Origin of the sequence: Noviluteimonas lactosilytica, from assembly GCF_020866925.1 — a bacterium.
GTDB lineage: Bacteria > Pseudomonadota > Gammaproteobacteria > Xanthomonadales > Xanthomonadaceae > Noviluteimonas > Noviluteimonas lactosilytica.
Map to the genome: position 1 here is coordinate 730833 of NZ_JAJGAK010000001.1, position 181263 is coordinate 912095.

Annotated in this window: 183 protein-coding genes, 1 tRNA gene and 1 pseudogene (1 of these 185 cut by a window edge); 57 read left to right on the forward strand and 128 right to left on the reverse strand. The window is 67.0% G+C overall.

Going from position 1 to position 181263, the window contains the following annotated elements:
• From LK996_RS03610 to rlmE, 17 genes are all read right to left on the reverse strand, one after another.
• A protein-coding gene (locus tag LK996_RS03610; protein ID WP_230525787.1) for a hypothetical protein crosses the window boundary here: on the reverse strand, nt 1-468 show its start. It extends 1179 nt beyond the left edge of the window; 468 of the gene's 1647 nt are visible here — the first part of the coding sequence; its start codon is at nt 466-468; its stop codon lies beyond the left edge, outside the window.
• A 104-nt stretch (nt 469-572) separates the two neighbouring features.
• Nucleotides 573-1787 carry an NAD(P)/FAD-dependent oxidoreductase gene (locus LK996_RS03615; RefSeq protein ID WP_230525788.1) on the reverse strand — a complete coding sequence of 405 codons (1215 nt, stop codon included), beginning with the start codon at nt 1785-1787 and terminating at the stop codon, nt 573-575.
• Nucleotides 1788-1844: 57 nt separating this feature from the next.
• Nucleotides 1845-3560, reverse strand: a complete 1716-nt coding sequence (locus LK996_RS03620) for a trypsin-like serine protease (protein WP_230525789.1) — start codon at nt 3558-3560, stop codon at nt 1845-1847.
• A gap of 207 nt (nt 3561-3767) precedes the next feature.
• Nucleotides 3768-5060 carry an adenylosuccinate synthase gene (locus LK996_RS03625; RefSeq protein ID WP_230525790.1) on the reverse strand — a complete coding sequence of 431 codons (1293 nt, stop codon included), beginning with the start codon at nt 5058-5060 and terminating at the stop codon, nt 3768-3770.
• Between the two features lie 131 nt (nt 5061-5191).
• Entirely contained in the window at nt 5192-6055 is an 864-nt protein-coding gene (gene hflC / locus LK996_RS03630; RefSeq protein ID WP_230525791.1) for a protease modulator HflC, read from the reverse strand.
• Nucleotides 6052-7137 carry an FtsH protease activity modulator HflK gene (hflK, locus tag LK996_RS03635; RefSeq protein ID WP_343225846.1) on the reverse strand — a complete coding sequence of 362 codons (1086 nt, stop codon included), beginning with the start codon at nt 7135-7137 and terminating at the stop codon, nt 6052-6054. The genes hflC and hflK overlap by 4 nt, the downstream gene beginning before the upstream one ends.
• A gap of 45 nt (nt 7138-7182) precedes the next feature.
• Nucleotides 7183-8511 carry a ribosome rescue GTPase HflX gene (gene hflX / locus LK996_RS03640; RefSeq protein WP_230525792.1) on the reverse strand — a complete coding sequence of 443 codons (1329 nt, stop codon included), beginning with the start codon at nt 8509-8511 and terminating at the stop codon, nt 7183-7185.
• A 193-nt stretch (nt 8512-8704) separates the two neighbouring features.
• The gene (hfq, locus tag LK996_RS03645) at nt 8705-8995 is read right to left on the reverse strand and encodes an RNA chaperone Hfq (protein ID WP_230525793.1); all 291 of its coding nucleotides are present in this window, start codon (nt 8993-8995) and stop codon (nt 8705-8707) included.
• A 143-nt stretch (nt 8996-9138) separates the two neighbouring features.
• Entirely contained in the window at nt 9139-10107 is a 969-nt protein-coding gene (miaA, locus tag LK996_RS03650) for a tRNA (adenosine(37)-N6)-dimethylallyltransferase MiaA (protein ID WP_230525794.1), read from the reverse strand.
• 25 nt (nt 10108-10132) lie between these two features.
• Nucleotides 10133-11638 carry a sodium/proline symporter PutP gene (putP, locus tag LK996_RS03655; protein ID WP_230525795.1) on the reverse strand — a complete coding sequence of 502 codons (1506 nt, stop codon included), beginning with the start codon at nt 11636-11638 and terminating at the stop codon, nt 10133-10135.
• Between the two features lie 125 nt (nt 11639-11763).
• Nucleotides 11764-14283: a TonB-dependent receptor gene (locus tag LK996_RS03660; protein ID WP_230525796.1), complete on the reverse strand. Its 2520-nt coding sequence runs from the start codon at nt 14281-14283 to the stop codon at nt 11764-11766.
• Between the two features lie 43 nt (nt 14284-14326).
• Entirely contained in the window at nt 14327-16357 is a 2031-nt protein-coding gene (locus LK996_RS03665; RefSeq protein WP_230525797.1) for a tetratricopeptide repeat-containing sulfotransferase family protein, read from the reverse strand.
• Nucleotides 16358-16483: 126 nt separating this feature from the next.
• Nucleotides 16484-17383, reverse strand: coding sequence for a dihydropteroate synthase (gene folP / locus LK996_RS03670; protein ID WP_230525798.1), 900 nt, complete (start codon nt 17381-17383; stop codon nt 16484-16486).
• A gap of 30 nt (nt 17384-17413) precedes the next feature.
• Nucleotides 17414-17683, reverse strand: a complete 270-nt coding sequence (locus tag LK996_RS03675; protein ID WP_230525799.1) for a hypothetical protein — start codon at nt 17681-17683, stop codon at nt 17414-17416.
• The gene (locus tag LK996_RS03680; protein WP_230525800.1) at nt 17680-19371 is read right to left on the reverse strand and encodes a TPR end-of-group domain-containing protein; all 1692 of its coding nucleotides are present in this window, start codon (nt 19369-19371) and stop codon (nt 17680-17682) included. Before LK996_RS03680 ends, LK996_RS03675 begins: the two co-directional genes overlap by 4 nt.
• 101 nt (nt 19372-19472) lie before the next feature.
• Nucleotides 19473-21365, reverse strand: a complete 1893-nt coding sequence (gene ftsH, locus LK996_RS03685; RefSeq protein WP_230525801.1) for an ATP-dependent zinc metalloprotease FtsH — start codon at nt 21363-21365, stop codon at nt 19473-19475.
• Nucleotides 21366-21393: 28 nt separating this feature from the next.
• Nucleotides 21394-22053 carry a 23S rRNA (uridine(2552)-2'-O)-methyltransferase RlmE gene (gene rlmE / locus LK996_RS03690; protein WP_230525802.1) on the reverse strand — a complete coding sequence of 220 codons (660 nt, stop codon included), beginning with the start codon at nt 22051-22053 and terminating at the stop codon, nt 21394-21396.
• 66 nt (nt 22054-22119) lie between these two features.
• On the opposite strand from rlmE, the gene yhbY reads away from it, so the two are divergent.
• Both yhbY and LK996_RS03700 read left to right on the forward strand, forming a co-directional pair.
• Nucleotides 22120-22431: a ribosome assembly RNA-binding protein YhbY gene (gene yhbY / locus LK996_RS03695; RefSeq protein ID WP_230525803.1), complete on the forward strand. Its 312-nt coding sequence runs from the start codon at nt 22120-22122 to the stop codon at nt 22429-22431.
• A 27-nt stretch (nt 22432-22458) separates the two neighbouring features.
• Nucleotides 22459-22830, forward strand: coding sequence for an Mth938-like domain-containing protein (locus LK996_RS03700; protein WP_230525804.1), 372 nt, complete (start codon nt 22459-22461; stop codon nt 22828-22830).
• A 142-nt stretch (nt 22831-22972) separates the two neighbouring features.
• Here the strand turns inward: LK996_RS03700 and LK996_RS03705 are convergent, their stop codons facing one another.
• From LK996_RS03705 to surE, 4 genes are read right to left on the reverse strand one after another with little or no spacing between them, the layout of a single operon-like run.
• A complete protein-coding gene (locus LK996_RS03705; RefSeq protein ID WP_230525805.1) occupies nt 22973-23755 on the reverse strand; it encodes a peptidoglycan DD-metalloendopeptidase family protein in 783 nt (260 codons plus the stop codon).
• Nucleotides 23752-24375, reverse strand: coding sequence for a YqaA family protein (locus LK996_RS03710; protein WP_230525806.1), 624 nt, complete (start codon nt 24373-24375; stop codon nt 23752-23754). Before LK996_RS03710 ends, LK996_RS03705 begins: the two co-directional genes overlap by 4 nt.
• 2 nt (nt 24376-24377) lie before the next feature.
• Entirely contained in the window at nt 24378-25073 is a 696-nt protein-coding gene (locus LK996_RS03715; protein ID WP_230525807.1) for a protein-L-isoaspartate(D-aspartate) O-methyltransferase, read from the reverse strand.
• Nucleotides 25070-25882, reverse strand: coding sequence for a 5'/3'-nucleotidase SurE (gene surE / locus LK996_RS03720; RefSeq protein ID WP_230525808.1), 813 nt, complete (start codon nt 25880-25882; stop codon nt 25070-25072). Before surE ends, LK996_RS03715 begins: the two co-directional genes overlap by 4 nt.
• A gap of 59 nt (nt 25883-25941) precedes the next feature.
• Here surE and LK996_RS03725 point away from each other — a divergent pair, with 59 nt between their 5' ends.
• Nucleotides 25942-26502, forward strand: coding sequence for a Smr/MutS family protein (locus tag LK996_RS03725; RefSeq protein ID WP_230525809.1), 561 nt, complete (start codon nt 25942-25944; stop codon nt 26500-26502).
• A gap of 12 nt (nt 26503-26514) precedes the next feature.
• On the opposite strand, the gene truD is transcribed toward LK996_RS03725, so the two are convergent.
• The 8 genes from truD to LK996_RS03765 all read right to left on the reverse strand — a co-directional run bounded on the left by truD (nt 26515) and on the right by LK996_RS03765 (nt 33308).
• The gene (truD, locus tag LK996_RS03730) at nt 26515-27543 is read right to left on the reverse strand and encodes a tRNA pseudouridine(13) synthase TruD (protein ID WP_343225847.1); all 1029 of its coding nucleotides are present in this window, start codon (nt 27541-27543) and stop codon (nt 26515-26517) included.
• Nucleotides 27540-28019, reverse strand: a complete 480-nt coding sequence (ispF, locus tag LK996_RS03735; RefSeq protein ID WP_230525810.1) for a 2-C-methyl-D-erythritol 2,4-cyclodiphosphate synthase — start codon at nt 28017-28019, stop codon at nt 27540-27542. Before ispF ends, truD begins: the two co-directional genes overlap by 4 nt.
• Complete coding sequence (gene ispD, locus LK996_RS03740) at nt 28016-28729, reverse strand: 2-C-methyl-D-erythritol 4-phosphate cytidylyltransferase (RefSeq protein WP_230525811.1); 714 nt, start codon at nt 28727-28729, stop codon at nt 28016-28018. Before ispD ends, ispF begins: the two co-directional genes overlap by 4 nt.
• Nucleotides 28726-29046 carry a cell division protein FtsB gene (ftsB, locus tag LK996_RS03745; protein WP_343225865.1) on the reverse strand — a complete coding sequence of 107 codons (321 nt, stop codon included), beginning with the start codon at nt 29044-29046 and terminating at the stop codon, nt 28726-28728. The genes ispD and ftsB overlap by 4 nt, the downstream gene beginning before the upstream one ends.
• 34 nt (nt 29047-29080) lie before the next feature.
• Nucleotides 29081-30364, reverse strand: coding sequence for a phosphopyruvate hydratase (eno, locus tag LK996_RS03750; protein ID WP_230525812.1), 1284 nt, complete (start codon nt 30362-30364; stop codon nt 29081-29083).
• A gap of 5 nt (nt 30365-30369) precedes the next feature.
• Entirely contained in the window at nt 30370-31200 is an 831-nt protein-coding gene (gene kdsA / locus LK996_RS03755) for a 3-deoxy-8-phosphooctulonate synthase (RefSeq protein WP_230526823.1), read from the reverse strand.
• An 11-nt stretch (nt 31201-31211) separates the two neighbouring features.
• Nucleotides 31212-32897 carry a CTP synthase gene (pyrG, locus tag LK996_RS03760; protein WP_230525813.1) on the reverse strand — a complete coding sequence of 562 codons (1686 nt, stop codon included), beginning with the start codon at nt 32895-32897 and terminating at the stop codon, nt 31212-31214.
• Nucleotides 32898-32987: 90 nt separating this feature from the next.
• Entirely contained in the window at nt 32988-33308 is a 321-nt protein-coding gene (locus tag LK996_RS03765; protein WP_230525814.1) for a hypothetical protein, read from the reverse strand.
• Between the two features lie 133 nt (nt 33309-33441).
• Between LK996_RS03765 and parE the strand changes: the two genes are divergently transcribed.
• From parE to LK996_RS03780, 3 genes are all read left to right on the forward strand, one after another.
• Nucleotides 33442-35340: a DNA topoisomerase IV subunit B gene (parE, locus tag LK996_RS03770; RefSeq protein WP_230525815.1), complete on the forward strand. Its 1899-nt coding sequence runs from the start codon at nt 33442-33444 to the stop codon at nt 35338-35340.
• A gap of 138 nt (nt 35341-35478) precedes the next feature.
• Nucleotides 35479-37470, forward strand: a complete 1992-nt coding sequence (locus tag LK996_RS03775) for an alpha/beta hydrolase family protein (RefSeq protein ID WP_230525816.1) — start codon at nt 35479-35481, stop codon at nt 37468-37470.
• Between the two features lie 82 nt (nt 37471-37552).
• The gene (locus LK996_RS03780) at nt 37553-39499 is read left to right on the forward strand and encodes an alpha/beta hydrolase family protein (protein ID WP_230525817.1); all 1947 of its coding nucleotides are present in this window, start codon (nt 37553-37555) and stop codon (nt 39497-39499) included.
• A 68-nt stretch (nt 39500-39567) separates the two neighbouring features.
• On the opposite strand, the gene LK996_RS03785 is transcribed toward LK996_RS03780, so the two are convergent.
• Genes LK996_RS03785 through LK996_RS03795 form a run of 3 tightly spaced genes read right to left on the reverse strand, consistent with a single transcriptional unit; the run spans nt 39568 to nt 41844 of the window.
• Nucleotides 39568-39753 (reverse strand): hypothetical protein, encoded by a 186-nt coding sequence (locus tag LK996_RS03785; RefSeq protein WP_230525818.1) that lies wholly within the window; start codon nt 39751-39753, stop codon nt 39568-39570.
• Nucleotides 39750-40532, reverse strand: coding sequence for an N-formylglutamate deformylase (hutG, locus tag LK996_RS03790; RefSeq protein WP_230525819.1), 783 nt, complete (start codon nt 40530-40532; stop codon nt 39750-39752). Before hutG ends, LK996_RS03785 begins: the two co-directional genes overlap by 4 nt.
• Nucleotides 40533-40581: 49 nt before the next feature.
• Nucleotides 40582-41844, reverse strand: coding sequence for an NAD(P)/FAD-dependent oxidoreductase (locus tag LK996_RS03795; protein WP_230525820.1), 1263 nt, complete (start codon nt 41842-41844; stop codon nt 40582-40584).
• A gap of 184 nt (nt 41845-42028) precedes the next feature.
• Here LK996_RS03795 and LK996_RS03800 point away from each other — a divergent pair, with 184 nt between their 5' ends.
• Nucleotides 42029-43633 carry a M4 family metallopeptidase gene (locus tag LK996_RS03800; protein ID WP_230525821.1) on the forward strand — a complete coding sequence of 535 codons (1605 nt, stop codon included), beginning with the start codon at nt 42029-42031 and terminating at the stop codon, nt 43631-43633.
• 201 nt (nt 43634-43834) lie between these two features.
• Complete coding sequence (locus LK996_RS03805; RefSeq protein WP_230525822.1) at nt 43835-45439, forward strand: M4 family metallopeptidase; 1605 nt, start codon at nt 43835-43837, stop codon at nt 45437-45439.
• Nucleotides 45440-45512: 73 nt separating this feature from the next.
• Here the strand turns inward: LK996_RS03805 and LK996_RS03810 are convergent, their stop codons facing one another.
• Both LK996_RS03810 and LK996_RS03815 read right to left on the reverse strand, forming a co-directional pair.
• Nucleotides 45513-46991 carry a DUF418 domain-containing protein gene (locus tag LK996_RS03810; RefSeq protein ID WP_230525823.1) on the reverse strand — a complete coding sequence of 493 codons (1479 nt, stop codon included), beginning with the start codon at nt 46989-46991 and terminating at the stop codon, nt 45513-45515.
• Nucleotides 46992-47206: 215 nt separating this feature from the next.
• Nucleotides 47207-47701 carry an FKBP-type peptidyl-prolyl cis-trans isomerase gene (locus LK996_RS03815; RefSeq protein ID WP_230525824.1) on the reverse strand — a complete coding sequence of 165 codons (495 nt, stop codon included), beginning with the start codon at nt 47699-47701 and terminating at the stop codon, nt 47207-47209.
• An 84-nt stretch (nt 47702-47785) separates the two neighbouring features.
• Here LK996_RS03815 and LK996_RS03820 point away from each other — a divergent pair, with 84 nt between their 5' ends.
• Both LK996_RS03820 and LK996_RS03825 read left to right on the forward strand, forming a co-directional pair.
• Nucleotides 47786-48370 (forward strand): C40 family peptidase, encoded by a 585-nt coding sequence (locus tag LK996_RS03820; RefSeq protein ID WP_425493700.1) that lies wholly within the window; start codon nt 47786-47788, stop codon nt 48368-48370.
• 155 nt (nt 48371-48525) lie between these two features.
• On the forward strand, nt 48526-49194 hold the full coding sequence (locus LK996_RS03825; RefSeq protein WP_230525825.1) for a C40 family peptidase: 669 nt from the start codon (nt 48526-48528) through the stop codon (nt 49192-49194).
• Nucleotides 49195-49247: 53 nt separating this feature from the next.
• Here the strand turns inward: LK996_RS03825 and LK996_RS03830 are convergent, their stop codons facing one another.
• Nucleotides 49248-49718: an acyl-CoA thioesterase gene (locus LK996_RS03830; protein WP_230525826.1), complete on the reverse strand. Its 471-nt coding sequence runs from the start codon at nt 49716-49718 to the stop codon at nt 49248-49250.
• A 102-nt stretch (nt 49719-49820) separates the two neighbouring features.
• Here LK996_RS03830 and LK996_RS03835 point away from each other — a divergent pair, with 102 nt between their 5' ends.
• Together LK996_RS03835 and bla are read left to right on the forward strand one after the other, a co-directional pair.
• Complete coding sequence (locus tag LK996_RS03835; protein ID WP_230525827.1) at nt 49821-50249, forward strand: hypothetical protein; 429 nt, start codon at nt 49821-49823, stop codon at nt 50247-50249.
• 15 nt (nt 50250-50264) lie between these two features.
• The gene (gene bla / locus LK996_RS03840) at nt 50265-51143 is read left to right on the forward strand and encodes a subclass B3 metallo-beta-lactamase (RefSeq protein ID WP_230526825.1); all 879 of its coding nucleotides are present in this window, start codon (nt 50265-50267) and stop codon (nt 51141-51143) included.
• A gap of 36 nt (nt 51144-51179) precedes the next feature.
• Here bla and LK996_RS03845 read toward each other — a convergent pair whose 3' ends face one another.
• Nucleotides 51180-51632: a GNAT family N-acetyltransferase gene (locus tag LK996_RS03845; RefSeq protein WP_230525828.1), complete on the reverse strand. Its 453-nt coding sequence runs from the start codon at nt 51630-51632 to the stop codon at nt 51180-51182.
• An 11-nt stretch (nt 51633-51643) separates the two neighbouring features.
• Entirely contained in the window at nt 51644-52987 is a 1344-nt protein-coding gene (locus LK996_RS03850; protein WP_230525829.1) for a dicarboxylate/amino acid:cation symporter, read from the reverse strand.
• Between the two features lie 120 nt (nt 52988-53107).
• Here LK996_RS03850 and LK996_RS03855 point away from each other — a divergent pair, with 120 nt between their 5' ends.
• Nucleotides 53108-54754 (forward strand): alkaline phosphatase, encoded by a 1647-nt coding sequence (locus LK996_RS03855; protein ID WP_230525830.1) that lies wholly within the window; start codon nt 53108-53110, stop codon nt 54752-54754.
• 30 nt (nt 54755-54784) lie between these two features.
• Here LK996_RS03855 and LK996_RS03860 read toward each other — a convergent pair whose 3' ends face one another.
• Nucleotides 54785-55375 (reverse strand): class I SAM-dependent methyltransferase, encoded by a 591-nt coding sequence (locus tag LK996_RS03860; RefSeq protein WP_230525831.1) that lies wholly within the window; start codon nt 55373-55375, stop codon nt 54785-54787.
• Between the two features lie 44 nt (nt 55376-55419).
• Between LK996_RS03860 and LK996_RS03865 the strand changes: the two genes are divergently transcribed.
• A complete protein-coding gene (locus LK996_RS03865; RefSeq protein ID WP_230525832.1) occupies nt 55420-55839 on the forward strand; it encodes a CopD family protein in 420 nt (139 codons plus the stop codon).
• Between the two features lie 19 nt (nt 55840-55858).
• Here the strand turns inward: LK996_RS03865 and LK996_RS03870 are convergent, their stop codons facing one another.
• Both LK996_RS03870 and LK996_RS03875 read right to left on the reverse strand, forming a co-directional pair.
• Nucleotides 55859-56815, reverse strand: coding sequence for a sensor domain-containing protein (locus LK996_RS03870; protein WP_230525833.1), 957 nt, complete (start codon nt 56813-56815; stop codon nt 55859-55861).
• Entirely contained in the window at nt 56812-57192 is a 381-nt protein-coding gene (locus LK996_RS03875; protein WP_230525834.1) for a PadR family transcriptional regulator, read from the reverse strand. Before LK996_RS03875 ends, LK996_RS03870 begins: the two co-directional genes overlap by 4 nt.
• A 153-nt stretch (nt 57193-57345) precedes the next feature.
• Here LK996_RS03875 and LK996_RS03880 point away from each other — a divergent pair, with 153 nt between their 5' ends.
• Together LK996_RS03880 and LK996_RS03885 are read left to right on the forward strand one after the other, a co-directional pair.
• Nucleotides 57346-57570 carry an AbrB/MazE/SpoVT family DNA-binding domain-containing protein gene (locus tag LK996_RS03880; RefSeq protein ID WP_230525835.1) on the forward strand — a complete coding sequence of 75 codons (225 nt, stop codon included), beginning with the start codon at nt 57346-57348 and terminating at the stop codon, nt 57568-57570.
• Entirely contained in the window at nt 57567-57947 is a 381-nt protein-coding gene (locus LK996_RS03885; protein WP_230525836.1) for a type II toxin-antitoxin system death-on-curing family toxin, read from the forward strand. The genes LK996_RS03880 and LK996_RS03885 overlap by 4 nt, the downstream gene beginning before the upstream one ends.
• Nucleotides 57948-57954: 7 nt before the next feature.
• Here the strand turns inward: LK996_RS03885 and LK996_RS03890 are convergent, their stop codons facing one another.
• Complete coding sequence (locus LK996_RS03890) at nt 57955-58629, reverse strand: arylesterase (RefSeq protein WP_230526826.1); 675 nt, start codon at nt 58627-58629, stop codon at nt 57955-57957.
• Nucleotides 58630-58687: 58 nt separating this feature from the next.
• On the opposite strand from LK996_RS03890, the gene LK996_RS03895 reads away from it, so the two are divergent.
• The 4 genes from LK996_RS03895 to LK996_RS03910 are packed head-to-tail and all read left to right on the forward strand — an operon-like array spanning nt 58688 to nt 63236.
• Nucleotides 58688-59416: an ABC transporter ATP-binding protein gene (locus tag LK996_RS03895; RefSeq protein ID WP_230525837.1), complete on the forward strand. Its 729-nt coding sequence runs from the start codon at nt 58688-58690 to the stop codon at nt 59414-59416.
• A gap of 10 nt (nt 59417-59426) precedes the next feature.
• Nucleotides 59427-61925, forward strand: coding sequence for an ABC transporter permease (locus LK996_RS03900; protein WP_230525838.1), 2499 nt, complete (start codon nt 59427-59429; stop codon nt 61923-61925).
• A 43-nt stretch (nt 61926-61968) separates the two neighbouring features.
• Complete coding sequence (locus tag LK996_RS03905) at nt 61969-62889, forward strand: peptidylprolyl isomerase (protein ID WP_425493701.1); 921 nt, start codon at nt 61969-61971, stop codon at nt 62887-62889.
• A 50-nt stretch (nt 62890-62939) separates the two neighbouring features.
• Nucleotides 62940-63236 (forward strand): hypothetical protein, encoded by a 297-nt coding sequence (locus LK996_RS03910; RefSeq protein ID WP_230525839.1) that lies wholly within the window; start codon nt 62940-62942, stop codon nt 63234-63236.
• Between the two features lie 25 nt (nt 63237-63261).
• Here LK996_RS03910 and LK996_RS03915 read toward each other — a convergent pair whose 3' ends face one another.
• The 4 genes from LK996_RS03915 to LK996_RS03930 form a co-directional block, all read right to left on the reverse strand.
• Nucleotides 63262-64080, reverse strand: a complete 819-nt coding sequence (locus LK996_RS03915; RefSeq protein ID WP_230525840.1) for a hypothetical protein — start codon at nt 64078-64080, stop codon at nt 63262-63264.
• A gap of 19 nt (nt 64081-64099) precedes the next feature.
• The gene (locus LK996_RS03920) at nt 64100-64996 is read right to left on the reverse strand and encodes a hypothetical protein (protein ID WP_230525841.1); all 897 of its coding nucleotides are present in this window, start codon (nt 64994-64996) and stop codon (nt 64100-64102) included.
• Complete coding sequence (locus LK996_RS03925) at nt 64960-65304, reverse strand: hypothetical protein (RefSeq protein ID WP_230525842.1); 345 nt, start codon at nt 65302-65304, stop codon at nt 64960-64962. Before LK996_RS03925 ends, LK996_RS03920 begins: the two co-directional genes overlap by 37 nt.
• 96 nt (nt 65305-65400) lie before the next feature.
• The gene (locus tag LK996_RS03930) at nt 65401-66291 is read right to left on the reverse strand and encodes a DUF2785 domain-containing protein (protein WP_230525843.1); all 891 of its coding nucleotides are present in this window, start codon (nt 66289-66291) and stop codon (nt 65401-65403) included.
• Nucleotides 66292-66584: 293 nt separating this feature from the next.
• On the opposite strand from LK996_RS03930, the gene LK996_RS03935 reads away from it, so the two are divergent.
• Nucleotides 66585-68396: a DUF885 domain-containing protein gene (locus tag LK996_RS03935; RefSeq protein ID WP_230525844.1), complete on the forward strand. Its 1812-nt coding sequence runs from the start codon at nt 66585-66587 to the stop codon at nt 68394-68396.
• 130 nt (nt 68397-68526) lie between these two features.
• Here LK996_RS03935 and LK996_RS03940 read toward each other — a convergent pair whose 3' ends face one another.
• Nucleotides 68527-70155: a serine hydrolase gene (locus tag LK996_RS03940; RefSeq protein ID WP_230525845.1), complete on the reverse strand. Its 1629-nt coding sequence runs from the start codon at nt 70153-70155 to the stop codon at nt 68527-68529.
• 93 nt (nt 70156-70248) lie between these two features.
• Here LK996_RS03940 and LK996_RS03945 point away from each other — a divergent pair, with 93 nt between their 5' ends.
• Together LK996_RS03945 and LK996_RS03950 are read left to right on the forward strand one after the other, a co-directional pair.
• A complete protein-coding gene (locus LK996_RS03945) occupies nt 70249-71169 on the forward strand; it encodes a DUF72 domain-containing protein (protein WP_230525846.1) in 921 nt (306 codons plus the stop codon).
• The gene (locus LK996_RS03950) at nt 71166-71543 is read left to right on the forward strand and encodes a nuclear transport factor 2 family protein (protein WP_230525847.1); all 378 of its coding nucleotides are present in this window, start codon (nt 71166-71168) and stop codon (nt 71541-71543) included. Before LK996_RS03945 ends, LK996_RS03950 begins: the two co-directional genes overlap by 4 nt.
• Before the next feature lie 91 nt (nt 71544-71634).
• Here the strand turns inward: LK996_RS03950 and LK996_RS03955 are convergent, their stop codons facing one another.
• Nucleotides 71635-72525 carry a DMT family transporter gene (locus LK996_RS03955; RefSeq protein WP_230525848.1) on the reverse strand — a complete coding sequence of 297 codons (891 nt, stop codon included), beginning with the start codon at nt 72523-72525 and terminating at the stop codon, nt 71635-71637.
• Between the two features lie 110 nt (nt 72526-72635).
• Here LK996_RS03955 and LK996_RS03960 point away from each other — a divergent pair, with 110 nt between their 5' ends.
• Nucleotides 72636-73520 carry a LysR substrate-binding domain-containing protein gene (locus LK996_RS03960; RefSeq protein ID WP_230525849.1) on the forward strand — a complete coding sequence of 295 codons (885 nt, stop codon included), beginning with the start codon at nt 72636-72638 and terminating at the stop codon, nt 73518-73520.
• Nucleotides 73521-73584: 64 nt separating this feature from the next.
• On the opposite strand, the gene LK996_RS03965 is transcribed toward LK996_RS03960, so the two are convergent.
• Together LK996_RS03965 and LK996_RS03970 are read right to left on the reverse strand one after the other, a co-directional pair.
• Nucleotides 73585-73947: a TfoX/Sxy family protein gene (locus LK996_RS03965; RefSeq protein ID WP_230525850.1), complete on the reverse strand. Its 363-nt coding sequence runs from the start codon at nt 73945-73947 to the stop codon at nt 73585-73587.
• A complete protein-coding gene (locus LK996_RS03970) occupies nt 73944-74531 on the reverse strand; it encodes a Pr6Pr family membrane protein (protein ID WP_230525851.1) in 588 nt (195 codons plus the stop codon). Before LK996_RS03970 ends, LK996_RS03965 begins: the two co-directional genes overlap by 4 nt.
• Nucleotides 74532-74548: 17 nt before the next feature.
• Here LK996_RS03970 and LK996_RS03975 point away from each other — a divergent pair, with 17 nt between their 5' ends.
• The 3 genes from LK996_RS03975 to LK996_RS03985 are packed head-to-tail and all read left to right on the forward strand — an operon-like array spanning nt 74549 to nt 77936.
• Nucleotides 74549-75529: a DMT family transporter gene (locus tag LK996_RS03975; protein WP_230525852.1), complete on the forward strand. Its 981-nt coding sequence runs from the start codon at nt 74549-74551 to the stop codon at nt 75527-75529.
• A gap of 59 nt (nt 75530-75588) precedes the next feature.
• Complete coding sequence (locus LK996_RS03980; protein ID WP_230525853.1) at nt 75589-77193, forward strand: AAA family ATPase; 1605 nt, start codon at nt 75589-75591, stop codon at nt 77191-77193.
• A gap of 5 nt (nt 77194-77198) precedes the next feature.
• The gene (locus LK996_RS03985; protein ID WP_230525854.1) at nt 77199-77936 is read left to right on the forward strand and encodes a general secretion pathway protein GspB; all 738 of its coding nucleotides are present in this window, start codon (nt 77199-77201) and stop codon (nt 77934-77936) included.
• A 184-nt stretch (nt 77937-78120) separates the two neighbouring features.
• Here LK996_RS03985 and LK996_RS03990 read toward each other — a convergent pair whose 3' ends face one another.
• Entirely contained in the window at nt 78121-78474 is a 354-nt protein-coding gene (locus LK996_RS03990) for a cupin domain-containing protein (protein ID WP_230525855.1), read from the reverse strand.
• 163 nt (nt 78475-78637) lie between these two features.
• Between LK996_RS03990 and LK996_RS03995 the strand changes: the two genes are divergently transcribed.
• Genes LK996_RS03995 through LK996_RS04005 form a run of 3 tightly spaced genes read left to right on the forward strand, consistent with a single transcriptional unit; the run spans nt 78638 to nt 82261 of the window.
• Nucleotides 78638-79033, forward strand: coding sequence for a DoxX family protein (locus LK996_RS03995; RefSeq protein ID WP_230525856.1), 396 nt, complete (start codon nt 78638-78640; stop codon nt 79031-79033).
• A 10-nt stretch (nt 79034-79043) separates the two neighbouring features.
• Nucleotides 79044-81293: a M1 family metallopeptidase gene (locus LK996_RS04000; RefSeq protein WP_230525857.1), complete on the forward strand. Its 2250-nt coding sequence runs from the start codon at nt 79044-79046 to the stop codon at nt 81291-81293.
• Nucleotides 81290-82261 (forward strand): hypothetical protein, encoded by a 972-nt coding sequence (locus tag LK996_RS04005; protein WP_230525858.1) that lies wholly within the window; start codon nt 81290-81292, stop codon nt 82259-82261. Before LK996_RS04000 ends, LK996_RS04005 begins: the two co-directional genes overlap by 4 nt.
• Before the next feature lie 99 nt (nt 82262-82360).
• On the opposite strand, the gene LK996_RS04010 is transcribed toward LK996_RS04005, so the two are convergent.
• The gene (locus LK996_RS04010) at nt 82361-84187 is read right to left on the reverse strand and encodes a DEAD/DEAH box helicase (RefSeq protein ID WP_425493702.1); all 1827 of its coding nucleotides are present in this window, start codon (nt 84185-84187) and stop codon (nt 82361-82363) included.
• 79 nt (nt 84188-84266) lie between these two features.
• Here LK996_RS04010 and LK996_RS04015 point away from each other — a divergent pair, with 79 nt between their 5' ends.
• A complete protein-coding gene (locus tag LK996_RS04015) occupies nt 84267-84485 on the forward strand; it encodes an RNA-binding S4 domain-containing protein (RefSeq protein ID WP_230525859.1) in 219 nt (72 codons plus the stop codon).
• A 60-nt stretch (nt 84486-84545) separates the two neighbouring features.
• Here the strand turns inward: LK996_RS04015 and LK996_RS04020 are convergent, their stop codons facing one another.
• Both LK996_RS04020 and LK996_RS04025 read right to left on the reverse strand, forming a co-directional pair.
• Complete coding sequence (locus tag LK996_RS04020; protein WP_230525860.1) at nt 84546-86009, reverse strand: hypothetical protein; 1464 nt, start codon at nt 86007-86009, stop codon at nt 84546-84548.
• A 148-nt stretch (nt 86010-86157) separates the two neighbouring features.
• Complete coding sequence (locus LK996_RS04025) at nt 86158-87378, reverse strand: COG3904 family protein (RefSeq protein WP_230525861.1); 1221 nt, start codon at nt 87376-87378, stop codon at nt 86158-86160.
• A gap of 150 nt (nt 87379-87528) precedes the next feature.
• Between LK996_RS04025 and LK996_RS04030 the strand changes: the two genes are divergently transcribed.
• On the forward strand, nt 87529-88839 hold the full coding sequence (locus LK996_RS04030; RefSeq protein ID WP_230525862.1) for an aminotransferase class V-fold PLP-dependent enzyme: 1311 nt from the start codon (nt 87529-87531) through the stop codon (nt 88837-88839).
• An 18-nt stretch (nt 88840-88857) separates the two neighbouring features.
• Here LK996_RS04030 and LK996_RS04035 read toward each other — a convergent pair whose 3' ends face one another.
• Nucleotides 88858-89322: a hypothetical protein gene (locus tag LK996_RS04035; protein ID WP_230525863.1), complete on the reverse strand. Its 465-nt coding sequence runs from the start codon at nt 89320-89322 to the stop codon at nt 88858-88860.
• Nucleotides 89323-89471: 149 nt separating this feature from the next.
• Nucleotides 89472-89672, reverse strand: coding sequence for a hypothetical protein (locus tag LK996_RS04040; protein WP_230525864.1), 201 nt, complete (start codon nt 89670-89672; stop codon nt 89472-89474).
• A 220-nt stretch (nt 89673-89892) separates the two neighbouring features.
• On the opposite strand from LK996_RS04040, the gene LK996_RS04045 reads away from it, so the two are divergent.
• Nucleotides 89893-90432, forward strand: a complete 540-nt coding sequence (locus LK996_RS04045) for an EF-hand domain-containing protein (RefSeq protein WP_230525865.1) — start codon at nt 89893-89895, stop codon at nt 90430-90432.
• 7 nt (nt 90433-90439) lie between these two features.
• Here LK996_RS04045 and LK996_RS04050 read toward each other — a convergent pair whose 3' ends face one another.
• A complete protein-coding gene (locus LK996_RS04050) occupies nt 90440-91663 on the reverse strand; it encodes an alkaline phosphatase family protein (RefSeq protein WP_230525866.1) in 1224 nt (407 codons plus the stop codon).
• A gap of 45 nt (nt 91664-91708) precedes the next feature.
• On the opposite strand from LK996_RS04050, the gene LK996_RS04055 reads away from it, so the two are divergent.
• Both LK996_RS04055 and hutU read left to right on the forward strand, forming a co-directional pair.
• A complete protein-coding gene (locus LK996_RS04055) occupies nt 91709-92254 on the forward strand; it encodes a YybH family protein (RefSeq protein WP_230525867.1) in 546 nt (181 codons plus the stop codon).
• 29 nt (nt 92255-92283) lie between these two features.
• Nucleotides 92284-93948 (forward strand): urocanate hydratase, encoded by a 1665-nt coding sequence (gene hutU / locus LK996_RS04060; RefSeq protein ID WP_230525868.1) that lies wholly within the window; start codon nt 92284-92286, stop codon nt 93946-93948.
• 255 nt (nt 93949-94203) lie between these two features.
• On the opposite strand, the gene LK996_RS04065 is transcribed toward hutU, so the two are convergent.
• Complete coding sequence (locus tag LK996_RS04065) at nt 94204-94638, reverse strand: type II toxin-antitoxin system PemK/MazF family toxin (protein ID WP_230525869.1); 435 nt, start codon at nt 94636-94638, stop codon at nt 94204-94206.
• 91 nt (nt 94639-94729) lie between these two features.
• Here LK996_RS04065 and LK996_RS04070 point away from each other — a divergent pair, with 91 nt between their 5' ends.
• From LK996_RS04070 to LK996_RS04080, 3 genes are all read left to right on the forward strand, one after another.
• Nucleotides 94730-94912, forward strand: coding sequence for a hypothetical protein (locus LK996_RS04070; RefSeq protein WP_230525870.1), 183 nt, complete (start codon nt 94730-94732; stop codon nt 94910-94912).
• Between the two features lie 57 nt (nt 94913-94969).
• Nucleotides 94970-95815 carry a DUF4349 domain-containing protein gene (locus LK996_RS04075; protein ID WP_230525871.1) on the forward strand — a complete coding sequence of 282 codons (846 nt, stop codon included), beginning with the start codon at nt 94970-94972 and terminating at the stop codon, nt 95813-95815.
• Nucleotides 95816-95877: 62 nt separating this feature from the next.
• Complete coding sequence (locus tag LK996_RS04080; protein WP_230525872.1) at nt 95878-96945, forward strand: serine hydrolase domain-containing protein; 1068 nt, start codon at nt 95878-95880, stop codon at nt 96943-96945.
• On the opposite strand, the gene LK996_RS04085 is transcribed toward LK996_RS04080, so the two are convergent.
• From LK996_RS04085 to LK996_RS04095, 3 genes are read right to left on the reverse strand one after another with little or no spacing between them, the layout of a single operon-like run.
• Nucleotides 96925-98016, reverse strand: a complete 1092-nt coding sequence (locus LK996_RS04085; RefSeq protein ID WP_230525873.1) for a sterol desaturase family protein — start codon at nt 98014-98016, stop codon at nt 96925-96927. The two genes, LK996_RS04080 and LK996_RS04085, sit on opposite strands and share 21 nt — an antisense overlap.
• Before the next feature lie 54 nt (nt 98017-98070).
• The gene (locus LK996_RS04090) at nt 98071-98532 is read right to left on the reverse strand and encodes an addiction module antidote protein (RefSeq protein WP_230525874.1); all 462 of its coding nucleotides are present in this window, start codon (nt 98530-98532) and stop codon (nt 98071-98073) included.
• Nucleotides 98529-98834, reverse strand: coding sequence for a type II toxin-antitoxin system RelE/ParE family toxin (locus tag LK996_RS04095; RefSeq protein ID WP_230525875.1), 306 nt, complete (start codon nt 98832-98834; stop codon nt 98529-98531). The genes LK996_RS04090 and LK996_RS04095 overlap by 4 nt, the downstream gene beginning before the upstream one ends.
• Before the next feature lie 166 nt (nt 98835-99000).
• Between LK996_RS04095 and LK996_RS04100 the strand changes: the two genes are divergently transcribed.
• On the forward strand, nt 99001-99456 hold the full coding sequence (locus LK996_RS04100) for an OsmC family protein (RefSeq protein ID WP_230525876.1): 456 nt from the start codon (nt 99001-99003) through the stop codon (nt 99454-99456).
• A 3-nt stretch (nt 99457-99459) separates the two neighbouring features.
• Here the strand turns inward: LK996_RS04100 and LK996_RS04105 are convergent, their stop codons facing one another.
• The 3 genes from LK996_RS04105 to LK996_RS04115 all read right to left on the reverse strand — a co-directional run bounded on the left by LK996_RS04105 (nt 99460) and on the right by LK996_RS04115 (nt 103829).
• Nucleotides 99460-100926: an amidohydrolase family protein gene (locus LK996_RS04105; protein ID WP_230525877.1), complete on the reverse strand. Its 1467-nt coding sequence runs from the start codon at nt 100924-100926 to the stop codon at nt 99460-99462.
• A 351-nt stretch (nt 100927-101277) separates the two neighbouring features.
• On the reverse strand, nt 101278-102489 hold the full coding sequence (locus LK996_RS04110; protein ID WP_230525878.1) for an App1 family protein phosphatidate phosphatase: 1212 nt from the start codon (nt 102487-102489) through the stop codon (nt 101278-101280).
• Nucleotides 102486-103829, reverse strand: coding sequence for a formimidoylglutamate deiminase (locus tag LK996_RS04115; protein ID WP_230525879.1), 1344 nt, complete (start codon nt 103827-103829; stop codon nt 102486-102488). The genes LK996_RS04110 and LK996_RS04115 overlap by 4 nt, the downstream gene beginning before the upstream one ends.
• 43 nt (nt 103830-103872) lie before the next feature.
• On the opposite strand from LK996_RS04115, the gene hutI reads away from it, so the two are divergent.
• A complete protein-coding gene (gene hutI, locus LK996_RS04120; protein WP_230525880.1) occupies nt 103873-105114 on the forward strand; it encodes an imidazolonepropionase in 1242 nt (413 codons plus the stop codon).
• A gap of 26 nt (nt 105115-105140) precedes the next feature.
• On the forward strand, nt 105141-106322 hold the full coding sequence (locus LK996_RS04125) for a dipeptidase (protein WP_230525881.1): 1182 nt from the start codon (nt 105141-105143) through the stop codon (nt 106320-106322).
• A 79-nt stretch (nt 106323-106401) separates the two neighbouring features.
• Here the strand turns inward: LK996_RS04125 and LK996_RS04130 are convergent, their stop codons facing one another.
• Both LK996_RS04130 and LK996_RS04135 read right to left on the reverse strand, forming a co-directional pair.
• Nucleotides 106402-106617 carry a 30S ribosomal protein THX gene (locus LK996_RS04130; RefSeq protein WP_230525882.1) on the reverse strand — a complete coding sequence of 72 codons (216 nt, stop codon included), beginning with the start codon at nt 106615-106617 and terminating at the stop codon, nt 106402-106404.
• Nucleotides 106618-106696: 79 nt separating this feature from the next.
• Nucleotides 106697-107104: a MerC domain-containing protein gene (locus tag LK996_RS04135; RefSeq protein WP_230525883.1), complete on the reverse strand. Its 408-nt coding sequence runs from the start codon at nt 107102-107104 to the stop codon at nt 106697-106699.
• Nucleotides 107105-107202: 98 nt separating this feature from the next.
• Between LK996_RS04135 and LK996_RS04140 the strand changes: the two genes are divergently transcribed.
• Complete coding sequence (locus LK996_RS04140; protein ID WP_230525884.1) at nt 107203-109218, forward strand: TonB-dependent receptor; 2016 nt, start codon at nt 107203-107205, stop codon at nt 109216-109218.
• A 94-nt stretch (nt 109219-109312) separates the two neighbouring features.
• Here LK996_RS04140 and LK996_RS04145 read toward each other — a convergent pair whose 3' ends face one another.
• Together LK996_RS04145 and gltX are read right to left on the reverse strand one after the other, a co-directional pair.
• The gene (locus LK996_RS04145; RefSeq protein WP_230525885.1) at nt 109313-109798 is read right to left on the reverse strand and encodes a transcriptional repressor; all 486 of its coding nucleotides are present in this window, start codon (nt 109796-109798) and stop codon (nt 109313-109315) included.
• A gap of 9 nt (nt 109799-109807) precedes the next feature.
• Entirely contained in the window at nt 109808-111214 is a 1407-nt protein-coding gene (gltX, locus tag LK996_RS04150; RefSeq protein WP_230525886.1) for a glutamate--tRNA ligase, read from the reverse strand.
• Nucleotides 111215-111379: 165 nt separating this feature from the next.
• Between gltX and LK996_RS04155 the strand changes: the two genes are divergently transcribed.
• Nucleotides 111380-112102, forward strand: coding sequence for a UDP-2,3-diacylglucosamine diphosphatase (locus tag LK996_RS04155; protein ID WP_230525887.1), 723 nt, complete (start codon nt 111380-111382; stop codon nt 112100-112102).
• On the opposite strand, the gene LK996_RS04160 is transcribed toward LK996_RS04155, so the two are convergent.
• The 6 genes from LK996_RS04160 to serA are packed head-to-tail and all read right to left on the reverse strand — an operon-like array spanning nt 112103 to nt 119009.
• Nucleotides 112103-112933: a ferritin-like domain-containing protein gene (locus LK996_RS04160; RefSeq protein ID WP_230525888.1), complete on the reverse strand. Its 831-nt coding sequence runs from the start codon at nt 112931-112933 to the stop codon at nt 112103-112105.
• 4 nt (nt 112934-112937) lie between these two features.
• Nucleotides 112938-114407, reverse strand: a complete 1470-nt coding sequence (gene purF, locus LK996_RS04165; RefSeq protein WP_230525889.1) for an amidophosphoribosyltransferase — start codon at nt 114405-114407, stop codon at nt 112938-112940.
• A 19-nt stretch (nt 114408-114426) separates the two neighbouring features.
• Nucleotides 114427-115440, reverse strand: coding sequence for an SPOR domain-containing protein (locus LK996_RS04170; protein ID WP_230525890.1), 1014 nt, complete (start codon nt 115438-115440; stop codon nt 114427-114429).
• A 44-nt stretch (nt 115441-115484) separates the two neighbouring features.
• Nucleotides 115485-116777, reverse strand: coding sequence for a bifunctional tetrahydrofolate synthase/dihydrofolate synthase (gene folC, locus LK996_RS04175; RefSeq protein WP_230525891.1), 1293 nt, complete (start codon nt 116775-116777; stop codon nt 115485-115487).
• 20 nt (nt 116778-116797) lie between these two features.
• Nucleotides 116798-117442 carry a histidine phosphatase family protein gene (locus LK996_RS04180; RefSeq protein ID WP_230525892.1) on the reverse strand — a complete coding sequence of 215 codons (645 nt, stop codon included), beginning with the start codon at nt 117440-117442 and terminating at the stop codon, nt 116798-116800.
• Between the two features lie 4 nt (nt 117443-117446).
• Nucleotides 117447-119009 carry a phosphoglycerate dehydrogenase gene (gene serA / locus LK996_RS04185; protein ID WP_230525893.1) on the reverse strand — a complete coding sequence of 521 codons (1563 nt, stop codon included), beginning with the start codon at nt 119007-119009 and terminating at the stop codon, nt 117447-117449.
• A 188-nt stretch (nt 119010-119197) separates the two neighbouring features.
• Between serA and LK996_RS04190 the strand changes: the two genes are divergently transcribed.
• Nucleotides 119198-119593: a DUF3224 domain-containing protein gene (locus LK996_RS04190; protein WP_230525894.1), complete on the forward strand. Its 396-nt coding sequence runs from the start codon at nt 119198-119200 to the stop codon at nt 119591-119593.
• Between the two features lie 19 nt (nt 119594-119612).
• Here the strand turns inward: LK996_RS04190 and LK996_RS04195 are convergent, their stop codons facing one another.
• Both LK996_RS04195 and LK996_RS04200 read right to left on the reverse strand, forming a co-directional pair.
• Entirely contained in the window at nt 119613-120020 is a 408-nt protein-coding gene (locus LK996_RS04195) for a hypothetical protein (protein WP_230525895.1), read from the reverse strand.
• Between the two features lie 173 nt (nt 120021-120193).
• Nucleotides 120194-122335 (reverse strand): S46 family peptidase, encoded by a 2142-nt coding sequence (locus LK996_RS04200; RefSeq protein WP_230525896.1) that lies wholly within the window; start codon nt 122333-122335, stop codon nt 120194-120196.
• A 103-nt stretch (nt 122336-122438) separates the two neighbouring features.
• Here LK996_RS04200 and tdh point away from each other — a divergent pair, with 103 nt between their 5' ends.
• Nucleotides 122439-123461 (forward strand): L-threonine 3-dehydrogenase, encoded by a 1023-nt coding sequence (tdh, locus tag LK996_RS04205; RefSeq protein WP_230526828.1) that lies wholly within the window; start codon nt 122439-122441, stop codon nt 123459-123461.
• Nucleotides 123462-123465: 4 nt separating this feature from the next.
• Nucleotides 123466-124668 (forward strand): glycine C-acetyltransferase, encoded by a 1203-nt coding sequence (kbl, locus tag LK996_RS04210; RefSeq protein ID WP_230525897.1) that lies wholly within the window; start codon nt 123466-123468, stop codon nt 124666-124668.
• A gap of 42 nt (nt 124669-124710) precedes the next feature.
• On the opposite strand, the gene LK996_RS04215 is transcribed toward kbl, so the two are convergent.
• The 4 genes and pseudogenes from LK996_RS04215 to LK996_RS04230 all read right to left on the reverse strand — a co-directional run bounded on the left by LK996_RS04215 (nt 124711) and on the right by LK996_RS04230 (nt 128925).
• Nucleotides 124711-125436 carry a pseudouridine synthase gene (locus LK996_RS04215; protein ID WP_230526829.1) on the reverse strand — a complete coding sequence of 242 codons (726 nt, stop codon included), beginning with the start codon at nt 125434-125436 and terminating at the stop codon, nt 124711-124713.
• A gap of 126 nt (nt 125437-125562) precedes the next feature.
• Nucleotides 125563-126054: pseudogene (locus LK996_RS04220) on the reverse strand (hypothetical protein); the annotation flags it as partial.
• A gap of 145 nt (nt 126055-126199) precedes the next feature.
• Complete coding sequence (locus LK996_RS04225) at nt 126200-127309, reverse strand: OmpA family protein (RefSeq protein WP_230525898.1); 1110 nt, start codon at nt 127307-127309, stop codon at nt 126200-126202.
• A gap of 161 nt (nt 127310-127470) precedes the next feature.
• A complete protein-coding gene (locus LK996_RS04230; protein ID WP_230525899.1) occupies nt 127471-128925 on the reverse strand; it encodes a bifunctional 2-methylcitrate dehydratase/aconitate hydratase in 1455 nt (484 codons plus the stop codon).
• A gap of 170 nt (nt 128926-129095) precedes the next feature.
• On the opposite strand from LK996_RS04230, the gene LK996_RS04235 reads away from it, so the two are divergent.
• From LK996_RS04235 to LK996_RS04255, 5 genes are all read left to right on the forward strand, one after another.
• A complete protein-coding gene (locus LK996_RS04235) occupies nt 129096-129881 on the forward strand; it encodes a DODA-type extradiol aromatic ring-opening family dioxygenase (RefSeq protein ID WP_230525900.1) in 786 nt (261 codons plus the stop codon).
• A gap of 36 nt (nt 129882-129917) precedes the next feature.
• Entirely contained in the window at nt 129918-131966 is a 2049-nt protein-coding gene (locus LK996_RS04240; protein ID WP_230525901.1) for an NADPH-dependent 2,4-dienoyl-CoA reductase, read from the forward strand.
• A 48-nt stretch (nt 131967-132014) separates the two neighbouring features.
• Nucleotides 132015-132371 (forward strand): DUF1428 domain-containing protein, encoded by a 357-nt coding sequence (locus LK996_RS04245; protein WP_230525902.1) that lies wholly within the window; start codon nt 132015-132017, stop codon nt 132369-132371.
• Nucleotides 132372-132634: 263 nt separating this feature from the next.
• Nucleotides 132635-133093 (forward strand): cell wall hydrolase, encoded by a 459-nt coding sequence (locus tag LK996_RS04250; RefSeq protein ID WP_230525903.1) that lies wholly within the window; start codon nt 132635-132637, stop codon nt 133091-133093.
• A gap of 18 nt (nt 133094-133111) precedes the next feature.
• Entirely contained in the window at nt 133112-133723 is a 612-nt protein-coding gene (locus tag LK996_RS04255; RefSeq protein WP_230525904.1) for a glutathione S-transferase family protein, read from the forward strand.
• 97 nt (nt 133724-133820) lie between these two features.
• Here LK996_RS04255 and prpC read toward each other — a convergent pair whose 3' ends face one another.
• The 4 genes from prpC to LK996_RS04275 are packed head-to-tail and all read right to left on the reverse strand — an operon-like array spanning nt 133821 to nt 138082.
• Complete coding sequence (prpC, locus tag LK996_RS04260) at nt 133821-134975, reverse strand: bifunctional 2-methylcitrate synthase/citrate synthase (protein ID WP_230525905.1); 1155 nt, start codon at nt 134973-134975, stop codon at nt 133821-133823.
• Entirely contained in the window at nt 134972-135859 is an 888-nt protein-coding gene (gene prpB / locus LK996_RS04265) for a methylisocitrate lyase (protein WP_230525906.1), read from the reverse strand. The genes prpC and prpB overlap by 4 nt, the downstream gene beginning before the upstream one ends.
• Nucleotides 135860-135907: 48 nt before the next feature.
• On the reverse strand, nt 135908-136891 hold the full coding sequence (locus LK996_RS04270; RefSeq protein WP_230525907.1) for a malate dehydrogenase: 984 nt from the start codon (nt 136889-136891) through the stop codon (nt 135908-135910).
• Nucleotides 136892-136924: 33 nt separating this feature from the next.
• The gene (locus LK996_RS04275; RefSeq protein WP_230525908.1) at nt 136925-138082 is read right to left on the reverse strand and encodes an aminotransferase class I/II-fold pyridoxal phosphate-dependent enzyme; all 1158 of its coding nucleotides are present in this window, start codon (nt 138080-138082) and stop codon (nt 136925-136927) included.
• Nucleotides 138083-138194: 112 nt separating this feature from the next.
• Here LK996_RS04275 and LK996_RS04280 point away from each other — a divergent pair, with 112 nt between their 5' ends.
• Genes LK996_RS04280 through LK996_RS04290 form a run of 3 tightly spaced genes read left to right on the forward strand, consistent with a single transcriptional unit; the run spans nt 138195 to nt 140733 of the window.
• A complete protein-coding gene (locus LK996_RS04280) occupies nt 138195-138950 on the forward strand; it encodes a hypothetical protein (RefSeq protein ID WP_230525909.1) in 756 nt (251 codons plus the stop codon).
• Entirely contained in the window at nt 138947-140122 is a 1176-nt protein-coding gene (locus LK996_RS04285; protein WP_230525910.1) for a M48 family metallopeptidase, read from the forward strand. The genes LK996_RS04280 and LK996_RS04285 overlap by 4 nt, the downstream gene beginning before the upstream one ends.
• The gene (locus tag LK996_RS04290; RefSeq protein WP_230525911.1) at nt 140122-140733 is read left to right on the forward strand and encodes a hypothetical protein; all 612 of its coding nucleotides are present in this window, start codon (nt 140122-140124) and stop codon (nt 140731-140733) included. The genes LK996_RS04285 and LK996_RS04290 overlap by 1 nt, the downstream gene beginning before the upstream one ends.
• Nucleotides 140734-140790: 57 nt before the next feature.
• Here the strand turns inward: LK996_RS04290 and LK996_RS04295 are convergent, their stop codons facing one another.
• A complete protein-coding gene (locus LK996_RS04295) occupies nt 140791-141285 on the reverse strand; it encodes a peptidylprolyl isomerase (RefSeq protein WP_230525912.1) in 495 nt (164 codons plus the stop codon).
• A gap of 119 nt (nt 141286-141404) precedes the next feature.
• Between LK996_RS04295 and typA the strand changes: the two genes are divergently transcribed.
• The 3 genes from typA to LK996_RS04310 all read left to right on the forward strand — a co-directional run bounded on the left by typA (nt 141405) and on the right by LK996_RS04310 (nt 145565).
• A complete protein-coding gene (gene typA, locus LK996_RS04300) occupies nt 141405-143252 on the forward strand; it encodes a translational GTPase TypA (RefSeq protein WP_230525913.1) in 1848 nt (615 codons plus the stop codon).
• Nucleotides 143249-143719, forward strand: coding sequence for a DUF2127 domain-containing protein (locus LK996_RS04305; RefSeq protein WP_230525914.1), 471 nt, complete (start codon nt 143249-143251; stop codon nt 143717-143719). The genes typA and LK996_RS04305 overlap by 4 nt, the downstream gene beginning before the upstream one ends.
• A 79-nt stretch (nt 143720-143798) precedes the next feature.
• Nucleotides 143799-145565, forward strand: a complete 1767-nt coding sequence (locus LK996_RS04310; protein ID WP_230525915.1) for an amidase — start codon at nt 143799-143801, stop codon at nt 145563-145565.
• Here the strand turns inward: LK996_RS04310 and LK996_RS04315 are convergent.
• The 44 genes from LK996_RS04315 to tuf (LK996_RS04530) all read right to left on the reverse strand — a co-directional run bounded on the left by LK996_RS04315 (nt 145519) and on the right by tuf (LK996_RS04530) (nt 181254).
• Nucleotides 145519-146559 (reverse strand): WD40/YVTN/BNR-like repeat-containing protein, encoded by a 1041-nt coding sequence (locus LK996_RS04315; protein WP_230525916.1) that lies wholly within the window; start codon nt 146557-146559, stop codon nt 145519-145521. The genes LK996_RS04310 and LK996_RS04315 overlap by 47 nt on opposite strands.
• The gene (locus LK996_RS04320) at nt 146556-147863 is read right to left on the reverse strand and encodes a class II 3-deoxy-7-phosphoheptulonate synthase (protein ID WP_230526830.1); all 1308 of its coding nucleotides are present in this window, start codon (nt 147861-147863) and stop codon (nt 146556-146558) included. Before LK996_RS04320 ends, LK996_RS04315 begins: the two co-directional genes overlap by 4 nt.
• A 183-nt stretch (nt 147864-148046) precedes the next feature.
• A complete protein-coding gene (locus LK996_RS04325; RefSeq protein ID WP_230525917.1) occupies nt 148047-148553 on the reverse strand; it encodes a disulfide bond formation protein B in 507 nt (168 codons plus the stop codon).
• 116 nt (nt 148554-148669) lie between these two features.
• Nucleotides 148670-149044, reverse strand: coding sequence for a 50S ribosomal protein L17 (rplQ, locus tag LK996_RS04330; RefSeq protein ID WP_230525918.1), 375 nt, complete (start codon nt 149042-149044; stop codon nt 148670-148672).
• A gap of 177 nt (nt 149045-149221) precedes the next feature.
• The gene (locus LK996_RS04335) at nt 149222-150220 is read right to left on the reverse strand and encodes a DNA-directed RNA polymerase subunit alpha (protein ID WP_230525919.1); all 999 of its coding nucleotides are present in this window, start codon (nt 150218-150220) and stop codon (nt 149222-149224) included.
• 71 nt (nt 150221-150291) lie between these two features.
• Nucleotides 150292-150921, reverse strand: coding sequence for a 30S ribosomal protein S4 (rpsD, locus tag LK996_RS04340; RefSeq protein WP_230525920.1), 630 nt, complete (start codon nt 150919-150921; stop codon nt 150292-150294).
• A 14-nt stretch (nt 150922-150935) separates the two neighbouring features.
• Nucleotides 150936-151331: a 30S ribosomal protein S11 gene (gene rpsK / locus LK996_RS04345; protein WP_036167714.1), complete on the reverse strand. Its 396-nt coding sequence runs from the start codon at nt 151329-151331 to the stop codon at nt 150936-150938.
• Nucleotides 151332-151343: 12 nt separating this feature from the next.
• A complete protein-coding gene (gene rpsM / locus LK996_RS04350) occupies nt 151344-151700 on the reverse strand; it encodes a 30S ribosomal protein S13 (RefSeq protein ID WP_230525921.1) in 357 nt (118 codons plus the stop codon).
• Nucleotides 151701-152032: 332 nt separating this feature from the next.
• Nucleotides 152033-153385, reverse strand: a complete 1353-nt coding sequence (gene secY, locus LK996_RS04355; protein WP_230525922.1) for a preprotein translocase subunit SecY — start codon at nt 153383-153385, stop codon at nt 152033-152035.
• 7 nt (nt 153386-153392) lie between these two features.
• Nucleotides 153393-153830: a 50S ribosomal protein L15 gene (gene rplO, locus LK996_RS04360; RefSeq protein ID WP_230525923.1), complete on the reverse strand. Its 438-nt coding sequence runs from the start codon at nt 153828-153830 to the stop codon at nt 153393-153395.
• A 3-nt stretch (nt 153831-153833) separates the two neighbouring features.
• On the reverse strand, nt 153834-154034 hold the full coding sequence (gene rpmD / locus LK996_RS04365; RefSeq protein ID WP_230525924.1) for a 50S ribosomal protein L30: 201 nt from the start codon (nt 154032-154034) through the stop codon (nt 153834-153836).
• Nucleotides 154027-154566 (reverse strand): 30S ribosomal protein S5, encoded by a 540-nt coding sequence (gene rpsE, locus LK996_RS04370; RefSeq protein ID WP_230525925.1) that lies wholly within the window; start codon nt 154564-154566, stop codon nt 154027-154029. Before rpsE ends, rpmD begins: the two co-directional genes overlap by 8 nt.
• 161 nt (nt 154567-154727) lie before the next feature.
• Nucleotides 154728-155081, reverse strand: coding sequence for a 50S ribosomal protein L18 (gene rplR, locus LK996_RS04375; RefSeq protein WP_230525926.1), 354 nt, complete (start codon nt 155079-155081; stop codon nt 154728-154730).
• 29 nt (nt 155082-155110) lie between these two features.
• Nucleotides 155111-155638, reverse strand: coding sequence for a 50S ribosomal protein L6 (rplF, locus tag LK996_RS04380; protein WP_230525927.1), 528 nt, complete (start codon nt 155636-155638; stop codon nt 155111-155113).
• 14 nt (nt 155639-155652) lie between these two features.
• The gene (gene rpsH / locus LK996_RS04385) at nt 155653-156048 is read right to left on the reverse strand and encodes a 30S ribosomal protein S8 (RefSeq protein WP_230525928.1); all 396 of its coding nucleotides are present in this window, start codon (nt 156046-156048) and stop codon (nt 155653-155655) included.
• Between the two features lie 51 nt (nt 156049-156099).
• Complete coding sequence (gene rpsN, locus LK996_RS04390; protein WP_230525929.1) at nt 156100-156405, reverse strand: 30S ribosomal protein S14; 306 nt, start codon at nt 156403-156405, stop codon at nt 156100-156102.
• Nucleotides 156406-156417: 12 nt separating this feature from the next.
• Nucleotides 156418-156957 (reverse strand): 50S ribosomal protein L5, encoded by a 540-nt coding sequence (gene rplE, locus LK996_RS04395; RefSeq protein ID WP_230525930.1) that lies wholly within the window; start codon nt 156955-156957, stop codon nt 156418-156420.
• A gap of 21 nt (nt 156958-156978) precedes the next feature.
• Nucleotides 156979-157293: a 50S ribosomal protein L24 gene (gene rplX / locus LK996_RS04400; RefSeq protein ID WP_230525931.1), complete on the reverse strand. Its 315-nt coding sequence runs from the start codon at nt 157291-157293 to the stop codon at nt 156979-156981.
• A 14-nt stretch (nt 157294-157307) separates the two neighbouring features.
• Complete coding sequence (rplN, locus tag LK996_RS04405) at nt 157308-157676, reverse strand: 50S ribosomal protein L14 (protein ID WP_036167737.1); 369 nt, start codon at nt 157674-157676, stop codon at nt 157308-157310.
• 15 nt (nt 157677-157691) lie between these two features.
• Entirely contained in the window at nt 157692-157955 is a 264-nt protein-coding gene (rpsQ, locus tag LK996_RS04410; protein WP_230525932.1) for a 30S ribosomal protein S17, read from the reverse strand.
• A gap of 11 nt (nt 157956-157966) precedes the next feature.
• Nucleotides 157967-158164, reverse strand: coding sequence for a 50S ribosomal protein L29 (gene rpmC / locus LK996_RS04415; RefSeq protein ID WP_230525933.1), 198 nt, complete (start codon nt 158162-158164; stop codon nt 157967-157969).
• A complete protein-coding gene (rplP, locus tag LK996_RS04420; RefSeq protein ID WP_230525934.1) occupies nt 158164-158577 on the reverse strand; it encodes a 50S ribosomal protein L16 in 414 nt (137 codons plus the stop codon). The genes rpmC and rplP overlap by 1 nt, the downstream gene beginning before the upstream one ends.
• A 2-nt stretch (nt 158578-158579) precedes the next feature.
• Nucleotides 158580-159323 carry a 30S ribosomal protein S3 gene (gene rpsC / locus LK996_RS04425; RefSeq protein WP_230525935.1) on the reverse strand — a complete coding sequence of 248 codons (744 nt, stop codon included), beginning with the start codon at nt 159321-159323 and terminating at the stop codon, nt 158580-158582.
• 15 nt (nt 159324-159338) lie between these two features.
• Complete coding sequence (gene rplV / locus LK996_RS04430; protein WP_230525936.1) at nt 159339-159674, reverse strand: 50S ribosomal protein L22; 336 nt, start codon at nt 159672-159674, stop codon at nt 159339-159341.
• 10 nt (nt 159675-159684) lie between these two features.
• Entirely contained in the window at nt 159685-159954 is a 270-nt protein-coding gene (gene rpsS / locus LK996_RS04435; protein ID WP_230525937.1) for a 30S ribosomal protein S19, read from the reverse strand.
• 6 nt (nt 159955-159960) lie between these two features.
• Entirely contained in the window at nt 159961-160788 is an 828-nt protein-coding gene (gene rplB / locus LK996_RS04440) for a 50S ribosomal protein L2 (protein WP_230525938.1), read from the reverse strand.
• Between the two features lie 10 nt (nt 160789-160798).
• Nucleotides 160799-161098 carry a 50S ribosomal protein L23 gene (rplW, locus tag LK996_RS04445; RefSeq protein ID WP_230525939.1) on the reverse strand — a complete coding sequence of 100 codons (300 nt, stop codon included), beginning with the start codon at nt 161096-161098 and terminating at the stop codon, nt 160799-160801.
• Complete coding sequence (gene rplD, locus LK996_RS04450; RefSeq protein WP_230525940.1) at nt 161095-161700, reverse strand: 50S ribosomal protein L4; 606 nt, start codon at nt 161698-161700, stop codon at nt 161095-161097. Before rplD ends, rplW begins: the two co-directional genes overlap by 4 nt.
• A gap of 2 nt (nt 161701-161702) precedes the next feature.
• Nucleotides 161703-162359, reverse strand: a complete 657-nt coding sequence (gene rplC / locus LK996_RS04455; RefSeq protein WP_230525941.1) for a 50S ribosomal protein L3 — start codon at nt 162357-162359, stop codon at nt 161703-161705.
• 11 nt (nt 162360-162370) lie between these two features.
• Nucleotides 162371-162682 carry a 30S ribosomal protein S10 gene (rpsJ, locus tag LK996_RS04460; RefSeq protein ID WP_036167766.1) on the reverse strand — a complete coding sequence of 104 codons (312 nt, stop codon included), beginning with the start codon at nt 162680-162682 and terminating at the stop codon, nt 162371-162373.
• 359 nt (nt 162683-163041) lie between these two features.
• Complete coding sequence (tuf, locus tag LK996_RS04465) at nt 163042-164232, reverse strand: elongation factor Tu (protein ID WP_230525942.1); 1191 nt, start codon at nt 164230-164232, stop codon at nt 163042-163044.
• 41 nt (nt 164233-164273) lie between these two features.
• Nucleotides 164274-166364: an elongation factor G gene (gene fusA, locus LK996_RS04470; RefSeq protein ID WP_230525943.1), complete on the reverse strand. Its 2091-nt coding sequence runs from the start codon at nt 166362-166364 to the stop codon at nt 164274-164276.
• A gap of 133 nt (nt 166365-166497) precedes the next feature.
• Complete coding sequence (gene rpsG, locus LK996_RS04475) at nt 166498-166965, reverse strand: 30S ribosomal protein S7 (protein ID WP_230525944.1); 468 nt, start codon at nt 166963-166965, stop codon at nt 166498-166500.
• Nucleotides 166966-166982: 17 nt separating this feature from the next.
• Nucleotides 166983-167357: a 30S ribosomal protein S12 gene (rpsL, locus tag LK996_RS04480; RefSeq protein WP_230525945.1), complete on the reverse strand. Its 375-nt coding sequence runs from the start codon at nt 167355-167357 to the stop codon at nt 166983-166985.
• 277 nt (nt 167358-167634) lie between these two features.
• On the reverse strand, nt 167635-171870 hold the full coding sequence (gene rpoC / locus LK996_RS04485) for a DNA-directed RNA polymerase subunit beta' (RefSeq protein ID WP_230525946.1): 4236 nt from the start codon (nt 171868-171870) through the stop codon (nt 167635-167637).
• Nucleotides 171871-171897: 27 nt separating this feature from the next.
• Nucleotides 171898-176073 (reverse strand): DNA-directed RNA polymerase subunit beta, encoded by a 4176-nt coding sequence (rpoB, locus tag LK996_RS04490; RefSeq protein ID WP_230525947.1) that lies wholly within the window; start codon nt 176071-176073, stop codon nt 171898-171900.
• Between the two features lie 267 nt (nt 176074-176340).
• Nucleotides 176341-176715: a 50S ribosomal protein L7/L12 gene (gene rplL, locus LK996_RS04495; RefSeq protein WP_230525948.1), complete on the reverse strand. Its 375-nt coding sequence runs from the start codon at nt 176713-176715 to the stop codon at nt 176341-176343.
• Between the two features lie 51 nt (nt 176716-176766).
• Complete coding sequence (rplJ, locus tag LK996_RS04500) at nt 176767-177300, reverse strand: 50S ribosomal protein L10 (protein ID WP_230526831.1); 534 nt, start codon at nt 177298-177300, stop codon at nt 176767-176769.
• Nucleotides 177301-177639: 339 nt separating this feature from the next.
• A complete protein-coding gene (gene rplA, locus LK996_RS04505; RefSeq protein ID WP_230525949.1) occupies nt 177640-178338 on the reverse strand; it encodes a 50S ribosomal protein L1 in 699 nt (232 codons plus the stop codon).
• Between the two features lie 3 nt (nt 178339-178341).
• Nucleotides 178342-178770 carry a 50S ribosomal protein L11 gene (gene rplK, locus LK996_RS04510; protein ID WP_230525950.1) on the reverse strand — a complete coding sequence of 143 codons (429 nt, stop codon included), beginning with the start codon at nt 178768-178770 and terminating at the stop codon, nt 178342-178344.
• Between the two features lie 98 nt (nt 178771-178868).
• Nucleotides 178869-179441, reverse strand: a complete 573-nt coding sequence (gene nusG / locus LK996_RS04515; protein WP_230525951.1) for a transcription termination/antitermination protein NusG — start codon at nt 179439-179441, stop codon at nt 178869-178871.
• Nucleotides 179442-179453: 12 nt separating this feature from the next.
• Nucleotides 179454-179825, reverse strand: a complete 372-nt coding sequence (secE, locus tag LK996_RS04520) for a preprotein translocase subunit SecE (protein WP_230525952.1) — start codon at nt 179823-179825, stop codon at nt 179454-179456.
• A gap of 36 nt (nt 179826-179861) precedes the next feature.
• A tRNA-Trp gene (locus tag LK996_RS04525) sits at nt 179862-179937 on the reverse strand.
• A gap of 126 nt (nt 179938-180063) precedes the next feature.
• The gene (gene tuf / locus LK996_RS04530) at nt 180064-181254 is read right to left on the reverse strand and encodes an elongation factor Tu (RefSeq protein ID WP_230525942.1); all 1191 of its coding nucleotides are present in this window, start codon (nt 181252-181254) and stop codon (nt 180064-180066) included.
• Nucleotides 181255-181263 lie beyond the last annotated feature (9 nt).

A 181263-nucleotide genomic window follows, 5' to 3' on the forward strand; every position in this document is an offset into this window, starting at 1 on the left:
ATTCTTCTTATCGGAGATCTTCAAGCGCATCAGCGCGAGATTGGCACCATGCTGGCTTGTGCCGGCCGGGAGCGCGTAGAAGTTGGGATGCACGAAGCTCATGGTTCCGGGGCCGCCGACGGCGACGGGGTAGCCCATGGAGGCGTTCCTGAAAGCCAACGCACCGGGGACAGCGGCCGTGAGGTGCGGCGTCTTGTTGAACGCACAACTGGCGGACGTCAACACCCACGCGTACTCGCCTTCGACGCCGAGCCAGGTCGCGGTGCAACTGCCGATTTGCCCGACTGCATCGAACCGCGAGGCCTGGCTTGCCGTGTGGAGCTTGTTGAACGCACTCGTGTAAGTGCCCTGCACATTGCTCATATCGCCGCCGTTGGCGACGAACGCGTGATCGTTGATGTGGATGGCGTGCGCGGGCGCTGCGCCGAGCGTCGCGGCGAGCGCGAGGAGGAGGACCTGCTTCTTCATGATCGGACCTGCAGTGGTTGGGGGAATCCACTGCGCATTCTTGGTCTCATTCCTTGCGAGACCCTGCGACGCTTCGCCGAAGGCGTGGCGACGTGTCGCGCGAATCAATCGATCCTGGCGAATCCGAACAGACGCTTGAGCGGATGTGCCCGGCCTTCGATGTGCGCATGCAACAGCGCGCCGCCGATCACCGAGTACGTGATGCCGTTGCCGCCGTAGGCCATCGCGAACAACACGCGCGAACCCAGCGACGCATGCGGACCGAAGAACGGCAACCCGTCGTCGGTCTCCGCGAACGTCCCGGCCCACGAGAACGCGGGCACGATCGGCCCCAGTTGCGGCAGCAACGCCTGCGCCTGCTTCACCAGGGCGCGCGCCTTGCGCTCGACGCGGCGATCGCGGCGCCGCGGGATGTCGACGCTGTCGTCGGCGCCGCCAACGAGCACGCGGCCATCTTCCGTGCCGCGCAGATAGAGATATGGCCTCGCGGTTTCCCACAGGATCGTGCGATCGAGGAAGCCGAGCGCGTCGCGATCGAGAGGATCGGTGATCAACGCATAGCTGCTGCGATTGCGCGCGACCTTGTGCGGGATCCACTGCTGCGCGGCGTAACCCGCGGCGACGATCGCGTGGTCGGCGGTGATGCGCGCACCTTCGACGGTGTCGAGTACCACGCGGCGCGAGGTGGCGTGCAGTTGCGTCACCGTCGTGCGATCGAAGATGGCGACGCCCTTGCGTGCGAGGCGTTGCAGCAATCGCGAGGCGAAACGGTAAGGATCGACGCGCGCCGATGCGCCGCTCAGCAAGGCCGCAGGCGCGTCGATGCCGTAAGCGGCGCGCACCTTGGCCGCTTCCAGCAGGCGAACATCGATGCCGATGCGCTGTCGCGCCGCGCATTCGTCGCGCAGTCGCCGCACGTGCCACGGACGGCTCGCGTAGTACAGGGACTTCGTGCGGGCAAAGCCGACATCGCGGACTTCGCGCGCGATGTCGGTGAACGCATCGACCGCTTCGACGCATGCGCGATACGCGAGCGCCGCGTCCTCATCGCCGTATTGCTTCGCCAGGTCGACGAGATGCGTGTCGATCTCGTACTGCAGCAATGCCGTGCTGGCCGCGGTGCTCCCCCAGGCAACATCGCGTTGCTCGAGGATGCAGACGTCGTGACCGTGCGCCGCGAGGTCACGCGCGATCAACGCGCCGGTGATGCCGCCGCCGATGATGGCCACGTCGCAGCGCAGATCGCGCCGCAACGCGGGGAATGTCGCCATCAATCCGTTCTTGACGGCCCAGTAGGGGTAACCGGATTTGAGGTCCATCGGCCGAGGGTGGCCGATGGACGGGTCGAGGCGTCGTGAGCGGAGACGCGCAACGCGTTACGGCAGCAGGTTGACGTCGACGTCCACCGGGAACGTCTGGCTGTACGACCGGTCGAACCACCCGCGCGCCTGCACGTTGAACCGGGCGCGGTATCGGCTCGGCTGCAACCCGGGGTTGTCGCTGGGGTCGAGCCAGACGCGCAGGTGCGAGGCCGGGCTTCCGTTGCAGACCGTTGCGTTGTTCATCGCGACATCGGCGCAGCCGTTGTCGCGTTGCGCACGCAACTTCAATGTCTTCGCAACACCCGTGATCGCGTCACGCCCCTGCACGGTGATCGTGCTGTGGCCTGTCGTGGTCTTCACGTAGTGCCCGCTGGTGGGTCCCGCGGCACCCGCCTGCGTCGGCACGGTGAAGTACACGTTCGACGAGAACGTCTCGCTGAGGTTCGTGCCGGTTTCGAAATCGACGCGTGCGGTCGGCGGTGCGGCCACCTTGATGGCGGCATCCAGCCAGATTTGCCCACCGCGCGAACCGTCGTTCCAGTAGACGAGCTTGAAATGGAGGGTGCCGACCCACGTCCCTGCGGGCAGGCCGGGATTCAGCGCCGGGTCGTACGAAACGCGCGGAACCGAGGCGCCACACGCGAACGCGTTGTTGATCGCCACCTCGCCGCAGCCATTGCTTCGGCTCGCGCGAAACACGACGGGCATCTTCGCACCCGTCTGCGTATTGCGCAGGTACGCCGTGACCGTGTGGCGCACCCCCGTTTCGTTGCTCACGTTGATCGCATCGAGCGGCGCGATCAGTTCCGGCGACCCATTGCCGATGAATGCCAGATTCGAGCTTTGGGGATAGGAGACGTACCCGTTCGTCTCCGTGATTTCGATGGCCGGCGCAGGCGACGGCAGACCCACCGGCGCTTCGCTGGCCAGGCGAGCCGCGGGGAACAGATCATTGATCCATCGGGCGTACTTCGACACGCGCACGCCGTTCGACTGCACCATCGTGCCGCCGCTCGTGGCACCGACGATCTGCCACTTCCCATCGCGCTGCTGGAACCACGGGCTGCCCGCGTCGCCCTCGGAAACGCCGGCCCAATGCGTGGCGCTGCCCATCGCGAAACGCGACGTCAGCGCGTGACCCTGCTCCGTTGCGCTGCCGATCACCGACTCGCCCCACGCCCGGCGCTCGCCCGTCGTCGGCCACGCGGCCGTCATGCCCACGCCGGCGCCGACGACCGGACCATGCGAAACGAACCCGACCGGGACGTTCGCTTCAGCGGCGCCGTCGTACAACACCGGCGCGACCGGCGCGTGCGTGTTGGACGCAGGCAGGCGCTTCATGCGCACCAGCGCGATATCCGTGCCGGCCTCGCGCACGCTGCTCGGCTTGTTGATGCGGTTGGCGTGGATGTAGCTCGTGCTGCCCGCGCCGCCGGCGAGCGCAATGCCGTCCTTGTTGGTGAACACCAGGTGGTCGGCGTTGTGCACGAGGTTCGTGTTGCGCACGCAACGCGCGGCCGTCAACACCCAGGCGTAGTCGCCTTCGGCGCCGAGCCACGTCGCCGTGCAATCGCCGAGGCGGCCGACCGCATCGAACTGCGACGCGAGGCTCGCCGTGCGCAACGTGTCGTAGACGTTGGAGGCACCGCCGCCGACGTTGGCGGGGTTGGCGACGTTGGCGACCATCGCGTGGTCGTTGATCTTGATGGCGTGGACCGGCGCGGCGAACAGCGTCGCGGCGACGGCAGCGAAGAGGACATGCTTCTTCATCGGATGCACCCTGCGGTTGGTGGAAGACCCGAGGGCGCATTTTTGGTCTCATTGGCCGCGAGACATCTGGAGGATTCGCTGCGTGGTGGCAGATCCTTCCATGCACTTAAAGCGGTCGCGTCCGCATGGACTCGCGACAGTTGCGACGTTCCGCCGCAGGATGCATCTCCCACGCGGGGAGATGCATCGATGGCCTGCGTCCGCTTTTTACGCGAACGGATCCTGCAACACGATGTTCGCGTCGCGATCCGGCCCGGTCGACACGATCGCCAGCGGGCAACCCGCCAACTCCTCGAGCGCGCGCAGGTACGCACGCGCGGCGGCCGGCAGCTTGTCCCACTCGGTGATGCCGTGGGTGCTCTCGTTCCAGCCGGGGAATTCGAGGTAGACCGGCGTGCATTCTTCCCAGCCGGCGGCGTCGAGCGGTGCGTACTCGGTGCGCTTGCCGCGGTATTCGTACGCGATGCAGATCTTCAGCTTCTCCATCCCGTCGAGGATGTCGAGCTTGGTGATGCACAGGCCGGTGATGCCGTTGATGGCGACGGCGCGCTTGAGCGCGACGATGTCCATCCAGCCGCAGCGACGCGGACGGCCAGTCGTGGCGCCGTATTCCTGGCCGCGGTCGCGGATGCCCTGCCCGACTTCGTCATCGAGTTCGGTCGGGAACGGGCCGCCGCCGACGCGCGTGGCGTACGCCTTCGCGATGCCGAGCACGTAGTCGATCGCATCCGCGCCGACGCCGGTGCCGGCGAGCGCGCCGCCGACCGTCGTGTTCGACGAAGTCACGTACGGATAGGTGCCGTGGTCGATGTCGAGCAGCGAACCCTGCGCGCCTTCGTACAGCACCTTCTTCCCCTGCCTGCGCAGGTCGTGGAGGATGCCGGCGACGTCGGACTTCATCGGTTCGACGTATTCGCCGAATGCGAGCGCTTCGTCGAGCGTCTTCTGGAAGTCGACGGCTTCGACCTTCAAATAATTGGTCAGCACGAAGTTGTGGTAATCGAGCGTCGCGCGCAGCTTCTCCGCGAGTTCCTTCGGATAGCTGAGGTCGGCGACGCGGATGCCGCGACGCGCCACCTTGTCTTCGTACGCCGGGCCGATGCCGCGGCCGGTGGTGCCGATGGCCTTGCCGCCGGCGGCCTTCTCGCGCGCCTGATCGAGCGCGATGTGGTACGGCATGATGATCGGCGTGGCCGGGCTGATCTTCAGGCGCGAGCGCACGTCGACGCCGGTCGCTTCGAGTTCGTCGATTTCCTTGCGCAGTGCGCCGGGATGCAGCACCACGCCGTTACCGATGAGGCACAGCGCATCGGGGCGCAGGATGCCGGACGGGATCAGGTGCAGGACGGTCTTCTTGCCGTTGATCACCAGCGTGTGGCCGGCGTTGTGGCCGCCCTGGAAACGGACGACTGCACCGATTTCCTCGGTGAGCAGATCGACGATCTTGCCCTTGCCTTCATCGCCCCACTGGGCACCGAGAACGACGACTGACTGGCCCACGGCCTTACTCCTCGCTGGAAAATGATCCGCTCATTCACGGAAAAAGCCGGAGGGCTGGGGGCCCGTCCGGCTTTTATGGATTATCCGGGATTCCGACGCTGGCCGGAACCCTTGTCGCGTGAAGATCGACCTCAGCGGTCAGACTTCATGTACTGGAGGAACGGGTCGTCCTTGTCGAGGGCGATGACCGTATCGCCGCTCTTGAAGGCTTCGCGATAGGCGTCGAGGCTCCGCTGGAAGGCGAAGAACGACGGATCGCGACCCGCGGCCGCGCCGTAGATGCGTGCGGCCTCGGCGTCGCCTTCACCGCGCAGCTTCTGCGCGTCGCGCTCGGCCTCGGCGAGGATCACCTGGCTGTCGCGGTCGGCGTTGGCGCGGATCTGGCGGGCCTGCTCCTCGCCCTCGGCGCGCAGGCGGCTGGCGACCTGCTGGCGCTGGGCGCGCATGCGGCTGTACACGTTGCCGATGACTTCGCTGTCGGTGGGCAGGTCGATCTGCTTGATGCGCAAATCGACGATGCGGACGCCGAGCGTCGCCGCGCCGCGGTTGATGGAGGCGAGCTGGCGGTCGACGATCTGCGCGCGATCGCCCGACACCACCTGCGACAGCGTGCGCGCGTTGATCTCGTTGCGCAGCGAGTCGCGGATGATCGGCGCGAGGCGCTGCACGGCGAGTTCTTCGTTGCCGTTGGTCGCGCGGTAGAACGCGCGCAGGTCTTCGATGCGACCGATCGCGAAGAAGTCGACGCTCACGTCCTTGCGTTCGGAGGTGAGGTAGCGCTCGGGGTCGGAGTCGAGCACGTTGAGGCGGCGATCGAACACGCGCGCCGATTCGATCAGCGGCCACTTGAAGTGCAGGCCGGGGCCGACGTCGGTGCGCACGACGCGGCCGAGGTTCAGCACGATCGCGCCCTCGCCTTCCTTCACCGTGTACACGGAACCGAGCAACAGGAGCAGCGCGGCGACGGCGCCTGCGATCCAGACGGGAAACCTCATCGCGATTCCTCCTCGCGCTGGCGGCGATCGCCGCGGGCCGGACGGCCTTCGGGGCCGAGCGTCTGCACGGCGGGTGCGGTTTCGAGCGGCACGACGGTCGGCGCCTGCGATTGCGCAGCGCCGGATCCCAGCGGGACGTACAGCAACTGGCGACCATCGCCGACGATCTTGCGGTTCTTGCCGAGCACGTCCTGCAGCGTTTCGAGCCACAAACGCTTGCGCGTGACGTCCGGGGCGCCCTGGTACTGATCGAGCAGCAGCGTGAAGCGCTGCGCGTCACCCGTTGCGCGCGCGATGTTCGCGGTGCGATAGCCCTGCGCGCCGGTGCGGATCTGCGCGGCCTGGCCGCGCGCTTCCGGCACGACCTTCGCCGCGTACGCCTGCGCTTCGCTGGTGAGGCGATCCTTGTCCTGTCCCGCGCTGTTGACGTCGTCGAACGCGGGCTTCACTTCATCCGGCGGTCGCGCGTTGGGCAGGTTGAGTTCGGTGACGACCAGGCCCGTGCCGTACGCATCGAGCGAGGCCTGCAGGCGCTGCTTCGCCGCGACCGACAGCTGGTTGCGCGCGCCGAGCACGGTGTCGAGCGGCGAACGACCCACCTGTTCGCGCACGGTGCTGAGCGCCGCCTGCTGGAGCACGAGGCCCGCGTCGCGCGTGTTGAACAGATACTGGCGCGGATCGGCGACGCTGTACTGCACGTTGATTTCGACGCGCACGATGTTCTCGTCGCGCGTGAGCACGGGCACGGTGTCGTTGAACGTGCGGATCGTGGTCGCGTCGACCTTCGTCACGCGCTCGATCGGCCACGGCCACTTGAAGTGCGGACCCGGCTGCAGCACGCGGGCGAACTGGCCGAAGCGCAACACGACCCCGCGCTGCTGTTCGGTCACCAGCACGAAAGTGTTGAAAACGAGCCAGAGGATCGCGAGGACCGCGATCCAGCGACCGATGCCGCCGCCCCCGCCGCCGAAGAGGCCGCGCAACGGGTCGAGGAAGCGGTCGAATCCGCCGCCGCCGCGCCGGGGCGGCCAGGGGTTGCGGCCGTCCTTGTTGGACGAACCGCCGGGGGTGTTCCAGGCCATGCACGCTCCTGTGCGTGATCGGGCGGGGGTAAAAACGCTCCGATTCTAGGTTGGGGTGGATGCACCCTCAAGCAATAGCGGCCGGAGCGGCTCGCCGTAGGCATGGGCGACGATCCGCGCGGCATCGGCCTCGGCCAGGTCCAGGCTCAGGGTCCAGCCGTGTTCGTCGTGATGTTCGGCCAGCACCGCGCCCAGCTCGTGAAGGCGGGCGCGCAGGCGCCCCGCCCCCGGCGGGAGCTGGACTTCACCCGACACGCGGCGCAGGCCGAGGCGCGCCCCGAGGGCGTCGCGCAGCAGGTCGAGGCCGTCGCGGTCGCGCGCCGAAAGCCACACGCGCTCGCGCGTGCCCTGCGGAAGTGTGTGGTCGTGACCGTCGGCGGGCAGGTCGTGGCGTGCACTCGCGCCTTCGATGCGGTCGATCTTGTTGTAGACGAGCAGCTGCGGGATCTCGCCCGCACCGATTTCCTCGAGCACCGCGTCGACCTGGGCGATGCGTTCGTCGCGCAACGGGTCGGCGGCATCGATGACGTGCAGCAGCAAGTCGGCTTCGCGCGCTTCGGCGAGGGTCGAACGGAATGCGGCGACGAGTTCGTGCGGAAGATCGCGCACGAAGCCGACGGTGTCGGCGAGCACGACCGAACCGCCCGGCAACGCGATGCGGCGGACGGTGGGATCCAGCGTCGCGAACAACAGGTCGGCCGCGTACGCATCGGCGCCGGTGAGCGCGTTGAACAACGTCGACTTGCCCGCGTTCGTGTAGCCGACGAGCGCGACGCGCGGCAGTTCGCTGCGCACGCGTGCGCGACGCATCTGCGTGCGCTGCACTTCGACTTTTTCCAGGCGGCGCTGCAATTGTTCGACGCGCTTCTGCAGCAGTCGACGGTCGGTTTCCAGCTGCGTTTCGCCGGGGCCGCGCAGGCCGATCGCACCACCGCGCTGGCGTTCCAGGTGGGTCCAACCGCGCACGAGGCGCGTGGCCATGTGGCGCAACTGCGCGAGTTCGACCTGCAGCTTGCCTTCGTGGCTGCGCGCACGCTGCGCGAAGATGTCGAGGATCAGGCCGGTGCGATCGACGACGCGGCGTTCGAGCGCCTTCTCGAGGTTGCGCTCCTGCACGGGGCTGAGCGGATGGTTGACCAGCACGAGGTCGGCGCCGGTCGCATCCGCGGCGGCCTTCACTTCCTCGAGCTTGCCGCTGCCGATCAGCGTCGCGGGATTGGGCCGGTCGATGCGCGCGGTGAGCAGGTGCGCGACGCGCGCGCCCGCGGACCGCGCGAGATCCGCGAACTCCTCGACCGCCCCGTCATCCGGCGGACCGCCGGCGTGGGGCTGGATGAGGAGTGCGGTTTCGCCTTTCTTGGAGCGTTCGAACATGGATGAGATCGGGAAACGGGAAACTCGGGAAACGGGAGAGTGGGGATCGATCAGACCGATCGCAACGTTGGTCGAAGATCGCAAAGGCCGTGTTCAGAGGACGCGATACGCATTCTTCGGCCAGCGATCTCGAAGCGCGACGAACCCGTCGCTCCCGTTTCCCGCTCCTGGTTTCCCGTTTCCCGCTTTCGCCTTATTCCTGCTCGTCCGCCCCGTCGCCCTCGGCACCTTCGGCGCCCGGCTCGGCCGCCTGCACGTATCCGCCGCCCGGACCCACGCGCACGTTGCGCGCCGGCACCACGGTCGAGATCGCGTGCTTGTAGACCATCTGGCTGACGGTGTTGCGCAGCAGGACCACGAATTGGTCGAAGGACTCGATCGTTCCCTGCAACTTGATGCCGTTGACGAGGTAGATCGAGACCGGGACGCGCTCGCGGCGCAGCGCGTTCAGGAAAGGGTCCTGCAAAGATTGGCCCTTGGACATGGGTGTTCCCCCAATTGTTGTTGTGTTTATCGGGCGCGGCAGGGAACCGCGCGTCGCCTGACCCGCACTCCCCGCGGCGGCGACAGCCGGCATCGTACACAACCCGGCGCATGCCGGTCCCATGACTGCGTCCCGGTCCGGCCTCAGAGGAAGCCTTCGACCAGGCGATCCATGCGTTTGCGGTCGCGCGCAGGGTCGGCCCAGACCGCGTCGAGCTCGCCGCGCAGCCATGTCCACTGGCGCTTGGCGAGCTGGCGGGTGGCCGCGATGGTCCGTTCGCGGAACGTGGCGGCGTCGCCCTGCCCGTCGAGGAACTCCCACGCCTGGCGATAGCCGACGGCGCGGATCGCGGGCAGGTCGAGCGGGGCCGGATGCGCGGCCAGGCCCGGCAGTGCGCGGAGTGCGCGTACTTCGTCGAGGAAGCCGGCGTCGAGCATCGCGTCGAAGCGCGCGGCGATGCGCGCGTGCAACACCGCGCGATCGCCGGGCGCGAGCACGAGCTTGAACACGCGCAGCGGCACGCGATCGCGATCGTGCATGCGCTGCCATTCGCTGATCGGCTTCCCGCTCGCGCGATACACCTCCAGCGCGCGCTGGATGCGTTGCGGATCGGTCGCGTGGATGCGACGCGCGGCATCGGGATCGACTTGCGCGAGTTGCGCGTGCATCGCAGGCCAGCCGGCGCGCGCGGCTTCCCCGGCGATCGTCGCGCGCAACGCGGGATCGGCTTCCGGCATCGGCGCCAGGCCGTGCAGCAGCGCGTGGAAGTACAGGCCGGTGCCGCCAGCGAGGATCGGCAGCTTGCCGCGCGCGACGATGTCGTCGATGGCGATGCGCGCATCGCGCGCGAAGTCGGCCGCGGAGTACGTCTCCCACGGATCGCGCACGTCGATGAGGTGATGCGGCACGCGCGCGCGCTCTTCGCGCGTGGGCTTGGCCGCGCCGACGTCGAGGCCGCGATACACCAGCGCCGAATCGACGCTGACGATTTCGCCTCCGAAACGCTCCGCACAATCGAGCGCGAATGCGGTCTTGCCCGACGCCGTCGGCCCCGCGATGGCGAGCGCGCGCGGGCGGCGATCTTCGCGCCCGTCGCTCGCCGCCGTGTTCATCGCGCTGACCTCATCGCGGCCCGCCTCAGTACCCGTTCTCGGTCAGCGCCGCATGCACCTGCGCGTGCGTCGCGCGCACTTCGTCGACCGGCGCGCGATCGAGCAGGCTCGCGACGACGATGCCGATCGACGCGGCCGCGAAACCCGGCACCATTTCGTACAGCCCGCTGCCGAACTGGTCGACGGCGATCTGCTTCCACAGGATCACCATCCCCGCGCCGAGCAACACGCCCGCGAGCGCACCGTTGCGCGTCATGCGCGACCAGAACAGCGAGAACAGCACCACCGGCCCGAACGCGGCGCCGAACCCGGCCCACGCGTAACTCACAAGACCCAGCACGCGACTCTCCGGATCGCGCGCGATCCAGATCGCGAGCAGCGACACCGCGAGCACCATCGCGCGACCGAACCACACGAGTTCGCGCTGCGAAGCCTTCGGTCGCAGGAAGCCGCGGTAGAAGTCTTCGGTCAGCGCGCTGGAACACACGAGCAGCTGGCACGACAGCGTGCTCATGATCGCCGCGAGGATCGCCGACAGCAGCACGCCCGCGACCCACGGATTGAACAGCAGGTTCGCGAGCACGATGAACACGCGCTCCGGGTTCGCATGCACCGCTTCGCCGCCCGGATGGCTGGCGAAATACGCGATGCCGAAGAAGCCCACCGCGCATGCACCGGCCAGGCACGCGATCATCCAGGTCATGCCGATGCGGCGCGCCTTCGGGATCGTGCGCAGGTCGTCGGCCGCCATGAAGCGCGCGAGGATGTGCGGCTGGCCGAAGTAGCCGAGGCCCCACGCGAGCAGCGACACGATCCCGACGAAGCCGAGCGCGCCGCCCTTGAACGGATCCAGTCGCGCCGGATCCACCGATTCGATCAACGCCAGGCTCTCGCCGAATCCGCCCGCGCCGACGACCACCACGACCGGCGTCAGCACCAGCGCGAAGATCATCAGCGTCGCCTGCACGGTGTCGGTCCAGCTCACCGCGAGGAAGCCGCCGACGAGCGTGTAGAGGATCGTCGCGCCCGCGCCCCACCACAACGCCTGCGCGTAAGGCACGCCGAACACACTTTCGAACAGGCGCGCGCCGGCGACGATGCCGCTCGCGCAATACACCGCGAAGAACACCAGGATCACCATCGCCGAAATCACGCGCAGGATGCGGCTGCGGTCGTCGAAGCGATGGGTGAAGTAATCCGGCAGCGTGAGCGCGTTCTTCGTGCGTTCGGTGTACACGCGCAACGGGCCGGCGACGTATTTCCAGTTCGCCCACGCACCGAGGACCAGGCCCACCGCGATCCACGCTTCCGACAGGCCGCCGACGAACATCGCACCCGGCAGCCCGAGCAGCAACCAGCCGCTCATGTCGGACGCGCCCGCCGACAACGCGGTGACGTAGCTGCCGAGCGAACGCCCGCCGAGGATGTAGTCGTCGAAGCTGCGCGTCGAACGCCAGGCGACGACGCCGATGACGATCATCGCGAGCAGGTAGATGGCGAAGGTGACGACGAGCGGCGTGCTGGCGGTCATTTGCGAAGGGCTCCCCAGGGACGGCGCGAGTGTATCGGACCGTCCGGCGTTTGCTCCCTCCCCTGAGTCAGGGGAGGGCTGGGGTGGGGTGTGGCATGCACCCTATGTTTTTGATCGCAAAGCGATCAGAAGTCCCTCGACCAGCGGACGCCGAACGTGCGCGGCGGCGTGCTCACCGTGTACGGCTGCGCGCCGCACGTGCCGATGTTGCACTCGGCGAACTTGGCGAGCTCGGTCACTTCATCCGTGGCGTTGTGGATGAAGAAGTCCAGCTTCCACGCGCCGCGTTGCAGGCCGGCCGACAGGTCGAGCGTCGTGTACGAATCCAGGCGCTGGTACGGCCCAAAGTCGAAGTCGCTGCCCAACACGCCGCGTTCGAGGTCGCGCAAGTCGGTCTGGCGATCGCCGACGTGGAAGACCGCGCCCTGCGCGTACCACTCGTACGCACCGACGTCCCACGTGTAGCGCCCGGTCAGGTTGCCCTTGAAGCGCGGCGTGATCGGCAGGCGATCGCCGGCGACCGCGAGCGGCCCGATCTCGTTGACCTCGCCCGTGGTCGGGTTCATCGAACCCGGCGGGCAGAAGCTGATCGGGTTGTTGGCCGCGTCGCCGTACCCGCAATAGTCCTCCGACAACTCGGCGTCGTACCAGGCAAGGCCGCCCGTCAACATGAAGTTGTAGGACACCGCCCATTGCAGTTCCGCTTCGAGGCCGTCGATCTGCGCCTTCGCCGCGTTGCGGATTTCGGTCAGGCCGTTCGCGCCGAGATACGAGAACTGGAAGTCGTCCCATGTCTGGTGGAACACCGCGCCATTGAACGCGAGGCGGTTGTCCAGCCACGTCGACTTCCAGCCGAGCTCGTAGTTCTTCAGGTAGTCCGACTGGTACGGCGGCACCGAGCCGCGGCGGTTGATGCCGCCCGGGCGATAACCTTCCGAGTAAGTCGCGTACAACATCTTCGTGTCGCTGATGTCCCACGTGACGTTGAAGCGCCCCAGCGATCCCGATTCCTTCACCTGGCGGTCGTTCACCAGGCAGGGCGCGCCCTCGTACGGCACCCAGTTCGCACGATCGGGCCCATAGAACGCGACGCACGCGCCCTCGCCGTACGGCGGATCGCCACCGTCGGAATAGCCGATGCCGAAACCGTAGAAGCCCTTCAGGCTGTTCTCCGCGCGGAACCAGCGACCACCCGCGGTGACCGACCACGCATCGGTGATGTCGAACGTGAGTTCGCCGAACACCGCTTCATCCTGGTCCTTGCGGTCCTGTTCGGTCAGCCAGATCGTGTCTTCCCAGCCGCCAACTTCCAGGATCGACGCGAGGCTGTCGATCTTGTAGCGCTGCTCGATGTCGTGTTCGTGCTCCTGCCAGAACACGCCGCCGACGAAGCGCAGGCGGTTCTCCGCCGGGGACGCGATGCGCAGCTCGTGGCTGGTCATGCGGTACTCGTCCTTCGCGAGGATGTACTGCGAAGGATTCACCAGCGCGCCGTCGTCGTCGTAGAAGTACTCGCCGTACCCGTGCAGCGTGTCGTACCAGAACCCGTAGTCGCTGTAGTCGGCTTCCGAATCGACGTCGCGCTTGAGGTGGCCGAACGCGTAGGTCACGTCGAAATTGCCGACCTTGCCCTGCACGGTCAGCGCGGTCTGCATCCAGCTGTCCTTCGACGATTCCGGATACGCGTGGTTGACCGCGAACTCGCCGACGCTCGGATCCCAGCCTGTGCTGCCGGTGGCCGTCTGCTTCTGGCCCATGATCATCGGCGTGATCGACCAGTCTTCGTTGATGTCCCACTTCAGCGCGACGCGCGCGCCCGTGGCGGTGGCCTGGTTGTAATCGTTCTGCGCGAGCAGGCCGTTCTCCTGCACGATGCCCGAGGTCGGGAACGTGCGCGTGCCCCACACGTTGTCGACGTACCCGGCGTCGTGGCGATTCCAGCCCACCACGCGCACGGCCACGTCGTCGCGAATGGGGACGTTCACCATGCCTTCGAGCACGTGGCCGAGCCCGCCGCCTTCGGTGATGCTCACTTCCGTCGCGACGCTGGCGTCGAACTCGCTGGCGTCCGGCTTGTTGGTGATGATGCGCAGCGTGCCCGCCTGCGAGCTCGCGCCGTACAGCGTGCCCTGCGGACCGGCGAGCGCCTCGACGCGCGCGATGTCGTACATGTGCACGTCGAGCGCACCGGTGATCGTGGTGATCGGCTGCTCGTCGAGGTACACGCCGACGCTGGGCTGCGAACCGGAGTGGTTGCCGTCGCCGCCGCTCGCGACGCCGCGCATGTACACCTGCAGGAAGCCGGGGCCGGAGAACACACCGCCGCCCGCGGTACCGAACGTGACGCTCGGCAGCAGCTTCACGTAGTCCTTGAAGTTGGCGACCTGGTGTTGTTCCAGCGTCTGCGTGTCGACCGCCTGGATGCTGATCGGCACCTTCTGCAGGTTTTCTTCGCGCTTCTGTGCGGTGACCGTGACGGTTTCGAGCGTCGCGGTGCGTTGTTGCTGCGCCGGTGGCTCCTGCTGCGCGGCATCCTGCGCGAGCAACAGGCCCGGATGACACGCGATGCACACCGCCATCGCCAGCGGCAACCGCGCCAGCGGCTTGCGCGCGACCTTGCGCCGCGCGTTCTTCGAGATCGACATCCCCCACCCCTCCTTCAAGTTGAACTGCGTGACTTCCTTTTTTTCACTCCAAGTGCAGCCCGGCGGGCACGGCGGGATACGCCGCGAGCACCGGGCCCAATGCCTGCTCCAGCGGACCGAGCCACGGCGCGTAATGCCGCCACTGGTCCAGGCCTTCGCGATAGATGGGGCGACGCACCTGCTCCGCGCTCGCCGTCCGCACCGGACGATCGTTCTCGAAGAAGCGCAGGCATGCGTCGTCGAACGGCAAGCCGCAATAGGCGAGCAACCGGCGCACTTCCTGCTCGGTGTCCTCGACCATCGTTTCGTAATGCACGCGATGCACGCGGCCGGGCAGCACTTCGTCGAAGTGCGCCATCAGCGCGACGTAATCGCGGTAGTAGTGGCCGATGTCCTCGAGCCGGAAACTGAAGTCCTGCCCGCGCGCGAACTGCTGCTTGAACACCGAGAAGCCGCACGCGATCGGATGCCGGCGCGCGTCGATGATCTTCGCGTTGGGCAAGGCGAGGTGGATCAGGCCGACATGCTGGAAGTTGTTCGGCATCTTGTCGATGAACAGCGGCGCGCCCGCCTTGCGGTGCACGCGCGTGCGATCGAGGTAGTCCTCGCCGATGGCGCGCAGTGCATCGAGCTCGAGCGAGGGCACGACGTCGTGGTAATGGCGCGCGCCGCTCGCTTCGCCGCGACGGCGCAACTCGCGCGTCAGCGACAGCAGGTCCGGCAACTCCATCGTGCCTTCGACATCGGGATGGCTGGAGAGGATCTGCTCGACCAGCGTGGAACCGGCGCGCGGCATGCCGACGATGAAGATCGGATCGCGCGCATCGCATCCGCTGCCCGCGCGTTCGGCGAAGAACGCCGGCGTGTAGGTGGCCATCGCCTTGCGCACGCGCGCGGTGTTGTCGTCGGCGGCCCACGGGACCAGCGCGACGCGCTGCGCGTTGCCGCGGCGATAGTGTTCGAACGACGCGGCGTACTCCTCCGCGTCCTCGAGCGCCTTGCCGAGTGCGAAGTCGAGGTGCAGGCGGTGTTCGGACGCGAGATCGGTGCGCGCGAGTTGCGCGCGGATCGTCGCGAGGTCTTCCGGCTCGAAGCGGAACGTCTTGAGGTTCGCCAGGCTCCACCACGCGTCGCCGAAGCCCGGCTCCAGCGTCGCGGCGCGACGGTACGCCTCGATCGAACGCGCGCCCTGCCCCGCGGTTTTCAGCGTGTGGCCGAAGCTGAGCCACAGGCGCGCGTGGTGCGGATACTCGCGCACGAGTGCGTCGTACAGCACGATCGCGCCGTCGTAATCGCCGGTGCGCGAGAGCACGACGGCCTTGAGGTTACGGTAACCGGCGTTCGCGGGATCCTTCGCGAGCAGCGCGTCGACTTCGACGAGGGCTTCCAGCGGTTTGTTCGCGCGGTGCAGCACCATCGCGTAGTGATGGCGCGCGGCGTCGAACCCCGGAACGAGTTCAAGGCAACGCGCGAGCAGCGACTCGGCGTCCTCGGTGCGGCCCAGGCGCGCCTGCGTTTCGGCGAGCATGCGCAGCGCGGGGGCGTCGGTGGGCGTGGCGCGCAGGTGTTCGCGCAGCAGAGCTTCGGCCTCGGGGATGCGATTGGCCTGCAATGCGGCTGCCGCGCGCATCAGTTGCGGATCGCGCACCGAATGCACGAGGTGCGCGGCGTACGCGGCTTCGGCGCCCTGGCTGTCGCCGACCGCGGACAGGTGGTCGCCGAGCGCCAGCCATGCGCGCGGCAGTTCCGGTTTCAGCGCGACCGCGCGCCGCAGCGCCGCGACCGCATCGTCGCCGCGCCCACTCCGCCCGAGCGCGATGCCGAGTTCGAGTTGCACGGCGGGTGACTTCGGTTGTTCCTGCGCGAGCGGTTCGAGGATGCGCGTCGCGCCTTCGACATCGCCGCATGCGTTGCGCGATGCACCGAGCAGCAGCCGCGCGACCGGATGGTCGCCGACCACGCGCAGCACTTCCGCGGCCTGGCGGCCCGCCATCGCGGGATCGGTCGCGAGCAACCGCGACGCGTGCGCCAGCGCGGTCTCGACGGAGGCCGTGGGCTCGTGCGCGGGAGTCATGCGTCGACCGGGGACATGCGACCACCACCTTGCGGGCGAGGTTCGAGACTAGGCTGCGTACGCCTGCGCATGCAAGGGCAGGAAACGCTTACGGCGCATTCGTGTTGCTGAATCGCCCAGCGGGACTCAGTCCTCGTCGGGGCAGCGGATCGCCGGCTTCGCTTCGCGCGGGCGGACCGCGGGTTGCGCGGCGATCGCGGCCCAGACTTTCAATGCATCGACGGTGGGCGCGACATCGTGCACGCGCACGAGCTTCGCGCCGCGCTGCGCTGCGACCAGGTGTGCGGCGACCGAACCTGCGACGCGGTCGTGCGGATCGCGCCGACCCGTCAGGTCGCCGATGGTCCGCTTGCGCGACAGCCCCGCGAGCACCGGCACGCCGAGCTCGGCGATCGTCTCCAGCCGCGCGAGCAACGCGAGGTTGTGGTCCGACGTCTTGCCGAACCCGAACCCGGGGTCGACGACGATCCGCGCTTTCGGAATCCCCGCCATCTCCGCCGCGAAGATTCGCTCGGCGAGGAAGCGATGCACGTCCGACACCACGTCGTCGTACACGGGCGATTCCTGCATCGAGCGCGGTTCGCCGAGCATGTGCATCAGCACGACGGGCACGCCGAGCGACGCCGCCGCATCGAGCGCGCCCTCGCGTCGCAACGCATACACGTCGTTGATCATCCCCGCGCCTGCCGCGACCGCTCCGCGCATCACTTCGGGCTTCGACGTATCGACGCTGATCGGTAGCGTCGTCGCGCGCACCAGCCCTTCGATCACCGGGATCACGCGGCGCAATTCTTCTTCGAGCGGCACTTCGTCAGCGCCGGGGCGCGTGCTTTCGCCGCCGACGTCGAGGATGTCCGCGCCCTCTTCCGCCAGCCGCACGCCGTGCGCGATCGCAGCTTCGGTGGTCGCGTGCTCGCCGCCGTCGGAGAACGAATCCGGCGTGACGTTGACGATGCCCATGACGCGCGTGCGATCCAGTCGCAGCACGCGGCCGTTGCAGTCGAGTTGCGGGGTGATGTCGAACATGGGCGGCACCTTAGCACCGCGCAGGGGCGATCACTGCATGCGGCGCAGCAGCCAGGTCAAAACGAGGCACGACGCACGGGGAAACAAGGCGAGCAGGATCCACTTCCACGTCGTGGCGTCGAACGGATTCGCGATCGCGGCGAGCGGGCGCAGGATCCACCACGCGAGCACGGTCGCCGCGCCGTACAGCAGGATCGCCGCCATCAGGTCCCGCGAGTGCCGCGAGCCGAACACCATTTCGCAGAACAGCACCGCCTGCAGGAGCGCGGCGAGGACGGGGGGCAACAGCGGATCGCTCACGACTGGCGCAACTTCTCGATGATCGCCTTGAACCGCGGCAGGTGCTGCACGTTCTCGAAATCCGAGTCGTGTTCGATCCAGTCGAGGAAGCCCTGGCCCTTGTCGACGGCCTCGTCGAGCAGGTCGAGTGCGCGGTCGGCGTTGTTGGACAGCGAGAAATAGCAGGCCGCGTTGTAGAGGACGTCGAAGTCGTCGGGCCGCATCTTCAGCGCGCGCTCGATCGAGGAAAGCCCGTGGTCGCCGACGCCCAGGTGCCGCATCAGGCCGGCGGCGAGATAATGCGCACGCGCATTCTCGGGATCGACTTCGGCCTGGTGGCTCGCGCTCGCAAGCGCTTCCATCGCAAGGCGTTTGGCGCGTTCGTCGTCGCCCGCCGCGTGCGCCGCGCCGACCGAGAGCGCGATCGCCTGGAACTCGTCGGGCTGCGCGCGATGCGCGGCTTCGAACAGGTCGACGGCGCGCGCGTAGCGGCCCTGCGTCCAGCATTCGCGCGCGTAGTAGTAGTTGCCGACGTACAACTCGGGGTCCAGTGCGAGCGCGCGCTCGTAGCTTTCCGTCGCGCCGTCGTGGTCGTGCGCCATCGACAGCGCGTGCGCCTTGGCGACGTGCGCTTCGGCGAGGTTGGGATCGAGTTCGAGCGCGCGGTGCGCGGCGGCCTTCGCTTCGTCGAGCGCGCCGCCCTGCGCGACTTCCATGCGCCACATCAACAGTTCGCACAGCGAATCGGCGAGGCCCGCCCATGCCTGCGCGTATTCCGGGTCGATCTCGATCGCGCGGCGGAACATCAACGGCGCCTGCTTCCACGACAGTTCGGTCGTGCGGCCTTCGAGCTGGCGGCCGCGCAGGTAGAACTCGTACGCGCGCATGTCGTGCGGCGCCTTCTTCTGCAGGTCGAAGGCGACCGGCGCTTGCAGCGTCGGGCGCACTGCGGTCACGACGTTGCGCGCGATCTCTTCCTGGATCGCGAAGATGTCTTCGAGGTTGCGGTCGAAATTCTCCGACCACAGGTGGTAACCGTTCGACGCGTTGACCAGCTGCGCGGTGACGCGCACGCGGTCGCCGGACTTTCGCACGCTGCCTTCCATGATCGCGGCGACCTGCAACTGGCGGCCGATGTCGGCGGGCGTCGCGCTGCCGTCGCGGAAGCGGAACGACGCGGTGCGCGAAGCGACATGCAGGCCGCGCACTTTCGAGAGTGCGTTGAGGATCTCCTCGGCGAGACCGTCGCAGAAATAATCCTGGTCGTGCGCTTCGCTGAGATCGGAGAACGGGAGGATCGCGACGGACGCATCCGGCGGTGGCGCAACGACCGGCGCGGCGGTCACGGGCACGGCGATGCCCGCTTGCGAGGCGACGTCGGTGGCGCGGCGGCCGGGATTCGATGCGTCGCGTTGTGCATTCGACGCGTTCGGCGCATTGGCCGCGTCCGTCAATGCGGGCGTGCGTTCGATCCCGTGCGGCTGGATGTCGTAGATCCACGCGAGCGCACAGGTTAGCACGAAGCCGAGCGCGAGGATCACGATCAGCAGGCGCGGCGCCCACGCGGGAAACCCCATCGGCTCGAACGTCGCATCGGCGACCTGGATCAGCAGCCAGCCGACGAGCAGGTACACGGCCGCCACGCGGAACACGCGGCGGCGGCGGAATTCGCCGAAGGTGTTGCGGATGCGGGCGGCCAGGTCGGGCATGCAGGCGCGGCTCTACTGTTCCGGAAACGACAAGGGCTCCCGAAGGAGCCCTGTCATTCAATCAACGCAAAACCTCGCGGACTGCGGCCGCATCGCGTTCATCAAGTCTGCGCGGCCGGTCCGCCGATCGGCGGCAGCGGGCGTGCTTCGCCCTTCGCCGTCTTGGTCCAGCCCGCCGGCGGCGGCGGGTCGCGGCCTTCCATGATCGCGTCGATCTGCGGCACGTCGATGGTTTCGTACTCGAGCAGCGTCTTGGCCATCACGTGCAGCTTGTCGAGGTTCTCCGTGAGGATCGCCTTGGTGCGGTTGTACGCCTTGTCCAGGATGCCGTGCACGACTTCGTCGATCTTGCGCGCGGTGTCGTCGGAGACGTTCTTGTGCTGCGTGACCGAACGGCCCAGGAACACTTCGTCTTCTTCCTCACCGTAGGCGATCGGGCCGAGTTCGTCCGACAGGCCCCACTTGGTCGCCATGTTGCGCGCCATCTTGGTCGCGCGCTCGATGTCGTTGGACGCGCCGGTGGTGACCTTGTCGTTGCCGAAGATCAGTTCCTCGGCGACGCGGCCGCCGTACAGCGAACACAGCATCGATTCGATCGCGGTGCGGTTGTACGAATACTTGTCGCCTTCCGGCAGGTACATCGTCACGCCCAGCGCGCGGCCGCGCGGAATGATCGTGACCTTGTAGACCGGGTCGTGTTCCGGCACGAGGCGGCCGACGATCGCGTGGCCCGCTTCGTGGTACGCGGTGAGCGTCTTTTCCTGCTCGCTCATCGCCATCGAACGACGCTCGGTACCCATCAGGATCTTGTCGCGCGCGCGATCGAAGTGCTCCATGCGCACGTCCTTCGCGTTCTCGCGCGCGGCGAACAACGCCGCTTCGTTCACGAGGTTGGCGAGGTCGGCGCCGCTGAAGCCCGGCGTGCCGCGCGCGATGGTCATCGCTTCGACGTCGTCGGCCAGCGGCACGCGGCGCATGTGCACGCGCAGGATCTGTTCGCGGCCCTTGACGTCCGGCAGGCCCACGACGACCTGGCGGTCGAAGCGGCCCGGACGCAGCAGCGCGGGGTCGAGCACGTCGGGGCGGTTGGTCGCGGCGATCACGATCACGCCTTCGCCGCCTTCGAAACCGTCCATTTCGACGAGCAGCTGGTTGAGCGTCTGCTCGCGTTCGTCGTGGCCACCGCCGAGACCGGCGCCGCGATGGCGGCCGACCGCGTCGATTTCGTCGATGAAGATGATGCACGGCGCGTGCTTCTTCGCCTGCTCGAACATGTCGCGCACGCGCGAAGCACCGACGCCGACGAACATCTCGACGAAGTCCGAACCGGAGATCGAGAAGAACGGCACCTTCGCTTCGCCGGCGATCGCCTTGGCGAGCAGCGTCTTGCCGGTGCCCGGAGGACCGACCATCAGCACGCCGCGCGGGATCTTGCCGCCCAGCTTCTGGAACTTGCCCGGGTCGCGCAGGAACTCGACGAGCTCGGCGACTTCGTCCTTCGCTTCATCGCAGCCGGCGACGTCGGCGAAGGTCACCTTCGTCTGGTCTTCGTTGAGCAGCTTGGCGCGCGAACGGCCGAAGGACATCGCGCCCTTGCCGCCGCCCTGCTGCATCTGCCGCATGAAGTAGATCCAGATGCCGATGAAGAGCAGCAACGGACCGATGTTGATCAGGATCGCGAGCAGCGACACGCCGCTCGACGGCGGCGCCTGCTTGATCTCGACCTTGTGGCGAATGAGATCGTCGACGAGGCCTTCGTCGCGGCGCGGCGCCACGGTGGTGCCCTTCCCGCCGTCCTTCTTCTCGAAGGTGATCGTCTTTTCGTCTTCGGCGAAATCGACCTTCTTGATGCGGTCGTTGACGACGTCGTCCTGGAATGACGAATAGACGACTTCCTGGCCGCCGCCCATCTTCGGGCTGAAACTCTGGAACACCACCATCAAGACGACGGCGACGACCACCCACAACATCAGATTCTTGGCCAAGTCGTTCATCCTGTACTCCACCCGGGAGTCGCTTTAACTAGTCCGCCGGCCTTCCGGCCAACCTGCCCTGTGCCAGGGCGTACACCTCCGGCGATCGCTTCCGCGAGGCCGCAGGCTTGCGGATGGCTACCTTGGCATAACGCCGCCGCAGCTGCCGCACGTAATCGTCGAAACCCACGCCCTGGAACAGCTTGATCAGGAACGTGCCGCCGGGCTTCAGATGGCGGTCGGCGAAATCCATCGCCAGTTCCGCCAAGTGCATGGCCCGCGGTTGGTCGACCGCATCCACGCCACTCTTGTTGGGGGCCATGTCGCTCAACACAAGGTCGACCGGCTGGTTCCCGAGGGAGGCTTCCAGGCGTGATAACACGTCATCGTCCCTGAAATCGCCATGAAGGAACTCGACGCCGGCGAGCCCGGGCATCTCCAGGATGTCCAGCGCAATGATGCGGCCGGGGTCCTGGAGGCTGGGCGACAGCCGGTCGAGCTCCTGCCGGACCCACTGCGACCACCCGCCCGGCGCCGCGCCGAGGTCGACCACGACCATGCCGGGCTTCAGCAGCCGGTCGCGCTCGACCAGTTCCTCCAGCTTGAAGGCCGCGCGCGAACGCAGGCCCTCGGCCTGCGCCTTCTTCACGTAGGGGTCGGAAAAGTGTTCCTTCAACCAGCGCTGGCTGGACTTGCTGCGAGTGGCCATGCGAAGGAGTCCGACGGGGGAGCCATGATACCCTGCCCCTCCCCCGTTCAGCCCCCGCGATCCCCGATGCCGTCCGCAGTTCAGTTGACCAGTGCGCAGACCCGTTTCCTTCGCGGTCAGGCGCACGACCTCAGGGCCATGCTGCAGGTCGGAGGAAAGGGAATCACCGACGCCCTGGTGACCGAAGTCGCCAACGCGCTCGAGCAACACGAGCTCATCAAGGTGAAGGTCGCCGCCGAGGACCGCGAGGTCCGCGACGCCATGATCGCCGAGCTCGCCGAACGCGCGGGCGCCGCACTGGTCCAACGCATCGGCCATACCGCCGTGCTGTACAAGCCGAGCAAGGACAAGCGGCAGATCGTCCTGCCCCGCGGCTGAACCCCTTCGCGCAATGTCCACCGCGCCATGCAGCTGAACCTCGAACGCCCCGATTACACCTGGTACCTGCGCGGCGCCGACGGTCGCCACGCGCTGGTGAACGAACGCGAGATCGTGCGCAGCTTCGCGATCGCGCCCGAGTCGCTGATCGAAGATTGGCCGGTGGTCGACGCCACGCAGATGGAGCCCGGCGATCTCGCGCCGCTGTTCGCGCTGCAACCCGAGTTGATCGTGCTCGGCACCGGGCCGCAGCAGAAATTCCCGTCGCCGAAAGTGATGCACGCATGCCTGTCCCAGGGCATCGGGCTGGAAGTGATGGACAACGCGGCGGCCGCGCGGACGTACAGCGTGCTGGCGGGCGAAGGGCGGCGCGTCGTGGCCGCGTTTGTGTTTCCGTAAGCAAGAGCGGGGAAACGGGAAACAAGAAGCGGGAAACGGGAGATTGGCCTTCGCTTCGGCTCGCAGGTCTACGAGCCGAAGTCGACGCCGATCTCCCGTTTCCCGCTTTTCGTTTCCCGCTTTTCGTTTCCCGTTTCCCGCTTTACCGCCTCTTCGGCAAATACGCCTGCGGATCGACCGGCTTGCCGTTGTAGCGGATCTCGAAGTGCAGCATCTCGCGCGCCGCACCCGTGCGTCCGAGTTCGGCGATCTGCTGCCCGCCCTTGACGATCTGCCCTTCGTTGACCAAGCGCGAACGGTTGTGGCCGTACGCGGACAGCCACGCGTCGTTGTGCTTGACGATGATCAGCTCGCCGTAACCGACCAGGCCCGCGCCGGAATACACGACGACGCCGTCGCCCGCCGCGCGCACGGGATCGCCGCCGTTGCCGGCGATGTCGATGCCCTGCTTCGTCGGTTCACCGTCGACGTAACCGTTGAGGATGTTGCCCGACGCCGGCCAGGTCCACGCGATGGGGCTCGCCGCGGGCGGCGGCGTTGCGGGACGCGGCGTCGTGGTCGGCGTCGCGGGGCGCGGCGCTGTGGGCGTCGTGGGCTTCGTCGTCGGACGCGTCGGCGTCGATGCGAAGGTGCCGCCCGACTTCGGATACAGGTTCAACCGCTGGCCCGGATAGATCGTGTACGGCGGACCGATGCGATTCCACGCCGCGAGGTCGCGCACGTCGATGCCGTTGCGGAACGCGATGCCGTACAGCGTGTCGCCCTTCTGCACGACTGCGCTGGCGCCGGGCTTCGGCGTCGACACGCGCGGCGGCTTCGATGTCGAACCGCTGCGATACACCTGGCTGCTGCCGCACGCGACCAGCACGACGCCGATCGCCGCGACGGCCACCACGCGAACGAGTGCGCGCGTCGCCGTCGTCATGCCACGCCCGCCGCGCGCGCCTGCACGACGGCCCAGCCAACCAGGCCGACCAGCAACACCATCGCGACCCAGCCGACCGGTTCGATGTATTTGTGCAGCATGCGCTCGGCGCGTTCCCCGCCCAGGCGCACGATCAGCGCGAGCAGGTACACGCGCTTGCCGCGACCGACGAACATGCTCGCCAGGTACGGCAGCATCGGCACGCCGACGACGCCCGAGGCCCACGTGAACACCTTCATCGGGATCGGCGAGAAGCCGGCCAGCACCAGCATGCCGAACACGGCCCACGGCGATTCGATCATCTTTTCCTGGATGACCGCGATGCCCGCCTCGATGCCGTGCAGCATCCCGAGCGAAGCGAACAGCGGCTTGACCACCGCGAACGCGTAATGCCCCAGGTAATAGCCGACCACCGCGCCGACCATCGAACCGGCGAGGCTGATCGATGCGAACCAGAACCCGCGCCGCGGCTGCGCCACGCACATGGGCAACAGCATCACTTCCGGCATGATCGGGAAGATGATCGCCTCGAAGAAACTCAGCACGACCAGCCACCACGACGCGCGTGGGTGGCGCGCAAGCCTGATCGTCTTTTCGTAGAGCGGCCCGAACAACTTCATCGTCAATCCACCATCCCTGGCAACAGCGGCACGAAGACGACGGGCGCGAGCTGCGCCTCGTCGATCGCGCCGGATTCGTCCTTGCGCAAGCGGATCAGCGTCTGTCCGCCGCTCGCACCGACCGGGCACACCAGCGTGCCGCCCGGCGCGAGCTGCGCGGTGAGCGCATCGACGAGCGCGGGCGCGGCGGCGGTGACGATGATCGCGTCGAACGGCGCGAGCTCCGGCCAGCCGATGCGGCCGTCGTCGTGCTTGCTGCGAATGTGGAAGCCGAGCGTGCGGAAGCGTTTGCGCGCGATGCGCAGCAGCTCGCCGATACGCTCGACGGTGAAGACCTCCAGCCCCAGCGCCGCGAGGATCGCGGCCTGGTAGCCCGAGCCCGTGCCGATCTCGAGCACGCGCATCGTCGGCGCACCGGCGGGGCGCGCGGTCTCGAGCAGCGTCTCGGTCATCTTCGCCACGACCCACGGCTGCGAAATCGTCTGCCCGTGGCCGATCGGCAACGCGGTGTCTTCGTATGCGCGCGTGGCGAGCGCTTCGTCGACGAACAAATGGCGCGGCACCGCGCGGATCGCGTTGAGCACGCGCTCATCATTGATGCCGTTCGCACGCAGGCGTTCGATCAGGCGATCGCGCACGCGCTGCGACGTCATGCCGACGCCGACCGCGCCCGAATGCAGGTGGATGCGCGCGGTCATGCGCGGCCCTCCGCCGAGCCGCTCTTGTCGAGCGAGGTTTCGTCGAGCGACGCGGCGAGTCCACCGACCCAGCTCGCGACCTGGTCCAGCGCCTGGTAGCGCGTGAGGTCGACGTGGATCGGCGTGATCGAAATGTGGCCGGTGCGCAACGAGTGGAAATCGGTACCGGGACCAGCGTCCTGCTCGGGGCCGGCGGCGCCGATCCACCACCACGTGCGGCCGCGCGGATCCTGTTGCGGCAGGCACGGTTCGGCGCGATGGCGATTGCCCAGGCGCGTGACCTCGAAGCCCTTCACGTCTTCCCACGCGAGGTCGGGCACGTTGACGTTGAGGATCGTGTCGGCCGGCAGCGGATCGACCGCGAGGCGCGCGATGATTTCCACCGCGGCGCGCGCGGCCGTTTCGTAATGCCGGCCATCGTGGTCGGCGGCCGCGAGCGACACGGCGACCGCGGGCAGGCCGAGGAAGCGGCCTTCCATCGCGGCGGCGACGGTGCCGGAATAGATCACGTCGTCGCCCATGTTCGCGGTGGTGTTGATGCCGGAGACGACGATGTCAGGCTCTTCCTCGAGCATGCCGGTGATGGCGACGTGCACGCAGTCGGTCGGCGTTCCATACACACGGAACCTGCCGTCCTCCATGCGCAGCACGCGCACGGGCCCGTCGAGGGTGAGCGAATTGCTCGCGCCGCTGCGATCGCGGTCGGGCGCGACCACGGTGACGGAATGTCCCGCGTCGCGCAGCCCCTGGGCGAGGATCCGGATGCCGGGGGCGTCGACACCGTCGTCGTTGCTGACCAATACGCGCAAAGCTGTTGTCCTTCCGGCGACGAGGGCATCATAGCCGAAGCTTCCCCAAGGCTTGTGGCATGACACGCAAGTCGCACCAGTCCCCGCCGCCGGACGCGCCAGAAGACGACGCCGCGCTGTTCCGCGACGCGATCGGCCCCGTGCGCGAACTGCCGGCGAGCGAGCTGCCGCCCGCGAAGCCGCGCCCGAAGGCCGCGCCGCGCATGGCGCAGCGCGACGAAGCCGAAGCGATGTCGGAATTCCGCCGCGCCGTCACCGCCGACGCACTCGAGGCCGGCGATGCCCTCGCCTACCGCCGCGACACCGTGCCGCCGCGCACGCTGCAGCGCCTGCGCCGCGGGGAGTTCAGCGCACAGGAGGAACTCGACCTGCACTGGAGCGACGCCCGCCAGGCCGAAGCGATGCTCCGCGAATTCCTGAACCACGCGCGCCAGCACGGCATCGGCTGCGTGCGCATCATCCACGGCAAGGGGTTGAACGGCGACAGCAAGCACCCGGTGCTGAAGAACCTGGTCGACCGGATGCTGCGCCATCGCGCCGATGTCCTCGCGTTCGCGAGTGCGCCGGCGAACCAGGGCGGCACCGGCGCGGTGCTCGTGTTGCTGGCAGCGAAGCGCTAGGCCTCGTTCGCCTCAGACCTCGCCGATCTGTTCCAGCACCGTCGTCGCGTAACTGCCCGGCGGCAATTCGAACGACAGCTGCAGCACGTCGTGCGCGGGCCACTCCCACGTCATCTGCGTCGGCCGCAAACGCAGCGCGCGCCGCTCCTGCTTCAGGCGTGCGTCCTCGAGCCCCGCGCGCACCGCGAGCGATTCCTCGTCGGCCATCGCCGCCAGTTCGAGTTCGCGCGCGGCGCCCGTCGTGCGCAGTTCGCCTTCGCCCCACAGCGGACCGGTCGGATGGATGTCGAACGCCGCGAGCCTCGCCGCGAGCGCATCGTCGAACGGCTCGGGCCCGAACACGCTGCGCGAACCGTCGAGCATCCACACTTCGCCGTCGAGCGCGCGATCCCATTTGTCGTCCGCGACGCGTTGCGCCAGCACGCGGTTGAACAACACCGATCGCGCGGCGGACAACAACAGCGTGCGCTCCTCGCGCTTCACGCGCCGACCGCGGAACATCGCGATCGCCTGCGCCACGTTGTCGCCGTGGCGGCCGAAGCGTTGTTCGCCGAAGAAGTTCGGCACGCCGCGCGCCTGGATCGCGCGCAGGCGTCCTTCGATCGCGGCGTGTTCACCCTCGACGTCGCGCAGCACGAGCACGAAGCGATTTCCCGCCAACGCGCCGCGCGGCAACTTACGCGCGTGCCACGTCGAGGCGAGCACGCGCATGTCGTCGGATTCGAGCGCCGCGAGATCGGGCGCGATCTTCTTCGGCAGGTGCACGGTGAAGCGCTGCGTCGTCACCGCGTGCCGATCCTTCAGGCCCGCGTAGCTCACGCCCATCTCGGGAATGCCGGCCCACTGCGCGAGGCGCCGGGCGGCGAACGCGGTGTTCATGCCGCGCTTCTCGATGGTGAGCAGCAGGTGTTCGCCCTGCCCGCTCGCTTCGAAGGCGTCGAGTTCGTCGACGCGGAAGTCTTCCGGCGTCGCGCGCATCCGCGCACGCAGCACCGGGCCGCCGAAGGCGTTGGGCGTCGCGGCGTTGTCGAGCGCGCTCACTCGCGCACGAGCAGGCACACGGCCTGCGCGGCGATGCCTTCTTCGCGACCGGTGAAGCCGAGCTTTTCGGTCGTCGTCGCCTTGATCGAGATCGCGTCGACCGCGACACCGAGGTCGGCCGCGATCAGGCCGCGCATCGCGTTGGCGTGCGGACCGATGCGCGGGCGTTCGCACAGCACGGTGATGTCGGCATTGCCGATCGACCACCGATGTTCGGCGAGCAACTGGCGGCAGTGGCGCAGGAACAGGCGGCTGTCGGCGTCCTTCCAGCGCGGATCGCTCGGCGGGAAGTGCTTGCCGATATCGCCCAGCGCCATCGCGCCCAGCAACGCGTCGCACAGCGCGTGCAGGATCACGTCGCCGTCGGAATGCGCGATCACGCCGCGGTCGTGCGTCACGCGCACGCCGCCGAGCATCACGTGGTCGCCGGGCCCGAACGCATGCACGTCGAAGCCCTGGCCGATGCGGCAATTCATGTGTTCGACTCCGGCATGTTGCGTTCGCGCGTGAAGCGCAGCAGGAATTCGGCGAGCGGAAGGTCCGCGGGCGTGGTGACCTTGAGGTTGTCGTCGCTGCCTTCGACCAGCAGCGGACGATGGCCCTGGCGTTCCATCGCCATCGATTCGTCGGTGACCGCGATGCCTGCATCGCGCGCGGCTTCGAGCGCGCGCGTGAGTTGCAGGCGGCGGAACAGTTGCGGCGTGAGCGCGCGCCACAGGCGTTCGCGCGGTTCGGTCGCATCGATGCCACCGTCGCCGCCGGCGCGCTTCAACGTATCGCGCACGGGTGTGGCGAGGATCGCGCCGACCGGATCGCCTCGACCGAGGTCGAGCAGGCGTTCGAGATCCGACGCGCGCAGGTGCGGGCGCGCGGCGTCGTGCACGAGGACGAAGTCGTCGGGTCGCACGTCGTCGGGCAATGCAGACAAACCCGCGAGCACCGAGTCCGCGCGTTCCGCGCCGCCGATGCATGTGCGCACCGGCTTGCCGTCGATCTGCGTCCAGCCCGGCCATGAGGCGTCGTCTTCCGACAACACCACCATCGCGCCTTGCACCGATGGATGCGCGAGCACCGCGCGCAGCGAGTACGCGATCAGCGGCACGCCGGCGATGTCGAGATACTGCTTGGGAATTTCGCCGCCGTAGCGCGAACCGCGCCCGGCCGCGGGCACGATGGCCCAGATCACGGCGCGGTCTCCGCGGTGGCGGGCTCGGCGCTGGTCGAACCGGATGCCGGTTCGACCACGCGATAGAACGTTTCGCCCGGCTTGATCATGCCGAGCTCGCTGCGCGCGCGTTCTTCGACCGCCGCTTCGCCCGACTTGAGGTCTTCCACTTCCGCGGCGACCTCGTCGTTGCGCTGGCGAAGGCCGCCGTTGTCGCGCGCCTGGCGTTCCACCTGCGACGACAGCTCCTGCACTTCGCCCGCGCCGCCGTGGCCGAACCACAGCCGCCACTGCAGGAACGCGAGCAACGCCGCGAGCACCAGCAGCAGCACCACCATCACACGCGAAGGGCGAATCGCGCGCATCGCGGCGTCAGCGCTTCAGCGAGACGAACGCGTTGCGGCCGGCGTAACGGGCGGCGGCGCCGAGTTGTTCTTCGATGCGCAGCAGCTGGTTGTACTTCGCCACGCGATCGGAACGGCACAGCGAACCGGTCTTGATCTGCGTCGCCGTGGTCGCCACCGCGATGTCGGCGATCGTCGTGTCTTCGGTTTCGCCGGAACGGTGCGAGACGACCGCTGCGTAACGCGCCTTGTCGGCCATCGCGATCGCTTCCAGCGTTTCGGTCAGCGTGCCGATCTGGTTGACCTTGACCAGGATCGCGTTGGCCACGCCCTGCTCGATGCCGTCCTTGAAGATGCGCGGATTGGTGACGAACAGATCGTCGCCGACCAGCTGCACCTTGTTGCCGAGGCGTTCGGTGAGCAGCTTCCAGCCGGCCCAGTCGTGTTCGCCCATGCCGTCTTCGATCGTGATGATCGGGTACTGCGCGCACCAGCCGGCGAGGAAGTCGACGAACTGCTCCGACGTCAGGCGCTTGCCTTCGCCGGTGAGGTTGTACTTGCCGTTCTCGAAGAACTCGCTGGAGGCGACGTCGAGGCCGAGCAGCACGTCCTCGCCCGCCTTGCAGCCGGCCTTGCCGATCGCTTCGAGGATGGTTTCCAGCGCTTCTTCGTTCGAACGCAGGTCGGGCGCGAAGCCGCCTTCGTCGCCGACCGCAGTGCTGAGGCCGCGGCCCTTCAGCACCGACTTCAGCGCGTGGAAGATCTCGGTGCCGGCGCGCAGCGATTCGGCGAACGAATCGAAGCCGACCGGCAGCACCATGAACTCCTGCAGGTCGACGTTGTTGTCGGCATGCGCGCCGCCGTTGACGATGTTCATCATCGGCACCGGGAGTTCGACGCTGTTGCCCTGCGCGAGCCAGCGCCACAGCGGCATCTTGTTCGACGCGGCCTGCGCGTGCGCATTCGCGAGCGAAACGCCGAGCAGCGCGTTCGCGCCCAGGCGGCCCTTGTTCTCGGTGCCGTCGAGGTCGATCAGGCGGCGGTCGAGCGCTTCCTGGTCGCCGTCGAATCCGTGCAGCGCATTCGCGATCGTCGTGTTGACGTTGTTGACCGCGTTACGCACGCCCTTGCCGAGGTAGCGCGTCTTGTCGCCGTCGCGCAGTTCGACCGCTTCCTTCGTGCCGGTGGACGCGCCCGAGGGCACCATCGCGCGGCCGAAGCTGCCGTCGGCGAGGGTCACTTCCGCTTCGAGGGTGGGATTGCCGCGGCTGTCGAGGATTTCGCGCGCGTGGATCTTCGAGATGGTGGCCATGTAGGTCAGTTGGTTTCCAGGAATCCGTTCTTCTTGGTGATGCGGTCGATTTCGAGCAGCGTCTCGAGCAGCGCGCGCATCTTCGGCAGCGGCCACGCATTCGGACCGTCGCTCAGCGCCTTGTCCGGATCGGGGTGCGTTTCCATGAAGATGCCGGCGATGCCCACCGCCATCGCCGCGCGCGAGAGCACCGGCACGAATTCGCGCTGGCCGCCGCTCTTGCCTTCCGCGCCGCCGGGCAACTGCACCGAGTGCGTCGCGTCGAACACCACCGGGCAACCGGTGTCGCGCATCACCGACAGCGAACGCATGTCGCTGACGAGGTTGTTGTAGCCGAAGCTCGCGCCGCGCTCGCAGACCATGATGTCCTGGTTGCCGGTCGCCTTCGCCTTCGCGGCGACATGCTTCATTTCCCACGGCGACAGGAACTGGCCCTTCTTGATGTTCACCGGCTTGCCGGCGCGCGCGACGTTCTGGATGAAGTCGGTCTGGCGGCACAGGAACGCGGGCGTCTGCAGCACGTCGACGACGGAGGCGACTTCCTCCATCGGCGTGTATTCGTGCACGTCGGTGAGCACCGGCACGTTCAACTGGCGCTTCACTTCACCCAGCACCTTCAGGCCTTCTTCCAGGCCCGGGCCGCGGAACGACGTGCCGCTGGTGCGGTTCGCCTTGTCGAACGAGGACTTGAAGATGAAGGGAATCCCGAGTTCGCCCGTGATTTCCTTCAGCTTGCCGGCCGTCTCCATCTGCAATTCCATCGATTCGATGACGCAGGGACCGGCGATGAGGAAGAACGGCTTGTGCAGGCCAACCTCGAAACCTGCAAGTTTCATGCTGTTCGACATCAGGCGCTCGCCTCCTTGAGCAATCGACCGCCGGCCTTGTGTTCGCGGGCGGCACGGATGAAGCCGACGAACAGCGGATGGCCGTCGCGCGGCGTCGACAGGAATTCCGGGTGCGCCTGGCACGCCAGGAACCACGGATGCTTCGACTGCGGCAGTTCGATCATCTCGACGAGCAGGTCGTCCATCGATTTCGCGCTGATGACCAGGCCCGCGTCTTCGAGCTGCGTGCGATAGCGGTTGTTGAACTCGTAGCGATGGCGGTGGCGTTCGCCGACCACGTCCTTGCCGTACACCTGGTGCGCGAGCGTGCCCGGCTTGATGCGCTGGTCCTGCAGGCCGAGGCGCATCGTGCCGCCGAGGTCGCTTTCTTCGTTGCGACGTTCGACGTCGCCGCTGGCGGTGCGCCATTCGGTGATCAGGCCGATCACCGGGTGCGCCGACTGCTTGTCGTTTTCGGTGGAATTGGCGTCGGGCAGGTTGAGCACGTGGCGCGCGTAATCGACCACCGCGGCCTGCATGCCGTAGCAGATGCCGAAGTACGGCACCTGGTGTTCGCGCGCGTATTGCGCGGTCATCACCTTGCCTTCGAACCCGCGGTCGCCGAAGCCGCCCGGCACGAGGATGCCGTCGACGCCTTCGAGCGCCTTGCCGCCGTCCTTCTCGACGTCGGAAGACTCCATCCACTTCAGGCGCACGCGCGTGCGCTGGCGCAGGCCGCCGTGCTTGAGCGCTTCGGCCAGCGACTTGTACGCGTCCTGGTGGTCGACGTACTTGCCGACCACGGCGATGGTGACGTCGTCGACCGGATGTTCGGCGGCGTCGACGACGGCTTCCCATTCCGACAGGTCGGCTTCGGGCGCGGCCTTCGCGGACAGGCCGAGGCGTTCGACGACGATCTTGTCGAGGCCCTGCCCATGCAGCCACATCGGGATCTTGTAGATGTTGTCGAGGTCGACGGCCGAAATGACCGCCTTCTCCGGCACGTTGGTGAACAACGCGATCTTGCGGCGCTCGCCGTCGGGCAGCGGCTGCTCGCTGCGGCACAGCAGGATGTCGGGCTGGATACCGATCGAGCGCAGTTCCTTCACCGAGTGCTGGGTCGGCTTGGTCTTCAGCTCGCCTGCGGCCGCGATGTACGGGACCAGCGTGAGGTGCATGAACAACGCGGCTTCGGCGCCACGCTCGGTGCGGATCTGGCGGATCGCCTCGAGGAACGGCAGCGACTCGATGTCGCCGACCGTGCCGCCGATTTCGACCAGCGCGACATCGAAGCCCGCGGTCGCATCGTCGATGCAGCGCTTGATCTCGTCGGTGATGTGCGGGATGACCTGCACGGTCCCGCCGAGGTAGTCGCCGCGGCGCTCCTTGCGGATCACGTTCTCGTAGATGCGGCCGGTGGTGATCGAGTGCTTCCGCGAAAGACGCATGCGGACGTAGCGCTCGTAGTGGCCGAGGTCGAGGTCGGTTTCGGCGCCGTCGTCGGTGACGTACACCTCACCATGCTGGAACGGGCTCATCGTGCCCGGATCGACGTTGATGTAGGGGTCGAGCTTCATCATCGTCACGCGCAGACCGCGCGCTTCGAGGATGGCGGCCAGCGAGGCCGCGGCGATGCCCTTGCCGAGCGAGGACACCACGCCGCCGGTGACGAACACGAGCGGCGTCCTGGAAACTGAGGGCGTCATGGGAAAGCAGGCTTCCGGAAAGCCGTAGTCTACCGGGACCGGCCCTTTCCCGCGACCTTCGTCGCATTCGGGTTGCCGACGCGAGGGGCCTCAGGGGACCGGCGTCGCGGCGACCGCTTCGCCCTGCGTGCCTGTCGCCGCCTGCGTTTGCGCGGGTTGCGGGGCGGCCTGCGCCTTCGCCCGCGCGGCGGCCTGCGCTTGTGCGGCGGCCTTCACCAGGTCGGCGATGTTCGCCCCCAGCCGCATGCCTTCCTGGACGCCGGGCCTGGGGGCCGGCTTCGCGGCGACCGTGGTCGACGGCCTGGCCGCGGGCGCGGGATTCGGCGTGGCCTTCGGCGCGGCGGTCTGCGCATGCGCCGCAGGCAACGCGAGCGCGCCGGCCAGCGCGAGCAACAACAGTGGAGTGCGCATCCTTCGTCCTCCTCGCTTTCGCGATGACGAGCAACCTACGCGCGGCCGCTTGGTCGGGGCGTGAATCACCGGTCGTTCACGCTATCCTTCGGGAAGCACGCATCCCCCGCCGCATTTCGCAGACGCCGCACGAATGAACTCCCGCTACAACGCCGCCGACATCGAAGTCCTCTCCGGCCTCGATCCGGTCAAGCGCCGCCCCGGCATGTACACCGACACGGCGCGGCCGAACCACCTCGCCCAGGAAGTCATCGACAACGCGGTGGACGAAGCGCTCGCCGGCCATGCCGACGCGATCGAAGTCGTGCTGCACGCCGACGGCAGCTGCGAAGTGGCCGACAACGGCCGCGGCATGCCGGTCGACATCCACCCGGAAGAGAAGATCCCGGGCATCGAGCTGATCCTCACGCGCCTCCACGCGGGCGGCAAGTTCAGCAACAAGAACTACACCTTCTCCGGCGGCCTGCACGGCGTGGGCGTGAGCGTGGTGAACGCGCTCTCGAAGAAGGTCGACGTCTTCATCAAGCGCGAAGGCAACGAGTACCACATGGCCTTCGCCGACGGCGACCGCGCCTCGAAGCTGGAAGTCGTCGGCACCGTCGGCAAGAAGAACACCGGCACGCGCCTGCGCTTCTGGCCCGACGCGAAGTACTTCGACACCAACAAGTTCAACCTGCGTTCGCTCAAGCACCTGCTGCGCGCGAAGGCGGTGCTGTGCCCCGGCCTGTCGGTGTCGCTGTTCGACGAAGCCAGCGGCGAACGCGCGCAATGGCATTACGAGGACGGCCTGCGCGACTACCTGCGCGGCGAACTCGCGACCGAAGGCCAGCGCGAGATCCTGCCGCCGGAGTTGTTCGTCGGTTCGTTGAAGAAGGACACCGAGATCGTCGACTGGGCCGTCGCGTGGGTGCCCGAAGGCGAGCTCGTGCAGGAAAGCTACGTCAACCTGATTCCCACCGCGCAGCACGGCACGCACGTCAACGGCCTGCGCACCGGTTTCACCGATGCGTTGCGCGAGTTCTGCGACTTCCGCTCGCTGCTGCCGCGCGGCGTGAAGCTCGCGCCGGAAGACGTGTGGGACCGCGTCGCCTTCGTGCTGTCGCTGAAGATGACCGACCCGCAGTTCAGCGGCCAGACCAAGGAACGCCTCTCCTCGCGCCAGGCCGCCGGTTTCGTCGAAGGCGCCGCGCACGACGCGTTCTCGCTGTGGCTCAACCAGCACGTCGAGATGGGCACGCGCATCGCGCAACTCGCGATCGAGCGCGCGAGCGCGCGCCTGAAGACCGAGAAGCAGATCGTCCGCAAGAAGGTCACGCAGGGCCCCGCGTTGCCCGGCAAGCTCGCCGACTGCATCTCGCAGGACCTGTCGCGCACCGAACTGTTCCTCGTCGAAGGCGATTCGGCGGGCGGCAGCGCGCGCCAGGCGCGCGACAAGGATTTCCAGGCGATCCTCCCGCTGCGCGGCAAGATCCTCAATACGTGGGAAGTCGCGTCGGGCAGCGTGCTCGGCTCGACCGAAGTGCACGACCTCGCCGTCGCGATCGGTTGCGACCCGGGCAAGGACGACATCGGCGGGTTGCGCTACGGCAAGGTGGTGATCCTCGCCGACGCCGACTCCGACGGCCTGCACATCGCCACGCTGCTCACGGCGTTGTTCCTCAAGCACTTCCCCGCCCTCGTCGCCGCCGGCCACGTGTTCGTCGCGATGCCGCCGCTGTTCCGCGTCGACGTGGGCAAGCAGGTGTTCTACGCACTCGACGAAGAAGAGAAGCGCCTGCTGCTGGAACGCATCGAGCGCGAAAAGATGAAGGGCGCCGTCCACGTCACCCGCTTCAAGGGCCTGGGCGAAATGAACCCGCAGCAGTTGCGCGAGTCGACCATCCACCCCGACACGCGCCGCCTGGTCCAGCTCACGGTCGACGACGACGGCGAGACCCGCTCGCTGATGGACATGCTGCTGGCGAAGAAGCGCGCCGGCGACCGCAAGACCTGGCTCGAATCGAAGGGCGACCTCGCTACCCTCGAGGTCTGACCGCTACCGAAAGCGCACGACGTCCCGGGAATGGGCGCGATTCATCATTCTTCGCGACCCCGCGCCACTTGGAGCGGCTGTACGGCTTCGCTACCCTGCCCGTGCCTCGGGGAGAGGCGAACCATCAGGACGACCTCAATGCACCGCAAGTCTTTCGCGCGCCTGTCGCTGGCGCTCGCGTTCGCCGTTGCCGCGCCCGTGGCCATGGCCCAACAGATTCCCGTCACCGATTTCGCGAAGTACGCGGACCTCGACGAGGTCGCGCTCTCGCCGACCGGCGAGTACATCGCCCTCGCGGTGCCTTCGGTCGACGGCAAGGAAACCAACCTGCAGATCGTGAAGCTGGCCGACGGCAGCACGGTCAAGACCCTGCGCTTCGGCCAGGAATCGCACGTCATGGGCGTGACCTGGACGGACGACGACCAGATCACCGTCGCGCGCGCCAAGCGTTACCCGGGCGAAGAGTTCCTGCGCAACACCGGGCAGCTGATGGCCACCAACCTCACCGGCGACAAGCAGCGCACGCTGTTCGCCTACGTGCTGGACGACGGCACCAAGCGCGGTCGCAACAAGGACCTCGGCTCGGCCTACCTCGAGAAGGTCCTCGACAAGGAACCGGGCAAGGTCCTCGTCAACTTCTACTGCTGGGAAATGGATTGCGGCGAAGACGGCGACACGGTCGTCTTCAAGGTCGACACGCGCACCGGCACGCGCCAGGAAGTCGAGCGCATCAAGGACGGCGACGTCTCCAGCTCGCTCGTGTTCGACACCGACGGAATCGCGCGCATCGCGTACTCGGAGGAATCGGACGGCACGCCGAAGCTGTCGTACCGCGCGACCGCGACCTCCGCGTGGGCGCCGCTGCCGAAGTCGATCGCCGGTTACCACCTCGTCGGCGGCGTCTTCGCCGAGGACAACAACACCCTGTACGCGCGCGTTTCCGACGAAGGCGAAGCGACGCAGCTGTACAAGATCGACGTCGCCGCGGGCACACGCACCAAGATGGTCAACCGCGAGGGCGTCAACGTCGGCACGATCATGACCGCCACGCGCAAGGAAGTGCCCTTCGGCGTGACGTACACCTCGCCGTCGCCGGCGGTGCAGTATTTCGACAACAACAGCGAGTGGGCCAAGCTCCACAATGCCTTGCTGCAGCGCTTCAAGGGCAAGATGGTCTATTTCCTGGACTTCACGCGCGACGATTCCAAGGTACTGTTCTGGACCTCGGGCGATCGCGACATGGGCAACTACTACGTGCTCGATCGCGCCAACGGCAACAAGATCACGCAGGTCGGCGCGCGTGCGCCGTGGTTCGAAGGCAAGGCGCTCGCGGCGATGAAGCCGATCGAGTTCACCACGCGCGACGGCGTGAAGCTGTACGGCTACTACACCGCCCCGGTCGGCGGCGGCGCCGGCCCGAAGCCGCTCGTGGTCATGCCGCACGGCGGTCCGTTCGCCGTGTTCGACGCATGGGGCTTCGATCGCGACGTGCAGTTCCTCGCCAGCCGCGGCTATGGCGTGCTGCAGGTGAACTACCGCGGCTCCGGCGGCCGCGGACACAAGTTCATCCAGCAGGCCTACAAGGAATGGGGCGGGATGATCCAGAACGACATCACCGACGGCGTGAAGTACGCGATCGACCAGAAGCTCGCCGATCCGGACCGCATCTGCATGTACGGCGGTTCGTTCGGCGGCTACTCCGCGCTGATGCAGCCGATCCTCAACCCCGGCATGTACAAGTGCGCGATCGGCTACGTCGGCGTGTACGACCTGCCGCTGCTCAACAGCAGCAAGGAATCGGAAGACGAGTCGGTCGAACGCTTCTTCCTCCGTTCGCTCGGTACCGACGCGGCTTCGCTCGGCAAGCTCTCGCCGGCCAAGCGCGCGGGCGAAGTGAAGGTCCCGGTGATGCTCGTGCACGGCAAGGCCGACGGCAACGTGGGCATGAACCAGTTCCGCGCGATGGACGGCGCCCTGAAGGACGCCGGCAACCCGGCGGAAACCTTCCTCGGCGCGGGCGAAGGCCACGGCTTCTCCAACCCAGAGAACATCGCGGAGCTGTACCGCCGCATGGAAGCCTTCCTCGACAAGCACATCGGGCCGAACGCGAAGGTCGCGACGTCGCCCTGACCGGCAGCGTCACGCGCACGGTACGAAACGACAAAGGGCGGCCGCATGGCCGCCCTTTGCATATCGACACAGGGAGAACTCGATGACCACGCATCTTTCGCGCCTGCTCGGCGCATTGCTCGCGCTCGCCTCGCCCGCCGCGTTCGCGCAACTCGTCCCCGCGGCGGATTTCGCCAAGCGCCCCGACGGCTGGGGCGCGACGCTGTCGCCCGACGGCAAGCACGTCGCGATGGAAGTGCCCACTGCAGACAACCGCGAAACGCAGGTACTGATCGTGACGCTCGACGGCAGCGGCAAGACCCAGACGCTGCGTTTCGGGCCGATGGAGCACTCGGCCGGCGTGACGTGGACCACCGACGATCGCATCGTCGTCTCGCGCGGCATCCTCAATGCATTCTGGAAGCGACCGCGCCAGACCGGCGAGTTGTTCGTCTCGGGCATCGACGGCAAGGGCGGCCGCATGATGTTCGGCTACAACAGCAACTTCCGCGACCACGGCTGGGCCGACCTCAACCGCACGCTGCCGGACGAACCGGGCATGGTGCTCGTCGACTTCACGTGCTGGAACTGCGGCGAGGAGCCCGACAGCGTCGTCTACAAGGTCGACACGCGCAAGAACGAACGCCACGAGATCGAACGCTTCGAGGGCCGCGCGAGCTTCTCGTTCGACCGCACGGGCGAGGCGCGCGTGCGCCGTTCGCTCGACGACAACGACGAGATCGTCCTGCACTATCGCCCCACCAAGGGCAGCGAATGGCTGCCGGTGCCGAAGGCGCTCGCCGGATACAGCCTCTACAACCTGCAGTTCGAACGCGACAACAACATCGCGTACGCGTTCGTCGTCGACGCACGCGAACCGGCGCAGGTGTATCGCATCGACATGGCGGCCGGCACGCGCACGCGCCTGGCCGGCAAGGCCGACCAGGAACCCGCAGGCTTCATGCTCGAAGGCCACGACGGCACGCCGTTCGCGGTGAGCTACAACGCCGGCAAGCCGACGGTGGAAATCATCAAGCCCGAATCCGAGTGGACGAAGCTGTACCTGGGGCTGCTGAAGTCGTTCCCCGGCATGATGGTGTCACTGATGGACGCCAGCCACGACGGCAACCGCGTGCTGTTCTCGACGTGGTCCGATCGCGACGAGGGCGCGTGGTACCTGTACGACCGCGACACGCGCAAGGTGCAGAAGGTGCTCGACTATCGGCCGTGGATGAAGGTCGACAGCATGGCGAAGGTGCGCCCGGTGTCGATCGCCGCGCGCGACGGCACGCAACTGTTCGCGCTGTACACCGCGCCGGCCGGCGACGGCCCGAAGCCGATGGTGGTGATGCCGCACGGCGGTCCGTTCGGCGTGAGCGATCGGTGGAGCTTCGATCGCGACGCGCAGTTCCTCGCCAGCCGCGGTTACGCGGTGCTGCAGGTCAACTACCGCGGCTCCGACGGGCGCGGCGAAGCGTTCGAACGCGCGGGCTGGAAGCAATGGGGCGGCCTGATCCAGGACGACATCACCGACGGCGTGCGCTGGGCGATTTCCGAAAAGCTCGCCGATCCGGAACGCATCTGCATCTACGGCGCGAGCTTCGGCGGCTACTCGGCGTTGATGCAGCCGATCCTCAACCCCGGCATGTACAAGTGCGCGGTCGGCTACGTCGGCGTGTACGACCTGCCGCTGATGCGCAAGACCGACAAGCGCGACGGCCAGTCGAAACGCAGCAAGCGCTTCTGGACGCGCACGCTCGGCGATGACCTCGAAGCGCTCGCGCGCATCTCCCCGGCCGAACGCGCGAAGGAAATCGACGTGCCCGTCTTCCTCGTGCACGGCGAAGACGACAACACCGCCGACATCAACCAGTTCAAGACGATGTCCAACGCGCTGCGTTCGGTCGGGCGCGCGCCGGAGGAATGGGTGGTGAAGGACGAAGGCCACGGCTTCGCCGATCCGAAGAACATCACCGAGATGTACGAGCGCCTGGAGAAGTTCCTCGACAAGCACATCGGGCCGAACGCGAAGGTCGCGACGTCGCCTTGATTGCAACGACGCACGCAGCGTGCAACGAAGAAGGGCGGCCAACGGGCCGCCCTTTTTCTTTGTCTCGATCAATTCACCAACGCATGCCAGTGCGAGCGCAACCACGAAGCGAACTGGTTGACCTCCGCGTCGTAACGTCCGCTCCACGCGGCCCAGATCAACCCCGCGATCACGACGAACACCAGCGTGCCCATGATCCGTTGCGTGACGCTGGCGAAGTGCAGCTTGTTGCCCGACGGGTTGTGGTTCTTCATGCGAGCGCGGCCTCGAGCAGGGAGCGGATGACGGCTTGCGCGCGCGATGCGCGTGCAGGAGCCCATTCGAATGTCTCTTCGTCCATGTACAGGCGCTGGCTCATTTCGAGCTGCACCGCATCGATGTTGTCAGCAGGCGACGCGTAGTGGCGCGTGATGTAACCGCCCTTGAAGCGCCCGTTGGCGACCCAGTCGAACTCGTCCTGCGCGCCGAGCACGGCTTCGAGTTTCGCCTGCAACGCGGGCGAACAACTTGCGCCGCCCGACGTGCCCAGGTTGAGGTCCGGCAGCCGACCTTCGAAGAGGAACGGCAGCGCGCTGCCCTTGATCGTGTGTCCTTCCCACAGCACGACGCGGCCGTGCGCCTCGCGCAGTCGTTGCAGTTCCGCCTGCAGCGCGTCGTGGTACGGACGCCAGTACGTTTGGACGCGTTGCGCGATCTCGTCGTCGCTCGGCGCCTGGCCTTCGAGGTATACGGGCTCGCCAGTGAACTGCACCGCGGGACACAGGCCGGTGGTGTTCTGCCCCGGGTACAGCGACGTGTCGTCGGGCGGTCGATTGAGATCGACGACGTAGCGCGAGTAACGCGGACGGAGTATCGACGCGCCGAGCGCGTGCGCGACTTCATACAAACGCGACACGTGCCAGTCGGTGTCGGGCGCGATGCGCGCGCGCTCCGTCATGCGCGAAGCGAGCGCCGGCGGAATCTCGCTGCCGTCGTGCGGCACGCTGACCAGCAAGGCGGCGGTGCCGCGATGGAGTTCGAAGATGGCGTCCATGGGCGCGGAGTGTACGACCTCCCGCGGGCGGTCTCCCGGAAGCGCGGGCTCAGGTGAAACGCGCAGGCGCGTAGGGCGCCGGATCGATCGACGGCGCGCGACCGGTGACGAGGTCGGCGACCAACTGCGCGGTGCCCGTGCTCATGCCGATGCCCATCATCCCGTGGCCCGTCGCGAGCCAGATGCCCTCGCGGCCAGGGACCTTGCCGATGATCGGAATGTCGTCGCACGACATCGGCCGCCAGCCGAACCAGCGTTCGCGCACGACCGGGCCGACCGGCTGGTGCAGGTATTCGGCCGCACCGCGTTCGAGCGCGCCGAGGCGCCGTTCGTTGAGCGTGTCGTCGAAGCCGGAGAACTCCATCGTGCTGCCGAGGCGATAGCCGCTTTCCCACGCGGTCACGCACACCTGGCGTTCGCGCAGCACGAGCGGATGCCTGGGCACGAGGGCCGGCGGATCGTAGGTGATCGAGTACCCCTTGCCCGGTTGCATCGCGTTGCGCAGCGCACGCAGGCCGATCGCGTCGGCCAGCTGCGGCGTCCACGCGCCGAGCGCGCACACGAGGTCGCGCGCGTTGAACGTGCCGCCCGACGTGCGCACGCGCCATCCGGTGCCGTTGCGTTCGATCGCTTCGAGCGCGCAACCTTCGACGATCGTGCCGCCGCGTTCGCGCACCGCGCGCGCGAGCTCAGCGACGTAGCGATCGGGACGCAGCGCCGCATCGCCCGCGAAACGGATCGCGCCGGCGACGCCGGGCTTCAACGCGGGTTCGCGCACTTCGTAGTCGCGGCCTTCGTAGACGTCGACCTGCACGCCGAGTTCGCGCAGGATCGGCGCTTCGAGCATGTCGTGTTCGAGCCGGCGCGGATCGCGGAACACGTAGTCCTCGCCCGATTCGACGAATTCGCATTCGAGCGCGTACTTGCGCACCCAATCGGTGAGGCGCGCGCGCGAGTCGTTGAGCAGCGCGCCCTTCGCGCGCGCGCTTTGTTCGAAGTCGCGCACGTTGCAGCGCCCCGCGAACGTGAGCAGCCAGCGCCACAACACCGGATCCACGCGCGGCTTGATGTATAGCGGCGCGTCGGGCTGCAGCATCATGCGCAGCGCGGTCTGCACCATCCCCGGTTGCGCGAGCGGCGCGGCGTGGCTTGGCGTGATCGTGCCGCAGTTGCCGTGCGACGACCCGGCGCCGACATGGCGGGCCTCGATGACGCGCACGTTGCGACCCGCTTCGAGCAAGGCCAGCGCAGTTGCCAGTCCAACGGCGCCGCCCCCGGCGATCATCACGTCGTCGGATGAAACCGTATACATCGCGTCAAACCCCTGACCCGTTTGAAGGCCGCCCATGACTGCTTCAGGCGCGTGTTGCCGCGCAGCATGACATTTGGATGGCACTCGCAACAGAGTCGGCATTCCGGCGCCGCTTGAACGGCGACCGGGACGAGGTCCGGACACACCGGATTCCGAAACCATTTCTTTTCAGGGGTTCCATCGAATGCATCTGCAAGCTCGCTTGATCAGCGTGGCCGTACTCGCAGGCCTCGCTTCCGTCGCCATGCCCGCCTTCGCCGGCAAGGCCGACTCCCCCGCCGCCCTCCGCGCCAAGGACATGCTCGCCGCGCACGGTGCCGCCATGCACCGCAACGCCGGCGACGGGTTCGCCGTGCGCGACGTGGTCGTCGACCGCGACGGCGCGGAACACGTCCGCTTCGACCGCACCTACCGCGGCCTGCCGGTGATCGGCGGCGACGTGGTCGTGCATTCGCGCAACGGCCAGTTCCGCGACGCCAGCAAGTCGCTGAAGACGAGCGAGCGCCCGAACCTCAAGCCCGTGTTGTCGGCCGACGACGCCGTCCTCGCGGCCGGCACCGATTTCGCCGGCAAGCTCGAGGACATCGGCAGCCAGGGCCTGGTGGTCTATGCGCGCGGTGCGAAGCCGGTCCTCGCGTTCGAGGTCCGCGTGCGCGGCGTGTCCAAGCGCGATGGCGAAGCAGACATGCGTTACTTCATCGATGCGAACTCGGGCAAGGTGCTCGATCGCTGGAACATCATCCACACCGCTGCGGCGACCGGCGTCGGCCAGACGCTGTTCCTCGGCGACGTGTCGATGACGACCGATTCGATTTCCGGTGGTTACCAGTTGGTCGACCCGACCCGCGGCGGCGGCAACACCCGCGACGGCCAGGGCAAGGAGATCAGCCGCGTGTATTCCAGCGCGCCGATCATGACCGACGCCGACAACAACTGGGGCAACAACACCGAGTCGCTCGTCGCTTCCGAAGCCTCGGACGCGCACGTGGGCGTGGCGACGACGTGGGATTACTACAAGTCGGTGTTCGGCCGTAACGGCATCTACAACGACGGCGTCGGCGTGAAGTCCATCGTCAACGTGACCTTCCGCAGCGGCGGTCCGGCGACGGGCGGCAACGCCGCGTGGTACGGCGCGCCGTACAAGTTCATGGCCTATGGCCTGGGCACGTCGTCGTGGTATCCGGTCGTCGCCGTCGACGTGGCCGGCCACGAGATGACGCACGGCGTGACCGAAGCGACCTCCAACCTCGCCTACTCCGGCGATGCGGGCGGCCTCAACGAAGCCTCGTCCGACATCTTCGGCACGATGGTCGAGTACTTCGCCAACAACGCCACCGACACGCCCGACTACATGATCGGCGAGAAGATCTACCGCTCGAACCCGACTGGTCGCACGGCGCTGCGCTACATGTTCCGCCCGGGCGACGCCGACGGTAATCGTTCCTACAACTGCTACCCGGCGGCCGGTTTCGCCGGCATCGACCCGCACTACTCGTCGGGCCCCGGCAACCACTTCTTCTACCTGCTGGCGGAAGGCGCGGTGAACCCGGCGGGCTTCAGCTACACCGCCTCGCAGCTGGTGTGCAACGGCGACACGGGCGTGACCGGCATCGGCCGCGACGCCGCGCAGCGCATCTACTACCGCGCGCTGACGGTGTACTTCACCTCCAACGAGACCTACCCGCAGGCGCGTGCGCACACGCTGCAGGCGGCGACGGATCTCTACGGCGCCGGTTCTGCGCAGTACAACGCCGTGGCGCGCGCCTGGTCGGCGGTGGGCGTCAACTGAGCCGTTAGCTAGCTACCGTTCGTCCCCGGAAACGGCCCGCTCAGCGGGCCGTTTCCATTTGGCGTTGTGCGGTGCGGCAGTGCAACGTGACTCGTGTCACGTTTTTCGGGAAGGTCGGTTCTGGAGGCGCGCATAGCGCACATCCACAAGCAACGGCCCTCGGGGCCGTTTTCTTTCGCCACTTTTCGGGGGTTCCACCAGATGTCGCATTCGCATCGTCCGTTGGTCTTCGCCATCGCGCTCGCCCTCACTGCCGGCGCGGCCCATGCAGGCAAGGCCGACCATCCGGCCGCAGGCCGCGCGCTCGGCCTCGCCGACAGCCACGCAAAGGCTCTCAACAAGAACGCCGGCGACTCGCTCGTCGTGAAGGACGTGATGGTCGATGCCGACGGCACCGAACACGTCCGCTTCGAACGTACGTATCGCGGGCTGCCGGTGTTGTTCGGCGACGTGGTCGTGCATTCGCGCAACGGCCAGTTCCGTTCGGCCAGCCAGACGTTGAAGTCCTCGCTTCGACCGAACCTCGACGCGAAGATCCGCGGCGACGAAGCCACCGTCATCGCCGGCGCCGATTTCGGCATCGCGTTCGACGGCGTGCGCGAAGCGCGCAAGGTCGTGTACGCACGCGGCGCCTCGCCGGTGCTCGCGTACGAAGTCGTGTTCACCGGCACCAAGCGCGACCAGACGCCGACGGAAATGCATTACTTCGTCGACGCGGGCAGCGGCAGGATCCTCGACAAGTGGGACATGGTGCATACCGCCAAGCCGGGCGGCGGCGGCACGCCGGGCGGCACGCCCGCGGTCGGCACCGGTCGCACGCTGCTTTACGGGAACGTGGCGCTGAACACCGCGAGCTCCGGCGGCAGCTTCAACCTCACCGACACCACGCGCGGCAACGGCGCCACCTACGACGCGAAGGGTGCGGCCTACAACGTCGCGGCCGGCCGCGCGACGCTGTTCACCGACGCCGACAACACCTGGGGCAACAACACGACGAGCGATCGCGCGACCGTTGCGTCCGACGCGCACTTCGGCGTCGCGACCACGTTCGACTACTACAAGGTCACGCACGGCCGCAACGGCATCTTCAACGACGGCAAGGGCGTGAAGAGCTACGTGCATGTCGGCCGCAACTGGGCGAACGCGGCGTGGTACGCCAACGCGATGTATTACGGCGATGGCGGCGGCAGCGTGCTTCCGCTCGTCGCGATCGACGTCGCCGGCCACGAGATGAGCCACGGCGTGACGCAGGCGACCTCCGCTCTCGCCTACTCCGGTGATGCGGGCGGTCTGAACGAAGCCACGTCCGACATCTTCGGCACGATGGTCGAGTTCTACGCCAACAACGGCTCCGACACGCCGGACTGGAAGATCGGCGAAGAAATCTACGCGTCGAACCCGGGCGAAACGAAGGCGATCCGCTACATGTTCAAGCCGAGCGCAGCCGACGGCGGTGCGTCGTACGACTGCTACCCTGCCGCCGGTTTCGGTGGCGTCGACCCGCACTACTCGTCGGGTCCGGCGAACCACTTCTTCTACCTGCTCTCGCAGGGCGCGACCAATCCGTCGGGATTCAACTACGCCCTGTCGGCGCTGGTGTGCAACGGCGACACCGGCGTGACCGGCATCGGCCGCAGCGCTGCCGAGCGCATCTGGTACCGCGCGCTCGACCTGTACTTCACCTCGGGCACCACGTACCCGCAGGCCCGCGCGCACACATTGCGCGCGGCGTCGGACCTCTTCGGCAGCACCTCGGCGCAGTACGCCGCGGTGGCCCGTGCGTGGTCGGCGGTGGGCGTGAACTGATCGATCGCTGCAAACGTGCGAAACGAAACGGCCCGCATCGCGCGGGCCGTTTTTTATTGGAGCATCGCTGCTGTCAGGCCGTCGCGAGGCGTTTGTCGCGCATGGTCGGGATGTGCAAATAGGTGAACGCGCGCCACAGCCATTCCAGCGGGCCGTAGCGGAAGCGCGACAACCACGCCTTGCATGCCACGAGGATCAGCGCGAACACGATCACGCAGAACACGAGTTGCATCGCGCGCCCCATGCCCCACCAGCCGAGCCCGTAGCCGTAGAAGAAGAACGTGCAGATCACCGACGTGCCGATGTACACCGTCAACGCCATGCGTCCCGCCGGTGCGAACACCGCCATGTAGCGCGAGAAGCGCGGCGAGTGGAACAGCAGCACGATCGCCGCGACATACCCCAGGCACGCAGGCACCGCGGCCACCATGCCGAGGCCCATCGAGAACATGTACAGCGAATCGTTGACGCCGCGCACGTGCGTGGCCGCGATCGCCGCGGCGACGATGCTCAATCCGATGCCGAGCGGAATGCCGAACAAGGCGAGCTTGCGATACAGGTCCAGGTGCGCGCCCGGGTTCACCATCAGCCCCGAGCGGATGAACCACGCGCCGAGCATGAACATGCCGAGCACGAAGAACAGCGCGAAGAACACATGCTGCGCCGCGGTCTTCGGGAAATCCGCCAGGCGCATCGCGACGTTCTCGAGATACGTCCCCTGCGAATTGACCCGCGTTTGCCTGGCAAGCGTGTCGACATGTTCCTTGCGCGCCTTCGCCGCTTCGGCCAGCTGCTTGCGCACCTCGGTCTTTTCTTCCGGCGTCTTCGCCTCGCGCAGCGCGATGCGGTCGCGTTCGGCCTGCGGCAACTGCGGCGTCGCCAGGCCGCCGATCATCATGCCGATGCACGGCAACAGCACGAGCGTGAGCCCCGCGTTGCGCAAACCGTTCTCCGGCCACTTGCGAATGGCCCACGCGAGAATGCCCAGCACCAGCACCGGCGCGCCGAGTCCGAGCGCAGGCGCCCACACCATCTGGTCGTAGCCCGCGAGTTTCGCGCCACCGAACACCGCGCCGATGCCCAGCGCGATGCCGGCGATCCACAGCATCACCTTCGGCTTCGCGTGGAAGACGACCAGCAGGAAGGCCGCGCCCATCGCGTAGTCGAACAGGATGTCGCCGGCCCACACCAGCACGAAATGCAGGAACCCGAACAGCGCGAGCGCGAGCGTGCGGCGCACGTAGGGCGCGAGGAACGGCCGCCCCGCCTGCTGCGCGCGCGAGAGCATCACCGCGAAGCCCATGCCGAACAGCAGCGAGAACATCGTCCAGAACTTGCTTCGGATGAACACGTGGACGAACCAGCCCGCCCAGTAATCGATGCCGGTGACGTTGCCGGGCAGGCCTGCGTCGAGATCGGCGATCGGGCGGTTGAACCACTCGATGTTCATCAGGAAGATGCCGAACAGCGCGACGCCGCGGATCACGTCGAGCGTGGCGATGCGCTCGTTCACCGCGACGGGCGTCAGCAGCGTAGGCGTGGCATGGGACATACGAGGATCCCTCCTGCGTTGCGCGCATTAGTGCACGCAACTCCTCAGGCGATCAGGGCCAGAAGTCATCAAGCCAGCGGTCACCGGGCCAGCCGCCACTCCGCGACCCACACCCCGAAAACGAAACGGCCCGCGTTTGCGGGCCGTTCGCGCGACGCGACCGACGAGCGGTCGCGTGTGACTGATCCGGTGCACCGGACCAAGGTGAACCAGACTCAGTGGTGGTGGCCGCCGTCGCCGTGGACGTGGCCGTGTTCGATCTCTTCCGGGGTCGCTTCGCGCACTTCGACGATCTCGACGTCGAAGTGCAGGTCCTTGCCGGCCATCGGATGGTTGAGGTCGACGTCGACCACGCTCATGCCGACCTTCTGGATCGTCACCGCGCGCGGGCCGAAGTTGGTGTTCAGCACGACCTGCATGCCGGGGGCGAGGCGCTGTTCGCCGAAGTGCTTCTTCGGCACGCGCTGGGTCAGGCCTTCGCGCACTTCGCCGTAGGCCTCGGCGGCGGGAACGTCGGCGCTGAAGCTTTCGCCGGCTTCCTTGCCTTCCATCGCCTTCTCCAGGCCCGGGATGATGTTGCCGTGGCCGATCAGGATGGCGAGCGGCTCGCGGTCCTTCGAGCTCTCGATGGCTTCTTCGCCGGCTTCGTGCGCGCTGCGCTCGTTGACGGTGTAGTGGAACTGGACGACGCGGTCCTTTTCGATCTTCATCGTGGGGTTGACCTGGGTTCGGGCCTGCGCGGCAGGCGTGGGGCGCTTGTCAGCGCCGCGTGAAAGCGGCCACACTCGCCGGCGATGAATGCCGAACGCAGCACGACCCGCGGGGTCGCGCATTATCCCGGCTCCACCGCACCCGCGCCAGCGCGGGTGCGCGTGCTCTTTCTTTTTGGCCTGGTCGCGCTGCTCGCCGCATGCGGCGGAAGCGACAACGTGCGCAGTACGAAGCCTTCGGCGGCGCGCGCGTCGATGCCGCGCACATGGCCAGTGGTCACGCCCGACGATCCGGCGCGCGCCAACTCGGTGCTGATCCGCGCGATCGGCCTGGTCGGCACCCCCTATCGCTACGGCGGCAACACGCCCGAGGGCGGGTTCGACTGCAGCGGCCTGGTCAACTATGTCTTCCGCGACATGGCGAACGTCGCCTTGCCGCGCACCTCGCGCGACCTCGCTTCCCAGGGTCCGCGCATCCAGCCCGAACGCCTCGCGGCCGCGGACCTCGTGTTCTTCGCCAATGGCGGAACGGTCACGCACGTGGGCATCTACGTCGGCGAAGGGCGCTTCGTGCACGCGCCGAGCACGGGCGGCACCGTGCGACTGGACCACCTCGATGGTCCTTATTGGGTGAGCCACTATGCCGGCGCACGCCGCGTGCTGCGCTGAGGCGCATTCAGCAGGCGAAGCGGCCGTTGCACGCAGATGAATACGACGACCGGTCACGAAACTTGCATGGGTTCACGCGGCCTTTACGAAAATTGAACCTTCACCCGGTCTTCAGCCGTTAAGGTCGCCCGGTCTTCGATTTTCGTGATGGACTCGTGACGACCCAAGACCTGACAACAGGCCTGACCGCCGCCACCCGCACCGCCGCCCTGCGCGTTCGCGCGGGCGCGATCCGTTTTCTTTTCGGCGCCGCGCTCTGCGTGTGCGCGACCACCGCCTTTGCGCAGGAAGCGACCGACGTCGCCGGTCCGCTCGAAGGCGTGGACCTCGAGTTGCCGGTGACGACTTCGCTGTCGTCGGCCCCGGCCCCGAAGGTCCGCCCGATCTTCGGCGACCTCGCCGAACTCGATCCGAATGCCACGCTCGACCAGCAGGCCAAGCCGAAGCTGACCGAGCGCATCTCCAACGTCATGGGCAAGGCGCTGACCCTGCTCGGCACGCCCTATCGCTGGGGCGGCGAGTCGACCGACGGCTTCGATTGCAGCGGCCTGGTCGGTTACGTCTATCGCACGGTGCTGGGCATGGACCTGCCGCGCGTCTCCCGCCAGATGGCGACGACGGGCGAAGCGGTCGAGCGTAGCGCGCTGGTTCCGGGCGACCTGGTGTTCTTCGGCCGCAGCGGCCGCGTCAGCCACGTCGGCATCTACATGGGCGAAGGCCGCTTCCTGCATGCGCCGAGCCGCGGCAAGAACGTGCGCGTCGACAGCCTGGTCACCGGCTATTGGAGCAACCGTTACATGCAGGGTCGTCGAGTCGCGATGTAATCGCCGCTCGCACGCCGCATGAAGAAGGCCGCCGCAAGGCGGCCTTCGGCGTTTCAGGGCTGCGGTGAAGGGGATGGCGCACGCACCGCCTGCATCACGCGATCGGCTTCCACCGCGAGCTGCCGGTCTTCGTCGGTCTCGGGAACCCACGGCGGCACGGGCACGGGCTGGCCTTCCACTTTATCGAGCGCGACGAACACGATGATGCAATGCGTGCTCAGGCGCCCTTCCCCGCCCATCGGGTCGCGCGCGCGCACGTCGACGGCGAACTGCATCGAACTCGTGCCGGTGCGCACGAGCTTGGCCGCGACGGTCACCAGGTCGCCGATGCGCACCGGCGCGACGAAGCGGATGCCGCCGACCGCGACGGTCACGCAGTACTTGCCGCTCCACCCGACCGCCGCCGCGTAGCCGGCCTGGTCGATCCACTTCATCACCACGCCGCCGTGCACCTTGCCGCCGTAGTTCACGTCGGAGGGTTCGGCGAGGAACCGCAGGTTGAGCGTGCGCTGGTGTCCGGCCATCGGCGTGGCTCCGTATCGCGTCGGCCGAGTCTACGCCCGCCCGTCTTGCGGCCCGCATGAAGCCGGGCGCATGCTTCGCGCGACAAGGATGGGGAGCCGGCGATGGGCAAAGCGATCCTGCGGTTGGTGCTCGGCGTGCTCGCCGGCCTGGTGGTCATGTACATCGTGATCGCCGGGATCGAATACCTGAGCCACATGCTTTATCCGCCGCCGCCGGGCCTGGACCCGATGAACACCGCCGACATCGGCAAGGTGCTCGCCGCCGCACCTACGGCCGCGATCGCGATGGTCGTGATCGCCTGGGCGATCGGTGCGCTCGCCGGTGGTTTCGTGGCCGCGAAGGTTTCGCGCCCGTGGCCGCGCACCGCGGCGATCGTGGTCGGTGCGTTCGTGCTGCTCGGCGTCGTCGGCATGATCATGCTGGCGCCCGGTCATCCGACGTGGATGGCGATCCTCGGCCTGTTGTTGCCCATCCCGATGGCGTTGATCGGCGCGCGCGCCGCACGTCCGAAAGTCATTCCTTCCCTCTGAACTGAATCCATGCGCATGAATGCCTGCGCGGCGCGCGTCGCCGCGGTGTTGTCGTTGTCGTTGTCGGTCGCCGCCGTGTTCGCCGCGGAGCCCGTACTGCCACAAACCGGGGCCTACGAAGTGCGCGATGCGTGGCGCCAACCCATCGCGCCGGTGCGCATCGCCGACCACACCTGGTACATCGGCACCGAAGGCTTGAGTGCGGTGCTGATCGACACGCCGCAGGGCGCGGTGCTGATCGACGGCGGCATGCCGCAGGCCGCGGACATGCTCCTCGCGCGGATGCGCACGCTCGGCGTCACGCCGGAACGCCTGCGCTGGATCCTGCTGTCGCACGCGCATGCCGACCACGCCGGCCCGACCGCGAAGGTCAAGCGCGCGACCGGCGCGCGCATCGCCGCGAACGCCGAGTCGGCCGCGATGCTCGCGCGCGGCGGCACCGACGATATCCACTTCGGCGACGACATCACCTTCCCGCCCGCGCAGGTCGATCGCTTCCTGCAGGACGAAGAGGTGGTGCGGGTCGGCGACATCGCGCTCACCGGCCACTTCACGCCGGGCCACACGCCGGGCAGCACGAGCTGGACGTGGACCGACACGCGCGACGGCAAGCCGCTGCGCATCGCGTATGTCGACAGTCTTTCGGCGCCGGGGTACGCACTGATCGACAACGCGCGCTTCCCGCGCATCGTCGACACGTATCGACGCACGTTCGACACCGTGCGCGCGCTGCCGTGCGATGTGTTGCTCACGCCGCATCCGGATGCGAGCGGGTGGACGCCGGCCGATGCCGCGAACCCGCATCCGAAGGCGATGACGTGTCGCGCGTACGCGGACGGCGCGCAGGCGAACTTCGATGCGGAGTTGGCGAAGCAGCGCGCTGCGAAGAAGTGACCCGTGTGGGGCAACGCGCGTCGCGATCGACGCGCGTTACTTCGGGTCGAGGTGCGTCGTGCTCTTCACGCCGCCGGCTTCCATCACGTATTCCATGTTGACCGCGACCGGCGCGCTTTCGACGAAGCCGAACTGCGAGTACAGATACTTGGCGTCGCCGTCGGCGACAAGGGTGACGTACGCCGACGGCGGCACGTTGCGCAGCAACCACGCGTCGAGCGCGGCCACGACGCGCTTGCCGAGGCCGCGGCCCTGCAGCTCGGGCACGATCGCGATGTCGACCACGGTGAAGAAGCACCCGTTGTCGCCGATCACGCGCCCCATGCCGACGACTTCCCCGTCGCGTTCCAGGCGCACGCCGTACAACGTGTTGGGTAACGCGCGCGCCGCGGCTTCGCGCGTCTTGGGATGCATGCCGGCGGCCGCACGCACGCGCAGGTAATCGTCGACGTCGGGGAACCGCTCGATGAGGACGATGTCGTCGCGCATGCCCGGCCTTCTCAGGCCTGTTCCTTGATCGGCTGTCCGGCGTCGTCGTGCTCGACGCCGACGTTGCTCGACGCGGCTTCGTACACCGTGCGATCGAGCAGTCCGGTCTCCTTCGCGACGAGCACCGGCACCAGCATCTGCCCGGTGACGTTGGTCATCGTGCGCATCATGTCGAGCACGCGGTCGATCGCGTACAGGTAACCGATCGCTTCCAGCGGCAGGCCCGCCGCGCTGAGCACGACCGTCGCCATGATCACCGCCGTGCCCGGCACGCCCGCGGTGCCGAAGCTGCCGAGCACCGAGGCCAGCGCGATCGTCACATACGTGCCCGCGTGCAACTCGATCCCCGAGTACTGCGCGATGAACACCGCCGCGAGCGCGGGATAGATCGCACCGCACCCGTCCATCTTGATGCTCGCGCCGAGCGGCACCGCGAACGCGGCGTAATCCTTGTCGACACCGTGGTTGTGCTGCACCGCGCGCAGCGATACCGGCATCGCCGCGAAGCTGCTGGATGCGACGAAGCCCACCTGCATCGCCGGCGCCGCGCCGCGGAAGAACTTCAGCGGATTGAGCCCGTGAATGAGCAGCAGCGCGCCGTAGACCACGACGATCTGGAGGATGCACGCGATGAACAGCGCGATCACGAAGTTGCCCAGCGGCAGCAGCTTCTCGAAGCCGTACGCGCCGACCAGCCCCGCGATCAGGCCGAACGTGCCGAGCGGCGTGAACTCGAGCACGAAGCGCGTGACCTGGATCATCATGTCGTTGGCTTCGCGCGCAAGGCTGCGCAGGCCGACGACCTTGTCGCCCAGTTTCACGAACGCGAAGCCGATCAGCCCCGCGAAGAAGATCACCTGCAGGATCGTCGAGTTGCTCGGCACGATCACGTTCATGCCTTCCGGCGTCTTGCCCGCGGCGGTGGCGGACAGCGCGCGGAACGGATTCTGCGGCACGATGTTGAGCAGCACGTCGAGCGGGCCGGGCACGTCCTTCGGCGTGTAGTCCGACGCGATCGACAACGCGCCGACGCCCACGCCCGGCTTGATGATCCAGCCCACCGCCAGGCCCACGGCGACCGCGAGCACCGCGGTGACCGCGAACCACGCGAACGTGCGCCCCGCGAGCGCGGCGATCGACTTCTGCCCATGCAGCGCGCCGACCGCGTTGATCACCGCGAACAACACCAGCGGGATCGCGATCATCTTGATCAGGTTGACGTACACGTCGCCCAGCGGCTGGAACCACGTCTCCGCGGCAGGCCCCATCAGCCAACCCGCGAGCGCGCCCAACAGGAACCCGCCCAGCACGCGCTGCCAGAACGGAATCCGCAACCAAGCGGTAACCAATGCCATGGGACCATCCGCCAATAATCGATCGCCGACCTTACCCCGCCCCGCGTCGCGGGCGCGAGTGCATCGGCGGAACACCGGCGTTCCGTATCATTGCCGACCTCCACGTTTCGAAGAATCCGCATGCGCGCACTCCCCTTCGCCCTCGCAGCTGCGCTCGCCGCATGCGCGAGCGCGCCCGCCCCGCAGGACGAACCGGCCGCGCAGGCGACGCAGCCCGTGCAGGCAACCCTGGTCCACGCCATCGACGTCCCCGCGATCCGGCGCCCGACGGGTGAATCCGCGGCCTGGTGGTATCGCGCAGGCGCCGCGCGCGCCGCGGCCAACGGCGCGATGCAGGGCCGCGCGCGCAACGTGATCGTGTTCCTCGGCGACGGCATGAACCTGCCGACCGTCGCCGCCGCGCGCGTCCTCGCAGGACAGCGCGCGGGCCAGCCCGGCGAAGAAACGCAGCTGTCGTTCGAAACCTTCCCGAACACCGCGCTCAGCCGCACCTATAACACCGATTTCCAGACGCCCGATTCGGCCGGCACGATGACCGCGATCGCCACCGGCGCGAAAACGCGCATGGGCGTGATCGGCATCGGCCAGGGCACGCCGCGTGGCGATTGCGCGAGCGTCGCAGACAACATGCTCCTCAGTTTCATCGAACTCGCCGAAAGCGCGGGCCTGGGCACGGGCATCGTCACGACCACGCGCCTGACGCACGCGACGCCTGCGTCGGTCTACGCGCACGGCCCCGAGCGCAACTGGGAAGACGACAGCTACCTGCCCGCGGAGAAAGCGAAAGCGGGATGTCGCGACCTCGCGGCGCAATGGCTCGCCTTCGATTTCGGCGACGGCGTCGACATCGCGCTCGCCGGCGGACGCGCGAAGTTCACGCCGAAGTCGCTCGGCGGCATGCGCAAGGACGGCCGCAACCTCGTTGCCGAGTGGCAGGCGAAGTACGGCGACGCGCGATACGTGACGACCGCGGCCGAACTCGCGCAGGCCAACGATGCGACGCGCGTGATCGGCCTGTTCGCACCGCAGCACCTGCCTTACGTCGCCGACCGCAAGGCCGATGCGACCGAGCCCACGCTCGCCGAGATGACGCAGGCCGCGATCGCGCACCTGCAGCGCAACGACCGCGGCTTCGTCCTGCTCGTCGAAGGCGGCAACATCGATCGCGCGCACCACGCCGGGAACGCGCGGCGCGCGCTCGAGGAAACTATCGCGTTCTCCGACGCCGTGCGCGCGGCCGACGAGGCGACGCGCGACGACGACACGCTGATCCTCGTCACCGCCGACCACGCGCACACGATGTTCTTCGCCGGCTATCCGGAGCGCGGCAATCCGATCCTGGACAAGGTGCGCGGCATCAGCGGCGAAGACCCGACCGACAGCGAATTCGCGGGCGACAAACACGGCCTGCCCTACACGACGCTGGGGTACGCGAACGGCCCCGGCTTCGTCCCGCCGCAACCCGGAAAGGCGCGCCCCGATCTGTCGAAGGTCGACACGCAGGCCGTCGACTACCTGCAGGAAGCGCTGGTGCCGCTCGGCGGCGAGACGCATGGCGGCGACGACGTCGGCGTGTGGGCGAAGGGCAACGGCGCGGACGCGGTGCGCGGGAGCATCGAGCAGAACGTGCTGTACCACTTCCTCGTGCAGGCGACGCCCGTGTTGCGCGAACGCCTTTGCGCTGCCGGCACGTGCAACGAAGACGGCGTGCCGGTCGAGTTGCCGAAGCCCGCCGACTTCAAGTCGACGAGCGACGCGAAGCACTGAGCGACGACGCGTCGCTCGACGCTTCGACGCTTACGCGATCTCCAGCGCCGTCGCCCGCTCCTTCAACGCGGGCGACAACCACAGGTGCGAACCGGCCTGCGCGAAGCCCAGGGCCTCGAAGCGTTTGCGATAGAACGACGCGGGCCGCTGCTGGAAGTCGTGCTCGTCGCCGACCGCACGATCTTCGCGCGCGAAGGTCTCGAGGAACGCCATGCCGCCGCACAACTCGGCCAGGCCCGGCAGGCCGCGATCGAGCTCGCGTGCGGAGAGGTAATGCAGCACGTCGCTGCAGATCAGCAGGTCCACCGGCGCCGTCGGTCGCAGGTGTTCGAAATCGCCGAAGCGCGCGAAGTGGAGATTGCGGCTGCGCCCGTAGCGCGCGACCGCATATTCGCTCGAATCGAACGCGAGGTACTGCACGCCCGGCCGCAACTTGAGCAACGGCGCGCGCCAAGCGGCTTCGCCGGCGCCGATGTCGAGCACGGTCTTGATCGGGCGCTCGAGGTGGTATTCCGCCGCCGCGACCGCGAGGGCCACCTTGCGCGCCAGGCGTGCGCGGTCGCCGATGCCGCCGCGGCGGTACCAGCGGTCGAAGTATTCCTGGTCGTATCGTTTCTCCATCGTGCGATGCTACCAAGCATCGCCCCGCTCACATCGAGTTCCCGATGGCCTACTTCTGGACCAAGACCGCCCACCTCGTCTTCGTGATGGCCTGGATGGGCGGCGTGTTCTACCTGCCGCGCATCCTCGTCAACCTCGCCGAAGCGGGCGACGAACCCGCGGTGCGCGCGCGCCTCGTGCTGATGGGCCGGCGCCTGTACAAGTTCGGGCACATGATGTTCGGCTTCGCCTTCGTGTTCGGTCTCGTGCTGTGGTTGCACTTCCACATGTCGGGCGGATGGCTGCACGCGAAGCTGGCGCTCGTCGCGTTGATGCTCGTGCACTACACCGTTTCGGGTCGCTGGCTGAAGGGCGTGGAGAAGGGCAAGCCGTTGCCCTCCTCCAAGGCACTGCGCTGGTTCAACGAGATCCCGGTGTTCCTGCTGATCGGGATCGTGTTCCTGGTGCTCGCGAAACCGTTCTGAGGTTCCGCGAGCATCGGCGTCAAGCGTATTGCGAAGACTTGACCAGCAGGTGCTTCGCGAACTGGCCATGGAGGTGGCCGATGCCGCGCATCAGGTGCATCGTGCCGAACAGCAGCGCGATGCCGAAGGCGAACACGATCGGGTATTCCCACCAGCCGCCCAGGCCTTGCGACACCTCGAAGTTGTTCAACGTGAACGGGCCGATCCAGTAACCGTCGACGTACCAGTTGTCGAACGCGCCGAATCCGAGCAGCACGGGCGCTGCGATGCACGCGAGCGCCGTCGTCATCAGCGATACGGCGAGCGTGAAGTACAGGATGCCGAGCGGCAGCATCGCGAGCATGTACAGCACCGTCGACCACGTGCGCGGATCGATGAACATGTCCTTGATCCGTTCCATCCAGCCCTTGCCGCGCGCCGAATAAAGCGGACGGCGCGGCATGCGCTGGCCGAGCATCGCTTCGACGATCCGTCCTTCGACGAGCGACAACACGCGCACCGAGCCGAGGAACAGGATCACGAAGGGAATGCCGATCACCAGCACCGCGAAGCCCGCCGACAGCGACAGGCCGACGACGACCCACGTGAAGTAGAAGATGCCCGTCGCGAGCGCGAGGATCGAATAGAACAACGCGCCGTAGGTGCGCGGATCGGCGGCGACGCCGAAGAACTTGCCGAGCGCGCTCTCGCGCTGCACGGGCTTCGGCGCGCGCAACGCGGTCTGCACGCGCACTTCGGTGTCGCGATAGATCTCCGCGACTTCGTGCGGCGCGCCGTAGCTGCCGGCGACCGATGCGATGACTTCGGCCTCGGGCGTGTCGGGACGCTCGGAGAGTTCCGAACGCAGGTATTCCTCGGCGTCGTACAGCGCGTCCTGCACGAGCGCGGGATCCGCCCCCGCGAGCGCGGCGCGCAACTGGTCGAGATATTCGGGGATCGAGCGCGGCAGCACGGTGCTGTTGGAAGGCGCGTTCATGGCAGGAGCCCTTCGAGGACGGAGTCGACGGAAGTGCGGGTCGCTCGCCAGGCGGCGGCCCACTCGGAAAGTGCGGTGCGGCCGGACGTCGTGATCGCGTAGTAGCGGCGCGGCGGCCCGGAGACGGAGGGTTCGACATGGCTGGCGAGGAAGCCCGCGCCTTCGAGATTGCGCAGCACCGGGTACAGCGCGCTCTGCTTGCCGCTGAGCACGCCTTCGCCGCTGCGTTCCAGTGTCTTGGCGATCTGGTAGCCGTACATCGGGCCCGGCGCCGTGGCCAGCACGGCCAGCAGCGCGAGCGCGACGGTCCCGGCGCTCAGTTCCCGCTGGAACTTGCGCAGGGCTTGGTCGAGGGCGTCGCGGTCGGGGGTGTCCATCGCAGCCGGGGTCCACTAGGTTGAAGGGCAGACTAGTGCGATCTTCGGTCTAGTGTATGTGCCGCTAGTCATGGGTTCGACTGAGCGCGATTTGACGCAGCCCCCCACCCGTCGCAATATAACGAACGTTATATAGTCCTGCGCGAGGTCGCCATGGTTTCCCTGAAAGTCACCACCGTCGGTTCGTCGGTCGGCGTGATCCTCAACAAGGAAGCGCAGGCACTGCTGCGTGCGAAGAAAGGCGACACGCTCTACCTGACCGAAACGCCCTCAGGCGTTTTGCTGACGCCCTACGATCCCGAGTTCGCGCGTCAGATGGCGCTGGCCGAAGAAATCATGCACGACGACAAGGACGTGCTGCGGGCCCTCGCGAAGTGACGCCTTGGCGCTGGTTGGCGCCACAGGTGATTTTCGCGATCCACGCCCGGCAACTGGCCGAGCACGGCGGACTCGACGGAACGCGGGACGAAGGCGCTGTCGAAGCGGCGATCGCGCGCCCGCGCACGCTGGCCGAATATGGCCAACCCGACGTCTTCGACCTCGCGGCTTCCTACGCGTGGGGCATCCTGCGCAACCACGGTTTCGTCGATGGCAACAAGCGCACCGCGTGGATCGCCGCGCGCCTTTTCCTCGCCGATAACGGCGCGCGCCTGTCGTTCGACAAGGCGGATGCCGTCCGAACGGTCGAGCTTGCAGCCGCAGGGCAGATCACCGAAGCCGCGCTCGCGGAATGGTTCCGCGCCCGCGCCGCATGACGACGCGCTACTTCAGCAACGGCCCCAGCGTCTTCCACACGTGGTCGCGGATCTTCGGCTGCGCCGCGGCGACCGGGTGCAGGTTGTCGTCCTGGAAATTCGCGCGGTCGCGGGCGATGGGCTCGAGCAGGAACGGCACGTACGCGAGCTTGTATTGCTTGGCGAGCGCGGCGAAGTTCCCTTCGAACGCCTGCGTGTACTCGCGCCCGTAGTTCGGCGGGATCTGCATGCCGATGAGCATGACCTTCGCGCCCGCCGCCTGCGAGTTGCGGATCATGCGATCGAGGTTCGCCTTCGCCTGTTGCATCGGCAGGCCACGCAGGCCGTCGTTCGCGCCGAGCGCGATGACGACGAGCTTCGGCTTCACGCGCTTGAGTTCGCCGTCGATGCGCGCCGCGCCACCGGCCGTGGTTTCGCCGCTGATGCTCGCGTTCACGACGCGCCAGGCGGGCGCGTCCTTCGCGATGCGCGCGGCGGTCAACGCGACCCAGCCCTGCGATGCCGACAGGCCATAGGCCGCCGACAGCGAATCGCCCATGACGAGCACGGTGCGCGGGGTTTCCTTCGCGGAGGTCTTCGCCGGCGTCGCGGCCACGGCCGGCGCCAGCACCGCCAGGCACAGCAACAACGTCGCAAATACGCGGGCGAAGACGCGCCCGCGACCAATGACCCATTGATTCATGTCGTTGCGTCCCGCATAAGTCCTGAACATCGATATCCCCCGCAGGTTCGAACACAGCATGGCCGATTCCGTCGTACTGCGCGCTGAAAGCCTCGCGCTCGCCCCCGCCTCCACCGCGACCGCCCCTGCCCTCGATGTCGCGGGCCTCGGCAAGCGCGTCGCGCTCCCCGACGGCGAGCTGACGATCCTCGAGGACGTGTCCTTCGCGATCGAACGCGGCGACGCGGTGGCGATCGTCGGCGCCTCCGGTTCGGGCAAGAGCACGCTGCTGTCGCTGCTCGCGGGCCTCGATACGCCCACCACCGGCACGGTGCTGATCGATGGCGCGCCACTGTCGACGCTCGACGAGGACGGCCGCGCCCGCGTGCGCGGCGAAAAGGTCGGGTTCGTCTTCCAGAGCTTCCAGCTGCTGCCGACATTGACCGCGCTCGAAAACGTGATGCTGCCGCTCGAACTGCGCGGCGATGCGGACGCGGCCACGCCCGCGCGCCGCATCCTGGAAAAGGTCGGCCTCGGCGCGCGCCTCGGCCATTACCCGCGGCAACTGTCGGGCGGCGAACAACAGCGCGTCGCGCTCGCGCGCGCGTTCGTCACCGATCCTGCGCTGCTGTTCGCCGACGAACCCACCGGCAACCTCGACACGCACACCGGCCAGGCGATCATCGACCTGCTCTTCTCGCTCAACGCCGACGCGGGCACGACGCTGGTGCTTGTGACGCACGACGAACACCTCGCCGCGCGCTGCGGCCACCAGATCCGCCTCGACAGCGGCCGTCGCGTCGCCTGAGGTCCTGCCGATGAATCCCCTGGTCCTCGCATGGCGGCAGTTGCGCCGCGACTTCGTGTCGGGCGACGTGCGCATCCTGTTCGTCGCGCTCGTGCTCGCGGTGGTCGCGATCACGTCGGTCGGTTTCGTCACCGATCGCGCGGGGCGTGCGCTCGCGCAGGAAGCCAATCGCCTGCTCGGCGGCGACGCGGTCGTTCGCGCCGACACGCCGATCACCGGCGCGGTGCGCGATGCAGCCAACGCGCGCGGCCTGCAACGCGCCGAAACCATCGAGATGCGCAGCATGCTGCGCGTCGGCGAACAGCTGCAGCTGGGTGAACTGCGCGCGCTCGACAACCACTTCCCGTTGCGCGGCGCGTTCAGGATCACGGATCGACTCGGCGGCCCCGAACGCAGTGTGCAGGGTGGCCCCGCGCGCGGCACCGCGTGGATGAGCGTCGCCGGTGCGCAGACGCTCGATGCGAAACCCGGCGACACGCTCTCGATCGGCGACGCGAAGTTCAAGCTCGCCGCGCTCGTCGTGCAGGAACCCGACGCGGCGTTCGACTACTTCAACACCGCGCCGCGCGTGGCGATCCATGTCGACGATGTGCCGTCGACGGGGTTGATCCAGGAAGGCAGCCGCGTGCGCTATCGCCTCGTGGTCGCCGGCGACGCGCCGGCGGTCGCGGGTTTCCTCGAGGTCGCGCGCGAACAACGCGGCCGCGGGCAGCGCATCGAAACGATCGAGGATGCACGACCGGAAATGCGCTCGGCGCTGGATCGCGCGGGCCGGTTCCTCGGCCTCGCCGCGCTCGTGTCGGTGATCCTCGCGTCGATCGCGGTCGCGATGGCCGCGCGTCGCCACAGCGCGCGCCACCTCGACGGCAGCGCGGTGATGCGTTGCCTCGGTGCGCAGCAGCGCACCCTCGTCGTGGTGCACCTCGGCGAGTTGCTGTGGCTCGGCTTGATCGCGTGCACGGTCGGTGTCGCGATTTCGTTCGCGCTGCAATGGGCGATCGGCGAATGGCTCGCGCGCACGCTGCAGATCGCGATTCCCGCCGCGGGCGTGCTGCCCGCGGTGCAGGGCTATGCGGTCGGCCTGATCGTGCTGCTCGCCTTCGGTGCGCCGCCGGTGCTCGCGCTGCGGCGCGTGCCGGCGCTGCGCGTGTTGCGCCGCGATCTCGATCCGACCGAACCGAGTGCCTGGATCGTCGGAGTCGCCGCATTCACAGGGCTGGCCGCGTTGTTGTGGTGGAAGGCCGAGTCGCCGGCGTTGGCCAGCGCGATGCTCGGCGGCATCGCGGGCACGCTCGCGGTGCTCGCGTTCCTCGCGTGGTTGCTGATCGTCGTCGTGCGTGCGGTGCGCACGCGCCTGCGCGGCAGCCTGCGTTATGGGCTGGCGAACGTCGGGCGGCGTGCGGGCACCGCGGTCGCGCAGGTGTCGGCGCTGGGCCTAGGCCTGATGGCCCTGCTGCTGCTCACCTTCGTGCGCACCGACCTTCTCGATCGCTGGCAGTTGTCCCTGGAGGAAAACGCGCCGAACCGTTTCATCATCAACGTGCAGCAGGATCAGCTGAAGCCCGTGCGCGGGTTCATCGAAACGCGCGGACTCGCATCGCCCACGCTGTTCCCGATGGTCCGCGCGCGCCTGCTCGAACACAACGGCGAACCCGTCAGCGCGAAGAACTACCCCGACGACTCACGGATGCAGCGTCGCGCCGAACGCGAGTTCAACCTCTCTTTCAACGGCGAGTTGCGCGAAGACAATCGCGTCGTCGAAGGCAAGTGGTTCGGCGACGCGAAGCCCGCGACGCCCGAGATCTCGGTCGAGCAGAAGTTCGCCGAATCGCTCGGCTGGAAAATCGGCGACCGCGTCACGTTCGACATCGCCGGCCAACGCTTCGACGCGCGCGTCACCTCGTTGCGCGAAGTGAGCTGGGATAGCTTCCGCCCCAACTTCTTCGTCGTCGCATCGAAGGGCGCGCTCGACGATTACCCCGCGAGCTGGATCACCGCGGTCAGCGTGCCGAAGTCGCAGCCGCGCTTCACCGCGGAACTGGTCGAACGATTCCCCAACCTCTCGGTCATCGACGTCGAAGCCACGCTCGCGCAAGTGCGCGACACGGCCGACCAGGTGTCTGTGGTGGTGCAGGTCGTGTTCTGGTTCTCGCTCGCCGCAGGCATCCTCGTGTTGCTCGCCGCGATCAGCGCGAGCCAGGACGAACGCTTGCTCGAAGGCGGCGTGATGCGCGTGCTGGGCGGGAGCCGCAGGCAGTTGCGGTTCGCGCAGGCGTCGGAGTTCGCGGCGATCGGGTTGCTGTCGGGGCTGGTCGCGGCGATCGCGGCGTCGGTGCTCGCAGGCGTGGTGTCGGTGCGCGTGTTCGGCCTGCCGTGGGAACCGAACTGGACACTCGCGGCGGTCGGCGGCGGGCTCGGCCTGATTGCCGCGCTCGTGACCGGCCTGGTCGCGACGCGACGCGTCGTCGACGTGCCGCCCTCGGTGGTCCTGCGCGAGTTGCAGCAGTAACGTGGGCTAGACTCGGCGGAACGTCCACCCGGAGTCGTTCCGCATGTCGCCCAGGCCGCTCGCCTTCGCCGTCGCCCTCGCACTGACCACCGCCTCCGCGTTCGCCGCGGAGGAACCGGCCAAGGTGCCGTCGATGCAGGAGATCCTCGATGCATCGCCGAAGTCGGACTGGCGCACGCTCGATCCCGATCGCACGTTGTACCTGCAGGTGCCCGCGGGCCGCGTGGTGATCGAACTCGCGCCGACGTTCGCGCCCGAGCACGTGGCGAACATCCGCACGCTCGCGAAGGAAAGCTACTGGGACGGCCTGTCCGTCATTCGTTCGCAGGACAACTACGTCGCGCAGTGGGGCGATCCGACCGACGACGACAAGTCGCAGACCAAGAAGCCGATCGGCAGCGCGAAGCCGAAGCTGCCCGCCGAATTCGAACGCAAGGCGACCGGCGTGCCGTTCGTGCGCTTGCCCGACAGCGACGGCTGGGCGCCGGAAGTCGGATTCTCCGAAGGCTTCCCCGCCGCGCGCGATCCGCGCACCGACACCGCGTGGCTCGCGCATTGCTACGGGATGGTCGGCGCGGGCCGCGACGTCGCCGCCGACAGCAGCGACGGCACCTCGCTGTATGCGGTGACGGGCCAGTCGCCGCGCATGCTCGATCGCAACATCACCCTCGTCGGTCGCGTCGTGCAGGGCATCGAACTGCTGAGCGTGCTGCCGCGCGGCACCGGCGCACTCGGCTTCTACGAAGACCCGAAGCAATACGTGCCGATCACCGCGAAGCTCGCGAGCCAGGTGCCGGAAGCCGAACGCACGCAGATCGAGTTGCTGCGCACGGACAGCAAGACCTTCGAAACCGTCGTCGAGTCGCGCCGCAATCGTCGCGATGAATGGTACAAGCGGCCGGCCGGTCACATCGATCTGTGCAACGTGCCGCTGCCGGTCCGGAAGATCGTCACGCCGAATTAGCTTTCCGCTCCCTAGCCTCATCGGCAGTCCCCCTGCCGATCGAGAGCCCCATGCCTACGATGCGACTGCGTGTCACCGGAAGCGAAGACGACGCGCGCGCGATCATCAACCTGCTGCAAAGCCTCGACGGCATCGAGCACGTCGAGGAAGTGGCGGACCTGATGCCGCACATGGACGACGCCGATTCGAGTTCGGCCGGGCTCAGCGACCTGCGTGGCGGCAGCGACGTGCATGACGTCGAGATCGAGGCGCCGAACGAAGCCACTGCACGCAAGGTGCGCGAGACGGTGGAAGCGCTCGCGTTCGACCTGGATGTCCTCGCCGAATTCGACGAGGACGAGGACTGAGACACCGCGCCTTCGCGTGTGGCGATCAATACCCGAGGATGATGTCGAGCACCGCCGGCGATGCGCGCTTCGGGATGTCGCATGTCAGCGACAACGACGCGGGCTGCGTCGCACTGAAGCTCGAGGCTGAACTCGCGCCGTCGCACGTCATCGCGCACTGGTCGCTTGTCGAGGGACCACCGTTGTTCCCGAGCAAGTCGAGCCGGATGGACGCAGGCGGCACGAACGCCGCCAGATTGTCGACCTCGCTCACCGCGAAAGTGGTCAGGTCGACGTAGTTCGGATTCGGTTCGGTGGCGCCCTGCTCGATCCCGTTGGCACCGAACCAGACCGGCGTCGCGTTGATGATGTTGGCGGAAGCGACGTGGTGGGTCAGCACTTCGGCTTCGCCGACGATCCGCGAGTTGCGAAGCAGGTGATCGATCACGTCGGCATGTTGCGGCGTATAGCCATGCAGGTTCCTCTCTCCGGCGTCCGCCACCTGGTTCAGGATCGAAGGCACGTAGAAATAGGTCACGTCAGGTCGGATCGTGTAAACCCACATCCGCGCGCCGCCGGACAATTGGGCGATGTGGTCGTAGATGAAACCCACGGCTTCCTGGCGCTCGGCCGACGTGCTCACCCACATCGAAGCACGCGCGGGGTCGGTTTCATCGCAGGCGCCGCCGAGCGTGTGCGCGAGCAGGTCCATGCGCGAGCCCCGCCCGCTGATGCCCTGGAAGACGACGTGCGGCGGCCGCGTGTCGGCGCGATAGACGAGCAGGATCGGATCGGCGTGCGCGGGAAACGCGAAGAACATCGATGCGGCGGCCGCAGCCGCCCACTTGGCGAACGTACTAAGCATGGGATTCTCGCAGCGGGGATCAGTAGCCGAGGATGATGTCGAGCACGGCCGGCGACGCGCGCTTCGGCACGTTGCACGCCTTCGAAACGATGGCGGTCTGCGCGACGGAGAAGCTGGACGCAGTCGTTGCTCCGTCGCAGGTCATCGAACACTGATCGTCTTCCGAACCCGAACCCGACGACGCGCCGTTGTCGTCGAGCAGATCGAGGCGGATCGACGCGGGCGGCACGAACGCGTTGAGGTTTCCGACATTCGTCACCGCCGTCGTATCCATGTCCACGTAGTTCGGGTTCGGCTGGGCGGCGCCGACCTGGACCTGGCCGTCATCGTCGAGCCAGACTGGCCTTGCGTTGATGATGTTGGTGGATGCGACGTGGTGCGTCAGCACTTCCGCCTCGACGGCCAGCAACGTGGTGCGCAGGAGTTGATCGATGATGTCTGCGTGTTGCGGTGTGTAGCCATGCAAACCCGCATCGCCCGCCTCCGCCACCTGGGTCAGCATCGAAGGCACGACGAAGTAATTCAGATCGGGGCGAATCGCATACATCCAAACCCGATGTTCCTCGCCATAGGGCCGGTCGACGAGCAGAAGGTTGGCGAAACCCAATGCCTCCTCGCTCATCGCCGACATACTGACCCACTGCGAAGCGCGCAGCAGGTTGGTCTCTTCGCAGGAACCTCCGAGCGTGTGCGCGAGAACGTCCATGTTGGCGCCGCGACCGCTGAAGCCGCTCGCGAAAACCGTGTCGGGCGGTCGCGTATCGGCGCGGTAGACGATCAGGATGGGATCGGCGAATGCAGGGAACGCGCAGAGAAGCATTGCGACGGCCGCAGCCGCCCATGACGAAAGAACCAGACGCATGACGATCTCCGCATTCCTTACGGCTTGACCAGGATCTCGTCGATGTCGTCGCACGTCCCGCCATAACCATAATGGTCGTAGCCGGTGACCTTGAAGCGTTGCGTCATCGCCGCCAACAGCGTGCGATGCAGGGCCTGGCCGCGCGGCCAGTCGAGGTTGAAGCCGGTGTTGAGCGGGTACGTGTTGCCGTTGTCCAGCGTGAAGTACACCGCGTCACCGCCATCGGCGCCGAATGGCATGTCGACGTAGCCGATGTTGACCGCCGTGACCTTGCGATCCGTGAAGCATTCCATTCCCGCCAGTGCGAGGCCGGGTGTCGCCAGCGCGCAGGCCAATGCCGCGATTTGGATCAACGTTTTCATTGCGATGCTCCGAGTTGATGGAGCAGCGCATTTTCCGGAGCGGTGCGCGAACGACGATCAGCGCGCGCCGCACGACGCGCACGACGTTTCGCGAAACTATGGCACCGTTTTCAACCCCGCCACGATCGCCGGCTCGATCGCCTGCAGTTGCGGATCGTCGCTGCGATCCGCTTCGAGATAAAGCGCAGTGAGGAACGCGAGCAGATCGTGGCGCCGCGCGAGCCAGCCTTCGTCGACATACGCGAGCTTCGCCTCGCCGAGCTTCGGCGCGAACGACGTCATCCACGCTTCCCACTCCGCCGGCGTGTGCAGGCCGCGCTTGGCGATGAACAACACCGGGCGCGCGAGACGTCCCGGTTCGCCGAACACGTACGCGTGCGGCGCCGACGGCACCACTTGTGTCGCGACGGCGGCGAGAATTCGATCCAGTTGTCCGCGATCGAGCGCCGGATTCATCGCGAGCTGCATCAACCAATCGCTTCCGTGCGCGACGCCGTGCCGCCAACCTGCCTGGTCGTCGAAGCCGCGGTAATCATCGATCGACGCCATGTAGCGCGACGCCGCTTCGACCATCGCACCGCGTTCCTCCGGCGTCATCCACGGCTTCACGCGATCGGTGCGCGCGACTTCCGACAACACGAGCGCGGCGAACGGACGGCGGAAGCCGTCGGGATCGTCGGCCTGCAACGCCGCAAACAACTTGTCGCGCAACGAACGCATCGCGAGCTCGTCGAAGGCATCCGCGCGCATCCAGTGCGCGAGCGCTTCATAGGCGATGCCGTCGCGCATCGCCGGATCCGGATCGCCGAGGCAATCGATGAGGTGCTCCGCGAGCACCTGCCGCTCCGCGGCGTCGGGCACGGTCCACTTCAACACCTTCAGGCCTTCCAGCGATTCACGCGTCTGCCCGTCCGGCGGGCAAGCCGCAAACGCGGGCGCAAGGGCTGATGCGGCGCACAAGACGACGACAGCGAGCAATCGATGCATGGAGGGGTCCCCGGGGTGGCGGTGGGAGGGTATCAAATGGGGAAACGGGAAGCGGGAAACGGGAAACGGGAAACGGGATATTCGTCGTGCGATGGGCGGCGCGACGCGCGGGCCAAAGATCGGCGTTCGGTTTTTCGGGAAGCGCGATCGCGGGATCTTCGGCTCGCATACTCCGCGTTGCCGCGAAGCCGATCTCCCGTTTCCCGTTTCCCGTTTCCCGTAATTGCTCCACCCCATGCAACCTCCCGCGCCTCCCCGTATCCTCGACCCTCCATCCCACCCGGCCCACCGTCATGCGCCACAGCCTGCTCGCCGCCGCCCTGCTCACCGCCACCCTCGCCGCCTGCCAGGGCCAGGCGCCGACCACGCCCGCCGCCGAGGGCGCCGCCGCGACCACCGCGTCGACGCAACAGGCCGACGCGACATTCGATGCGATCACCAAGCGCTGGCTCGACGAATGGATGCGCCTGAACCCGGTCAGCGCGACGCAGATGGGCGACCATCGCTTCGATGCGCAGCTCGACGACCTCTCGGCCGCGGGCCGTCAGGCGCAGCTCGACTTCAACAAGAAGCTGCTGGCCGACATCGATGCGATCGACGCGAAGACACTCTCGCGCGAGAAGCAGGTCGACCTGCTGATCCTGCGCAACCAGGTGCGCGGCGACATCTGGAACGTCGAAACCTACCAGTCGTGGGCGTGGGACCCGCAGGTCTACAACAGCCTCGCCGGCGGTGCGCTGTACAACCTGATGGCGCGCGAGTTCGCGCCGATGCCCGGCCGCCTGAAGTCGGCGACCGCGCGCATGCAGAAGATCCCCGCGCTGCTGACGCAGATGCGCGAGAACCTCGACCCCGCGCGCGTGCCGCGCATCCACGCCGAAACCGTGGCGAAGCAGAACGCCGGCGTCGTCGGCGTCGTCGACCAGTTCATCGTGCCGGTCGCCGACCAATTGCAGGGCGAGGATCGCAAGCAACTCGACGCCGCGATCGAAGGCCTGCGCAAGGCCGTCGCCGAACATCAGAAGTGGCTCGACGAAACGCTGGTGCCGAACGCGAAGGGCGACTTCCGCATCGGCCAGAAGCTGTACGACGAGAAGCTGCAGTTCGCACTGATGTCGTCGCTCTCGCGCGCGGAGATCAAGCAGCGCGCCGAGTCCGAACTCGCGCGCGTGCGCAAGGACATGTACGCGATCGCGCAGCAGGTGTTGAAGGACAAGCCGAACGCACCGGCGATGCCGGAGCAGCCGAGCGACGAAGAACAGCAGAAGGCGATCGAAGCCGCGCTCGAACTCGCCTACGCCGAACGCCCGAAGCGCGAGGACGTCGTCGACTTCGCGAAGCAGACGCTCGCCGAAGCCACCAAGTTCACGCGCGAGAAGCAACTCGTCACCGTGCCCGACACGCCGGTGAAGATCATCCTGATGCCGGAGTTCCAGCGCGGCGTGTCGGTCGCGTACGCCGATTCGCCCGGCCCGCTCGACAAGGGCCTGGATACCTACTACGCGATCTCGCCGATCCCCGACGACTGGACCGACGCGCAGGTGGAATCCTTCCTGCGCGAATACAACAACCGCATGATCCACCTGCTGTCGATCCACGAAGGCGTGCCGGGCCATTACCTGGAAGGCGCGCATTCGGCGGAGAACAAGAACGTGCTGCGCGGCGTGCTGCGCTCGGGCCTGTTCGCCGAAGGCTGGGGCGTCTACACGGAAAAGCTGATGGCCGACGCGGGATACTTGAACAACGATCCGCTCTTCCGCCTCGTGCAACTGAAGTTCTACCTGCGCACGATCGGCAACGCGATCCTCGACCAGGGCGTGCACGTCGACAACTGGTCGCGCGAACAGGCGATGGACCTGATGACGCGCCAGACCTTCCAGCAGGAACGCGAAGCCGCGGGCAAGTGGGTGCGCGCGCAGCTGACGTCGGCGCAGTTGCCGACCTACTTCGTCGGCGTGCAGGAACACCTGGACCTGCGCCGCGCGTGGGAAGCAAAGCAGGGCGCGAACTTCGACGCGAAGGAATTCCACGACAAGGTGCTGAGCTTCGGCGCACCGCCGGTGCGCTTCGTGCGGCAGTTGATGCTGGAGGAATCGATTCAGTAACGGACAATGCGGGGAAACGGGAAACAAGGAGCGGGAAACGGGAGCGAAACCTTCGCTTCGGCCGATGGTGTATCGGCCGAAGTGAAGGTCATATTCCCGTTTCCCGCCTTTTGTTTCCCGTTTCCCGCTGTTATTTCTTCTCCAGTCGCAAATCCTGGAAGTCGAAACTGAAATCCGTCAGCGGCGACACCGGCTCCATCCGCACTTCCTCGATCTTGCCATCGGCATCGAGGTTGAAGTTCACGAACGCGTCCGCGTTGAGCCAGCGCTGGTGCCAGCGCACGATGAAGGTGTCGTGCTGCCATGGCTCCATCGTGCCGACCAGGTCGGCCGTCTTGCTGAAGCGCATGACGAGCTTGCCGTTCTCGTTCGAGATCACGACATCGCCGTACCACGGATCGCGGAACGTGCCGGCGTACGAGGCGAGCGGCAGCGACGGCGGCGCGTTCTTCGCGCGCGCGGCGAGGTGCTTCTGCCAATCTTCGTCAGCGCCGGCTTCGGACTTCGCAACGGCCTTCGCGTACGCGCCGAGCCAGTCGTGCTTCGGCGCTTCGAGCATCGCGTCGAGCGCCTGCATCGTCACCGCGTTGAACGCCGCGCCGACTTCCTGGCTGGTGAGCACGATCACGCCGAGCTTCCTGTCGGGCACGAGCGTGAGGCGCGACACCATGCCGGGCCAGCCGCCGGTGTGCCACACGAGCTTGTTGCCGCGGTAATCGGAGAGTTGCCAGCCTTCGCCGTAGCCGAGGAAATTCGGCTTGCCCGGGCGCAGTTCCGCAACGGAAGGCTCGTTCACCGGGATCGGCGTGACGATCGACCACATGCCCTGTTGGCGCTTCGCACTGACCAGGCGTTGCTCTTTGCCATCCTTGTCGGTGTACGTGCCGCCGGCGAGGTGCATGTTCATCCACTTCGTCAGGTCGTGGACGCTCGAATAGATGCCGCCCGCGCCCGACACGTTGTGCCACGTCATGCGCGGCGCCGGTTGCAGGTCCTTGAAGTCGGCCTTCGCGTAGCCGGTCGCGACGTTGTCGGATGCTTCGAGGCGATCGCTGTTGAAACGCGTATCGCCCATGCCCAGCGGCGCAAATATGCGCTTGCGCAGGAAGTCTTCGTACGACATCCCGCTCGCCTCTTCGATCACGAGCTCGGCGACGCCGAACAGAATGTTGTCGTAGGCGTACTGGCCGCGGAACGAACCCCCGAGCGGCACGTCCTTCAGGCGACGCGCGACTTCCTCGGTGGTGTACGTGGTGGTCGGCCAGTACAGCAGGTCGCCCGCGCCGAGCGTCAGGCCGCTGCGATGCGAGAGCAGATCCTTGATGCGCATTTCGCGCGTCACGTACGGATCGCTCATGCGGAACCACGGCAGGTGGTCGATCACGCGATCGTCGAGCGAAAGCTTGCCTTCGTCGGCGAGCATCGACAGCGCGGTCGCGGTGAAGGCCTTGGTGTTGGACGCGATCGCGAACAGCGTGTTCTCGTCGATCTGCGCCGGCTTGCCGACTTCGCGCGGGCCGAAGCCCTTCTGGTACACGATGCGGCCGTCCTCGACGATCGCCACCGCGATGCCGGGCACGTCGAACTGCTTGCGCACCGCTTCGACATGCGCATCGAAACCGGACAGGCGCGGGTCTTCGGCCTGCGTGGTCGCGGCCGGTTGCGCGGCGACGGCTTGCGCATGCGCGGCGAATGACAACGGCGCAAGTGCGAGGCACAGCGCGAGACCGAGGGCGGAACGGGTCGGCAATCGATGCATGGCGGATCGGGTCCGTGGACGAAAGGCAGCAGTATCCAAGGCCGTGTACGCCGCGTCGATGCCCCGGTGGTCATGCCGCGCTACCCTCGCGCGATGGCCACCAAGCGCGCGACGAAGACCGCCGCCACGTCCGCCCCAAAGCGCGCGGCCTCGAAGGACGCGGTATCGAAGCGCGCAGCCTCGAAGGACGCGGACCTCGGCCTCGTCGCGCCGGGCCCCGTCGACGGCATCCGCGTCGGCGTGGGCGGGTGGACCTACGCGCCGTGGCGCGAAACCTTCTACCCCGACGGCCTGGTGCAGCGACGCGAACTCGAATACGCGAGTCGCCGCCTGAGCGCGATCGAGATCAACGGGACCTACTACAGCGCGCAGAAGCCCGACACGTACGCGCGATGGCGCGACGAAACCCCTGACGGCTTCGTGTTCACCGCGAAGGCGCCGATGCGCATCGTGCAGGCGAAGGTGCTGGCGAACACGCTCGGCCAGGTCGAGGCGTTCGTCGGCGGCCTGTCGACGCTCGGCGACAAGCTCGGCGCGATCCTGTGGCAATTCGAACGCAAGCTCGATGGCGACGACTTCGCGACGTTCGTCGAGGGCCTGCCCGCCACCGCGAACGGTGTGCGCCTGCGGCACGCGCTGGAAGTGCGCGACGCGAACAAGGTCGACGCGACGCTGATCGACCTCGCCCGCAGGAAGAACGCAGCGCTCGTCTACACCGATTCCCCCGAGTGGCCCTCGCTCGCCGACGTCACCGCGGATTTCGTCTACGCACGCCTGATGCAGGCGAAGTCGAAGGAAACGACGGGTTATCCGCGTGCGGCGCTCAAGCAATGGGCCGCGCGCGCGCGCACCTGGTCGCGCGGCGAGGAACCCGACGATCTGCCGAAGCTTTGCGGCCCCACTGCGGTCGCGCAGCATCGCGACGTGTTCGTGTTCTTCATCAACGCGGACAAGGAACGTAATCCCGCGGCGGCGATGACGATGATCGAACTGCTGAAAGGAGCGTCGAAATGAAAGCGTCCAGGCAAGTCGACACAGCCCACCGCTTCCTCGAACACGCCGCGGCCGGGCGCGCGGCGAGCGATGCGTCGAAGCTGGTGACGAAGGATTTCCGCCATCACAACGCGTACTTCAAGGGCGACGGTGCATCGTTGTTCGAGGCGATGGACGCGAACGCGCGCCAGTTCCCGACCAAGCAACTCGATGTGTTCCTCACGCTCGAGGACGGCAACACCGTGGCGACTTACTCGAAGGTCGTGCACAAGCCGGGAAGCCCGCCCGCGGCCGTCGTGCACATTTTCCGATTCGAGGACGATCGCATCGCCGAGTTGTGGGATGTCGGGCAGGAGATCCCGGCGGACTCGCCGAACGAGAACGGCGCGTTCTGAGAAGCAAAAGCGGAGCAAAAAAGGGGGTCAGAGCACCATTTCCGCGCGGAAATGGTGCTCTGACCCCCTTTTTTGCTCTGACCTTTTTTGCTTACTTCGCGCGCTGGCTGAAGGCCACGCTGCCGAGGATCAACGCACCCGCGGCCAGCATCGTGCCGGTCACCGCTTCGCCGAGCAGCATCCACGCCCACAGCACCGCGAACAGCGGGACGAGGTAAGTGGTCGTCGCCGCGCGCGCCGGCCCGACGCGGGCGATCAGGCGGTAATAGAAGACGAACGCGAAGCCGGTGCACATCACGCCGAGCGCCGCCGCGGCGCCCCACGCCTTCGTCGAGATCGCGTGGTCCGGCCACTGTGCGATCGCGAAGGGCATCAGCAACAACGCCGATATGCTCAGCGTCGCCGCGGCGACCGCCGCAGGCGGCAACCCCGTCACATGGCGACGCACGAGGTTGATGCCGATGCCATAGAGGATCGCCGCACCGGTACCGGCCGCGACGGCCCACCCGATGCTCGCGCCCTCGGTCTTGCCGCTCGCGAGCACAACCGCGCCCGCGAAGCCGACGAGCAACGCGATCACGCGGCGGAAGCTGATCTTCTCGCTGAAGAACAACACGCCGACCAGCGCGGTGAACAACACCGTCATCGAGTTGCAGATCGCACCGACGCCCGCCGGCGAACGCTGGGCGGCCCAGGCGAACAACACGAACGGCACCGCCGAGTTGATCGCGCCGATCAGGGCGAGCTTCGGCCAGATGCGCAACGGGAACTGCGCGCGCGCCTTCCACAGGAACGGCAGCAGCACGGCCGCGCCGAGCAGCAGGCGCACGTCGACCAGCGCCGCGGCCCCGAACTCCGGGGCGGCCACGCGCATGAACAAGAAGGAGGCGCCCCAGACGGCGCCGAGCAGTCCGATCTCCGCGGGGGTGATCCAGGACGCAGCGCGCGCTTCGAAGGAGGGGGAGGATGCGAGCGTATTCATCCGGGGAGCCTCAAAAGCCATTGCTGGCAGACCGTGCATTGTCCGGGTATGCAAAGCCCGGACAAGCGCATACTTTCGACGCCAGACACAAATCAGATTTGAGGCTCGCCATGGTCCTGCGCCCCGACTGGCTCCCTGCCCTCTCGGCCTTCGAATCGGCCGCGCGCCATCAGAACTTCGCGCACGCCGCGGAGGAGTTGAACCTCACGGCCAGCGCCGTGAGCCACCACGTGCGCAAGCTCGAATCGCGGCTCGGGGTGGTGCTGTTCCAGCGCCACGCACGCGGGGTCACGCTGACCGCGGAGGGGCGGCGCCTCGCGGATGCCTCCGGCAGCGCGCTGGCCGACATGGAAGGGGCGTTGCGCACCCTACGCGGCGATCGCGACGAAGAACACCGCGTCCGCATCACCACCCTGCACTCGCTGACCTACACGTGGCTCATGCCGCGCTTGCCCGACTTCGCGGCGAAGCACCCGGGCATCCGACTGTCGTTCGACACCGAGAGTGCACTGACGCGTTTCGATGAAGGCGGTCCGGATCTCGGGATCCGCCATGGGCCCGGGCATTGGCCGGGGCTGGCGTCGCATCGGTTGATGGACGAGACGTTGTTCCCGGTGGCGTCGCCGCGCATGGTGGGATTCGATGCGATCGAGGTCGCCGCCGACATCGCGCGCGTGCCGCTGATCATCGACCACGCGCGCCAGGGCTGGCACGACTGGTTCCGCTTCGCCGACGTGCATGGCGCGAACCTCGACGAGCGCTACAGCTTCAGCGACACCACCGATGCGCTCATCGCCGCAGCGAACGGCCTCGGCGCGGCGCTCGCGCGCGAACGCGTGGTCGTGCCGTATCTCGCGGACGGTCGCCTCGTCGCCCTGCCCGGCCCGCGCCTGCCGGCGCGCTGGAGTTACCACATCGTCTGGCCCGCGCACCGGCGGTTGCGGCCTGCGGCGCAGGTGTTCGTGGACTGGCTGTTGTCGGTGCCGATCGACTGATGCGGCAAACCGGTCCTCGGCTGTTGGATGCATCAGCCTCGTCGCAGCTGCACTTCCCTATTCCCTATTCCCCATTCCCGCTCTTGCGTCCCCTCTTCCTGCCCAAGGGTTTCCGCAACGCCGCTTCGTTCGCGCGCCGCGCCCACGGCTCGAACGCCTGCGGCGAATCCATCGCCTCCGCGGGCAGCGACCAGTACGACATCGCGACGGTCTTCCCGCGCGAGTGGTAGACGAACGGCGCGCATCCCGCGGCTTCGAACGCGGCGCGCGTTTCGTCGTCCGCTTTCAGGTAGATCTCGTCGTCGATGACCACGCCGATGATGCGGCCGTCGAAGTACACGCCGTGCCCCCCGAACATCGCGCGCGTGTCGATCGGACCGAAGTCCGAGAACAGCTCGCGCAGGTAGTCGAGGAAGTCTTCGCTCATCGCGCGGGGCCGGGGGCTTCGGCGAGCGTGCGATCGACGAGCACCACCAGCATGCCGATCGCGATCACCAGCGCGGGCACGCGGAATTCGGCGGGCGCGAAGAACAGCAGCAGCGCGACCGGCGGAACGATCCAGGCGATGAGGTGCAGGATCCGCAACCCGCCGTGCGGCACGCACCACAACCACCAGCTCAGGTAGACGATCGGCACGAGGAAGTTCAGGCCGAGGTCGGCCCACAACTGCGCGCCCGATGCGACCCACGGCACCTGCAGCACCATGCCGTACGCGACCATGATCACCGCCGAGTACAACGCCGCCGCGCCGCGCAACGCCGGATGCGACGCGAACCCCGTGCCGTCGGGCCGCAACGCCGCCGCGATCCCGACGATGGCGACCGTCACGCCGGCGAGCATCGAGAACAACGCAAAGAACCGCATCAGCGGCACGACCGGCGGTGCATCGACCGGCGCCCCCTTGAACAACGCGACGCCTTGCAGGACGAGCGACAACGCGGCGAGCAGGCCGATGGCGCCGGCGAGGCGCGCGCCGACGGGTCCGATGCGGGAGGTGGCGGGAATCGACATGGCGCAATAATAGCGGCATGCCCCCCGACACCCTTTCGCCCGACGCGCGTGCCGCGCGTTCGAGGGCCTACCTCCAGATCCACTTCTGCGTCCTGCTGTGGGGCGCGACGGCGATCCTCGGCAAGATGATTTCGCTCGCCGCGTTGCCGCTGGTGTGGTGGCGCCTGCTGATCGTGGTCGCGGCGCTACTGTTGTTCCCGGTCGTGTGGCGCGGATTGCGCGCGATGTCGTGGCGCCTGATGGGCGCGTACGCGGGCATCGGCGTGATCGTCGCGTTGCACTGGCTGACCTTCTACGGCTCGATCAAGTTGTCGAATGCGTCGGTGGGCGCGACGTGCATCGCGCTGGGCACGGTGTTCGTCGCCATGATCGAACCGTGGGTGGCGCGCACGCGGTTCTCCAAACGCGACCTCGTGCTCGGCATCGTCGTGCTCCCCGGCGTCGCGCTGGTGGTGGGCGGCGTGCCGGCGGGGATGCGCGTGGGCATCGCGGTCGGCGCGGTGTCCGCGTTCCTCGTCGCGATCTTCGGCTCGCTCAACAAGCGGATGGTCGAACACGGCGATCCGCTCACCGTCACCGCGCTCGAACTCGGGGCCGGCCTGGTCGCGCTGACCTTCCTCGCGCCGCTGATGCCGCTGCTGCCCGTCGTCGGCGAAGCCTTCGCGGGCGACGTATTCAGGCCGCCGCAGGGGCGCGACCTCGCCCTGCTGCTGGTGCTGTCGCTCGCGTGCACGCTGCTGCCGTTCGCCCTGTCGCTGGCGGCCCTGCGCCATATGAGCGCGTTCGCGCAGCAGCTGGCGGTCAACCTCGAGCCGGTCTACGCGATCGTGCTGGCGATCCTGCTGCTCGGCGAACAGCGCGAGCTGACCCCGGCCTTCTACGCGGGCGTGGCCATCATCCTGGCTGCCGTCTTCGTCCACCCGCTGCTCGGAAGGCCGAGGCCACTGTCGCAGCCGGAAGTCTTGTGCGCCGCGGAATCCAAGGGCGTCGCCGACTAGCCCTGACGTATCCCGCATCCCGAATCCCCAATCCCCGCTTTTGTGTCACCCTGCGCCCCATGTACCTCGACCATTGGGCCCTCAGGGAACCGCCGTTCTCGATCACGCCCGACCCGCGCTTCGTGTTCCTCAGCGAGCGCCACCGGGATGCGCTCGCGCACCTGTTGTTCGGGATCGGCCAGGGCGGCGGTGGCGGCTTCGTGCAACTCACCGGCGAGGTGGGCACGGGCAAGACCACGCTGTGCCGCCTGCTGCTCGAACAACTCCCGGAGAACGCGCGCGTCGCGCTGGTGCTCAACCCGCGCCTGACTGCGATCGAACTGCTGGAAACGCTGTGCGAGGAACTCCACCTCGACACCGCGAACACGCACGGCAGCGTCAAGGCGCTGGTCGACGTGCTCAACACCTACCTGCTGGATGCGTACGCCAAGGGCCTGCGCGTCGTGCTGATCATCGACGAGGCGCAGAACCTCTCCGTCGATGCGCTCGAACAGGTGCGGCTGCTGACCAACCTCGAGACCGACACGCAGAAGCTGCTGCAGATCATCCTGCTCGGCCAGCCGGAACTGCGCGAGATCCTCGCGCGCCGCGACATGCGCCAGCTCGCGCAACGCATCACCGCGCGCTATCACCTGATGCCGCTCGATGCGTCGGAAACCGGTGCGTACGTGCGCCATCGCATGCGCGTGGCCGGCGCCGTGCATTCGCCCTTCAGCGCGGGCGCGCTGACGCGCATCCACAAACATTCGGGCGGCGTGCCGCGGCTGGTCAACGTGATCGCCGAACGCGCGCTGCTCGGCGGCTACGCGCACGATGCGCTGAAGATCGAAGCGAACGACATCGATCGCGCCGCGCGCGAAGCGCTCGCGCCCACGCGGCGCGCCTCGCATCCGTGGCGCTGGGCCGCGGCCGCGACGCTCGTCGCCGCCTCGTTCGCCGCGTGGTTCTTCTGGCCGCGCACGTCGCCGGTCGATGCGCAGGCCACGCCGGTGACGCAACCCGCGCCGGTCGTTGCGAAACCCAAGCCCGCCGCGTCGCCGTTCAAGCCGAAGCCGGTGCCCGCGCTGACCGGCGATGCCTTCGCCGCGCGCCTGGCCGGGATGGATGCGAACGGCGTGCCGGCGTGGGCCGCGCTGCTGTCGCAATGGCAATCGAAGGCGGATGCCGCGGTCGCTTCCGCGTGCCCGCCTGCGATCGAACCGGACCTGTATTGCCTGCGCGGCACCGCGACGCTCGACAAGTTGTTCGCGCAGGGGCGCCCCGCGTTGCTGCGCGTGCGCACGACGGGCGACGCGTCGACCTGGGCCCTGCTGCTCGGCGCCGACGCGGTGCGCGCGCGCGTGCAACTCGGCGCGGACATCGTCGACGTCGATCGCGTCGCGCTGCAGCGCGCGTGGACCGGCGAGTACGCGTCGGCGTGGCGCGGCCCGGAAGCGCTCGTCGAAACGACGTCGGCCGATGGTCGCGGCCCCGCGGTCGACTGGGTGCACGCGCACCTGCCCGACTATCGCGGCCCCGCGGTGCTCGATGCGCAGATGCGCGAAGCGGTGCGCGCGTTCCAGCAATCGCGCGGCCTGGAGACCGATGGCGTCGTCGGCCCCGAAACGCTGCTCGCCCTCGCCGCGCGCGACCCCGGCCCGCGTTTGCGCACCTCGCTGGACTGACCGCCATGTCCCTCATCCTCGAAGCGCTGCGCAAATCCGAAGCCGAACGCCGCCGCGCCGCCGTGCCCGACCTGCTCGCCGAACCGCAGGTCGCGACGCCGACGACGATGCGCGCGCCGCAACGCTGGCCGTGGATCGCGGCGACGGGTGCGCTCGCGCTCGCGGTGCTGTGGGTCGCGTTGCGCGATCCATCACCCGCGCCGTTGTCGGTCGCACCGATCGCAGAGGCACCGCCTGTTTCGAGCGACGCACCGACGCCCGCGCAACCCTCGCCGACGACGCCACGCACGACGCCGACGCGACGCCCGCTCGTCGTCGCCGCGCCCGCGCCTGCGCTGGCGGCATCCGCACCGCCCGCCTCCGCGCCGGCCGCATCCGCACCGGCGGCATCTGCACAGGTCGCCGCCACCCCGACGCAAACACCCCCGCCCGTCGCCGGCGCGCGCGATGTGCCGCCGCCGCGCGTCGAACCGATCGCCGCCGCCGCTCCGCGGCCCGCACCCGTCGTCATCGACACGACCCCGCGCGTCACCGACCTCGTCGGCGAAGAACGCAAGCAACTCCCCGCGCTGAAACTCAGCATGCACATGTGGAACGACGATGCCGCGCAGCGCTTCGTCATCATCGATGGCGCGCGGTTGCGCATCGGCGACCACCTGGGCGCGGTGGTGGTCGCCGACATCCTGCCGGACGGCGTGCTGCTGGATTGGAACGGGCGGCCGTTGAAGCTGCCGTTGCGCTGAATACAGCGGGGAACGGGAAACGGGAAACAAGAAGCGGGAAACGGGAGAGCAGCTTTCGGTTCGGCCGGAAACCCGCGAGCCGAAGCAGGCGCTGTCCCCCCGCTTTTCGTTTCCCGCTTTTCGTTTCCCGTTTCCCGCTTTTCGTTTCCCGCTTTTCGTTTCCCGCTTCTTGTTTCCCTATCGTCTACTTCTTCCCCGGCCCCTTCGGATCGCCGTCCTTCGCGAACGCCGGCGGGTAATAGAAGTTCAGCGTCCGCAGCAGCGTGCGTCCGGTGTTGCGCACTTCGTGCTTCTCGCCTTTCTCGATCACCAGCAGCGTGCCCGGCGCGAGCGCGACGCGGCGCTTGCGCCCTTCGGTCTCGACGATCGCCTGCCCGCTGCCGGCAACGACGAACAGCCATTGGTCCGCGCCGCGATGGCGGTTATCCGGCCCGCCTTCCGAATCGCCCGGCGGGATCACCATCTCCGCGGCCTGCGCCTTGCGCACTTCGAACGCCACGCGGAAGCCTTCGCCGAATTTCAGGGTCTTGCTGCGCATTCATGACTCCCGGGCAGCGGTCCTCGACGAGGCCGACTCTGCCCGCCTGCTCGTGCAGGCGCGATGCACGCGACAGCAGGCGCGGCGCCGCCTATGCTCGGCAAGTGGCTCGTCCCGACAGGGGCGTGGGGGCGGGCACGCACCATTCATCCCAGGGGGAGCAATGAACCAGAACACCCAGAACGATCTCGGGCGACTGATCCTGCGCGTCGCGTTAGGCGTGCTGATCCTGCTGCACGGCATCGCGAAGTTGCGCGGCGGCATGGGCGGCATCGTCGGCATGGTCGAATCGCACGGTTTGCCGGGCGTGCTCGGCTACGGCGTGCTCATCGGCGAAGTGCTCGGGCCGCTGATGCTGATCGTCGGTTTCTACGCACGCATCGGCGCGCTGTTCGTCGCCATCAACATGCTGTTCGCGTTCGCGCTCGTGCACATGGGCGAGCTCGGCCACTTCAGCGACACGGGTGGTTGGGCCTTGGAACTGCAGGGCATGTACCTGTTCTCCGCGATCGCGATGGCCCTGCTCGGGCCGGGCCGATATAGCGCCAACGGACGCTGAGGTCGACGCCATGACATCGAAAATCCGCATCCAACGCTGGGCCGTGGGCCTGGCGCTCGCGAGCACGTGCGTGCTCGTCGCGACCGCGCAGGTGAAGACCGCCGCGCCGGTGACCGCACCGATCGCCGACGTCGTCGTCGACGACAGCGCCGTCGATGACATCGGTTTCGCGCCCGCCAACGGCACCGCCGTCACCGTGCCCAGCGCCGAAAACGCCTGGGGCGGTGCACGCACCGGCACCGAAGCGACGCTGTCCGATCGCGTCGTGACGTACAAGATCCAGGCCACGCTCGATCCGAAGAAGCACACCATCGATGGCAAGCAGCAACTCACCTGGCGCAATCGCAGCGACCGCCCGGTGAAGGCCGTCTACCTGCACCTGTACCTCAACGCGTTCGAGGGCCCGGGCAGCACCTTCAACACCGAGATGCGCAACAACCGCTTCGGGTTCCGCAGCGGCGTGCAGGTGGAAGAAGGCGGCTTCGGTTACTCGCGCCTGCAGCGCGTCGCGCAGAACGGCGCGAAGGTGCCGTGGAAATACGTGCAGCCCGACGGCGGCCCGTCCACCGATCGCACCGTCGTGCGCCTCGACCTGCCCGAAGCGGTCGCGCCGGGCGGCGAAACGACGATCGACATGGACTTCTTCAACCAGCTGCCGCGCGTCAGCGCGCGCACCGGCTACTACGGGACGTTCCACCTCGTCGGCCAGTGGTTCCCGAAGATCGGCGTGCTCGAACTGCCGGGCGAACGCGGCGCCACCGCGCCGCGCTGGAACGTGCACGAGTTCCACCTGCACAGCGAGTTCTTCGCCGACTACGGCCTGTACGACGTCTCGCTCACCGTGCCGAAGGACTACACCGTCGGCGCGACGGGCGAAGAACAAGGCGCGCCGGTCGAGAAGAACGGAATGGTCACGCGTCGTTTCGTGCAGGGCGACGTGCACGACTTCGCGTGGACCGCCGACAACCGTTACGCCAAGCCGCTCGACGGGGTCTACAACGGCGCGAACGGCCCGGTGAAGGTGCGCGTGCTCTACCACCCCGAGTACGCGAACAACGCCGAGCCTGTGCTGAAGGCGACGATCGATTCGCTGACGTATTTCAGCAAGACGCTCGGCGACTATCCGTACAAGACGGTCACCGCGGTGGTGCCGCCGTACAACGCGGATGAAGCCGGTGGCATGGAATACCCGACGTTCTTCACCGCGTCGAGCTACAAGGACGTGCGCGAAGGACGCCTGGAACGTTACCTGCTCGACTTCGTGACCATCCACGAGTTCGGCCACGGTTACTTCTACGGGATCATCGGTTCGAACGAGTTCGAAGAGCCGTGGCTCGACGAAGGCCTCAACGAGTACTGGGACCATCGCCAGCTCGTCGCGGCGAAGCAGCATGCGACCGCGCAGACCGCGTTCACCAGGTTGATCGGGTTCGACATCGGGCTCGGCGAATTCGAACAGCAGCGCCTCGGCGCGATGCTCTCGAAGCCGGCCGATCCGCTCGGCAACACATCGTGGGATCGCATGTCGAGCGGCAGCTACGGCACGGTGTACTCGCGCACCGCGACGATGATGCACGACATCGAGCAGCAGGTCGGCAAGGACGCGCTCGAGCGCGCGTTCAAGCTGTACTACGCGCGCTGGAAGTTCCGTCATCCCTCGAGCGCCGACTTCCGCGAAGCGCTCGCCGAAGGCACCGGCCAGCGCGCGCTGATCGAGAAGACGTTCGCCGAACAGGTGTACGGCACGCGCAAGGTCGACGATTCGATCGCCGAGTTCTCCAGCGACGAAATCCTGCCGCAGCCGGGCATCGTCGAATACAAGGGCAAGCCGGTCGAGATCACGCAGGAACAGATCGACAAGGCCGTCGACGGCGTGCGCGAGAAGTGGAAGAAGGCGCATCCGAAGGCGAAGGAAAACGAGGGTGCGGCTTCCATGGGCGCGTTCCCGTATGCGACGCGCATCGTGGTCCGTCGCGATGGCGCCGTGGTGGCGAACACCGTGCTCGTGCGTTTCGAGGACGGCACTTCGCGCACGCTGCGCATGTCCGACACCGGCGACAAGCGCTGGGCGCGCTGGCGCCTGGTCACGCGCAGCAAGGCCGTGTCGGTCGAACTCGACCCGGAACGCCGCGTGTTCCTCGACCGCGACAAGATCGACGACAGCCGCACGCTCGAAGCCGACGGCTCCGCCTCGCGCCGCTGGTCCGCCGACCTCGCCGCCCTCTTCCAATCGTTCCTTGCCCTCCTGGTGAGCGTATGACGACCAACGATCGCAAGCTGGGCGCCGTCGGCGCCCTCGTGGGCGGCCTCGGCCGCGCGTTGCAGTGGCGCCTGCTGCTGCTCTGGGCCGTCGGCCTGCTGTTGCCGACGCTCGTCGCGGTGCTGCCGTGGCAGATCGCATTGTCCGAGCGACTGGATCACTCGGTGCAGGCGAACCGGATCGCCGAACGCTTCGACCTCGGCTGGATGATCGAAGCGACCTCGCCGATCGTCACCGATGGCGCGAGCGGCCTCACCGCCGCGGGCATCGCGGGCTTCGTCATCGCGCTGCTGCTGTCGCCGTGGCTGACCGGCATGGTCGTCGCGTCGATCCGCGCCGGCCAGTCGCTGCGCTTCGGCAACCTGCTGCAGTTCGGCCTGCGCGAATACGGCCGCATGGCGCGCATGCTCGCGTGGGCGATCGTGCCGCTGGGCATCGCGTTCGCGGTGAGCATGCCGGTGAACAAGTGGGCCGAGAAGCAGGCCGACATCGCCATCGTGCCCGCGAGCGCCGACAACGCGGGCCTGATCGCGACGATCGTGTTCGTCGCGTGCCTGCTGCTCGCGCACGTCACGATCGAAGCGGGCCGCGCGATGCTGGCGGTGGATCCGTCGCGTCGCTCGGCGGTCAAGGCGTGGTGGCGCGGCTTGAAGATGTTCGTGCGTCGCCCGATCGCGGTGCTCGTCGTTTACCTCGGCACCTTGATCTGCGGCGAAGGCCTCGCCCTCGTGCTCGGCTTCGCGCGCACGCAGGTGAGCGCGGCGAGCGTCGGCGGTTTGCTGCTCGGTTTCGTGCTCGTGCAACTGGTCGTCGTGGCCGTCGCTTGGGGTCGCGTCGCGCGCTTGTACGGTCTGTCCGCGCTGGCCCGCGATACGCAGGAGCGCAGCACGCGGGTCGTACCGAAGGAAGCGCCGGCCGAAGCGCCTGCGGCTGCGGACGTCGCGACCGAAGCACTCGCTGTCGCCTGAGTCCCGAAACGAAAGACCCCCGCTCGCGCGGGGGTCTTTTTTTGAAACAGGGGTCAGAGCACCATTTTCGAGAATGGTGCTCTGACCCCTTTTTTTGCTTCAACGACGCGGCGGGCCTTTGCGATGCGGCCTCGGCGCGGGGCGATGCGACGGAAGCGGTGCGTCGCCAACGCGCGACAGGCGAATCGGCTGGCCGGCCACGCGCACCTTCTGGAGATGCGACATCAGGTCAGGCGGCATGCCTTCCGGCAAGTCGAGCAACGAGTAATCGTCGTGGATGTCGATGCGGCCGATGTAGCGGCTCTCGAGGTCCGCTTCGTTCGCGATCGCGCCGACGATGTTGCCGGGCTTCACGCCGTGGCGATAACCGACTTCGATGCGGTAGGTCTCCATGCCCGCATCGGGGGCCTGGCGCGGGCCGGCGTCGCGCTTCTCGCGCGGCGCACGCTCGGGGCGGTCGCCGCGTTCGAATGCGGGCCGCTGCGGACGGTCGCCGCGGTCGCCGCGGTCGCCGCGGTCGAAACCCGGGCGTTCGGCACGTTCGAATCGCTCGGTGCGCTGCGGCCGTTCCGCGCGCGGCCGGTCGGGCGCGAGCAGCAAGGGCGTGCGGCCCTGCACGATCTTCGCCAGCGCCGCCGCGATGTCGGCGACCGGGATGTCGTGTTCGCGCTGGTAACGCAACACGAGGTCGCGGAACAGGTCGATCTGCGGGTCTTCTGCAGACAACGTGTCGGTGATGCGGCTGAGGAATTTCGCCACGCGCTTGTCGTTGACCATCTCGACGCTGGGCAGCTGCATCTCTTCGATCGGCTGGCGCGTCGCGCGTTCGATCGCGCGCAGCATGCCCTTCTCGCGCGGGGTGACGAACAGGATCGCCTCGCCGCTGCGGCCCGCGCGGCCGGTGCGGCCGATGCGGTGCACGTAGCTTTCGGTGTCGTACGGGATGTCGTAGTTCAGCACGTGGCTGATGCGTTCGACGTCGAGGCCGCGCGCGGCGACGTCGGTGGCGACGAGCACGTCGAGTTCGCCGTCCTTCAAGCGCTGGATCGTGCGTTCGCGCGTCTTCTGCTCGACGTCGCCGTTGATCGCGGCGGCGGCGAGGCCGCGTGCGAGCAGTTTTTCAGCGAGTTCCTCGGTGCCCATCTTGGTGCGCGCGAACACGATCATCGCGTCGAACGGTTCGGCTTCGATGATCCGGGTCAGCGCATCGAGCTTGTGCATGCCGGCGACGAACCAGTAACGCTGGCGGATGTTCGCCGCGGTCGTGGTCTTCGCGGCGATCTTCACTTCGACCGGATTGTTGAGGTACGTCTGCGCGATGCGGTGGATCTGCGGCGGCATCGTCGCGGAGAACAGCGCGACGCGGCGGCCTTCGGGCGTCTTCTTCAGCACGGCTTCGACGTCGTCGATGAAGCCCATGCGCAGCATTTCGTCGGCTTCGTCGAGCACCAGCGACTTCAGGTTCGACAGGTCGAGCGAACCGCGCTCGAGGTGGTCGATCACGCGACCCGGCGTGCCGACGACGACATGCACGCCGCGGCGCAGCGCCGACAACTGCGGCTGGTAGCTCTGGCCGCCGTAGATCGGCAGCACGTGGAAGCCCGGGAGCTTCGCGGCGTATTTCTGGAAGGCCTCGGCGACCTGGATCGCGAGTTCGCGCGTCGGCGCGAGCACGAGCGCCTGCGGCTTGGTCTGCGACAGGTCGATGTCGGCGAGGATCGGCAGCGCGAATGCGGCGGTCTTGCCGGTGCCGGTCTGCGCCTGGCCGAGGACGTCGCGCCCCTGCAGCAGCGCGGGGATCGTGGCGGCCTGGATGGGCGACGGGGATTCGTAGCCGACGGCATCCACGGCCGCCATCACGGCGGGCGGCAGGCCGAGATCGGCGAATCGCAGGGTCGGGGCGGTTTCGCCGGCGGGGGTCGACATGGGCACTCCGGCCACTTCGGGGGGGCGCTATTGTGCGCCCTTGGCCGTGACGCCGCCCGCTCTTTCGCAAGGACCCCCGATGCAACGCCTCGAATTCGCCCTCGACGGACACGATCACGTCGAACTCCACCAACTGCTGAAGCTCGTCGGCCTGGTCGACAGCGGCGGCGCAGGCAAGCACTTGGTGGCCAGCGGCGCCGTCTACGTCGATGGCGCCGCGGAATTGCGCAAGACCTGCAAGATTCGCGCGGGCCAGCGCGTCACCGTCGAGGCCCTGACAATCGACGTCGTTGCTTGATGGTGTCGGGGGTCAGATCACTATTTCATCGAAATAGTGCTCTGACCCCTGTTTTTGCCCTTACTGAATCAGGATTGCCCGAACGAAGGCTTCCTTCGACACCCGATAGTCCGCATGTCCGCCCGGCATGCGCGCGCGCACGTGCGCTTCGTTGCCGTTGACCGACATCAGCATCGCGGTGCGCGGTTCGTTGTGCATCGTGAACACCTGCAGCATGCGGCCCTGCACGTGCGCCAGGTCGCCCCAGGCCAGGCGTGCGCCCGGCGCGATCGTCGGCGCGGCCTGCGGCAGCGACGAGGCGTACTTCGGCGCGTCGGTCTTCGGCGTCTGCACGCCGCCCTGCACCGTCGAGACGACCACGTCCGGCGGAGGCTCGGTCACGCTGCCCACCGCGGGCGCGGCGCCGCCGTTCTCCTTGGTCATCGCGGCGAACGTTGCGCCACCGGCGGCGTCGAGCGGACGTGGCGTGGTGCCGCGCCATTGCACGGCGACCTTGCCGCTGCCGCGTTCGATCGTGCCCTGCATGCGCAGCATCGCGCTGCCGTTGGCGTGCGCCTGCGCGCGTTCGCTGCTGTGGATCGGCGTCGCGTAGGTGCCGCCGAACGCGATCTGCCCGCCCTTGTGCGCGAAATCGGTATAGGCCGCGACGGTCTGCGGATCGGCGACGAGTCCGCGCGTTTCGAGCTGGCGCTGCACCGAGACGAGATGGCGGCCGATGAACGTCCCTTCGTCGATGCCGTCCTGCTTGGCGCAGTACTTGTTGCGCGCGACGACGAAGCCCTGGTCGGCCACGTCCCAGTGTTCGCTGACCGTCGCGGTCGGCGTGTCGACCAGGCGCAGCAGGCTCGTCGGTTCGGCGAGCGTTTCCTCGCGGTCGAACTGCACCCGCGACACGCCCGGCGTATTGAGCACCGCGCGCAGGCTCACGCGACTGTCCTTCTCGCGCCATTCGTAGTCGAGCGTGGTGCGGCCCGCGCCGAGGCCCATCTCGATCAGTTCGTCGCGCACGAAGTACGCGTGTTTCGCGCACCCTTCCGCTTCGAACGGCGAGGCGCTCAGCGCACCGATCGCACCGAGCTTGCCCATCGTGGGCTCGACGCCCGCACGCGTGTCGAAGCCTTCGAACGACATGTGCAGCGCATCGACCTCGGCCTTCTTGAGCGAGCTGTCGGCGAGGTTGCGCAGGTAGAAGCCCCACCCGCCGGGCACGCGCACGACCAGGCGGTCGAACTTCAGCGTGTTGGCGCCGAGATCGTTGTCGGTCGCGGCGGCGTCGGATGCCGGCGCCACGACTGGATTGGAGAGGTAGAGCGAGACGTCGCTCGCGACCGCGTCGCCGTTCCAGTCGAAGAACACGCGACCCACGTCGGTGTCGCCGTTGTCGAACGCGACATTGAGGCTGCGCGCGACCAGCGCCTTCGCCTGCTGATGCGCCATGTAACCCACGCCACCCAGGCCAGCCACGACGGCCAGCACTACCCAGCGCATGCGGCCACCGCCGGCGCGCATCGACGACTTGCCCATCGAAATCCCCTAAGCCCGTTCTCCCCCGAACGGGGACACACGCTATCACGTTGCGTGAAATGCGAAGCGGGTCGCAACGCTCGCTTTCCCTCGACCTCACTCGCCCGATGCCACCGTCCGTCGGGCACGAACGGTCATTGCGCCCCGGTCATTGCCGTTCCGCGGCGTCCTCGCGCGCGGGTTCCTTCCGCGCAGTGTTCGCGTCGTCGAGGACGATGGTGTCCTTGCGCGGCTTGTCCGCCCTGGTCGCAGCCGGCTTCGCGGCAGGCAGCGCCACCTCGCCCTGCTTCGCCTGCTGCGCTGCTTCGACGCGTTCGACCGGCTTGGCGTCGAGCGCCGCCAGCGGGCTGTCGGCCGCGCACTTCTCGTCGGGGAAGCCGTACTGCGGACGCAATGCGAGTCCGCAGGCGTTGATCGCGTCGACGTTGCCTTCCACCGACGAACACTGGTGTTCGAACGCGCGGTAGAACGCATCCTCGCGCCGCACGAAGTCCAGTCCGCAGCGACGCACCAAGCGGATGCGGTCGAGGTCTTCCTGCGCGGCGTTGCGTCCGGTGAGGCCGTACTCGACGAGCTCGTCGTTCGTGAGCAGGCGCAGGCTGCGGTTGGGCACGGTCATCATGAAATCGGCGACCGCCACGCCCGCGCCGTTGCGCTCGAGGTACGCCTTCATCGAATCGTGCACTTCGTGCAGTTCGGCGCTGAGCTCGGCGCGCGAGGTCGCCTTCGACTGGATGCGGATGATGCGGTGGATGCCGACGGGCCCGGAGATCAGGCGGTCGTCGCCGCCGGCGAGCAGCAGCACGCATGCGCTGTGGCACACCGCGCCTTCGCGCACCCAGATCGTCCAGCGCGACTCGGCCATGATGTCGCCGGCGCGGATCGCGTCCTCGACCTGGCCGCCGCTCGAATCGATGTCGAGGATGCGCTGCTTGATGCCCATGCGCTGCGCCATGTTGCCGACGCGTTCGACCAGCATGGTGAAGTCGCCGGCGACGCGGCCGCGATAACGCAGGCGCACCACGCCCGAGTCCTTGCACGGCAGCATCGCGTCGAGCACGGAGAAGAAGCCGAGGTCGGTGAACGTGGCGCCGTCGCCGGTGCCCACGTAATCGGGGGTGCAACTGATCGAAGCGGTGCCCGACTCAAGCGTCGCATCCGGCCATTCGGTGGTGCGCGCGATATCCGCCTTCCGCTTCTTCGGCGCAGGCGCGTCGACCGACACCGCGCCGAAGTCGGCGCTGTTGTCGGCGCTGCCGCTGGTCTGCGGCGCAGGCGTCTTCGGCGGAGGGGGCGCATCCGCGGCGCAGGCCGCCAGCAGGCTGGCGACGAGGACCGCGAACGTCGCACGCAGCAAGGGCAGTCGCATGGGGCGCAATCGTCGGGGGAACAGTTGCGGGCCAGTGTAGGCGCTGGCGGCCGTGAAGGACGGAATCCCCCGTGAACCATCGGGCATTCCTGTCCGTTCCCGCACGATGCACGCGTTGATCCGGAGGTTCACGCCACCCGGAGCGAATTCATGGACATCAATCGCCGTCGCTTGCTCATCGCTCCGGTCGCGCTGGGCGGCGCCGTCGCCGCTGGTGGCCTGCTCGGCGCGCTGGCCGCGGAAACCCGGCCGTTGCCCGACCTGTCGACGTGGGAGGCGATCCGCGCGCAGTTCGAACTCGACCCGGGCCTCGCGCACTTCGCGAGCTTCTTCATCGCGAGTCATCCGGCGCCCGTGCGCGACGCGATCGAAACCTGGCGGCGCGCGATGGACCACAACCCCTTCCACGTCATCGAGCACGGCATGTTCGAGGGCGACGATGCCAACGTGCCGCTGAAGGTGCAGACGGCGATCGGGCAATACGTCGGCGGCCGCGCGGAAGACATCGCGCTCATCCGTTCGACGACCGAAGGCCTGTCGCTGGTCTACCACGGCCTGCCGCTGAAGGCGGGCGACGAAATCCTGCTCACCACGCACGACCACTATTCGCACCACGAATCCGCGCGCCTGTCCGCCGAACGCAGCGGCGCAGGCGTACGTCGCGTGAAGTTGTACGACGATGCATCGACCGCGAGCGTCGACAGCCTCGTGTCGAACTGGCTCGCCGGCATCGGCCCGAAGACGCGCGTGGCCGGCATCACCTGGGTGCATTCGAGCACCGGCATACGCTTGCCCGTGCGCGAGATGGCGCGCGCATTGAAGGCGAAGCACCCCGACGTGCTCATCGTGCTGGACGGCGTGCACGGCATCGGCGCGGTCGACGAAACCATCGCGACGACCGGCATCGACTATCTTGCCGCCGGCACGCACAAGTGGATGTTCGCGCCGCGCGGCACCGGCGTCGTGTGGTCGAGCGGCGACGGCTGGGCGCGCCTGCGACCGCTGGTGCCGAACTTCACCGAGTGGGAGTCGTACAACGCGTGGGCCGAAGAACGCCCGATCAACGGGCCGACGACCGCCTCGCGCATGGCGCCCGGCGGCTTCCACGCGTTCGAGCATCAGTGGGCGATGGGCGCGGCGTTCGAGATGCACCAGGCGATGGGCCGTGCGCGCGTCGCGGGCCGCATCCGCGAGTTGAACGACCGCATCAAGCAACAATTGAGCGGGAACCCGAAGATCAAGGTGCATACGCCGCGCTCGGGTGATCTCTCGGCGGGCATCGTCGCGTTCGAGATCGACGGCATGAAGCCGGAAGACGTGGTCAAGCGGCTGGGCGAACAGAAGATCGTCGCGAGCACGAGCCCGTACGCCGTGTCCTACGCGCGCCTGGCCGGCAGCCTGGTCAACACGCCCGAGGAAGTGGACCGCGCGACGCGCGCGGTGCTGCAGCTCGCCGGTTGAGCGCCGGGCAATCGCGCGTCAGGCCACCCAGCGGCCGCTGCGCAGGCCCGCGAGCAGCGTGATCGCATCGGGCTCGTCCTGCTGCTGGAGCGCAGGCACGGGCTTGATGCGGGTGGGCGGCGACAACAACCAATCGAGCGCGTCGGTGGTCGTCGCGAAACGGCGGAACTTGAATTCGCGCGCTTCCGCGAGCTTCTCCACCGCGACATTGATGCGCGCGCCTTCGGGATAGAGATACGCGACGCGGCAGCCCCGCAACTTGCGTTCGCTCGCCAGGCGGCGCGCGTACTCGGCGCTCGTCTCGAGCGATTCGTTCGGACAACTCGCGCCGATCATGTCGACGAGGATGCGATACGGACGACCGTCTTCCATCTGTGCGATCGTTTCATCGAGCGCGGCGTTGCGCTCCTCGACCCACACCAAGCCCCACAGTGTGCAGACGATCAGGCCCAGATACTGGTTGACTTCGACTTCGTACGCCATGGCGTGGCCCTCGCTACGCGCCCGACGCCCCCTGCATTGGATGCGCGCGCCGGCATAGTGTCCGCTCGCGGGCGATCGAAAATGCGCCGCCTGTCATGTTGTCCTGCGCTTGTGTGGATTGACGCACAGTTTCCGCTGAACGCCCTGAATCAGTGATGCGCCGCATCGCCCTCTTCGTTCTCGACGACTTGCTGCATCAGCGACATCCCCGCGGCGGTCAGGCTGATGCCCTGCTCGCTCACGTCGACCAGGCCGGATTCCTTCAGCGCCGTCACGATGAACGGGAAGATCGGTTCCTTCCGCTCGAGGGCGTCAAGGATGAACAGGTATTCGTAGTCGGTCGGGGACATTGTTCCGTCGATCCAGCCATTGCTGGGGTCGCATCCTAGGGTGCGAATGGTGAGAGGGAAGTGAGAGAAAACCGCGCTAAACCCCTGAAATTCAGCCTGAACACGCACATTGCGAAGCGCGACCGAAGCTGAACGATCGCGATGGTGCGTCAACTCGCGCGAAGCGGGCGCGTTTGCACCGACACGCGCGGCGCCCTGCCGCGCCCCATGGAGCCCCCCGATGAAGCAGTCCCCGATGAAGTATCGCGTCCTCGCCGCCGCGTTGCTGGTGCTCGTGCCCGCGGCTTCCACCCTCGCCGCGGAGCCCGCGGAAGGCGCCCGTTCGCACCGAGGCATGCACGGCGGCCTCGAGCGTTTCGACACCGACGGCGACGGCCGCATCAGCCGCGCCGAATTCGACAAGGCGAGCGCCGAACGCGAAGCGCGCATGGCGCAGCACCCGGAGCGTGCGGAACGCGCCGGCAAGAAGCAGCACGCGCCGCTCGACTTCAACGCGCTCGACGCCAACCGCGACGGTTACGTCGTGCGTTCGGAAGTGACCGCGTACCACGAGCGCATGCGCCCGCAGCGCGAGGCCGAACGCCAGGCGCGTTTCGACGAGCGCTTCAAGACCGCCGACCTCAACAAGGACGGCAAGCTGAGCCGTGTCGAGGTCGACGAGCACATGGGCCGCCTGGCCGATCGCTTCGCCTGGATCGACGAGAACCGCGACGGGTTCCTGACGCGCGCGGAACTCGCGGCCGGTCGCGACCGCCGCTAGTTGCCGGTCAACGCAGCGCGGGCACGAACGTGTCCGCGCTGCCGTCGTGCGGTTGCGGCGCAACGCCGAGCAACCGCGCGAGCAACGGATACACATCGACGTTGTCGATCACCGGCAACGTCGCCCCCGCTTTGAACGCCGGTCCGTTCGCCACGAACACCGCGCGCATCGACGGCAACGCCGGATCGAAGCCGTGCGAACCGCGTGCGTGCTCGGGGCGCTTGCCGATCTCCTTGCGCTCGATCGCATCCCAGCCTTCGTCCATCTGGCAGACGATCGGCGCCACGCGCGGATGCGTGCCGTAGTGCCATTGCGGCGGCATCGCGTCTTTCTTCCAGCAGGCGTAATGATCGTGGCGAGCGAGCAGCGTCGCTTCCGCTTCGCGCTCGCGACCCGCGACCGGCGCGAACGTCACGACCTGTCCGTTCGCGATGCGCGTGGCGTCGCGCGCATCGACCATGTCCTCCACCGCGATCGCATGCCCCGGCGCCACTTCGGCCATGCCGTGGTCGGAGACGATCACGAGGTTGACGCGCTCGCGCAGGCCTCGTACCTGCAACTCGTCGACGAGACGGCCGATCGTTGCGTCGATCTTCGCGATGTCGCGCGCGACTTCCGGCGAATCCGGGCCGAAGCCATGGCCCGAATCGTCGAGCAACTCGAAGTACATCGTCGCCAGTCGCACATCGTCTTTCGAAGCGAGCCACTGCACGACCTGGTCGACGCGCGCATCGTCCGGCACGCGCTCGTCGTACGCACGCCAATGCGTCGGCCGCACGCCGCGCACCGGCGCCTGCGACCCCGGCCAGAACATCGTCGCCGTGCGCAGGCCCGCGCGCTCGGCAGTGACCCAGATCGGCTCCGCGCCGTTCCACCAGCGCGCATCGCCCGCGTTGGTTTCGTTGCCCGCCTTGAACGCACCGATCGCCGGATCGCGCATCACGTTGTGCACGATGCCGTTGCGATCCGGACGCAAGCCGGTGACGAGCGCCCAGTGGTTCGGGAAGGTCAGCGCGGGATACGACGGGCGCATGCCTTCGGCGCGCACGCCTTCCGCCGCGAGCTTCGACAGGTTCGGCGTGAGTCCTCGGTCGAGGTAATCGCTGCGGAAGCCATCGATCGATACGAGCACGACCGCGGGCGCGGACGCGGGGACAGGCGTGGTCGTCGCGCAGGCGGCGAGCGTCGTGCAGACCAGCAGGGCCAGCACGGCCCGGATCGAGTGCGTCATGCGTTCATGATAGAGGCCACCCGGCGACAACTTCGAGGAACCCCGATGACACATGCGTCCGCTCTTCCCTTCGCGTTGCTGCTCGCTGCCGCGGCGCCCGCCTTCGCGCAGACACCCGAAGCAACGCCGCCGGCCCCGACCTTCAGCGCCGAGGAATGCAAGGTGTGGGATCGCGAGCTCGCGTTCGCCGACTCGGTGACGAAGCACGATGCGAAGGGCTTCAACGACTTCCTCCACGAAGGCGCCGTGTTCAACGCCACCAGCCCGCGACCGACGCGCGGCCGGGAAGCGATAGCGAAGGAGTGGGCGGGAATCATCGACGGCTCCGCGGTGGTGCTCACGTGGTATCCGACGATCGTCGTCATCGGCGGAGAAGACGACATTGCGTTCTCCAGCGGGCCCGCGCTGCTCGAATCGCCGAAGCCGAAGCCCGGGGAGCGCCCCGGCCTGGTCCACTTCACTTCCACCTGGCATCGCGGCGACGACGGCACGTGGCGCCTGTTGTTCGACGCCGGCAGCCGGCCCCACCCGGCGAGCGACGAGGAAGTGGCCGCTTTCCGCGCGGGCCGCAAGGCGTGCCCGGTGCGATAATCGCGGCTTTCCGCAGTCCGGAGCCGACGATGTCCACCCGCAAGGATCCCAGCCGCACCATCCGCGCCCCGCGCGGCAGCCAGCTCAACTGCAAGTCGTGGCTGACCGAGGCGCCGTTCCGGATGCTGCAGAACAACCTCGATCCCGAGGTCGCTGAAAATCCGGCGGAACTCGTCGTGTACGGCGGCATCGGCCGCGCGGCGCGCGATTGGGAGTGCTACGACGCGATCATCGAGTCGCTCAAGCAATTGGGCGACGACGAAACCTTGCTCGTGCAGTCGGGCAAGCCGGTCGGCATCTTCCCGACGCACGCCGATGCGCCGCGCGTGCTGCTCGCCAACTCCAACCTCGTGCCGCACTGGGCGACGTGGGAACACTTCAACGAACTCGACCGCAAGGGCCTGATGATGTACGGCCAGATGACGGCCGGTTCATGGATCTACATCGGTTCGCAGGGCATCGTGCAGGGCACGTACGAGACGTTCGTCGAAATGGGTCGCCAGCACTACAACGGCGACCTCACCGGCAAGTGGATCCTCACCGCGGGGCTGGGCGGCATGGGCGGCGCGCAGCCGCTCGCCGCGTCGCTCGCCGGCGCGTGCTCGCTCAACATCGAATGCCAGCAGTCGCGCATCGACATGCGCCTGCGCACGCGCTACGTCGACGAACAGGCGACGGATCTCGACGACGCCCTCGCGCGCATCGAGAAGTACACCGCCGCCGGCGAAGCGAAGTCGATCGCGCTGCTCGGCAATGCCGCGGAAATCCTGCCCGAACTCGTGCGCCGCGGCGTGCGCCCGGATGCGGTGACCGACCAGACCTCGGCGCACGATCCGGTGCACGGCTACCTGCCGATCGGTTGGAGCGTCGACCAGTGGCTGCGCATGCAGACCGAAGATCCGGGCCGCGTGCGCGATGCCGCGAAGAAGTCGATGCGCGTACACGTCGAAGCGATGCTCGCGTTCGAGGACATGGGCATCCCCGTGTTCGACTACGGCAACAACATCCGCCAGATGGCGAAGGACGAAGGTTGCGCGAACGCGTTCGACTTCCCGGGCTTCGTGCCGGCGTACGTGCGTCCGCTGTTCTGCCGCGGCGTGGGTCCGTTCCGCTGGGTCGCGCTGAGCGGCGATCCCGAGGACATCTACAAGACCGACGCGAAGGTGAAGGAACTCATCGCCGACGATGCGCACCTGCATCGCTGGCTCGACATGGCGCGCGAGCGCATCAGTTTCCAGGGCCTGCCCGCGCGCATTTGCTGGGTCGGCCTGGGCTTGCGCCACAAGCTCGGCCTCGCGTTCAACGAGATGGTGCGCAACGGCGAACTGAAGGCGCCGATCGTCATCGGCCGCGACCACCTCGACAGCGGCAGCGTCGCCTCGCCGAACCGCGAAACCGAAGCGATGAAGGACGGCAGCGACGCCGTCAGCGACTGGCCGCTGCTCAACGCGATGCTCAACGTCGCCGGCGGCGCGACCTGGGTGTCGCTGCACCACGGCGGCGGCGTCGGCATGGGTTACTCGCAGCACTCGGGCGTCGTGATCGTGTGCGACGGCTCGGAGGAAGCCGACAAGCGCATCGCGCGCGTGTTGTGGAACGACCCGGGTACCGGCGTCATGCGACACGCGGATGCGGGGTATGACATCGCGAAGCAGTGTGCGAAGGAGCAAGGGTTGAAGTTGCCGATGGTTTGAGGGTGATTTTTCTCGGGTTGAAGAATTCGGCTGACGTCACCTTGCGTGCCCCGGTCGACATCTGGAGAATCGCCAAGGTCTGGTCGGCTCGTCCGACATCTGAAGACCTCCGCTAGGCCGCAAGGTAGTAACGGAGGCAGGACCAGCGAGGCGATGACAAGTCTGCTCGGCCCTTAAAATTGGGCCCCGCTTCGGCGGGGCCATTGTCTTTCTGGCCTCCAATTCCCTCGTCATTGCTCGCATCAGCGTTGACGCTCAATCGGACCAAAGCGACGCGTCGATCCCAACGCCGGCGGCGATGGCGAGTGGCACTGCGCGAAGCGTGGCAAGGTCCAATCTCGGGTATTCGTAGAGTCGCTGACCTGGATTATCTCGGAGGCCACGCTCGACTGGGCGCAATCGATGAGTGGAAAGTGTGTAGACCATGTCGCACTTGGCCCAACGACCTTTACCGGTCGCTTGCATGAACTTCGGCAGCAACCGAACCGGGATAGGACCGTGGTGGTCGCAGTGGACATGCGGCTCGGCGCCTGAGATCGGAACGACGGTCGCGAGCGAGAACATCCGGCCGGAAAGGCGCGGACTCACGACGATCACTGGACGCGTCTTCGTCATCTCCGGCGCATCGAAGCACGCCGGAAACTCGCACATCAGGATGTCACCGGCACGCGGCTGATATGGCAGTCCCATGTGAGGGACGATGTCCTCCCGGGCATGCCTGGGCTATCGGGAAATCCCGCACGCAGCCTGATTTGCCGACGGCGTCCCGACGCAGTTGCACGTGTACGCCGTTCCGGGTTTGTTCGACTACGGCTACATCGGTGAGTACTTTGCGCTCGGGTGGCGTGGCGGCGGGGAACTGCCAACGTTCATTCAGTTCGCGGCGATCGGCCTCACGGCCATCGTGGCGGTGGCCGTCTTCGCCGTTCGCGGACTGAAGCGACGCAAGTCGCGCCCCGCCTAACCCCATTCGACGCCCTCGCACGTCGTGGCTGGTACACCACCACGCAAGGAACGTCGCATGCGCACCAAACACCGCTCTGGATGGCTGTTGCTTGCGTGCCTGTCGGTCGCCGCGTGCGACCGGGCGCCGTCCCTGGAGATGTCGAAGCCTGCCGCGGCGCCACCAAGGCCGATGCAGGTCGCATTACCGCAGGCCAATCTGCTCGAGTACGCCCCCGCTCGCAGGCGCGCCGACAGCCAACTCGCCTACGAACACAACGTCGTCGTCGAACTCTCCGAGCAAGCCATCCCCGCGCGCATCGACGCCCTGCACCAGGCGTGCCTCGCGCAGCCCGATGCCGGATGCGAGCTCCTCAACGTCACGCAATCCGGTGGCGACCATCCGAGCGGCACGGTGACCATGCGCGTGGTGCCGAAGGGCGTCGATGCGCTCGTGCGGCAGGCTGCGGCCGACGGCGAGATCGCCGAACGCAGCCTGGATGCCGAGGACCTGGCCGAGTTTGTCGCCGACAACACGCTGCGGCGCACGCGCCTGGAGCGCGAACACGCGCGCCTGCTCGAGTTCCAGGACAGGCCGAACGTGAAGCTCGGCGACATGCTCAGGCTCTCGGACCGCCTCGCCGATGTCGAAGCGCAGTTGAACCTCGCGAACGAGCAGTCCGCGCAACTGCAACGGCGCATCCACAAGGATCTGCTGACGGTGCGCTTCCAGCCGCAGGGCGTGGAGGTCGGTGGGTCGGCGATCGGCGATGCGTTCCGCGACTCGCTCGAGATCGCCGGACGATCGACGGCGTGGCTGGTGCGTGCCGCGGCGGCTTCGATTCCGATCGGCGTCGTGGTGGCGATGGGCGCGTGGGGCTTGTGGAGGCTCTTGCGGCGTCGGCGTGTGCGGGCCACCGCGTGACCGCTGCGACGCTAACGCCCCGGCGGGCATCCCTTGGGTGACACCACACTCGGGAGAACTGCATGCCGTTGCGCCGTCTCTTGCTTCTGCTCCTCCTGGTCGTCGGCTCTGCCGCACACGCGGCGCCCGACGATCGCGCGCTTGCCAGGACGCTCGACCAACGCATCGACGTTGCGCAGGCCGCCGGCTTCAGCGGTAGCGTCCTGGTCGCCGATGGCGAGGACATCGTCTATGCGCGCAACGTCGGCAAGGACGTCGACGACCGTACGCGCTTCAATCTCGCGTCGACCGGCAAGGTGTTCACGGCCGTCGCGATCCTGCAGCTCGTGCAGCAAGGCAAGCTCGACCTCGACGCGCCGATCGGGCGTTACCTGCCGAAGTGGCCGGTCGCCAGCGTGCGCGAGCAGGTCACCGCGCGGCAACTGTTGATGCATACCTCGGGACTCGGCAGCTATTGGGGTGAGGCGTTCGACAAGCGTCGCGCGCAACTGCACACGCTCGCCGACTACGAACCGTTGCTGGCGACCGAACCGAAGTTCACGCCCGGCACGCAGTGGAGCTACAGCAACACCGGCTTCATGCTGCTGGGCCTGCTGGTCGAAGCCCTCTCCGGCGAGGACTATTACGCGTACGTGCAGCGTCACGTGTTTGCACCGGCCGGCATGCAGGACACCGGTTACTACGCGGTCGATGGTGTCGCCGACCGTGCTGCGACGCCGCGTCGTGCAGGCGTTGCGCTGCCGATGCCGGAACCACGCGGCGGCGGCGCAGGCGGTGGCTATTCGACGACGCGCGACATGTTGCGCTTCCACCGCGCGCTCACCGGCGGCAAGTTGCTGGATGCGAAGACGGCCGCGTTGTTGTTGGCGCCGGTGACGATGCCGGAAGGCACACGTGCACCGCCGCATGGATTGGGGATGCTGCGCTTCGCGACCGGCGACGACATCGCGTACGGCCATCCCGGCGGCGCGCCCGGCGTGGGGTCCGATTTCCGCGCGACACGCAAATCCGGATGGGCGCTGATCATTTTGTCGAACAGCGATGAACCGCGGACGATGCCGTTGGCGAATGCATTGGCGGAGCTGGTGGCCGAGGGCGGCGGACCGGATCTACGAATCGCGATGCCGTGACAACGGCATCCACGCCTGTCGCCAGAACCCTTCCGGCACCGTCTCCAGCTTCATGACGCCGTATTCCTCCGGCCACGTCCCGCGCGATGGCCGGCGGAACGTGCCCATCAACATGTCGACCAGCGGCAGGTGGATCGCGTAGTTCACGTCGACGTAGTCGGCGCGGCGCGCGTGGTGCCAGTGGTGGTAACGCGGCGTCACCAGCACATACTCGAGCCAGCCGAAGTCGATGCGCAGGTTCGCGTGCGCCAGCACCGCCTGCACGCCGACGAGGATGACGTAGGCGTTGATCGCGTCGGCCGAAAACCCGAGCACCACCAGCGGCAGCAACACGGTCGAACGCGTCAGCACGATTTCCACCAGGTGCATGCGCGATCCGGCGAGCCAGTCCATCTTCCTGCTCGAGTGATGCACCGAGTGGAAGCGCCACAGGAACGGCACGCGGTGGTACGCGCGATGCAACAGCGCCTGCGTCATGTCGGCGACGAACACCGCGAGCAGGAACTGCACCCACGCCGGCCACGACTGGATCGCCGCCTTCAATGCGGGGAACGCCGCGAACGCGGCCACCGTGCTCGTCGACGCCGTCACCGCGATCAACACGAACTGCACCAGCACGTGGCCCATGAAGAAGTACGCGAGGTCCGTGCGCCAGCCTTCGCGCAGCGGCGACATCGGGCGCACGGCGAGCATGCGTTCGATCGGGATGAAGACCAGGGCCGAGAAGAACAGCGACAGCACGAACCAGTCGAGGCCCAGCGAGAACGCGGTCGACTCGATCGGATCGAAATGCACCGTCGCGCCGCCCAGCATCACCGCGAGCGCCGCCGAACCCACGCCAATGAGCGCGACAGGCGAGTCGCGGCCGCGCAGGATCGACACCGTGCCGAGCACGAACGCCGCGACGAGCCCGAACAGCAACAGCGAGCGAGCGAAGCCTTCCGTGTAGACCTCGCGGAATTCGCGGCTGGTGAGCAGTTCGGGGAAGTGGAAGCACAGGACGCCGAGCAACGCCGACAAGCCGAGGCCAGCGGAGATGTGGGCCAGCCAGGAGGGTGCGGGGCGCGTCATGCGCGCACGATAGCCAATCTGCACGATGGTTGCCGAATGCGGTGATTTTCTGCGTCAGCGTTTTCGCTTCGAAGCGGCGCCCTGGCCTTGCGCTTTCTTGGCGGGTGCCTTGCGCGCCGCATAGGGCACGCGATCCTGGGCCAGTCGCGTGCGAGCTACAGGCGCCTCGGTTCTCATGACTCGTGCGTCAGCGCGACGGCGCTGCCCCGTCACCGCACGTTCTTCCTTTCGACTCGCGGACCTGATCACCATCTTGAATCCAAGACTGTCGAGTACCCGCGACACGGTCGCCATGCTTGGATTTCCATCTCCGCCGAGCGCCTTGTAGAGGCTCGCCCGGGTCAGGCCAGCGTCCGCGGCGACTTCGGTCATGCCGCGCGCACGCGCAACGTCGCCGCAGGCCTTCAGGAAAAGCGGGACGCCGCCCTCCTCGAGGGCGTCCGTGAGGTAATGGGCCATCGTTTTCGAGTCGACGAGATAGTCGACCACATCGAAGTCAGAGAGCTTGATCGTCACGACGCTCCTCCTTTCTTTATCTTCTTTGCCATTGCCTGTGCCTTCCGAATGTCCGCTGTCTGGGTTGCCTTGCTTCCGCCGATCAGCAACGCATGGATCGCCTCTCCGGACCGCAGGAAGTACAGCCGATAACCGGGGCCGTAGTGGATCCTAGACTCCGATACGCCGTTTCCTACCGGGCGGCAGTCGCCCACGTTGCCGCATTCCATGTGGCGCATTCGATTCAACACTTTCGAGCGAGCCCGATGGGTCAGCGACCTGAGCCACGCTTCGAACTCGGATGTTGTCTTGATCGTCGCCATGCAGGTGAATGTATCCCGCAGGATACAGCCCACCAATCAGACGGGACCACGTCGATGCGGTGTTTCGTTCGTAAACGTGCATTCGATGTTTCCCGTCCCGTGAATGTCGTCGCGGCCTCTCATGCGCCATAGTTGGCACCTGCGCAGCACGCAAGGATGAGTTCGAATGGCCGATTCCTCCCCCACCCACCTCGTCGAAGGCGAAGCCGTCGCCCACTCCGACAACACGTCGTTCGTCACCAAGCTCGATATCGCCGGACACACGATGGTCGCGGACGAACCCGTCGATGTCGGCGGCACCGACACAGGGCCGTCGCCTTACGGTCTGCTTTCCGGCGCGCTCGCCGCTTGCACCGCGATGACCTTGCACGCTTACGCGAAGATGAAGTCGCTCCCCGTCACCGACATTCGCGTGAAGGTGAAGCACGAGAAGATCCACGAAGTCGACTGCGAAAACTGCGAGCAAGACGACAAGGCGAAGATCGATCGCCTGGAACGCACGATCTGGATCGAAGGCGACGTCGACGACAAGGCGCGCGAGCGCATGATGCAGATCGCCGATCGATGCCCGGTGCATCGCACGCTGACGAGCCAGATCCGGATCGTCACCCGCGCGGGGTGACGATCAAGCGCTGCCCCACCGTTTCAGGTTGAGGAACTCGCGCCGCGTCTTCGGCCCATACGTCACGAACTTCGGATCCGGCGCATTGCGGTAGTTCTCGCGCTCGCGCGCCACCGCATCCTTCGCCAGGTGCTTCGACAGCACGTCCTCCGGCACGGGATAGATCTTCAGCGCGTTGCGCCCGAACACTTTCGCGCGGATGTCCGGCGTGATTTCCGGATAGCCGAAGCGTTCGCGAAACTCCGGCGAGATCTGGAACGCGCGGAACGCGAGGATCTGGTCCTGCGGGCTGCCGTACCAGATCGAATCGGTGCCCCACAGCACGTTGTCTTCGCCGACATGCGCGAGCAGCTTGCCGATGCCGTGCGCGGCCATGTCGGGGTCGCGCATCAGGTAACGCCACGTCGAGCCGAGTTCGGCGTACACGTTGCCGTTCTTGCCGATGCCGTTGTCGCGCAGCGAGGTGATCAGCGCATCGATGCCGTCGGTGCGCTTCGGATCGTACGCACCTTCGCCTTCGCCGGTCACGAAGCCCGAGTGGTAGATGAGGAAGTTGACGTCGGGGAAGCGCTTCGCGACGCGCCCGATGTCGACGCACGTGCTGTGCTCGTAACTGCGCGGCCCGAACGGCAGGCCCTTGTGGATCGCGATGTTCCTGACGCCGAGGCGCCGCGCTTCTTCGATCATGCGCAGGCCGGGCTCGTCGTCCATGAAGAAGCCTTTGCCGTCGGGGCCCCACTGCGTGTACGTCTTCCACGCGGCGATGTTGAAATTCTTTGCGAGGCGTTCCATGTCCTCGACGTCGCCGGGTTGATTCGGATTGACGCGGCCGTGCAGATACAAGCGATGTGTGCCGTCCATCTTCTCGACGAGCGCCGACGTCGCGGTCGCTTCCTCGATCGTCAGCGGCTCGCCGTCGCGCGTGGAAGGCACGAAGCTGAGCACGGTGAGGTCGGTGTCGGAGTCGAGGAAGATGTCCTTGATGAACTCGTCGCGGCCGACGCAACGCAGGTACGCGAGGCCAGGTTCGTCAGCGGCCGCGCAGCCTTCCGTGCTGACGAACGACAACGGACGCGCGCCGTCGGGCAAGTCCTTCGTCCACGCGCCGGTCGGATTCACGAAGTGACCCTGCACGTCGAAGATGAACTCGTTGCCCGCGAGCGCCGCTTCCGCCGCGGCCGGTTCGGTTGCCGCTTCCGCCGGCATCGCGTACGACGCGCCACGTTTGCAGCCGGCGAGGAACGCGGCATTCATCGCCAGCAACGTCGACGCGGTACCGCACAGCGAGACGAGGAAATCGCGTCGTGCGATGCCGAGCCGACGCGCATGCAGTGTCGCGTTGGCGAGCGCGAGATTGCGCGCGTGATGGTGGATGGGCTCGAGCGGCACCGGCTCGAACTCGCCGTTGCTCGTACTGTCGAGCTTGATCGGGAGGCGGAGGCCTTCGGGGTCGTTGCGATAGCGGGGCATGGCGGCTCCAGCTCGCGGGACGTCAGCAGACGCTATGCCTCGCGAGCTGTGATGCCATGTGCCGGAAGCAACTAGTGCATCCCCGATTTTGGCGGAAACAGCACTCGTCGGTTTGCCCACAACAGGAATGGCTGGACCACGCCAAACGTTGCAAGGAATACGTAGAGTGCTGTTTCCCAGTCGTATCGAACTGCTGCTATCAAAACCACAACGATGGAAATGGCAAACAGGAACGCCTCTGTTCGCCAGAAAGCTTGCAACAGGATGGCGCGGCCTTCTCGGCTCATTCGTGTCTGGTGATGGCGATGGGAATTGAAGTTTAGCCGCTACTTATTGTCCATACCCCGCAGGTCACCCACCATCGCTTTTGCTGGCATCGGGCTTGACCTGCTCGACCGCTTCCTCGATCGCCGCTTCCCCGAGCGTAGGCCGCTGCGCATCCTTGTGCACCTCCGCCACGATCGCCGGAATCGCCGCCGCATCGATCAAGCCAATGCTCGCCGCGTGTTCCGCGATCGCCACGCTGTCCTTCGCGCGCAGCATCGGCACCTTCGCGCCCGCGACTTTCTCGATGTACCCATCGACGCCGACATCGAGCGGACTGTCGACATCCGGGTCCACGTCGCGGATGTAGATCGCGGCGATGCGGTCGCCGAATTCCTGCGCCGCCGCCGCATACAACTCCGCATCGGCCTGGCCGCTGTCGCCGAGCAACACCCATCGCATGTGCGGATTGCGCTGGATCAACATGCGCGCGCGATCGAGCTTGTGCCCGTGCCCTTGCGTCTTGATGAACTTTCCGGTGTCGGTGCCGAGGTCGCGCAGGAAGATCGGGCCGGCAGGGATCTGGTTGAGTTCGAGGAAGTCGTCGAGCAGGTCGTACAGGTTCCAGGGCGAGCTCGATACGTAGAACAGCGGGTTGCGATCGGCTTGCAACGCCGCGTACAACTTCGCGACGCCGAGCAGCGGCTTGCGCGTGCGCGCGTTGCCGAGGAAGACCAGCTGCGCGGCGACCTTCCAGTCGGTGATGCTGCTTTGCAGGATCGTGTCGTCGATGTCGGAGATGATCCCGAACTTCGCCGTCGGCAACACCTGCAGCACGGGCTGCGGCGTGTCGAGCGCGCCGTCCTGCAAGGTCACGCGCGCTTCGGCCCATAACGCATCGGTTGCGGCCTCGGTCGGCGCGAACGTCGCGGAGTAATAGCCTTCGTGATCCGTCGTCGTATCGAACCGCATGCCGCGGAAACTCGTCAGCAACGGCACGCGCGGCACTTCATCCGTGTCGAAGCGTCGATACGTGTTGAGCAGGTTCTCCCACCAGCCGTCCTTCTCGCCCGGGCCACCGAGCGGCTTTTGCGCGAGAACGCGCCCCAGCAACTCGACGCCCTGTGCATCGGCGAAGCCGCGATACGCGGCAATGTGTTGCGGGCGATGGCGACCGAAGCGCGTGTTGAGCCGATCGAATGCCGCATCCACCCAGTCGTCGCTGCGGATGATCGAGCGCTCGATCATGCCCCGCGTGCGCGGGCGCCAGCCTTGCCCGGGTTTCTGTTCGTCGCTCACGCCAGCAGTGTATGCATCGCCTGCTTGAACCGCGCGAAGATCGCTTCACGCTCGCGATGCCTGCCTTCGTGCACGAGCTTGTTGCCGGCGACGTGCACTTCGCGGATCGCGCGGCGGTTGCCCGCGAAGATCAAGCGGTCGATGGCGTCCTCCGTGGTGGCACCGATGAACTGCGGAGCGTCGCGATCTAGCATCAGCCAGTCCGCGGCGGCGCCGTTGTAGAAGCAGCCGACGGCATGGCCGGTCGAGGCTTCCGCACTCGCGAGCGCGTCGTGCAGCAGCGATTCGCCGGCGCTGGTCGTCGCGGTGCCGACGCTGACGTTGCGGTGGTGCGTGACCAGCCGCTGGCCGTATTCGAGCCAGCGCAACTCTTCGATCGGCGACACCGAGATGTGCGAATCCGAACCGATGCCCCACGAGCCGCCCGCTTCCAGGAACGCGCGCAACGGGAACAGGCCGTCGCCGAGGTTCGCTTCGGTCGTCGTGCAGATCGCGACCGTCGCGCCGCTGCGCGCGATGCCTTCCACTTCCGCCTGGTCGAGGTGCGTCGCATGCACGAGCGTCCAGTTGCGGTCGACGTTCGCGTTCGCGAGCAACCATTCGACCGGGCGCGCACCGCGCAGCGCGACGCAGTCGACCACTTCGGGCAACTGTTCGGCGATGTGGGTGTGCACGGGCGTGTCGGGCGGGAGTTCGGCGAGCACCGTCTTCATCGCATCGGGCGGCACGGCGCGCAGGCTATGGAGCGCGATGCCGACGCGCAGGGTGTCGTCCTCTTCGCCACGCAACATGTCGAACAGGTTGAGGAACTGATCGACGTCGTGGCCGAAGCGCTGCTGGCGCTCCGTCAGCGCGCGCCCGTCGAAACCGCCGCGCATGTACAGCACGGGCAGCAACGTCATGCGGATGCCCGTGTCCCGCGCGGCGGCGATCAGCGCCTGCGACATCGCGGCGCGATCGGCATACGGGCGGCCATCGGGCGAGTGATGCAGGTAGTGGAACTCGCAGACCGTCGTGTAGCCGGCTTCGAGCATCTCGACGTAGAGCTGCGAGGCCACCGCATGCAGCGTGTCGGGATCGAAGCGCGCGGCGAAGCGGTACATCGTCTCGCGCCAGGTCCAGAACGAATCCTGCGGATGGGTCTGGCGCTCGGCCAGGCCCGCCATCGCGCGCTGGAATGCGTGCGAGTGCAGGTTCGCGATGCCGGGCAGCACCCAGGCCGCGCCTTCGCTGGGCTGCGCGCCTTCGCATTCGACGATGCGCCCTGCGTCGTGGGTGAAGCCGGCGTCGATGCGCCAGCCGCCGGGGGTCCAGAGGCGTTCCGCGTGCAGGGTCTCCATGCCGGCATTCTCGCCCCGGGCGCGTGACCCTACAATCGACGCGATGCCCACCCACCCCGCCACCCCCTTCGACGGCCAGCCGTTCGATGGCCTGCTCATCGGCGCCTCGCTCGCGACGCTCGACGGCGGCGGCTATGGCGAAGTGCCCGATGGCGCGCTGGCGTGGAAGGACGGCGTGCTCGCTTACGTCGGGCCGCGAGCGGGTTTGCCCGGTGCACCCGACACCCTCGCGCACCAGGTGATCGAGACCAGCGGTTGGGTCACCCCTGCCCTCGTCGATGCGCACACGCACCTGGTGTTCGCCGGCGATCGTGCGCGCGAGTTCGAGATGCGCCTGCAGGGCAAGACGTACGAAGAGATCGCGCGCGCGGGCGGCGGCATCGTGTCGACGGTGCGCGCGGTGCGCGACGCCGACGAAGCCGCGTTGTTCGCGCAGTCGCTGCCGCGTGCGCAGGCGTTGTTGCGCGACGGCGTGACGACGATGGAGATCAAGTCCGGCTACGGGCTCGACTTCGAAAGCGAACGCCGCATGCTGCGCGTCGCGCGCAACATCGGGCAGACCTTGAACGTCACCGTGCGCACGACCTACCTCGCGGCGCACGCGTTGCCGCCCGAGTTCAAGGACAACGCCGACGGTTACATCGACGAAGTCGTCGCGTGGTTGCCGCGGTTGCATGCCGAAGGCCTGGTCGATGCGGTCGACGCCTTCTGCGAAGGCATCGGGTTCTCGCCGGCGCAGACGCGACGCGTGTTCGAAGCAGCGCGCGCACTCGACATCCCGGTGAAGCTGCACGCCGACCAGCTCAGCGATCTCGGCGGCGCGGGCCTGTCGGCGGAGTTCGATGGCCTGTCCGCGGACCATGTCGAACACACGAACGACGCCGGCGTGCGCTCGATGGCCGAACGCGGCACCGTCGCGGTCCTGCTGCCCGGCGCCTTCCACGTATTGCGCGACACCAAGCTGCCGCCGATCGAGGCCTTCCGCGCGCACGGCGTGCCGATGGCGGTCGCGACCGACTGCAATCCCGGCACCTCGCCGTTGTTGTCGCTGCGCCAGGCGATGCAGCTGGCGTGCACGCACTTCCGCCTCACGCCGGAGGAAGCGCTGCGCGGCGCCACGGTGAACGGCGCGCGTGCGCTCGGTCTGCACGATCGCGGCATTTTGCGCGTGGGGATGCGCGCCGACTTCGTCGCATGGCACGTGCGCCATCCGTCCGAGCTGTGCTATTGGCTGGGTGGGGATCTGATCAACACCGTCCACGCGAACGGCCACCGCCTCGCGTGATCTTTCGTTCGCAAGGGGAGTGAGTGATGCGTCGTTTTGCTTTTGCCGTGCTCGCGTTGAGCATCGCCGGTAGCCTGCATGCCAGTGAACCCACCGACGTCGCGAAGAAACTCGCGCAGGATGCGGTGATCGTCGACACCCACATCGACGCGCCGGAGCTGGCGCTGGACGAATGGCACGACCTGGGCAAGCGCACGCCCGAACGCGAGTTCGACTATCCGCGTGCGCGCGAAGGCGGACTCGACGTCGCGTGGATGTCCATCTACACCTCGCACGATGCGGACGAAACGGGCAAGGCCTGGACGCTCGCCAACAACCAGATCGATTTCGTCACCTCGCTCGCCACGCATCATTCCGACAAGTTCGCATTGCTGCTGTCGCCGAAGGACGTCGACAGGCAGCGCGAAGGCGGCCGCGTGCTGCTGCCGATGGGCATGGAGAACGGCGGCCCGATCGGCGACGACATCAAGAACGTCGAATTCTTCTACAACCGCGGCATCCGCTACATCACGCTCGCGCACGGCGGCAACAATCGCATCAGCGATTCGTCGTACCAGCGCAAGGGCAAGTGGGGCGGCCTGAGTCCGTTCGGCGAACAGGTCGTCAAGGAAATGAACCGCCTCGGCATCATCGTCGACGTCTCGCACCTGTCCGACGAAGCGGTGCGCGACATCCTGAAGCTCACCGACGTGCCGGTGATCGCGAGCCATTCGGGCATGCGCCACTTCACGCCGAACTTCATGCGCAACATGGACGACTCGCTGGCGAAGGAAGTCGCCGCGCATGGCGGCGTGATCCAGATTTCCTTCGGCACCGTGTTCCTCGATGCCGATGCGGCGAAGGCGTTCGACACGCGCCGCTGGACGCTGGAAGACATGAAGGCCGCGGGCAAGTCGCAGGCCGAGATGGAAGCGTGGGCCGACCAGTGGAAGAAGGACCACCCTGCCCCGGTGCTGCACACCGATGCGGTCGTCGACCAGATCGACCACGCGGTGAAGCTGGTGGGCATCGACCACGTCGGCATCGGTTCGGACTTCGACGGCGTCAGCGGCGAGTTGCCGGTCGAACTGAAGTCGGTGGCGGATTTCCCGAACCTCGTCGACGGGCTGATGAAGCGCGGCTACAAGGACGCGGACATCCGCAAGATCCTCGGCGGCAACATGCTGCGCGTGTGGGGCGAGATCGAGGCGAAGGCGCAGCGGAAGTAAGCGCCCGTTTTCCGTCGTCGCCCGAAAAGCAGAAGCCCCGCGAAAGCGGGGCTTCTCGTTTCCGGCGCTGGTGCGTCGGTTATTCCTTCGCGGCAGTCTTCTTCGCCACGACCTTCTTCGCCCCGCCGGCGGCAGTGCCACCAGCGACCTTGGCGGCGGCAGTCTTGGTCGCGGTCTTCTTCACCGCCGGGCCCGCGGCCGTGCCGGTCGCCTTGGCCGCGACGTTCTTGCGCGCGTTGCCGTAGCTGGCGTTGTAGCGCTTGCCCTTGGCGGTCTTGCGGTCGCCCTTGCCCATGGATCTGCTCCTGAATTCGTCTGAGTTGCGTTGTTGAAACTGCGCGCACCTTGCGCGCGAGGCCGCAAAGCCTAGCAGATCAGTGGGCGCAGCTGGCGCTGTGCACGTGGACCAGGCGCAGGTTGGCGAGGTGGGCCATGCCGACCAGGGAGCCACCGAGGGTCATGATCAGCGCGTGCGGGACCAGCGCGTGATGCAGCGGCTCGTAGAGGACGCCGAACCACAGCGCCGCGAGGCCGAGCGTCAGCAGGCCGACGGCGCGCACCGCGCCGTGGCGGCGATACCCCCACAACACGCTGAAAGCGCCCAGCAACGACGCGAACACCACGAAACCGCGTTCGAAGCCATCGCCCAGCCACGTCGCGATGCCGAGCGCGGGCAACGCCGCGATCGCGATCGGCAGCAGCGCGCAGTGCATCGCGCACAGCAGCGAACCGGCGGCGCCGAAGCGATCGAGCAGGCGATGGGAGCGTTGGGCGGGCGACATCACTGAATCGTTGGGGTCGTGACTTCCGGGCCAAGCGGGGGACTCGTTGAAACAATATAACATTGCCCGTCAAGAACAGATCACCCGACCAGACCCTCATGATTCGACGCCCGCGCCTGAACCCGCTCGCCTGCGCCCTCCTGCTGAGCCTGCCCCTCCCCGCCTTCGCCGTTGACCCGGTCGAGCCGATCGACACGCCGCCGACTGCGCAGGACTCGCAGGACCGCCACGGGCACGAGACCGAGTTCAAGGCGGTCGAGATCCAGGGCCTGGTGCTGCCGACGACCGCGGACGAGATGACCCGGCCGGTCGAGGTGCTCTCGGGCGAGCGGCTCGATGAAGCGAAGGCCGCGACGCTCGGCGAAACGGTCGGCAAGTTGCCGGGCGTGCAGTCCTCGTATTTCGGACCCGGCGTCGGGCGCCCGATCGTGCGCGGCTTCGACGGCGCGCGCGTGCAGGTGCTCAGCGACGGGCTCGGCTCGGGCGATGTGTCGACGGTCAGCGCCGATCACGCGGTGTCGATCGAGCCGTTCCTCGCCGACCAGATCGAAGTGCTGAAGGGTCCGGCGACGCTGTTGTACGGCAGCGGCGCCATTGGTGGCGCGGTGAACGTCGTCGACGGACGCACGCCGGAAGCGTTGACCGACGAGCCGCTGCAGGGCCGCGCCGAACTGCACGCGGGCACGGTCAACGACGAACGCACGGGCATGGTGCGCGTCGACGGCAGCACCGACACGTTCGCACTCCATGCCGATGCGCTCCACCGCGAAACCGGCGATGTCGACACGCCCGTCGGCACGCTCGGCAACACCGCGATCCGCACCGACAGCGCGGCACTCGGCGGCTCGTGGATCGGCGAGCGCGGCTTCGTCGGCGCGAGTGCGTCGCTGTATTCGACGATGTACGGCATCCCCGGCACGGAAGACGAAGGCGGCGTTCGCGTCGACATGGACCAGCGCCGCACGGAAGTGCGCGCGGGCGCCGACGACATCGGCCCGTTCGCCAGCGCGCGCCTGAAGCTCGCACGCACTGAATACGAACACGTCGAACTCGAAGGGAGCGAAGTCGGCACGCGCTTCGACAACACGTCGAACGAAGGCCGCCTCGAATTCGTGCATGCGCCAGTCGGAGGCTGGAATGGCGCATTCGGCCTGCAATGGGGCAATCGCGACTTCTCCGCGGTGGGCGAAGAGGCCTTCGTGCCGAGCACGCGTTCGCGCGATGCGGGGTTGTTCTATATCGGCAATCGCGACTTCGGCGACGCGTGGCGGCTGGAACTCGGCGCGCGCGGCGACCGCAACGAGATCGACGCCGATGCCGCGACGGCGATCGGGCCCGATCGCACGTTCGACACTGCGAGCTTCTCCGCGGGCCTGCGCTTCAACGCCACGGAAGACCTCCACTTCGATCTCGGCCTGGATCGCGCACAGCGCGCACCGACCGCAGAAGAGTTGTATTCCAACGGCACGCACGTCGCGACGCAGAGCGTCGAGCTCGGCCAGCCGAACCTCGACGCCGAAACCGCGAATCGCGCGGAACTCGGCGTGCATTGGCACGCGGGCCCCATCGAACTCGCCGCATCGATTTACCACGTGCGCTACGACGACTTCATTTACCTGCTCGACACCGGCGCACTCGGCGAAGAAGACCTGCCGATCCGCCAGTGGTCGCAGGCCGACGCACGATTCAAGGGCGCGGAAGGCGAACTGACCTGGCACGTCGCCGACAACGCGACCGGCGCGTGGGACTGGCGCTTCTACGGCGACCTGGTGCGCGCATCTCTCGCGGGTGGCGGCGACCTGCCGCGCATCGCGCCGGCGCGCTTCGGTTCGGAGCTGCGCTGGGAACTCGGCGGATGGCGCGCATCGCTCGGCGCGTTGCGCGTGGATGCGCAGGATCGCGTGGCGGCGTTCGAAACGACGACGCCGGGTTACACGCTGGTCGACGCGCACATCGCATGGCATCTCGACACGAAGCACGAGAACGCGTGGGAAATCTTCCTCGACGGCAGCAACCTGCTCGACGAAGAAGCGCGCGCGCACACCTCGTTCCTGAAGGATGTCGCGCCGCTGCCGGGGCGCGGGGTCAACTTCGGCGTGCGGACGTTCTTCTGAGTGCAAAAACAGAAAAACAGGGGTCAGAGCACAATTATCCGCTTGTGATAATTGTGCTCTGACCCCTGTTTTTCGTGCTCTGACCCCTGTTTTTCTAGCTCTTGTTTTTGCAATCGGCGCAGACGCCGTGCACTTCGAGCGTCTGCGCCTGCGGCGCGAAGCCCAGCGCGCGCGCCGACGCATCGAGCGACGACACGATCGACGCGTCTTCCAGTTCGGTCGCCGAGTGGCAGGTGTCGCAGATCAGGAACGGCACCGCGTGCGCTTCCGCGCCCGGGTGGTGGCAACCGACGAAGGCGTTGATCGACGCGAGCTTGTGCACGAAGCCGTTCTCGACGAGGAAGTCGAGCGCGCGATACACGGTCGGAGGCGCGGCGGCGCCGTGCGTCGCCTTCATGCGATCCAGGAGTTCGTACGCCTTCAGCGGTCGACCCGCATCGGCGATCAAGCGCATCGCGGTCGCGCGGATCGGCGTGAGGTTGAGGCCGCGCGCTTCGCACGCGCGCTCGACCTCGTGCACGAAGGCGTCGCCGTCGTGGACGTGGTGCGCGGGATCGGTGCAGGTGGCGTGCTTGCCCATGTCCTTGATTTAGTCCCCCGTGGGGACCTTTGCAAGGGCTGCGTCGATGCGGCGCAGCGCCTCGGCCTGGCCCGCGAGATAGACGGTCTGCGAGATGTCGGGGCTCACCTGCGTGCCGGTGATCGCCACGCGCAACGGCTGCGCGACCTTGCCCATGCCGATGCCGAGCGCTTCGGCGGTCGCATGCAGGGCCTGGCTCACCGACTCGGCGGACCACGCGCCCAGCGCCGCGAGGCGTTCGCGCGCGTCGGCGAGCGGCGCGCGCGCGGCGGCATTCAGGTGCTTCGCCACGGCGGCTTCGTCGTACGTGGTGAGCGGACCGAACCACACGCCGGCGCGCTCCGCCATGTCCTTCAGCGTCTGCACGCGATCGCGCATCGCGAGCACGATGTCGGCGGGCGACGGGCCGTTCGCGAGGTCGTAACCGGCCGCGCGCAGGTGATGTTCGAGATGCTTGCCGACGTCGGCCGGATCGTCCGACTTCAGGTACTGCTGGTTGAGCCAGCCGAGCTTCTGCGAATCCAGGCGCGACGCCTTCGCGTTGACGTCCTTCAGGTCGAACAGCGACTTGAGTTCGTCGACCGAGAAGATTTCCTGGTCGCCGTGCGACCAGCCCAGGCGCGCGAGGTAATTCAGCAGCGCATGCGGCAGGTAACCGGCGTCGCGGTATTGCATGACGTCGGCCGCGCCGGTGCGCTTGGACAACTTCGCGCCCTGCTCGTCGAGGATCATCGGCAGGTGCGCGAAATGCGGCACGGGCTTGCCGAGCGCGCGATAGATGTTGATCTGGCGCGGCGTGTTGTTGACGTGGTCGTCGCCGCGCACGACATCGGAGATCTGCATGTCGACGTCGTCGACGACGACGGCGAAGTTGTAGGTCGGATAACCGTCGCTGCGGAAGATCACGAGATCGTCGAGTTCGCTGTTGGCGATCTCGATGCGACCCTTGACCTTGTCTTCCCACACGACGGTTCCGTCGAGCGGGTTCTTGAAGCGGATCACGCGGTTCGGATCGTCGCGGAAGCCCGCGTTTTGTTCGCGATACGCGCCGTTGTAACGCGGCTTCTCGTTCGCGGCCATCGCGCGCTCGCGCATCGCCTCGAGTTCGTCCTTCGTTTCGTACGCGTAATACGCGGTGCCGTCGGCGACCATCTGCTCGGCGACTTCCTTGTAACGCGCCAGGCGCTGCGTCTGGTAGATCGGGCCTTCGTCGTAACCCAGGCCGAGCCAGTCCATCGCCTCGAGGATCGCGTCGATCGCCGCCTGCGTGCTGCGCTCGCGGTCCGTGTCTTCGACGCGCAGGACGAACTGCCCGCCGCGGCGGCGCGCTTCGAGCCAGCAATACAACGCGGTGCGCGCACCGCCGATGTGGAGGTAGCCAGTCGGGCTGGGGGCGAAGCGGGTGCGGACGGCCATATGGGGGGTAAGCGGGGGGGCGAAAGTCGAACGATTTTACGCCATCTGGTGGAGGAGCCCCTTTTAGTAAAAGGGGCGCGCGTCAGCGGGGGATATTGGCTTGCAACCCGTAGTCCAAAGTTTGCGTAGCAAACTTTGGTGGTCATGAGCCGCATAATGCGGCCCATGACCACGTTGTTCATTTCGGACCTCCACCTCGACGGTGAGAGGCCCGCCATCACCGATTTGTTCGGGCGCTTCCTCGAGGAGGAAGCCCGCGGCGCCGATGCGCTCTACATCCTGGGCGACCTGTTCGAGGCCTGGGTGGGCGACGACGACCCATCGGACGTCGGCGCGTTCGTCGCCGATCGCCTCGCGGCGCTCGCGCGCGCCGGCACGCCGACTTACTTCATCCGCGGCAATCGCGACTTCCTGCTCGGCAGCGAGTACGCGAAGCGCGCGCGCATGCGCATCCTCAACGATCCCGCGGTGGTGATGCTCGAAGGCGCGCCCGCGGTGTTGATGCACGGCGACACGCTGTGCACCGACGACGTCGCCTACCAGGCATTCCGCACGCAGACGCGCGATCCGAAATGGCAGGCGCAGTTCCTTGCGCAACCGCTCGCCGCGCGCCTCGCGTTCGCGCAGCAGGCGCGCGCGGCGAGCAAGGCGCACCAGTCGGGCCTGAAGAACGAAGGCCTGATGGAAGCGATCACCGACGTCGCGAAAGCGACGGTCGACGCGACGATGTCGCGTTTCGGCATCCCGCGCCTGATCCACGGCCACACGCACCGGCCGAAGGTGCACGACGAGGCGCACGGCACGCGCATCGTGCTCGGCGATTGGTATGAGCAGGGGTCGGTGTTGCGGGTGGATGGCGAGCGCGCGGACCTCTCCGCGCTCGCCTGATCAAGGCTGGCGCGCCTTCGCGTCGAGTTGCTGCAGCGTCGCGAGTTCTTCGTCGTCGAAGCCCGCCGCACTGCGCGCCTCGACATTGAACGGACCATAGAGCACCGGCCGCGCGTACTCGGTCAGCAAGTCGCGGAACTTCGCGCGCGGCTCGCAGCCGTGTACTTCGCAGCACCAGCGGAACCAGCGCGACCCCGCGGCGACGTGCACGACTTCTTCGCGCAGGATCACTTCGAGGATGTCGGCGGTCGCGTCGTCGCTGAGCGCGCGCAGCTTTTCGATCATGCCGGGCGTGACGTCGAGGCCGCGCGCTTCGAGCACGCGCGGCACCAGCGCCATGCGCGCGAGGGCGTCGTGCGCGGTCTTTTCGGCCATCTCCCAAAGGCCGTTGTGCGCGTCGAAATCGCCGTAATCGTGGCCGAATTCCTGCAGGCGCGCGCGCAGCATCGCGAAGTGGCGCGCTTCGTCGGCGGCAACGTTCACCCAGTCGCGGTAGTAGTCGGCGGGAAACTGGCGAAAGCGATACACCGCGTCCCACGCCAGGTCGATCGCGTTGAACTCGATGTGCGCGACGGCGTGGATGAAGGCGGCGCGGCCTTCGTTCGAACCGAAACCGCGACGCGGCAGTTCGCGCGGATGCACGAGGCGCGGGCGCGCGGGGCGGCCCGGCATGCGGATCGGATCGGGTTCGCGCTCGTCGTCGAGCGACGCGAACTTGCCTTCGGCGAAGTCCGCGGCCGCCTGCGCGGTGCGTGCGAGTTTGTCCTCGGGCGTGTCGGCGTCGAGACACGCGCGCGCTGCGTCGAACAGCGACCCGATGGTCGATCCCATGGGATCAGGACGCGACGCGGCGCTTCTTCTTCGCGTCGTCGGAACGCATCTGGCGGATGCGTTCGAAGTAATCCGGGTCGATGCCGGTGACGTACTCGCCGCTGAAGCACGAGCTGTCGAACTTGCGGCCCGGATGCTTCGGACCGGCGACCGCGCTCTCCAGGTCCGCGAGGTCCTGGTAGATCAGCCAGTCGCAGCCGAGCATCTGTTCGATCTCGCTTTCCGTGCGGCCATGCGCGATGAGCTCTTCGGACGACGGCATGTCGATGCCGTACACGTTCGGATAGCGCACCGGCGGCGCGGCGGACGCGAGATAGACCTTCTTGGCGCCCGCGTCGCGCGCCATCTGCACGATCTGGCGCGAGGTGGTGCCGCGCACGATCGAGTCGTCGACCAACAGCACGTTGCGGCCGCGGAATTCGAGCGGGATCGGATTGAGCTTGCGCTTCACCGACTTCGCGCGCTCGCCCTGCCCCGGCATGATGAAGGTGCGGCCGACGTAGCGGTTCTTGATGAAGCCCTCGCGGTACTTCACGTTGAGTACGTTGGCGATCTCGAGCGCGGAGTCGCGCGAGGTGTCGGGGATCGGGATCACCACGTCGATGTCGTGGTCCGGACGCAGGCGCAGGATCTTTTCGCCGAGCGTCACACCCATGCGCATGCGCGCCTTGTGCACCGAGATGTCGTCGATCATCGAGTCGGGGCGCGCGAAGTACACGTACTCGAAGATGCACGGCGTGAGTTCGGCCGGCGCGGTCTGCTGCGCGTGCAGTTCGCCGCGCGCGGTGATGACGACCGCTTCGCCCGGGGCGATGTCGCGCAGGCGTTCGAAGCCGAGCACGTCGAGGGCGACGGATTCGGATGCCACGCAGTATTCGTCGCCGGTCGGCGAGGTGCGCTTGCCGAGCACGAGCGGCCGGATGCCGTGCGGGTCGCGAAACGCGACCAGGCCCAGGCCCAGCACCGAACACACGACGGCATAGCCGCCCTTCGCGCGTCGGTTGACGCCTTCGACCGCCTTGAACACGGCCTGCGGGGTGAGCGCCTTCTGCGTGTCGAGCTCGTGCGCGAACACGTTGAGCAGCACTTCGGAATCGGATTCGGTGTTGACGTTGCGGCGGTCCTGTTCGAACACCTCGCGACGCAACGCGTCGGTGTTCACCAGGTTGCCGTTGTGCGCGAGCGCGATGCCGTACGGCGAGTTGACGTAGAAGGGCTGCGACTCGTCCTCGCCCTCCGAACCGGCCGTGGGATAGCGGCAGTGGGCGATGCCGACCTTGCCTTCGAGCAGCCGCATCGACTCTTCGTCGAACACGTCGCGCACCAGGCCGTTGCCCTTGTGCACGCGCAGCTTGTGGCGATCCGCGGTGGCGATGCCCGCCGCGTCCTGGCCGCGGTGCTGCAGTACGGTCAGGCCGTCGTACAGCTGAGCCGCGACTTCCGAGGTTCCGACGATTCCGACGATGCCGCACATGGGATGGGGGATTCCTGCTTCAGGGGTGCGGCCGGACGATCCCGTCCAGGCCCACCTTGGATTTGACCTGCGCCTTCAGTTGGTCCGCTTCGGCGCGATTCAAGACGGGACCCACGCGCACGCGCGTGAGGGCGCCCTTGTCGGTGTTCACCACTTCGGTGAAGGCGCTGAAGCCGGCCGCGCGGAGCTTGTCGCGCAGCGCATTGGCGTCGGCGGATTTGCTGAACGCGGCGAGCTGGACGGCGAAGCCCGTGTTGGAAGCGGCCGCGGCAACGGGCTTCGCGGTGTCGGGCTTGGCGGCGAGGGGCTTCGGTGCTTCGGGCTTCGGAGCGGCCGGCTTGTCGGCGGGCTTGGCGGCGGCGACGGTCTTCGCGTCGGCCGCGGATTCCGCATCGAGCGCGACCACGCGCGCACCGACGTCGTCGCGCACGTGCGCGGCGCGCAAGCGCGCGTCTTCGGCCTGGGGTCGCGTGGCGAACGGACCGATGCGCACGCGCTGCATCGTCTTGCCGCCGACGGTCGCAGCTTCGCGATACGCGGGTAATTGCGAGGCGCGGAGCGAGGCGATCAGCTTGTCGGCCGCGGCGGCGGTCGCATAGCTGCCGAAGTGCACGGCGTAATTCCCGCCCGCGGTAGGCGCGGGGAACATCGCTGCGGCAGCGGGGGCAGTCGCAGGCTTCTGTTCGGGGAGCGGCTGCGTGGTGGCCGCGGCGGTCTGCGGCAGCGTGGCCACGGTCGCGGGCGCGGCGCTGGCGACCGTCGCGACATCGTTCGCGGGCGCAGGCGTTGGCGGTGCGTTCGTGGGCGGCATGTTCTCCATGCCGAGCGCGCCTTCCGCGGGCGCGCCCTCGGGCGCGACCAATGGCAGGTCGCGCGTCTCGAACTCGCCTTGCGGCGCGCTCGGTGCATCGAGGGGCACGTTGGCCACGCCGCTTTCGGGCGCGGGGCCCTGGACCAGCATGGGAAGGAAGATCACGGCCAGCGCGACAAGCACGGCTGCGCCGACGAGGCGCTGTTTCAGTGCGGGTTCCATCGAGGGCGGTTGGACCGGCGACCGGGCGACGTTGCCGGACGCGATTATAGCCTTCGCGATTCGCTCCCTTCTGAACCCAGGGCACGCATCGCCTCGCCGACGGTGTGGAAAGAGCCGAACACGAGGACCCGGTCGCCCGCCTTCGCCGCGGAAAGTGCGGCGGCAAGCGCTTCGGCGACGGTCGCGTGGCGTTCGCCCGCCGCGGCCGCGGTGCCCTGCAAGCGCTCGGCGAAGGTCTCGACCGCGAGCCCGCGCGGCCCCGCTTCGGGCAGCCCCGCGAGGAACCACGCGTCGATGCGCGCGGCCAGCGCCCCGACGACGCCCGCGGTGTCCTTGTCCGCCAGCGCGCCGTAGACCGCGAGCGTGCGGCCTTCGACCGGCGCGGCTTCGAGCCATTCGGCCAGCGCGCGCGCGGCCTGCGGGTTGTGCCCGACATCGAGGACGACATCGCCGCGCTCGTGCGCGATCCGCTGCAGGCGCCCGGCCACGTGCGCGCCGGCGATGCCTTCGGCGATGGCCGCGCGTGTCATCGGGATGTCGAGCGCGCGCAACGCCGCGATCGCCGTGGCCGCGTTGCGCATCTGCACGGGCGCGGCGAGCGCGGGCATCGGCAGGTCGAGTTCGAAGTTCACCTCGCGCCAGCGCCACTGCCCGTTGTCGAGCGGATCGAAGAAGAAGTCGCAGTTCGCACGGATCGCGGAGGCGCCGATGCGATATGCATGGCCGAGCACGGACGACGGCGGATCGTCCTCGCCGAGTACCAGCGGCTTCCAGCCGCGCGCGATGCCCGCCTTCTCCTTGCCGATCGTCTCGCGGTTGTCGCCGAGCCAATCCTGGTGGTCGAGGTCGACCGTCGTGATCACCGCGACATCCGCATCGACGATGTTCACCGCGTCGAGGCGGCCGCCGAGGCCGACTTCGAGCACCGCGAGATCGAGGCCCGCGTGTTCGAACAACCACAGCGCGGCAAGCGTGCCGTACTCGAAGTACGTCAGCGGCGTGTCGCCGCGCGCCTGTTCGACGGCTTCGAACGCGTCGACGAGCGGCGCGTCGTCGACGTCGTGCCCGTCGATGCGCACGCGTTCGTTGTAGCGGAGCAGGTGCGGCGAGGTGTACGTGCCCACGCGCAGGCCGGCGGCGCGCGCGATCGATTCGAGGAAGGCGACGGTCGAGCCCTTGCCGTTGGTGCCGGCGACGAGGATCGCGCGTTCGGCCGGCGCGACCAGGCCCATACGTTCGGCGACCGCGCGCACGCGATCGAGGCCGAGCGCGATGTCCTGCGGATGCTGGCGTTCGATGTAGGCCAGCCAATCCTCGAGAGAGCGTGGTGGGTTCATGCCGCCATTGTCGCGCGTCGTCACAGCGCCCGGTGCACCGCTTCGCCGAACAGTGCGGTGTGGTGCGTGGCATCGTTCATGCGCACGACATCCAGGTGGTCGACGTCGTCGCCTTCGAGCAGGTTGAGCGTGGTCGGCGCCTGGCGGAACGTCCACAGGCGCGACAGCGGCAGGCCCATGACCTTGCACAGCAGCACGCGATTGACCGCGTCGTGCGCCACGACCAGCAACGTGTCGTGCGCGCCGAGGCCTTCGGTCGCGCGCTGGAGCGCGGGCCACGCGCGATCGATGACGTGCTGCAGCGATTCGCCTTCGGGCATCAGCACTTCGTGCGGCGAATGGCGCCACGCCGCAAGGCGATCCGGATCGCGTTCGCGGATCTCCGCGGCGAGCAGGCCTTCCCACGTGCCGTGCGCGATTTCCATCAGGCCGGCATCGGTCGTGAGCTTGCCGACGCGGTCTTCGCCGAGCGCGAGTTCCGCGGTGCGTAGCGCGCGCTTGAGCGGCGAGGCGACCGCGCGATCGATGTGGACGTGACGCAGGCGTTCGCCGAGCGAGCGCGCCTGCGCTTCGCCCACGTCGGACAGGGGAATGTCTTCCTGTCCCTGGTAGCGGCCTTCGGCATTCCACGCGGTTTCGCCATGGCGGGCGAGCAGGATTTTCATCGCGTCAGACCTGTTGCAGCGAGAGCACGCCGGGCGTGGCGCGCAGGGTGGCGAGTTGCGCGTCGTCCAGCGGCTGGTCGACGGTGATGGCGGCGCGCGCCTGGCCGTCGCCCGCCGCGCCGAGCGCGAAGTTCACGATGTTGATGCCGGCCGCGCCGAGTTGCGACCCGACGGTGCCGATCATGCCCGGCCGGTCTTCGTTGCGCAGCAGCAGCACATGGGACAGCGGGTCGAATTCGATCTCGACACCGTCGAGCCGCACGACGCGCGGGCCGCGATGCAGCGTCGCTTCGATCTCGCGCGCGCGATCGTCGCCTTCGACGCGGATCCGCAGCAGGCGGTCGAATCCGTCGCTGTCGCCACCGATCGTCTCGGCGACCACGAGCCCGCGTGCGCTCGCTTCCTGCAACGCGTTCACGGGCGTCACGCGACCGGAGTGCGTGCCGAGCAGCGCGCACACGAGCAGGCGCGTCAGCGGGCGCGTGTCGAGCGCGTCGGTGCGTCCGGCATAGGTCACGGTCAATCTGGTCGGCGCGGGCACCAGGCGCGCCGCGAGGCGCCCGAGTGCGGACATCAGCGGCATCCACGGACCGACTTCGCGCGCGGCTTCGGCGGTGAGCGGCGGCAGGTTGACGCAGCCGGCAACCGCGCCGGTCGCGACGAAATCGATGACCTGCCGCGCGAGGATCGTGCTCACCGCCTGCTGGGCTTCGCTCGTCGAGGCGCCGAGGTGCGGCGTCAGGATGAGCTTCGGATGCGGGCGCAACGGCGAATCCGCGGGCAACGGCTCGGTCGCGAACGTGTCGAGCGCGGCGCCCGCGAGGTGGCCTTCGTCGAGCAGGCGCAGCAACGCCGCTTCGTCGACGAGCCCGCCGCGCGCGGCATTGATGAGGTACGCGCCCTGTTTCATCGAACGCAGGCGCGCGTCGTTGAGCAGGTGCGTGGTTTCCTTCGTGCGCGGGATATGCAGCGTGACGATGTCCGCCCACGCGAGCAGATCGTCGAGCGTCTTCAGCGGCACGCTGCCCTTCCCCGCCGCCGACGGCGGGAGGAACGGATCGTACGCCGCGACTTCCATGCCGATGCCCTGCGCCTTGCGCGCGACCGTGCCGCCGATGCGACCGAGGCCGATGACGCCGAGCTTCTTGCCTTCGAGCTCGAAGCCGGTGAGGCCGGCCTTCGGCCATTGGCCGGATTTCATGCCGGCGTCGGCGCGCGGAATGTGGCGCGCGAGCGCGAACAGCAGCGACAGCGCGTGTTCGGCGGCGGCGAGCGTGTTGCCGTCGGGCGCGTTCATCACCGCGATGCCCTTCGCGGTCGCGGCGTCGACGTCGATCGTGTCGACGCCTGCGCCCGCGCGGCCGATCACGCGCAGGCGTCGCGCGTGCTCCAGGGCCGACGCGGGAACCTGCGTCGCGGAGCGCACGAGCAGCGCGTCGACATCGGCGATGGCGGCGGCGAGGTCGTCGGGATTCTTGATGGGTTCGGCGACGGCGACGTCCCAGCCGGCAAGGCGGAACAGCTGCAAACCGTCTTCATGGATGCCATCGCAGGCCAGCACTTTCATTCGCACGCTCCGATGAGGAAAGGGAGCGCGGACAGCCTTGCGAGCCGGCGGTGCGGTGGAAACGGACGGAGCCCGCCCACGGGTGAAGCCATTGGAACCTGTTGCGTGTCGGAAAACGGGGCCGGCTGGCATGGGAATCCGCGACACGACGAGCCTACCATGCGCTTCCCTCCCCGGAGCAATCCCCCATGACGCATCAGGCCAAGGGCACGTTCGAAGTGAAGCGCAGCGCGGAACCGGCGCTCGACATGGGCGAAGGCGTGGAGGCCGGGCACTTCCGCTTCGACAAGACGTTCGACGGTCCGCTCACCGCGACGAGCGTCGTGCACATGATGGCGGCGATGACCGACACGCCCGGCTCCGGCGCATACGTCGCGATCGAACGCCTGCGCGGCACGCTCGACGGTCGCAGCGGTACGTGCCTGTTCGCGCACCTGGGCGTGATGGAAAAGGGAACGCCGTCGCTGCAACTCGCCGTCGTGCCCGACTCGGGCAGCGACGGCTTCGAAGGACTGCGCGGGCGCATGGCCATCGACATCGTCGATGGGCAGCACTTCTACACGTTGGACTACGCGTGGGAATAGCGCCGGGGTTCCCGAGCGCTCAATAGATTTCGACTGACAGCTGCACGCCGAGTCGCGCGAGGTCGGCAAGCAGGTCCGGCTCCATGACGAAACCCGTCGACGCTTTCACGTCGACGAAGACGCCGACGAACAACTCGACGACGCCGCCGGTCTTGCGAATTTCCTGGATGGCCGCTTCGCGTGGGCCAAGCGTGCCAAGCAGGCGCGCCATGCCCTCGGTGAACCAGCCCAACTCTTTCGGGCCGATGTCGAACGTGCAGAACGACTCGCGATTGATGCCGAGATGGCGGCCGTCGGAAGCGAATCGGGGTTCGCCGACGCTCCTCGAAACCTTCGGCTGCAACTCCAGTGACGCAGCGATCCACGCGCTCGGCCATTCCGGATGACGCACGCGAAGCGAGATCACGTATGCGTGGTGTACCAGCATGCTGCTGTCTCGATGCGGTCGGCGGATTCGAACCAGTAGGTCACGCGCTGCGTGACGTCCACCGGGCCGATCCGGAATTCGCACCGAAAGTTCACTTGATTCGATTGGCAGCGTAGGAGCGCCCCACGAGGGGCGCTCCAAGCGAAGCGGCTTGGTGTTGCTGGCGCGCGCGCTTACTCCGCCGGCAACTGCATTTCCTGCAGCAAGTGCGGCGCCGGGTACACCTTGGCGAGCAGCCAGCGCAGGTAGCGCATGTCGACGTGGATCGCGCGCTTGAAGCGCGGGTCATACATCCAGCTCGCGCTCACCGCTTCCCAGTTGCTGTCGAAGTTCAGGCCGATGAGCTTGCCGTCGGCATCCAGCACGGGCGAACCGGAATTGCCGCCGGTGGTGTCGAGGTTGGTCATCAGGTTGACGGTCTGCGTCTTCAGCACCGGATCGGCGGTGGTGCCGAAGTCGCCCTTCGCGATCGCCTCGCGCAACGGCTTCGGCGCATCGAACGGCTTGACGCCCGTGTGCTTCTCGACGATGCCCTGCACCGTGGTGAGCGGGCGATAGTCGACGCCGTCACGCGGCGACATCGGGGTGATGCGGCCGTAGCTCACGCGCAGCGTGGAGTTCGCGTCGGGGTAGATCGCGCGGCCCTGCGACTTGTTGTACGCGGTCAGCGCGCGCATGTAGGCGGGGCGCAGGCGCAGCAGTTCGCCTTCGCGCTGCTTGCCCTCTTCCTCGATGCGCAGGTACGCGGGCAGCAGCGTTTTCGCGGCGACGAGCATCGGGTCGGTGCTTGCGGCGACGTTCGCGTCGTTCAACGTCGCCAGGCGCATGGCTTCGTCGCCGAGCTTCGTGCCGGCGTACAGCGCGTCCAGCTTCGCTTTCGCCTCCGCGTCGGTGGTGCCGAACACGCTGTCGAATTCCGGCAGGCGCTGCGCGGCCGGCAGCGCGCGGTACTGCGCGAGCAGATGCGCGAGGATCGCCTTCTCGACCTCGGGCGCGTAGCGACGCTGCACCTGCTTGAGCTGGCCGGCGATCAACGCTTCGTCGCGTTCCTGGTAACCGGATTCGCGCGCGGCGTCGGGCCTGGTGCGTTCGATGGCACGACGCTGCACGGTGAGCGAAGCACGCAGCAGCTGGGTGAACGAACGGATCGCGGCGACGATCTGGTCGCGGTCGCGCATCGCCGCCGCATCGCGCAGCAATGCCTGCGCGGCGTCGATGTCGCGACGCTGCACGGCGCCGTCGGGTTGCTTGCCGAGCCACGCGAACAACGCGGCTTCCTGTTCGTTGCGCACGCGCACCGCGTCGCTGCGACGCAGGCCGTCGAGTTCGCCCTGCGCGCGCTTGAGGTTGTTCTTCAGCCCCTGCACCTGAGAGGCGTAGGCGACCTTCGCGTTCGCATCCTTCGCGGCGGCGGCGTCGATCGTGTCGATGACGCCGTCGAACAGCGCGACGCGCGACGGCAGCTGCCACTCGATCTGGTTCGCGAACTCCGGCGCCATGCGATGGCGGAAAGTCACGCCCGGATAACCGGCGAGCATCGCGAAGTCGCCGTCCTGCACGTGGCGCGTCGACACCTGCAGATGCGCGGGCGGCGCGTACGGCACGTTGTCCGGCGAATACTCGGCGGGCTTGCCGTCCTTGCCGACGTAGGCGCGCAGCAACGTGAAGTCGCCCGAGTGGCGCGGCCACATGAAGTTGTCGATCTCGTCGCCGTAGTTGCCGATCGCATCCGGCGGCGCGTACACGAGGCGGATGTCGCGCAGTTCGAGCTGCCTGATCAGGTAGAAGTCGCTGCCGTAATCCATGTTCGCGACGCTGCAGCGGAAGCCGGCTTCGCGTTCGCAGTCGGCGACGGCGGCCTTGGTCGCCGTGTCGATGGCGTCGAAGTACGCGCGGCCCTGCTTGCCGCGCGCATCGGCGAGGATGCGGTCGGTGATGCGGTCGAAGCCGGTCGTGACGAGCACGCGGAAGTCGGGGTTCGCCGGGAGTTCGCCCGCGCGGTCGGCGGCGACGAAGCCGTTGGCGATGAGGTCGCGCTCCGGCTTGCTGTTGTACTGGATGACGCCGAACGCGACATGGTGGTTCGTCAGCACCAGGCCGTCCTTCGAGACGAAGGCGCCGGTCGCGCCACCCACCTTCACCACCGCGTTCATCGGCGCGCGGGTGAGGTCGGCGAGTTGCTTCGGATCGCCTTTGAAGCCGGCGGCGCGCAGCTGCGATGCGATGTCGGGGAGCTGCGAGGGCATCCACATGCCTTCATCGGCGTGGGCGGTGGCGGCGCACAGCAGCAAGGGGGCGATCAAGCGACGACGCATCGGCAACGGGCCTGTGGATGAAGGGCCCGCGAGTATAAGCGGCCGCCCCGGCGGCCTATAATTCCGCCCCTCTTCCGTACGGTTCGGGCTCGACATGACGATGATGAAGGCGCTGGTGAAGCGCGAGGCGACCAAGGGCATCTGGATGGAGCAGGTCCCGGTCCCCACCCCCGGCCCGAACGAGGTCCTGATCCGCCTCGAGAAGACCGCCATCTGCGGCACCGACCTCCACATCTACCTGTGGGACGAGTGGAGCCAGCGCACGATCAAGCCGGGCCTGGTGATCGGCCACGAGTTCGTCGGCCGCATCGTCGACCTCGGCCCCGGCGTGTCGGGCTACAAGGTCGGCCAGCGCGTGTCGGCCGAAGGCCACATCGTGTGCGGCCACTGCCGCAACTGCCGCGCCGGTCGCCAGCACCTGTGCCCGAACACCGTGGGCATCGGCGTGAATCGCAACGGCGCGTTCGCCGAGTTCATCGTGATGCCGGCCAGCAACCTGTGGCCGATCCCCGACCAGATCCCGAGCGAGCTCGCCGCGTTCTTCGATCCCTACGGCAACGCCGCGCATTGCGCGCTCGAGTTCGACGTCGTCGGCGAAGACGTGCTGATCACCGGCGCCGGCCCGATCGGCATCATCGCCGCAGGCATCTGCAAGCACATCGGCGCGCGCAACGTGGTGGTGACCGACGTCAACGACTATCGCCTGAAGCTCGCCGCCGACATGGGCGCGACGCGCGTGGTCAACGTGTCGAACACCTCGCTCAAGGACGTGATGGCCGACCTGCACATGGAAGGCTTCGACGTGGGCCTGGAAATGAGCGGCAACCCGCGCGCGTTCAACGACATGCTCGATTGCATGTACCACGGCGGCAAGATCGCGATGCTCGGCATCATGCCGAAGGGCGCGGGCGCCGACTGGGACAAGATCATCTTCAAGGGCCTCACCCTGCACGGCATCTACGGTCGTCGCATGTACGAGACCTGGTACAAGATGACGCAGCTGGTCCTCGGCGGTTTCCCGCTGGGCAAGGTGCTCACGCACCAGCTGCCGATCGATTCGTTCCAGGAAGGTTTCGAACTGATGGAATCGGGCAAGGCCGGCAAGGTCGTGCTCTCGTGGAATTGACGGCATGAACGACATCTCCCTCACCTCGCGCTACAGCGATACGCTCGCCGAGATCCGCGACGCCGGCCTGTTCAAGTCCGAACGCATCATCACCAGCCCGCAGTCGGCGGAGATCACGCTCGCCGACGGCCGCACGGTGCTGAACTTCTGCGCGAACAACTACCTCGGGCTCGCCAATCATCCGGACGTCATCGCCGCGGCGAAGGATGCGCTCGACACGCATGGCTTCGGCATGGCGAGCGTGCGCTTCATCTGCGGCACGCAGGACCTGCACAAGCAGCTCGAGAAGACGATCGCGGATTTCTTCGGCACCGAGGACACGATTCTCTACGCCGCGTGCTTCGACGCGAACGGCGGCTTGTTCGAGCCGCTGCTCGACGAGAACGACGCGATCATCTCCGACGCGCTCAACCACGCCTCGATCATCGACGGCGTGCGCCTGTGCAAGGCCAAGCGCTATCGCTACGCCAACAGCGACATGGCGGACCTCGAAGCGCAGTTGAAGCAGGCGAAGGCCGACGGCGCGCGCACGATCATGATCACGTCCGACGGCGTGTTCTCGATGGATGGCTTCATCGCGCCGCTCGACGAGATCACCGCGCTCGCGAAACAGTACGGCGCGCTCGTGCACATCGACGAATGCCATGCGACCGGCTTCCTCGGGAAGACCGGCCGCGGTTCGGCCGAGGTGAAGGGCGTGATGGACAAGATCGACATCTTCACCGGCACGCTCGGCAAGGCGATGGGCGGCGCGCTCGGCGGCTTCACGACCGCGAAGCGCGAAGTGATCGAACTGCTGCGCCAGCGTTCGCGTCCCTACCTGTTCTCCAACTCGCTGCCGCCGCACGTGGTGGCCGCGGGCATCAAGGCGTTCGAGATGCTTTCGTCGGCTGGCGAACTGCGCGGGCGTCTCGCACAGAACACGACGTATTTCCGCGAGCGCATGACGGCCGCCGGCTTCGACATCAAGCCGGGCGTGCATCCGATCGCGCCGGTGATGCTGTACGACGCACCGCTGGCGCAGAAGTTCGCCCAGCGCCTGCTCGAGGAAGGCATCTACGCGATCGGGTTCTTCTTCCCGGTCGTGCCGAAGGGCCAGGCGCGCATTCGCACGCAGATGAGCGCGGCGCACACGCGCGAGCACCTGGATCGCTGCATCGATGCGTTCGTGCGCATCGGGCGCGAACTGGGCGTCATCAAGGCCTGACGTTGTCTCCCTCCCCTGCTCGCAGGGGAGGGCCGCGTGGGATCACGCGAGCGCGGCGACTTCAGCGCGCGTCAACGGACGCCACGCGCCCTTCGCAAGTTCACCAAGCGCCAACGCGCCGATCGAAACCCGGATCAGCCGCAGCACACCGATCTGCTGCGTGGCGAGCATCCGCCGGATCTGCCGATTGCGACCTGCGTCGAGCACGATCTCGAGCCACGCGTTGCGTTCGCCCGCGCGGAGCAGCGTCGCGGATTTCGCACGCAGGAATTCGCCCGCGTCCACGACGCCTGCGCGCAACGTTGCGAGCACGACCGCATCGGGGATCCGGTCGACCTGCACGTGATAGGTCTTGTCGGGGCCGGCCGCCGGGTCGGCGATGTGCGCCGACCACGCCGGATCGTTGGAAAACAGCAGCAACCCTTCGCTCGCCTTGTCGAGCCGGCCGACCGGTGCGATCCACGGCAGCCCCGCCCCATCGAAACAGCGGTACACGGTGTCGCGGCCCTGCTCGTCGCGCGCCGTCGTGACCAGGCCGCGCGGCTTGTTGAGCATCACGTAGTGGCGCTCCGGCGCCGCATCGAGATCGCGACCGTCGACGGCGATGCTGTGCTTGCCGGCGATCGTCGGGAATTCGGGATCGCGCACGACGCGCCCGTCGACGCTGACGCGACCGGCGCGGATCCATTCGGCCGCCTGCGTCCGCGAACACACGCCGCGCTTCGACAGCGCGCGTGCGAGGCCGTGGCGGGGCGCCGGTAGTGCCAGCGTCGGTTACTGCGCGCCGTCGGGCTTGGCCGGCGGCGTCGCGGGCGCGGTCGCAGGCGTGGTGGACGGCGCAGGCTGCGTGCCCGGCGCTTCGCCGGCGGGCGTCGTCGTAGCGGGCGTCGCCGACGTGGACGCAGCGGCAGGGGCCGCTATCGCGGGAGCCGCGGCAGCACCGCCGCCCTTCGCCACGCGCACACCGCGCGCCTTCATCCACTGGTCGAATTCTTCGGCGGTCATGCGCTTGCCGTTCTGGTTCATGTCGAACCGCCACGGCGTATTGTCGAACTGCGTCTGCGGCTTGTAGGTGGCCGGATCGATGACGCCGTTCGCGGGCGACGCCGCGGGCATCGCATTGGCGACGCTGCGGCAACCCTCGAGCTTGATGCGGAACAACACGTTGTCGACCGTCTGCGCTTCGTCGAACGCCTGCGCGAGCACGCCGGTCGGTGCGCCGAGCTGATGGCTGGGGACGGTCAGCTCAGGCGACAGCGCAGGCAACACCGTCGGCTGGATCGGCAAACCGCGCGGCGCGGTCGCCATCGAACAATTCGCGGGAACCTGGGCATGCGCGACGCCTGCCATCGCCAACAATCCGAGTGCTACGAGCGCGTTTCGCATGACATTCCTCCCGAGTTCGTCGGAAGTGTAGGCATCGCTTCCGTATCGAACAACCGAAAAGTAACGAATCGTGCGTGACGCAGCCCAGAAAAAAAGAAGCCCGGCGCGAGGCCGGGCTTCTTCGTAACGCGTGTTGCCGTCGAGCTTAGTTCTGGACGTTCAGCTCGGTGCGGCGGTTGCGCGCACGGCCTTCCGGATTGTCCGAACCGTCTTCGTTGGTGTTCGGCGCAATCGGGCGGCTCTCGCCGTAACCGACCGGACCCACCAGGCGACCGGCGTCGATGCCGTTGCTCGTCAGGTAGTCGTACACGGCCTGGGCGCGACGCTCGGAGAGCTTCTGGTTGTATTCGTCGGTACCGACCGAGTCGGTGTGACCGGCGACTTCAACCTTCAGTTCCGGATAGCGCTTCAGGATTTCCACCGCTTCGCCGAGGATCTGGACCGCATCCGGACGCAGCACCGACTTGTCGAAGTCGAAGTTGACGCCCTTCAGGTCGATCGTGACCGGCACCGGGCAGCCGTCCGGACCGATGGTCTGGCCAGCCTGCGAACCCGGGCACTTGTCGTCGCAGTTGTTGACGCCGTCGCCGTCGTCATCCTGGTCGGCGCACGACGGGGCGGCCGGGGCCGGCGGGGCCGGCGGGGCCGGTTCCGGACCAAGCGCCACGGTCAGGCCGACCGAAGCGAGCAGATCGGTGAAGTAGTCTTCCTGCGCGTTGGCCGGACGAGCCTGCTCGTCGTCGAAGTCGATGCGCGTGCCGACTTCCGTGCGGAGGTCGACGCGACCGAAGTCGAACTGCAGACCGGCGCCGAGGTTGACGGCGAAGTTGTTGTCTTCGTGCTGGCGCGGGTAGCCGTCGGCCGGCGGCGGCAGGGTCGGGTCAGCGATGAACTCTTCTTCATGACGCTGCCAGCCCAGGCCACCACGCAGGTAGGGCCACCACTTCGAATCGGCGTTACGGAAGTGATAACGCGCGTCAGCCGAGACGCCGTACTGGCTCCAGAACAGGTTCGGGTTTTCCGACTTGTCGGGGTTCTGGTAGTTCAGTTCCATCTCGACAGACCAGTTCGGGTTCAGGAACTTGCCGAAACCCAGCGTGCCGAAGATGGAGTCTTCGGTGTCACGGTCCGTGTCCTGGAAGTTCACGCCCGTCGAGCCCGCCACGTACCAGCGGTCGTCGAAGGTCTGCGCGGAAGCCGCCTGCGCGACGCCGAGGCCACACAGAAGCGCGGCGCAGAGGAGTTTCTTGTTCATGTTCAGCTCCTTGATCAGGGTAAAGAAACCAACGCTATTTCGATTTCAGACGGCCGCATTCCGCACGGCATCTAGGCCAACCTAATTCGGGCCGCATGAAGGCCTTGTTAACGCTAACATAACTTTCAAGGGGGTGCCAAGCCCTTAACACGGCGCGAATCTTACACCCTGTACAGGTTCAGGAAGTCCGAGATCGACATGGCTTCCAGCTCCGCGGGCTTGCCGGCCAGGGCCATCAGGCGGTCCGCCGATGCGGCGGGGAGGTGGGCGCGGATGGCGGCCTGGAACTTGGCCATCAGCACCGGGATGCCTTCGGCGCGACGCTTGCGGTGGCCGATCGGATAGTCGATCGACACCTTCTCCGTCGACGTGCCGTCCTTGAAGAACACCTGCACCGAGTTGCCGATGTAGCGCTTTTCGGCGTCGAAGTAGTCCTTCGTGAACTGCGGGTTCTCCTTCACGGTCATCTTCGCGCGCAGCGCGTCGATGCGCGCGTCGCCCGCGATGTCGTCGTTGTAATCGTCCGCGGTCAGGCGACCGAAGATCAGCGGCACGGCCACCATGTACTGGAGGCAGTGGTCGCGGTCGGCGTAGTTGGCCAGCGGGCCGGTCTTGTCGATGATGCGGACGCCGGCTTCCTGCGTCTCGATCTCGATGCGTTCGATGTCCTCGATGCGGCCCTTCACCTGCGGGTGCAGCTGCATCGCGGCTTCCACCGCGGTCTGCGCGTGGAATTCGGCCGGGAACGAGATCTTGAACAGGACGTTCTCCATCACGTAGCTGCCGAACGGGCGCTCGAACTGGAATTCCTTGCCCTTGAAGGCGACGTCGTAGAAGCCCCAGGTCTTCGCCGACAGCGCGCTCGGATAGCCGACGACCTTCTTCTCGACGGCATTCAGCGCGTGCGTGACCGCGCGGCGGCATGCGTCGCCCGCCGCCCAGCTCTTGCGCGGGCCGGTGTTCGGCGCGTGGCGGTAGGTGCGCAGCACACCGTTGTCGATCCACGAATGCGAGACGGCGGTGATGATTTCGTCCTTGCCGCCGCCGAGCATCGCGGTCGCGACCGCGGTCGACGCGAGGCGCACCAGGATGACGTGGTCGAGGCCGACGCGGTTGAACGAGTTCTGCAGCGCGTATACGCCCTGGATCTCGTGCGCCTTGATCGCCCAGCCGAGCACGTCGCGCACGGTGATGGTCTTGCCGGTGTCGTCGCGCAGCGCCTTGCGGTTCATCCAGTCGGCGACGGCGAGGATCGCGCCGAGGTTGTCCGACGGATGGCCCCATTCGGCGGCGAGCCAGGTGTCGTTGAAGTCGAGCCAGCGCACCAGGGTGCCGATGTTGAAGGCGGCCTGGACCGGATCGAGCTCGAAGCCCGTGCCCGGCACGACGGCGCCGCCCGGCAGGGTCGCGCCCGGCACGATCGGGCCGAGGTGCTTCACGCACCCTTCGAACTTCATCGCGAGCATCGCGCATGCGAGCGAGTCGAGCAGCATGTAACGCGCGGTGTCGTACGCCTCCTGCGAGTCGACCTTGTAGTCGACGACGTAATCGGCGATGTCGACCATCGGCTGGTCGGGATTCGGGCGGACGGCGGAACGAACGTCGAAGTGGCTCATGCGTACGTCAATGGCGGAGGGAAGCCGCGCATTTTGCCAGAGCGCGAGGCTCTTCACGGCCCGGCCATCGGTCTTCGCACCGATCCCTGCGCGATCGCGTTGCGCTGGTGCAACGCTCCGGGCCTTCCGCCGGGCTTGGTCGATGGCCCCGGCGAGCGCATGTTGAAGGCATGGATACGCCCTTCCCTTCGCTCTTCCTTTCGCACGGTTCGCCGATGCTCGCCGTGCAGGATTCGGCCGCCGGCCGGTTCCTCGACGGGCTCGGCCACGCGTTGCCGAGGCCGCGCGCGATCGTCGTCGCCTCCGCGCACTTCACCGCCGCGCCGACGCACGTCGGCTTCGCCGCGCTCCCGCGCACCGTGCACGACTTCGGTGGATTCCCGCCGCAGCTCTATACGTTGCGATACCCCGCGGCGGGCCTGCCCGCGCTCGCGCAGGATGTCGCGCGCCGCATCGAGGCCGCCGGCATTCCCGTGCAACCCGCGCCCGAGCATGGCCTCGACCACGGCGTGTGGGTGCCGTTGCTGCGCATGTATCCCGAAGCCGACATCCCCGTCGTGCCGATCTCCGTCGACCCGCGCGGCGATGCGGCGTCGCACATCGCATTGGGCCGCGCACTCGCGGGCCTGCGCGACGAAGGCGTGCTGGTCATCGGCTCCGGTGGCTTCGTGCACAACCTCGGCGATCTCGACTGGGCGCATCCGGATGCGTCGATGCCGCCGTGGGCGGCCGAGTTTGCCGACTGGATGCGCGAACGCCTGCGCGACCACGACCTCGATGCGCTCGCCCAATGGGAAACGCGCGCGCCGCACGCGCGCCGCGCGCATCCGACGGTCGAGCACCTGATGCCGCTGTTCGTCGCGGTCGGCGCGGGGGGCGATGCGACGACGATGCGCCAGTTGCACCAGTCGCACGAATTCGGGAGCCTGGCGCTCGACGCCTTCGCGTTCGGCTGACATAGTGCGCGCTGCCCCGTACGCCGGCGTATGCGCATGTCCGCCCAGCCCATCGACGTCCCCGAGTCCGATCCGCCCTACCCGCACCTGTTCCGCCCGCTGGATCTCGGGTTCGCGACGCTGCGCAACCGCATCCTCATGGGCTCGATGCATACGGGCCTGGAGGACCGATCGCGCGACTTCCCGAAGCTCGCCGCCTACTTCGCCGAACGCGCGGCGGGCGGCGCGGGGCTGATCGTCACCGGCGGGTTCGCGCCGAACATCGTCGGCTGGCTGAAGCCGTTCGCGGGCAAGTTGTCGTGGCGACACGAAGTGCGCCCGCATCGGCAGGTCACGCAGGCGGTGCATGCGCACGGCGCGCACATCTGCCTCCAGTTGCTGCACGCCGGACGCTACGCCTACCACCCGCTGTCGGTCGCGCCGTCGAAGCTGAAGGCGCCGATCAATCCGTTCACGCCGCGCGCGTTGTCGGCGCGTGGCGTCGATCGCCAGGTCGATGCGTATGCGCGCGCTGCCGTCTTCGCGCGCGAAGCGGGATACGACGGCGTCGAGCTGATGGGCTCGGAGGGCTATCTCATCAACCAGTTCACCGTCGCGCGCACCAACAAGCGCACGGACCGCTGGGGCGGCGACGCGATGCAGCGCATGCGCTTCGCGATCGAAATCGTGCGTCGCGTGCGCGAAGCATGCGGGCCCGACTTCATCGTCGTGTATCGCCTGTCGATGCTCGACCTCGTCGACGGCGGCTCGGACTGGCAGGACATCGTGCAACAGGCGCAGGCGGTCGAAGCCGCGGGCGCGACGATCCTCAACACCGGCATCGGCTGGCACGAGGCGCGCATCCCGACGATCGCCACGTCCGTGCCGCGCGCGGCGTTCGCGGGCGTCACCGCGAAGCTGCGACCGCACGTGCAGCTGCCGCTGGTCGCGACCAACCGCATCAACATGCCGGACGTCGCCGAAGCGGTACTCGCGAACGGCGGCGCCGACATGGTGTCGATGGCGCGCCCGCTGCTCGCCGATCCGCAGTGGCCGAACAAGGCGCGCGCCGGTCGCGCGCACGCGATCAACACCTGCATCGCGTGCAACCAGGCGTGCCTGGACCACGTGTTCGAGAACAAGCGCGCGAGCTGCCTGGTGAATCCGCGTGCGTGCGCGGAGACCGAACTCGTGTCCACGCGCGCACACACGCCACGCCGCGTCGCCGTCGTCGGCGCCGGCCCCGCGGGTCTTGCGTGCGCGACCGAAGCCGCCGCGCGCGGCCATCGCGTCGTGTTGTTCGAAGCCGGCGAAGCGATCGGCGGCCAGTTCAACCTCGCGCGCCGCATTCCCGGCAAGGAAGAGTTCGACGAAACGCTGCGCTATTTCGCGCATCGCATCGAGGAGACCGGCGTCGAGTTGCGCCTGCGTACGCGTGCCGACGCCGAGACCTTGCGCGACTTCGACGCGATCGTCGTCGCCACCGGCGTGACGCCGCGCGCGGTGGCGTTCCCCGGCGCGGACCACGCGAAGGTCGTCGGCTACGCGGACGTGATCGAAGGGCGCGTGCGATGCGGGCCTCGCGTCGCGCTCGTCGGCGCGGGCGGCATCGGCTTCGATGTCGCCGAGTTCCTCGTGCACGAAGGCGCGTCGCCCTCGCTCGATGCGCAACGCTGGATGCGCGAATGGGGCATCGACCCCGCGTTCGAAACACGCGGCGGCCTCGCGACCCCCGCATCCGAACCCGCTGCGCGCGAAGTGTGGTTGCTGCAGCGCAGCCCCGGCCGCCCCGGCGCGCGCCTGGGCAAGACGACGGGCTGGATCCATCGCGCCACGCTCAAGGCGAAGGGCGTGCGCATGCTCGGCGGCGTCGAATATCTCGGCGTCGACGATGCGGGCCTGCGCATCCGCGTCGACGATGTCGAACAACTGCTGCCGGTCGACCACGTCGTCGTGTGCGCGGGACAGGAACCGCGGCGCACGCTCTTCGACGCGCTGGATGCGACCACGCGGGAGGTCCACGTCATCGGCGGCGCCGATGTCGCGGCCGAGCTCGACGCCAAGCGCGCCATCGCCCAGGGCACCGCGCTCGCAGCAAAGCTTTAACGACCCCGGTCGTACGCTCCGCGGTTCGACCCCCGCGGAGACGCCCCGATGTACATCGATGGCTTTGTCGTGCCCGTACCGAAGGCCAAGCTGGCCGCCTACAAGAAATTGTCGAAGAAGGCCTCTGTCGTCTGGAAAGAGCTCGGCGCGATCGAATACGTCGAAGCGGTCGAAGACGACGTGCAACCCGGCAAGGTCACCAGCTTCCCCCAGGCCGTGAAGCGCAAGCCCGGCGAGGTCGTGGTCTTCGCCTGGATCATCTACAAGACCAAGGCCGAGCGGAACCGCATCAACAAGGCGGTGATGAAAGACCCGCGCCTGGCCGACATGATGGATCCGAAGGACCTGCCCTTCGACGGCAAGCGGATGTTCTGGGGCGGCTTCAAGCCCATCGTCTGGGAGTGAGCGCGCCCTAGCGCATTCACATAAAAAAGACAAGCAAATCCGCAGCTTACGCACGCCGTTCAGGAACGGTTGGGAAAGTGATCGCTACCGTGCGCACACTTTTTCACGGCCCCGCGCATCGATGCGGGGCACCGTCGCGGCCTTCCGGCATCGGGGCCGCGATTGGGCAAAGGCCGCCATAGAGCCGCCGCCCTCCCCAGTACGCCATGCCGCGCGGGTCCTTCCGGACCTTCGTGGCGCAACGGAGCAAGGAGTCCGACGCAATGAAGCTCGCCTGGATCCTCTGGCTGTCGCAGGTATTGCCGCAGCCGGCCGCAGATTCGCTCTGCCTCAGCACCACCGTGTACCTCGAGGCCCGCGACCAGTCGGCCCGCGGCCAGCAGGCCGTCGCCGAAGTCGCCCTGCGCCGCCGCGACAGCGGCCTGTGGGGCGACAACCTGTGCTCGGTGGTCACCGCGCGCAAGCAGTTCGCGCCGACCATCGTGCCGGCCAACACCAACCTGCGCGGCGGCGAAGCATGGGCGCACGCGGTCACCATCGCCATCGAAGCGCAGGACAACTGGGCGTTGCCCGCGGGCCAGCGCAAGGAGATCGTGCCGGGCGCGAGCCACTTCGCCGCGCACGCGATCGCGAGCCCGTCGTGGCGCAACGCCTACCAGGTCGCGACGATCGGCGACCACACGTTCTATCGCGTGCAGAAGCTGAAGCCGCGCAACGGCTGATTCGAAAAGGTTGATCGCATGAAGCTTTATTTCACTCCCGGCACGTGCTCGCTCGCCGACCACATCGCGCTGGAATGGACCGGCAAGCCGTACGACGCACAATTGGTCACGCGCGAAGAACGCAGGCAACCCGCGTATCTGGCGATCAATCCCGCCGGCGCGGTGCCGTCGCTCGATGTCGACGGCTGGATCCTCACGCAAAACGCCGCGATCCTGAACTGGATCGCCGACACGTGCCCGGAATCGAAGCTCGGCGGCGACGGATCGGCGAAGTCGCGCGCGATCGTCAACCAGTGGTTGTCGATCGTGAACTCGGACGTGCATCCGTTGTTCAAGGTGTTCTTCGGCGCCGCCGATTACCTCGAAGACCAGGCGCTCATCGACAAGGCGCAGGACAACGCGCGCACGGCGCTGCGCACGCAGTTCGAACGCATCGACCGGCAGCTCGCGGGCAAGGACTACGTCGCGGGCGAACGATCGATCGTCGATCCGTACCTGTACGTCGTGCTGCGCTGGGCCAAAGGCTCGAAGGTCGACCTGTCGGGACTGGAGAATCTCCATGCCTTCCACGACCGCATGCGCAACGATCCCGGCGTCAGGCGCGCGCTCGACGCGCAAGGGCTCTCGTAGGCCCGGCGCCACGCGCAACCCCGCAACGAAAAAGGCCGCGGAAATCCGCGGCCTTTTTCATGCGCCCCCGCTTTCGCGCGGGGCGGCTGGCGATGGATCAACGCTTCTCGATCGGCACGTACTCGCGATCTTCCGGGCCGACGTAGTTGGCGCTCGGGCGGATGATCTTGCCGTCCTCGCGCTGCTCGATCACGTGCGCGCTCCAGCCCGTGGTGCGCGCGATGACGAACAGCGGCGTGAACATCGGCGTCGGGATGCCCATCATGTGGTAGGCCGACGCGCTGTACCAGTCGAGGTTGGGGAACATCTTCTTCATGTCCCACATCAGCGTCTCGATGCGCTCGCTCACGTCGAAGAGCGTCTTGTTGCCGCCCTCGGTGCACAGCTTGCGCGAGATCTCCTTGATGATCGGATTGCGCGGGTCGCCGACCGTGTACACCGGGTGGCCGAAGCCGATGACGATTTCCTTGCGCTCCACGCGCGCGCGGATGTCGGCTTCCGCTTCGTCGGCCGAGCCGTAGCGCGAGATGATGTCCATCGCCACTTCGTTCGCGCCGCCGTGCTTCGGGCCGCGCAGCGCGCCGATCGCGCCGGTGATGCACGAATGCATGTCCGAACCGGTGCCGGCGATCACGCGCGCGGTGAACGTCGATGCGTTGAACTCGTGCTCGGCGTACAGGACCAGCGACTTGTCGAGCGCGTCGGCATGCAGGTGCGACGGCGGCACGTCGTGCAGCAGGTGCAGGAAGTGCGCGGCGACGCTGTCGTCGTCGGTTTCGACATCGATGCGGCGGCCGTTGCGGGTGAAGTGCCACCAGTACAGCAGCATCGAGCCGAAGCTGGCGATGAGCTTGTCGGCGAGGTCGCGCGCCTCGGAGGCCGGATGGCCTTCGCGTTCCGGCAGCACCGTGCCGAGCACGGAGCAACCGGTGCGCATCACGTCCATCGGGTGCGCGTTGGCGGGCACGAGTTCCAGCGCTTCCTGCACGATCGCGGGCAGGCCGCGCAGGCGCTTGAGCTTGGTCTTGTAGGCCTTCAGCTGCGAGGCCGTGGGCAGCGCGCCGTGCACGAGCAGGTGCGCGACTTCCTCGAAGGTCGACTTCGTCGCCAGGTCGTGGATGTCGTAACCGCGGTAATGCAGGTCGTTGCCGCTGCGGCCGACGGTGCACAGCGCGGTGTTGCCGGCCGCGGTGCCGCTCAGCGCGACGGACTTCTTGGCCTTCGGCAGGCCCTGGTTGGCGTTCTCGCTCATTTCGGATCCTTCTTCGCGAACAACTGGTCGAGTTTGTCTTCGTACGCGTGGTAATCGAGGAAGTCGTACAGCTCGGCGCGCGTCTGCAGCGAATCGATGATGTTCTTCTGCGTGCCTTCGCGGCGGACCGTTTCGTAGAAGTGCAGCGCGCCCTTGTTCATCGCGCGATACGCGCCGCAGCAGTACAGCGCGATGTCGACGTTGGCGGTGCGCAGTTCGTCGGTGGTGAAGAACGGCGTCGAGCCGAACTCGGTGAGGTTGGCCAGGATCGGCACCTTCACCGCGGCCTTGAAGCGCTTGTAGTCCTCGAGCGTCTTCATCGCTTCGGGGAAGATCATGTCGGCGCCGGCTTCGACGTAGGCCATCGCACGTTCGATCGCCGAATCGATGCCTTCGACCGCGGCGGCGTCGGTGCGCGCCATGATCACGAACGATGCATCGGTGCGCGCGTCGACCGCGGCCTTCACGCGATCGACCATCTCGTCCTTCGACACGACTTCCTTGCCGGGGCGATGGCCGCAGCGCTTCTGGCCGACCTGGTCTTCCATGTGCACGGCAGCGACGCCGACGTTGATGAAGTTGCGAATCGTGCGCCCGATGTTGAACGCACCGCCCCAACCGGTGTCGATGTCGACGAGCAACGGCATCTGCGTTGCGTCGACGATGCGACGCGCGTCGATCAGCACGTCTTCCATCGTGCTGATGCCGAGGTCGGGCATGCCGAGCGAATTCGCGGCAACGCCGCCGCCCGACAGGTACAGCGCCTTGTAGCCGGTCTTCTTCGCCATCAGGCCGGCATACGCGGTGATGGCGCCCATCACCTGCAGCGGGCTTTCTTCCTGGACGGCGCGGCGGAAGCGCGCGCCTGCTGTTTCGTGCGTCATTTCATCATCCACAAGTGACGAGGCGACCCTTCGGTCGCCTCGGTTGGATCACAGCAGGTGCGCCACGCCGGCGCGCTCTTCCTCGAGCTCGGCCAGCGTCTTGTCCATGCGCTCGCGGCTGAAGTCGTCGATCGGCAGGTCGCGGATCATCGTGTATTCGCCGTTCTCGGTGGTCACCGGGAAGCCGTACAGCACGTCCTTCGGAATGCCGTAGCTGCCGTCCGACGGGATGCCCATCGTGACCCACTTGCCGTTGCTGCCGAGCACCCAGTCGCGCACGTGGTCGATCGCCGCGTTCGCAGCGGATGCCGCCGACGAGAGGCCGCGCGCTTCGATGATCGCCGCACCGCGCTTGCCGACCTTCGGGATGAAGTCGTTCGCGTTCCAATCGGCGTCGCTGATCTTGTCCTGCAACGACGAACCGCCGGCGGTCGCGAAGCGGTAGTCCGGATACATCGTCGGCGAGTGGTTGCCCCACACGATCAGCTTGTCGATGTCCGCGACCTGCACGCCGGCCTTGGTCGCGAGCTGCGACAGCGCGCGGTTGTGGTCCAGGCGCAGCATGGCGGTGAAGTTCTTCGCCGGCAGGCTCGGGGCCGACTTCATCGCGATGTAGGCGTTCGTGTTCGCCGGATTGCCGACGACCAGCACCTTGACGTTGCGCGAGGCGACGTCGTTCAGCGCCTTGCCCTGTTCGGTGAAGATCTTCGCGTTCTCGAGCAGCAGGTCCTTGCGCTCCATGCCCGGGCCGCGCGGACGCGCGCCGACCAGCAGCGCGATGTCGGCGTCCTTGAACGCGACGCGCGGATCATCGGTGCCGACCATGCCGGCGAGCAGCGGGAACGCGCAGTCCTCGAGTTCCATCATCACGCCCTTCAGCGCGGCCTGCGCCTTGTCGAGCGGCAGCTCCAGCATCTGCAGGATGACCGGCTGGTCCTTGCCGAGCATCTCGCCCGAAGCGATGCGGAACAGCAGGGCGTAGCCGATCTGGCCGGCGGCGCCGGTGACGGCAACACGGACGGGCTTCTTCATGGTGCGGTGGCTCCGGAATACGTGGTCGTGGGGTTACTGCAGTTCCGCGAAGAATTCGCGGAAACGTTCCAGGCCCGGCGCGAGCTGCGGCGTCGGACAGGTGTAGCTGATGCGCAGCGCGCGCGGTTCGCCGAACGCCGAGCCCGGCACGCAGGCCACGCCCTTGGCTTCGAGCAGCGCATTGCAGAAGTCGACGTCGTTGCCGATCTTCAAACCGGTCGGCGCATGCGTCTTGCCGAACGCCACGCTGATGTCCGGGAAGACGTAGAACGCGCCCTTCGGACGCGGGCACACGACGCCGGGGATCGAGTCGAGCATCGCCAGCACCTGGTCGCGCTTGGCCGCGAACTCGGCGTTCTTCTGGGCCGGGATGTCCTGCGGGCCGGAGAGCGCGGCGATCGCCGCGGCGGTCACGACTTCGGGGATGTTGGTGATGTGGTTGGAGTTCATCGTCGCCACGGCCTTCGCGACGGACTCGGGGCCGGCCATGAAGCCGACGCGCCAGCCCGGCATGCCGTAGGTCTTCGACAGCGAGTCGATGAAGATCGCGCGGTCGCGCAGCTCGGGGCGCACGTGCACGAAGTTGTGGTAGCCCACGCCGTCGAACACCATGCGGTTGTAGATGTCGTCCATGACGATCCAGGTGTCCGGATACTTCACGATGACATCGGCGAGCGCGGTGATTTCTTCCTTCGTGTAGACCATGCCCGTCGGGTTGGACGGGTTGTTGAACAGGAAGACCTTCGGCTTCTTCGCCAGCGCGGCGTCGAGCTGGGCCGGGGTCATCTTGTAGTCCTGCGACGCCGGGCACGGAAGCAGTTCGATCTTCGCGTTCACGATCTCCGCGATGTCGAAGTAGCTGGTCCAGTAGGGGGCGGCGAAGCAGATGGTGTCGCCTTCGTTGAGGAGGGCCTCGACGAGGTTGAAGATCACGTGCTTGGCGCCGACGCCGGTGGCGACGTTCGCGCGTTCGTATCCGTTCAGGCCGATCTGCGCGATGTGAGCGAGAAAGGCGTCGAGGAGCGCATCGCTGCCGCGGTTGCTGCCGTACTGCCCGCTGTCTTTCGCCAGCGCTTCACGAGCGGCCGCATACACGTGGTCACCCGGGAGGAAATTCGGCACGCCGATCGAAAAGCTGATGATGTCGCGACCTTCGGACTTCAAACGCTTGGCCTTTTCGGCCACCACCATGATTGCGCTAGGCTTGGCGCGACCAATGCGCCGGGCGAGTGCAGGCATCGCGAAACACCTCGTCGGATCGTTGGGAATCACGGCTGCGGGAACAGCCGGAGGGAAGCCCGAAATGCTAACACAGCGGACGTCGCCGACCCCGGCCGATCGGCCTGCCCTGCGCGGGTTTCCCCACGTTTTCCTCCTCCTGTTGCTGGCCGTCGCCACCCTGCCCGGCTGCATGTCGACGCAGGTGCGGCATGGCGAGGATGCGACGGGCAAGCCGGTGGTGGTCCGCGGCTCGGTGGTGCTGGTCGAACCGGACATCGAGCTGTACGCCGTCGGCGCCGGCGGCATGAACGAACCGCGCAAGGCCTGGACCGAGTCGGCGCGACGCAATTTTCCGGAAGCCGCGCGCCAGAAGCTCGAGACCGCGGGCTTCACCCTCAAGCCCGACTTCTTCCTGCCGAAGGACGTCGGACCGGAGGACAAGCTCCGCCAGCTCTACCTGCTCAACCAGGCCGTTTCGATCAGCATCCTGAATTACGGGCGCGAGGGCGCATTGCGCAACAAGCACGGCCGCTTCGACTGGACCCTCGGACCCGGCGTGCAGGCCCTGCACGAGGCGACCGGCGCGGACTATGCGCTCTTCACCTACGTGCGCGACAGCTACACCAGCGGCGGGCGCGCGGCGATGCGGGTGATCGGCTTCCTCCTGCTCGGGGGCGACATCGGCGGCGGCGTGCAGATGGGGCTGGCCTCGCTGGTCGACCTGCGCACCGGCCAGGTGGTGTGGCACAACCTTCTGCTCGACCAGACCGGCGACCTGCGCGATCCGCAGGGTGCGCAGGAAACCGCGGGCGACCTGCTCAAGGGGATCCAGCGATGAGGCGCGCGGTCGCACGCATCGTCGTCGCGGCCGCCATGGCGATGGTCGCCGGCTGCGCATCGCAGGCGCCGATGCGCCAGAACGATCCGGGCACGCGCCCGGTCGCGGGCAGCGACGAAGACGAACTGTGGTACGCGATGGAGCGCGCCGAAGAAGACCTCGCGCGCTCGCCGATGCGCGTGCGCGATCCCGCATTGAATGCGTACGTGAAAGACGTCGCGTGCCGCGCATCGGCCGGCTACTGCAACGACCTGCGCGTCTACCTCATGAACGTGCCCGCGTTCAACGCGAGCATGGCGCCGAACGGCACGATGATCGTGTGGACGGGCGCGTTGCTGCGCATGCGCGACGAAGCCGAACTCGCGTTCGTGCTCGGCCACGAAGCCGGCCACTTCCGCGCGCAGCACACGCTGCGGCAATGGCGGCGCATGAAGGACACCAGCGCGTTCCTGAGCGCGTTCCAGGTGCTCGCCTACGGCGCGGGTTTCCCGAACACCGCGATGTTCGGCTCGCTCGGCGTCTACGCGACGGTCTTCAAGTTCAGCCGCGACATGGAACGCGAAGCGGACAAGCTCGGCTTCGACGCCGTCGTCGCGCAGGGCTGGGATCCGCGCGCGGGCGCCGACCTGTGGGGCCGCATGTTGCGCGAAGAAAACACGCTCAAGTACGTCAGTCGCAGCACGGTGTTCGCCACCCACCCGGCGACGCAGGAACGCCTGAACGATGTCACTGCCGCGGCGGATGCGATCCCGAATCCGCCGACCACGCGCAACGTCGCGCAATACCGCGCGGCGACGCGTCCGTTCCTCGAGAATTGGCTCACGGCCGAAATCGCACAGCGGCGTTACGCAAGTTCGATGCTGGTCATCCAGGAACTGCTCGACGACGCACCGCCGGAAGATCGCGGCGTGCTCACGTTCTATCTCGGCGAAGCGCATCGCAAACACGACGGCCCGGGCGACGACGCAAAGGCCGCCGAACTCTACGCACGCGCGGTGACGATGCCCGGCACGCCGATCGCCGCGTGGCGCGAACACGGCTACGCGCTCGCGGCCGCAGGCCGGAACAACGAAGCACGCGTCGCGCTCGACAAATATCTGCAGTCTTCACCGCAGGCCGACGATCGCGCGTTCGTGCAACGCGCACTCGACAAGCTCGGAGGCACGAACTGATGGCACGGATGCAAGGGCGCAGGTTCGACTGGCGCGCCGCGTTGACCGCCTGCGCGATCGCGATGCTGCTCGCGTCCTGCGCCTCCGGCGGCGGCACGACCCGCCACGTGGTGCCCGGCGAAATGCGCGCGGGCAAGCTGGTGTTGAACAGCGAGATGGAATGGACGCGCGCTTCGACCTCGCGCTACCAGCTGTGGACGATGGATGGCGAGCTGCTCAACCTGCTCTACCTCATCCACACCGTGAAGGAAGGCGATTACATCTTCCTCGGCCAGCGCGAGAGCAAGCGTCGCCCGGATGCGCCGTACTACCACCGCGGCATGCGCGAGGACGAACTGCGCGACCTGGTGTCGGATGGGTTGCTCAACGCCGGTTTCGTCGGCGTGTCGCCGGACAACCTCCGGCCGGCGACGTTCGGCGATCGCGCGGGCCTGCGCTTCGACCTCGCCATGCAGACGGCCGAGGGATTGCAATACCAGGGGATGGTCGCGATGTTCGAGCACGAGAAGGGCCTCGCGCTCGCGATCTTCATCGCGCCGCGCGAGTTCTACTTCCCGCGGGACCAGGCGGCGGTATCGAGGATGCTCGACACGATCCGCTGGCAAGGCTGACGTTCCCTCCCCCGCATGCAGGGGAGGGTTGGCGTCGGATCAGCTTCGAGGCAGGCGTCAGGCCGCCAGGATCTTGTTCCACTCCGCGACGCGATCGGCCTTCGCGGCCAGCACGGCGTCGGCATCGCCTTCGATCTTGATGCTGTTGATCGTGTCGCCCTGCTTCACCGCGTCGACGACTTCGATGCCTTCGACGACCTTGCCGAACACGGTGTGCTTGCCGTCGAGCCACGGGGTCGGCACGTGGGTGATGAAGAACTGGCTGCCGTTGGTGTTCGGACCGGCATTGGCCATCGACAGCACGCCGCGGTCGTGGCGCAGGCCGTTGCTGGTCTCGTCCTCGAACCGGTAGCCCGGGCCGCCACGGCCGCTTCCCTCGGGGCAGCCGCCCTGGACCATGAAATCGGCGATGACGCGGTGGAAGCTCAGGCCGTCGTAGAAGCCGCGCTTGGCGAGGTTCACGAAGTTCGCGACGGTCAGGGGAGCCTTGTCGGGCGCCAGTTCGACGCGGATGGGACCACGGGACGTATCGAAAACGGCAACCAGGGACATGGGGGACGCTCCTGCGGGAAAGCCCTCGAGCATACTCCAGTCAGCGTTCCGGCCCCGCCGACAGGTATACTCGCCGGCTCTCCAACGCGCCCTCGCGCCGCCCCCGGCGCGCATTCATCATGTCCGTCGAACGCCTCCGCAATATCGCCATCGTCGCCCACGTCGACCATGGCAAGACCACTCTCGTCGACCAGCTGCTCAAGCAGTCCGGCACGCTCAACGAACGCGCCGTGGTCCCCGACCGCGTGATGGACAGCAACGACCTCGAAAAGGAACGCGGCATCACGATCCTTTCGAAGAACACCGCGATCCGCTGGACCAACCCGAAGACGGGCGAAGAGTGGCGCATCAACATCGTCGACACGCCCGGACACGCCGACTTCGGCGGCGAAGTCGAGCGCGTGCTGTCGATGGTCGACTCGGTGCTCATCCTCGTCGACGCGATGGACGGCCCGATGCCGCAGACGCGCTTCGTGACGCAGAAGGCGTTCGCGATGGGCTTCAAGCCGATCGTCGTCGTCAACAAGGTCGACCGCCCGGGCGCGCGTGCATCGTGGGTGCTCGACCAGACGTTCGACCTGTTCGATCGCCTCGGCGCGACCGACGACCAGCTCGACTTCACCACCGTCTACGCCTCGGGCCTGCAGGGCTACGCCGGCATGGACGAAAGCGTGCGCGACGGCGACATGACGGCGCTGTTCGAAGCGATCTGCGATCACGTGCCGGCGCCGCCGGTCGATCCGGAAGGCCCCTTCCAGATGCGCATCACCTCGCTGGACTACAACAACTACGTCGGCATCATCGGCGTGGGCCGCATCCAGCGCGGCAAGATCAAGCAGAACCAGCAAGTCACGGTCATCGACCGCGACGGCAAGACGCGCAACGGCAAGGCGCAGCAGGTGCTCGGCTTCATGGGCCTGGAGCGCGTGGAAGTGAACGAAGCGCAGGCCGGCGACATCATCGCGATCTCGGGCATCGAAGGCCTCGGCATCAGCGACACGATCTGCGATCCGTCGGCCGTCGAACAGCTGCCGGTCCTCACCGTCGACGAACCGACCATCTCCATGACCTTCCAGGTCAACGACTCGCCGTTCGCCGGCGTCAAGGATCGCAGCGGCGGCAAGTTCCTCACCTCGCGCCAGCTGCGCGATCGCCTCACGCGCGAGACGCAGCACAACGTCGCGCTGAAGGTCGAAGACACGGGCGACGCCGACAAGTTCAAGGTCAGCGGCCGCGGCGAACTGCACCTGTCGATCCTCATCGAGAACATGCGCCGCGAAGGCTACGAGCTCGCGGTGTCGCGTCCGGAAGTGATCATCAAGGACATCGACGGCGTGATGTCCGAGCCGTTCGAATCGCTCGTCGTCGACATGGAAGAACAGTTCCAGGGCGGCGTGATGGGTCGCCTCGGCGAGCGCAAGGGCCTGCTGCAGAACATGGAACCCGACGGCAAGGGTCGCGTGCGCCTGGACTACATGATCCCGGCGCGTGGCCTGATCGGCTTCCAGACCGAGTTCCGCACGCTCACCGCCGGCACGGGCATGCTCTTCCACGTCTTCGACCATTACGGCGCGAAGGCGGAAGGCCAGATCGGCCAGCGCCAGAACGGCGTGCTGATCTCCAACGGCCAGGGCCCGTCGCCCGCGTACGCGCAGATGGCGATGCAGGAACGTGGCCGCTTGTTCATCGAGCCGGGCGAAGAGATCTACGAAGGCCAGATCGTCGGCATCCACTCGAAGGACAACGACCTCACGGTCAATGCCCTGCGCGGCAAGCAGCTCACCAACTTCCGCGCATCCGGCAAGGACGACGACGAAGGCCTGATCCCGGCGATCAAGTTCTCGCTCGAACAGGCGCTGGAATTCATCGACGACGACGAACTCGTCGAGATCACGCCGAAGGCCATTCGCCTGCGCAAGAAATTCCGCAGCGAGACCGACCGCAAGCGCGCTTCGCGCGCGGCGTGACCCAGGACGAACCTTACGTCCAGGATCCGCAGGCCCACCCGGGCCTGCGACTGATCGCGATCATCGAAGCGATCAAGGGCCTGCTCGCGCTCACCGCCGCGAGCGGCCTGGAACTGATCGGCCCGGTGCCGATCAAGCGCTGGGCCGAAGCGCTCATCCGCGACTTCCACCTCGATCCGCAGCACGGCGCGGTGGCGCGTTTCGCGAATGCGATCAACCCCGACGCGGTGCATCTCGCGGCCGCAGCCGTCGGTGTGTACGGCGTCATCCACCTGATCGAAGCCTGGGGCCTGTGGCGCGACAAGGCGTGGGCGTCGTGGCTGGGCTGCATCGCCGCATCGATCTACCTGCCCTTCGATCTCTACGCAATCGTGAAGCACCCGGGCTGGGTGTCGTTCTCGGTGCTGGCGATCAATGTGCTCGTCGTCTGGGTTCTGGCCCGCGACCTGTTCAAGCGGCGCCTCTGACGCCCGCCGGCAGTTGCCCCGGCATCGCCGCCGCGCGATGCTCCGCGATCGCGGCCTTCGCCGCCCAGGGGACATCGACATGCGCCTTGCCTTGCTCGCCCTCGCCCTCGTGGCGGCCACGGGTTGCCAGCCGCGCGATGCGGCTGCGCCTTCGACCACGCATCGCCCGACGGAGGCGCCCACCGCGAAGGCGCCCGCGTTCGCATTCGACGAAGCGACGATCGCCGACTTGCAATCGCGCATGGCCAGCGGCGCGACCACGAGCCGCGACCTGACCCAGGCCTACCTCGATCGCATCGCGGCGATCGACAAGGCGGGGCCGACGCTCAACTCGGTGATCGAACTCAACCCGAACGCGCTCGATGAAGCCGCCGCGCTCGACGCCGAACGCAAGAGCGGCAAGGTGCGCGGGCCGATGCATGGCATCCCCGTGTTGCTGAAGGACAACATCGACGCGGTGCCGATGGTGAATTCCGCCGGCTCGCTCGCGCTTGCGAACAACAAGCCGTCGCGCGATGCGTTCCTCGTGCAGCGCCTGCGCGCGGCCGGCGCGGTGATCCTCGGCAAGACCAACCTCACCGAATGGGCGAACTTCCGTTCGACGCGCTCGGTCTCCGGCTGGAGCGGACGCGGCGGGCAGACGAAGAACCCCTACGCCCTCGATCGCAATCCCTGCGGCTCGAGCGCAGGCACGGGCACCGCGATCGCGGCGAATCTCGCGGTCGTCGGCGTTGGCACCGAAACCGACGGCAGCATCATCTGCCCCGCGTCGGTCGCGGGGCTCGTCGGCCTGAAGCCGACGGTGGGGCTGGTCAGCCGTGACGGCATCATTCCGATCTCGAGCAGCCAGGACACCGCGGGACCGATGACGCGCACCGTCTCCGATGCGGCCGCGATGTTGTCGGCGATGGTCGGCCGCGACGATGGCGACGTCGCCACCGACGGCAGTGTCGGCAAGGCGGTGTTCGACTACGAGAAGCGCCTCGATGCGAATGCGCTGCAGGGCCTGCGTGTCGGCATCCTGCGCAAGGAGATGGGCTGGCATCCGGATGTCGACGCCGGGATGGAGCGCGTCGTCGCGACGCTGCAGTCGGCCGGTGCGGTCGTCGTCGATGCCGAAGTGCCCACGAAGGGCCAGTGGGACGAGCCCGAGTTCGAAGTCTTGCTGTACGAGTTCAAGGCGGGCCTCGAGCACTACCTGCAAACGCACGACGCGCAGCACAAGACGCTCGCCGACCTGATGGCCTTCAACAACGCGAACGTGGCGAAGGAGATGCCCTACTTCGCGCAGGAGATCTTCGAGAAGGCGAACGCGAAGGGCCCGCTCGGCGAGACGGCGTACCTGGAGGCACGCGCGAAGGCGAAGCGCCTCGCCGGTCCGGAAGGCATCGATGTGGCGCTGAAGAACGCGAACGTCGACGTGCTGATCGCACCCGCGATGTCGCCCGCGTGGCTCACCGACCCCGTGCTCGGCGATCACTTCGTCGGCGCCGGCTACGGCGTGGCTGCGGTGGCGGGCTATCCCAGCCTCACCGTGCCGATGGGCGACAGCCATGGCTTGCCGATCGGCGTCGTGTTCGTCGGGCCGGCATGGAGCGAAGCGAAGTTGTTGTCCGTCGGTTACGCCTACGAGCAACGCAGCAAGGCGCGACGCAAGCCGGAATTCCTGCCGACCGTCGCGCTGAAGACGACGGCGTTGCCATCGTCGAAGGCGAACGCGATGCCGGTGTGGACGTCGGCCGAACCCGCTGCTGCGTCGACGTCGGCGCCTGCTTCGTCGGCAACGACGAGGCCTGCGGTTACTTCGACGACGACGCCTGCGGCTGCTTCGACGAACCGTCGTTGAAGACGACCCGGGCGATGCGGCCCTTGTCGCCGCTCGCCCACGCCGTCATGCCGGCGCGATCGATCGCGTCGTAGCCGATCGGCGAGAGCGCCAGCCACTTGTTGGCTGGCGCATCGAACGCATCCATGCCGGTCGGGCCGACGGCGATGCACAGCGAACGCGAGAAACACGTCGCGCCCGAGCGATAGCCGGGCGGCGCGGGCAACGGTGCGATCGCGTGTCCGCCATCCGCGTCGAACGACGCGATGGCAGCGCTGCCTTCGGTTTCCTTTTCGAAGTCGCCGCCGACGAGCAGCACGCCGTTGCCCAGGCGCGCGGCGGAGAAGATGCCGGCCGCGGGGATGCGATGCAGCATGGGGGCGTCGTAGGCGCGCCAGGTGTTGCCGTCGCTCACCTGCGCACGCGATGCCGCGCCACCGCCGACGATGATCGTGCGCTGGTTCGCGCGCGCGATGCACGTGCCGCTCGCGGCGAATGCAGCTTCGTCCTTCAACGCTTCCGGGCCATCGGGCTGCAGCGACCAGGTGCGGCCGCCGTCGGTCGTCGTTCGGACCTGGTAACGGCCCTCGACGGGATCGCCGAGCATCCACCCGTTGTCGCCTTCGAACACCATGCAGTCGAAGAATGCGCGCTTGTCGTCGTTCTTCAGCGCGAGCTTCCACGACTTGCCGCCGTCCTGCGTGCGATACACGCGCGAGGCTTCGCCGGGGCCGATGCTCAATGCGACGGCGGTGTTCGCGTCGAAGCCTTCGATGTCGCGGAAGTCGAGGTCCTTCGCATCGGGCACCGACACGTTCGACCAGGTCTTGCCGCCGTCGACGGTGCGCAGCACGGTGCCTTCGCGACCGCTCGCCCACGCGGTGTTCGCGTCGACGGCGGAGATGCCGCGCAATCGGACAGCGACACCGCTGTCCTGGGTTTCGATGACGGGGTTCTGCGCGAAAGCGCTCGCGGCGGTTGCGACCGCGAGCGCTGCAACGAGCGCGCGCCTCACGCCTGCACCGGCGCGACGAGTTGCGCATGCTTGCGCACGATCGACATCGCGATTTCCAGCGCCTGTTCGTAGTTCAGGCGCGGATCGACGGTCGAACGATACGCGCGCTCGAGATCGTGCTCGGTGAGTTCGCGCGCGCCGCCGAGGCATTCGGTGACGTCTTCGCCGGTGAGTTCCAGGTGCACGCCGCCCAGGCGCGTGCCGGCCACTGCGTGCAGGTCGAACGCTTGTTCGAGTTCGCTGCGGATGTTGCCGAAGCGGCGCGTCTTGTAACCGTTCGCGGTGCTCTCGGTGTTGCCGTGCATGGGATCGCACACCCACAGCACGCGGCGGCCGTCGCGACGCACTGCGTCGAGCAACGCAGGCAGCTTGCTGCCGATCTGCGCGGCGCCCATGCGGTGGACGAGCGTGAGGCGGCCGGGTTCGTCGTCGGGGTTGAGCGCGTCGATCAGGCGCAGCACCGCATCGGGCGTCGCGCCCGGACCGACCTTCACCGCGATCGGATTGCGGATGCCGCGGAAATATTCGACGTGGGCGCCGTCGAGCGCCGCGGTGCGCATGCCGATCCACGGGAAATGCGTGCTGAGGTTGAACCAGCCCCACTGGCGCGGCACCTGGCGCGTCTGTGCTTCTTCGTACGGCAACAACAACGCTTCGTGCGCGGTGTAGAAGTCGACGCGGTTGAGGTTGTGCACCTGCGATCCGGAGAGCGTCTCCATGAAGCGCACCGCGTCGCCGATGCTCGCGACCATGCGGTGGTACTCGTCGGCGAGCGGCGAATGACGGACCCAGCGCAGGTCCCAGTATTCGGGGTGGTGCAGGTCGGCGAAGCCGCCGTCGATCAGCGCGCGCACGAAGTTCATCGTCATCGCCGAACGCGCGTGCGCCTTGATCATGCGGCGCGGATCGGGAACGCGCTCCTGCGCGGTGAAGCCCGGGGCGTTGACGATGTCGCCGCGGTAGCTCGGAAGCGTCACGCCGTCGCGCGTTTCATCATCGGCCGAACGCGGTTTCGCGTATTGCCCCGCGAAACGACCGACGCGTACCACAGGCAGGCGCAGTCCGTGCACGAGCACGAGGCTCATCTGCAGCAGCACCTTCAGGCGATTGGAGATCACGTCGGAGCTGCACTCGGCGAAACTCTCCGCGCAATCGCCGCCCTGCAGGAGGAAGCGCCTGCCTTCCTGCGCTTCGGCGAGGTGTTGCTTGAGCGCGATGATTTCCCACGACGTCACGAGCGGCGGAAGCGCGCGCAGTTCGCGCAACGCGTCCTGCAATGCGTCGGCATCGGGATATGCGGGCATCTGCGTCGCGGGACGCGAACGCCAGCTGTCGGGCGCCCAGCCTTCGGGCAGGTTCACGGGCTGGAGCGGGCTGCGGTCTTGCGAAGAACGATCTTGGGGGAGCATGGGGGAGACGCCGATGTTGCGGTGCGTCGTCGCATCATGGTCCGCGATGCGCGCGCCCGCAACCGGCGCGCGTGCCGTTCAGCGGCGGCGGAATGCGGCCAGTCCGATCCATGCGGTGAGCAACACGAACCACAGCAAGGCCCACGCAGGCATCGACAGGCCGAGGAAGGCCCAGTCCACCTTCGCGCACTCACCCGAACCGGTGAGCACCTGCTTCACGACATCGGCGAGCGGACTCGCTTCCATCATGAAATCGAGCGGCGGGCCGCAGGACGGCACCTGGTCCGGCGGAAGGTGCGTCAGGTACACGTGGCGCCCGGCGATGCCGACACCGGCGAGCGCGGGAATCAGCGCGAGCACGCCCCACACGCGACGCCCGGTGATGCCGCGCGGCGCGAACAACCCACCGAGCAGGAACACGATGCCGAGCACGCCGAACGCGATGCGCTGGAAGATGCAGAGCGGACACGGGTTGAGTCCCCACGCCTTCTGCGAGTAGAGCGCGAACCCGATCAACGCCGCGCACGCGACGAAGCCGAGGAGGAAGCGGAGGCGGAATGCGGAGGCGGAGGCTTTGTCGTTCATGCGCCCAAGCGTGCATAAGCGCGCGTCGATTGGGAAGTGGCCAACGTCGCCGACCGAACAAAAAAGAAAACCCCGGCGCGAGGCCGGGGTCTTCGTATCACGTCGAGCGCGTCCGATTACTCGGTCGCCGCTTCCGGGCGATCGACCAGTTCGACGTACGCCATCGGCGCGTTGTCGCCGGCGCGGAAGCCGCACTTGAGGATGCGCAGGTAACCGCCCGGACGGGTGGCGTAGCGCGGGCCGAGGATGGTGAACAGGTTGCCGACCGCTTCCTTGTCGCGCAGGCGCGAGAAGGCAAGGCGGCGATTGGCAACGCCGTCGATCTTGGAGAGCGTGATCAGCGGCTCGGCGACGCGGCGAAGTTCCTTCGCCTTCGGGAGCGTGGTGCGGATCAGCTCATGCTTGAACAGCGAGGCCGCCATGTTGGCGAACATCGCGTCGCGATGGGCGCTGGTGCGGCTGAACTTGCGTCCGGCTTTCTTGTGGCGCATGGGTTGGTTTCCTTAAAGAATTTTGATTCGTTGGATTTCGCTGTCGCCATCCTGGCGTTGACGCTTGGACTGCGCTGGCCCTGGCCGACCCTCCGTGGGCGGCACGCCGCGCGGCTTGGGCCGCGTCGGTTTGAAACGAAACGCTCGCGCGGTTTCCCGCGCGAGCGTTTGTGTTGCTTAGCCCATCATGCCGTGCGAGGCGATGCCCGCGGGCGGCCAGTTTTCGAGCTTCATGCCGAGCGAAAGACCGCGCTGCGCGAGGACTTCCTTGATCTCGGTGAGCGACTTCTTGCCGAGGTTCGGCGTCTTGAGCAGTTCGACTTCCGTCTTCTGGATCAGGTCGCCGATGTAGTAGATGCTCTCGGCCTTGAGGCAGTTGGCCGAACGCACCGTCAGCTCGAGGTCGTCGATCGGGCGCAGCAGCACCGGATCCACGCCGCTCGCCTGCGGCTTCGCCGCACCGCGGTCGCGATGGGTGAAGTCGCCGAACACCGACAGCTGGTCGCTGAGGATGTCGGCGGCGGTGCGCACGGCTTCCTCGGCGTCGATCGTGCCGTTGGTCTCGATGTCGAGGACCAGCTTGTCCAGGTCGGTGCGCTGTTCGACACGCGCCGCTTCCACGGCGTAGGCGACGCGGCGAACCGGCGAGAACGAAGCGTCCAGCATCAGGCGACCGATCGCGCGGGTCTCTTCATCCGGACGACGACGCGCGGCGGCCGGCTGGTAGCCGAAACCACGCTCGATCTTCAGGCGCATGTTGAGCGCCGTGTCCTTGGTGAGATGCGCGATCACGTGCGCCGGATTGAGGATCTCGACGTTGTGGTCGGTGCGGATGTCGCCGGCGGTGACAACGCCCGGGCCCTGCTTCGCGAGGCTCAGCGTGGCCGAATCACCGGTGTGCATGCGGATCGCGATGTCCTTGAGGTTGAGCAACACCTCGAGCACGTCTTCCTGGAGGCCTTCGACCGTGGTGTACTCATGCAGCACGCCGTCGATCTCGACTTCCGTGATAGCGAAGCCGGGGATCGAAGACAGCAGCACGCGGCGCAGCGCGTTGCCGAGCGTGTGGCCGTAACCGCGTTCCAGCGGTTCGATGACGACCTTGGCGCGGTTCTCGGCGATGCGCTCGATCTGCGGACCGCGGGGGCGCAAGACTTGGTTTGCGGTAACCGTCATGTTGTAACGTCTCCAATAGGTAAGCGTGCGACCACGTCTGATCGCACGCCTGGTGCAGCTCTCGCGAACCGTTACTTCGAATACAACTCGACGATCAGCGCTTCATTGATGTCGGACGGCAGTTCAGCGCGGTCCGGCACGGCCTTGAACACGCCGGCAAACTTCTTCGCGTCGACTTCGACCCACGCCGGCGACAGATCCATCTGCTGCGCAACGGTGACCGATTCCTGCACGCGGAGCTGCTTCTGCGCGCGCTCGGAGAGCGCGATCGCATCGCCCGCCTTGACGGCGTACGAGGGCAGGTTCACCGGCTTGCCGTTGACCGTGACGCCGCGGTGCGAGACCAGCTGGCGCGCGGCCGGGCGGGTCACGGCGAAGCCCATGCGGTAGACGACGTTGTCCAGGCGCGTCTCGAGGAGCTGCAGCAGGTTTTCACCCGTGTTGCCCTTCTTGGTGGACGCCTTCTTGTAGTAGTTGCGGAACTGACGCTCGAGCAGACCGTAGATGCGCTTGACCTTCTGCTTTTCGCGCAGCTGGGTCGCATAGTCGGACAGCTTGCCCTTGCGGGCAGTGGCGCCGTGCTGGCCGGGCTTCTGCTCCAGCTTGCACTTGGAATCGAGGGCGCGCGCGGGCGACTTCAGGCCGAGATCAGCGCCTTCGCGACGAGCGAGCTTACAGGTGGGACCAATATAACGAGCCATGGTTCGTCAGCTCCTCAGACGCGGCGCTTCTTCGGCGGACGGCACCCGTTGTGCGGGATAGGCGTCACGTCGATGATGTTGGTGATCTTGTAGCCGACGTTGTTGAGCGAACGCACGGCGGACTCACGACCCGGACCCGGGCCCTTGATGCGGACTTCCAGCGACTTGACGCCGTAGTCGAGCGCAGCACGGCCGGCCTTTTCGGCGGCGACCTGGGCGGCGAACGGAGTCGACTTGCGCGAGCCGCGGAAACCCGCGCCGCCCGAAGTCGCCCACGACAGCGCGTTGCCCTGGCGGTCGGTGATCGTGACGATGGTGTTGTTGAACGAAGCGTGGACGTGGGCGACGCCGTCGGTGACGACTCGCTTGATCTTCTTCTTCGTTTTTGCGGCAGCTGCCGGCTTGGCCATGGTGTGGGTTCCTTACTTCTTGATGGCCTTGCGCGGACCCTTGCGGGTACGGGCATTGGTCCGGGTGCGCTGGCCGCGCAGCGGGAGACCGCGGCGGTGACGCAGGCCGCGATAGCAGGCCAGATCCATGAGGCGCTTGATGGCCATGCCGATTTCGCGGCGGAGGTCACCTTCGACCACGTACTTGCCGACTTCGGCGCGCAGGCGCTCGACGTCCGGCTCGGACAGGTCACGGATCTTGGTGTTGGACGCGACGCCGGCGGCTTCGCAGACCTTCTTCGAACGGGTACGGCCGATGCCGTAGATGCTTTGCAGCCCGACCCAGACATGCTTCTGGGCAGGCAGGTTGACGCCCGCAATACGCGCCATGACGCGATCTCCAAAACTTGATGGCGGCCGGATGTGTTCGATCCGGCAAGGGAACACGAAATTTTAGCGAGGTCTCGTGGAACTTGGAAGCCCCGGACCAAAATGGTCCTGAACTCCGGCATGGGGAGTGTGCCCATGCTCCGGCGACGGATTCCGGACTGCCAGACCAGCACGGCGAAACCCGCCCTGCCCCGGCCCCGCGCGCTACTCCGGCGCGCGGTCTGGTCCGGACCCACCCGCGCACGAGACCGCCGCGCGAGTCGCCCTGGTCGGCCCGGGCGAAACCCGGGCCGGATGCGGGAACCGGCCAAGGCCGGCCCCGCGGTATTCCATCAACGGCCGGTGAGGCCGGCGCGCGAACCCTTCAGGTTCGCCTTCTTCAACAGGCTTTCGTACTGGTGCGAGGTCAGGTGCGCCTGGATCTGCGCCATGAAGTCCATCACCACCACCACGACGATCAGCAGCGAGGTGCCGCCGAAGTAGAACGATGCACCGATCTTCGTGCGCATGATCTCAGGCAGCAGGCAGACCAGCACCAGGTACAACGCACCGGCCGCGGTCAAACGCGTCAGCACGCCGTCGATGTAGTCCGCGGTCGCCTTGCCCGGACGGATGCCCGGAATCAGCGCGCCCGACTTCTTGAGGTTGTCGGCGGTTTCCTGCGAGTTGAACACCAGCGCCGTGTAGAAGAACGCGAAGCCGATGATCAGCGCAGCGAACAGGATCATGTGCAGCGGCTCGCCCGGCGAGAGCGCCTGCGCGGCGCGCTGCAACCAGTTGGCCTGCCCCGCCTGGCCGAACCAGGTCGACGCGGTGGCCGGGAACATGATCAGGCTCGAAGCGAAGATCGGCGGGATCACGCCGGCCATGTTCAACTTGAGCGGCAGGAACGAGGTCTGGTTCATGTACGCGTTGCGACCGCCCTGGCGGCGCGCGTAGTTGACCGTGACCCGGCGCTGTCCGCGCTCGACGAACACGACGAGGTACGTGAAGGCCAGCACGATGATCGCGATCGCCATCACCTGCAGGGCGCTCATGTCGCCGTTGCGCGCCTGTTCGAACGTGGTGAGCACCGCGCCCGGCAGGCCGGCCACGATGCCGGCGAAGATGATCAGCGACACACCGTTGCCGATGCCGCGCTCGGTCACCTGCTCACCGAGCCACATCAGGAACATCGTGCCCGCGGTCAGTGCGACCACCGCAGTCAGGATGAAGCCCGGGCCCGGGTTGTAGACGACCTGGATCCCGTTCGACGCGCTCTGGCTCTGCAACGCGATGGCGATGCCGGCGGCCTGGAAAATCGCCAGGCCCACCGCGCCCATGCGCGAGTACTGCGTGATCTTGCGACGGCCGGATTCGCCTTCCTTCGACATCGCCTTCCAGCTGGGCAGGATCTGCGTCATCAGCTGGACGACGATCGATGCCGAGATGTAGGGAACGACGTTGAGTGCGAACAGGCTGAAGCGCGACAGCGCACCGCCCGAGAACATGTTGAACATGTCCACGATCGTGCCCTGCTGCGCCTCCATGAGTTGCAGCATCGCTTCGGGGTTGACGCCCGGCACCGGGATGAAACACCCGATGCGGTAGACGATCAACGCGCCGAGAACGAACAGCAGTCGCTGGCGGAGCTCGGTGAATTTGCCGAGCCCGCCGCCGAGGTTAGCCGCTGCGCCTCGCGCCATGCGTCGCTTACTCCCCGACCTGGCCGCCGGCCGCTTCGATCGCGGCCTTCGCGCCAGCCGTGGCCATCAGGCCCTGGAGCACGAACTTCTTCGTCACGTCGCCCTTCTTCACGACCTTCACCTTGCGGGCGGTCTGCGGGATGAGCTTCGCGGCGCGCAGCGCGGCGATGTCGATCGTGCCGGCGTCCAGCTTGTCCAGCTGGTACAGCAGCACTTCGGCCGTGTCCTTGAACATCTGCGAACGGAAACCGATCTTCGGCAGGCGACGCTGCATGGGCATCTGGCCGCCTTCGAAGCCGGCCTTGATCTTGCCCTTGCCGCTACGGGCGAACGAGCCCTTGTGGCCGCGACCCGCGGTCTTGCCGAGGCCGGAGCCGATGCCGCGACCAACGCGGACGCGATCCTTGCGGGCGCCGTCGGCGGGCTTGAGGGAATTCAGGCGCATGTATCAGTCCTCCACGCGAACGAGGTAATGCAGCTGCGTGATCAGGCCACGCACCTGCGGGCTGTCCTTCAGCTCGCGCACGTCATTGAGCTTGTTGAGGCCGAGCGCCTTCACCGACAGGCGATGACGCGCCTGGGTTCCGCGCAGGCCCTTGACCAGGCGCACCTTGACGGTGCCGCCGTTGTTGGCGGGGGACTTAGCCATGGTTGAGTTCCTCCACCTTCTTGCCGCGCTTGGCCGCGATCCTGGTCGGCGAATGCGTTTCGCTCAGGCCGCGCAGCGTGGCGCGCACCAGGTTGATCGGATTGCGCGAACCAACCGCCTTCGCCAGCACGTTCTTGACGCCGACCGCTTCGAGCACGGCGCGCATCGCGCCGCCGGCGATCACGCCGGTACCTTCCGAAGCCGGCTGCATGAAGACGCGCGCGGCGCCGTGGCCCGACTTCACGGCGTGCCACAGCGTGCCGTTGTTGAGGTCCACGCTGATGAAGCTCTTGCGGGCGTATTCCATCGACTTCTGGATCGCGACCGGCACTTCGCGTGCCTTGCCGTAGCCGAAACCGACCTTGCCGTTGCCGTCGCCCACCACCGTCAGCGCGGTGAAGGTGAACTGGCGACCGCCCTTGACCGTCTTGCTGACGCGGTTGACCGCGATCAGCTTCTCGATCATGCCGTCATCGACTTCTTCGCGGTCGCGATTACGGTCGCGGCCCCGCGGTTCACGTTGTTCTGCCATGTGTCGTATCTCGTGTTTGAAAAGGATGTACGGCTCGTGCCGCTTATGGTTGTTGGGTGCTTCGGGTGTTGCGCGACGCGGAGAACTCCGCGGCGCGTCCTGCATCTCCCATGCAGGCGGGTCGACACGGCATGGGGCCTGCGCCCCATGCCTTCAAGCGATCAGAACTGCAGGCCACCTTCGCGGGCGGCATCGGCGAGCGCCTTGATGCGGCCGTGGAAGCGGTAGCCCGAGCGGTCGAACGCGACCTTCTCGACGCCGGCGGCCTTGGCCTTCTCGGCGATCGCGCGGCCGACCTTGGCGGCGGCGTCGGCGTTCTTGCCGTTCTTCAGGCCATCCTTGACGTCGGACTGCACGGTCGAGGCCGAAGCCAGGACCTTCGAGCCGTCGGCAGTGAAGACCTGCGCGTACAGGTGCTGGCCGGTGCGCAGCACCGACAGGCGCGGCACGCCGAGTTCGCGGATGTGCGCACGGGTCGACTTGGCGCGGCGCAGGCGAGCGGGTTTCTTGTTCATGTTCTGGGTCTCCGAAAGCTGAAAGCCGATTAGGCCTTCTTGGCTTCCTTGCGGATGATGTTCTCGCCGGCGTACTTGACGCCCTTGCCCTTGTAGGGCTCCGGCGGACGGAAGCCGCGGATCTTGGCAGCAACTTCGCCGACGCGCTGCTTGTCGGCGCCCGACACGACGATTTCCGTCTGCGTCGGCGTGGCGATGGTGATGCCTTCCGGGGTCTTGAACAGCACCGGGTGCGAGAAACCCAGCGACAGGTTCAGGTCCTTGCCCTGCATGGCGGCGCGGTAACCGACGCCGACGAGCTCGAGCTTGCGCTCGAAGCCATCGGAAACGCCCTTGACCATGTTGGCGAGGATGGCGCGCAGCGTGCCGGCGAGCGGCACGAGCGCCGGATCGTTGGCCGAAAGCAGCGCATTGCCGTCTTCGAGCTTCACTTCGACGCCGGCCGGCTTGGCGATCGACAGCGAGCCCTTCGGGCCCTTGACGGTCACGTTCTCGGCCTGGATGTTCATTTCGATGCCCTTACCCAGGGCGATCGGCTTCTTGGCGACGCGGGACATTGTTCGCTACTCCCTTAGGCCACGAAGCACAGGACTTCACCGCCGACGCCCTGCTGGCGCGCCTGCGCATCGGTCATGATGCCCTTCGAGGTGGAGATGATCGCGACGCCGAGGCCACCGAGGACCTTGGGGATCGCATCCTTGCCGCGGTACTGGCGCAGGCCCGAGCGCGAGAAGCGCTGCAGGCGCTCGATGACCGGGCGGCCTTCGAAATACTTCAGCACGATCTCGAGTTCGGCCTTGGCGCCGTCCTGGGTCACGCGCGAGTCGGCGATGTAGCCTTCGTCCTTGAGGACCTTGGCGATCGCGACCTTGATCTTCGACGACGGCATCTTCACCGTCGGCTTGCCAACGGCGGCCGCATTCTTGATGCGAACCAGCATGTCGGCGATGGGATCAGTCATGCTCATTGAGAATTACCTTTGAGTACCGATATCCGCGGAATGCGAATGTCTGTTTGATTACCACGAGGCCTTGCGGAGGCCCGGAACGTCGCCGTTCATCGTGGCCTTGCGCAGTGCGTTACGGGCCAGGCCGAACTTCGCGTACACGCCACGCGGACGACCGGTCAGCGCGCAACGATTGCGCTGGCGGCATTCCGACGAGTCGCGCGGAAGCTTCTGCAGCTTGACCACGGCTTCCATCTTTTCTTCGTACGACGCGGTGGTGCTGGAGATGATCTTCTTCAGCGCATCGCGCTTGGCACCATGCTGCTTCGCCAGCTTGGCGCGCTTGACTTCGCGGTTGACCATCGAGGTCTTGGCCATGGTGTCAGTGCCTTAGTTGCGGAACGGGAAGCGGAAGGCTTCGAGCAGGGCCTTGGCCTCCGCGTCGGTCTTCGCCGTGGTGGTGATCGCGATGTCCATGCCGCGCATGGCGTCAACCTGGTCGAAATCGATCTCCGGGAAGATGATCTGTTCCTTGATGCCCATGTTGTAGTTGCCGCGGCCGTCGAACGAACGACCCGACACGCCGCGGAAGTCGCGGACGCGCGGCAGCGAGATGTTGATCAGGCGATCCAGGAACTCGAACATGCGGGCGCGGCGCAAGGTCACCTTGCAGCCGATCGGCCAACCGTCGCGGATCTTGAACGAAGCCACCGAGATGCGCGACTTGGTGACCAACGGCTTCTGGCCGGAGATCTTGGCCATGTCGGCCACCGCGTTCTCGAGGATCTTCTTGTTCGCCGCCGCTTCGCCCACGCCCATGTTGAGCGTGACCTTGACGAGCTTCGGCACTTGCATCGGATTGGTGTAGCCGAACTGCTTCATCAGCTTCGGCACCACTTCTTCCTTGTAAATCTTTTCAAGCCGGGTCATGACATTTCCTCGGACGGCTTATCAGCCGTCGATTGCTTCACCACTGGAGCGGAACACACGCAATTTGCGTCCATCCTCCAGGACCTTGAATCCGATGCGCTCGCCCTTGCCCGTCGCCGGGTTGAAGAGCATCACGTTCGAGATGTGGATCGGCGCTTCGCGCTCGATCACGCCGCCGGCCTGGCCGGCTTGCGGGTTCGGCTTGGTGTGGCGCTTGATGACGTTGACGTTGGACACGACGACCTTGTCGCCGGCCACGCGCACCACGTCACCACGCTTGCCCTTGTCCTTGCCGGAGATGACGACCACCTGGTCGCCCTTGCGGATACGGTTCATTTGGCTTCCTCCGCTCAGAGCACTTCAGGCGCGAGCGAGACGATCTTCATGAACTTCTCGGAACGCAGCTCGCGGGTCACGGGCCCGAAGATGCGCGTACCGATCGGCTCGTGCTTGTTGTTGAGCAGCACCGCGGCGTTGCCGTCGAAGCGGATCAGCGAACCGTCGGCGCGGCGCACACCCTTGCGGGTACGGACCACGACGGCGTCGTAGACGTCGCCCTTCTTGACCTTGCCGCGCGGGATCGCGTCCTTGACGGTCACCTTGATGATGTCGCCGATGTGGGCATAGCGGCGCTTCGAACCACCGAGCACCTTGATGCACATCAGTTCCTTGGCGCCCGAGTTGTCGGCGGCATCGAGATAGCTCTGCATCTGGATCATGGCTGTCTCTCCTCCTTACTCGGCCGCGCGCGTCAGAATTTCGACGACACGCCAGTTCTTGGTCTTCGACATCGGCGCGCATTCGGCGATGCGCACGACATCGCCTTCCTTGCAAGCGTTGTCGGCGTCATGCGCGTGCAGCTTGGTCGAGCGGCGGATGTACTTACCGTACAGCGCGTGCTTGACCTGGCGCTCGACGAGCACGGTGATGGTCTTGTCCATCTTGTTGCTGACGACGCGGCCTTCGACCGTGTGCAGCTTCTTGGTGTTCTCGTTCATCGTCGAGTCCCTTACTTCTTGGCCACGTCGCCGAGCAGCATGTTCACGCGCGCGATTTCGCGGCGAACACGGCGGGCTTCATGGGTCTTGGCCGGCGGCAGCTGGCCCGTGGCCTTCTGCATGCGGAGCGCGAACTGCTCCTTCTGCAGGTCCACGAGGTGGGCCTTCAGTTCCGCGGCGTTCTTCTGACGCAGTTCCTTGAGTTCCATCAGCGCACCGTCCGGGTCACGAAAGTGGTGGTCACCGACAGCTTCGCCGCGGCCAGGCGGAACGCCTCGCGTGCGACTTCTTCGCTGACGCCTTCGATTTCATAGATCATGCGGCCCGGCTGGATCTGCGCGACCCAGTATTCGACGTTGCCCTTACCCGAACCCATTCGAACTTCGATGGGCTTCTTGGTGATCGGCTTGTCGGGGAACACGCGGATCCACATCTTGCCGCCGCGCTTCACGTAGCGGCTGATCGAGCGGCGGGCCGCTTCGATCTGGCGCGCGGTGAGCTGGCCGAACGCGGTCGACTTCAGACCGTATTCGCCGAACGACACGGCGTTTGCACTCCAGCTCAGGCCGTCGTTACGGCCCTTGTGCATCTTGCGATATTTGGTGCGCTTCGGTTGCAACATGATTAGTCCCTCGCCTCGCGCTCACGGCGCGGACCACGCGGACGGTCGGCGCGATCGCCGCGCTCACCACGCTCGGCGCGCGGCGTGTCGTCCTGCTTTTCCTGGCCGACCTGGCTGAAGTCGAACACTTCACCCTTGTAGACCCACACCTTGATGCCGATGATCCCGTAGGTCGTCTTCGCTTCGGCGAAGCCGTAGTCGATGTCGGCGCGCAGCGTGTGAAGCGGCACGCGACCTTCGCGGTACCACTCCGAACGCGCGATTTCGGCGCCGTTGAGGCGACCGGCGACATTGACCTTGATGCCCAGCGCACCGAGGCGCATCGCGTTGCCGACCGCACGCTTCATCGCGCGGCGGAACATGATGCGGCGCTCGAGCTGCTGCGCGATCGACTCGGCGACCAGCTGCGCATCGAGTTCCGGCTTGCGGACTTCGGTGACGTTGATGTGCGCCGGGACGCCCATCAGGTCGCTGACGTCCTTACGCAGCTTCTCGATGTCCTCGCCGCGCTTGCCGATCACCACGCCCGGACGGGCGGTGTGGATCGTGACACGCGCGTTCTGCGCCGGACGCTCGATCAGGATCTTCGAAATACCGGCCTGCGCGAGCTTCTTGCGCAGCATGTCGCGGACCTTGAGGTCGGCAACCAGGTAGTCGGCGTAATGCTTCTTGCCGGCAAACCACTTGGAATTCCAGTCCTTGGCGATGCCCAGGCGGATACCGGTCGGATGAACTTTATGACCCATCGTCTTATCTCCGCCTTACTTGCCGGCACCGACAACCACAGTGATGTGGCTGGTGCGCTTGAGGATCCGGGTGCCGCGGCCCTTCGCGCGCGCCATGAAGCGCTTCAGCGTGGGACCTTCGTCGACCATGATGGTCTTGACCCGGAGTTCGTCGACGTCCGCACCCTGGTTGTTCTCGGCGTTGGCGATCGCCGACTCCACGACCTTGCGGATCATGGCGGCGGCTTTCTTGTCCGAGAACTTCAGCAGGTTGACGGCGCGTTCGGCCGACAGGCCACGCACCTGGTCGGCGACCAGGCGCGCCTTCTGGGCGGAGATGCGCGCGCTGCGCAGGATGGCTTTCGCTTCCATGGTCATCTCCTTACTTCCCGGCCTTCTTGTCGCCGCCATGACCCTTGAACGTACGGGTCAGGGCGAACTCGCCAAGCTTGTGGCCAACCATGTTTTCGTTGACCAGGACCGGGATGTGGTTCTTGCCGTTGTGCACGGCGATGGTGAAGCCGACCATTTCCGGCATGACCATCGAACGACGCGACCAGGTCTTGATCGGCTTCTTGTTGTTGCCCGCGGTCTCCACCTTCTTGATCAGGTGGTGGTCGACGAACGGACCCTTCTTCAGTGAACGTGCCATGGTCGATTAGCCCCTGCGGTCGCGCACGATGAATTGCGTGGTGCGCTTGTTCTTGCGCGTCTTGTAACCCTTGGTCGGAACACCCCACGGGGTGACCGGATGCGGGTTGCCCTGGCCGGCCTTCGCCTCGCCACCACCGTGCGGGTGATCGACGGGGTTCATCGCGGCGCCGCGCACGGTCGGCTTGATGCCGCGCCAGCGCTTCGCGCCCGCCTTGCCCAGCTTCTCGAGGTTGTGTTCGACGTTGCCGACTTCACCGACGGTCGCGCGGCACTCGGCCGGCACCTTGCGCATTTCGCCGGAGCGAAGACGCAGCGTGGCGTAACCGGATTCGCGCGCGATCAGCTGCACGCCGGCGCCAGCGGCGCGAGCGAGCTGCGCACCCTTGCCCGGCTTCATCTCGATGCAATGCACCGTGGAGCCGACCGGGATGTTGCGCAGGGGCAGCGTGTTGCCGACCTTGATCGGGGCGTCGCGGCCCGCGATCACCTGGTCGCCGCTCTTCAGGCCCTTCGGGGCGATGATGTAGCGACGCTCGCCATCGACGTAGCACAGCAGCGCGATGTGCGCGGTGCGGTTGGGATCGTATTCGATCCGCTCCACGCGCGCCGGAATGCCTTCCTTGTCGCGCTTGAAGTCGATGATGCGGTAGTTCTGCTTGTGGCCACCGCCGATGTGGCGGGTGGTGATGCGACCGTGGTGGTTACGGCCGCCCGTCTTTGCCTTCTTCTCGACCAGCGCGGCGAACGGCGCACCCTTGTGCAGGTCCGGCGTCACGACACGGACCGCCGAACGGCGACCGGGGGAAGTGGGCTTGAAAGTCATCAATGCCATGGGTCTGTCCTCAGGCCTTGGCCATCATCACGTCGATCGACTGGCCTTCGGCCAGCTTGACGTACGCCTTGCGCCAGTCGCCGCGCTTGCCCGTGCGGAACTTGAAGGACTTGTTCTTGCCCTTCACGTTCACGACGTTCACCGCTTCGACCTTCACGTCGAAGATCTGCTCGACCGCGGCCTTGACGTCGGCCTTGGTGGCAGTCTTCGCGATCTCGAAGACGTACTGATTCGACACTTCCTGCAGGCGAGCGGTCTTTTCGGACACGCGCGGCGCACGGATCACTTCATAAACGTTGGTCGTGCTCATGCGAGCCACTCCTCGATCTTCTTGACCGCATCGGCCGTGATCACGACCGAGTCGGCGCCCACGAGGGCGACCGGGTCGAGGCCCTGCACGTCGCGCACTTCGACGTACGGCAGGTTGCGCGCGGACAGGTACAGCGATTCCGACGCATCCTCGGTGACGATCAGCGGACGCTTGCCGACTTCCAGGCCCTGCAGCTTGGCGATCAGGCCCTTCGTCTTCGGACCGTCGATGTCGAACGACTCGACGACCATGATGCGGCCCTGGCGATTGAGTTCCGACAGGATCGCGGAGATCGCCGCGCGGTACATCTTGCGGTTGACCTTCTGCGCGAAGCTGCGCGGCTTCGCCGCGAACGTCACGCCGCCGCCGACGAAGATCGGAGCCGTCAGCGCGCCATGACGCGCACCGCCGCCCTTCTGCTTCTTCGACTTCTTCGTGGTGCCGTTGACTTCCGAACGCGTCTTCTGCGCCTTGGTGCCGGCGCGACCCGCGTTGCGGTAGGCGACGACGACCTGGTGGACCAGATCTTCGGAGAATTCGCGGCCGAACACTGCGTCCGAAACGGACAGCGTGTTCTTGCTGTTATTGATGGACAGTTCCATCGTCAGACTCCCTTGCTCGTCGGACGCACGATCACGTCGCCACCCGGCGCGCCCGGAACGGCGCCGCGCACGGCGATCAGGCCGCGTTCGGCGTCGACCTTGACGACCTTGAGGTTCTGCGTCGTCTGGGTTTCGGCACCCATGTGACCCGACATCTTCTTGCCCGGGAAAACGCGGCCCGGCGTCTGGCGCTGGCCGATCGAACCCGGCGAACGATGCGACAACGAGTTACCGTGCGTCGCGTCGCCCATGGTGAAGTTCCAGCGCTTGATCGTGCCCTGGAAGCCCTTGCCCTTGGTGATGCCCTGGACGTCGACGGCCTGGCCGACTTCGAAGATGTCGGCGCGGATTTCGCCGCCGATCTGGAAGTCGGAGATCTTGTCGTCGGCCACGCGCAGTTCCCACAAGCCGCGACCCGCTTCCACCTTCGCCTTCGCGAGGTGGCCTGCTTCCGGCTTGTTGATCAGCGCAGCGCGCTTCACGCCGACGGTGACCTGGACGGCGCTGTAGCCGTCGGTCTCGACCGTCTTGATCTGCGTGATGCGGTTCGGGGTGGCTTCGATCAGGGTCACCGGGATGGACTTGCCATCTTCGGTAAACACGCGGCTCATGCCGGCCTTGCGGCCGACGATGCCCAACGAATGCTTCTTCGCGGTCATGGTGGCGGGCCTCAGGTCAGCTTGATCTGCACGTCGACGCCAGCCGCGAGTTCGAGCTTCATGAGCGCGTCCACGGTCTTGTCGTTCGGGTCGACGATGTCGAGCACGCGCTTGTGCGTGCGGGTTTCGTACTGGTCACGCGCATCCTTGTCGGCATGCGGCGACGTGAGAATGGTGTAACGCTCGAGCTTGGTCGGCAGCGGGATCGGGCCGCGCACCTGCGCGCCGGTCCGCTTGGCCGTCTCGACGATCTCGCTGGCCGAGCGGTCGATCAGACGATGATCGAAAGCCTTCAGCCGAATCCGGATCTTCTGGTCCGCCATGACGGGTATTCCTCGTGGAAAGAGCGAAGGGTCGGCCTCTGGGTGTGCCGGCCCCTAACGGGCATTTCTGAAGCTTGGATGTAAAGCGTCCTTCAAAATCAAAGGCGGGCCGGTTTCCCGGTCCGCCCAGACGGAATCGTGAACGCGCAAGCGGCCCCGCCATGAATGTCCCGAAAATCTTCGGAACGGGCGGAGCGCTGCCGCGCGACATCTCCCTGTCTGGCGAAAACGAGGTACGTCCTGTCCCTCATTTCGCTGGTCCCTGGGCCCTCCTCAATGAGGCAGGCCGCGAGGGTCTTGCATTCTAGGGGGTGTCCGAGGGGAATGGCAACCCATTCCCTCGGAAAACCCCTGATTTCTTACTTGAGGATCTTCGCCACCACGCCGGCGCCGACCGTACGGCCGCCTTCGCGGATCGCGAAGCGCAGGCCGTCGTCCATCGCCACCGGGTTGATGAGCTCGACCGTCATCTTGATGTTGTCGCCCGGCATGACCATTTCCACGCCTTCCGGCAGGGTCACGGCGCCCGTGATGTCGGTCGTGCGGAAGTAGAACTGCGGGCGGTAGCCCTTGAAGAACGGCGTGTGGCGGCCGCCTTCGTCCTTCGACAGCACGTACACCTCGGCTTCGAACGTCGTGTGCGGGGTGATCGAACCCGGCTTGGCCAGCACCTGGCCGCGCTCCACGTCGTCACGCTTGGTGCCGCGCAGCAGCAGGCCCGCGTTGTCGCCCGCCTGGCCCTGGTCCAGCAGCTTGCGGAACATTTCCACGCCCGTGACCGTCGTCTTCTGCGTCGGGCGGATGCCGACGATTTCGATTTCGTCACCGACCTTGATGATGCCGCGCTCGATACGGCCGGTCACCACGGTGCCGCGGCCCGAGATCGAGAACACGTCTTCCACCGGCATCAGGAACGGCTTGTCGATCGCGCGCTCCGGCAGCGGGATGAACGAGTCCAGCGCGTCCACCAGCTTCAGGATCGCCGGCACGCCGATCTCCGACTGGTCGCCTTCCAGCGCCAGGCGGGCCGAACCGTGCACGATCGGGGTGTCGTCGCCCGGGAACTCGTACTTGGTCAGCAGCTCGCGCACTTCCATCTCGACCAGCTCGAGCAGCTCGGCGTCGTCCACCATGTCGGCCTTGTTCAGGAACACGACGATGTACGGCACGCCGACCTGGCGCGACAGCAGGATGTGTTCGCGCGTCTGCGGCATCGGGCCGTCGGCGGCCGAGCACACCAGGATCGCGCCGTCCATCTGCGCCGCACCCGTGATCATGTTCTTGACGTAGTCCGCGTGGCCCGGGCAGTCGACGTGCGCGTAGTGGCGCGTCGCCGATTCGTATTCCACGTGCGCCGTCGAGATCGTGATGCCGCGCGCCTTCTCTTCCGGCGCCGCGTCGATCGCGTCATATGCCTTGAACTCGCCGCCGAAACGTTCCGCGCCCACCTTCGTCAGCGCCGCCGTCAGCGTCGTCTTGCCGTGGTCGACGTGACCGATCGTGCCCACGTTCACGTGGGGCTTGGTGCGTTCGAACTTACCCTTGGCCATGGCTCTTTAACTCCGCAATTTCAATATGTGTGTGTAGACGATCAGGACTTCTTGATCACTGCTTCGGCGATGTTCGTCGGCGCTTCGGCGTAGTGATCGAATTCCATCGTGAAGGTCGCGCGGCCCTGCGACATCGAACGCAGCGTCGTCGCATAGCCGAACATTTCGCCCAGCGGGATCATCGCGTTGATGATCTTGCCCGACGGGCTGTCGTCCTGACCCTGCAGGATGCCGCGACGACGGCTCACGTCGCCCATCACGTCACCGAGGTAATCCTCGGGCGTGACGATCTCGACCTTCATCATCGGCTCGAGCAGCGCGGGGTTGGCCTTGTGGAAGCCTTCCTTGAAGCCCATCGAACCGGCGATCTTGAACGCCATTTCCGACGAGTCGACTTCGTGGTACGAACCGTCGACCAGGCGCACCTTGACGTCGACGATCGGGAAGCCAGCCATGATGCCGTTCGCGACGGCTTCCTGGATGCCCTTGTCGACCGCCGGGATGTATTCCTTCGGAATCACGCCGCCGACGATCGCGTTTTCGAACTCGTAGCCCTTGCCCTGTTCGTTCGGCGAGATCTCGAGCCACACGTGACCGAACTGGCCCTTGCCGCCCGACTGGCGCACGAACTTGCCTTCGGACTTGACGGCCTTGCGGATGGTTTCGCGATAGGCGACCTGCGGCTTGCCGACGTTCGCTTCGACGTTGAACTCGCGCTTCATGCGGTCCACCAGGATTTCCAGGTGGAGCTCGCCCATGCCCGAGATGATCGTCTGGCCGGATTCTTCATCCGTGCGCACGCGGAACGACGGGTCTTCCTGCGCAAGGCGACCCAGCGCGAGGCCCATCTTTTCCTGGTCCGACTTGGTCTTCGGCTCGACCGCCATCGAAATGACGGGCTCCGGGAACACCATGCGCTCGAGCGTGATGACCTTGTCCTGCGAGCACAGCGTGTCGCCGGTGGTCACGTCCTTCAGGCCGACCGCCGCGGCGATGTCGCCCGCGCGCACTTCCTTGATTTCGTCGCGGTTGTTGGCGTGCATCTGCAGGATGCGGCCCACGCGTTCCTTCTTCGACTTGATCGGGTTGTAGACCTGGTCGCCGGAGTTGAGCGTGCCCGAGTAGACGCGGAAGAACGTGAGCGAACCCACGAACGGGTCGGTCATGATCTTGAACGCGAGCGCGGAGAACGGCTCGGTATCCGAAGCCTTGCGGTGGTCTTCCTTGTCGTTCTCGTCCATGCCGGCCACCGGCGGACGATCCGACGGCGACGGCAGGTAACGGATGACCGCGTCGAGCATCGCCTGGACGCCCTTGTTCTTGAACGCGGTGCCGCACAGCGCCGGAATGATTTCGCACTTCAGCGTGCGCTCGCGGATGCCCGCGATGATCTCGTCCTCGGTCAGCTCTTCGCCGCCGAGATACTTGTCCATCAGGTCTTCGGACGCTTCAGCCGCGGCTTCGACCATGAACGAGCGCGCGGTGGCGCATTCGTCGGCGAGGTGCGCCGGAATGTCCGCGTATTCGAACTTCGTGCCCTTGGACTCCATGTCCCACACGATCGCCTTCATCTTGAGGAGATCGACGACGCCTTCGAAGTTGTCTTCCGCGCCGATCGGCACCTGCATCGGCACCGGATACGCGCCGAGGCGCGACTTCAGCTGCTCGACGACCTTCGAGAAGTTGGCGCCGGTGCGGTCCATCTTGTTGACGAACGCAAGGCGCGGCACGTTGTACTTGTTGGCCTGGCGCCACACCGTTTCCGACTGCGGCTGCACACCGCCCACGGCGCACAGCACGAACACGGCGCCGTCGAGCACGCGCAACGAACGCTCGACTTCGATCGTGAAGTCGACGTGCCCGGGGGTGTCGATGATGTTGAAGCGGTATTCCGGCAGGGACATGTCCATGCCCTTCCAGAACGCCGTCGTGGCAGCCGACGTGATCGTGATGCCGCGTTCCTGCTCCTGCTCCATCCAGTCCATCGTCGCGGCGCCTTCATGCACCTCGCCGATCTTGTGGTTGACGCCGGTGTAGAAAAGGATGCGCTCGGTCGTCGTGGTTTTGCCGGCATCGATGTGGGCCATGATGCCGAAGTTGCGGTAACGCTCGATGGGAGTGGTGCGAGCCACGGGAATCTCTCGTTTTCTCGGATCGGACGGATGTCCGGAAGGCCGAAGCCGCCTTGCGGCGGCTCGGACGGATGCGGCGGCTCAGCGCCGCGACGGGCCCGGCATGCTCTTCAGAGCAAGGGGGCCCGCGTGATCACCAGCGGTAGTGCGCGAACGCCTTGTTCGCTTCCGCCATGCGGTGGGTTTCTTCGCGCTTCTTGATCGCGCCGCCGCGGTTCTCGGAGGCGTCGAGCAGCTCGCCGGCAAGCTTGCGCGGCATGCTGTTCTCGCCGCGCTTGCGGGCGGATTCGATCAGCCAGCGCATCGCCAGCGCCATGCGGCGCGACGAGCGGACTTCAACGGGAACCTGGTACGTGGCGCCGCCGACGCGACGCGACTTCACTTCGACCGACGGCGAAACGTTGCCGAGGGCCTTTTCGACGAGCTCGAGGGCGTTGGCGTTCTTTTCGCCGATCACGTCCATCGCGCCGTACACGATCTTCTCGGCGACCGACTTCTTGCCGCTCTGCATGACCATGTTGATGAAGCGCGCGATCGTCTCGCTGCCGTGCTTCGGATCGGCGAGGACGGTGCGCTGCGGAGTGGAACCTTTACGCGACATGTTCGATGACCCCTAAATCAGGACTTCGGGCGCTTGGCGCCGTACTTGGAACGACCCTGGCGACGCTTGCTGACGCCGGCGGCGTCGAGCGAACCGCGCACGGTGTGGTAACGCACGCCCGGCAGATCCTTGACGCGGCCGCCGCGGATCAGCACGACCGAGTGCTCCTGCAGGTTGTGGCCTTCGCCGCCGATGTACGAGATGACCTCGTAGCCGTTGGTGAGGCGCACCTTCGCGACCTTGCGAAGCGCCGAGTTCGGCTTCTTCGGGGTGGTCGTGTAGACGCGGGTGCAGACGCCGCGGCGCTGCGGGCAGTTCGCCAGCGCGGGCGAAGTGCTCTTGTAGGTTTCCGGGCTGCGCGCCTTACGCACCAGCTGGTTGATCGTTGCCATCGTGGGGCTCTTTTGAAGGACCTGGGGTCCGCGTGAATAACGAAGCAGGCCGGATCCGGCCTGCTTAGACGGAAAAGTATAGCCCGCGTGGACGAAAACCGTCAACGCGGGTTGCAATCGCGAAGGCAAGGCGCGACCCGACTCGGGGCCGCAATGGGCAACCCGACTCGGGCTGCCCGGCCTTCGATGTTCCCGCCCGTCCTGGGCCGAAGACGAGGCGCTCCATGCGCCTCATTTCGTGGTCTGGGACGGCCCGCAGGCCGTCGCTTCGGAGGTTTTAGCTGGCGCTGGACTCCTCGCCCGCTTCGGTCTCGGCCGCCGGGGCCGACTGCGACGGCGTCTCGGCAACCACCGCACCCGACAACGCTTCCAGCTCCGACTCGGTGAGGCCCGAGGCATTGCGGCGGCGTGCGGTGTGGTAGGCCAGACCCGTACCGGCCGGAATGAGGCGGCCGACGATCACGTTCTCCTTGAGGCCGCGCAGGCTGTCGCGCGTGCCGCGAACGGCCGCCTCGGTCAGCACGCGGGTGGTCTCCTGGAAGGAGGCCGCGGAGATGAACGATTCGGTCGCGAGCGACGCCTTCGTGATGCCCAGCAGCACCGGGTCGTACTTCGCCAGGATCTCGCCCTTCGCCAGTGCGGCAGCGTTGGCTTCGACCATCCGCTGGCGCTCGACCTGTTCGCCGTGCAGGAACTTGGTGTCGCCCGCATCCAGCACTTCGACCTTGCGCAGCATCTGGCGAACGATCACCTCGATGTGCTTGTCGTTGATCTTCACGCCCTGCAGGCGGTAGACGTCCTGGATTTCCTTGGTGAGGTACACCGCCAGCGGCTCGACGCCGAGCAGGCGCAGGATGTCCTGCGGGCTCGGTTCGCCGTCCACGACCGTCTCGCCCTTCTCCACGTGTTCGCCTTCGAACACGATGATCTGGCGGTACTTCGGGATCAGCTCTTCGTGCTCGCTGCCGTCGGCCTGCTTGATGATCAGGCGCTGCTTGCCCTTGGTGTCCTTGCCGAAGCTGACGATGCCCGAGACCTCGGCGAGGATCGCCGGGTCCTTCGGCTTGCGCGCTTCGAACAAGTCGGCCACGCGCGGCAGGCCGCCCGTGATGTCGCGCGTCTTCGACGCTTCCTGCGGGATCTTCGCGACGACGTCGCCGACGCCCACGGCCGCACCGTCCTGCAGGTTCACGATCGAGCGCGGCGGCAGCAGGTACTGCGCCGGCAGGTCGGTACCCGGGATGGAGAGGTCCTTGCCGTTCTTGTCGACGATGCGGACGATCGGGCGCAGGTCCTTGCCCAGCGTGCCGCGACGCTTCGGATCGGTGATCTCGCGCGAAGCCAGGCCCGTCAGTTCGTCGGTCTTCTCGATGACGGTGACGCCGTCGACGAAGTCGATGAAGCGCATGATGCCCGCCACTTCCGACACGATCGGGTGGTTGTGCGGATCCCAGTTCGCGACCGTCTGGCCGGCCTTGATCGCCGCGCCGTCCTTGACGTTGATGGTCGCGCCGTACGGCAGCTTGTAACGCTCGCGCTCGCGGCCGTGGCCGTCGAGCACCGACAGTTCGCCCGAGCGCGACACCGCCACGAGGCTGCCCGAGGCGTGGTCGACGTGCTTGAGGTTGTTGAACTTGATCGTACCGGTCGTCTTGACCGTCACGTTGTCGATCGCCGCGGCACGCGACGCCGCACCACCGATGTGGAACGTACGCATCGTCAGCTGCGTACCCGGCTCGCCGATCGACTGCGCGGCGACGACGCCGACCGCTTCGCCGTGGTTCACCAGGTGGCCGCGGCCGAGGTCGCGACCGTAGCAGTGCGAGCAGACGCCGAACGCGCTGCTGCACGTGATCGTCGAACGCACCTTGATCGCCTGCACGCCGGCGTCTTCCAGGCTCTGCACCCACTGCTCGTCGAGCAGCGTGTTGCGGGTGACGAACGGATCCTCGTCGTTGCCCGGCAGGAACACGTCTTCGGCCACGATGCGGCCCAGCACGCGATCGCGCAGCGGCTCGACGACATCGCCGCCTTCGACGATCGGCGTCATGGTCAGGCCGTCGAACGTGCCGCAGTCGGTCTCGGTGATCACCACGTCCTGCGCGACGTCGACGAGACGACGCGTGAGGTAACCCGAGTTCGCCGTCTTCAGCGCGGTGTCCGCGAGGCCCTTTCGGGCGCCGTGGGTCGAGATGAAGTACTGGAGGACGTTGAGGCCTTCGCGGAAGTTCGCCGTGATCGGCGTTTCGATGATCGAGCCGTCCGGCTTGGCCATCAGGCCGCGCATGCCGGCGAGCTGGCGGATCTGGGCCTGCGAACCACGCGCGCCCGAGTCGGCCATGATGTAGATCGAGTTCATCGACTTCTGCGGCACGCGTTCGCCCTTGGCGTTCGTGACCGTGTCGGTGCCGATGGCGTCCATCATCGCCTTCGCGACGCGTTCGTTGGTGCGCGACCAGATGTCGACGACCTTGTTGTACCGCTCGCCCGAGGTGACCAGGCCCGACTGGTACTGCTGCTGGATTTCCAGGACTTCGGCTTCGGCCTCGTCGAGGATGCCCTTCTTCTCGCCCGGGATGATCATGTCGTCGATGCCGATCGAGACGCCGGCGCGCGTTGCGTACGCGAAGCCGGTGTACATCAGCTTGTCGGCGAACACGACCGTGTCCTTCAGGCCGAGCATGCGGTAGCAGGAGTTGATCAGGCGCGAGATGTTCTTCTTGGTCAGCTCGACGTTGGCCAGCGCGTACGGCAGGCCTTCCGGCAGGATTTCCTGCAGGAGCGAACGGCCGACCGTCGTGTCGACGATCGAGGTCTTCTTCGTGCGCGAACCGTCCTCGCCCACCACGGTCTCGGTGATGCGCACCTTGACCTTGGCGTGCAGCTCGACGACGCGGTTGTCGTAGGCGCGCTTCACTTCGGCGACGTTCGCGAACGCCATGCCCTCGCCCTTCTTGTTCTCGAGGGCGCGCGACATGTAGTACAGGCCGAGCACGACGTCCTGCGACGGCACGATGATCGGCTCGCCGTTCGCCGGCGACAGGATGTTGTTCGACGCCATCATCAGCGCGCGCGCTTCCAGCTGGGCTTCCAGCGAGAGCGGCACGTGCACGGCCATCTGGTCACCGTCGAAGTCCGCGTTGAACGCGGTGCAGACGAGCGGATGCAGCTGGATCGCCTTGCCTTCGATGAGGACCGGCTCGAACGCCTGGATGCCGAGGCGGTGCAGCGTCGGCGCGCGGTTCAGCAGCACCGGGTGCTCGCGGATCACTTCCTCGAGGATGTCCCAGACTTCCGCTTCTTCGCGCTCGACGAGCTTCTTCGCGGCCTTGATCGTCGTGGCGAGGCCACGGCGCTGCAGCTTGGCGAAAATGAAGGGCTTGAACAGCTCGAGCGCCATCTTCTTCGGCAGGCCGCACTCGTGCAGGCGCAGCGTCGGACCGACCACGATGACCGAACGGCCCGAGTAGTCGACGCGCTTGCCGAGCAGGTTCTGGCGGAAGCGACCCTGCTTGCCCTTGATCATGTCGGCGAGCGACTTGAGCGGGCGCTTGTTGGTGCCGGTGATGGCGCGGCCACGACGGCCGTTGTCCATCAGCGCGTCCACCGACTCCTGCAGCATGCGCTTCTCGTTGCGCACGATGATGTCGGGCGCGTTGAGTTCGAGCAGGCGCTTGAGGCGGTTGTTGCGGTTGATGACGCGGCGGTACAGATCGTTGAGGTCCGACGTCGCGAAGCGGCCGCCGTCCAGCGGCACCAGCGGACGCAGGTCCGGCGGAAGCACCGGCAGCACGGTCATGACCATCCACTCCGGGCGGTTGCCGGAGTCGAGGAACGCCTCGATCAGCTTGATGCGCTTGGTGAGGCGCTTGAGCTTGGTCTCGGAGTTGGTCGCGGCGATCTCTTCCTTCAGGCGGAGCATTTCCGACTGCAGGTCGATCGTGCGCAGCAGTTCATAGACCGCCTCGGCGCCCATCGCGGCGTCGAAGTCGTCGCCGTGCTCCTGGCGCGCCTGCATGAACTGTTCTTCGGTCAGCAGGTTGCCGCGCTCGAGCGGGGTCAGGCCCGGCTCGGTGACGACGTAGGCTTCGAAGTACAGGATGCGTTCGATGTCGCGCAGCGTCATGTCGAGCATCAGGCCGATGCGCGACGGGAGCGACTTCAGGAACCAGATGTGCGCGACGGGCGAGGCAAGGTCGATGTGGCCCATGCGCTCGCGGCGCACCTTGGCCAGCGTCACTTCCGTGCCGCACTTCTCGCAGACCACGCCGCGGTGCTTCATGCGCTTGTACTTGCCGCACAGGCACTCGTAGTCCTTGATCGGACCGAAGATCGCGGCGCAGAACAGGCCATCGCGTTCCGGCTTGAACGTGCGGTAGTTGATGGTCTCCGGCTTCTTCACTTCGCCGTAGGACCACGAGCGGATGAGGTCCGGCGACGCCAACGCGATCTTGATCGCGTCGAAGTCGAGGGTCGGCCGCTGCTGGTTGAACAGATTGAGCAAGTCTTTCATGGGTGTCTCCTGGTCGGCGGCGGCGGCTTAGTGCTCTTCGAGTTCCATGTTGATCGCGAGCGATCGGATTTCCTTCACCAACACGTTGAAGGACTCCGGCATGCCCGCGACCATCTCGTGTTCGCCGTCGACGATGTTCTTGTACATCTGGTTGCGGCCCTGCACGTCGTCGGACTTCACCGTCAGCATTTCCTGCAGGGTGTAGGCCGCGCCGTAGGCTTCCAGCGCCCAGACTTCCATTTCGCCGAAGCGCTGGCCGCCGAACTGCGCCTTGCCGCCCAGCGGCTGCTGGGTGACGAGCGAGTACGGACCGGTCGAACGCGCGTGCATCTTGTCGTCGACCAGGTGGTTGAGCTTCAGCATGTGCATGTAACCCACGGTGACCGGGCGCTCGAACGCTTCGCCGGTGCGACCGTCGTGCAGCACGGTCTGGCCGCTCAGCGGGAGGTCGGCGAGTTCGAGCATCTTCTTGATCTCGGACTCGGCCGCGCCGTCGAACACCGGCGTCGCCATCGGCACGCCGTCGGTCAGGTTGCGGGCCAGGCGCAGCAGTTCTTCGTCCGTGAACTGCGTCAGGTCCACGCGGTGGCGAACCATCGCGTCGTCGTGGTTGTAGACCTGGTCGAGGAACTTGCGCAGGTCCGCAATCGCCGCCTGTGCCTTGAGCATGCGATCGATCTTCTGGCCCAGGCCCTTCGCGGCCCAGCCCAGGTGCGTCTCGAGGATCTGGCCGATGTTCATTCGGCTCGGCACGCCCAGCGGGTTCAGCACGATGTCGACGGACGAACCGTCGGCCATGTACGGCATGTCCTCGACCGGCACGATCGTCGACACGACACCCTTGTTGCCGTGGCGACCGGCCATCTTGTCGCCCGGCTGGATGCGGCGCTTCACCGCGAGGAACACCTTCACCATCTTGAGCACGCCCGGCGCGAGGTCGTCGCCCTGGGTGATCTTGCCGCGCTTGTCGGCGAAGCGGCGCTCGAATTCCTTCTCGTGCGCATCGATCTGCTTCGATGCGCGCTCGATGGCGTCGTTGGCGTCGTCGTCCTTCATGCGCAGCTGGAACCACTCGGTCTTCTTCAGGCCGTCGAGGTACTCATTGGTGATCGCGTCGCCCTTCTTGAGGTTCGCCGGACCGCCGTTGGCGACCTTGCCGATCAGCTGCGAGCGCAGGCGCGCGTAGATCGCGCCTTCGAGGATGCGGAACTGGTCGTCGAAGTCCTTCTTGACGCGACGGATTTCCGATTCTTCGATCTGGCGTGCGCGCTTGTCCTTCTCGATGCCGTCGCGGGTGAAGACCTGCACGTCGATGACGGTGCCGTCCATGCCCGGCGGCACGCGCAGCGAGCTGTCCTTCACGTCCGACGCCTTCTCGCCGAAGATCGCGCGGAGGAGCTTCTCTTCCGGCGTCAGCTGCGATTCGCCCTTCGGCGTGACCTTGCCGACCATGATGTCGCCGGCGCGCACTTCGGCGCCGATGTACACCACGCCCGACTCGTCGAGGCGGTTGAGCGCCTGCTCGGAGACGTTCGGGATGTCGGCCGAGATTTCTTCCGGACCCAGCTTCGTGTCGCGCGCGACGCAGGTCAGCTCTTCGATGTGGATCGTGGTGTAGCGATCCTCTTCCACCACGCGCTCGGAGAGCAGGATGGAGTCTTCGAAGTTGTAGCCGTTCCACGGCATGAACGCGACCAGCATGTTCTGGCCGAGCGCGAGCTCGCCGATGTCGGTCGAGGGACCGTCGGCCAGCACGTCGCCGCGTTCGACGCGGTCGCCCACGTTCACCAGCGGCGTCTGGTTGATGCAGGTGTTCTGGTTGGAGCGCGTGTACTTGATCAGCGTGTAGATGTCGACGCCGGCATCGGTTTCGCCGGAGATCTCCTTCTCGTTGACCTTGACCACGATGCGGCCGGCGTCGATCTGTTCGATCACGCCGCCACGGCGCGCGTTCACCGTCACGCCCGAGTCGCGCGCCACGGCGCGCTCGATGCCGGTGCCCACCAGCGGCTTCTGCGACTTCAGCGTCGGCACGGCCTGGCGCTGCATGTTCGCGCCCATCAGCGCGCGGTTCGCGTCGTCGTGCTCGAGGAACGGCACCAGCGCGGCCGCGACCGACACGGTCTGCATCGGCGAGACGTCCATGAAGTGGATCTCGCTCGGCGGCTTCAGCAGCGACTCGCCCTGGTAACGGCACGCGACGAACTGCGCGGTGATGTTGTTCTTCTCGTCCTGCGGCGCGTTGGCCTGGGCGATGACGTACTCGTTCTCTTCGATCGCCGACAGGTATTCGACGTCGTCGGTGACCTTGCCGTCCACGACCTTGCGGTACGGCGTCTCGAGGAAGCCGTAACGGTTGGTGCGCGCGAACACGGCGAGCGAGTTGATCAGGCCGATGTTCGGACCTTCAGGCGTTTCGATGGTGCACACGCGACCGTAATGCGTCGGATGCACGTCGCGCACTTCGAAGCCCGCGCGTTCGCGCGTCAGGCCGCCCGGACCCAGCGCGGAGACGCGACGCTTGTGCGTCACTTCCGACAGCGGGTTGTTCTGGTCCATGAACTGCGACAGCTGCGAGGAGCCGAAGAACTCCTTGATCGCCGCGGCCACCGGCTTGGCGTTGATCAGTTCCTGCGGCGTCAGGCCTTCGGACTCGGCCATCGACAGGCGTTCCTTGACCGCGCGCTCGACGCGCACGAGGCCCACGCGGAACACGTTCTCGGCCATTTCGCCGACCGAACGCACGCGACGGTTGCCCAGGTGGTCGATGTCGTCCACCACGCCACGACCATTGCGGATCTCGGTCAGCACGCGGATGACGTCGAGGATGTCCGACGTGTCGCCCTGCGCGGCGACCAGGCGCTGCGCTTCCTCGTCCTTGCCGTTCTTGTAGTCGCCGAAGTACTTGCGATCGAACAGCACCGACGGACCGAGCACTTCCTTGCGGCCGATGCGGCGGTTGAACTTCATGCGGCCCACGGCCGAGAGGTCGTAGCGCTCGAAGGTGAAGAACAGGTTGTGGAACAGGTTCTCGGCGGCGTCCTTGGTCGGCGGTTCGCCCGGACGCATCATGCGGTAGATCTCGACCAGCGCTTCGAGCTTGGTCTTGGTGCCGTCGATGCGCAGCGTGTTCGACAGGTACGGACCACGGTCGAGGTCGTTGACCCAGATCGTGCCGACCGATTCGACGCCCGACTTGCGGAACTTCGCCAGGTGATCGTCGTTGATCTCGTCGTTGGCCACGGCGAGCAGTTCGCCCGTCTTCGTGTCGATGACGTCGTGCGCGAGGATGCTGCCCACGAGGTAGGCGTCCGGCACGGCCAGTGCGGCGATGCCCGACTGCTCGAGCTGCTTCACGTGGCGCGCGGTGATGCGCTTGCCCGCTTCGACGATGACGCGATCACCGTCGGCCAGGTCGAAGTCGAGCGTTTCGCCACGCAGGCGCTCGGCCACGAGCGTCAGCTGCACGCCTTCCGGTTCGATGTGGAAGGTGTTGATCTCGAAGAACGCACGCAGCATTTCTTCGTTGTTGTAGCCGAGCGCGCGCAGGAGCACGGAGACCGGCAGCTTGCGGCGGCGGTCGATACGCGTGAACAGCGCGTCCTTCGGGTCGAACTCGAAGTCGAGCCACGAGCCGCGGTAAGGAATGATGCGCGCGGAATACAGCAGCTTGCCCGAGCTGTGCGTCTTGCCGCGGTCGTGGTCGAAGAACACGCCCGGCGAACGATGCAGCTGCGAGACGATGACGCGCTCGGTGCCGTTGACGATGAAGGTGCCGTTGTCGGTCATGAGCGGGATCTCGCCCATGTAGACCTCCTGCTCCTTCACGTACTTGATGGCCTTGGTCGACGACTCGCGGTCGTAGATCACCAGGCGCACGGTCACGCGCAGCGGCGCGCCGTAGGACAGGCCGCGGTTGCGGCATTCGCGCTCGTCGAACGCCGGGTCGCCGAGGCGGTATCCGACGTACTCGAGGGCGGCGTTGCCGCTGTACGAACTGATGGGGAAGACGGACTTCAGGGCCGCGTGCAGGCCCTTGTCTTCGCGAGCGTTCATTTCGGCGTGTTCCTGCAGGAACTCGCGGTAGGAATCGACCTGGATCGCGAGCAGGAACGGCACCTCGAGGATCGAACGACGCTTGCCGAAGTTCTTCCGGATGCGCTTCTTCTCGGTGAACGAATAATTCGTGGACGCAGTGGTCATGGTGGGCTACCGCCTCTCTCTGTCGGCCGCGCGCGGGCGGCCGGGGGAACGTCAAATTGCCAGTTGGGAGTCGCTGGTATTGCCGGCACCAGCACGCCTTCTCCCGCTACTTCCAACTGTCAACTCGGTGATGGGTGACGCTTCGCTCCAGCAAAAACTCACGACGCTGAAGCGTTTACAACGGTGTTGCCTTGGAACGGCCAAAGGCCGGGGACTCTCGTCCCCAGCCTTGGGTGGTCGCCAATGTCACCGGCGACGCAATTGCGATTACTTGACTTCGACGGACGCGCCAGCGGCCTCGAGTTCCTTCTTGAACTTCTCGGACTCTTCCTTCGACACCGCTTCCTTGACGGTCTGCGGGGCGCCTTCGACGAGGTCCTTCGCTTCCTTCAGGCCCAGGCCGGTGATGGCGCGGACGGCCTTGATGACTTCGACCTTCTTCTCGCCGGCGGCCTTCAGGACGACGGTGAATTCGGTCTGCTCTTCGACCGGGGCAGCGGCGGCGGCCGGGCCGGCAGCGGCCATGACCGGGGCAGCGGCGGAAACGCCGAACTTCTCTTCGATGGCCTTGACCAGCTCCATCACTTCCATCAGCGACTTCGCGGCGATGGCGTCAACGATCTGCTCGTTGGAAAGGGACATGGTGATTACCTCTGGAAATTAAAAGTGGATTGAGACGATGTCGTGCCGGTATCAGCCGGCAGTCGCTTCAGCGGCCGGTTCCGCGGCAGCTTCGCCGCCACCCTGCTTGTCGGCCACGGCCTTGACGGCGCGGGCGAACATCGCAGCGGGCTCGGCGAGCACGCGGGCGAGCATGGCAAGCGCCTGCTCACGGGTCGGCAGCGAAGCCAGGACCTCGACGTGCGCGGCGGGCAGCAACTTGCCTTCCACCGAGACGACCTTGGCCTTGAGCTTGTCGTTGCCCTTGGCGAACTCCTTGATGAGGCGACCGGCAGCGCCGGGTTCCTCGGTCGAGAACGCATACAGCAGCGGACCGGTCAGGGCGTCCTTGACGACCTCGAAATCGGTACCGACGACGGCGCGCGACGCCAGCGTGTTCTTGACAACCTTCAAGTACACGCCGCTTTCGCGAGCCTTCTTGCGCATCGCGGTCATCTGCGAGACCGTGATGCCTGCGTATTCGGCTGCGACCAGGGAGTGAGCCTTCGAGGCCACGTCTGCCAGTTCGGCGACAACTTCCTGCTTCTGGGACAGATTGAGAGCCATTGCACTCCTCCAATTGAACTCCGCGCGCGGCTCCTGCCGGTTGCGGTCCTCGAGCGGCGCCAGGTCCTTCAGCGCCGGCAACGCTCGCGCGTTGCGGTGGTGGCCCATCCAGAAAACTTTCCAGAGGGGGCGGCACCATCTACGCAGGCCCTGCCTTGCGGCTGGATTACACGGTCCCGCCTGATTCGAAGACGACTCCTTGCCGTGCCGTACCGAGCTTCCTGCCCGTCTTCGCATCGCGCGGACCGCACCTGCGGTCTTTGACGGCGTCGCGCCTTGCGGCGCGAAGCCCTCAAAACTTGTTGCACGCATCCGCCGCGAAGCGGATGCGCTGTTGCATTACTTCAGCGTCAGCGTCGACGCGTCGACGGTCACGCCCGGGCCCATCGTCGAGCTCAGCGAGATCTTCTGCAGGTACAGACCCTTCGAAGTCGCCGGCTTGGCCTTGATCAGGTCGAGCAGCAGCGCGGTCAGGTTGCCCTTCAGCGCGTCGGCTTCGAAGCTGGCCTTGCCGATCGTGCAGTGGATGATGCCGGCCTTGTCGGTGCGGTAACGCACCTGGCCCGCCTTCGCGTTGCGCACGGCTTCGGCCGGGTTCGGCGAAACGGTGCCGACCTTTGGGTTCGGCATCAGGCCGCGCGGACCGAGCACCTGGCCGAGCTTGCCGACCACGCGCATCGCATCCGGCGTCGCGATGACGACGTCGTAGTTCAGGTCGCCGTTCTGCATCGCTTCGGCGAGATCATCCATGCCGACAGCCTCGGCGCCTGCGGCGCGGGCTTCATCGGCCTTGGCGCCGGCCGGGGCGAACACCGCCACGCGCACCGACTTGCCGGTACCGGCCGGCAGCACGGTCGAACCGCGCACCTGCTGGTCGGACTTCTTCGCATCCACGCCCAGGCGCACGGCGACGTCAACGGCTTCGTTGAACTTCGACTTGCTGTTGGACTGGACGATCTTCAGCGCTTCGTCGATCGCGTAGGCCTTGCCCGGTGCGACCGCGTTCTGGATTGCCTTCTGTCGCTTGGTCATCGCCATGACTTAACCCTCCACCACCAAACCCATGGAACGGGCCGAGCCCGCGATCGTGCGCACCGCCGCTTCCAGGTCGGCCGCGGTCAGGTCGGGTTCCTTCGCCTTCGCGATGTCCTCGAGCTGCTTGCGGGAGACCTTGCCCACCTTTTCGGTGTTCGGGCGCTTGGAACCGGACTGGATGCCCGCGGCCTTCTTCAGCAGGATCGACGCCGGCGGCGTCTTCGTGATGAAGGTGAAGGTACGGTCCGAGTACGCGGTGATGACCACCGGAATCGGGAGACCCGGTTCCAGCTTCTGCGTGGCGGCGTTGAACGCCTTGCAGAATTCCATGATGTTCAGGCCGCGCTGGCCGAGGGCGGGACCCACCGGCGGCGACGGGTTGGCCTGGCCGGCCTTGACCTGCAGCTTGATGTAACCGACGACTTTCTTTGCCATTGCTCTAGCTCCTGCGAGTGCGAACGCCGTGTGCTCTTAACACCAGGCTCCTCGCGTAAATGACGGAACGAACCACTCGATCCGTCGAATCTTTTTCGTCAGGCCTTCTCGACCTGGCCGAATTCCAGTTCCACCGGGGTGGAACGGCCGAAGATCAGCACTGCGACGCGCAGGCGGCTCTTCTCGTAATTCACTTCTTCCACGACGCCGTTGAAGTCGTTGAACGGGCCGTCGGTGACGCGCACCATCTCGCCCGCTTCGAACAGCACCTTCGGCCTCGGCTTCTCGACGCCTTCCTGCACGCGGTCGAGGATGGCCGCAGCCTCTTCGTCGCGGATCGGCAACGGACGATCGGCGGTGCCGCCGATGAAGCCCATCACCTTCGGCGTCTCCTTCACCAGGTGCCAGCTTTCGCTATCCATGCGCGGGATGCCGCCTTCGTCGTGCGTGGCGATCTGCACGAGCACGTAGCCCGGGAAGAACTTGCGCTCGGAACGGCGCTTCTGGCCGGAGCGCATCTCCACGACTTCTTCGGTCGGCACGAGCACTTCGCCGAAGCGATCCTGCATTTCCATGCGCGCGATGCGATCGCGCAGCGCCTGCGCCACCGACTTCTCGAAGCCGGAGTAGGCGTGCACCACGTACCAGCGCTTGTCGTCGTTGCCTTCCATCCGTCCTCTACCTCAGTTGCCCAGCAGGAGCTTGATGCCCCACTGGATCACGACGTCGAACGCAGCCAGCACGAGGCTGATCACGATGACGGCGATGATGATCATCAGCGTGGCGCGACCCGCTTCCTGGCGCGTCGGCCACACCACCTTGCGCAGTTCGAAACGCGACTCGCCGAGGAACTCGCGCGTGTCGGCGCCCTTGCGCGTCGCCATGAACACGCCCAGGCCCGCGGCAACGCCGCCGATCACGGCGAGCCAGCGCAGCTGCGATTCCGGCCACCAGTAGAAGGCGAACACGCCCGCAGCGACCAGCAGCACCGCCAGCGCGTACTTGACGATGTCGCCCGTCGAGGCGGCCTTCGGTTGTTCGACCTTGCTGTTCATCCGTTCTCGCCGACGCGCGTGTCGCTGCGTCCGAAGTGGCACGCCAGGAGGGACTCGAACCCCCAACCTGCGGTTTTGGAGACCGCTGCTCTGCCAATTGAGCTACTGGCGTATCGGTGGTTGAAACTTGCTTCCAAAAAACTTCGTTTTCCGAAAAAGGCAACGGCGGCTCGCGCCGCCACGCCCTTCCGACCATTCCGGCGACGCGGTGTTCCCCGCGCCGGCCGGGCCGGATTTCTTACTTGAGGATCTTCGCCACCACGCCGGCGCCGACCGTACGGCCGCCTTCGCGGATCGCGAAGCGCAGGCCGTCGTCCATCGCCACCGGGTTGATGAGCTCGACCGTCATCTTGATGTTGTCGCCCGGCATGACCATTTCCACGCCTTCCGGCAGGGTCACGGCGCCCGTGATGTCGGTCGTGCGGAAGTAGAACTGCGGGCGGTAGCCCTTGAAGAACGGCGTGTGGCGGCCGCCTTCGTCCTTCGACAGCACGTACACCTCGGCTTCGAACGTCGTGTGCGGGGTGATCGAACCCGGCTTGGCCAGCACCTGGCCGCGCTCCACGTCGTCACGCTTGGTGCCGCGCAGCAGCAGGCCCGCGTTGTCGCCCGCCTGGCCCTGGTCCAGCAGCTTGCGGAACATTTCCACGCCCGTGACCGTCGTCTTCTGCGTCGGGCGGATGCCGACGATTTCGATTTCGTCACCGACCTTGATGATGCCGCGCTCGATACGGCCGGTCACCACGGTGCCGCGGCCCGAGATCGAGAACACGTCTTCCACCGGCATCAGGAACGGCTTGTCGATCGCGCGCTCCGGCAGCGGGATGAACGAGTCCAGCGCGTCCACCAGCTTCAGGATCGCCGGCACGCCGATCTCCGACTGGTCGCCTTCCAGCGCCAGGCGGGCCGAACCGTGCACGATCGGGGTGTCGTCGCCCGGGAACTCGTACTTGGTCAGCAGCTCGCGCACTTCCATCTCGACCAGCTCGAGCAGCTCGGCGTCGTCCACCATGTCGGCCTTGTTCAGGAACACGACGATGTACGGCACGCCGACCTGGCGCGACAGCAGGATGTGTTCGCGCGTCTGCGGCATCGGGCCGTCGGCGGCCGAGCACACCAGGATCGCGCCGTCCATCTGCGCCGCACCCGTGATCATGTTCTTGACGTAGTCCGCGTGGCCCGGGCAGTCGACGTGCGCGTAGTGGCGCGTCGCCGATTCGTATTCCACGTGCGCCGTCGAGATCGTGATGCCGCGCGCCTTCTCTTCCGGCGCCGCGTCGATCGCGTCATATGCCTTGAACTCGCCGCCGAAACGTTCCGCGCCCACCTTCGTCAGCGCCGCCGTCAGCGTCGTCTTGCCGTGGTCGACGTGACCGATCGTGCCCACGTTCACGTGGGGCTTGGTGCGTTCGAACTTACCCTTGGCCATGGCTCTTCT

Coding starts and splice junctions, on each gene's coding strand:
- LK996_RS03615 (WP_230525788.1), bottom strand. CDS start 1,787: ATGGACCTCAAATCCGGTTACCCCTACTGGGCCGTCAAGAACGGATTG.
- LK996_RS03620 (WP_230525789.1), bottom strand. CDS start 3,560: ATGAAGAAGCATGTCCTCTTCGCTGCCGTCGCCGCGACGCTGTTCGCC.
- hflC (WP_230525791.1), bottom strand. CDS start 6,055: ATGAGGTTTCCCGTCTGGATCGCAGGCGCCGTCGCCGCGCTGCTCCTG.
- hflK (WP_343225846.1), bottom strand. CDS start 7,137: ATGGCCTGGAACACCCCCGGCGGTTCGTCCAACAAGGACGGCCGCAAC.
- hflX (WP_230525792.1), bottom strand. CDS start 8,511: ATGTTCGAACGCTCCAAGAAAGGCGAAACCGCACTCCTCATCCAGCCC.
- hfq (WP_230525793.1), bottom strand. CDS start 8,995: ATGTCCAAGGGCCAATCTTTGCAGGACCCTTTCCTGAACGCGCTGCGC.
- miaA (WP_230525794.1), bottom strand. CDS start 10,107: ATGAACACGGCGGCGAGCGACGGGCGCGAAGATCGCCGCCCGCGCGCG.
- putP (WP_230525795.1), bottom strand. CDS start 11,638: ATGACCGCCAGCACGCCGCTCGTCGTCACCTTCGCCATCTACCTGCTC.
- LK996_RS03660 (WP_230525796.1), bottom strand. CDS start 14,283: ATGTCGATCTCGAAGAACGCGCGGCGCAAGGTCGCGCGCAAGCCGCTG.
- LK996_RS03665 (WP_230525797.1), bottom strand. CDS start 16,357: ATGACTCCCGCGCACGAGCCCACGGCCTCCGTCGAGACCGCGCTGGCG.
- folP (WP_230525798.1), bottom strand. CDS start 17,383: ATGTTCGACATCACCCCGCAACTCGACTGCAACGGCCGCGTGCTGCGA.
- LK996_RS03680 (WP_230525800.1), bottom strand. CDS start 19,371: ATGCCCGACCTGGCCGCCCGCATCCGCAACACCTTCGGCGAATTCCGC.
- ftsH (WP_230525801.1), bottom strand. CDS start 21,365: ATGAACGACTTGGCCAAGAATCTGATGTTGTGGGTGGTCGTCGCCGTC.
- rlmE (WP_230525802.1), bottom strand. CDS start 22,053: ATGGCCACTCGCAGCAAGTCCAGCCAGCGCTGGTTGAAGGAACACTTT.
- yhbY (WP_230525803.1), top strand. CDS start 22,120: ATGCCGTCCGCAGTTCAGTTGACCAGTGCGCAGACCCGTTTCCTTCGC.
- LK996_RS03700 (WP_230525804.1), top strand. CDS start 22,459: ATGCAGCTGAACCTCGAACGCCCCGATTACACCTGGTACCTGCGCGGC.
- LK996_RS03705 (WP_230525805.1), bottom strand. CDS start 23,755: ATGACGACGGCGACGCGCGCACTCGTTCGCGTGGTGGCCGTCGCGGCG.
- LK996_RS03710 (WP_230525806.1), bottom strand. CDS start 24,375: ATGAAGTTGTTCGGGCCGCTCTACGAAAAGACGATCAGGCTTGCGCGC.
- LK996_RS03715 (WP_230525807.1), bottom strand. CDS start 25,073: ATGACCGCGCGCATCCACCTGCATTCGGGCGCGGTCGGCGTCGGCATG.
- LK996_RS03725 (WP_230525809.1), top strand. CDS start 25,942: ATGACACGCAAGTCGCACCAGTCCCCGCCGCCGGACGCGCCAGAAGAC.
- ispF (WP_230525810.1), bottom strand. CDS start 28,019: ATGAATTGCCGCATCGGCCAGGGCTTCGACGTGCATGCGTTCGGGCCC.
- ftsB (WP_343225865.1), bottom strand. CDS start 29,046: ATGGTGGTGCTGCTGCTGGTGCTCGCGGCGTTGCTCGCGTTCCTGCAG.
- eno (WP_230525812.1), bottom strand. CDS start 30,364: ATGGCCACCATCTCGAAGATCCACGCGCGCGAAATCCTCGACAGCCGC.
- kdsA (WP_230526823.1), bottom strand. CDS start 31,200: ATGAAACTTGCAGGTTTCGAGGTTGGCCTGCACAAGCCGTTCTTCCTC.
- pyrG (WP_230525813.1), bottom strand. CDS start 32,897: ATGACGCCCTCAGTTTCCAGGACGCCGCTCGTGTTCGTCACCGGCGGC.
- LK996_RS03765 (WP_230525814.1), bottom strand. CDS start 33,308: ATGCGCACTCCACTGTTGTTGCTCGCGCTGGCCGGCGCGCTCGCGTTG.
- parE (WP_230525815.1), top strand. CDS start 33,442: ATGAACTCCCGCTACAACGCCGCCGACATCGAAGTCCTCTCCGGCCTC.
- LK996_RS03775 (WP_230525816.1), top strand. CDS start 35,479: ATGCACCGCAAGTCTTTCGCGCGCCTGTCGCTGGCGCTCGCGTTCGCC.
- LK996_RS03780 (WP_230525817.1), top strand. CDS start 37,553: ATGACCACGCATCTTTCGCGCCTGCTCGGCGCATTGCTCGCGCTCGCC.
- LK996_RS03785 (WP_230525818.1), bottom strand. CDS start 39,753: ATGAAGAACCACAACCCGTCGGGCAACAAGCTGCACTTCGCCAGCGTC.
- hutG (WP_230525819.1), bottom strand. CDS start 40,532: ATGGACGCCATCTTCGAACTCCATCGCGGCACCGCCGCCTTGCTGGTC.
- LK996_RS03795 (WP_230525820.1), bottom strand. CDS start 41,844: ATGTATACGGTTTCATCCGACGACGTGATGATCGCCGGGGGCGGCGCC.
- LK996_RS03800 (WP_230525821.1), top strand. CDS start 42,029: ATGCATCTGCAAGCTCGCTTGATCAGCGTGGCCGTACTCGCAGGCCTC.
- LK996_RS03805 (WP_230525822.1), top strand. CDS start 43,835: ATGTCGCATTCGCATCGTCCGTTGGTCTTCGCCATCGCGCTCGCCCTC.
- LK996_RS03810 (WP_230525823.1), bottom strand. CDS start 46,991: ATGTCCCATGCCACGCCTACGCTGCTGACGCCCGTCGCGGTGAACGAG.
- LK996_RS03815 (WP_230525824.1), bottom strand. CDS start 47,701: ATGAAGATCGAAAAGGACCGCGTCGTCCAGTTCCACTACACCGTCAAC.
- LK996_RS03820 (WP_425493700.1), top strand. CDS start 47,786: ATGAATGCCGAACGCAGCACGACCCGCGGGGTCGCGCATTATCCCGGC.
- LK996_RS03830 (WP_230525826.1), bottom strand. CDS start 49,718: ATGGCCGGACACCAGCGCACGCTCAACCTGCGGTTCCTCGCCGAACCC.
- LK996_RS03835 (WP_230525827.1), top strand. CDS start 49,821: ATGGGCAAAGCGATCCTGCGGTTGGTGCTCGGCGTGCTCGCCGGCCTG.
- bla (WP_230526825.1), top strand. CDS start 50,265: ATGAATGCCTGCGCGGCGCGCGTCGCCGCGGTGTTGTCGTTGTCGTTG.
- LK996_RS03845 (WP_230525828.1), bottom strand. CDS start 51,632: ATGCGCGACGACATCGTCCTCATCGAGCGGTTCCCCGACGTCGACGAT.
- LK996_RS03850 (WP_230525829.1), bottom strand. CDS start 52,987: ATGGCATTGGTTACCGCTTGGTTGCGGATTCCGTTCTGGCAGCGCGTG.
- LK996_RS03855 (WP_230525830.1), top strand. CDS start 53,108: ATGCGCGCACTCCCCTTCGCCCTCGCAGCTGCGCTCGCCGCATGCGCG.
- LK996_RS03860 (WP_230525831.1), bottom strand. CDS start 55,375: ATGGAGAAACGATACGACCAGGAATACTTCGACCGCTGGTACCGCCGC.
- LK996_RS03865 (WP_230525832.1), top strand. CDS start 55,420: ATGGCCTACTTCTGGACCAAGACCGCCCACCTCGTCTTCGTGATGGCC.
- LK996_RS03870 (WP_230525833.1), bottom strand. CDS start 56,815: ATGAACGCGCCTTCCAACAGCACCGTGCTGCCGCGCTCGATCCCCGAA.
- LK996_RS03875 (WP_230525834.1), bottom strand. CDS start 57,192: ATGGACACCCCCGACCGCGACGCCCTCGACCAAGCCCTGCGCAAGTTC.
- LK996_RS03880 (WP_230525835.1), top strand. CDS start 57,346: ATGGTTTCCCTGAAAGTCACCACCGTCGGTTCGTCGGTCGGCGTGATC.
- LK996_RS03890 (WP_230526826.1), bottom strand. CDS start 58,629: ATGAATCAATGGGTCATTGGTCGCGGGCGCGTCTTCGCCCGCGTATTT.
- LK996_RS03895 (WP_230525837.1), top strand. CDS start 58,688: ATGGCCGATTCCGTCGTACTGCGCGCTGAAAGCCTCGCGCTCGCCCCC.
- LK996_RS03900 (WP_230525838.1), top strand. CDS start 59,427: ATGAATCCCCTGGTCCTCGCATGGCGGCAGTTGCGCCGCGACTTCGTG.
- LK996_RS03905 (WP_425493701.1), top strand. CDS start 61,969: ATGTCGCCCAGGCCGCTCGCCTTCGCCGTCGCCCTCGCACTGACCACC.
- LK996_RS03910 (WP_230525839.1), top strand. CDS start 62,940: ATGCCTACGATGCGACTGCGTGTCACCGGAAGCGAAGACGACGCGCGC.
- LK996_RS03915 (WP_230525840.1), bottom strand. CDS start 64,080: ATGCTTAGTACGTTCGCCAAGTGGGCGGCTGCGGCCGCCGCATCGATG.
- LK996_RS03925 (WP_230525842.1), bottom strand. CDS start 65,304: ATGAAAACGTTGATCCAAATCGCGGCATTGGCCTGCGCGCTGGCGACA.
- LK996_RS03930 (WP_230525843.1), bottom strand. CDS start 66,291: ATGCATCGATTGCTCGCTGTCGTCGTCTTGTGCGCCGCATCAGCCCTT.
- LK996_RS03935 (WP_230525844.1), top strand. CDS start 66,585: ATGCGCCACAGCCTGCTCGCCGCCGCCCTGCTCACCGCCACCCTCGCC.
- LK996_RS03940 (WP_230525845.1), bottom strand. CDS start 70,155: ATGCATCGATTGCCGACCCGTTCCGCCCTCGGTCTCGCGCTGTGCCTC.
- LK996_RS03945 (WP_230525846.1), top strand. CDS start 70,249: ATGGCCACCAAGCGCGCGACGAAGACCGCCGCCACGTCCGCCCCAAAG.
- LK996_RS03950 (WP_230525847.1), top strand. CDS start 71,166: ATGAAAGCGTCCAGGCAAGTCGACACAGCCCACCGCTTCCTCGAACAC.
- LK996_RS03955 (WP_230525848.1), bottom strand. CDS start 72,525: ATGAATACGCTCGCATCCTCCCCCTCCTTCGAAGCGCGCGCTGCGTCC.
- LK996_RS03960 (WP_230525849.1), top strand. CDS start 72,636: ATGGTCCTGCGCCCCGACTGGCTCCCTGCCCTCTCGGCCTTCGAATCG.
- LK996_RS03965 (WP_230525850.1), bottom strand. CDS start 73,947: ATGAGCGAAGACTTCCTCGACTACCTGCGCGAGCTGTTCTCGGACTTC.
- LK996_RS03970 (WP_230525851.1), bottom strand. CDS start 74,531: ATGTCGATTCCCGCCACCTCCCGCATCGGACCCGTCGGCGCGCGCCTC.
- LK996_RS03975 (WP_230525852.1), top strand. CDS start 74,549: ATGCCCCCCGACACCCTTTCGCCCGACGCGCGTGCCGCGCGTTCGAGG.
- LK996_RS03980 (WP_230525853.1), top strand. CDS start 75,589: ATGTACCTCGACCATTGGGCCCTCAGGGAACCGCCGTTCTCGATCACG.
- LK996_RS03985 (WP_230525854.1), top strand. CDS start 77,199: ATGTCCCTCATCCTCGAAGCGCTGCGCAAATCCGAAGCCGAACGCCGC.
- LK996_RS03990 (WP_230525855.1), bottom strand. CDS start 78,474: ATGCGCAGCAAGACCCTGAAATTCGGCGAAGGCTTCCGCGTGGCGTTC.
- LK996_RS03995 (WP_230525856.1), top strand. CDS start 78,638: ATGAACCAGAACACCCAGAACGATCTCGGGCGACTGATCCTGCGCGTC.
- LK996_RS04000 (WP_230525857.1), top strand. CDS start 79,044: ATGACATCGAAAATCCGCATCCAACGCTGGGCCGTGGGCCTGGCGCTC.
- LK996_RS04005 (WP_230525858.1), top strand. CDS start 81,290: ATGACGACCAACGATCGCAAGCTGGGCGCCGTCGGCGCCCTCGTGGGC.
- LK996_RS04010 (WP_425493702.1), bottom strand. CDS start 84,187: ATGTCGACCCCCGCCGGCGAAACCGCCCCGACCCTGCGATTCGCCGAT.
- LK996_RS04015 (WP_230525859.1), top strand. CDS start 84,267: ATGCAACGCCTCGAATTCGCCCTCGACGGACACGATCACGTCGAACTC.
- LK996_RS04020 (WP_230525860.1), bottom strand. CDS start 86,009: ATGGGCAAGTCGTCGATGCGCGCCGGCGGTGGCCGCATGCGCTGGGTA.
- LK996_RS04025 (WP_230525861.1), bottom strand. CDS start 87,378: ATGCGACTGCCCTTGCTGCGTGCGACGTTCGCGGTCCTCGTCGCCAGC.
- LK996_RS04030 (WP_230525862.1), top strand. CDS start 87,529: ATGGACATCAATCGCCGTCGCTTGCTCATCGCTCCGGTCGCGCTGGGC.
- LK996_RS04035 (WP_230525863.1), bottom strand. CDS start 89,322: ATGGCGTACGAAGTCGAAGTCAACCAGTATCTGGGCCTGATCGTCTGC.
- LK996_RS04040 (WP_230525864.1), bottom strand. CDS start 89,672: ATGTCCCCGACCGACTACGAATACCTGTTCATCCTTGACGCCCTCGAG.
- LK996_RS04045 (WP_230525865.1), top strand. CDS start 89,893: ATGAAGCAGTCCCCGATGAAGTATCGCGTCCTCGCCGCCGCGTTGCTG.
- LK996_RS04050 (WP_230525866.1), bottom strand. CDS start 91,663: ATGACGCACTCGATCCGGGCCGTGCTGGCCCTGCTGGTCTGCACGACG.
- LK996_RS04055 (WP_230525867.1), top strand. CDS start 91,709: ATGACACATGCGTCCGCTCTTCCCTTCGCGTTGCTGCTCGCTGCCGCG.
- hutU (WP_230525868.1), top strand. CDS start 92,284: ATGTCCACCCGCAAGGATCCCAGCCGCACCATCCGCGCCCCGCGCGGC.
- LK996_RS04065 (WP_230525869.1), bottom strand. CDS start 94,638: ATGGGACTGCCATATCAGCCGCGTGCCGGTGACATCCTGATGTGCGAG.
- LK996_RS04075 (WP_230525871.1), top strand. CDS start 94,970: ATGCGCACCAAACACCGCTCTGGATGGCTGTTGCTTGCGTGCCTGTCG.
- LK996_RS04080 (WP_230525872.1), top strand. CDS start 95,878: ATGCCGTTGCGCCGTCTCTTGCTTCTGCTCCTCCTGGTCGTCGGCTCT.
- LK996_RS04085 (WP_230525873.1), bottom strand. CDS start 98,016: ATGACGCGCCCCGCACCCTCCTGGCTGGCCCACATCTCCGCTGGCCTC.
- LK996_RS04095 (WP_230525875.1), bottom strand. CDS start 98,834: ATGGCGACGATCAAGACAACATCCGAGTTCGAAGCGTGGCTCAGGTCG.
- LK996_RS04100 (WP_230525876.1), top strand. CDS start 99,001: ATGGCCGATTCCTCCCCCACCCACCTCGTCGAAGGCGAAGCCGTCGCC.
- LK996_RS04105 (WP_230525877.1), bottom strand. CDS start 100,926: ATGCCCCGCTATCGCAACGACCCCGAAGGCCTCCGCCTCCCGATCAAG.
- LK996_RS04115 (WP_230525879.1), bottom strand. CDS start 103,829: ATGGAGACCCTGCACGCGGAACGCCTCTGGACCCCCGGCGGCTGGCGC.
- hutI (WP_230525880.1), top strand. CDS start 103,873: ATGCCCACCCACCCCGCCACCCCCTTCGACGGCCAGCCGTTCGATGGC.
- LK996_RS04125 (WP_230525881.1), top strand. CDS start 105,141: ATGCGTCGTTTTGCTTTTGCCGTGCTCGCGTTGAGCATCGCCGGTAGC.
- LK996_RS04130 (WP_230525882.1), bottom strand. CDS start 106,617: ATGGGCAAGGGCGACCGCAAGACCGCCAAGGGCAAGCGCTACAACGCC.
- LK996_RS04135 (WP_230525883.1), bottom strand. CDS start 107,104: ATGTCGCCCGCCCAACGCTCCCATCGCCTGCTCGATCGCTTCGGCGCC.
- LK996_RS04140 (WP_230525884.1), top strand. CDS start 107,203: ATGATTCGACGCCCGCGCCTGAACCCGCTCGCCTGCGCCCTCCTGCTG.
- LK996_RS04145 (WP_230525885.1), bottom strand. CDS start 109,798: ATGGGCAAGCACGCCACCTGCACCGATCCCGCGCACCACGTCCACGAC.
- gltX (WP_230525886.1), bottom strand. CDS start 111,214: ATGGCCGTCCGCACCCGCTTCGCCCCCAGCCCGACTGGCTACCTCCAC.
- LK996_RS04155 (WP_230525887.1), top strand. CDS start 111,380: ATGACCACGTTGTTCATTTCGGACCTCCACCTCGACGGTGAGAGGCCC.
- LK996_RS04160 (WP_230525888.1), bottom strand. CDS start 112,933: ATGGGATCGACCATCGGGTCGCTGTTCGACGCAGCGCGCGCGTGTCTC.
- purF (WP_230525889.1), bottom strand. CDS start 114,407: ATGTGCGGCATCGTCGGAATCGTCGGAACCTCGGAAGTCGCGGCTCAG.
- LK996_RS04170 (WP_230525890.1), bottom strand. CDS start 115,440: ATGGAACCCGCACTGAAACAGCGCCTCGTCGGCGCAGCCGTGCTTGTC.
- folC (WP_230525891.1), bottom strand. CDS start 116,777: ATGAACCCACCACGCTCTCTCGAGGATTGGCTGGCCTACATCGAACGC.
- LK996_RS04180 (WP_230525892.1), bottom strand. CDS start 117,442: ATGAAAATCCTGCTCGCCCGCCATGGCGAAACCGCGTGGAATGCCGAA.
- serA (WP_230525893.1), bottom strand. CDS start 119,009: ATGAAAGTGCTGGCCTGCGATGGCATCCATGAAGACGGTTTGCAGCTG.
- LK996_RS04190 (WP_230525894.1), top strand. CDS start 119,198: ATGACGCATCAGGCCAAGGGCACGTTCGAAGTGAAGCGCAGCGCGGAA.
- LK996_RS04195 (WP_230525895.1), bottom strand. CDS start 120,020: ATGCTGGTACACCACGCATACGTGATCTCGCTTCGCGTGCGTCATCCG.
- LK996_RS04200 (WP_230525896.1), bottom strand. CDS start 122,335: ATGCGTCGTCGCTTGATCGCCCCCTTGCTGCTGTGCGCCGCCACCGCC.
- tdh (WP_230526828.1), top strand. CDS start 122,439: ATGAAGGCGCTGGTGAAGCGCGAGGCGACCAAGGGCATCTGGATGGAG.
- kbl (WP_230525897.1), top strand. CDS start 123,466: ATGAACGACATCTCCCTCACCTCGCGCTACAGCGATACGCTCGCCGAG.
- LK996_RS04225 (WP_230525898.1), bottom strand. CDS start 127,309: ATGAACAAGAAACTCCTCTGCGCCGCGCTTCTGTGTGGCCTCGGCGTC.
- LK996_RS04230 (WP_230525899.1), bottom strand. CDS start 128,925: ATGAGCCACTTCGACGTTCGTTCCGCCGTCCGCCCGAATCCCGACCAG.
- LK996_RS04235 (WP_230525900.1), top strand. CDS start 129,096: ATGGATACGCCCTTCCCTTCGCTCTTCCTTTCGCACGGTTCGCCGATG.
- LK996_RS04240 (WP_230525901.1), top strand. CDS start 129,918: ATGTCCGCCCAGCCCATCGACGTCCCCGAGTCCGATCCGCCCTACCCG.
- LK996_RS04245 (WP_230525902.1), top strand. CDS start 132,015: ATGTACATCGATGGCTTTGTCGTGCCCGTACCGAAGGCCAAGCTGGCC.
- LK996_RS04250 (WP_230525903.1), top strand. CDS start 132,635: ATGAAGCTCGCCTGGATCCTCTGGCTGTCGCAGGTATTGCCGCAGCCG.
- LK996_RS04255 (WP_230525904.1), top strand. CDS start 133,112: ATGAAGCTTTATTTCACTCCCGGCACGTGCTCGCTCGCCGACCACATC.
- prpC (WP_230525905.1), bottom strand. CDS start 134,975: ATGAGCGAGAACGCCAACCAGGGCCTGCCGAAGGCCAAGAAGTCCGTC.
- prpB (WP_230525906.1), bottom strand. CDS start 135,859: ATGACGCACGAAACAGCAGGCGCGCGCTTCCGCCGCGCCGTCCAGGAA.
- LK996_RS04270 (WP_230525907.1), bottom strand. CDS start 136,891: ATGAAGAAGCCCGTCCGTGTTGCCGTCACCGGCGCCGCCGGCCAGATC.
- LK996_RS04275 (WP_230525908.1), bottom strand. CDS start 138,082: ATGGTGGTGGCCGAAAAGGCCAAGCGTTTGAAGTCCGAAGGTCGCGAC.
- LK996_RS04280 (WP_230525909.1), top strand. CDS start 138,195: ATGCTAACACAGCGGACGTCGCCGACCCCGGCCGATCGGCCTGCCCTG.
- LK996_RS04285 (WP_230525910.1), top strand. CDS start 138,947: ATGAGGCGCGCGGTCGCACGCATCGTCGTCGCGGCCGCCATGGCGATG.
- LK996_RS04290 (WP_230525911.1), top strand. CDS start 140,122: ATGGCACGGATGCAAGGGCGCAGGTTCGACTGGCGCGCCGCGTTGACC.
- LK996_RS04295 (WP_230525912.1), bottom strand. CDS start 141,285: ATGTCCCTGGTTGCCGTTTTCGATACGTCCCGTGGTCCCATCCGCGTC.
- typA (WP_230525913.1), top strand. CDS start 141,405: ATGTCCGTCGAACGCCTCCGCAATATCGCCATCGTCGCCCACGTCGAC.
- LK996_RS04310 (WP_230525915.1), top strand. CDS start 143,799: ATGCGCCTTGCCTTGCTCGCCCTCGCCCTCGTGGCGGCCACGGGTTGC.
- LK996_RS04320 (WP_230526830.1), bottom strand. CDS start 147,863: ATGCCCGCATATCCCGATGCCGACGCATTGCAGGACGCGTTGCGCGAA.
- LK996_RS04325 (WP_230525917.1), bottom strand. CDS start 148,553: ATGAACGACAAAGCCTCCGCCTCCGCATTCCGCCTCCGCTTCCTCCTC.
- rplQ (WP_230525918.1), bottom strand. CDS start 149,044: ATGCGCCACAAGAAAGCCGGACGCAAGTTCAGCCGCACCAGCGCCCAT.
- LK996_RS04335 (WP_230525919.1), bottom strand. CDS start 150,220: ATGACGGTTACCGCAAACCAAGTCTTGCGCCCCCGCGGTCCGCAGATC.
- rpsD (WP_230525920.1), bottom strand. CDS start 150,921: ATGGCTCGTTATATTGGTCCCACCTGTAAGCTCGCTCGTCGCGAAGGC.
- rpsK (WP_036167714.1), bottom strand. CDS start 151,331: ATGGCCAAGCCGGCAGCTGCCGCAAAAACGAAGAAGAAGATCAAGCGA.
- rpsM (WP_230525921.1), bottom strand. CDS start 151,700: ATGGCGCGTATTGCGGGCGTCAACCTGCCTGCCCAGAAGCATGTCTGG.
- secY (WP_230525922.1), bottom strand. CDS start 153,385: ATGGCGCGAGGCGCAGCGGCTAACCTCGGCGGCGGGCTCGGCAAATTC.
- rplO (WP_230525923.1), bottom strand. CDS start 153,830: ATGCGCCTGAATTCCCTCAAGCCCGCCGACGGCGCCCGCAAGGATCGC.
- rpmD (WP_230525924.1), bottom strand. CDS start 154,034: ATGGCTAAGTCCCCCGCCAACAACGGCGGCACCGTCAAGGTGCGCCTG.
- rpsE (WP_230525925.1), bottom strand. CDS start 154,566: ATGGCAGAACAACGTGAACCGCGGGGCCGCGACCGTAATCGCGACCGC.
- rplR (WP_230525926.1), bottom strand. CDS start 155,081: ATGAACAAGAAACCCGCTCGCCTGCGCCGCGCCAAGTCGACCCGTGCG.
- rplF (WP_230525927.1), bottom strand. CDS start 155,638: ATGTCCCGCGTCGCCAAGAAGCCGATCGCCCTGGGTAAGGGCATCGAA.
- rpsH (WP_230525928.1), bottom strand. CDS start 156,048: ATGAGCATGACTGATCCCATCGCCGACATGCTGGTTCGCATCAAGAAT.
- rpsN (WP_230525929.1), bottom strand. CDS start 156,405: ATGGCCAAGACCTCGATGGTCAACCGCGAAGTCAAGCGCGCCAAGCTG.
- rplE (WP_230525930.1), bottom strand. CDS start 156,957: ATGACCCGGCTTGAAAAGATTTACAAGGAAGAAGTGGTGCCGAAGCTG.
- rplX (WP_230525931.1), bottom strand. CDS start 157,293: ATGAACCGTATCCGCAAGGGCGACCAGGTGGTCGTCATCTCCGGCAAG.
- rplN (WP_036167737.1), bottom strand. CDS start 157,676: ATGATCCAGATGCAGAGCTATCTCGATGCCGCCGACAACTCGGGCGCC.
- rpsQ (WP_230525932.1), bottom strand. CDS start 157,955: ATGAACGAGAACACCAAGAAGCTGCACACGGTCGAAGGCCGCGTCGTC.
- rpmC (WP_230525933.1), bottom strand. CDS start 158,164: ATGGAACTCAAGGAACTGCGTCAGAAGAACGCCGCGGAACTGAAGGCC.
- rplP (WP_230525934.1), bottom strand. CDS start 158,577: ATGTTGCAACCGAAGCGCACCAAATATCGCAAGATGCACAAGGGCCGT.
- rpsC (WP_230525935.1), bottom strand. CDS start 159,323: ATGGGTCATAAAGTTCATCCGACCGGTATCCGCCTGGGCATCGCCAAG.
- rplV (WP_230525936.1), bottom strand. CDS start 159,674: ATGGAAGCGAAAGCCATCCTGCGCAGCGCGCGCATCTCCGCCCAGAAG.
- rpsS (WP_230525937.1), bottom strand. CDS start 159,954: ATGGCACGTTCACTGAAGAAGGGTCCGTTCGTCGACCACCACCTGATC.
- rplB (WP_230525938.1), bottom strand. CDS start 160,788: ATGGCATTGATGACTTTCAAGCCCACTTCCCCCGGTCGCCGTTCGGCG.
- rplW (WP_230525939.1), bottom strand. CDS start 161,098: ATGAGCACGACCAACGTTTATGAAGTGATCCGTGCGCCGCGCGTGTCC.
- rplD (WP_230525940.1), bottom strand. CDS start 161,700: ATGGAACTGTCCATCAATAACAGCAAGAACACGCTGTCCGTTTCGGAC.
- rplC (WP_230525941.1), bottom strand. CDS start 162,359: ATGACCGCGAAGAAGCATTCGTTGGGCATCGTCGGCCGCAAGGCCGGC.
- rpsJ (WP_036167766.1), bottom strand. CDS start 162,682: ATGGCGGACCAGAAGATCCGGATTCGGCTGAAGGCTTTCGATCATCGT.
- tuf (WP_230525942.1), bottom strand. CDS start 164,232: ATGGCCAAGGGTAAGTTCGAACGCACCAAGCCCCACGTGAACGTGGGC.
- rpsG (WP_230525944.1), bottom strand. CDS start 166,965: ATGTCGCGTAAAGGTTCCACTCCGCAGCGCACCGTCCTCGCCGATCCG.
- rpsL (WP_230525945.1), bottom strand. CDS start 167,357: ATGGCAACGATCAACCAGCTGGTGCGTAAGGCGCGCAGCCCGGAAACC.
- rpoC (WP_230525946.1), bottom strand. CDS start 171,870: ATGAAAGACTTGCTCAATCTGTTCAACCAGCAGCGGCCGACCCTCGAC.
- rpoB (WP_230525947.1), bottom strand. CDS start 176,073: ATGACCACTGCGTCCACGAATTATTCGTTCACCGAGAAGAAGCGCATC.
- rplL (WP_230525948.1), bottom strand. CDS start 176,715: ATGTCCCTTTCCAACGAGCAGATCGTTGACGCCATCGCCGCGAAGTCG.
- rplJ (WP_230526831.1), bottom strand. CDS start 177,300: ATGGCTCTCAATCTGTCCCAGAAGCAGGAAGTTGTCGCCGAACTGGCA.
- rplA (WP_230525949.1), bottom strand. CDS start 178,338: ATGGCGATGACCAAGCGACAGAAGGCAATCCAGAACGCGGTCGCACCG.
- rplK (WP_230525950.1), bottom strand. CDS start 178,770: ATGGCAAAGAAAGTCGTCGGTTACATCAAGCTGCAGGTCAAGGCCGGC.
- nusG (WP_230525951.1), bottom strand. CDS start 179,441: ATGGAAGGCAACGACGACAAGCGCTGGTACGTGGTGCACGCCTACTCC.
- secE (WP_230525952.1), bottom strand. CDS start 179,825: ATGAACAGCAAGGTCGAACAACCGAAGGCCGCCTCGACGGGCGACATC.
- tuf (WP_230525942.1), bottom strand. CDS start 181,254: ATGGCCAAGGGTAAGTTCGAACGCACCAAGCCCCACGTGAACGTGGGC.